175 protein-coding genes, 1 tRNA gene and 1 pseudogene (1 of these 177 cut by a window edge) are annotated in these 230686 nt (G+C 48.7%); 77 read left to right on the forward strand and 100 right to left on the reverse strand.

Annotated elements, in window-relative coordinates:
* From GK108_RS14905 to GK108_RS14920, 4 genes are all read left to right on the forward strand, one after another.
* Window positions 1-460 (forward strand): gliding motility-associated C-terminal domain-containing protein (locus GK108_RS14905; protein ID WP_163949724.1); only part of this gene is annotated, 460 nt, incomplete at its 5' end.
* Window positions 461-639: 179 nt separating this feature from the next.
* Window positions 640-1278, forward strand: coding sequence for a YciE/YciF ferroxidase family protein (locus GK108_RS14910; RefSeq protein ID WP_163949726.1), 639 nt, complete (start codon window positions 640-642; stop codon window positions 1276-1278).
* 255 nt (window positions 1279-1533) lie between these two features.
* Window positions 1534-2139 (forward strand): hypothetical protein, encoded by a 606-nt coding sequence (locus tag GK108_RS14915; RefSeq protein WP_163949728.1) that lies wholly within the window; start codon window positions 1534-1536, stop codon window positions 2137-2139.
* A gap of 308 nt (window positions 2140-2447) precedes the next feature.
* On the forward strand, window positions 2448-4322 hold the full coding sequence (locus GK108_RS14920) for a M1 family metallopeptidase (protein WP_163949730.1): 1875 nt from the start codon (window positions 2448-2450) through the stop codon (window positions 4320-4322).
* A 230-nt stretch (window positions 4323-4552) separates the two neighbouring features.
* Here the strand turns inward: GK108_RS14920 and GK108_RS14925 are convergent, their stop codons facing one another.
* Window positions 4553-4975 carry a hypothetical protein gene (locus GK108_RS14925; protein ID WP_163949733.1) on the reverse strand — a complete coding sequence of 141 codons (423 nt, stop codon included), beginning with the start codon at window positions 4973-4975 and terminating at the stop codon, window positions 4553-4555.
* Window positions 4976-5283: 308 nt separating this feature from the next.
* Between GK108_RS14925 and GK108_RS14930 the strand changes: the two genes are divergently transcribed.
* The 3 genes from GK108_RS14930 (at window position 5284) to GK108_RS14940 (ending at window position 10696) form a co-directional block, all read left to right on the forward strand.
* A complete protein-coding gene (locus tag GK108_RS14930; RefSeq protein ID WP_163949736.1) occupies window positions 5284-6516 on the forward strand; it encodes a Bcr/CflA family multidrug efflux MFS transporter in 1233 nt (410 codons plus the stop codon).
* A gap of 98 nt (window positions 6517-6614) precedes the next feature.
* Complete coding sequence (locus tag GK108_RS14935) at window positions 6615-10004, forward strand: DEAD/DEAH box helicase (protein WP_163949739.1); 3390 nt, start codon at window positions 6615-6617, stop codon at window positions 10002-10004.
* A 134-nt stretch (window positions 10005-10138) separates the two neighbouring features.
* Entirely contained in the window at window positions 10139-10696 is a 558-nt protein-coding gene (locus GK108_RS14940) for a PhnA domain-containing protein (protein WP_163949742.1), read from the forward strand.
* 52 nt (window positions 10697-10748) lie between these two features.
* Here the strand turns inward: GK108_RS14940 and GK108_RS14945 are convergent, their stop codons facing one another.
* The 4 genes from GK108_RS14945 to GK108_RS14960 all read right to left on the reverse strand — a co-directional run bounded on the left by GK108_RS14945 (window position 10749) and on the right by GK108_RS14960 (window position 14312).
* Complete coding sequence (locus GK108_RS14945; RefSeq protein WP_163949745.1) at window positions 10749-12065, reverse strand: MFS transporter; 1317 nt, start codon at window positions 12063-12065, stop codon at window positions 10749-10751.
* A gap of 164 nt (window positions 12066-12229) precedes the next feature.
* On the reverse strand, window positions 12230-12664 hold the full coding sequence (locus tag GK108_RS14950) for a VOC family protein (RefSeq protein ID WP_163949748.1): 435 nt from the start codon (window positions 12662-12664) through the stop codon (window positions 12230-12232).
* A 178-nt stretch (window positions 12665-12842) separates the two neighbouring features.
* Window positions 12843-13478, reverse strand: a complete 636-nt coding sequence (locus GK108_RS14955; protein WP_163949751.1) for an FISUMP domain-containing protein — start codon at window positions 13476-13478, stop codon at window positions 12843-12845.
* 450 nt (window positions 13479-13928) lie between these two features.
* A complete protein-coding gene (locus GK108_RS14960; protein WP_246224914.1) occupies window positions 13929-14312 on the reverse strand; it encodes a hypothetical protein in 384 nt (127 codons plus the stop codon).
* A gap of 296 nt (window positions 14313-14608) precedes the next feature.
* On the opposite strand from GK108_RS14960, the gene GK108_RS14965 reads away from it, so the two are divergent.
* Together GK108_RS14965 and GK108_RS14970 are read left to right on the forward strand one after the other, a co-directional pair.
* Window positions 14609-15391, forward strand: a complete 783-nt coding sequence (locus GK108_RS14965) for a S1C family serine protease (protein WP_163949755.1) — start codon at window positions 14609-14611, stop codon at window positions 15389-15391.
* Window positions 15354-15845 (forward strand): Hcp family type VI secretion system effector, encoded by a 492-nt coding sequence (locus tag GK108_RS14970; RefSeq protein ID WP_163949758.1) that lies wholly within the window; start codon window positions 15354-15356, stop codon window positions 15843-15845. The genes GK108_RS14965 and GK108_RS14970 overlap by 38 nt, the downstream gene beginning before the upstream one ends.
* Before the next feature lie 17 nt (window positions 15846-15862).
* Here the strand turns inward: GK108_RS14970 and GK108_RS14975 are convergent, their stop codons facing one another.
* From GK108_RS14975 to GK108_RS14985, 3 genes are all read right to left on the reverse strand, one after another.
* Window positions 15863-16774, reverse strand: coding sequence for a porin family protein (locus GK108_RS14975; RefSeq protein ID WP_163949761.1), 912 nt, complete (start codon window positions 16772-16774; stop codon window positions 15863-15865).
* A 154-nt stretch (window positions 16775-16928) separates the two neighbouring features.
* Window positions 16929-18608 (reverse strand): M14 family zinc carboxypeptidase, encoded by a 1680-nt coding sequence (locus GK108_RS14980; RefSeq protein WP_163950578.1) that lies wholly within the window; start codon window positions 18606-18608, stop codon window positions 16929-16931.
* Between the two features lie 98 nt (window positions 18609-18706).
* Entirely contained in the window at window positions 18707-20296 is a 1590-nt protein-coding gene (locus tag GK108_RS14985; protein ID WP_163949766.1) for an amidase family protein, read from the reverse strand.
* A 275-nt stretch (window positions 20297-20571) separates the two neighbouring features.
* Between GK108_RS14985 and GK108_RS14990 the strand changes: the two genes are divergently transcribed.
* Window positions 20572-21882: a M20/M25/M40 family metallo-hydrolase gene (locus GK108_RS14990; protein WP_163949769.1), complete on the forward strand. Its 1311-nt coding sequence runs from the start codon at window positions 20572-20574 to the stop codon at window positions 21880-21882.
* 175 nt (window positions 21883-22057) lie between these two features.
* Here the strand turns inward: GK108_RS14990 and GK108_RS14995 are convergent, their stop codons facing one another.
* Both GK108_RS14995 and GK108_RS15000 read right to left on the reverse strand, forming a co-directional pair.
* The gene (locus tag GK108_RS14995) at window positions 22058-23071 is read right to left on the reverse strand and encodes an SDR family NAD(P)-dependent oxidoreductase (RefSeq protein ID WP_163949773.1); all 1014 of its coding nucleotides are present in this window, start codon (window positions 23069-23071) and stop codon (window positions 22058-22060) included.
* Window positions 23072-23208: 137 nt separating this feature from the next.
* Complete coding sequence (locus GK108_RS15000; protein WP_163949777.1) at window positions 23209-23562, reverse strand: carboxymuconolactone decarboxylase family protein; 354 nt, start codon at window positions 23560-23562, stop codon at window positions 23209-23211.
* A gap of 266 nt (window positions 23563-23828) precedes the next feature.
* Between GK108_RS15000 and GK108_RS15005 the strand changes: the two genes are divergently transcribed.
* Window positions 23829-24398 carry a type 1 glutamine amidotransferase domain-containing protein gene (locus GK108_RS15005; protein WP_163949780.1) on the forward strand — a complete coding sequence of 190 codons (570 nt, stop codon included), beginning with the start codon at window positions 23829-23831 and terminating at the stop codon, window positions 24396-24398.
* Between the two features lie 73 nt (window positions 24399-24471).
* Here the strand turns inward: GK108_RS15005 and GK108_RS15010 are convergent, their stop codons facing one another.
* The gene (locus tag GK108_RS15010; protein ID WP_163949784.1) at window positions 24472-25191 is read right to left on the reverse strand and encodes a DUF4292 domain-containing protein; all 720 of its coding nucleotides are present in this window, start codon (window positions 25189-25191) and stop codon (window positions 24472-24474) included.
* Between the two features lie 190 nt (window positions 25192-25381).
* On the opposite strand from GK108_RS15010, the gene GK108_RS15015 reads away from it, so the two are divergent.
* From GK108_RS15015 to GK108_RS15050, 9 genes are all read left to right on the forward strand, one after another.
* A complete protein-coding gene (locus GK108_RS15015) occupies window positions 25382-26599 on the forward strand; it encodes an MFS transporter (RefSeq protein WP_163949786.1) in 1218 nt (405 codons plus the stop codon).
* A gap of 253 nt (window positions 26600-26852) precedes the next feature.
* The gene (locus tag GK108_RS31385; RefSeq protein ID WP_262887422.1) at window positions 26853-26975 is read left to right on the forward strand and encodes a hypothetical protein; all 123 of its coding nucleotides are present in this window, start codon (window positions 26853-26855) and stop codon (window positions 26973-26975) included.
* A gap of 29 nt (window positions 26976-27004) precedes the next feature.
* Window positions 27005-27781, forward strand: coding sequence for an exodeoxyribonuclease III (locus GK108_RS15020; RefSeq protein WP_163949789.1), 777 nt, complete (start codon window positions 27005-27007; stop codon window positions 27779-27781).
* A gap of 128 nt (window positions 27782-27909) precedes the next feature.
* The gene (locus tag GK108_RS15025; protein WP_163949792.1) at window positions 27910-28509 is read left to right on the forward strand and encodes a pseudouridine synthase; all 600 of its coding nucleotides are present in this window, start codon (window positions 27910-27912) and stop codon (window positions 28507-28509) included.
* Between the two features lie 176 nt (window positions 28510-28685).
* The gene (locus tag GK108_RS15030; protein ID WP_163949794.1) at window positions 28686-29726 is read left to right on the forward strand and encodes an NAD(P)-dependent alcohol dehydrogenase; all 1041 of its coding nucleotides are present in this window, start codon (window positions 28686-28688) and stop codon (window positions 29724-29726) included.
* Between the two features lie 158 nt (window positions 29727-29884).
* A complete protein-coding gene (locus GK108_RS15035; protein ID WP_163949796.1) occupies window positions 29885-30805 on the forward strand; it encodes a helix-turn-helix domain-containing protein in 921 nt (306 codons plus the stop codon).
* Window positions 30806-30861: 56 nt separating this feature from the next.
* Window positions 30862-31431, forward strand: coding sequence for a Crp/Fnr family transcriptional regulator (locus tag GK108_RS15040; RefSeq protein WP_163949800.1), 570 nt, complete (start codon window positions 30862-30864; stop codon window positions 31429-31431).
* A 76-nt stretch (window positions 31432-31507) separates the two neighbouring features.
* Window positions 31508-32245, forward strand: a complete 738-nt coding sequence (locus GK108_RS15045; RefSeq protein WP_163949803.1) for an SDR family oxidoreductase — start codon at window positions 31508-31510, stop codon at window positions 32243-32245.
* Between the two features lie 168 nt (window positions 32246-32413).
* Complete coding sequence (locus tag GK108_RS15050; protein WP_163949806.1) at window positions 32414-33211, forward strand: hypothetical protein; 798 nt, start codon at window positions 32414-32416, stop codon at window positions 33209-33211.
* 80 nt (window positions 33212-33291) lie between these two features.
* Here GK108_RS15050 and ppsA read toward each other — a convergent pair whose 3' ends face one another.
* Window positions 33292-35949: a phosphoenolpyruvate synthase gene (ppsA, locus tag GK108_RS15055; protein WP_163949808.1), complete on the reverse strand. Its 2658-nt coding sequence runs from the start codon at window positions 35947-35949 to the stop codon at window positions 33292-33294.
* Window positions 35950-35973: 24 nt separating this feature from the next.
* A complete protein-coding gene (locus GK108_RS15060; protein ID WP_163949812.1) occupies window positions 35974-36429 on the reverse strand; it encodes a MarR family winged helix-turn-helix transcriptional regulator in 456 nt (151 codons plus the stop codon).
* A 71-nt stretch (window positions 36430-36500) separates the two neighbouring features.
* Between GK108_RS15060 and GK108_RS31390 the strand changes: the two genes are divergently transcribed.
* The 6 genes from GK108_RS31390 (at window position 36501) to GK108_RS15085 (ending at window position 41402) form a co-directional block, all read left to right on the forward strand.
* Window positions 36501-36635, forward strand: a complete 135-nt coding sequence (locus GK108_RS31390) for a hypothetical protein (RefSeq protein ID WP_262887423.1) — start codon at window positions 36501-36503, stop codon at window positions 36633-36635.
* Window positions 36636-36692: 57 nt separating this feature from the next.
* Window positions 36693-38447: a CocE/NonD family hydrolase gene (locus GK108_RS15065; RefSeq protein WP_163949815.1), complete on the forward strand. Its 1755-nt coding sequence runs from the start codon at window positions 36693-36695 to the stop codon at window positions 38445-38447.
* A gap of 56 nt (window positions 38448-38503) precedes the next feature.
* Window positions 38504-39571 (forward strand): glycoside hydrolase family 43 protein, encoded by a 1068-nt coding sequence (locus tag GK108_RS15070; protein ID WP_163949818.1) that lies wholly within the window; start codon window positions 38504-38506, stop codon window positions 39569-39571.
* A 207-nt stretch (window positions 39572-39778) separates the two neighbouring features.
* Window positions 39779-40093 (forward strand): ArsR/SmtB family transcription factor, encoded by a 315-nt coding sequence (locus GK108_RS15075; protein WP_163949821.1) that lies wholly within the window; start codon window positions 39779-39781, stop codon window positions 40091-40093.
* Between the two features lie 3 nt (window positions 40094-40096).
* Window positions 40097-40603 carry an SRPBCC family protein gene (locus tag GK108_RS15080; protein WP_163949826.1) on the forward strand — a complete coding sequence of 169 codons (507 nt, stop codon included), beginning with the start codon at window positions 40097-40099 and terminating at the stop codon, window positions 40601-40603.
* Between the two features lie 382 nt (window positions 40604-40985).
* The gene (locus GK108_RS15085; protein WP_163949829.1) at window positions 40986-41402 is read left to right on the forward strand and encodes a hypothetical protein; all 417 of its coding nucleotides are present in this window, start codon (window positions 40986-40988) and stop codon (window positions 41400-41402) included.
* Between the two features lie 47 nt (window positions 41403-41449).
* On the opposite strand, the gene GK108_RS15090 is transcribed toward GK108_RS15085, so the two are convergent.
* Both GK108_RS15090 and GK108_RS15095 read right to left on the reverse strand, forming a co-directional pair.
* Complete coding sequence (locus tag GK108_RS15090) at window positions 41450-41656, reverse strand: hypothetical protein (protein ID WP_163949830.1); 207 nt, start codon at window positions 41654-41656, stop codon at window positions 41450-41452.
* Window positions 41657-41689: 33 nt separating this feature from the next.
* Window positions 41690-41980, reverse strand: coding sequence for a hypothetical protein (locus tag GK108_RS15095; RefSeq protein WP_163949833.1), 291 nt, complete (start codon window positions 41978-41980; stop codon window positions 41690-41692).
* A 306-nt stretch (window positions 41981-42286) separates the two neighbouring features.
* On the opposite strand from GK108_RS15095, the gene abc-f reads away from it, so the two are divergent.
* A complete protein-coding gene (gene abc-f / locus GK108_RS15100; RefSeq protein ID WP_317166531.1) occupies window positions 42287-43933 on the forward strand; it encodes a ribosomal protection-like ABC-F family protein in 1647 nt (548 codons plus the stop codon).
* A gap of 63 nt (window positions 43934-43996) precedes the next feature.
* Here the strand turns inward: abc-f and GK108_RS15105 are convergent, their stop codons facing one another.
* The 7 genes from GK108_RS15105 to GK108_RS15135 all read right to left on the reverse strand — a co-directional run bounded on the left by GK108_RS15105 (window position 43997) and on the right by GK108_RS15135 (window position 56824).
* The gene (locus GK108_RS15105) at window positions 43997-45067 is read right to left on the reverse strand and encodes an endonuclease/exonuclease/phosphatase family protein (protein WP_163949836.1); all 1071 of its coding nucleotides are present in this window, start codon (window positions 45065-45067) and stop codon (window positions 43997-43999) included.
* A 280-nt stretch (window positions 45068-45347) separates the two neighbouring features.
* Window positions 45348-52481 (reverse strand): SdrD B-like domain-containing protein, encoded by a 7134-nt coding sequence (locus GK108_RS15110; RefSeq protein WP_163949839.1) that lies wholly within the window; start codon window positions 52479-52481, stop codon window positions 45348-45350.
* Between the two features lie 629 nt (window positions 52482-53110).
* A complete protein-coding gene (locus GK108_RS15115; RefSeq protein ID WP_163949843.1) occupies window positions 53111-53269 on the reverse strand; it encodes a DUF2256 domain-containing protein in 159 nt (52 codons plus the stop codon).
* 13 nt (window positions 53270-53282) lie between these two features.
* A complete protein-coding gene (locus tag GK108_RS15120; RefSeq protein WP_163949845.1) occupies window positions 53283-54011 on the reverse strand; it encodes an SDR family NAD(P)-dependent oxidoreductase in 729 nt (242 codons plus the stop codon).
* A 149-nt stretch (window positions 54012-54160) separates the two neighbouring features.
* Window positions 54161-54964: an NIPSNAP family protein gene (locus tag GK108_RS15125; RefSeq protein WP_163949850.1), complete on the reverse strand. Its 804-nt coding sequence runs from the start codon at window positions 54962-54964 to the stop codon at window positions 54161-54163.
* 78 nt (window positions 54965-55042) lie between these two features.
* Complete coding sequence (locus tag GK108_RS15130) at window positions 55043-56083, reverse strand: sugar phosphate isomerase/epimerase family protein (protein WP_163949853.1); 1041 nt, start codon at window positions 56081-56083, stop codon at window positions 55043-55045.
* Between the two features lie 12 nt (window positions 56084-56095).
* Window positions 56096-56824, reverse strand: coding sequence for a 3-keto-disaccharide hydrolase (locus GK108_RS15135; protein ID WP_163949857.1), 729 nt, complete (start codon window positions 56822-56824; stop codon window positions 56096-56098).
* Window positions 56825-57214: 390 nt separating this feature from the next.
* Here GK108_RS15135 and GK108_RS15140 point away from each other — a divergent pair, with 390 nt between their 5' ends.
* Together GK108_RS15140 and GK108_RS15145 are read left to right on the forward strand one after the other, a co-directional pair.
* The gene (locus GK108_RS15140; protein WP_163949862.1) at window positions 57215-59743 is read left to right on the forward strand and encodes a PAS domain-containing protein; all 2529 of its coding nucleotides are present in this window, start codon (window positions 57215-57217) and stop codon (window positions 59741-59743) included.
* A 367-nt stretch (window positions 59744-60110) separates the two neighbouring features.
* The gene (locus tag GK108_RS15145) at window positions 60111-60512 is read left to right on the forward strand and encodes a DoxX family protein (RefSeq protein WP_163949866.1); all 402 of its coding nucleotides are present in this window, start codon (window positions 60111-60113) and stop codon (window positions 60510-60512) included.
* A gap of 143 nt (window positions 60513-60655) precedes the next feature.
* On the opposite strand, the gene GK108_RS15150 is transcribed toward GK108_RS15145, so the two are convergent.
* The 4 genes from GK108_RS15150 to GK108_RS15165 all read right to left on the reverse strand — a co-directional run bounded on the left by GK108_RS15150 (window position 60656) and on the right by GK108_RS15165 (window position 65214).
* Window positions 60656-61672 carry a zinc-binding alcohol dehydrogenase family protein gene (locus tag GK108_RS15150; RefSeq protein ID WP_163949871.1) on the reverse strand — a complete coding sequence of 339 codons (1017 nt, stop codon included), beginning with the start codon at window positions 61670-61672 and terminating at the stop codon, window positions 60656-60658.
* A 293-nt stretch (window positions 61673-61965) separates the two neighbouring features.
* Window positions 61966-62592 carry a carbonic anhydrase gene (locus GK108_RS15155; RefSeq protein ID WP_163949874.1) on the reverse strand — a complete coding sequence of 209 codons (627 nt, stop codon included), beginning with the start codon at window positions 62590-62592 and terminating at the stop codon, window positions 61966-61968.
* Window positions 62593-62690: 98 nt separating this feature from the next.
* Window positions 62691-63629 carry a dihydrodipicolinate synthase family protein gene (locus GK108_RS15160; protein ID WP_163949876.1) on the reverse strand — a complete coding sequence of 313 codons (939 nt, stop codon included), beginning with the start codon at window positions 63627-63629 and terminating at the stop codon, window positions 62691-62693.
* Window positions 63622-65214 (reverse strand): sodium:solute symporter, encoded by a 1593-nt coding sequence (locus GK108_RS15165; protein ID WP_163949877.1) that lies wholly within the window; start codon window positions 65212-65214, stop codon window positions 63622-63624. Before GK108_RS15165 ends, GK108_RS15160 begins: the two co-directional genes overlap by 8 nt.
* 324 nt (window positions 65215-65538) lie before the next feature.
* On the opposite strand from GK108_RS15165, the gene GK108_RS15170 reads away from it, so the two are divergent.
* Window positions 65539-67893, forward strand: coding sequence for a DUF5703 domain-containing protein (locus tag GK108_RS15170; RefSeq protein ID WP_212592808.1), 2355 nt, complete (start codon window positions 65539-65541; stop codon window positions 67891-67893).
* 515 nt (window positions 67894-68408) lie between these two features.
* Window positions 68409-78395 carry a beta strand repeat-containing protein gene (locus tag GK108_RS15175; protein WP_163949878.1) on the forward strand — a complete coding sequence of 3329 codons (9987 nt, stop codon included), beginning with the start codon at window positions 68409-68411 and terminating at the stop codon, window positions 78393-78395.
* Window positions 78396-78490: 95 nt separating this feature from the next.
* Here GK108_RS15175 and GK108_RS15180 read toward each other — a convergent pair whose 3' ends face one another.
* Window positions 78491-79870, reverse strand: coding sequence for a hypothetical protein (locus GK108_RS15180; protein WP_163949879.1), 1380 nt, complete (start codon window positions 79868-79870; stop codon window positions 78491-78493).
* Window positions 79871-80078: 208 nt separating this feature from the next.
* Between GK108_RS15180 and GK108_RS15185 the strand changes: the two genes are divergently transcribed.
* The 5 genes from GK108_RS15185 (at window position 80079) to GK108_RS15205 (ending at window position 88280) form a co-directional block, all read left to right on the forward strand.
* Window positions 80079-82313, forward strand: a complete 2235-nt coding sequence (locus GK108_RS15185) for an alpha-L-fucosidase (RefSeq protein ID WP_163949880.1) — start codon at window positions 80079-80081, stop codon at window positions 82311-82313.
* A 431-nt stretch (window positions 82314-82744) separates the two neighbouring features.
* On the forward strand, window positions 82745-83335 hold the full coding sequence (locus GK108_RS15190) for an RNA polymerase sigma factor (RefSeq protein ID WP_163949882.1): 591 nt from the start codon (window positions 82745-82747) through the stop codon (window positions 83333-83335).
* Window positions 83332-84069 (forward strand): tetratricopeptide repeat protein, encoded by a 738-nt coding sequence (locus tag GK108_RS15195; protein WP_163949885.1) that lies wholly within the window; start codon window positions 83332-83334, stop codon window positions 84067-84069. Before GK108_RS15190 ends, GK108_RS15195 begins: the two co-directional genes overlap by 4 nt.
* A 36-nt stretch (window positions 84070-84105) precedes the next feature.
* Window positions 84106-85503: a S8 family serine peptidase gene (locus GK108_RS15200; protein WP_163949889.1), complete on the forward strand. Its 1398-nt coding sequence runs from the start codon at window positions 84106-84108 to the stop codon at window positions 85501-85503.
* A 17-nt stretch (window positions 85504-85520) separates the two neighbouring features.
* Entirely contained in the window at window positions 85521-88280 is a 2760-nt protein-coding gene (locus GK108_RS15205) for a CHAT domain-containing protein (RefSeq protein WP_163949893.1), read from the forward strand.
* Here GK108_RS15205 and GK108_RS15210 read toward each other — a convergent pair.
* Window positions 88269-88886 carry a 3'-5' exonuclease gene (locus GK108_RS15210; protein ID WP_163949896.1) on the reverse strand — a complete coding sequence of 206 codons (618 nt, stop codon included), beginning with the start codon at window positions 88884-88886 and terminating at the stop codon, window positions 88269-88271. The two genes, GK108_RS15205 and GK108_RS15210, sit on opposite strands and share 12 nt — an antisense overlap.
* Before the next feature lie 213 nt (window positions 88887-89099).
* Between GK108_RS15210 and GK108_RS15215 the strand changes: the two genes are divergently transcribed.
* The 3 genes from GK108_RS15215 (at window position 89100) to GK108_RS15225 (ending at window position 91262) form a co-directional block, all read left to right on the forward strand.
* A complete protein-coding gene (locus tag GK108_RS15215; protein WP_163949901.1) occupies window positions 89100-89630 on the forward strand; it encodes an RNA methyltransferase in 531 nt (176 codons plus the stop codon).
* Window positions 89631-89703: 73 nt separating this feature from the next.
* Entirely contained in the window at window positions 89704-90165 is a 462-nt protein-coding gene (locus GK108_RS15220; protein ID WP_163949904.1) for a hypothetical protein, read from the forward strand.
* Between the two features lie 164 nt (window positions 90166-90329).
* A complete protein-coding gene (locus tag GK108_RS15225; RefSeq protein ID WP_163949907.1) occupies window positions 90330-91262 on the forward strand; it encodes a sensor histidine kinase in 933 nt (310 codons plus the stop codon).
* A 94-nt stretch (window positions 91263-91356) separates the two neighbouring features.
* Here GK108_RS15225 and GK108_RS15230 read toward each other — a convergent pair whose 3' ends face one another.
* From GK108_RS15230 to GK108_RS15240, 3 genes are read right to left on the reverse strand one after another with little or no spacing between them, the layout of a single operon-like run.
* On the reverse strand, window positions 91357-95130 hold the full coding sequence (locus tag GK108_RS15230; protein ID WP_163949910.1) for a PVC-type heme-binding CxxCH protein: 3774 nt from the start codon (window positions 95128-95130) through the stop codon (window positions 91357-91359).
* A 43-nt stretch (window positions 95131-95173) separates the two neighbouring features.
* Entirely contained in the window at window positions 95174-96292 is a 1119-nt protein-coding gene (locus GK108_RS15235) for a Gfo/Idh/MocA family protein (protein ID WP_163949913.1), read from the reverse strand.
* Between the two features lie 40 nt (window positions 96293-96332).
* The gene (locus tag GK108_RS15240; RefSeq protein WP_170305399.1) at window positions 96333-97202 is read right to left on the reverse strand and encodes a sugar phosphate isomerase/epimerase family protein; all 870 of its coding nucleotides are present in this window, start codon (window positions 97200-97202) and stop codon (window positions 96333-96335) included.
* 135 nt (window positions 97203-97337) lie between these two features.
* Here GK108_RS15240 and GK108_RS15245 point away from each other — a divergent pair, with 135 nt between their 5' ends.
* Window positions 97338-98210, forward strand: coding sequence for an AraC family transcriptional regulator (locus GK108_RS15245; protein ID WP_163949916.1), 873 nt, complete (start codon window positions 97338-97340; stop codon window positions 98208-98210).
* Window positions 98211-98275: 65 nt separating this feature from the next.
* Here the strand turns inward: GK108_RS15245 and GK108_RS15250 are convergent, their stop codons facing one another.
* Complete coding sequence (locus GK108_RS15250) at window positions 98276-99163, reverse strand: alpha/beta fold hydrolase (RefSeq protein ID WP_163949919.1); 888 nt, start codon at window positions 99161-99163, stop codon at window positions 98276-98278.
* Between the two features lie 122 nt (window positions 99164-99285).
* Between GK108_RS15250 and GK108_RS15255 the strand changes: the two genes are divergently transcribed.
* A complete protein-coding gene (locus GK108_RS15255; protein ID WP_163949923.1) occupies window positions 99286-99774 on the forward strand; it encodes a DinB family protein in 489 nt (162 codons plus the stop codon).
* Here the strand turns inward: GK108_RS15255 and GK108_RS15260 are convergent.
* Entirely contained in the window at window positions 99753-100295 is a 543-nt protein-coding gene (locus GK108_RS15260; RefSeq protein ID WP_163949926.1) for a GNAT family N-acetyltransferase, read from the reverse strand. The genes GK108_RS15255 and GK108_RS15260 overlap by 22 nt on opposite strands.
* A gap of 58 nt (window positions 100296-100353) precedes the next feature.
* Window positions 100354-101739 (reverse strand): DNA repair protein RadA, encoded by a 1386-nt coding sequence (gene radA / locus GK108_RS15265; RefSeq protein ID WP_163949928.1) that lies wholly within the window; start codon window positions 101737-101739, stop codon window positions 100354-100356.
* A gap of 228 nt (window positions 101740-101967) precedes the next feature.
* Between radA and GK108_RS15270 the strand changes: the two genes are divergently transcribed.
* The 3 genes from GK108_RS15270 to GK108_RS15280 all read left to right on the forward strand — a co-directional run bounded on the left by GK108_RS15270 (window position 101968) and on the right by GK108_RS15280 (window position 104766).
* On the forward strand, window positions 101968-102636 hold the full coding sequence (locus GK108_RS15270; RefSeq protein ID WP_163949931.1) for a porin family protein: 669 nt from the start codon (window positions 101968-101970) through the stop codon (window positions 102634-102636).
* A gap of 197 nt (window positions 102637-102833) precedes the next feature.
* Window positions 102834-103742, forward strand: coding sequence for a 3-keto-disaccharide hydrolase (locus GK108_RS15275; RefSeq protein WP_163949934.1), 909 nt, complete (start codon window positions 102834-102836; stop codon window positions 103740-103742).
* Window positions 103743-103794: 52 nt separating this feature from the next.
* Window positions 103795-104766, forward strand: a complete 972-nt coding sequence (locus GK108_RS15280) for a Kelch repeat-containing protein (RefSeq protein ID WP_163949938.1) — start codon at window positions 103795-103797, stop codon at window positions 104764-104766.
* Window positions 104767-104857: 91 nt separating this feature from the next.
* Here the strand turns inward: GK108_RS15280 and GK108_RS15285 are convergent, their stop codons facing one another.
* Complete coding sequence (locus tag GK108_RS15285; protein WP_163949941.1) at window positions 104858-105463, reverse strand: 2,3-bisphosphoglycerate-dependent phosphoglycerate mutase; 606 nt, start codon at window positions 105461-105463, stop codon at window positions 104858-104860.
* Between the two features lie 197 nt (window positions 105464-105660).
* On the opposite strand from GK108_RS15285, the gene GK108_RS15290 reads away from it, so the two are divergent.
* On the forward strand, window positions 105661-106659 hold the full coding sequence (locus GK108_RS15290; RefSeq protein ID WP_163949944.1) for a type I glyceraldehyde-3-phosphate dehydrogenase: 999 nt from the start codon (window positions 105661-105663) through the stop codon (window positions 106657-106659).
* Here the strand turns inward: GK108_RS15290 and GK108_RS31395 are convergent.
* From GK108_RS31395 to GK108_RS15345, 12 genes are all read right to left on the reverse strand, one after another.
* Window positions 106645-106773: a hypothetical protein gene (locus GK108_RS31395; protein WP_262887424.1), complete on the reverse strand. Its 129-nt coding sequence runs from the start codon at window positions 106771-106773 to the stop codon at window positions 106645-106647. The two genes, GK108_RS15290 and GK108_RS31395, sit on opposite strands and share 15 nt — an antisense overlap.
* A 101-nt stretch (window positions 106774-106874) precedes the next feature.
* Entirely contained in the window at window positions 106875-108113 is a 1239-nt protein-coding gene (locus tag GK108_RS15295; protein ID WP_163949948.1) for a hypothetical protein, read from the reverse strand.
* A gap of 395 nt (window positions 108114-108508) precedes the next feature.
* On the reverse strand, window positions 108509-110341 hold the full coding sequence (locus GK108_RS15300) for a cytochrome-c peroxidase (protein WP_163949951.1): 1833 nt from the start codon (window positions 110339-110341) through the stop codon (window positions 108509-108511).
* 119 nt (window positions 110342-110460) lie between these two features.
* Window positions 110461-111930 (reverse strand): hypothetical protein, encoded by a 1470-nt coding sequence (locus tag GK108_RS15305; protein ID WP_163949955.1) that lies wholly within the window; start codon window positions 111928-111930, stop codon window positions 110461-110463.
* Window positions 111931-112020: 90 nt separating this feature from the next.
* Window positions 112021-113046, reverse strand: coding sequence for an endonuclease/exonuclease/phosphatase family protein (locus GK108_RS31485; RefSeq protein WP_163949960.1), 1026 nt, complete (start codon window positions 113044-113046; stop codon window positions 112021-112023).
* A gap of 129 nt (window positions 113047-113175) precedes the next feature.
* Window positions 113176-113352, reverse strand: a complete 177-nt coding sequence (locus tag GK108_RS15315; protein ID WP_163949963.1) for a hypothetical protein — start codon at window positions 113350-113352, stop codon at window positions 113176-113178.
* Window positions 113349-113639 carry a hypothetical protein gene (locus GK108_RS15320; RefSeq protein ID WP_163949966.1) on the reverse strand — a complete coding sequence of 97 codons (291 nt, stop codon included), beginning with the start codon at window positions 113637-113639 and terminating at the stop codon, window positions 113349-113351. The genes GK108_RS15315 and GK108_RS15320 overlap by 4 nt, the downstream gene beginning before the upstream one ends.
* Before the next feature lie 62 nt (window positions 113640-113701).
* Entirely contained in the window at window positions 113702-115192 is a 1491-nt protein-coding gene (sufB, locus tag GK108_RS15325) for a Fe-S cluster assembly protein SufB (RefSeq protein WP_163949969.1), read from the reverse strand.
* A 253-nt stretch (window positions 115193-115445) separates the two neighbouring features.
* A complete protein-coding gene (locus GK108_RS15330; RefSeq protein WP_163949972.1) occupies window positions 115446-116153 on the reverse strand; it encodes a hypothetical protein in 708 nt (235 codons plus the stop codon).
* Between the two features lie 71 nt (window positions 116154-116224).
* The gene (locus GK108_RS15335) at window positions 116225-116614 is read right to left on the reverse strand and encodes a DoxX family protein (protein WP_163949975.1); all 390 of its coding nucleotides are present in this window, start codon (window positions 116612-116614) and stop codon (window positions 116225-116227) included.
* A gap of 66 nt (window positions 116615-116680) precedes the next feature.
* Window positions 116681-116932, reverse strand: coding sequence for a hypothetical protein (locus GK108_RS15340; protein ID WP_163949978.1), 252 nt, complete (start codon window positions 116930-116932; stop codon window positions 116681-116683).
* A 105-nt stretch (window positions 116933-117037) separates the two neighbouring features.
* Window positions 117038-117289 (reverse strand): hypothetical protein, encoded by a 252-nt coding sequence (locus tag GK108_RS15345; protein WP_163949981.1) that lies wholly within the window; start codon window positions 117287-117289, stop codon window positions 117038-117040.
* A 96-nt stretch (window positions 117290-117385) separates the two neighbouring features.
* Here GK108_RS15345 and GK108_RS15350 point away from each other — a divergent pair, with 96 nt between their 5' ends.
* Entirely contained in the window at window positions 117386-118186 is an 801-nt protein-coding gene (locus GK108_RS15350; protein ID WP_163949984.1) for an alpha/beta fold hydrolase, read from the forward strand.
* Between the two features lie 29 nt (window positions 118187-118215).
* On the opposite strand, the gene GK108_RS15355 is transcribed toward GK108_RS15350, so the two are convergent.
* The 12 genes from GK108_RS15355 to GK108_RS15410 form a co-directional block, all read right to left on the reverse strand.
* Window positions 118216-119928 carry a GMC oxidoreductase gene (locus GK108_RS15355; protein WP_163949987.1) on the reverse strand — a complete coding sequence of 571 codons (1713 nt, stop codon included), beginning with the start codon at window positions 119926-119928 and terminating at the stop codon, window positions 118216-118218.
* Between the two features lie 33 nt (window positions 119929-119961).
* Window positions 119962-121230, reverse strand: coding sequence for a hypothetical protein (locus GK108_RS15360; RefSeq protein WP_163949991.1), 1269 nt, complete (start codon window positions 121228-121230; stop codon window positions 119962-119964).
* A gap of 102 nt (window positions 121231-121332) precedes the next feature.
* Entirely contained in the window at window positions 121333-122844 is a 1512-nt protein-coding gene (locus GK108_RS15365; RefSeq protein ID WP_163949994.1) for a RagB/SusD family nutrient uptake outer membrane protein, read from the reverse strand.
* 21 nt (window positions 122845-122865) lie between these two features.
* The gene (locus tag GK108_RS15370) at window positions 122866-126288 is read right to left on the reverse strand and encodes a SusC/RagA family TonB-linked outer membrane protein (protein ID WP_246224915.1); all 3423 of its coding nucleotides are present in this window, start codon (window positions 126286-126288) and stop codon (window positions 122866-122868) included.
* 27 nt (window positions 126289-126315) lie between these two features.
* Window positions 126316-127338 (reverse strand): FecR family protein, encoded by a 1023-nt coding sequence (locus tag GK108_RS15375; RefSeq protein WP_163949998.1) that lies wholly within the window; start codon window positions 127336-127338, stop codon window positions 126316-126318.
* A gap of 40 nt (window positions 127339-127378) precedes the next feature.
* Window positions 127379-128029: an RNA polymerase sigma-70 factor gene (locus GK108_RS15380; RefSeq protein ID WP_163950001.1), complete on the reverse strand. Its 651-nt coding sequence runs from the start codon at window positions 128027-128029 to the stop codon at window positions 127379-127381.
* Window positions 128030-128413: 384 nt separating this feature from the next.
* Window positions 128414-129871, reverse strand: a complete 1458-nt coding sequence (locus GK108_RS15385; RefSeq protein WP_163950004.1) for a sulfatase family protein — start codon at window positions 129869-129871, stop codon at window positions 128414-128416.
* Window positions 129872-130095: 224 nt separating this feature from the next.
* A complete protein-coding gene (locus GK108_RS15390) occupies window positions 130096-131226 on the reverse strand; it encodes a hypothetical protein (protein WP_163950006.1) in 1131 nt (376 codons plus the stop codon).
* 160 nt (window positions 131227-131386) lie between these two features.
* On the reverse strand, window positions 131387-132757 hold the full coding sequence (locus GK108_RS15395; protein ID WP_163950011.1) for an FAD-dependent oxidoreductase: 1371 nt from the start codon (window positions 132755-132757) through the stop codon (window positions 131387-131389).
* A gap of 98 nt (window positions 132758-132855) precedes the next feature.
* The gene (locus tag GK108_RS15400; protein ID WP_163950014.1) at window positions 132856-134292 is read right to left on the reverse strand and encodes a RagB/SusD family nutrient uptake outer membrane protein; all 1437 of its coding nucleotides are present in this window, start codon (window positions 134290-134292) and stop codon (window positions 132856-132858) included.
* 105 nt (window positions 134293-134397) lie between these two features.
* A complete protein-coding gene (locus GK108_RS15405) occupies window positions 134398-137748 on the reverse strand; it encodes a TonB-dependent receptor (RefSeq protein ID WP_246224916.1) in 3351 nt (1116 codons plus the stop codon).
* A gap of 190 nt (window positions 137749-137938) precedes the next feature.
* The gene (locus tag GK108_RS15410) at window positions 137939-138997 is read right to left on the reverse strand and encodes a FecR family protein (protein WP_163950017.1); all 1059 of its coding nucleotides are present in this window, start codon (window positions 138995-138997) and stop codon (window positions 137939-137941) included.
* 301 nt (window positions 138998-139298) lie between these two features.
* On the opposite strand from GK108_RS15410, the gene GK108_RS15415 reads away from it, so the two are divergent.
* Window positions 139299-139886, forward strand: coding sequence for an RNA polymerase sigma-70 factor (locus tag GK108_RS15415; RefSeq protein WP_163950019.1), 588 nt, complete (start codon window positions 139299-139301; stop codon window positions 139884-139886).
* Between the two features lie 93 nt (window positions 139887-139979).
* Here the strand turns inward: GK108_RS15415 and GK108_RS15420 are convergent, their stop codons facing one another.
* The 4 genes from GK108_RS15420 to GK108_RS15435 form a co-directional block, all read right to left on the reverse strand.
* Window positions 139980-141620: an FAD-dependent oxidoreductase gene (locus GK108_RS15420; protein ID WP_163950022.1), complete on the reverse strand. Its 1641-nt coding sequence runs from the start codon at window positions 141618-141620 to the stop codon at window positions 139980-139982.
* A 151-nt stretch (window positions 141621-141771) separates the two neighbouring features.
* Complete coding sequence (locus GK108_RS15425) at window positions 141772-143241, reverse strand: RagB/SusD family nutrient uptake outer membrane protein (protein ID WP_163950025.1); 1470 nt, start codon at window positions 143239-143241, stop codon at window positions 141772-141774.
* A gap of 12 nt (window positions 143242-143253) precedes the next feature.
* Window positions 143254-146643, reverse strand: a complete 3390-nt coding sequence (locus tag GK108_RS15430) for a SusC/RagA family TonB-linked outer membrane protein (protein ID WP_246224917.1) — start codon at window positions 146641-146643, stop codon at window positions 143254-143256.
* 253 nt (window positions 146644-146896) lie between these two features.
* Window positions 146897-148024 (reverse strand): FecR family protein, encoded by a 1128-nt coding sequence (locus tag GK108_RS15435; protein ID WP_163950028.1) that lies wholly within the window; start codon window positions 148022-148024, stop codon window positions 146897-146899.
* Between the two features lie 826 nt (window positions 148025-148850).
* On the opposite strand from GK108_RS15435, the gene GK108_RS15440 reads away from it, so the two are divergent.
* Window positions 148851-149330, forward strand: a complete 480-nt coding sequence (locus tag GK108_RS15440) for a hypothetical protein (protein WP_163950033.1) — start codon at window positions 148851-148853, stop codon at window positions 149328-149330.
* A 462-nt stretch (window positions 149331-149792) separates the two neighbouring features.
* Here the strand turns inward: GK108_RS15440 and GK108_RS15445 are convergent, their stop codons facing one another.
* Window positions 149793-149930 carry a hypothetical protein gene (locus tag GK108_RS15445; protein ID WP_163950037.1) on the reverse strand — a complete coding sequence of 46 codons (138 nt, stop codon included), beginning with the start codon at window positions 149928-149930 and terminating at the stop codon, window positions 149793-149795.
* A gap of 236 nt (window positions 149931-150166) precedes the next feature.
* Between GK108_RS15445 and GK108_RS15450 the strand changes: the two genes are divergently transcribed.
* Both GK108_RS15450 and GK108_RS15455 read left to right on the forward strand, forming a co-directional pair.
* Complete coding sequence (locus tag GK108_RS15450; RefSeq protein WP_163950041.1) at window positions 150167-150709, forward strand: hypothetical protein; 543 nt, start codon at window positions 150167-150169, stop codon at window positions 150707-150709.
* 503 nt (window positions 150710-151212) lie between these two features.
* Window positions 151213-151878, forward strand: coding sequence for an ATP-binding cassette domain-containing protein (locus GK108_RS15455; protein WP_163950058.1), 666 nt, complete (start codon window positions 151213-151215; stop codon window positions 151876-151878).
* 368 nt (window positions 151879-152246) lie between these two features.
* Here GK108_RS15455 and GK108_RS15460 read toward each other — a convergent pair whose 3' ends face one another.
* From GK108_RS15460 to GK108_RS15515, 12 genes are all read right to left on the reverse strand, one after another.
* Window positions 152247-153425 carry a DEAD/DEAH box helicase gene (locus GK108_RS15460; RefSeq protein ID WP_163950063.1) on the reverse strand — a complete coding sequence of 393 codons (1179 nt, stop codon included), beginning with the start codon at window positions 153423-153425 and terminating at the stop codon, window positions 152247-152249.
* A 163-nt stretch (window positions 153426-153588) separates the two neighbouring features.
* On the reverse strand, window positions 153589-154182 hold the full coding sequence (locus GK108_RS15465; protein WP_212592809.1) for an RNA polymerase sigma factor: 594 nt from the start codon (window positions 154180-154182) through the stop codon (window positions 153589-153591).
* 206 nt (window positions 154183-154388) lie between these two features.
* Window positions 154389-155723 carry a hypothetical protein gene (locus tag GK108_RS15470; RefSeq protein ID WP_163950066.1) on the reverse strand — a complete coding sequence of 445 codons (1335 nt, stop codon included), beginning with the start codon at window positions 155721-155723 and terminating at the stop codon, window positions 154389-154391.
* Window positions 155720-157036 (reverse strand): hypothetical protein, encoded by a 1317-nt coding sequence (locus GK108_RS15475; RefSeq protein ID WP_212592810.1) that lies wholly within the window; start codon window positions 157034-157036, stop codon window positions 155720-155722. Before GK108_RS15475 ends, GK108_RS15470 begins: the two co-directional genes overlap by 4 nt.
* On the reverse strand, window positions 157033-158529 hold the full coding sequence (locus tag GK108_RS15480; protein ID WP_163950070.1) for a RagB/SusD family nutrient uptake outer membrane protein: 1497 nt from the start codon (window positions 158527-158529) through the stop codon (window positions 157033-157035). The genes GK108_RS15475 and GK108_RS15480 overlap by 4 nt, the downstream gene beginning before the upstream one ends.
* Window positions 158530-158546: 17 nt before the next feature.
* On the reverse strand, window positions 158547-161942 hold the full coding sequence (locus GK108_RS15485) for a TonB-dependent receptor (protein ID WP_163950074.1): 3396 nt from the start codon (window positions 161940-161942) through the stop codon (window positions 158547-158549).
* Window positions 161943-162074: 132 nt separating this feature from the next.
* Window positions 162075-163196 (reverse strand): FecR family protein, encoded by a 1122-nt coding sequence (locus tag GK108_RS15490; protein ID WP_163950077.1) that lies wholly within the window; start codon window positions 163194-163196, stop codon window positions 162075-162077.
* A gap of 72 nt (window positions 163197-163268) precedes the next feature.
* Window positions 163269-163907: an RNA polymerase sigma factor gene (locus tag GK108_RS15495; protein ID WP_163950080.1), complete on the reverse strand. Its 639-nt coding sequence runs from the start codon at window positions 163905-163907 to the stop codon at window positions 163269-163271.
* A gap of 150 nt (window positions 163908-164057) precedes the next feature.
* On the reverse strand, window positions 164058-164822 hold the full coding sequence (gene truA / locus GK108_RS15500) for a tRNA pseudouridine(38-40) synthase TruA (protein WP_163950083.1): 765 nt from the start codon (window positions 164820-164822) through the stop codon (window positions 164058-164060).
* 92 nt (window positions 164823-164914) lie between these two features.
* Window positions 164915-166324 carry a DUF6600 domain-containing protein gene (locus GK108_RS15505; protein ID WP_212592811.1) on the reverse strand — a complete coding sequence of 470 codons (1410 nt, stop codon included), beginning with the start codon at window positions 166322-166324 and terminating at the stop codon, window positions 164915-164917.
* A gap of 143 nt (window positions 166325-166467) precedes the next feature.
* A complete protein-coding gene (locus GK108_RS15510) occupies window positions 166468-166920 on the reverse strand; it encodes a hypothetical protein (RefSeq protein WP_163950087.1) in 453 nt (150 codons plus the stop codon).
* Window positions 166921-166998: 78 nt separating this feature from the next.
* Window positions 166999-167649, reverse strand: a complete 651-nt coding sequence (locus tag GK108_RS15515) for a 3-keto-disaccharide hydrolase (RefSeq protein WP_317166532.1) — start codon at window positions 167647-167649, stop codon at window positions 166999-167001.
* Between the two features lie 231 nt (window positions 167650-167880).
* On the opposite strand from GK108_RS15515, the gene GK108_RS15520 reads away from it, so the two are divergent.
* Window positions 167881-168813: a sugar phosphate isomerase/epimerase family protein gene (locus tag GK108_RS15520; RefSeq protein ID WP_163950091.1), complete on the forward strand. Its 933-nt coding sequence runs from the start codon at window positions 167881-167883 to the stop codon at window positions 168811-168813.
* A gap of 118 nt (window positions 168814-168931) precedes the next feature.
* Here the strand turns inward: GK108_RS15520 and GK108_RS15525 are convergent, their stop codons facing one another.
* The 4 genes from GK108_RS15525 to GK108_RS15540 form a co-directional block, all read right to left on the reverse strand.
* Window positions 168932-169756, reverse strand: coding sequence for a mechanosensitive ion channel family protein (locus tag GK108_RS15525; RefSeq protein ID WP_163950094.1), 825 nt, complete (start codon window positions 169754-169756; stop codon window positions 168932-168934).
* Between the two features lie 101 nt (window positions 169757-169857).
* Window positions 169858-170808, reverse strand: coding sequence for a magnesium/cobalt transporter CorA (gene corA, locus GK108_RS15530; RefSeq protein ID WP_163950097.1), 951 nt, complete (start codon window positions 170806-170808; stop codon window positions 169858-169860).
* Window positions 170809-170911: 103 nt separating this feature from the next.
* The gene (locus GK108_RS15535) at window positions 170912-172204 is read right to left on the reverse strand and encodes an amidohydrolase family protein (RefSeq protein ID WP_163950101.1); all 1293 of its coding nucleotides are present in this window, start codon (window positions 172202-172204) and stop codon (window positions 170912-170914) included.
* A 39-nt stretch (window positions 172205-172243) separates the two neighbouring features.
* Window positions 172244-175297: an amidohydrolase family protein gene (locus GK108_RS15540; RefSeq protein ID WP_163950104.1), complete on the reverse strand. Its 3054-nt coding sequence runs from the start codon at window positions 175295-175297 to the stop codon at window positions 172244-172246.
* A 374-nt stretch (window positions 175298-175671) separates the two neighbouring features.
* Between GK108_RS15540 and GK108_RS15545 the strand changes: the two genes are divergently transcribed.
* From GK108_RS15545 to GK108_RS15555, 3 genes are all read left to right on the forward strand, one after another.
* Window positions 175672-176907 (forward strand): BamA/TamA family outer membrane protein, encoded by a 1236-nt coding sequence (locus tag GK108_RS15545; RefSeq protein WP_163950108.1) that lies wholly within the window; start codon window positions 175672-175674, stop codon window positions 176905-176907.
* Between the two features lie 138 nt (window positions 176908-177045).
* Complete coding sequence (locus GK108_RS15550; protein ID WP_163950113.1) at window positions 177046-178884, forward strand: glycosyltransferase family 39 protein; 1839 nt, start codon at window positions 177046-177048, stop codon at window positions 178882-178884.
* Between the two features lie 11 nt (window positions 178885-178895).
* Window positions 178896-180659 (forward strand): hypothetical protein, encoded by a 1764-nt coding sequence (locus GK108_RS15555; RefSeq protein WP_317166533.1) that lies wholly within the window; start codon window positions 178896-178898, stop codon window positions 180657-180659.
* Between the two features lie 168 nt (window positions 180660-180827).
* On the opposite strand, the gene GK108_RS15560 is transcribed toward GK108_RS15555, so the two are convergent.
* The 3 genes from GK108_RS15560 to GK108_RS15570 form a co-directional block, all read right to left on the reverse strand.
* Window positions 180828-181742: a YihY/virulence factor BrkB family protein gene (locus tag GK108_RS15560; protein ID WP_317166534.1), complete on the reverse strand. Its 915-nt coding sequence runs from the start codon at window positions 181740-181742 to the stop codon at window positions 180828-180830.
* 402 nt (window positions 181743-182144) lie between these two features.
* Window positions 182145-182228, reverse strand: a tRNA-Thr gene (locus GK108_RS15565).
* 135 nt (window positions 182229-182363) lie between these two features.
* Window positions 182364-184625, reverse strand: a complete 2262-nt coding sequence (locus tag GK108_RS15570; protein ID WP_163950116.1) for a DUF349 domain-containing protein — start codon at window positions 184623-184625, stop codon at window positions 182364-182366.
* A 95-nt stretch (window positions 184626-184720) separates the two neighbouring features.
* Here GK108_RS15570 and pdxH point away from each other — a divergent pair, with 95 nt between their 5' ends.
* The 4 genes from pdxH (at window position 184721) to acs (ending at window position 189332) form a co-directional block, all read left to right on the forward strand.
* Entirely contained in the window at window positions 184721-185362 is a 642-nt protein-coding gene (gene pdxH / locus GK108_RS15575) for a pyridoxamine 5'-phosphate oxidase (RefSeq protein ID WP_163950120.1), read from the forward strand.
* Between the two features lie 142 nt (window positions 185363-185504).
* Entirely contained in the window at window positions 185505-187076 is a 1572-nt protein-coding gene (locus GK108_RS15580) for an MFS transporter (RefSeq protein ID WP_163950125.1), read from the forward strand.
* A gap of 49 nt (window positions 187077-187125) precedes the next feature.
* A complete protein-coding gene (locus tag GK108_RS15585) occupies window positions 187126-187347 on the forward strand; it encodes a DUF6814 family protein (RefSeq protein WP_163950128.1) in 222 nt (73 codons plus the stop codon).
* A gap of 89 nt (window positions 187348-187436) precedes the next feature.
* A complete protein-coding gene (acs, locus tag GK108_RS15590; RefSeq protein ID WP_163950132.1) occupies window positions 187437-189332 on the forward strand; it encodes an acetate--CoA ligase in 1896 nt (631 codons plus the stop codon).
* Window positions 189333-189394: 62 nt separating this feature from the next.
* Here acs and GK108_RS15595 read toward each other — a convergent pair whose 3' ends face one another.
* From GK108_RS15595 to GK108_RS15620, 6 genes are all read right to left on the reverse strand, one after another.
* Window positions 189395-191677 (reverse strand): DUF7133 domain-containing protein, encoded by a 2283-nt coding sequence (locus GK108_RS15595; protein ID WP_163950134.1) that lies wholly within the window; start codon window positions 191675-191677, stop codon window positions 189395-189397.
* Window positions 191678-191760: 83 nt separating this feature from the next.
* A complete protein-coding gene (locus GK108_RS15600; protein WP_163950137.1) occupies window positions 191761-192399 on the reverse strand; it encodes a 3-keto-disaccharide hydrolase in 639 nt (212 codons plus the stop codon).
* Window positions 192400-192404: 5 nt separating this feature from the next.
* Complete coding sequence (locus GK108_RS15605; protein WP_163950140.1) at window positions 192405-193910, reverse strand: RagB/SusD family nutrient uptake outer membrane protein; 1506 nt, start codon at window positions 193908-193910, stop codon at window positions 192405-192407.
* A gap of 12 nt (window positions 193911-193922) precedes the next feature.
* Window positions 193923-197342, reverse strand: coding sequence for a TonB-dependent receptor (locus GK108_RS15610; protein ID WP_163950143.1), 3420 nt, complete (start codon window positions 197340-197342; stop codon window positions 193923-193925).
* Between the two features lie 197 nt (window positions 197343-197539).
* Window positions 197540-198556: a FecR family protein gene (locus GK108_RS15615; RefSeq protein WP_163950145.1), complete on the reverse strand. Its 1017-nt coding sequence runs from the start codon at window positions 198554-198556 to the stop codon at window positions 197540-197542.
* Window positions 198557-198662: 106 nt separating this feature from the next.
* Window positions 198663-199238: an RNA polymerase sigma-70 factor gene (locus GK108_RS15620; RefSeq protein WP_163950147.1), complete on the reverse strand. Its 576-nt coding sequence runs from the start codon at window positions 199236-199238 to the stop codon at window positions 198663-198665.
* Window positions 199239-199471: 233 nt separating this feature from the next.
* Here GK108_RS15620 and GK108_RS15625 point away from each other — a divergent pair, with 233 nt between their 5' ends.
* On the forward strand, window positions 199472-200872 hold the full coding sequence (locus GK108_RS15625; RefSeq protein WP_163950149.1) for a PQQ-dependent sugar dehydrogenase: 1401 nt from the start codon (window positions 199472-199474) through the stop codon (window positions 200870-200872).
* Window positions 200873-200928: 56 nt separating this feature from the next.
* On the opposite strand, the gene GK108_RS15630 is transcribed toward GK108_RS15625, so the two are convergent.
* Complete coding sequence (locus GK108_RS15630; protein ID WP_163950152.1) at window positions 200929-201510, reverse strand: Uma2 family endonuclease; 582 nt, start codon at window positions 201508-201510, stop codon at window positions 200929-200931.
* A gap of 165 nt (window positions 201511-201675) precedes the next feature.
* On the reverse strand, window positions 201676-202464 hold the full coding sequence (locus GK108_RS15635; protein ID WP_163950155.1) for a ThuA domain-containing protein: 789 nt from the start codon (window positions 202462-202464) through the stop codon (window positions 201676-201678).
* Window positions 202465-202631: 167 nt separating this feature from the next.
* Here GK108_RS15635 and GK108_RS15640 point away from each other — a divergent pair, with 167 nt between their 5' ends.
* Window positions 202632-203825: a class I SAM-dependent rRNA methyltransferase gene (locus GK108_RS15640; RefSeq protein WP_163950602.1), complete on the forward strand. Its 1194-nt coding sequence runs from the start codon at window positions 202632-202634 to the stop codon at window positions 203823-203825.
* Between the two features lie 195 nt (window positions 203826-204020).
* On the forward strand, window positions 204021-205748 hold the full coding sequence (locus GK108_RS15645) for a pyruvate dehydrogenase complex dihydrolipoamide acetyltransferase (RefSeq protein WP_163950158.1): 1728 nt from the start codon (window positions 204021-204023) through the stop codon (window positions 205746-205748).
* Window positions 205749-205911: 163 nt separating this feature from the next.
* On the opposite strand, the gene GK108_RS15650 is transcribed toward GK108_RS15645, so the two are convergent.
* Both GK108_RS15650 and GK108_RS15655 read right to left on the reverse strand, forming a co-directional pair.
* Window positions 205912-206319 carry a LytR/AlgR family response regulator transcription factor gene (locus tag GK108_RS15650; protein ID WP_163950162.1) on the reverse strand — a complete coding sequence of 136 codons (408 nt, stop codon included), beginning with the start codon at window positions 206317-206319 and terminating at the stop codon, window positions 205912-205914.
* Between the two features lie 254 nt (window positions 206320-206573).
* A complete protein-coding gene (locus tag GK108_RS15655; protein ID WP_163950165.1) occupies window positions 206574-207005 on the reverse strand; it encodes a LytR/AlgR family response regulator transcription factor in 432 nt (143 codons plus the stop codon).
* A 363-nt stretch (window positions 207006-207368) separates the two neighbouring features.
* On the opposite strand from GK108_RS15655, the gene pheS reads away from it, so the two are divergent.
* The 5 genes from pheS to GK108_RS15680 all read left to right on the forward strand — a co-directional run bounded on the left by pheS (window position 207369) and on the right by GK108_RS15680 (window position 212645).
* A complete protein-coding gene (gene pheS / locus GK108_RS15660) occupies window positions 207369-208409 on the forward strand; it encodes a phenylalanine--tRNA ligase subunit alpha (protein WP_163950169.1) in 1041 nt (346 codons plus the stop codon).
* A 94-nt stretch (window positions 208410-208503) separates the two neighbouring features.
* Window positions 208504-209697 (forward strand): exodeoxyribonuclease VII large subunit, encoded by a 1194-nt coding sequence (locus tag GK108_RS15665; RefSeq protein WP_163950173.1) that lies wholly within the window; start codon window positions 208504-208506, stop codon window positions 209695-209697.
* Between the two features lie 56 nt (window positions 209698-209753).
* Window positions 209754-209942 (forward strand): exodeoxyribonuclease VII small subunit, encoded by a 189-nt coding sequence (xseB, locus tag GK108_RS15670; RefSeq protein WP_163950178.1) that lies wholly within the window; start codon window positions 209754-209756, stop codon window positions 209940-209942.
* A gap of 147 nt (window positions 209943-210089) precedes the next feature.
* Entirely contained in the window at window positions 210090-211442 is a 1353-nt protein-coding gene (locus GK108_RS15675; protein ID WP_163950181.1) for a DUF937 domain-containing protein, read from the forward strand.
* Between the two features lie 132 nt (window positions 211443-211574).
* The gene (locus tag GK108_RS15680; protein WP_163950184.1) at window positions 211575-212645 is read left to right on the forward strand and encodes an SDR family NAD(P)-dependent oxidoreductase; all 1071 of its coding nucleotides are present in this window, start codon (window positions 211575-211577) and stop codon (window positions 212643-212645) included.
* A 54-nt stretch (window positions 212646-212699) separates the two neighbouring features.
* On the opposite strand, the gene GK108_RS15685 is transcribed toward GK108_RS15680, so the two are convergent.
* Complete coding sequence (locus GK108_RS15685; protein WP_163950188.1) at window positions 212700-213242, reverse strand: DUF4136 domain-containing protein; 543 nt, start codon at window positions 213240-213242, stop codon at window positions 212700-212702.
* Window positions 213243-213383: 141 nt separating this feature from the next.
* On the opposite strand from GK108_RS15685, the gene GK108_RS15690 reads away from it, so the two are divergent.
* From GK108_RS15690 to GK108_RS31545, 5 genes and pseudogenes are all read left to right on the forward strand, one after another.
* On the forward strand, window positions 213384-214454 hold the full coding sequence (locus tag GK108_RS15690; RefSeq protein ID WP_163950191.1) for an SDR family NAD(P)-dependent oxidoreductase: 1071 nt from the start codon (window positions 213384-213386) through the stop codon (window positions 214452-214454).
* Between the two features lie 55 nt (window positions 214455-214509).
* Window positions 214510-215460 (forward strand): TspO/MBR family protein, encoded by a 951-nt coding sequence (locus GK108_RS15695; RefSeq protein ID WP_163950195.1) that lies wholly within the window; start codon window positions 214510-214512, stop codon window positions 215458-215460.
* A 281-nt stretch (window positions 215461-215741) separates the two neighbouring features.
* The gene (gene clpB, locus GK108_RS15700) at window positions 215742-218363 is read left to right on the forward strand and encodes an ATP-dependent chaperone ClpB (RefSeq protein ID WP_163950198.1); all 2622 of its coding nucleotides are present in this window, start codon (window positions 215742-215744) and stop codon (window positions 218361-218363) included.
* A gap of 119 nt (window positions 218364-218482) precedes the next feature.
* Window positions 218483-218713, forward strand: a complete 231-nt coding sequence (locus tag GK108_RS15705; RefSeq protein ID WP_163950201.1) for a hypothetical protein — start codon at window positions 218483-218485, stop codon at window positions 218711-218713.
* Window positions 218710-219122: pseudogene (locus tag GK108_RS31545) on the forward strand (putative toxin-antitoxin system toxin component, PIN family). The gene GK108_RS15705 and the pseudogene GK108_RS31545 overlap by 4 nt, the downstream one beginning before the upstream one ends.
* 82 nt (window positions 219123-219204) lie before the next feature.
* On the opposite strand, the gene trxA reads toward GK108_RS31545, so the two are convergent.
* Complete coding sequence (trxA, locus tag GK108_RS15715; RefSeq protein ID WP_163950204.1) at window positions 219205-219549, reverse strand: thioredoxin; 345 nt, start codon at window positions 219547-219549, stop codon at window positions 219205-219207.
* A 107-nt stretch (window positions 219550-219656) separates the two neighbouring features.
* On the reverse strand, window positions 219657-220511 hold the full coding sequence (locus GK108_RS15720) for a sterol desaturase family protein (RefSeq protein ID WP_163950208.1): 855 nt from the start codon (window positions 220509-220511) through the stop codon (window positions 219657-219659).
* Between the two features lie 159 nt (window positions 220512-220670).
* On the opposite strand from GK108_RS15720, the gene GK108_RS15725 reads away from it, so the two are divergent.
* Window positions 220671-221186, forward strand: coding sequence for an acyl-CoA thioesterase (locus GK108_RS15725; protein ID WP_163950211.1), 516 nt, complete (start codon window positions 220671-220673; stop codon window positions 221184-221186).
* Window positions 221187-221301: 115 nt separating this feature from the next.
* Here GK108_RS15725 and GK108_RS15730 read toward each other — a convergent pair whose 3' ends face one another.
* The 3 genes from GK108_RS15730 to GK108_RS15740 all read right to left on the reverse strand — a co-directional run bounded on the left by GK108_RS15730 (window position 221302) and on the right by GK108_RS15740 (window position 223410).
* Window positions 221302-221730 carry a nuclear transport factor 2 family protein gene (locus GK108_RS15730; protein WP_163950213.1) on the reverse strand — a complete coding sequence of 143 codons (429 nt, stop codon included), beginning with the start codon at window positions 221728-221730 and terminating at the stop codon, window positions 221302-221304.
* A gap of 63 nt (window positions 221731-221793) precedes the next feature.
* Complete coding sequence (locus GK108_RS15735; RefSeq protein ID WP_163950216.1) at window positions 221794-222288, reverse strand: hypothetical protein; 495 nt, start codon at window positions 222286-222288, stop codon at window positions 221794-221796.
* A gap of 282 nt (window positions 222289-222570) precedes the next feature.
* Window positions 222571-223410, reverse strand: coding sequence for an SGNH/GDSL hydrolase family protein (locus tag GK108_RS15740; RefSeq protein ID WP_246224919.1), 840 nt, complete (start codon window positions 223408-223410; stop codon window positions 222571-222573).
* A 324-nt stretch (window positions 223411-223734) separates the two neighbouring features.
* On the opposite strand from GK108_RS15740, the gene dnaE reads away from it, so the two are divergent.
* Genes dnaE through GK108_RS15755 form a run of 3 tightly spaced genes read left to right on the forward strand, consistent with a single transcriptional unit; the run spans window position 223735 to window position 227880 of the window.
* Window positions 223735-227370 (forward strand): DNA polymerase III subunit alpha, encoded by a 3636-nt coding sequence (dnaE, locus tag GK108_RS15745; protein WP_163950219.1) that lies wholly within the window; start codon window positions 223735-223737, stop codon window positions 227368-227370.
* 4 nt (window positions 227371-227374) lie between these two features.
* Complete coding sequence (locus GK108_RS31550; protein ID WP_163950223.1) at window positions 227375-227656, forward strand: DUF4258 domain-containing protein; 282 nt, start codon at window positions 227375-227377, stop codon at window positions 227654-227656.
* The gene (locus GK108_RS15755; RefSeq protein ID WP_163950226.1) at window positions 227653-227880 is read left to right on the forward strand and encodes a type II toxin-antitoxin system MqsA family antitoxin; all 228 of its coding nucleotides are present in this window, start codon (window positions 227653-227655) and stop codon (window positions 227878-227880) included. The genes GK108_RS31550 and GK108_RS15755 overlap by 4 nt, the downstream gene beginning before the upstream one ends.
* Before the next feature lie 43 nt (window positions 227881-227923).
* Here GK108_RS15755 and GK108_RS15760 read toward each other — a convergent pair whose 3' ends face one another.
* Window positions 227924-228382: a hypothetical protein gene (locus GK108_RS15760; RefSeq protein ID WP_212592812.1), complete on the reverse strand. Its 459-nt coding sequence runs from the start codon at window positions 228380-228382 to the stop codon at window positions 227924-227926.
* A 248-nt stretch (window positions 228383-228630) separates the two neighbouring features.
* On the opposite strand from GK108_RS15760, the gene GK108_RS15765 reads away from it, so the two are divergent.
* A complete protein-coding gene (locus GK108_RS15765) occupies window positions 228631-229653 on the forward strand; it encodes a fasciclin domain-containing protein (RefSeq protein WP_163950229.1) in 1023 nt (340 codons plus the stop codon).
* Window positions 229654-229878: 225 nt separating this feature from the next.
* Window positions 229879-230686: the beginning of a DNA polymerase I gene (gene polA, locus GK108_RS15770; RefSeq protein WP_163950232.1), read on the forward strand. Its footprint extends 2252 nt past the window's final position; 808 of the gene's 3060 nt are visible here — the first part of the coding sequence; its start codon is at window positions 229879-229881; its stop codon lies beyond the right edge, outside the window.

Here is a 230686-nt window from a genome sequence, read left to right on the forward strand (position 1 = left end):
GGCTGAACTGGTCAGCGTTCCGGCGCCGACCACGAGCTTCGATCATACGAATCTGACCACCGTAGCAGGCTGTTACTACGTCACGGCCGTGAGTCGGTCGGGTGTCGAAAGCTTACCCTCCAACCGGGTCTGTAATGATGCGTGTCCGTTGTTTGTGTTGCCTAATGTGTTCACTCCCAACGGCGATGGCAAGAATGATGTATTTGCGCCGTTACGTTGTCCTCGGTTTGTGGAGCAGGTAGATCTAATTGTCTACAATCGGTATGGCAGCAAGGTATATGAGGGAAGCAGCAGTGCTGGTTTAGCCTGGGATGGCAAGAGCAGTTCGGGCAGCGATCTACCGAGTGGGCTGTACTACTATCAGGTGACGGTACGGTACGCGGTGCTGGATCGGAATGCAGCCACACAGGTCCTGAAGGGCTGGGTGCAGATTCTGCGGGAAGGCGTCAGCATGCGCTAGTTAGGTTTATGGTTTGTTGTTTATGGTTTATAGTTCATGGCTTATGATTGGTTGGATAACCACCAAAAACTATAAACCATAAACAACAAACCATCCTCCCACACTGTAGTTTACCTTTTATAGAAATTGATCGATCAGACTCAATAGCTCAGAACACACACTAAAATCCGATAAACCGTATGGCATCTCTGGCAGATAGAATTTCAAGTTTTTTCAGCGGTAATGACTCCCACACCGATGAAGGGCTACGGGATTTATTTATAACCGAACTAAAAAGCGTGTATTACGCCGAAAAGCGTTCTGTTGATGCGCTGGACGACTTGATAGAAGCTAGTACGACAAACGAGGTAAAGAATGCATTTATTCACCATCAGGATGTCAGCCGAACGCAGATCGAACGCCTGGAAGAAATATTTCGCATCATAAGCATCGAAACTGAAGAGCGTTCATCAGACGCCATAGACGGTCTGATTAGCGATGCTAAACTATCAATAAACGACACCGAGCAAGGATCGCTGACCCGCGACGCAGCCCTGATTATTGCTGCCCAGAAAATCGAACATTACGAAATTGCGATCTATGGCTCGCTGTTGACGTTGGCCAACGTATTAAATTTCAGTCAGTCGGCGGAGCTGCTCGTTCAAACACTTGACGAAGAGAAAGCAACCGATCACGCCTTAACCATACTAGCCAAATCGTTTGTCAACAGCCAGTCTAAAGAAGAAGAAGATCACCATCCGGGTAGCCATCATGCTACTCGCCACCCGATTCATAGCTCCGACTCCGACGTAACACTAGGTGGCCCACTGGGCATCTAACGATTGGTCAGTCGTTACGCCAAACCCAGCGTCTTACTCAAGACGCTGGGTTTGGTATTTATGAAGCTTTCTAATCGTTGACAAAGTTCAAAACTTTGTCAAAGGTGGGTTCAAGGTGAGTCCGAGCCTAGGCCAAAACCTTACTTTGCAGTGATCAATACAAACGAGTCATGTTCATGTATTGGCGATGCCAGTCTGTTCATGAATTGACCATGCTACATTGTCAGTAGCTCTTATCGTTTTGTATTAATTACTATGAAGTCCAAAACACTTATTGACAAAATTCAGTACGAAGCTAAATTGGCTCAGGGCGACGAAACAAAAAACGTCAGTTACGCCAGCCAGAATACGTTGCCGAACGAATTGGCAGCCCGTGAAGCGTTTGATCAATCCGTAAAAAAGTTGCTGGACGTAAATGCGTGGTCGACCCTCTCCAGCCTGACCGCCGATTTCCAGGTCTACGATTCCGCCGGTCAGCCTAAAACGGGTTCACCACAACCCAACGATTACATAAACGTAGTTTTGCCCGGTCCCGTGCCCGAAAACTGGGTACGGGTAACGCACAGTAGCCTGGACGACAACAGAGCCGAATTTACCGTACAACCCAGCCAGAAACCGGGCGAAACCGAAACCGATGAAGTAGCCCATTTTTTCCGTTCGGAAGCACGTAGCACGTTCCGGGTCGAATTATCGGGAACAACCATTACCGCGTCTGAAATAGGACAGCAGGAAAGCGTTAACAACCAGCAACCCCAGGCCGGAGATCGGGCCATTATAAACACAGTTATTGCCGAAACAGGCTGGTTGTTTTATCAGCAATTTCAGTGGAAACGGCTGACTGACTATCTGGTTCATCTGTGACCCTTAAGCGGACAGCGTAATTTTTTACTTAGCTTATTTATGGCTGTCGACCCGAGGTATCAACAGGCCATCGACTAATTTCTCTCCATTAACTTAAATATTGTTGTCGTCACGAACAACAGTAGCTCATCATGATGTCAAAATAAAAAGTGTAGAATAGCCCAAATAGCTCAGAACGATCATCAGCCCCCGGATACTGTTGCTGAACTGTCCATCCGTTTACGAACAGATCAGCAACTTTTTGTTATTGCAACGATCCGACTCGTTACTTTGTCTCTTTATACATTCTGTGCACTTCTTATTACCACATGAAAACAGTCATTTGCCTTTTCGGGATGATTCTGAGTTTGAGTATGGTCCAGGCTCAGCAGTTATACATGCCCCGGAACATAAAGCAGGCTTATCAAAAAGGAACCCGTTCCATGGATGGAAAGCCCGGCCCAAAGTACTGGCAAAATTCGGCCCGCTACACCATCTCGATCACCGCCATGCCCCCCAACCGGGCCATTCGCGGTACGGAAGAAATTACCTACGTCAACAATAGCCCCGATACGCTACGTATCCTGCTCTTTAAACTGTTCCTGAACAGCCATAAGCCGGGCGCGATTCGTCAGTCGCCGGTGTCGGATGATTATTTAACGTCGGGGATGCATATCGATAAATACACTGAAAACAATCAGGAGAAAGAATGGCAGGACGCGGGTAACTCGACAACCAAACGGGTGGCCCTGACCAAACCGCTGATGCCCCGCGATTCGGTTAAACTAGCAATCGACTGGCACTTTGATTTATCCGCCGAAAGCAACCGGGAGGGTTCGCTCGATTCAACGACGTTTTTTCTGGCCTATTTCTACCCGCGCATAGCCGTTTATGATGACTATTACGGCTGGGATCGCACCGACTTTACGGAAGCACAGGAGTTTTACAACGACTTCAACGATTATACGCTAACGGTAAACGTACCCAAAAACTACATCGTCTGGTCGACGGGCGATCTGGTCAATCCAAACGATGTATTGCAACCGACTTACGCCAAACGCCTGGCCGAGTCGATGAAATCCGATTCGATCATTCACGTGGCTACGTTAGCGGAGGTCACATCGGGTGCTGTAACGCAGCAGCAAACCATGAATAAATGGCAATTTAAGGCCAATAACATTCCTGATATGGCGCTGTGCATTAGCAATCACTACGTCTGGGATGCTTCGAGTGTGGTGGTCGACAGGAAGACGAACCGCCGGGCGAGCGTCCAGGCTGCTTTCCTGGATACGGCCCAGGATTTTCACCAGATGGTTAAATTCGGTCGGCACGCGCTCGACTGGTTTTCTACTAACTGGCCGGGCGTTCCGTACCCTTACTCTAAAACCACGCTGATTCAGGGATTTGCCGATATGGAATATCCCATGATGGTGAATGATGCCACTACGTCTGATTTAAATTTCTCGCGTTTTGTGGCCGAGCACGAGCTGGCGCACACCTGGTTTCCGTTCTACATGGGTATCAACGAAACGCGCTACGGTTTCATGGATGAAGGCTGGGTAACGGCGCTGGAATATCTGATTAGTCAGGCTGATCTGGGCAACGAGACAGCGGCTCGAAACTTTCAGCAGTTTCGGGTTGCGTACTGGAGTAAAGACCCGTCGGCCGAGCAGGACTTACCCATCATCACCCCCGCTAACATATTGAGTGGAGCCGCTTTGGGGAATAACGAATACGGGAAGGCGGCTATTGGTTATCTGGCGCTGAAGGAATTACTCGGTGATGCGGCCTTTAAAAAAGCCTTACACGAATTCATGGACCGCTGGCATGGCAAGCATCCTACGCCCTGGGATATGTTCTATAGTTTCAACAGTGCGTCGGGACAAAACCTGAACTGGTTCTGGAACAACTGGTTTTTCAGCAACAACTACATCGATTTCGCCATCCGGCAGATGACAACCACCGGCACAAAAGCCACTATTACGCTGGACAACATCGGCGGCTACGTAGCACCGGTCGATCTAGTTGTTACGTATGCCGATGGCAGTAAGGAAACGTTTCATCAAACACCTAAACTCTGGCAGGCAAATCAGAAACAGGCCACGGTTACGATTAACGCGAAGAAAAAAATCCAGTCTATTACGTTAGAAGGAGGCATTTATATGGACGCCGACGATAGCAATGACACCTGGAAAGCAAAATAACGTTCGTTGCATGCGCTCATAATACCACAGAGGTACAGAGAATAATCTTTGTGTTCAAGTTATGTAAGTAGTTTTCCCCCCCCAACCCCCTCCTGTTTTAGGAGGGGGTTGGGGGGGGGAAGTTCAAAACCCCTACAAGCTTAGGTTTTAAGAGGGGCCGGGACGACGCTCGGTTGGGGGCAGCGTTTAAACGCTTTGTCCTCTCGACCCCTACGTATTAACCCCTTGACCTACTGCTTTTTAGCCACAAAACTGACAGTTATTCCAGTTACTGAATAATCTTTGACCGTAATCGTGTTGGCACTATACGTACCAAATTTGGTTGTTCCCTGGTACAGATCGACATCATTACCGGCGGCTTTCAGGTCAACAGTTTGATTCTGCGAAAAATTGCCGTTGTAACTAGGGCTGGTAACGGCATACGTCACCGCAAAATTTACCTGATCCAGGGCCGATCCATTCCGGGTGGCCACTGCCGTACCACTATTGACTCCTGTAATTGGAATAGGTGTGGTGCCCGTTACATTAATGGATGAGAGCGTGTAGGTTCCCAATAGGTTAGCCGCCAGATCGGGCTGGGTTTCAGTTTCCGATTTCTTACAGCTAGCCAGCGTGAATAGGAAACCAAACAGAAGCAATAAACGAATTTGCATATGGTTGTTAGAGGAATATTTATAACCTGCAATATACGTCAATTAGCATCATCATCGCTTGACTAGGCGCCGTTCCTAAACAACTAGCCCGTAGGTAACCAATAGACCTATATTGGAAAAATACTAAGATTAAACTAATTCATTGTTCAATTTCACTATTTCCTGATCTACGTAGCAAAAGCTATTTCCATACCTAATCAACCGCCACATCTTTTGACGTTGGCTAACTTTTGTCCAATAAATCGCACATTCCGGGAACAATACAATCCAATTCCATGTAGCTTAAGCAGTACCTTTCTATTGAGTTCATGACTCGCCGACAACATTTTTCTATTATTCTGATTCTTGGATTGTTAACAACAATCAGTCCATTTTCCATTGACATGTATCTGCCGGGTTTTCCGGCCATTGCCAACGATCTCAACACCTCTATTGACCAGGTTCAGCTTTCATTAACAGCGTACCTGATTGGTATTGCTATTGGTCAGTTACTCTATGGCCCACTGCTCGACCGTTTCGGCCGTAAACTGCCGCTCTACATCGGATTAACGATCTATCTGCTGGCGTCTGTTGGCTGTGCCTTTACGAGTTCCATTGAAACGCTCATTCTGATGCGGTTCATGCAGGCGCTGGGCGGTTGCGTTGGACTGGTGGCGGCTCAGGCGCTTGTCCGCGACCTGTTTCCCGTTGGCCAGATTGCCCAGGTTTTTTCGCTACTCACGCTTGTACTGGCAGTTTCGCCAATGATTGCGCCCACGGTTGGCGGCTATACGACCGTGGCGCTTGGCTGGCATTCGATATTCCTGATTCTGGCCGTTATTACGTTCCTTATCATGGCTGGCGTTTACTACGTACTACCAAACGGAAAAGCGCCCGACCCATCGATTTCTATGCGCCCGCAGGCGGTGCTGAGTAATTATTTTACCGTAATTAAGCAGCCGCAGTTCTTAACGTACTCGCTTGTGAGTGGCATTGCTACGTCAGGATCATTTGCTTATATCTCGGGCTCGCCGGACGTATTCATGAATCTATATCGGGTTAGCGAGCAGCAGTACGGCTGGATTTTCTCATTCCTGGCGGTTTCGCTTATTGCGCCAAGCCAGTTCAACCGGTTTTTCCTGAAGCGATTTACCAGCGAACAAATTATCTATACAACGCTGATCTACCAGTCGGTGGTTGGCTTATTGATGGTTATCGGTACGTGGGCCGGGTGGTTTGGTTTATACGGTCTCATCGGTATGCTCTTCCTGTTCATGGCTGGCCAGGGGATTACAGGCCCTAACTCTACGGCGCTATCGTTATCGCCCTTTAGCCGCCATGCCGGTAGTGCTGCCGCGTTGATGGGGAGCTTCCGAATGGGTTTTGGCGCACTCGTTTCCGCTACGGTTAGTATTCTGCACAATCACACGGCAATGCCAATGGTTAGCGTCATGGCCCTGTGCTCGATTGTGGGTTTATTGGTTCTACTGGTAGGACAACGTCTTATTCACTATAAAAACCAGCATACCGATCTGGAATCAACCTCCAAAGTAGCGTTATAATTCATAAAAAGAGAACGCTGGATTCCGGGATAGTGGTGATTTCAACAGATCTTTGTTGATCATACCAATCCCGGAATCCAGCGTTTTTCTTGTGTACAATGTCTACCGCTAATCCAGACTCCGCTGACTCACCATTCGATTTTCGGCTGGAAGCTACCATTCCAACACTGACGGATACGGTACTAGCCCGGCATAGTCGCGACTTTGGTCCGTCGGTCGGCGGTTACAACGACATCCAGCCCAAAGCCATTGAGTTGAATCAAGGGTCGTTTACCAGTCTGTCCCGCAGTACGTATTTCCCGACCGTTGTTGTTAAACAAACCGACGAAAACCTGCTGGTTTCCTGTAGCTGTGAGGCTCCCAAGCAGACCCTTTGCTCCCACCAGGTCGACGTTTTGACGAGTATTATGCGCCGACGGGAACTACGTCTTTTTTTCGACCCGGCCCAACGTCAGGAAGCCATTAAACACGTAGCAAAAGAGTATGGTCTGGAAAACGAGCCTCAGCTCGATGATTTCTTTCAGCTGGTTTACGACAATAAAACGGTTTCGATTCAACCCCGGCAGAAACAGCTCATTCCTGTTACCAAGGCAGCCAATGAATTACTGGAAGCGCAGTTAGTACCCCAACCTTCAAAGCCCTTTGCGGCTATTAGCGAACCAGCCCAACACCTGAAAAAGCTGCTGGTTTTCACGAAACACCGCCACCACGATCATTTCTGCCTGGAGCTGTTTGACGCCGACAGCACCCGAAACGGCAAGCCTAAAAATCCGCTCAAGACCATTTCTCCGCTGGACATAATGGCCGGTATCGACAACCCGAACGAACTAAAATTCTACTCGGCAGTGGCCCGCTTCCAGAACCCCCACCGGCAGGCCAACGAAAAGACAGATATAGATTCGCTACGTCTGGTTGTCGCTAATCCGCTCCGTATGGCGGTTTTTTATCACAGCAATAGCGTATCGGAAAACGTTACGTCTCATTCGCTGGTGCCGATAAACGTAGCACTCCTGAAAGCCAGTCTCCGTTTAACCGTCCGTCAAAACGGCCAATTTTATGAAGTCAGCGGTCTGCTAGCCATGGATGGTGCTACGTATGAACTACACACACTAACAATCCGGTACGATTATTTTCTGCTCATTAACGATACGTTCTATCTAACCGAGAATACGGATCATCTGCGTATTATTCGTTTTTTAGGAAGTCGCGACAACACAATTATCATTCATCAATCGAAGTACGACGAGTTTCGGGAAACGATTCTGGCTAAACTGGAAGATCAGATTCCGATTCAATACGCCTATCTGAAACCGGCAACTGCTAAACAGTTGGCCGAAACGGGCTTCGATCAGGAGCGGGAACGTATCATCTACCTGGCCGATGGCGACAATTACGTCATCCTGACACCTGCCATGCGCTACGGGCCACTTGAAGTACCGGTACTGTCCAAACGCCAGATTTATTCGGTTGATCGAAAAGGGCGACCGTTCACGGTGCATCGGGATGAAGACGCCGAAGTTCGGTTTACGATGATGATACTCAGCCAGCATCCCGACTTTCATGACCAACTCGATCTCAACCATTTTTATCTACATAAAAAGCACTTTCTGGACGAAACCTGGTTGCTGGATGCGGTGGAATACTGGCATAGCCAGGGCATTCAGGTTCTTGGCTTTAACACCCTGAAGAACAATAAACTGAATCCACACAAAGCAAAGGTTTCAGTAGTAGTCAATAGTGGCCTCGACTGGTTCGAAACGGCTTTGGGTGTGTCTTACGGTAAACAGCAGGCCACGCTTAATCAACTCCGTAAGGCCGTAAAAAACCGGAGCCGATACGTAATGCTCGACGATGGTAGTCAGGGTTTATTGCCCACGGAATGGCTCGACCGATTCGCGGCATATTTTCAGCAGGGCGACGTCGTGGATGAGCAGATTCGAACACCGAAAATACGGTTCGACAGTATCCGGGACTTGTATGATGAAAACCAGCTCTCTCCCAGCGTTAGCGAAGAGCTGACCTTCCTGACCGAAAAATTCGCTGATTTTACCACCATTCGATCCGTTGCCGTACCCAGCGATTTGCACGCTACGTTACGTGATTATCAGCGGGAAGGACTCAACTGGCTCAACTTCCTGGACGATCTCGGTTTTGGCGGTTGTCTGGCCGACGATATGGGCCTGGGAAAAACGCTTCAGATCATTGCCTTTCTGCTTCTGCAACGTAGTAAACGGGGCTCAATACCCAGCTTAATCGTTGTACCAACCTCGTTGCTGTTTAACTGGCAGGCCGAACTAACAAAGTTTGCGCCATCGCTTTCGGTCTACACCTTTTATGGTGGTAATCGAACGCAGAAGAAATCACTCTTCGATCAGTTCGATGTTGTGCTGACCAGCTACGGTACGTTGCTATCCGATGTTCGTTTCCTGAAAGATTATCCGTTCAACTATATCGTGCTGGACGAATCGCAGGCTATCAAAAATCCCGATTCGCAGCGCTATCAGGCCGTCAGGCGTTTACAATCACGGAACAAACTGGTACTGACCGGCACCCCCATCGAAAACAATACGTTCGACCTGTATGGCCAGCTTTCGTTTGCCTGTCCGGGGCTGCTCGGCAGTTACACCCACTTCAAGGCCCATTACTCGACCCCTATCGACAAGTTCGATGATCGGCAACGGGCCAAACAATTGCAGCGACGTATCAGTCCGTTTATTCTTCGTCGAACAAAAGCGCAGGTAGCGCCTGAACTCCCCGAAAAAACGGAGATGATTCTCTACTGCGATATGGGCCCCGACCAGCGTAAAGTCTACGACGCCTATGAACGGGAGTTCCGCCATTTTCTCTTGACCACTCAGGAAGGCGACATTCCACGCGTTCGATTGCACGTATTACAGGGACTTACGAAACTCCGCCAGATCTGCAACTCCCCCGCCCTGCTGAACGACGACGACTATTACGGCAGCTCGTCGGCAAAGGTCGATATGCTGATAGAGCAGATCAGCACGAAATCACCGGAGCATAAAATTCTGATTTTCTCGCAATTCGTAGCCATGTTGGATTTGATACGTACTGAATTAGCCACCCGTCAAATCAGCTTCGAATACCTCACCGGCCAAACCCGCGACCGCGAAGCCAGCGTTAGCCGGTTTCAGACCGACAATAACGTCCGCGTGTTTCTGATCAGTCTGAAAGCCGGTGGAACGGGCCTCAATCTGACCGAAGCCGACTACGTGTACCTCATCGATCCCTGGTGGAATCCGGCCGTCGAAAATCAGGCTATCGACCGCAGCCATCGCATTGGGCAAAGTAAACATGTCATTGCGGTTCGACTGATTTGCCCCAACACAATCGAAGAAAAAATCCAGGAACTTCAACAATCGAAACAGGAACGTAGCGACACGATTATCAAAACCGACGACGCTATGCTGAAATCGCTGAGCCGCACCGATCTTCTCAATCTACTGGGCCCTGCTAGTGACTCCTGAGAGCCAACAACCCAAAGACAACCTTGTACTTTAGTGATGTTGCCAGCACAGCATTCTCCACCGACGGGCCAACATAATCTGGCCAGCCTTACGCTATTTCTCTACCTTTATGCTCGATTAACCTAATTAAACACATGTCAATAAGTCCAAAATTACAGGAACGTAGCGTGGGCATATGCGAACTATGCAATACGTTACCGGCTCAACATGAATACACCATAAGCCCTAAGGAAAGCAACTCTATTAACAACCAGGTGGCTCTGTGTGATACCTGCCTGCAATCGCTGGGCGCGACCAATAAAGCGGCTTACTGGCGATTTCTGGAAGGCACGATCTGGAACCCTGAACCCAGCATTCAGGCATTGAGCTACCGGATTTTGTATACGTACAAGGGCGAGGACTGGGCCAGCGATGTGCTCTCATCCGTCGATCTGGACGAAGATACCGTGCAGTGGGCGATGAGCGCTTTTGAGGAGGAAGAAGTGCACAAAGACGCTTTCGGCAATACACTCGAAAATGGAGACAATATTGTGCTGACCCAGGCGCTGGACGTTAAAGGCACTAATTTCACAGCCTCAAAGGGTACCGTAGTCAAACGTATCCGACTAGTCAGTGGCAACCCCGAGCAAATAGAAGGCAAGATCAATGACCAAACCATTGTGATTCTAACCAAATACGTCAAGAAGGGCTAACCCTGGCGAATTCAATCACACGCCATAGGTTGAGAATATGGCGTGTGACAACCTACTCACGAACCGTTTCTTCGGCCATTTTCTGCTCATAATTCGTAGCCAGCAGATGATACGAGCGGCTTTGCATGGCCAGCACCGTAACAATCAAACCGATTAGGCCCGTTACGGTAAACACCAGTGCCAGTCCACGATCGCTGCCTGTACCAAACCACCCGCCAATAAGTTGCACTCCCGCGCCGGTAGTCATGAACGGGATAAAAACCAGTTCAGCAATAGGACCGATCATAAAGGCTGTCAGCGGAGAAGCGGCCTGTTCAATACTTTGCGCAAAGCCAAACACCCGTCCCTGCCGTTCGGGCGGCACCAGCTTTTGCATAATGGTTTGTTCGGCGGCTTCTACTACCGGCACCAAACACATATAAATAAACATACCCACCGCCAGCAGTACAATCGATGCCTGAATGGTAAAGAACACACAGACCGTCCACAGCACGACATTAGTTATGAATAAGGTTCGTAGAGGTCGTTTGCCCAATCCTTTTTTCGCAACAACGAGCCCTCCGATAATAAAACCACCACTTAGGACACCCCACAGAATACCCCACGTCTGGACAGATACCAGCGCCAATCCGTAGGCATCCATCAGCGACATAAATACACCCCCTAAAAAGTTGTTGAACGTATTGAAAAAAATGAGCGCAAACAGACCAGGCATTCGGTTCAGGACGCGTATGGTTCCCCGAATATCGATTCGCCTGGTATCCTCCTCCGTATGCACAATGCCCTTTTCAGGAATCGGCACAAACGTTATGTGCAGTAAAGCCAGAACGGTTAATCCAATGGCCAAAACCAGCGTCCAGAACATGCCCAGATACCCAATCAGCAGACCACTAAAAACCGACGCAACCAAAAACGATACGCCATTGATCGTACCCACCATGCCGTTGGCTTTATCGCGTTCGCCTTCCGGAATCAGAAACGTTACCAGCGTCGACAAGGCAATGGACCGAATATTTCCGGCGATGGCTCCCAAAAGACCCAGCACCACAAACGCCCACAGAACGGGGCTCGACGGATTTTTGAAGACAGACTCCGGTGTGCTGGTAAAAATAAGAAAGGCCACTACGTACAGAAACAGCGACACTACGCTCGACAGGATCATCGCTGTTTTCTTCTTGTACCGATCGACCAGCGACCCCTGAAAGAAACCGGTTATAGCCACCGTTCCCGTATAAACGCCCGCCATAATCGACGTAGCAACAACCGATTTCGTTTCCAGATAAACCCAGAACGTAATGGCAAACCAAACAAAGTTATTAGTCAAAAATGCCGTCAGCGAATTGGCCAAGATGGCGTAAAAAGTTTTCATTCTTTCGGAGAATAGCGGCTCGTTTTCCCAATCAGTTGTCGGAAAAACTACTGTAAAGTACGTTCAGAATTTTTATAAAGTAGGGATAAAAAACGATAAGACAACCCTGGCGAGCAATAGATCACCAGGGTTGTCCTGTCAAAATTGGGCACGATACGTAGTGTTTAGACTGCAGCGTTCTCGGTAGCTGGCTGTTCCTGAGTCAAAGCGGCTGGGTCCATATACATAACCTCCCAATGATGTCCATCCAGATCGCTGTAACTACGGCTATACATAAAGCCCTGGTCTATGGCATCGCCCGGCAACGTAGCACCAGCGGCAATGGCTTTGTCGACAAGGTCATCTACCGCTTCCCGGCTATCGGCAGACAGGCAAATAAGGGCTTCAGAAACCTGCGTAGCATCGGCAACGTCTTTTTTGATAAACGACTTAAAGAATGGCTCTACCAGCAACATAACATAAATCGTATCGCTGATAATCATGCAGGTAGCTTTCTCGTCCGTGAATTGCGGATTGAAGCTATAGCCTAACTTGGTGAAGAAATCGACGGATTTGTTCAGGTCTTTAACGGGCAGGTTTACAAAGATTTGGGTTGCCATACGTAGTTGTTGTTTGATGTTTACGTAGCAAAAGTATAGCCGATTTAGGAAAGTAAACGTGTGTATGTACGGCAATATAGGGGGGTAATTGCGGCTACGTTTATCTCCTTCTGCAACGTCTTTTCCGGCCCATACATTCCGCGGCTCAATGCGTTGCTACGCTTGTCAATCTCCTTCTTTACTTGTCTTTGACAAACCGAAGGTTAAAGCGATAACCCGTACCGGTTGTACTATAAAACAGAATCGTGTGGGTTTTGCCGGAGCCACTTTCCTGCAGGCTGAAGGTGTTGCCATCGGCCATCCAGAATTCACAAATATCACCGTCTATTGGTACACTGTCCTGAAAACTATAGCCCGCCGGATGTGCATTAAAACCCGACGAATTGGTCCCCCGAATAGTTATCCAGTTTGTTATTGAAGCCAGCTTTTTGGTACTTTCCTGACCTGTTGCCCGCTGGTTTGTGAATACGACGCCCTGGCTTTCAGCGAGTTTTATATAATCCTGTTTGGTTGGTAATCGCCAGCCTTCGGGAAGTGCAATGGCTTTGGCCTCCTCAAATGTATAATATCGGCCATACTCGGGTTTTTCGCTGCCATTTTTATAGGCGATACCACCAGCTCCATCATAGTTCACAACTGTCCAGATCTGATTAGCGATGGTAACCGTAGGGTATTCCTTCCCACCGATCCTGACCGACGATGTAGAAGGCGCAGGATCATTGACAGGCTTTTTATCGCAGGAAATCAACGTAGCGATTACGAAAGCGGTCACTAAAACAAGAAACTCCGGTCGGTTTATTTTACTACGTAGCATAGTTCGTCTCGTGAATAGGTGGTTCAACTGCCCATGCTTCTAACCTTATCGGTAAACATGATGGCAACCACAAAGCAACTTCGCCGGAAACTGTGAAAAAAAAGCAAAGCGTCTGCCTGTAAAAAAGGCTGGTTGAATTGGCGAAAATGGCTCCTCAACAGAAATTGTTTCCGGCCTGGTCGGGAAGTCAAAATGAAGCAATAACGGAACAAAAAACAACCGGACCCAGCTGAGTCCGGTGTTTGAGCAGTATGAACTTTAAAATACCAGGATAAACCTATCGACAAAGATAAAAGCCTGGCCCTGTGCTTTGATTAGAGCAAGATTAGAAGAAGCTTAGCTAACGATTAGAAATGCCGGATGAACAGGGTATTTTCAGTAGCCATATTTACAAACGAGAGGTGGCCGGGAACATTCCCGGCCACCTCTCGCTCTACAAGGTCGTTTCTGCTATTGCATAGCCACAACCCGACTCGTCGCCTGACTTGTTTGCGTCGATAGGTTCAATTCTTTCTTTATGCTACCTTCTTCCGATTTTATTTCCAGCTCATACTTACCGTCAGTCAGTTCATCGACATTCATTTTGAGCGCGTATTTCAGATCTTTCTTGCTGATCGTCTGACGAAATACGATTAGATCATTGGCATTCCGCAGCAGGATTTCCACCGGAACTTCTTCGTTTTTGTTAACGGCCACACGTATCTGATTATCGATGGTTACGTAAGCACTGGCACCAAACGACAGGGCTTTGGGTGATGTTGGGTTGCCTGGATTCGCGAAGGTGGCGGCACTCATCAAAATCGAAACAGCTAGTTTACTCATTAATGTTAACATGGTAGTATTTGTGTTTAGTGTTTATAAATCTATGTTGATTGTGTTGTTCACTTGTTCGCTATAGATAAGCCAAAGTCCGTGCCAACAAAAACAAACCACTAACTATCAGATACTTAACACCAATAGCAGTTAGTAACTCTGTCCAGATGCGGACAATTCCTGTTCACTTGCGGACAAAAAACGGACCGTACAGTTCCTGCTGAAAATAGTTAGAAGTAGGTATTGCCACGCAGCTGAGCATGGTGGATGTTTGTGTATAAAAATTGGTCTATACAAACAGCCATAAATTCCTCTATATGAAACTTCTGGTTGTTCTGCTAAGCGCGGCTAGCCTATTGGTGATCCAGTCTTGTGGTACCCAAAAAATGGAAGTGGAAGACGTAGTAGCTCTGACTGACACCTCCGTCGTTGTCATCCACAGATACGGCACCAACAACCAATCGATGCTGGGGGCAGGCTTCATTATTGAGTCCAGCGGATTGATTGCAACAAACTACCACGTCATTAAAGATGCCGAACGAATCGACGTAACGTTGTCTAACGGCCAGACGTATCCCGTAATTGGCATCGTCGATTTTAATTACAGCGACCCAGGGTATCCCGATTTTGCGATTCTCAAAATCGACGCCCCTACCGACCTGCCCGCACTACCTTTAGGCGATGATAAGAAACTCAGGCCGGGCGAAAGCGTCGTAACGATCGGGAATCCAATTGCGTACACGCATACTCCGTCAGATGGTATTTTCGCGCAGCTTCATCGTATGGATAGCATCAATTACGTCCAAATCACCGCGCCCATTTCGCCGGGAAACAGTGGTGGCCCCTTGCTGAATCGGTACGGCGAAGTCGTTGGTATCAATATGTTTCATGATCGACGAGGCCAGAATCTCAACTTTGCGATGTCGGTTCAATATTTAAAGGATGCCCTGACTAACCACGGCCATACGGTTCGCTTTACGGTCAATGACGTATTGGCCATGCAGAAAAAACGTGATAATGAGCTGTTTACTGCACTTTTTACACCCGCAGAAACTGTTCTCCATGCTCTACCCGCGCGACTGGAAAACGTATCAGCATAATCGATGGGAATACAACAACGACCCCGATAGTACTTACATACAGACTAGCATCTTTGCTCCGCCCGGGGCTTTCAATCCCGAAACCGGCTATCTGGCGAGTGGTATCCGGGTCATGTTCTTCCGACCACGTAACGGCTATGTCTGGAACGGCATTATTGACCGCTGGCCAGCCGCCTTCAAGCAACGTATGCTACGTATGAATCATGGTTTTACCTTCACCGATTCGTTATCTATTGCGCTTGACCAGATTCCATCTCGTCTTTATACAGCTATCGGCCGGAACGAAAACGTCAGCGAAGTTGAGTTGGACCGGTTTATTATCTCAGCGCAGCCCAATTACCTGCTCTCGATCGAATTTGCATGCCCAAACAGCCAGGCGAACACCTATGACCAATACTACGAGGTTATTCAGAAATCGTTTCGGTTTGGGCTGGAAGGCGGCACACGGAATTAGTTCGCTTCCCGTCCACACTACCTGCTTTTCTTCATTTCATACCGTTTTTCATACAGATAACGTAGCGCAATGCCGAAACCCCAGCCCGAGCCATTAGCTACCATAGCGGCACGCTGGTTCTCAACCCGATTAATCACGTACGCCAGATCAGACCGATAAACGTCACTTAACCCCCAGTATTTACGGACGTAGAAACCTAGTTCCAACGTCGAGGATAAGCGCGTAGCATAATCGACGCCCAGCTCGGCCAGGCCCGATACGCGATTGATACTGGCCGAATTAACCAGCAATTGCAACGTATCGACCCGACGGCCACGATTCGACGTACTGTAGCCACTAAATTTCAATTCGTCAGTCTGGTTACCACTAGCCGGAATCAGCCAGGCACCAGCCGACACCCAGAACCCGGTTCCATTTTTCGCCTGCCTTCCCGAGCCAATACGTCGCTTTACTCGGAGCGGAATGGCATGCCCCGCCGTTTGGTACGTAAATTCGAAATCGCTGGAACCGTTTTCAATGGTAATGTTCAGATGCGTAGGGGCATAGGCATAACCCACTTCAACTGCCCAGGCATTTCGATACGTGTAGCCCGCCAGCACACTCCAGGCGGCTTTTGTTGACGCAGGATTACGGATTAGTCCGTCGAATGAGTTGCTCAACGTACTAACATCACTCCGGAAACCGCCCTCCGCGCTGATATACAGCGTCTGCGTTTCTTTAAATTGTTCCAGTTGCCAGTGAGCCGCTTCTTTCCGCACCAATCGGTACCGGCCCGTTCCTGCTTCATCGAGTCGTTTATCGGGGTCTTCCGTCAGTACATGCCGACGTATGGGCGGAGGAGCGTAATAGTTCGTATCGATGACAACCTCCTGCCCCCAGACCGATACCGATAACCCTAACAAGGTGCAAAGTAGTGAGATGTGTTTCACCAGACAGAGTTTTTATACGTAACGAGGACCCGATTATAGCCGAAACCGTTTATATCAGCGATCACTATATAGCTGAGCCTCTTAGCACGAATTACGCAGAACATTCCGGTTACGTTGCGGAGACAGCGGAGTTTGTGACGTAGTCGTATGCCGTCTATTTTAACCGATACACGGGGTAGCGATTATGCGTCTTTTCGTAGTACGGAGTCTGGCGATAAATGAAATCCAGTTGCGCATCAGCGTTGTCGGCAAAGGCTTTGTCGGCAGCCCGTTTTTCGTTCAGTCGTTTACGTAGTGCCGGATCGTTTCGGACCAGTTCAGCCGCTGTATCTTCAAAAATATAGTCAGCGAAGTATTCTTTCTGATCAAGGATGCTATCGAAAAAATTCCAGGCAAAAAATGAATCGACACCCTGCGGCTCCAGCGTTTCAACGATGTATCGGTTCGTTGCCTGATTGGTCCATACCAGATAATCGCCTTTGTAGAACTGGATCGTCTGTGGCTGAGTCGTTACGTTCACGCCCGTATGAATATAATGTCCCTCGTAGGGTCGTTGCGGACTTTTGTAATCCGCAATGTAATAGGCCGATACGTTGATGACGGTGTCTTTAGGCAGAATTTGCACCGCTACACTATTTCGCTTTAACTGGTTAATAACCTCAGCCCAGGCCTGCGGTATCACATAAGCCCGTGGCTTGTCTATCTGCATCTCCGGCACAAACGTATTGCGATATGGAATCCGCTTCGTAAACGGCTTGGTTCGGTCATAATAGAGTCGTTTCAGACCCGACACCTCGCTGGGTTTATACGTAGCAGCATACCCCAGGAACGTAACGGTATCGACCTGATTGCGATCGAGTTTGTAGTTCATCGGAAACGTTGTCTGCTGACGCACCACGGTATTCGCCTTCTGCTGATTAGCCAGAATTATTTGCGCATCGCGTTCGCATAGCCGCATCACCGATTCATTAAACACATACGTCGCCTTCACCCTGGCCGGATAGGGTTTCCACATGTGCGTTTCGAGCGTAAACCCGAAGCAATTAAACAAAGCCGCGTAGCCCGTCGAGTACCGGGGCGAATCATTATAGCCAATTAATCCGCTTTCTGGCGTATCGCCGACGTGGTTTACGTACGGAGCCGACGGAAAGCCTGTCGCCATCAGCAGCTTATCCAGATCCGTCTGGAACGTCTGGGTCATGTAGCCCGAGAGCGTAGGATGCAGCTTATCTTTCTGCGTTGAAAAATACGTCAGTACGTGCTGATAGTCAGCGCCATCGCTGGTATGATTATCGATCAACACCTGAGGTTTCAACGACTGATACATGGTTTGAAACGCCCGCGTATTTTCGGCTTCTGCCTTGATAAAATCGCGATTTAAATTCAGGTTACGGGCATTTCCCCGAAACCCGTACGATTCCGGCCCATTCTGATTTACCCGCGATACGCCCCGGTTCAGACACCCACCAACATTATAAACCGGCACAATAGCCAGCAATACGTTCCTGGGTAGTTTATTGGCTTTCAGCAGGTCGCGGGCCAGCATCATACAGGCGTCGATTCCTTCCGGCTCGCCGGGATGAATGCCGTTATTGATCAGCAACGTAACGCGATCCGGTCGGGCCGCAAACTGTTTGTCGGCGGCCATCAGAAACAAATGCAATGGCTTCCCGATGTCGGTTTTGCCGACTTCGATCAGCTTCGCCTGGTCATATTGCTGATCCAATTGCTGATACCAGCTGATAATTTGCGGATACGTAGCAGTCTGGTTCGTATCGCGCTCGTAGGGCGTCAGTTCCGAAGGTTTCCGCTGCGACAGCCCTGGCAGTGCCATACACCAGCCAAGAACAATGATCCAGAAATAACGAGTTTGTCGTGAAGTAATGCTTACTATCATAAATACGTAGCGAGCAGGATTTTAGATGGTACCCGCTATCGACTGGCAATTTCGCGCTTATTTTTCTTTTTCCTGGGCAGTGGCGGTGTGCTTTCGGGCGGGCGACGATGATGGGTTGCCTGTTCGTAAGCGTAGCAAAGCTTTATCAACGTCGGTTCACTGAAAGGTCTTCCAAAAAACTGAAGCCCCGCAGGTAGATTATCATACGTAAAGCCCATCGGAACCGAAAAAGCAGGGAAACCAGTTGGTGGCGACAAGGCATTATTATTGGTTCCCGACGGTGTATTCAGATCGCCAATGAGACGGGGCGGGTAGCTAAACGACGGGTACACCAGCACGTCGACCCCGGTTGAGTCCATCGCCCGAAGCAGGAGCTGACGAAGTCGCTCGCGCAAAGCCATGTTCTTACCCCATCCTTTGTGAGCTTCGGGCGCCAGCGTATCAGCATCCGAATCCAGCAGCGTTTTCTCGATGCTCGGATGAAACTGTCTCGATTTGATAATGGAAGTCAGCGATTTATGCGGTGCTTTGGGCCCCAGGTTTGCCAGATATAAATTAAAATCACGGCGCAGCTGCGGGATCGTATCAAACGATTTGTTGATGGTATCCAGCTCTGGCACCCGTACCGAATCGATCACTATTGCGCCAGCCGCCCGAAGTTCGTCGAGCGCTTTGTTGAACAAGGCATAAACCTGCGGATCGGAATTTTTGGGCGTACAAAGCTGGCGGAACACGCCAATACGGGCTCCTTTCAACCCATTTTTATCCAGAAAGGCCAGATAGCTCGCCGGAATCTTCCCGGCATTACGTCGGGTTACGGTATCGGCTTTGTCGTACCCGGCAATCACATCCAGCACCCGCGCGGCATCTTCGACGGTCCGGCAAATTGGGCCGCCGGTATCGTTGGTCAATGCGAGTGGTGCAATGCCATCCCGACTAACCAGCCCCAGGGTTGGCCGAAAACCCACCAGACTCTGATGCGACGATGGGCCACGAATTGAACTACCGGTATCAGTACCCAGACCAATGGTTCCAAAATCAGCCGCTACGGCAGCCGCCGTTCCTCCACTCGACCCGGCCGTTGTTCGTTTCGTATCGTAGGGATTTCGCGAGTATCCCGGCAATATCGAACTAACCGAGACCTGCCCCGACGTAGCAAACTCCGCCAGATTCGATTTAGCAATGATAATTGCGCCCGCTTCCCGAATCTTGCGTACCACGTAGGCATCGTCTGGCGGAATCGAGTTTTTCATGGCCAACGTACCGTTCGTGGTTGGCATATCGTAGGTATCGTAGTTATCCTTCACAATAACCGGAATACCGTGCAACGGCCCGACAAATTTCCCCGTTGCTTTGTAGATCGAATCGAGACGGGCCGCTTCGGTCAATGCTTTCGGATTAACCAGTATGATCGCATTCAGGTAAGGCCCCTGCTTATCATAAGCCTCAATCCGATCCAGATAGAGATGAACGAGTTGAACCGCGGTCAGCTTGCCTGACCGCATTGCATCGTGTAGACTACTGACCGTTGTTTCCCGCAGATGGGTCGGCTTAAACGGCTGGCTGTTGGCCACCAACCCGGCAAAAACGAATAGACAGAAGAGAGAAAGGAGTCGTTTTATCATAGACAAATGCTGGTTTTAGACTATTGGTTGGACCGGCTAAACCCCGGAACACCAGTTCGTTTCGACAGTTTTTCTGACAAGTTATTCTCATGAATTACGCCAGAAAATGACATATCTCGTTGGCGCAACACTACCTTCAACAGAATAAGCTATAACTTTACAACCGTTTCAACGAATTTTCACTATAAATCTAAGTCTGCAAACAGAATAATAAGCGGGTCGCACTAAAAGTACAACTACGTATTTGTTTCAGCACGTTTATCATCAACTCATTTATGCATCGACTACTAGCTCCGGCTGCTCTCTCGTTTTTACTCCTCAGTTCGACAACAACGTTCGTCCGGGCGCAGGACGCTCCGGCTCCCCCCATCGACAAACGCTATACGGATGAAATCAAAAAACTAACCGATCTCCCCGCCGTCAAAAAAGCGTTTCAAACCTTCATTGATCTGGAGCCACAAACAAAACAGGATTTAATTACGCTGACAGAAACACCCTCTCCGCCGTTTAAGGAGCAGGTACGGGCGAAAAAATTTGCGGCTATGATAAAAGAAGCCGGGGCTGATTCTGTATGGATCGATGAGGTCAACAACGTACTGGCCAAACGCAAAGGACGCTCCGGCAAGAAAACGGTGGTCGTGGAAGCCCACCTCGATACGGTTTTCCCTGAAGGCACCGATGTTAAAATCAAACCGAAAGGTGATACACTCTACGCACCAGGTGTGGGTGACGATACACGGGGACTGACTGCCATTCTGGCGGTGCTGAAAGGCATGGGAAAGGTGGGTATTGAGACCGATGCCGACGTTCTGTTTGTGGGAGCCGTTGGCGAAGAAGGATTAGGCGATTTACGCGGTGTAAAACATTTGCTACGTAAAGATGGCGGCATTAAACCCGACTCCTATATTGCTGTTGATGGCGATGGTATCAGCACCATTACGCATCGCGGATTAGGGTCGCATCGCTACCGCGTTACGTTCAAAGGCCCCGGCGGCCATTCGTATGGTTCTTTTGGTATCGTCAATCCGCACAGCGCACTCGGAAAAGCGATTTATCACTTTACCACCGAAGCCGACAAAGTGACCCGGCAGGGCATCAAAACGACTTATAGCGTGAGTGTTATTGGTGGCGGTACCTCCGTAAACGCCATCCCCTACGAATCGTGGGCCGAAATCGATATGCGATCCGAAAGTCCGGAGAAGCTGAATCAGGTCGATCAGTTATTACAGACAGCTGTCCAGCGCGCCCTAAAAGAAGAAAACAGCATCAAACGCCAGGGGCCGGACCTCACCGTCGACGTAAAGAAAATCGGCGACCGTCCGTCGGGCCGAATCGAAGCAACGACTCCTATTGTCCAGCGGGCTATGGCCGTATCTAAATTTCTGAATGCCGAGCCTCATCTGGAAGTTGCTTCTACCAATGCGAATACCCCTATTGCACTGGGCATTCCGGCCGTAACAATCGGTAGCGGTGGCATCGGCGGTGGCGAACACGCGCTCAACGAGTGGTGGCTGAACGACAAAGGGTATCTGGGTATTCAACGCATTCTTCTGTTACTGCTGGCCGAAGCTGGCGTGGGGAAATAGTTTATAGTTTATAGTTTATAGTGGCTGACGCGTCAGCAAGTATATTGCGTCAGCTACTATAAACCAAAAACTATAAACCATAAACTATAAACCGAAAACTATAAACCATAAACTATAAACCATAAACCAAAAACTATAAACCGAAAACTATAAACCGAAAACTATAAACCATAAACTACATCTCATTATTCTCAACGGCGGCTTCGTCGGTTAGGCGGGTCAGGATCGATTCGGACAGCCATGTTTCGCTGGCTTTGCCAACGGTACGTTGCTCGCCAATGCCTCCCGGAGCGGGTAGTAAGGTATTGAATAGAGCCAGCATATCGGTCACTAAACCCGGTGCAAGACCGTGTAGAGCGGTGGCAATTTTGGCCGGTAACGTAATAACGCGATCGGCTTCTCCCAGTCGGCAGGATTCAATGATCTGACGGGCACAGTCGTCGGCGGCAATGGTAAAAAACGGTATGGAATCGCTGATTTTAAAAACCGTGTACTCTTTCTCATTCTGCCCTTTAAAGATAGCATTCCGTGCACTGCCCGTACGGATTAGTCCAGGACAGATGGTTGTTACGTAAATCCCTTCTTTCAATAGTTCGGAACGTAACGCTTCCGAATAGCCAACAAACGCAAACTTACTGACCGAATAAGGTGCCAGATGCGGAATGGCAACCTTACCACCGAAGGACGTAACATTAACGATACGTCCGGCCCGCGCTTTTTTCATTTGGGGCAACACGGCATTTATCATATTGAAAGCTGACCATAAATTGCTTTCCATTGCTTCCCGAAAATCGCTTTCGGTCATGTGCTCAAGTGGTCCTACCACGATTGTACCGGCATTATTGACCAGTACGTCGATAGACCCGAGCACCTGCCCTACTGCCCGTACAAACTGCTCAGCCTCTTCTTTAACGGTGATATCGCAGGCATAGGTAAACACATCGGCACCCCGATATCGCAAATCGGTTTGGGCCCGACTCAGCTCGTCCTGATCCCGTGCGCAAATCGCTACGTTCGCTCCTTGCTCTACAAATTGTCGAGCCAGCACCAGCCCCAATCCACGCGATCCGCCGGTAATGACGACCGTTTTATCGTGAAAATCGATACGTCTTTTTTTGTCGAGAAAAGCTTTTGCGGCAAAGGCAGCCCCTATCCCAGCCACTGTCCACCAAAGTCCTGTGTTGCTCATCGTTATTTGTTGTTAGGAACTCATATACGCTTTAACCCGTACACGAATCCGATTGTTGAGACTTGTGTACTTCATGAGCGTTACGTCTGTTCAAAGGCGGACTTCGATGATCAGTCGGGAGCCTGTCAGTGGCAGCACTACTTCTGTTCAGGAATTTTCACACTGGCTTCTTCAAACATCCGCATAGCCATCAGCCCGGTGCCTACGGCCCCGCCAGCCCGAAGTGCAGCGGCAATGAAAAGCGTTTCGGCAATTTCTTCGCGAGTAGCTCCCGCTTCAACGGCATTATTGATATGCGATTCAATACAGTAAGCGCATTGCGTAGTCAGCGCAACCGCTATCGACATCAGTTCCCGGTACTTGACGGGGATCACTCCGTCTTTTCGCTCGGCCGTATATTTAAGATTCAGAAACGCATTGGCTTCCTTTTTTGCCGAATTAATCAGAGTTTCTGTGTAGGCCCGGTCTTTGGGCGTTTGGTATTCAGTCATACGATTGATAAAAAAGGATTAGGATAAATGAGGTATCAACGGTTTGTGGACACCCGAGCAACAACGCATCAAAAAGCTTCACGCTCACGCACATACCTCTTTATCAAGAGTGTAGAGCTCCCGGAATTTACCTATTCCTATTGATAAATGCTTTCACTGAAAATAGAACCAGGCTAAAGCACTCAGTATCTATTTTTCATAACCTTCTGGTTAATCGACCAGTTATCCTACTAATACTACAGACATTTATCATTAACTCAACGATCATGGAAAATCAGCAAAAACTGCACGGTAAGAAAATAGCAGCCTTGATGACGGAAGGCTTTGAACAGGTGGAATTGACGGAGCCACGGCAGGCTTTAGAAGAGGCTGGCGCTACGGTCCATATCGTTGCTCCCAAGGGCGGAAGCATAAAAGCCTGGGACGAAACGGAGTGGGGCGAATCGTTTGACGTTGACCTTCCGCTGGCGGGAGCCGACCCATCGCAGTACGATGCGCTGTTGCTGCCCGGTGGCGTTATGAATCCCGACAAACTCCGTATGGAATCTAAGGCGGTTCAGTTTATCAAACATTTTTTCGACCAACAGAAACCCGTAGCCGCCATCTGCCATGCCCCTACGTTACTGGTTGAAGCGGACGTAGTCGATGGACGCAAACTGACCTCCTACCCTTCGATTCAGACAGATCTCAAAAACGCGGGTGCAAACTGGGTAGACCAGGAGGTCGTTGTGGATGGGAACCTCATCACTAGCCGCAACCCCGACGATATTCCGGCATTCAACCGGGAAACAATCAACGTAATCAGCGAAGGAGTTAACGCAAAACTGACCGCATAAGCGACCTGTTTTAAACAAAAAGCGGGGCTGAAAATATCAGCCCCGCTTTTTGTTTCGAGTACGAGAACATGGCTCATTTCGGCATGGCGAAAATCGCCGAATCGACTGTGGGATTGAAAACCATATTCGATAAGGTCATGGTTAGGGCCCCCGGCATTCCTGGGCTATTTAATTCCAGCGTAGACGGAACCGTCAGATCATCTACCTTCTTAAAATCAGCATACTGTATCTTCACTTCTCCCGCCTGTCCCTGAACAGAAACCGTTGCCTTCATACCCAGTAACTGATACGTACTGGCATCTACGTAGTAGTTCGCTACGCCTTCAGGCCGGGTCACTTTCAGATTGAATACATCTTTATCGTTGAATTTTTCCTTACCAACCAGTTCAACCGGAAACTTGAGTTCTTTTGCCGTTGCCAGATCGGCTCCCACTACGTAGGTAGTCCCTTTCTGCATCTTCACCTGCTCGTCGGGCAATGCCTGAGGAGTTGCGGCCCCCTGCATTGGATTCACGGTCCATCCTTTATCACCATCGACCACCGTAGTGATTTGCTGACCCATTACCGAAATATCATTCCGCGACGATTTGCCGACCACAACCGTCACTTTTCCGGTCATGTCCATGCCCATCAGGTTTATACCCTGGTCGTACTGAAGCGTTTTGACAGCCGCTATTTTATCGGCACCGCCCACAGCAGCAATATTTTTATCAATGATTTCGCTGGCTGTCTGCGCTAAGGTTAAAGCCGGAATAGCCAGAAAGGCAACCAGCGCTGTTAGTTCTTTTTTCATGAATTTGTTTAGTAAGCGTTGTTCAAAGATACAGGAACCCAGTTTGAAAGACGAGCATACTTTTCGCTAAACTCTCCGCAAAAACGCCCCATTCGCGCCTAAACGGAAACTTTCAGGTCGGCTCGGCTTGCAGGCCTGACGAGTGTTTTCTACCTTCATCAATTCAAAAATTAACTGTCAATTCGTTCCAATGTTACTAACGACCCGCGTCAAGCTTTCGGCTATGATGTTCCTCCAGTTTTTTGTCTGGGGAGCCTGGTACGGCCAGATGAGTAAATATTTATTAACCGAACTTCATGCCACCGGCGATCAGGTCGGGAATGCATATGCGGCTTTTTCACTGGCGATGATTATTGCTCCTTTTTTCGTTGGGATGATTGCCGACCGCTATTTTGCTGCCCAGAAAGTGCTCGGCGTACTTAATCTGCTTGGCGCTGCCGTGTTGTACTTTATCACCCAAAATACGGAAGCAGACAATTTCTTCTATCTGATTCTTGCCTACTGTATCACCTTTGCGCCAACACTCGCTCTGACAACGTCCATTGCGATGCAACAGATGAGTACCCCTGAAAAAGAATTCCCCGGCATTCGGGTGCTGGGTACCGTTGCCTGGATCATCGTCACCAATATTGTTGGCTATTATGGTTTCGGCGATAAAGTGACCATCTTCCAGTTATCCATGTATTCGGCGGCCGCACTGGGTATTTTTTCCTTTTTCTTACCCGATACTCCTCCAAAAGCCACTACGTCGACATCATTTTCCCAGATTCTGGGCCTGGACGCCTTCAAGCTCTTTAAAGACCGTTCGTTCGCTATTTTCTTCCTGTCGTCGGTGCTGATCTGTATTCCGCTTTCGTTTTATTACGCAATGGCCAACCCATCGCTGACTGATGGGGGTATGCAGAATGTGGAGAATAAAATGTCACTGGGCCAGGCATCGGAAGTTATTTTCATGCTCCTGATTCCGCTCGCCTACACGCGTCTGGGTGTCAAAAAAATGCTGATCGTTGGTCTGATCGCCTGGATAATCCGGTTTATCGGCTTCGGTTACGGCGACGGTGGCTCGGGCGAATGGCTGCTCTATATTGCTATCGTCCTGCACGGCGTATGCTACGATTTCTTCTTTGTAACGGGTCAAATCTATACCGACAACAAAGCGGGCGAAAAAATCAAATCGTCGGCGCAAGGGCTGATTTCGCTGGCTACCTACGGGATCGGTATGGGGATTGGCTCCAAGATTTCGGGGATCGTACTCGATATGTATACCCGTCCGGATGGCAGTAAAGACTGGCTGGCCGTCTGGATGGTTCCAGCAGGTATTGCCGCCGTTGTCCTGCTGCTGTTCGTGCTGTTATTTAACGACAACACCCGGTCGAAAGCTCCGAAAGACGAGCTTGTAGCGGGTTAATTTTATTGCCATCAGGAGGATACTGGTTTCCTACCGTCGAGTATTCTCCTGAACTACCAATGCTTATGACACAGAAACGACGAATCACGTTTTATTCCCATATGAACGACCCCCACCAGGATCAGATCCGAGATCAAGCAGCCATGACTCCAGAAGAACGGTGGGAGGTTTTTATTAAGCTTCGTAGACTGTATTATGGTTTAATTGGAAGTCCACCAAAGCTCCCAAGAGCCATAACTATTTCCCGACCCTCATGGATGTAGAAAGTTCAGAGTTTTTGGATTTTGTAGCTATCGCTAACCGAAACAGGGTAAACTACATACTGATTGAAATCATTGATGAAGTAAAAAAACGTAATGAAGCAAGAGATAACTAGCTCTCTTGCCTAACTCTATAATTAGTTGAATGCAACTTATCTCCTATAATATCAACGGCATCCGGGCAGCCATCCGTAATGGACTGATCGACTGGTTGGCACAACACAATTTCGACATTCTGTGCTTTCAGGAGGTTAAAGCAACTGCCGATGTGGTTGATTTAGCCGCTTTTGAAGAACTTGGCTATCAGTATCATTGGCATGCAGCGGAAAAGAAAGGCTATTCGGGAGTTGCTACGTTCTCCAAAATTGCCCCAACTAACGTAGTGATGGGCTGCGGCCTGGCGGTTTATGATTGCGAAGGCCGGATTCTCCGCACCGATTTTGACGACCTCACGTTGCTCAATTGCTATTTCCCATCAGGTACGTCAGGTGAGCTACGCCAGGGTGTCAAAATGGAATTTCTGCGGGATTTCTACGACTACGTGCAGGAACTGCGAAAAACCCGACCGAAGCTGATTGTTGTTGGTGATTACAATATCGCCCATACCGCCATCGACATTCACGACCCCGTCCGCAATAAAAACACAACTGGTTTTCTTCCCGAAGAACGCGCCTGGATGGATCAGTGGTTTGGTGCTGGTATAACGGATTCCTTTCGCTACAAACATCCGGAAGACGTAGCGTACAGTTGGTGGAGCTATCGGGCTGGGGCGCGGAGCAATAATAAAGGCTGGCGAATCGATTATGCGTCGATCACCGATAACCTGCGCGATCAGCTCGTCGATTGCCGGATGCTTCCCGATGCCGTTCATGCCGATCACTGCCCAGTCTGGTTATCTCTTTCTGAACCGCCCCAGGATTGAAATAACTTCAAAGCTTTGCGCAGAGATTAAAAAATTGGAATCAGCATATCTCTTTCCCGCCATCCCTACTCTCGTTAATCGTCAACTAGACTTGTCCAAAGCAAAATCCTGAAAATCATTTCAATCCTGTGAATCCCGGTTCAGACTATTTTCTCATTTATAAACCCTACCTAATGCTGTCGCAGTTTTCGCGGGAAGGCGATAAACCGACGCTGGCCGACCTGGACTATGATTTCGCCAAAGACGTTTATCCAGTTGGCCGACTGGATTCGGATAGTGAAGGGTTACTGCTTCTGACAAGCGATAAACAACTAAACCATCGCTTACTCAACCCGAAATTCCGGCATAACAGGACGTATTACGTACAGGTCGACGGTACGTTGACGACGGAAGCCTGTCAACAACTCTCAGCGGGCGTCACCATTTCGGTCGATGGGAAAGCGTATCATACGTTGCCCGCCGACGCCCGCCCATTAGTCGATCCTAATCTTCCTGAGCGAACTCCACCGATCCGTTATCGGGCCAATATTCCAACCTCGTGGCTTTCTATTTCGCTCCATGAAGGCAAAAACCGGCAGGTACGCCGAATGACGGCCGCTGTCGGCTTTCCTACGCTACGTCTGGTCCGTTGGGCCATTGAAGATTTAACCGCCGACAATATGGTACCGGGACAGGTTCTACAACTAAGTCGCAGCGACATCATGCAGGGGTTACGATTAAGAACGTAGTCAAGGGCAAAGCCCATAATGTATGAGCATGCTCATCTTACTACGTATCATAGACGCGTTTCGAGCATCCACGTAGAAACGGCAATGGGTTCTTTTCTGGATACAACTTGTGGGGATTTGGATACGGTAACCGCTACGTCTTCAGGCGACATTTGTGCTGTAAACCAACTGAAGTTATGATACAAGCAAAAGCATATGCAGCCTTTACGCAAGATGCCCAATTAGAGCCCTGGAACTTTGACCGGCGAGATGTAGGCCCACATGATGTGCAAGTCCAGATTTTGTACTGTGGCGTTTGTCATACCGATATTCACAACGTTCACAACGATTGGGGTATCAGCATTTTCCCACTGGTTCCTGGCCACGAAATTGTGGGTAAAATCATCGCTGTAGGCGAACACGTAACGAAATTCAAGGTTGGTGATACGGCGGGTGTTGGCACCATTGTCGATTCGTGCCGGCACTGCGAAGATTGTAAAAGTGGGCATGAACAGTTTTGCTCGGTCAGCCCGGTGCAGACCTACAACAACCTGGACGCAGAAGGCAAGCCAACCTATGGCGGCTATTCAAACACAATTGTAGTCAAGGAAGATTTCACCCACCACATTTCTGATAAACTAGACCTTGCGGCCGTTGCGCCGTTGCTGTGCGCAGGCATCACTACGTGGTCGCCACTACGTAAATGGAACGTGGGGAAAGGGCATAAACTGGCGGTTGTCGGATTGGGCGGGCTGGGGCATATGGGAGTGAAATTTGGCGTAGCCCTGGGCGCCGACGTAACGGTGATCAGTACGTCGCCGAACAAAGAAGAAGCGGCCAAAGAACTGCGAGCCCATCATTTTGTGGTGTCAAAAGATGAACAGCAGATGAAATCCATTTTCCATTCGTTCGATTTTGTGCTGGACACCGTATCAGCTGATCACGACATCAACCCGTATCTGGCCATCCTGAAAACAAACGGTACGTATATCAACCTGGGCCTGCCACCTAAACCGTGGGAAGTTTCGTCGTTTTCAGTTATTGCTGGTAATAAAGCCATTACGGGCTCGGGTGTGGGCGGCTTGCAGGAAACGCAGGACATGCTGGATTTCTGCGCCGAACACAACATTGTTTCGGATATTGAACTGATCGATATGAAAGACATCAACACCGCTTTCGACCGGTTAAAAAAAGGCGATGTACGGTATCGGTTTGTTATTGATATGGCAACGTTGTAGGTTTTTTACCACCCCCTGCCCCCTCCTAAAACAGGAGGGGGTTTGTGCAACGGCTCGCTTCTGTACGTTCCCCTCCTGTTTTAGGAGGGGGCAGGGGGTGGTAAACAGTACAAACCCATTCTTCAAGTTTACGGTTATTCCAGAAACTACTTTATCCAATGAAAAACAACGTAGCATCTCCCCATATCATCCAATCTATTTCTGAATGGCATCAATTATTCAGGCTGCCTAAACCCATGCATCCGCTGGTAAGCGTACTGGACGTTAGCCTGCTGGACTACAGTCATTCTGACGTTTGGAAGCACTTTTCACATGATTTTTATTGCGTTGCGCTGAAACAGTCGCATACCTGCAAAATGATTTACGGACAGCGTGATTATGATTTCGATGAAGGCGTCATGACGTTTACCAAACCGGGGCAGGTTTTCAAAATGCAGCCAATTCCCAATGCAACCACTACGGGCTATTTACTCTTGTTCAAACCCGACCTGATCCGGAATTTTACGCTGGGCAAAACGATTAGCAGTTACGGTTATTTTTCCTACAACCTTGCCGAATCGCTGCATCTGTCCGATAGTGAGCAAAGCACAATCATTTCGTTATTCCAACAGATCGATCAGGAACTGAAGGTAAACATCGACCATTTCAGCCAGGATATTATCGTATCGCACATCGAGTTGCTGCTCAATTACGCCAACCGATTTTATAGCCGACAATTCATCACCCGAAAGGCGCATAACCACGATCTGTTATCGAACGTTGATGAGTTACTTTCCGATTATTTCAACGATGAAAAGGTCCAGTTTTCAGGGCTACCAACGGTGCAATACGTAGCGCAGCAACTGAATGTTACGCCTGATTATCTGAGCGATATGCTACGTTCGCTAACCGGCCAAACTACCCAGCAACATATTCACAATAAGCTAATCGATAAGGCGAAGGAACTACTTACCACTACCCCATTAACCGTTAGCGAAATCGCCTATCAGCTAGGTTTTGAATATCCACAGTCGTTCAATAAACTGTTTAAAAACAAAACCAACGTATCACCGCTCGAATTCCGACAGTCGTTTAACTGATAGTTTTTTTGCCATTTGGCAAATTCAACAAGTAGCACTATCGTTACCTTGCAGCCATGAACGACTTCATCGATTTCATTCTGCAGTTTGGCAGTTTAACCCAGCAGCAAATCGACTTAGTTTCCAGAAAAGCAACCGAACTCACCCTTCGCAAAGACGAGTATTTTTCCGAAGCCGGAGAAGTGCCACGTCGGGTTGGTTTTATTCTGGAGGGCGTTATGCGCGTCTGCTATTACAACAACAAGGGTGAGGAAATTACCCGGTACTTCTTCGACGAGCATCATCTGGTGGTTGAGATGAGGAGCTTTGAAAACAACATAGAAGCGTCTGAATATGTGCAGGCCGTTACGGATTGTAAGCTCCTTATCTTTTCGAAACAGGCCTGGGACGAAATTTCGCGCACCATTATTGGCTGGGATGTGATTGTGCAGAAAATTTTCTCCAAAGCGCTGATCGAAAAACTGGAACGGCGGAGTCCGCTGGTAGAACAGGATGCAACAACGCGTTATCTGACGTTTATGGAGAAATTTCCGCATCTCGCCAATCGAATTCCTCTCTCCTATCTGGCTTCTTACCTGGGCATTACGCAATCGTCGTTGAGCCGAATCCGCAAAAACATACGCTAAAACGCTTTTTGCCATATGGCAAATGATCCCATTTTCAGACCGGCAACCTTTGTACTGTTCATCAAAATGGGAGACAATGAAAACAGTATTAATCACCGGCGCCAATAAAAGTATTGGTTTCGAAACCGCTCGTCAGTTACTCCAAAAAGGCTATTACGTGTATGTAGGAAGCCGCACGTTAACCAATGGCCTGCAAGCTGTTGAGAAACTTAAAGCGGACGGGTTAACCAACGTAGCAGCCATCCAGTTGGATGTTAGCGATCAGGCATCCGTAGAAGCCGCCCGTGCTGAAATAGGCGCGAAAACCAACGTACTGGATGTACTCATCAACAATGCGGGTATTAGCGGAGGTTTACCGCAAACAGCCACTACGGCCAGTATAGATACCTTTAAACTCGTGTTTGAGACCAATCTATTCGGCGTTGTGCGCGTTACGCAGGCCTTTATCGACTTGCTGAAAAATTCAACTGAGCCACGTATCGTCAATGTCAGTTCAAGCATGGCTTCGCTCACGCTCAACAGCGATCCGACCTGGCCGTATTATAATCACAAAGGAGCCGTTTATTTACCGTCGAAAACGGCGCTGAATATGTATACGCTCAACCTTGCCTACGAACTGCGTAATACGTCTTTTAAAGTGAACGCGGTTGATCCGGGTTTTATCGCCACCGATTTCAATAATCATCGCGGCACCGGTACCGTAGAGGAAGCCGGGCAACGTATCGTAAAATATGCTGTCGTTGGCGCGGATGGTCCAACCGGGCGTTATTTCAGTGAAGAATATAATCCTGAAACGGGCGAAATTCCCTGGTAGATAACAAGCTAAGTATTTCTGTATAGTTTTAGTTTTGTAGTGCAGTCTGCTTATCAAACCACTACAAAAACCTGACTAAAGAAAGTGATAAGGTTGTTCCAGCCATCGGATCGCCGAAGCGGCACCCTGCTGTCTGGGACAACCTTATCAATACAGCTAACTTCTAAAATGCTTAAAAACCTCTTTGTCCGCTATTTCTTTCTACTAACTGTATTGCTTTCCGGTAAAGTCGCTGCACAAAGTGCAACCCTGGCGACGAAAGAAAATGAACTCATATCACTATATGCTAAATTACTGGCACACAGCGACTATGATAAAACCGAACAGAACGCTGCCAAATTTGCGAAAGAGCTATCGAACTATTTAAAAGCAAATCCCTCAACGCTGACCTATCCCTTTAAAAAACTAACCGCTAAAGGCTACTGCTTTATCAATACGTCTGCTGATGGAAAATTCCGAATATACAGTTGGGATACGTGGACGGGTGGAACCATGCATTTTTTCAACGAAATTTATCAATGGAGCGACAACGGGAAGGTATTTACGAAAGTCCTGAAATACGTAGCAGAAGAAGGTGACGCCGGAAGTTACTGCTCAAAAATGTATACCGTCAGCATCAACCAGAAAAACTACTATTTAGCGATCTCCAACGGTATCTACTCCAACCGCGACGTAGCACAATCCATTTCCGCGTTCACAATCGAAAACGGGAAACTGAATGACTCTGTTGAGCTATTTAAAACCCGAACGGAGAAGCTAAACTCCATTCGGGTCGAGTACAATTTTTTCAGCGTTGTCGACCGCCCCGAACGACCAGTAGAGTTGATTAGCTACGACGAAAAACGTAAACTTGTCTACGTTGCGGTCGTCGATGATCAGGGAACTGTATCAAAACGCAATCTTTTGTATCAGTTGAAAGGAAATTATTTTGAATACATCGGTATTGAAACAGGGAAACGAAAATAGAAATACCCTGACTGATACGTATTTCTTAAAGCGACCGAAACGTAACAAGAATTCTGAACCTTAGGCTGAATCAGGACATGTCAGCTCAGAATTTCTACATACCCTTCCGTTCCATTCAGCCGAATCCGTTGTCCATCTTTAATAAGTTTGGTCGCATTATCCACGCCCACGATTGCCGGTAAGCCATATTCGCGGGCGATCACGGCTCCGTGAGTCATCAAACCACCAACCTCGGTCACCAGACCTTTAATAGACACAAACAAAGGCGTCCAACTCGGGTCAGTAAAGGACGTAATCAATATATCGCCGGGCTCCAGATCGGCATTTTCCAGGTCCAGAATGACACGCGCCCGCCCTTCTACCGTTCCCGACGAAACAGCCAGGCCAGCAATAGCATCTGCCGACATATTTTCTCGGTTATGCTGACCCGTAATAACCTCACCGTCAGACGTCATAATAAGCGGGGGTGTTAGCTTTTCGAACCGTTTATACTCGTCTTTCCGCTCACGAATAATGCTGTAATCCAGCTTATGAGTACGCACTACGTCCCGAAGCTCCTCAAAACGGAGGTAATAGATATCCTCTTTGTCGTGAATAACACCGGCCTTTACGAGTTGTTCTGCTTCGTTGAGGAGTGCCTGTTTATAGATAGCGTAACGACTTACGATGTCGTATTTAGGGTATTCCCGATAACCGGCAAAGTTTCGAACCAGGTCAATCATTCGTTTTGTTTCGCTGGCTTTTTGCTCCCCATCGGGCAATTGCCGTAAACGTTCCATCAGTTCCTGTTCTTTACGTAGCGCTTCCTGCCGCCCCTGCTCAAATTTCTGCTTACCCGCACCGGGTCCAAAATTTTTAATATTACCCAGCAACAAGGGAATGAGAATCGCTGGTTTTTCGCTCCACCGGGTTTTTGTGATATCAATCTCCCCCACACAGCGCATCCCGTATTTGGTCAGGAAAGCCTCAATAGCCTTCCTGACTTCTTGCCCGCCGTCAAATTGCACCAGTCCATCTAAAAAACCAGGCTGTTTTTCCGGAGAAAGACTAACCTGCTGCAAATAGGCTATAATGACGGGGTAAGGACGTATTACGTCGGCAACATCCAAGAGCGCCAACCCCATTTCCGACGTAACATTGTGGGGCACCGATTGCGTCAGCGTATCGGCTACGTTCTTGTCGCCCAGCCAGTTCTGAATATGCTCATTAATCCAGGTCGACGCATTCATTCCGGTCATAATTACGCCAAAACTCTGCGGATTAGCCATCGACCTTCTTGGCTGCTGAATATCATTCTCAATAAATTCAACTACATCCGTTCCCGATAAACCCTGAATAGTCTGCTGTAGGGCCGCTATCTGGGTTTGACTATGGTCAATCAACTCCGAAACAATAGCGGGATCGAACTCTTTCAGGGTCTGATAATCGGCATACGACGGTCCCTGATTGCCCTGATCAGAAACTACCTGCTGACTGTCGGGCGGCAAATGGATCAGATCTCCCCGTTCCAGAATGGTGGTTAACGCATCTTTGATGAGCGGATTGAATTTTCCCAGCACATTGATAATAACGTCTCGTCTGGTTGGTGAAGCCAGGTCGTCCGCTACGTCGACAAACAATCGGCCACCAGCCTGCGGCATGGGTCGGCCAGAACTTAACTGCCAGACCGATAACCCTAGCGGTTTCATGGCATCGGTCATCATTTGCTGATGCCCAACCGATACATAGATGCGCGGACCTTGCTCGGTATTAGCGCCATTATTGGCTTCCGGAATTGGGTATAACGTCGTAATTGGCCGACTCTGAACAACATAGAACTGATCCTCAACCAGACACCACTCGATGTCCTGTGGGCGGCCAAAATGAGCTTCAATGGTTCTGCCGATACATTCCAGCTGTACAATATGCTCATCCGACAAGGCCTGACTACGCTGCTTCTCGGGCGCAATTCTCTCTTCTTTCGTTCCGCCCTCTTTGAGCGCTGCAATAGCCAGCTTCTTGATCGATAGTTTCTTCCCGATAATCTGTCCGCTACGTACTTTATAGTTATCCGCATTCACCAGGCCCGAGACCAAAGCCTCGCCTAAGCCAAAGCTGGCATCAATTGACAAGACTTTTCTATTGGCCGTGACCGGATCGGCCGTAAACATAATACCGGATACCGCCGGGAAAATCATTTTCTGGACAATCACGGCCAGCTGAACTTGCTGCTGATCAACTTGTAGCGCCGATGCGTTCGTTTGAAGGCGATACATTACGGCTCGTTCCGTAAAAAGCGACGCCCAGCACTTGACAATATGCTGTAGAATGGCCTCTTTACCGATACAATTCAGATACGTATCCTGCTGCCCTGCAAACGAGGCCGTCGGCAAATCTTCGGCCGTGGCGCTGGACCGGACGGCATAGGCATCCTGTTCACCAAGTCTGACGAGGGATTTGACAATTTCGTCGCGAAGGTCCTGAGGGATTTGTATCGATTCGATAGCGCTACGTAGCTCAGCACTACGTTCTGCAATTTTTCCCCGGTCTTCGATTGTCAGCAGCGACAACTGGCTCAGCAACGCCTGTACTGACGGATTTCCGTACACAACTTGATTAAACGCTTCGGTAGAAACGCAAAAGCCATCGGGCACCTGAACGCCATTGATTCGGGTTAACTCGCCCAGATTTGCCCCTTTACCACCAAATTCTGCCAGCCTGGTCTGATCGATTTCATGAAGCCCAAGTACATAGCTCATCTTGTTGTTCATTCGATTTTTTCTTTACAGTTGTTTATCGTTGAGCGTATTGATTGTTTCATTCATGACGTCAATCGCCTTTATAAAATAGGCCTCTATGACGTTCAGCTCTTCGTCTGAAAATGAGGCAATAAGCTGTTCTGACTGGCTTCTAAACGTTCGGTAGAGCGGTTCCAGCAAAGTCATGATGGCTGAGTTGTCGGGCACAATAATCACCTTTCGCCGGTCGTCCTGAGCAAACTGCCTCTTCACCAGACCTTTCTTTTCGAATCGGTCAATAAGACCTGTCACCGCGCCCGTTGTCAAGCCCGTCAGGATCGACAGTTCACCGGCTGTCATTGACCCTTTTTGCATCAAAAAACCCAGGTATTTATGATCCGTCCCCGATAGCCCAGCTTTTCGGGCAACGGCTTCGTGCATCTGAATGGATGTGTATGCATACGATTGGCTTAGTTTTCTTACTACATCTTTATTTGACATATCTTACCAACTAAATATCTTAGTAACAAAGATAAATAAAAGAACTGATTCCAGACAAAAAATCTAAAAATGTGCAGGAAACCGTCCGTCTTTTGCAGCTTATTGACCAGGAAGTACGTCTTTCTACTACGGTTGCTAACCAGCAGCACCAACATGCCTTTTATAATGGGCGTCGATACGTAGTAAAACAATCCGTTGCTACGTAACTCATGCCCGTTTTAGTGCACCAGCAAACAGTAATCACAATTGCTCTACCAGTACGCATGCCGAAAACAAATCAATGCATTCTAGTTGCCTGTCTCCTGCTTCTATCCGCTTATCTGGGATACGCCCAACAAACGGCCAGCACAAAGGCCGAAGCATTTTCCAGTCCATACGACATTCAGGATAGCGTACTGATTAAAACCCGCGATGGGGCTACGCTATCGGCTATTGTTGTCCGAAAGAAAGACGTAACGCAACCGTTGCCCGCTGTGCTTCAGTTTACCATTTATGTGCGCGACAAAGGGCGGGATATGAAGTCGTTGAAAGAATCGGCCGACAACGGCTACGTAGGTGTGATTGCTTATACGCGCGGAAAGCGGTTCAGTCCGAACGAAATTTATCCCTACGAACACGAGGCCAACGATACGTATGATGTGATCGACTGGATCAGCAAACAGCCGTGGTGCAATGGCAGCGTTGGTATGTTTGGGGGCAGCTACAACGGTTTTTCGCAATGGGCGGCCTGTAAAAAGTTGCATCCGGCGCTCAAAACCATTGTCCCCTACGTAGCAAACCGGCCGGGCATGGGTTTACCGATGGAAAACAATGTGTTTGTGAACCCTAATTACGAATGGTCGTTCTACGTCGGTAATAACAAATACCTCGACACGCTGGCGGGAAATGACCGGAAACGATTCCGGACAATGATGTTCGACTGGTGGCGAAGTGGAGCGGCTTATAACAAGATGGACAGCATCGATGGCACACCCAACAAATGGTTTCAGCGCTGGATCAGCCACCCTGATTTTGATCGTTACTGGCAGAACATGGCACCGTATGAGCGCGATTTCGCCCAGATCAACATTCCCGTTCTGGCTTTCGATGGCTATTATAACGATTCGCAGAACTCAAGTTTGTATTACCTGCGCGAACTCCAAAAATATAACCCTAAAAACCCGGCCTATCTCGTTATTGGCCCTTACGGACATTTCGGCACCCAGATTGGCGGAGAACGAACGGTAAACGGCTACAAAGTCGATTCCGTTGCCTTGTTCGATATCAGGAAAATAACGTATCAATGGTTTGATTACATCCTGAAAAACGGTAAAAAGCCCGAAATGCTGAAGGACAAAATCAACTATGAAGTGATGGGAGCCAATACATGGCGTAGTGCGCCATCGCTCGATAAAATGCACAATGACTTTTTAACGTTTTATCTGACCGATACTAAACAGAATGCTTTCTATTCGCTCTCGTCAAAGAAACCAGCTAAAACAGCGTATCTGGCCCAGCAGGTCGATTTTGCGGATCGCGAAACCAGCAACAATAATTACTACCCCGACCCTATTTCGCGCCCGGAAATAGACACCAGCAATGGTTTTATTTATGTCAGTGAAGCCTTGACAGAACCAATGGTTGTGAACGGCTCATTTCTTGGGCAACTGAAAATCAGTATCAATAAAAAAGACGTTGACCTTGGCGTTACGTTGTATGAACTGACACCCTCCGGCGAGTATTTTCACTTGTCGTACTACATCGGCCGGGCGAGTTATGCCAAAGACATGACCAAACGAAACCTCCTCAAACCCGGCGAGTTAACGACTATCGACTTTTCAAACACGCATCTGATTAGCAAGCAATTAAGCAAAGGAAGCCGTTTGGTAGTAGCGGTTAACGTCAATAAAAATCCGTTCTCGCAGCTCAACTACGGAACGGGCAAAGACGCGAGTACCGAAACCATACAGGATGCTAAAGAACCACTACGTATCCGGTGGTATACAGATAGCTCTATTCGCATTCCCGTTTGGCGTTAAAGCAGTAGAATTGGTGAAAAAATGGTCTTCACCTCTCGTATTACTCATGATGCGGAATGAAATTGACCACCCTATCGCTCCTATTGCTTTTCTCGCTGACCGGGGCGTTGGCTCAATCGAATAACGAGCCAGCTTCTCAGCCATCGCTAAAAATCGACAACAACAAAAACGTGTGGATGCTGACCTATTTCCGGCAACGCTACCCGACACGTATCGAGATTGACGCCAAGGGAAACACCGTAGAGGTTCCTCTGCCCGATCCCATGCTGATCAACAAGTTACACATTGCCTTATCGACCGATGGACGCCATTGGACACCCTTGAATGACAACAAACCCGTTTGGGATCACCACGTTCGCGACCCGTACGTTCGGCGCGGCCCCGATGGTGTCTGGCGGATTTTGTCGACGGGTGGGGGTAATCGCACGGATCGAGCGAAAGTTGGGCCAAGCTGCCTGTATATTACGTCGAAGGATCTGATTCATTGGCAGGTTGAAGGCACGTTGCCACTCATGAAAGATGCCAAAGACGAGTCGGGCGCCTTCGCCGGAAATATCTGGGCACCCGAATGGTTTTACGACGCCAAAACCGGCGATTACGTAGTATTCTGGTCATCGTCATTTAAAGATGCAGGCTGGAAAGAAAGCCGGCTCTGGTACAGCCGCACCCGCGACTGGAAAACGTTTACGCCCGCCAAGGTCTTCTTTGCGCCTGCTTATTCCGTGATCGACGGAACCTTGCTGGAGCATCAGGGAACGTATTACCTTTTCCATAAAGAAGAAGAATTTGGCGCTAAAACCGGCGAACGACGCGCCATTCGAGTGGCTACGTCAAAAAATCTGGAAGGGCCTTACACGGTGATTGACGGCCATCTGAATCAGGGGCAAATTGTTCCGGTCATTACCGAAGGCCCAACCGTCATCAAAGATCCGGTCAAACCCGGCTGGTTGTTGCTCTATGATTATTGCATGACCAATCGATTTGGTGCCTCCTACTCGCCCGACCTGCTCCACTGGACGGTTGAAGAAAACGTCGATTTTCCGTCAGAAGCCCGGCATGGCTGTATTTCGCAGATAAGCCCGCAGGAAGCCCAATCGTTGCTTACAGCCTATCCTGATAAATAAGCATCCTCTATTCCCCCCTTCCTATAATAGAGGGAGTACGTAAAAAAGTCGCTTTTGGGTATCCCCTCCTGTTTTAGGAGGAGTTAGTGGTGGTAAATGATGATAAACAACCAACGTTAAGCGACTAAAAATTTCAAAATCAACTTGCGAAACCGATTAGTTGCACGTACACTTGCAACCATATAGTTGCACAATAAACCCAAGGCTATGAGAAGAGACATTTTTCAGGCAATTGCCGATCCAACCCGACGGGCTATTATGGTGCTGATTGCCTTGCAACCGATGACGCCTAACGCCCTTGCCGAACATTTCGACACGACCCGGCAAGCGGTATCCAAACATTTGCGGATACTGACCGAATGTGAACTCGTAAAACCTGACCATCAGGGACGGGAGATTTACTATAAGCTCGAAATCGACAAGATGAAAGAAATAGATAAATGGCTGGAGCAATTCCGGAAAATATGGGAAGATCGGTTTAGCCAGCTCGACGACCTTTTAAATACCCTTAAAAACAAATAACTCATGAACAACGTACAGTTTGATTTCCTGGTAAACAAGGAAAACAACACCATGACCATCCGGCGCGAATTCCGGGCCAACCGCCAACTGGTTTGGGACGCCTACACCAAAAGCGAACTACTCAACCAGTGGTTTGCCCCAAAGCCACTGACGACTAAAACCAAATCGATGGATTTTAGGGAAGGCGGCCATTGGCTATACGCTATGGTAGAACCCGACGGAACCGAATACTGGGGCCGTACGGATTACTTAAAAATTCAGCCTATCGACGCCTATACGGCGCTGGACGGTTTTTGCGACGAAGACGGTAATCTGAATACCGAACTGCCACGGGCAACCTGGGATGTTACGTTCACCGATCTGGGCGAGAACGCACTGGTTCAAACGGTTGTTACGTTTAACTCGCTGGCGGACTTAGAAACCGTTGTTCAGATGGGTATGCAGGAAGGGCTGACCTCAACGCTCGAATCGCTGGATGAATTATTGGCTACGTTAACTGTAGCGAAATAATCATTTAACCGTAGTGTTTGCTCATTTAACCGGCTAATAGAAAAGTGCTACGTCTACAGCAAGGGGGGACGTAGCACTTTTCTATTTCTACAAGCTCAAACTATGGCGAAAGCTGTCAATCATTGACCTGCGCACTGCGTGTTTCCAGTTGAAGCAGTTGACGAATGCAGCCACTACGCGCAATTATTGATAAGGGCGTTTCTGACGTAGCTGTTATCAGCGATCAAATCCCTGGCTTTACCTGGAGATTGCTACGTTGTTTTTCAAACGCATAGTTCAATGTCAACCCCGTTCAACCAGCCATTTCTGGCATCCATCAAAATTGCGAAGTAGCTACGTAGCGATTCCATAAATTGAGGCATATCACCACTGAAGCAAGGCAATGGCCCGTAACGTTTTGGCACAAATCGATTCGTTTTTGGCAGAACCAAAACGAATCTTCCTGATAGATGGGTTAGGTGCTTTTTTAACAGCTTTCTTTTTAGTCGCCATTCTAACACCGTTTTCTGCCAGTTTTGGAATGCCGGTGAACGTACTTTACATTCTTTCAGCGATAGCTGGCCTACTCATGCTTTATTCGCTGGGCTGTTACTTTCTGCCCATCAGAAACTGGCGTTCCAACGTAGCGGCTATCAGCCTAGCCAATCTGCTTTACTGCTTACTGACAGCAAGCCTGATCGTATATTATTATAGCAGTCTAACAATCTTGGGTGCGCTTTATTTCACGCTCGAAATCAGCACAATAATGATTCTGGTCTATTACGAACGGCAACTCCTTTCTCAGCGTACTGGCCAATAAGCCACCGCACGTCTGCGGGTTAAGCGCAGACGTGCGGCTATGTCTAGCTAAAGACGTTTCGATTTCCAATAATTCTGTAGCGTATAACCTACAAAAGCGAAGCCTAAGCCGGTAAACATCGCAGTAAGCACCACTACGCCGGGAGCTAATTCATCGGAAGGCGCAGTATGATCGAGAATGAGTAGTTTGAACAGAAACAGAAAGCTGACAAATCCGACAGCAAAGCCCGTAAACGTTCCCAGTATATTGTCCATAGCGAATCTGTTTGTGCTTTCCAGCTCCGACCATTAATTACCGGCAAACGGGGTTCCGAAGATACCAACGGCAAGTTCTGCCCAAATCAGAAATAGCGCTATCAGCAGCGTAACACAAATAGCAATTCGATATTCGGATTTAGCTACTTTCCTCATAACCAACTCAATCGACAGTCCCGTACTGAGCAGTAGTATGCCCGCTATGATGAAATCGAACAGTGACCAGTTCACTTCCTGAGTAAACTGCATCGCTACAAAAGGTATAGCGAGAATAAAGGTAACGGTCAGTAAAATGCCTGTGAGTCTTTGATTGCTGGTGATCATATACGTATCGTTTTTTTATGATTGCAAATATTATAAAAGTACTTTGTATTTCAAAGTTAACAAAAAGACTTTTTAACCTCAATCGTACACCAACCAGGTCACAATTTACCAACCGATCAGAGATGGCAGTTTGTATTTCGTTTATTCGACAAAGTTTTTGACAGGATTAACAAGATGAACAGGGTTTGGGCGAGTACTTATTTATCCTGTCCATCTTGTTAATCCTGTCAAAGACATTCCCTACCTTTGTAATTCTAAGTCAATACGTCCCCTCTCCATGTAAGATCAAATTTCTTTCCGGGAAAAATGCAGTGCAACCGCAAAGCGGTTCGCTATAGCTATTCATCGAAACCGAAAGAAATTATGATCAATCTACAACATATAACCTACTTCCATCCCAACAAAGATTTACTAGTCAACGATGTAAATCTTAGCATTAACCGGCACGATAAAGTTGCCCTCATTGGCAATAATGGCACCGGCAAATCGACCTTACTGAAAATCATGGCTGGCCTACTGCTTCCAGCCCAAGGCTCCGTGAAAGTCGACTCAACACCATACTACGTTCCGCAAGTGTTTGGGCAATTCAACGAGCTAACTGTAGCCCAGGCGCTACAGATTGCGGATAAACTTCGTGCTTTGAGAGCCATTCTGGACGGGAACGTAACTGAAAGTAATCTAACACTGCTTGACGATGACTGGACCATTGAAGAACGTTGCCAGGAAGCTCTCTCCCATTGGCAACTGGAAAATCTGGAGTTGACTCAGCCCCTGAAAACCCTAAGCGGTGGACAGAAAACCAAAGTGCTCCTGGCAGGAATAGCCATCCACAATCCCGACGTAGTGTTGCTGGATGAGCCAAGTAATCATCTCGACACGGCTGGTCGGCAGTTATTATACGATTTTATTACGTCGACATCAGCTACGTTGGTGGTGGTAAGCCACGATCGGAAATTACTGAATCGGCTCGATGTGGTTTTTGAGCTGACCAGGCGCGGCATTACGGTCTATGGGGGGAATTATGACTTTTATTTGGAGCAGAAAGCCCTTGACAATAACGCGTTGAATCAGGATGTCAAAAGTAAAGAAAAGGCCTTACGTAAAGCCAGAGAAGTAGAGCGCGAAACCGCCGAACGCAAGCAGAAGCTCGACGCCCGAGGCAAAAAGAAACAGGAAAACGCCGGTGTTGCCCGAATCATGATGAACACGCTCCGAAACAACGCCGAACGCAGTACGGCCAGGCTAAAAGGCATTCATACCGAAAAAATCGGAGCTATTTCGGAAGAACTCAGCGAACTACGTAGAGAATTGCCCGACACCGACAAGATGCGGTTCGGTTTTGATAATTCTTCATTACACAAAGGCAAGATTTTGTTTTCGGCTACCGACATCAACTTCGGCTACCATGATCAGTTGCTTTGGCACGAACCGCTACGTTTCCAGATCACCAGTGGCGAACGTATTACGTTAAAAGGCCTGAATGGTTCGGGTAAAACGACGCTTATCAAAATCATTCTGGGCGAGTTGGTTCCTGGTCAGGGCAGCATTTACCGGGCCGACAACCAATCGGTTTATATCGATCAGGATTATTCACTCATCGACAATACGTTAACCGTTTACCAGCAAGCCCAGCGCTTCAACAGTGCATCGTTGCAGGAGCACGAAGTCAAGATCAGACTCAACCGTTTTTTATTTGGCAAAGATGATTGGGATAAATCGTGTACTGTCCTGAGTGGTGGCGAAAAAATGCGTCTGATGCTCTGTTGCCTTACTATAGGCCATCGGGCTCCTGATATCATTATTCTCGACGAACCAACCAACAATCTGGATATTCAGAGTATTGGGATTTTAACAGCGGCTATCAACGAATATGAAGGCACACTCATCGTGGTTTCCCATGACGAATCGTTTCTGGATGAAGTTAATGCTGAGCGCGTAATTGAACTGGCCTGAGACAATCAGCTATTGATCGTTCGTAAAGTGCGACATTTGCTGAACGATCAATAGCGATAGCCATTAGCTAGCCTCTTCTATTTTTTCGTTGGCTTCCTCCCGATCATCACCTTCTGGCTTAGGCACTTCGGCTTCGGTCTGCTCACCAACATACGTCAGTTCAATCAGAATCGGGAAGTGATCAGACCCGCAATTGGGCAACCGATGGATCGATTGCACCTGAAAATGGGGCGACACAAAAATATGGTCGAGGGGCCAGCGTAAAAAGAAATAGTGCGCATGAAACGTATTGTATAAACCACGACCGATACGTGGGTCAAGCAAGCCGCTGATGCGTTGAAACAAGCGCGTTGTATGCGACCAGGCTACGTCATTCAAATCGCCCGCAACAATGACCGGACCGGACCTAGTACGTGCTTCTTTTCCGACCAGTAATAACTCAGCATCTCGTTCAGTGGATCGATAATGCTCTGTTGGACTTGGCGGCATTGGGTGAACGCCGTAAAAATGAACCAGTTGGCCCGATGGTAGCTCAAGCTGCGCGTAAATGGAGGGTATATCGTCCTGTATCAGAAAACGTAACTCATGATGCCGTATTGGGTAGCGTGAGTAAAAGAGCATGCCATAGGTGTTCTCCAGCGGGTGCAAAATGGTAAATGGGTAGGTTTCTTCCAGTTCAGCCAATTCGTTTTTCCATTGCTGGTTCGCTTCCAGCACCATCAACACATCGGGTTTATGCTTTGCCGCCAATGCTCTTACCTCCGGCATATGCGTATTCTCCATATACACATTGGCCGTCAGGATACGAATCGTGTTATCCTTGGTTTGACCATTCCCTTTTGCCGAAGCAAACGATGGAACCTGTTTTCGATGAAGTGGCGTAAAGGGATAAATTAACCAGCTCTGATAGAGCATTGTAATCAGCAAGCCGATGGGCGCAATTAACAGAACGCCATCCATCTGTTGTCCGGCCCAAAACCAGCCCAAAAGCCCTAATAAAGCCAATACGGTCAATTGCAGATGAGGAAAATCCCATATCCGAATCCACCAGTAATCCAGCTTGATAAAATTTATAAACGAAGCACTGGTAATAACAACCGAATAGATCAGTAGGGCTAAATCAAAGGTAGACATGAGGCAGGAGAACGGTATTTTCAAAACTAACCCTAAAGTTTATGGAGTGTTTTACAGATAATCTGCAAAGCCTGAAATATTACTCAATTCTTATTCAGCAGCACACCCCTCCCGACCTAGTTTCTATTCGGATTTTATAGGAAGAACAGGTAGTGTCGCTCATCAACAATAAACTGCTTTACGGGTAACAAATAAACAACGCCCTGATACGTCACTCTTTTGAGTCAACGTACCAGGGCGTTATACTAGTCAATCTGTATCGGGTACTACCCGACCTCTATCACTTCTGGACAGGGTCACCGATCCGCTTGCCACGCTTGGTCTGCTGCAACACAAACGGCACACAGATTTCAGCAGGACAGCCACACACCGTTGGTAGCAACAATACCGTCACATCCCGATAACAGCCTGCCGCATTGTACACCCGAATCGTGTAGGCCTGCGCCACCACCGGATTCGCTAACGTATTGGCGATTACACCATTCGCTGGGATTGACCGAGGTGCTCCCGATGCCGACGTAGTAAAGCTTGAGCCCAACGAGTACTGATAAGTATAGCCTGTCTGGAAGCCACTCAGCACCAACTGTCCGTTCGACTGAGCCGCGTTGCCAATACAACTAGCCGCTAACGTGGCCGCCTGATACACCGGTAGCGAATCCGCTTCGATGATGAACGGACAACAACTGAAGTCAGGACACTGACCACTCTGGTTATCCACTCGCAAACTGTATTCACCCACCGCCGTCACACTTAGACTGTTGCTGGTGGCACCCACAATCGGCTGGCCATTTTTGTACCACTGGTAACTACTTTGACCTGCCGGGGCCGTCAGTAAATATTCAAACTCATCATCCACGCACACCCGGACCGGGATCGAGGTACACACCGTAGCGGTGTCGCCACCTATCATGGCCGTGTTGTGCAGGATGCCTGTGCTGTCAGCGATGCCTTGCAGAATCAGCGACAGACTTTGACCTGCTCCGATCGAAGCGATGCTCCAGGTACTCACCGGGCTACCAGCGGTAAAGGTCGTACCGGCAGGAGCCGTGGCCGAGTTGGCCACATAAGTCAGTCCCAGGCTCATCGAATCGCGAACCACCACATTAGTTGCGGCCGCATTGCCCGTATTGGTCAGCACCACTGTGTAAGAGATCACCTCACCCAGCTGTGCTTTGGACTTATCGACTAGTTTGACCAGCTCTAGCGCCGTAGCCGTGCAGCTGCCCGGAGCTGAGTATTGAGCAGTCGTGGTGCTGCAACCCGGCAGACTCGCTACTACCGTATGACTCGCTCCATCCGAGGTCAACCCATTGAAGACCGCAGTGTAGGTCGCCGAACTAACCGCCGTCGTCGCAAACGTCAAGCTCTGAGCACCGTTGGTCACCGTCAACACACCCGCTGTCGGGTTAGTCAACTGGACCACTGCCGTGGCTGAATAGGTGTTGGTCGCACTCGCACAAAGACCCGCCGTCACGGCCGCTGTCAGGCTACAGACCGGGGCTACCGTGCAGCTCGCTGGGGCCGTATACGTAGTGGTCGTGGTGCTGCAACCCGGCAGACTCGCTACCACCGTGTGGCTCACTCCATCCGAGGTCAACCCATTGAAGACCGCAGTGTAGGTCGCCGAACTAACGGCCGTCGTCGCAAACGTCAAGCTCTGAGCACCGTTGGTCACCGTCAACACACCCGCTGTCGGGTTAGTCAACTGGACTACTGCCGTCGCTGAATACGTGTTGGTCGCACTCGCACAAATGCCCGCTGTCACGGCCGCTGTCAGGCTACAGACCGGGGCTACCGTGCAGCTCGCTGGGGCCGTATACGTAGTGGTCGTGGTGCTGCAACCCGGCAGACTCGCTACCACCGTGTGGCTCACTCCATCCGAGGTCAACCCATTGAAGACCGCAGTGTAGGTCGCCGAACTAACCGCCGTCGTCGCAAACGTCAAGCTCTGAGCACCGTTGGTCACCGTCAACACACCCGCTGTCGGGTTAGTCAACTGGACTACTGCCGTCGCTGAATACGTGTTGGTCGCACTCGCACAAATGCCCGCTGTCACGGCCGCTGTCAGGCTACAGACCGGGGCTACCGTGCAGCTCGCTGGGGCCGTATACGTAGTGGTCGTGGTGCTGCAACCCGGCAGACTCGCTACCACCGTGTGGCTCACTCCATCCGAGGTCAACCCATTGAAGACCGCAGTGTAGGTCGCCGAACTAACCGCCGTCGTCGCAAACGTCAAGCTCTGAGCACCGTTGGTCACCGTCAACACACCCGCTGTCGGGTTAGTCAACTGGACTACTGCCGTCGCTGAATACGTGTTGGTCGCACTCGCACAAATGCCCGCTGTCACGGCCGCTGTCAGGCTACAGACCGGAGCTACCGTGCAGCTCGCTGGGGCTGTATACGTAGTGGTCGTGGTGCTGCAACCCGGCAGACTCGCTACCACCGTGTGGCTCGCGCCATCCGAGGTCAACCCGTTGAAGACCGCAGTGTAGGTCGCCGAACTAACCGCCGTTGTCGCAAACGTCAAGCTCTGAGCACCGTTGGTTACCGTCAACACACCCGCTGTCGGGTTAGTCAACTGGACCACTGCCGTGGCTGAATACGTGTTGGTCGCACTCGCACAAAGACCCGCCGTCACGGCCGCTGTCAGACTACAGACCGGAGCTACCGTGCAGCTCGCTGGGGCTGTATACGTAGTGGTCGTGGTGCTGCAACCCGGCAGACTCGCTACCACCGTATGACTCGCGCCATCCGAAGTCAATCCGTTGAAGACCGCAGTGTAGGTCGCCGAACTAACGGCCGTCGTCGCAAAAGTCAAACTCTGAGCACCGTTGGTCACCGTCAACACACCCGCTGTCGAGTTAGTCAACTGGACTACCGCCGTGGCTGAATAGGTGTTGGTCGCACTCGCACAAAGACCCGCCGTCACGGCCGCTGTCAGGCTACAGACCGGGGCTACCGTGCAGCTCGCTGGGGCTGTATACGTAGTGGTCGTGGTGCTGCAACCCGGCAGACTCGCTACCACCGTGTGGCTCACTCCATCCGAGGTCAACCCATTGAAGATAGCCGGGAAGACAACCTGACCACTACCGGCCGGAATCGAGGCCGTTATACTAGCCGGACCATTACTCACCGTCAGCACGCCCCCTACCGGATTCTGGATCGTTACCAAAGCCGTCGCCGAATAGGTATTGGTTGCCGAGGCACAAACACCCGCCGTCACCGTAGCGGACAAACTACACACCGGTGCTACTGAACAACTAGCCGGTGCCGTGTACGTAGCGATCGTGGTACTACAGCCGGGCAGACTCGCCGTCACCGTGTGGCTAGCTCCATCCGAAATCAACCCATTGAAGACGGCTGTATACGTAGCTGAACTCGTCGCCGTCGTAGCAAAAGTCAAGCTCTGGGCACCATTGATTACGGTCAGCACACCCGCAGTCGGGTTAGTTAACCGGACCACCGCCGTCGCTGAATACGTGTTGGTTGCACTCGCACAAACGCCTGCCGTCACGGCCGCTGTCAGACTACATACTAGTGCTACCGAACAGGAGGCCGGGGCCGTATAGGTAGCCGTCGTGGTACCACAACCCGGCAGACTCGCCGTCACGGTATGACTCACCCCATCCGAAACCAGACCCGGAAACTCAACCGTATAAACCGCACTCGGTGCAGCCGTGGTGGCAAAGGTCAGGCTCTGAGCACCGTTGGTTACCGTCAGTACACCCGCTACCGGATTAGTCAATTGTACTACTGCCGTGGCTGAATAGGTATTGGTCGCACTCGCACATAAGCCCGCCGTCACCGCTGCTGTCAGGCTACAGACCGGGGCCACCGAACAACTCGCAGGTGCGGTATACGTAGTGGTCGTGGTGCTGCAACCCGGCAGACTCGCTACTACCGTATGACTCGCTCCATCCGAAACCAGACCTGTAAAGGTGGCCGTATACGTAGCTGAACTAACGGCCGTCGTCGCAAAAGTCAGACTCTGAGCACCGTTGGTCACCGTTAGGACTCCCGCCGTCGGATTGGTCAACCGGACCACCGCCGTAGCTGAATAAGTATTAGTTGCCGAGGCACAAACACCCGCCGTCACCGTCGCCGTCAGGCTACAAACCGGGGCCACCGAACAACTCGCAGGTGCCGTGTAGGTCGTGGTCGCCGTGCTACAACCCGGCAAACTCGCCGTTACCGTACGGCTCGCTCCGTCCGAAACCAACCCAGCGAACACCGCCGTGTAAGACACTGAGCCCGTTGCATTGCTCGTCGTCAGCGTAGCACTCTGCGCCCCATTGATTACGGTCAGCACACCCGCCACCGGGTTCTGAACCGTCACCACCGCCGTGGCTGAATAGGTATTGGTCGCACTGGCGCACAAGCCAGCTGTTACCACTGCACTCAGGCTACAGACCGGGGCCACCGAACAACTCACTGGGGCCGTATAAGTCTGACTTACGGGGGCACAGGCCGAATTAGAATAACTGGCTGTAACGGTATAGGTCTGCCCATTGCTCACTAGGCCGCTGTAGCTAAACGTACCCGTCGAGTTGCCCGCTGGAAGAGTCAGGCTGCGGGGCGTAAAAGCGGCCGAGGTGATGGTCAATGTCCCCGAAACCGGTACGTTGGTAGTGGTGATGGTGCCTGACAGCACGTAACTGTTGGTAGCCGACAGACATAAGCCAGGCGTAACGGCTAGATTAACGCCACAGGGGGCAACCGAACAACTCGTAGGTGCCGTATAGGTAGCCGTGGTGGTGCTACAGCCCGGCAGACTCGCCGTCACGGTTTGGCTGGCCCCATTGGATACCAAGCCAGTGAAGACCGCTGTGAAAGTCGCCGAGGTGGCCGCTGTCGTGGTAAAGGTCTGACTTTGAGAACCCGTACTCACCGTCAACACGCCAGCCGTTGAATTGGTCAACTGGACCACTGCTGTGGCCGAATATGTATTGGTCGCACTGGCACACAAGCCTGCCGTCACCGTCGCAACCATGCTGCAACTGCCGGGAAAACCAATATCATACGTGTGATTATTCTCACCCGAACTACCTGTCACCAGACGAATTGTGGGCTGACCACTTTCCAGAAAAGCATCATTGTTGGCAACCGTTGTACTCGAATTAGGACTACCCGACACTTCGCCAGGGGCCGGTGAGAGGCTGGTTAAGCTCAAACCCGATACTGAAGTGTCTGACCCCAGAGACGTCACCCGAACACAGTAACTGGCTCCATATGACAGGTTGAGCCCGTATCGATTGCTGGCAGTAGACGTACCAGCCGCTGACGAGAAATAATAATTTCCGTTGGCATCGGTCACGGCCGTAGCAATAGCCGTACCGGTGCAACTGGCAAACAGCGAGAGGGTCACACCAGCCAGTGGGGGTTCCCCCGCATCCTGAATACCATCATTATCGATATCTTTCCAGACCCGGTTACCGATTTCGATCGGTGCCGGATCACAGGTCACCTCCATGTCTCCAACACCGCCCGCTTTACCAAAATCATTTCCAGCCAGCGTTAACGCTTGCGTACTCGCGCCAGTCGCATTGTTGAAAACGGTAAGTCCTGTGGTATAGGTTACCGTACCAGGGTCCATCATACCCGTTACCGTGTAGTTCTCCTGAGGCAACAGTACCAGACCACCCTGAGCACCTTCCCGGTGAGAGGGTGTTGCGTCATTAAAATACTCTCGTCCTCCCGGCCCATGAAAATTCGGGTTAGTTGCTGGAGCCGGGCATTGGGGATGCCCCTCCAGATAATAGATCGGATTACCGGTAGTCCCTTTATTACAGACATACAGAATATCGCCGTATGCAAAGTCACTGTACAGCGCATTACTGGTACCCGAGATATCATAATTATTATAGCCCGCCATATGACCCATCCGGTCCATAATACCTAACACTAAGTCTCCATTTCGATTGATTTCGATATCACTCAACAGGGGCTGGGGAGCAGAGAATACAGACTGTGTAGTGGGCCAGGCGGTTTTCCAGGGCTCATATATATAGTTCTGAGACTCAAAAGCATTTCCATACTCACTAGGCCAGACCTTATTGTAATACAGGGGTATGGCATTCGTTGGCGGAACGGGGGGAATAAAACCACTAGCACTGAAAGTAGCATTGGACGGAGGCTGAATCGCGGTAACTGGTACAATAGCCGAGGTAGCCGAAAAGCCTGCAGAAGGCACAATCCGGCAAATATACGCCATCAGATCAGCCCGATTTTGAGATGTCTCACCACTACAGGTAACCCCCACATAAATCAGATCCTTACTAACAACCTTGATCCCAAACGGCCGAAACTGTCCCCCACTACAGCCTGGATCAGTGATCGCATAACTACCCAGATACGTCGGGTTACCACCACTGGCAACAGCCGATACGTCAAAGGCCGCCAGACGGCGCTGGGTCAGGTTCATTACGTATAACGTTTTCCCATCCGGCGACAGATCAATATCGCCAATCCCCAACTTAGCTACATTCTGGTAGACATCCCGGTCGTAGGAAGGTTGATTATAGGAAACCCCCGTTAAATTATCGTCCGGTGCCACCCCGTCGCTACGTGGATTAGTCCCGAAGATATTACCTGAAATTGTGTTCAGGGCAATACTCCCCTGGCTCGATAAGGCAGATCCAGTATAGCGTCCCCAATACAATCCACTGATCCCTTGTGGACCGAAATCAGAGTGTCGTTTGAGAAAAGCCGAGGTATAAACTATTTTATTGACCCTGTCATAGGCAACCCCCCATACACTACCCATATTGGGAGCCGTGGCCAGGTGCTGGACGGTGCCGCTCAGGGCGGCCCCATTGGGAATAGCCACCAGCACATCGTTTTCACTAGGATTGGATAACGAACGCGACCCATTGGTAAAGCAGGTGGTAAATAAGGTAGGGGCAGCCTGGCAGTAGTCCGAGGGATTATTAACGCCAAAATTGGCCGTTGTGGTGGCCGCCGAATAAAACTGCACACTACTTTGGGAATCACTACCCGATGGCCCTGTAAAATCAGCGCCACCCAGATTGCCGAACTGGATACGTACCGGAAAGGTCAAACCAGTCAGTGAGTAGGCCCCCGCCGTGGTCGAGGTAGTGGTTGCTACCTGCACCCCTGCCGTATTAAACGCGGTGACACTGACGCCCCCCACGCCTACTTCGCTGGCCCCATCCCGAACACCATTCGCATTAAAATCGCGAAAGACGGTGCCCGACACCTGGGCTTGAGCGGCCAGACTCACGCCTAGCAGCATGAAAAGCAGAATCCCCCAATTCAGGCGCCTGAATTGACGGAGCGGAATAGATGGAGCAAAGCGGTGCCGTGCTGGTGAAGGCGTACCGGTTTCTACCAGGCTGATTCCAGAATTGCTCGCGCGTCGACCAGCCATTAGACATACTTCGGTAGAGGTGGGCATACAGCAAATAAAGTTAGCTTGACAAATAGCGGTCTTGATGACCTATCTTCAGCATTTCAAATAATATGCCGAATGGAATCGGGCCCTCATCTTTGTAGCTGAACCTATTTTATTGTTTACTTTTTTGTCGATTTACAAACTTTAAAATGCAAAATTCAGCTATTACTCACCTTAACACTAGTAACGGCGCCCCTAACAAAGTTCATGCCATTGGCAAACCAACTCTTACATATTTATCAGTACGCTGTAAGTAGTCGATTCAGGCTCACCTAAAAACATCCAATTGAAGACTAGCTTATACAAGCCGACAGGTTTTTAGCCCACCACATATTGGGTCATTGACTACCTACTATACTACTCTCCCATCTGTCCAACAGCGTACCAGTTGAGCTACGCATCGGCAGAAGCTGGGGCCGCCTTCAGACGCTACGTATAGTAAGCAAAAAGGTTGTCAAAGACAGCAGGATGCTACCTATGACAACCTTGTTAAACGGTCCGGCTACGTTATAGTAATAAGCCGATTATTGAGCGCAAAAAGAACGGATTGATCGGTGGAAATCGGATACCTGTAAGTACCGTAGTCAGTTTCCATAACGACTTACCGAAATCAATCAGCTATGGCCGGTATTTCAGCTCTGTTTGGTATGTTTCTCTCTACGACAACGTTCGGAACAGTAGATTACCTCATCCCATACTTTTTCCCATTTTTTCCGCCACGAAAACGGACGTTGACAAACAGGGCACATTTTTTCGGGTAGAGTCGACTTTTTATATGATTTCTTTTCCATACATATCACCCTTCTACCCTTTTACCCGCAAGGTACTTCGCCCACCATCGACGGGAAAAATTTGTCCGGTGATCCATGATGCATCTGGCGACAAAAGAAATTCGGCTACGGCTGCCGAATCGCTGGCCGAACCTAGCCTGGCAATCGGGTGCATTTTTTCGATAGCCTCCCGCATGGTCGGTGATGAAGTCAGGGGTTTAGCAATTGCCGTATCGGTCAGACTGGGGGCAATAACGTTAACCCGAACATAGCTCGACCATTCGGCGGCCAGCGACTTAGCCAGTCCTTCCACAGCGGCCTTGGCGGTACTGATCACCGTATGATTGGCGAATCCGCTTTGCGCGGCAATGGACGAGAACAGCACAACACTCCCCTGCCCTGCCTTGAGCGATTTTTCCAGCACTTGCAGCATACGAACAGCCCCCAGCACATTCAGCTCATAGGCTCTAAGAAAGTTTTCTGTTCTGGCCGATTTAAGCGGCATCAGATCGATAGAACCAATGCAATACGCGAAACCATGCAACGGACTATCTGCCGAAAAGTCAGCAAGCCCCTTCGCTACGCTGTTCTGATCGGTAACATCCAGCTGCCGTATTTCCTTAACCAGCGATCGACAATCATCCGACGCCTGATCGGGATGACGCATGGTTGCGATAACCTCGTTCCCGGCTTTAGCGAGCCGTATGGCTAAATCCTCACCAATGCCGCCATGCGCACCAGCAATAAGAAAGCGTTTTTTCATAGTAGTACCCAGATAAAATTTACTCAGAGCCGACTGCGGCCAGCAACCCATTGGCAACGGCTTGTGTATTGGGTTTGTTCGGGAAAAAGTAGAGCCTGTTATCCGTTAATTTAACGGGTAACAGGCTCTTTTCTAGTACGCACTACATGCTAAATCTGCGAAAAGGCTGCGGGGACCAAAAACAGCCGATTGATGTTCGATATAATACGGGCGTCTGTAAACTCCGGCACGGAGCTGATCTTTTTCCACGCTGGATCGCTGCCAAAGGTCTTCCAGTTCTGATCATGCTCTTCCATGTTGTCGAATGTCAGCATATAGGTCAGATTGGGGCGAAACGGGCCAATGAGCGTTTCGCCAAAGAATACGGGAGTTAGTCCTACTCGTTTGAAAATCGCGATTTCACCACCCTCGTTAAACATCTCTATTTTTTTCTTGCCAGCCGTTTCGCTATGGCTCTCATAGCGACGCAGTTCGAAAATACGAGCCTTTTTCTCGGGCACGTCCAGCTTAGGCATGAGTTTGAACGCCTTCAGCAACGAGCTTTCGATACGTTCATAAACAGGTGCGGTAGCTTCCGCCTGTAAGTATTCCGCACCAGCCTGCGTATACGTAGCATCATTGGCGAGCTTATCAGCGACAGAAAAGTAATCGTCGAGCGAATTAAACGGAATCAAAACAACCAGCTTCGTGAATCCCTGTGGCAGGTATTCGGTAAACACACCAATCGTTTTGCTTCCCAGCCGATTAAGCGCCGGAATGGCTGCCTGCTGAAAATAGGTTTCGACCGCTTTCCGTTGCCGATTGTTTTTCAGGGTGTAAATCCGTAGTTCATAAAATTCGGGATTTACGTTTTGTTGAGACTCGGCAGCCGCCGAGGTTTGACTAATCGGAGCCATAAGCCCCGCGAAGGCACTGGTTACAAAAGAGGATTTTACGAACGTACGTCTTTTCATCAGAGGATTTATTGACAGAGGGCCAGAATAAGGCCGGGTTCTGTAAGCATCCCAGCCATTCCCGGCCCTCGTTTTAGGTTAGCTCAGAATAGTCCGGCAGTAGTTTACGCATTTTTTCACCTCAGCCACCGAGGTTGAGCCTTCCGGCACTTTGTATTCCAGTTCGACAGTGGCCGGGAAGGTGTATTTCTGATCGCTCATCAGCTTCAGCACTTCCGTTAATGGCGTATCGCCCTGGCCCCAGGGCAGATTTCCTTTGCCATGCGCGGGGGTCTGACGGTCTTTGATGTGCATGCTGGCAATACGGGTGTGCTTTTGTTTGATCAGTCCAATTGGGTCAGGCTGTCCAGCCGCTATATAATGGCCCAAATCGAAATTCATCGCATTGCCGGGCGATTGCGCTAGGGCCGTATCCCAGAACGTCGGGGTTTGCTGCTCATGGCCATGGTAGCCAACCCGGATGCCGTGTTTCTCAGCCATTTTACCCAGTTTCAGGGTATGCGCATCGTTGGCCGGATGTTCGAGCGTAACCTGGTTAGCGCCCAGCACTTTGGCCGCCTGCATGCCGTAGTTGATTTCGGCATCGGAGTTCTGCATACCAAAGGCGTCGGGCTTAAAGCCATAAATCTGAATACCCGCCTGGTTATACATCTTTTTCAGTTGCTCGAACTTACTCATCGACGCCGATTGCCGCCACTTGGCTACCTCCTGCCGATAGGCTTTCTGCTGGGTTTCCAGCTCCGTCAGGGTTTTCTGTTCGTCTTCGGTTAAGGGCTGGTTGTCGCGTTTTTTGCGCATCAGCGGAAACATCACCTTCATATCGACCGAATTCTTCGGAGCCCCCGCAAACGATTCGGCAGGTCCGCCCATAAGCTCAATGGCGTTGATACCGCTATCGAGAATATATTGCAGTGTTGCCTCGGCACTCTGGTCGGGCATATCCCGGTACGAATACGTAATAACCCCAATCTGTACGCCTTTCAGCAATGAATTGGGTTTATCGCCCAGACTACGGATGAGCGCGGGCGCACCAAAAAGCTTGCTATTGTTGAGTACTACGCCCGACAGAAGCGCAGCCGTAGCGCCCAGAAACTGACGACGTGTTGGTTGATTGTCCATGAATCTATATGGTTAAAGGGTCTTCAATTTGATATTGCGGAACCAGACACTGGTATTCCAGTCCTGTAAGCCAATCCGGCCAACAAACTTGCCGTTAGCAAACGGTACACCTTTTTGGGCTTTGGCCGCCACACGCTTTTTCCAGTCGGCACTCGTTACGTCGTGTTCCTGCACAACGTAGCCATTTATGGAAACGGTTAGCTTATTTTTCTTCAACGAAACATCAACTTTATTCCAGCTTCCGAGTGGTTGCGGCTCCTGAATACGCACGTCGGCAATGCCGAATAAATCACCGGAACTGTGTGGGTGCTCCACGGCTTTCTGGTATAATTTGTCGTCGCCAACCTGAACCTCAAGGGCCGTTGTATAAATCTTCTCATTTTTAGGAGCCTCCTCTACAAAGAAAAAGAAACCACTGTTGGTGTATTTCTCGATTTTGAATTCCGCTTTAAACTCAAAATCGCCCGAAATAACCGCATCGGTTGCCAGATCGCCCGAATCGCGCGGTTTGTCGGTAGCCGTTTTAGGTACGTCCAGATGCAGTACCCCTTGCTCTACTTTCCAGGAAGCAGGGGTTCCTTTACCATTATAGCGATGCCAGCCGGCCAGATCACGGCCATTAAAGAGTAGTTTCCAGCCCTCCTTCTTTTCCTGAGCCGATAACGTATTGATGGCTTGCGCCTGAGCGAATAAGCAGGACAGACACATCAAAAAACTAAATGCAGAGCGTTTAAAAAACATAATTACAGGTGATTGAATAGCTATAAGACAACCGTTGCTATAAACTAACTCCTAGGGCTGAAAATACGCGACAAAATAACCAAAATGCCCATAGCGGGCAGGCTTCTACCTCCGTCAGTCAGAAAATCAATTTCGTTCTAACTTTAGCCCCCCAATAACGATTTATAGAAAAAATAGCCAATATTTAGCCATCTTAATGCGAAGTGGCGCATCTTATCCAGACTCCTTGTCCCACTCAATCAATGTTTATGAATACGAGTTTACCTTTTTTTTCGCCGGTCCCGCCATCTATTCCTCTACTACATACAGAAGGCGCTCTCCCGCCATCAGGTTACCCGATTAGCCAAGTAGATTTACACCATCCATCCGCCTTGAAGCCAATTATTTGTTATGCCAGCTAGTCATCTAGGGCCGTATTCTTTTTTGCAGGGCGGTGGGGAAATGGGCGAACTCACCCGGCTGTATGACTGGTCGAAAACAGCAGTAGGATCGCCCGCGTATTGGTCACAAAGTTTACGAACGCTGATCAATATGATGCTGACTTCGCGCTTTCCCATGCTTATTTTCTGGGGCCCCGAACTCATTACGTTCTATAATGATGCGTTCCGCCCTAGCCTGGGTAACAATGGTAAGCATCCATCGTCGCTGGGTCAGCGCGGAGAAGAAAGCTGGGCCGAATCCTGGCCGGTTATTGGCCCTATGATCCATACCATTATGGCGGGTGGCGAAGCCGTATGGTTTGAAGATCAGAAGCTGCCTATTTACCGCGATGGCGAAATGAGCTTTGCCTACTGGACCTACAGCTTCAGCCCGCTTACAGACGATACGGGTTCAGTCAATGGCATACTGGTTACCTGCACCGAAACGACGCAGTCGGTTCTGAGTCGGGAAAAAGCGGAAGAAGCCCAGCAGCAGGTACTGGCATTCTTTGAGCAGTCGCCCGTAGCGGTGGCCATTATTGACAGAGACGATCTAGTCTTCCGTATGGCCAATCCCTTCTATGGATTCCTGGTTGGCCGCAAACCGGACGATCTTGTTGGCAAATCATTACTAGACGCACTTCCTGAGCTAGCCGGGCAAGGGTTCGATCAATTACTGAATCAGGTTGTCAACACCGGAACAGCCTATATTGCCAACGAGGTTGCTGTGGACTTGGTCCGGAATAACAAGTTAGAAACCATCTACGTCGATCTCACCTACCAGCCCCGGCGCGATACCAACAATCACATTGTGGGCATTCTGGTGGTTGCTACCGATGTTACGCAACAGGTACTGGCTCGTAAAAAGATAGAGGAAAGTGAAGCCCGTTTCCGGTCACTTATTACGCAGGCTCCCGTGGCTACGGGCTTATTTATCGGTCGGGAACATATCATTGCAGAAGCGAACGAGCCCATGATCAACTTCTGGGGCAAAGGAGCTAATGTTGTCGGTAAAACAGTAGCCGAATTACTACCAGAACTACAGACTCAACCCTTCTTACAGATTCTGGATGAGGTATACACCTCGGGCGTTGCCTACCATGCTACGTCAGACCGCTGCGACTTAGTAATCGATGGTCAACTCCAGACATTCTATTTCAATTTCACGTATCAGCCTGTTTTTAATGAGCAAGGTGAGGTGTATGGGATACTGAACATGGCAATCGACGTAACGTCCGAGATGGTGATTCAGCAGCAACTGCGCGAAAGTGAAGAATCGCTTCGGGGGGCCATTGAGTTAGCCGCACTAGGCACCTGGAGCGTTGACCTGGCAACCCGAATGGTCCAACTCTCTGATCGTCATCTCGACCTATTGGGGCTCGATGAACCCGAAATCAGTTTGCAGAATTTATCGCGACTTGTCGCGAATCAAGACCATGAACGGCTCAAGAAAGCCTTCCTGGATGCTCAACTGCTTGGTTCTGCCGGAAAATTCGATGCTGAGTATTCCATTATCAACGCTAAAACCGGAAAACGCAAAATTGTCCACGCCCTTGGGAAAGTTCACTTTAATCACGATGGTAACCCAGTTCGGATAGCCGGTACGGTGCAGGACGTTACCATGCAGCGTGAATTACAACTGGAACTGGAAAGCCAGGTCCAGTTCCGTACGGAAGAACTGGCTGCCACCAACGAAGAGCTGGCTGCTACCAATGAAGAATTAGCCGCCACGAATGAAGAACTGACCGAATCGACCAGCTTGCTCATACGCTCCAACGAAAACCTGCAAACGTTTGCCTATATCGCCAGCCACGACCTTCAGGAGCCATTACGTAAAATCCAGCAATTCGGTGATTTGCTCAAAACGCAACTTGCCGATGCAAATGCCGAACAGTTGAATTACCTGGATCGGATGCAGTCGGCCGCTAGCCGAATGTCGATGCTGATTAGAGACTTGCTTAATTTCTCCCGCATTTCTACCCGTCGTGAACCAAACCGGCGGCTATCGCTTGACGATGTCATGGATAGTGTACTGACTGATCTGGAACTCGTCATTACCGAAACCGGTGCTCAGATTGACATCGACAAACTCCCCATCGTATCGGGCGATCCATCGCAGTTAGGGCAGCTTTTCCAGAATCTGCTGAGCAATGCACTGAAATTTAGCCGGGTCGATTCGGTTGGTAATCCAACTGCTCCTCGGGTTGAGATTCGTTGTCAGCTTACCAAAGCAGACTTTTTGCCATTATCGGTACGGCCAGGACGATTATCAGCTCACTATTATCGGATCGATATGACGGATAATGGTATCGGCTTCGACGAAAAATATGTAGACCGAATTTTTCAGGTATTTCAGCGTCTGCACGGACGTAACGAGTTTGCCGGAACGGGCATTGGGCTGGCCATCTGCGAAAAAGTTGTGGCCAATCATGGCGGGGCTATTACGGCTACCAGCCAACCAGGAAAAGGCGCTACGTTCACGGTGTATTTACCAGCCTGAACGCCAACTCCCCATCAAGGTCAGTTGTCTCTACCAACGTAGCAAATCGACATTTCACGCTCGGTTTGCTACGTTGGTAAATCTGCGTAACGACCGTCAAACAAATCCATTCGTACGGACTACTTTTCTTCGAATCAGTCTATTTGTCGCTACGTTGCCAGCCGCACACACAGTCGGTTTAGTCTGGTTACTTTACGGATCGTATTACGTCCGATAACGAACAGCGAAAAATGTCGTAAATACCCCCACGATTGCCGGTTTTACCCCCTATTCATGCGGGTCAAAAGCGTTACTTTTGATAGGTAATCAAGTAGACAACAACCGCTAAATGACACGCATTCGTTCGCTAAACGCAACTTCCAAAACCATGAAAAAGACAACAATCACGTATTGGATTCTGACCGGTTTATTTGCTTTCGTTATGATTGGCTCGGCCATTCCGAACATCATGGTCAATCCGATGTCGGTGCAGGGCTTTAAAGAGATGGGCTACCCAACCTACATCATTCCGTTTCTGGGGTGGGCTAAGTTGCTGGGCAGCATTACCATTCTGGTTCCGGGCTTTCCGCGCCTTAAAGAATGGGCCTATGCCGGGCTTCTATTTGATTTACTGGGTGCTACGTATTCCGTCGCAAACAGCGGTAAACCTATCGACCAGTGGGCGCCTATTTTTATCTTTGTGGCGTTGGGTTTTGCATCGTATTATTTCTATCACAAACGGTTAACTGCAACAGCCGAAGCCGGGCAGAACCTCGGCATGGCGGTCTGAATCGATTGAACACATCAACAAAGTTATTACCCACAGAGGCACAAAGATCCCTACGTTTTTCGCTTCTATAAAGAAGCGGGTTCTCAGTGATCTTTGTGCCTCTGTGGGTAATAACTTTGTCTTACTACGTATCAGTCCAGTGTTTATACTAGCTCGACCATGGCTTTAATAACGCCATTGGATGGGTCAAGCCAGCTTTCAAACGTATCGCGAACCTCGTCGAAACCAACCCGGTGCGTAATATAGGTTGTTGGCTTCACTAGTCCTTGTTTCATACAGGCAATTACGTGTTCGAAGTCCTGCCGGGTTGCGTTTCGGCTACTCATCAGCGTTCCTTCTCGCTTATGAAACTCGGGGTGACTCACGCAGATTTCACCTTTCTGCAACCCCACCAATACGTAGCGGGCACCGTGTGCCATATACTGAAAAGAACCATTAATCGCCTTCTGGCTTCCCGTTGCATCGATCACCACAGTCGGCATATCGCCATTGGTAATGCTACGTAGCTGGTCAACGACATCAGCCGACCGGGCATTCACGGTATGCGCAACGGTAAGCTTTTCCCGGCAGAAGGCAAGGCGTGATTCGTTGATATCCAAGGCAATAACTCGTCCACCCGCAATGCGGGCAAACTCCATAATGCCCAGACCGATAGGGCCAGCACCAACAACCAGGACAAACTCGCCGGGTTCAACACCCGCCCGACGAACCCCGTGCGCGCCAATAGCCAATGGTTCTACCAACGCCAGTTCATCGAAACTAAGTCCATCGCCATGTACCAGCGAATAGGACGGTACTGACAAATATTCGACCATTCCGCCGTCGATATGCACACCACTTACCTGTAAATTCAGACAACAGTTTGGCTTACCTGATCGGCAGGCAATGCACGTACCACAATTGAAATACGGGATAAACGTAACGCGCTCGCCCGGCGTGAAATCAGGAGCGCCATCGGCTTCAATCAATTCACCCGCCAGTTCGTGACCAAGAATTCGGGGGTACGCAAAAAAGGGCTGGGTTCCTTCGTAGGCATGCAGATCGGTACCGCAAATACCAATCCGTCGGATCTGAATAATGGCTCTGCCTGGAGCGGGAGCTGGCTTCTCCCCTGGCTGATAATCAAACTGCCCAGGAGTTGTGCATACTAATGTTTTCATGTAACGTAACTAGTCGAAAAACTGCCCGAAATGTACACGTTTGATGGGTAATCTGACCTATATCGCTTCCAGGTCGTCCACCCAAATCGATCTGTTCACCACGCGCTGATCCTATCTTTCAATACGTGGCAGTGACCTCAAACGGGCTATTTTAATGAATAAACTGTTCTATGCCAGTGTACTGTCTATAAACAAAAAGGCCGCACGATGGCAGCCTATTTCGTTCTCGGCAGGATTGACAGGACGCTATAACTACTTGGTAACCATCCAGTCAATCCTACCGAAAAAACTCCCTATTTCAGATCGTATATTTTCTGAATATTTTTCATAACCGTGGTCGAATCGATATTCAGATCGACCAGTTTACCACTGCGAATATCGAACACCCATCCGCTTACGGTTAGCCCTCTTTCTTTGAATGCCTCCTGTACTTCGGCGGTTTTCAAGACATTGATACACTGCTCCTGTACGTTCAGCTCAACCAGGCGGTCGAACCGTTTTTGCGTGTCTTCGATAGCATCCAGCTCATCCATATGAATCCGGTATACATCCCGAATATTACGTAACCAGGGGTTCAGAATCCCCAAATCGGCCGACTCCAGCGATGCTCTCACCCCTCCGCACTCATAGTGTCCGCAAACAACAACGTGGTTTACCTTCAGGTGCCGAACGGCATAGTTGATGACCGACATCGCGCTCAAATCAATAGAAATTACCATGTTGGCTATATTTCTATGAACGAACACTTCGCCCGGATGCGCACCCATCAGTTCTTCGGCCGTAACCCGGCTATCGGAACAACCGATGTATAGAATTTCGGGCTTCTGTCCTTTCGAAAGATTTGAGAAATAATCCGCATCAAGCGACAGTCGCTCTTTAATCCAGTTTTCGTTACTATGGAAGATTGATTCAAATTTCATATAAAGGCCTTTTTAAAAAGAGTTGGCGACCAAATTACGGGGAATATCCAGAAATCCCAGTTTACTCTTTTCAAAATCTACTTACCGTAACTAATGCTTTACACCTTTTCCAGCGCCAGTTCTTCCTGCAAGCGGCTATACGTAGCAATCAACTCCGCTACCTGTTTAGCAATGGCAGGCGTAAACGTACCAACATCCCGTCGGGTAAATGTCGACATTTCGAAGCCGCGCAATTGCAGAAAATATTTCGACACGGTCGGATACACGTTGTGCATGACGTCCATGCTGTCGATCAGGAATTGCTGCACGGTTGCTACGTCGGCCTGTAGATCGGCGTCGTTGTAATGCTGACAAAGCCAGACAATCAGTTCCGGAAAGAAATTGCCCTGAATACACGAAAGCCCCGCCGAACCCGCTTTCAACGACTCAACGGCATGCACCATGTAGGCATCATACAGACCAAAACCGGGCCGACTCGCGAGCCGTAGCTTTTCTTTAATCTGCTCAATATCGAGGCTGGTATCTTTGTGATAAATCACGCGTCCGGTATCGACAAAAAGTTGGAGCTGCTCCGGCGAAATCAGCCGTTTATAGGGAACCGGACATTCGTAAAAGCCAACTGGAACGTTTTCTGTCTGGTCCAGCAACTGAAATACACGCTCATTGAACACAGCATCCGTTTCGGCTTCGTCGGCCAGCAATCCCGTAATCAGGATCACCGCATCGGTGCCCGTTGCGTGTACGCGTTTCACAAAATCAGCCTGCGTTGCAATAGGGCCACCGAACGTTCCGGTAGCGACTACCGGCACCGCTCCGTTTGTCACCTTAATCACATGCTCGATAATCTGAATTCGCTCGGATTCGCTTAATTCAAACATTTCGCTCGACAAACAATTGGCAAACAAACCAGCGGCTCCGGCCTGCAAATACAGTTCGGTGAGTCGGGTGAGTGCATCGAAATCAATAGCGCCAGTATCGGTAAATGGCGTAAGCATCACAGGAATAAATCCTTTTGGGGCAGGTGGTTGATTATTCATTGGAAAGTAGTGTAGCTTCCTTGGTTTGTTCTAAAGAATGACCATTTAGCTTTGTTAGCAATACGCCAACCAGAAAGATAGTCAGCGTACCGATAACGATAATCATATTGCTGTGTAGTGGGTTTCGCAGGTAAGCGTACTCATCCGGCAACTTGCTGGAGAACGTCATCCAGATAATGACAAGTACTCCGATCATTGTGGCCAGCATGGCTTCGCGGTTTCTGGTTTGCCGACTGATGAGACCGAGTAAAAACAGACCGAGCATACCAGCCGCAAATATACCCGACAGCGTCCACCAGGCATCCAGAATACTTTTTACCCCGATCATGGCGAGCCCCGCTCCCAGCCCCATCAAGCCAACTATTATGGTGGCAATGTGCAGGAGACGCAGTTGTTTCTTAGCCGACGGATTGGGGTTGATGTAGCGTTTGTAAATATCTTCCGTAAACACTGTTGCCGACGCGTTCATACCTGAACTGATCGTACTCATGGCCGCCGACAGAATCGCTGAAATAATCAACCCCATCAATCCCGCCGGTACGTTCGTCACCATGAAATTCGGCATTACTTTGTCGCCATAATCGGCCGGTTGCAACGTAGCCGCCATGCGCGACACCTCGGCTGCCGATGCCGAAGCGGGCAGTCGTTCGAGTGCTACGTTACGCCGGATGGTTTCAAGCAGTTCGGGGTGTTGCTGGTAATAGCCAAACAGGCAGGAGCCAATGACAAAAAACAGCAGCGATGCGGGTACGTAGAGCCAGACGCACAGCCACAACGAACTCCGCGCTTCTTTTTCCGAAGACGTCGTATGGTAGCGTTGAATGTAATTCTGGTCCATCCCGAAATTATTCAGGTTGATAAAGAAACCATACAGCAGCACCACCCAGAATGTCGACTGTGTAAAATCGGGCGATAAACTGCCCAGACTAAACTTATCGTTCGCGTTACCAATATCGACAATGGTCGATACGCCACCGGGCATGGCCATCACAATCAGATATAGAATCAGCAACGCCCCGAACGTTTTGATAACGCCCTGCACTACCTCCGTCCAAATCACGGCTTCGATGCCGCCCATGACGGTATAAATAATAATACAGACACCCATCACCAGCATAATCGTCTGCATCGAATAGCCGGTAAGCGCCTGTAAGCTCAGGGCAATGCCCAGAAAAATCGATCCCATGCGCGCCAGTTGTGTCAACAGAAAACAGACCACCGCGTAGGTTCTGGCCCACGGCCCAAACCGATGTTCGAAGTGCGTGTAGGCCGACACTTCGCCGGTTTTCCGGTAAAACGGAATGAAAAACCGCGACGCTACGTAAGCCGCAATCGGCATCGACAGACTAAACACGAACGAATTCCAGTTTCCGCCAAATGCTTTACCCGGTACGCCCAGAAACGTATTACTACTCAGGAACGTAGCGTAAATCGACAGGCCCGTTGCCCAGCCCGGAATCAGACCAGAAGCGGTCGTAAACTGATCGGCATTTTTGTTTTTCCGGGAGAAATAGACGCCCACCAGCACCATGGCCACCAGATAGGCAGCAATAACACCGAGGTCGAATAAGGGGAGATTTTTCATGGAAGGTTACAGCGTTCGACTCGTTACGTACTAATACGTATTTCCTATAAATACGTACTTTTCGTTCGAAAAGACTATCAACCCTTTTCCCTTACCGTACTGTTCCCCGGTTTTGCCGTACAGGATGGTCAGTGTTTTCTGTGATACAGTTCGTTGAATCAATCAACCGGTTCCACTACGAATCATATTCTGGCATATGTGTGAATCAGATGAATCATAAAAATCTGCGTTCTATTTTTATGACAAAAAAATCATCAAATACGTATACCATCTGGCTCCACAAAGCTACTTTCTACATTTGCTTTTAATTATACGCTATTCGTCTTGACACGCCTTCGCTTCTTCTACACAACGTATCGAAAAATGGCGACAGCCCTATTATCGATATCGTTACTTATAAACACATTAACACTTAGTCTTGGTCAAAAATCGCCGATTGATCAACACAATGTAGTATGGACGAGCCAAAGCAAAAATTCGTCCGAATCAATGTCTTGTGGCGGTGGCGATATTGGCCTAAATGTCTGGGTTGAAAACGGTGATTTGCTATTCTACGTAGCAAAAAGTGGTACGTTCGACCATAACAACACAGTGCTGAAACTGGGGCGCGTTCGGCTAAAACTCTCGCCCAACCCGTTTGCTGACGGCGCTACGTTCCGGCAGGAATTGGTGCTGAACAAAGGGCATATCGAAATCAGTGGTGCTACGTCGGGGCTTTCGGCCAACGTAACGGTTTGGGTCGATGTATTTCGGCCGGTTGTACACGTCGACGTATCGAGTAATAAAGCGATAAAAGCCGAAGCTGCTTTTGAAAGCTGGCGCTACGTCGATCACGTTAACAAAGGCAAAGAAAACAACGCCAACTCCTACAAATTTGCCCCACCCGGCGAGGTTACAACGCTGAAAGATTCGATCCGATTTATCGACAATTCCATTGTTTTTCATCACAGAAACGGAGTGGAATGGTCAGCTTTCGACGCCACCGTTCAGCAGCAGGGTCTCGACAGCATTAAACAGCAGCTTTTTAACCCCATCAAAAACTTAACTTTTGGCGGTCGGTTATTGGGCAAAAACATGAAGCCTGCCGGCACGTATCGGGGCCGATATATGGACACCGATTTTCAGGGCTGGAAACTCGTCAGTACGTCAGCCTCCCGAACCCATGAAATAACTGTTACGTTGCATTCGGCCCAATCCGACAACGTAACCGACTGGATGCAGGGGCTTGATAGACGCCAGCAAGACGCCGTTACGTCGGCTAAAACGGCACAGGCCAAAACGCAGAACTGGTGGCAGACTTTCTGGTCGAACAGTTTCATCTACATCAATACTCCGCCCAATTCACCCGAATGGCAGGTAGCCCGAAATTATCAGTTGTTTCGGTACATGCTCGGGTGCAATGCGTTTGGCCAATACCCAACCAAATTCAACGGCGGTCTGTTTACGTATGATCCGTCGACAATTGATTCGACGATGCGCTTTACGCCCGATTTCCGAAACTGGGGTGGTGGCATTCATACCGCTCAGAACCAGCGACTTGTTTACTGGCCGATGCTGAAAAGTGGCGACTGGCAACTGATGAAACCGCAGTTCGATTTTTATCAAAACAGCCTCAAAAACGCGGAGTTGCGAACTGAGTTTTATTGGCAACACAAGGGAGCCAGCTTTACCGAACAGATCGAGAATTTCGGGCTTCCCAACTTTGCCGAATACGGCATAAACCGCCCGGCCGGTTACGACAAAGGTATGGAATACAACCCCTGGCTCGAATACGAATGGGACACCGTACTGGAATTTTGCCTGATGATGCTCGACACCGAACGCTACGCGGGCCAGGACGTATCACAGTACGTTCCGTTCATAGAAAGTTGCCTGACGTTCTTCGATGAGCATTATCAGTATCTGGCGAAAAAACGCGGCAGTAAAGCATTGGACGGCGATAAAAAGCTGATTCTGTATCCCGGTTCGGGGGCCGAAACGTACAAGATGGCCTATAATTCGACCTCAACCATTTCGGCGCTACGTACTGTTCTGACCCGACTATTAGAACTACCCGATACGTATCTGACTACTGAAAAAAGAGCGAATTGGAAAGCGATGCTCGATCGGATTCCGGCCATTACGTTCCGGTCGTTCGATGGGCACCCGACCATTGCTCCCGCCAAACTTTGGGAACGTATCAACAACGTGGAGTCGCCCCAGCTGTATCCGGTTTTTCCGTGGGGCATTTACGGCATCCGCAAACCGGGTCTGGATACAGCGATCAATACGTATCGGTACGACACGGATGCACTAAAATTCAGAAGCCATGTGGGCTGGAAACAGGACAACATTTTTGCGGCCCGGCTCGGCCTGACCGACGAAGCCGCCCGGCTTACGCTTCTCAAACTTGGTAATGCGCCACGCCGTTTTCCGACATTCTGGGGGCCGGGTTTTGACTGGACACCCGACCACAATTGGGGCGGTTCGGGCATGATTGGCTTGCAGGAAATGCTGTTGCAGGCCGATGGTAAAACAATCTATCTGTTTCCGGCCTGGCCCAAAACCTGGGATGTTCACGTCAAACTCCACGCCCCTTACACCACCACGGTTGAAGCCGTCCTGAAAAATGGCAAACTTGAATCGCTAATCGTTACGCCTGAATCCCGACGTGGAGACGTGGTGAATTTGCTGAAGTAGCTCCTTTTTCGGTGATTAGGTCGATGATCGATTGAGTGTAAATCATCCTATTACGAACTAAAATCTGGCGGATCTAACTCGACAAATCCACTTGGTAAACTCGCCGTTAATTGAGTTTATCTACGACCAACAAGTGTGGCACCTTACCGTTATATTTTCATCATAAAAAGCCACAGAATTGCCCTAAAAAAAGCATTTCTTACTTTTTAAAAAGTACAAACCTAAACGTTGGCACAACTTTTGACAACTATTTTCTTTTGTAACTAAATGCTCAACTAAGCAACCGATTAGTTTTAAGCCATACAACGCTAGATAGATCCAGATACAAAAATCAACTATCTAATAATCAGAATATTAATAAAAAAACTAACCGCTCAACCTCCATCATAATGAGTTTAATACAGACAGATAGCAAAAACACCTATTTATAAACACAAATCCCAACTAGGTTCACTACATTTACCGCTGGCATAGGGTTTGCCATTTGGACGTCCAAAGTTGTATCAGTGGCGCCTATGCGAATCTCTACGTTTTTTTCCTGCACTTTTCCTATTACGTGTCTACGTAGCCTATGGCTGCGTATCTCAGCGAATAAGGACTCTATAATTCCCGATCCAAAGCAACTGGAGAACGACGGGCAATCTCTCGTTACCCGGTCCATACAGGCGCAGAAAAGCAGGTGGCCGATATCCTTACCGGCTCTGGTTATACTGCTGACTTTGTTAGCTAGAGTGAGCCAGGCGCAGTACATCCAGAACTCAACCCTTTTAGGCACTTCTGCCAATGATTATACAAACCGGATGCAGGTTGTCAATGGAGAAACCTATATCCTTGGGGTAGCCAACTCGACCAACTACCCGGTTACGAATGGCAGTACCTACCGAGGAGGTCAGGACCTTGTCATCACCAAACTCAATGCGGCAGGCAATATCGTCTATTCGACCTACCTTGGTGGAAGCTCTTTCGAAGCTGACGGCTATTTCAAGGTGGTCAACGGTGAAGTGTATATTTTTGGCAACACTGGATCTAACGATTTCCCCGTTACCAATGGGAGCACTTTTGGCGGAACGACGGATGCTCAGCTGACTAAACTCAACGCATCCGGGAATATCGTTTTCTCAACTTATCTCGGGGGAAACGGCCAAGACTCACCAAGTGGAATTGAGGTCGTCAATGGTGAAATCCATCTCCTTTTCAATACCCTATCTACCAACTTCCCCGTCACCAACGGGAGTACCTTTGGGGGAGGTTCAGATATAGCCTATATGAAGCTCTCTGCTTCGGGAAACATTCTGTTCTCGACGTATCTGGGTGGTAGTGAAAATGATACTAGTTCGCCGAATATTAAGGTCTCCGGTGGAAAAGTCTACATTGTGGGCTATACGGAGTCCCCCAATTTCCCTGTTACCAACGGCAGCACCTACAACGGAGGGACTGATGTCTTTTACACCAGACTGAGCGCATCGGGCACTATTGAGTTTTCCAGTTACTATGGCGGTACAGCTTATGATGAAGCTATAAATTTTGATTTCGAGAATGGTGAGGCCTATCTGATTGTAACAACTTACTCTTCCGATTTTCCGGTCACCAACGGCAGCAGCATTAACAACAATGAGCTGGATATGGTCTATATGAAAATAAATTCATCGGATGCTGTGGCCTTTGCGTCCTACGTAGGCGGGAGCGGTGTTGAGGTCACCACCGATCTAAAAGTTATCAATGGCGAAGGGTATTTTGTTGGCTACACCGACTCGCCCGACTATCCGGTTACGAATGGCAGTGTATTTGGTGGAATAACGGATATTGTCTACACAAAATTTGCTGCGAATGGCACCATAGCTGTTTCTACGTACATCGCGGCTAACAGACTGGAGAGAGCCTACGGGTTTGACGTTGTAGACGGTGAAATACATATAGTGGGCACAACCGAATCGACGGTTTCTAATTACCCTGTGACAAATGGAACCAGACCTCGGACATTGACTGACAATGGTGTTTACACCAAACTGGATGCATCGACGGGTCAGATTCTGTACTCAACTATTTATGCCGGAACAAACGCTACAACTCCACGAATCATTCAGGTAGAGAATGGGGTGGCCTATATTACAGGAAGCGCAGGTTCAGGTTACCCAACCACCGATGGCTCGATTGCTAAGAACACCACTGACATCTTCTTTGCTACCTTCAAATTGTGTGGTACGTTTCCATCCACCCCGGCGACGATAACACCCGCCAGCCAAACCGTTTGTCAGAACGGGTTTACACAACTTCTTACCGGAACTACAGTCGCCATCCCCAGCAGCGATGTACCCACGCTGTACCGGAATGGAATCCCTGAACAGCAACCACAGATCCAGGCATTCTACCAGTGGCAGCAAGCCACATCGCCCGGTGGTCCCTGGACCGATATTGCCGGAGCTACTCAGAAAGACTATAACCCTGGCCCCAGTCCAGTAACGCGCTATTTCCGTCGAATCAGTACATCGGGGCCCTGCTGCGGGAATGCCGTCGTGAACACCAGTGCAGTAGCCAGTATTATTATCAGTGCCAGTGCTGCACCTACGCTTGCGGTTACTGATGTATTCAATACATGCGTCGGTTCACCCGTGGTCATTGGCGGAAGCCCCACGGCATCAGGCGGAACAACGCCCTATACCTACGCCTGGGATAATGGAGCGGCAGCCGTAGCCAACCCTACTGTTAACCCATCCATTACCACGATTTACACCCTCACCGTTACCGATGCCAACGGCTGTCGGCAAATCGACCAGACGCTGGTCAATGTCTATGCCGCCTATGCTGGTGCCGATGTGGGTTCCTGCGCCGGTACACCCGTCCAGATTGGCGGTGCCCCCATACCGGGCGTACCGGGCGTTACGTATAGCTGGGCACCGGCCACGGGCTTAAGTTGTACGACCTGTGCCCAACCCTTTGCGAACCCATCTACGCCAACCACGTACACCCTCACGCTCACCGTACCCATAACGGGCGGGGGTACCTGCCAGAGCACCGATGCAGTCGTGGTAACGCCCGTAGCGGCTCCTCTAACGCCCAATTTCGCCGGACCCGACGTAACGATCTGTATTGGCAACACGGCCACCATCGGTACAACCGCCGAATCAGGCTTTACCTATACCTGGGCGCCGGGCAATTACCTCACGGCCAACAATACGGCCCGAACAACGTTCCAGCCCGGTAGCCTGGCCATGCCAACGCCCAATCCCATCACCTACTACGTAACGGCTCTCAAAAATGGCTGTACGTTTGTCGATCAGATGCAGGCATCCGTCATCGAAGCCCGGGCCGGGGTGGATGGTTGTGGACCACGTAACGTGGGCGAACCCGACCGGACGCCCAATATTGGCGAAACCTACACTTGGACAAAATTATCGGGTCCCGGCAATTTTGTGGGCCCAACAAACCTGCCCCAAGTCCCGGTAACAGCTTCGGTGGGTGGCGCTACAACGTATCGGCTTACGGTCAGCTATAATGGCACGACCTGTACTGATGATGTGGTGGTACCGGATTGCGGATGCGTCGTGGATATTAAAGTGGATGCTCCGTTTGCCTGCCCCAGCTTTGGTCTTAATGGTGGCAACGTAAAACTCATCGCGACAGCGGCTGATATTTATTCAACCGATCCTAACGTATTTACCTATACCTGGAGCCCAGCCGCCGGTTTATCATCCACTACAGGACGGGAAGTTACGCTAACCGACAATGTGCAGCGGACCTACACGGTAACCATGAGCAGCCCATTTGATCCTTCGTTTGCCTGTACGCGCACCATTACGGTCAACAATCCCGCCTGGTCACTACCTGTTTTCACGGCACAGGACGTATCAACCTGTCCAGCAGTACCGGTTCAGATTGGGGCTCCACCCGTAGCAGGCTACGCCTATGCATGGACTGGCTCGGTTTTATCATCAACAGCCGTTTCCAACCCAACCGCAACGGTTACCAATACAACCCTTTTCGCGGTAAGAGTAACCGATGTTGGCTCGGGCTGTATTACCCGCGATACGGTTCAGGTGTCATTGGCGGCTGCAGCGGCTGACGCCGGCCCCAATAAATCGGTTTGCCCGAGCGGCATTGTGACTATTGGCACCCCAGCCCAGCCCAACACCACCTATTCCTGGTCACCGGCGGGCGCTAACTGGCAGAACGGCACGAACCAGAACTCTGCCCAACCACAGGTGCTGGTGGCTGTCACAACCGTCTTTTCGGTAACCGCTACCAATACTCAGAGTAACTGTACATCGGTGGATCAGGTCACGGTAACGGCAGGCTCGGCTATTCCCTCTTTCACCCTGCCAAACATAACGTACTGTCCCGGCAATGGCCCGGTTAGCTTAGGTGGTACTGCCCCGACCGGTACGGGTTATACCTATAGCTGGGCCCCGGCTGGACTGGTTACCATCGCAACAACCAATGCAACAACAACACGTACGCCCCCACCGAGTACGCCAACAACCTTTACGCTAACGGTTCGTAATGCAGCAGGCTGTGAACAGGTTGCCACCCAGACCATCACGCCCACGAATACTGCACCTAATCCTGGCAGTAACCAGGTCATGTGTCTGGGAAACTCTGTCAGTCTGGGTAGCGCCAGCAACCCAACCGGGGGAGGCATTACGTATAACTGGACACCCGCTACCGGACTCAGCAGTGCCAGCTCACCCAACCCAACCTTTACCCCCACTGCAGCGGGCGTGTTTAGTTTCACGTTGACCAAAACGGAAGGCGCCTGTAGCAGCCCGGCAACCGTAACGGTAACCGTCAACAGTTTTACGCTGGCCGCTATTCCATCGGTCGCCGTTTGTCAGGGAGCCTGCACCACCATCGGCACCACGCCAATAGCGAATGTGCAATATAGCTGGAGTCCAACAACAGGTCTATCGGACCCCAACAGCGCCACCACCATTGCCTGCGTTAATTCCAGCACAACTTACACTTTAACGGCCATCAATCTGAGCGGATGCGTAGCCACTCGTCAGGTGCTGGTTGGGGTGAACAATAGCCCGGCCCCCAGCATCAACATCCCTTCGGTTACAGCGTGTTTGGGTAGTCCAAGCACTACGTTCAATCCCGTGGTGAGTCCATCGGGCAGCTACAATTATGTATGGAGTCCAAACGATGGTACGCTCAACAATATCTACGCGTCGAACCCCACGGTAAATGTGACGAATGTCGGCACCAAAACCTATAGCCTCACGGTCACCAATACCGCTACGGGTTGTTCTTCAAGCCAACTCGCCCAACTCGACGTGGAGATCTGTTGTGTTAAACCCGATGCGGGTCAGGACATCAGCATCTGCCCACCCGCTACCACGGCCCAGTTAAACCCAGGCACCTCGGGTGGCACCTGGACGGCACAAGCGGGCAATCCAGCGGCAGCCACCGTGAGTGCATCAGGTGCAGTGAGCGGCATGACAGCCAATGGTATTTACCGATTCATCTATTCGGTGTCGACCAACGGCACCACCTGTACGGATACCGTAGCGGTAAGCAGACTGCAGCCGCTGAGTATGGTTGTTACGCCGGGGGTGTGTCAGAGTGCCACCAATCAATACACCATTAGCGGCACGGTGAGCCTAACCAATGCAATAGCTGGAACCTTAACGATCACTGACGGTACCCAAAGTACTACGGTGGCAGTGAGTAGCGGTAGCAGTAGTGTACCTTTCTCATTCACGGGACTGACCAGTGGCAGCGGTTCGCATACGGTCACAGCAAGCTTAAGCAGTTGTGGTAGCACTTCCGCTACGTATACAGCTCCCGCGTCCTGCACGGGCAACGTCGCCATCTCGGTTACGCCCGGAACCTGCGTACCGGCCACCAACCAGTACAGCATCAGTGGTACGTTGTCATTTACCAACGCCACCGCCGGTACGGCCACCATCACCGATGGTATCAATTCTACCACCGTAGCAGTCAGTGCCGGAGCAACATCAGTCCCCTACTCACTGACGGGCCTCACCAGTGGAACCGGCTCCCACACCGTCACCGTCACTTATGCGGGGAAAACGGCCAGTACCACCTACACCGCTCCAGCTTCCTGTTTGGTAGGCGTGGCCATCTCGGTTACCCCCGGTGCCTGCGTACCGGCCACTAACCAGTACAGCATCAGTGGCATACTCTCGCTGACCAATGCCGTAGCCGGCACGGCAATCATCACTGATGGCATCAACTCTACGACGGTCACCATTAGCGCAGGCGCTACGTCCGTACCGTACTCATTGGCTGGCTTGTCTTCAGGTACGGGTTCACACACCGTAACTGTTAGTTATGCAGGTAATACAGCTAGTGCGACCTATACGGCCCCAGTCTCCTGTTTAGTAGGAGTAGCCATCTCTGCCACGCCAGGTGCCTGTGTACCGGCTACCAACCAGTACAGCGTCAGCGGTACCTTGTCGTTAACCAATGCCGTGGCCGGAACCGCTACCATCACCGATGGCGCTACGTCAACTACCGTCGCCGTCAGTGCCGGCGCTACCTCGGTACCGTATTCGTTGACCGGATTCACCAGTGGTACGGGTTCCCACACGGTAACGGTTAGCTACGCAGCGCAAACCGCCAGTGCTACGTACGCTGCGCCGGTGTCCTGCTCGGTCAATGTTGCTATATCAGTCACGCCCGGTGTTTGTGTGCCAGCGACGAATCAATACTCCGTAAGCGGAACACTCTCGCTGACCAACGCTGTGGCTGGAACGGCCACCATTACAGATGGAATCAATTCCACCACAGTAGCCGTCAGTGCGGGTACTACCTCAGTACCGTATTCGTTGACCGGATTGACCAGTGGAACCGGATCGCATACGGTAACGGTCAGCTATGCCAGTAAAACGGCTAGTGCTACGTATACCGCTCCAGCTTCCTGTACCGTGGGTGTGGCGATCACCGCTACGCCGAGCGTCTGTGATCCGCTCACCAACCAGTATAGTGTGAGCGGTACGCTGTCGTTAACCAATGCCGTGGCCGGAACCGCTACCATCACCGATGGGGCTACGTCGACTACGGTGGCCGTCAGCGCCGGCGCTACGTCAGTACCGTATTCGCTGACGGGATTCACCAGTGGTACGGGTTCACACACGGTAACGGTTAGCTACGCAGCGCAAACCGCTAGTGCTACGTACGCTGCGCCGGTGTCCTGCTCGGTCAATGTTGCTATATCAGTCACGCCCGGTGCCTGTGTACCGGCCACCAACCAGTACAGCATCAGTGGTACACTCTCGCTGACCAACGCCATTGCCGGTACGGCTACCATCACCGATGGTACCTCGACCACCACGGTTTCGGTGAGTGCGGGGCAAACCTCGGTGGCCTACTCCCTGGCGGGACTCAACTCGGGTACCGGTTCACATACTGTTACGGTAAGTTATGCGAGTCAAACCGCTAGCATTACCTACACCGCACCGGCATCCTGTACGCTGGGGGTGGCCCTGGTTATCACACCAGGTGTTTGCCAGTCAGCCACCAACAGCTATACCCTCACCGGCACGCTTTCGCTCACCAATGCGCAGGCGGGTAATGCCACCTTCACTGATGGCACCACCACCCAAACGGTCGCCGTTACCGCTGGACAAACATCGGTAAGCTTCTCGCTCACTGGACTCAGCTCGGGAACCGGCTCCCACACGCTGGTGGCCAGCTTCAACGGCAACACCCAGAGTCAGACTTACACCGCGCCAGCTTCCTGTACCATCGGTGTGGCGATCACCGCTACGCCGAGCGTCTGTGATCCGCTCACCAACCAGTATAGTGTGAGCGGTACGCTGTCGTTAACCAATGCCGTGGCCGGAACCGCTACCATCACCGATGGAGCGACCTCCACTACGGTGGCGGTGAGTGCCGGCGCTACCTCAGTACCGTATTCGCTGACGGGATTCACCAGTGGTACGGGTTCACACACGGTAACCGTCAGCTACGCATCGAAAACCGCTAGTGCTACGTACGCTGCCCCGGTATCGTGCTCGGTCAATGTTGCTATATCAGTCACGCCCGGTGCCTGTGTACCGGCCACCAACCAGTACAGCATCAGTGGCACACTCTCGCTGACCAACGCCATTGCCGGAACCGCTACCATCACCGATGGTACCTCGACCACCACGGTTTCGGTGAGTGCGGGGCAAACCTCGGTGGCCTACTCCCTGGCGGGACTCAACTCAGGTACCGGTTCACATACTGTTACGGTAAGTTATGCGAGTCAAACCGCTAGCATTACCTACACCGCGCCAACCTCCTGTACGCTGGGGGTGGCCCTGGTCATCACGCCGGGAGTGTGTCAATCAGCTACTAACAGCTATACACTAACCGGCACGCTTTCGCTCACCAATGCGCAGGCGGGTAATGCCACCTTCACTGATGGCACCACCACCCAAACGGTCGCCGTTACCGCTGGACAAACATCGGTAAGCTTCTCGCTCACTGGACTCAGCTCGGGAACCGGCTCCCACACGCTGGTGGCCAGCTTCAACGGCAACACCCAGAGTCAGACTTACACCGCGCCAGCTTCCTGTACCATCGGTGTGGCGATCACCGCTACGCCGAGCGTCTGTGATCCGCTGACCAACCAGTATAGTGTGAGCGGTACGTTGAGCCTGACCAATGCCGTGGCTGGAACCGCTACCATCACCGATGGCGCTACGTCGACTACGGTGGCCGTCAGCGCCGGCGCTACGTCAGTACCGTATTCGCTGACGGGATTCACCAGTGGTACGGGTTCACACACGGTAACCGTCAGCTACGCATCGAAAACCGCTAGTGCTACATACGCTGCCCCGGTATCGTGCTCGGTCAATGTTGCTATATCAGTCACGCCCGGTGCCTGTGTACCGGCCACCAACCAGTACAGCATCAGTGGCACACTCTCGCTGACCAACGCCATTGCCGGAACCGCTACCATCACCGATGGTACCTCGACCACCACGGTTTCGGTGAGTGCGGGGCAAACCTCGGTGGCCTACTCCCTGGCGGGGCTCAACTCAGGCACCGGTTCACATACTGTTACGGTAAGTTATGCGAGTCAAACCGCTAGCACTACCTACACCGCACCGGTATCCTGTACGCTGGGCGTGGCCCTGGTCATCACACCAGGAGTTTGCCAGTCAGCCACCAATAGCTATACACTGACGGGTACGCTTTCACTCACCAATGCGCAGGCGGGTAATGCCACCTTCACTGATGGCACCACCACCCAAACGGTCGCCGTTACCGCTGGACAAACATCGGTTAGCTTCTCGCTCACTGGACTCAGCTCGGGAACCGGCTCCCACACGCTGGTGGCCAGCTTCAACGGTAACACCCAGAGTCAGACTTACACCGCGCCAGCATCCTGTACCGTGGGTGTGGCGATCACTGCTACGCCGAGCGTCTGTGATCCGTTGACCAACCAATACTCCGTTAGTGGTACCTTGTCGTTAACCAATGCCGTGGCCGGAACCGCTACCATCACCGATGGGGCTACGTCGACTACGGTGGCGGTGAGTGATGGTGCTACGTCAGTACCGTATTCGCTGACCGGATTCACCAGTGGTACGGGTTCACACACGGTAACCGTCAGCTACGCATCGCAAAGAGCCAGTGTTACCTATGCTGCCCCGGTGTCCTGCTCGGTCAATGTGGCGATCTCGGTCACACCGGGTGCCTGTGTACCAGCGACGAATCAATACTCTGTAAGCGGAACACTCTCGCTGACCAATGCCATTGCCGGTACGGCTACCATCACCGATGGTAGCTCGACCACTACCGTATCAGTGAGTGCGGGGCAAACCTCGGTGGCCTACTCTCTGGCAGGACTCAACTCGGGTACCGGTTCACATACTGTTACGGTAAGTTATGCGAGTCAAACCGCTAGCGCTACCTACACCGCGCCAGCCTCCTGTACGGTAGCCCCACCTTGCTTGCTGCAAGTTGTGGTTACGCCGGGCCTTTGCCAGTCGGCTACCAACCAGTACTCCATTACCGGTTCGGTGTCGGCAACCAATGCGTCGGGTAGTCAGCAGGTCACCATTACCGATGGTGTGGCCAGTACGACGGTAACCCTGACAGGCAATGGCCCTGCCAGCTTCACCCTGACCGGATTAGCCAGCGATGGAGCCTTGCATACGGTATCGGTTTCAGCCGCTAGCTGTGGCGTTGGCTCGATGACCTACACGGCTCCGGCTTCCTGTACCGTCGATGTAGCAATTTCAGTAACTCCGGGCGTTTGTCAGAGTGCTACCAATCAGTACACCATCACGGGTACGTTGAGTCTGACCAATGCACCAGCCGGAACCGCTACCATCACCGATGGCACTACGTCTACGACAGTGGCGGTAAGCGCCGGTGCTACGTCAGTACCGTATTCGCTGACCGGATTCACCAGTGGAACCGGGTCGCATACGGTAACGGTCAATTTTGCTGGTAAAACGGCTACGGTTACCTACACCGCGCCTGTTTCCTGCGAAGGCTGTCCACCGGCCAAGTGTGTGCCAATCGTAATTAGACGAACGCGCTAACCCGGCAAGACAATACGTAGTAAAAAGCCCTGAATCAGAGTGATTTGATTCAGGGCTTTTTCGATTTGTAATCCTAACCTTATTTGTTGACCGGCTCAGTTTTCGGGAATATACCAGAATGGAATCTGGTAATACGTCTGGGGTTTATTGACTGAATCAGGAACCATTACGTTCAGCATGTTACGTCCTTCTTTTAGGTTTTTTGTTAGTAAAACCGTCGTAAGACCAAGCTGGCCGTTATCAGCCCGTTTTGTAAATAAAAGGCCCGGCGAGTTATAGAGTGAATCATTCAGATAAACACTAAAATACGATTCCATCGACTTTAAATACCAGGCGGCTTTTTTTTCGCGACGTACTTTGCGGGGAAGATTATCGGGCCAGCCTGGTTCTTTAAATCGTTTAGCCAGCTCTTTGTCCAATGATTTTGGGTAGCTGATAAACAAGCGCACATATGGTTCCCGAATCACATCTGACTGAATGCTGGCTTTGTCAATAAACTGATCGGGTGCGCGCAGATTATCAAATGAATTTGCATTTGTCGTTCGGGTAGGATCACGCATGGTCATATACGAGCGGGCGTCGAGCAAATCGGTAGTATTCTGCGTATACAACACCTGATAAATCATAAACACCATTTCGGCTGCGAATAAAACGCCCAGTATGGAGACCAGCCTTTTTTTGAGCGTTTGTTCAGGAATCTGACTATAAAATGTATAAACGATATACAGCAACGGTCGATACATCCCCAAAAACAAAATGGAGAAGCCCTCGGTGAGTCGAAAGACCAATGGCGCATACCGTTCGTTATCGCGGAATCGGCCCGTATTCAGAATAGTAACGACAACAGCGAATCCAATGACAATCAGGCCTAATATCCATCCAACAACCGTACGAACAGTTTCGTAGAGCGAGTCGGGCACCAAAAGCTGCAACCCCGTTTCGATCAATATGAATAAGATATAAGCCGCAGCAACGCTAAGAAATAACAATACTAAACTGAACGCCAACGCGAAAACGACATTACACCGCCGATCCAGAAGAATAATATAATCAGGCAACGATCCCATTTCTGTGGACAATCGTTTCTGGGAATACTTGCTTAGCCTATAAATCTGATCGTACTGAATACCCTTCGGATAGGCAGCCAATAAACCGACCAGCCCAATCCAGAAAGCGCGCATCACAAAATTGGCCAGAAAAGCCCCAAACAATATATAACAGACGCCTTTGATAAGACCCAGTGATTGTGCGGGTAACGCTTCATGGATATAGTCATTATCAGTCATTAAATTATACCGATAATACGTAAATAGATTATCCATTAGATCGGGCAGGCTGAGCGTAGCAAACAGGGCTGCACCAGAAATAATCAATTCCAGATTCCAGCTTTGAGCAGTTAACTCACGAAGTTTTTCCAGAAATTCAGGTTCGGAAGGAGTGGTCGATTCTGACGGCGTAGTGTCGGGGGTTGTCATGCGATAAGCAACGAGATTTGCCTCGCAAAATAGCGGATTTGACTAGTTTTCCCATATGACCGATCGTGAATAGGAATACCGGCTAATTCGGTGTCTGGTTGTCGACGAGTAACGTACCGGCTTACTGATACTACTGAAGTTAATTGAACCTGCTTGCCCAAATGCCACCATTTTGTTAGCATTGTAGCTTGTTTTCTACTCAAGCTTCATGATAAAGCCCATACTCATTGCCGTTGTATGCCTGGGTTTCAGCATACAGACTCAGGCGCAAACCAAAGCCATAAAACCCGCCAGTACTATTGCCATTAATGAAGGCGACAGTAAGGAATTGATCATTGAAAAAGCTGCCCATGTGGTGCCAACACCGAACCAGCTGGCAGCCCTGAAAAACGAGTTTATTGCTTTCATCCACTTCGGCCCGAACACATTTACCCGTATGGAGTGGGGCAATGGCATGGAAGACCCGAAAGTCTTCGATCTGAACGAGTTACACACCGACCAATGGTGCGAAGCCATGAAGGCTGCTGGCATGAAAATGGTTATCATTACGGCCAAACACCACGATGGCTTTGTACTCTGGCAAAGCCGCTACACCAGCCACGGCATTATGTCTTCTGGCTTCCTGCAAGGCAAAGGCGACATTCTGAAAAACCTGTCGGCTTCCTGCAAAAAATATGGTTTAAAGTTAGGAGTGTACCTCTCACCGGCCGACCTGTTTCAGATTGAAAGCCCAACGGGCCTGTATGGCAACCTGAGTAAAACCACCAAGCGAAGCATCCCCCGCGACGTTCCCGGCCGACCATTTCAGAACAAAACCAAATTCGAGTTTGAGGTCGACGATTACAACGAATATTTTCTGAACCAGTTATTCGAACTCCTGACCGAATATGGCCCTATTCATGAAGTCTGGTTTGATGGAGCACACCCCAAGCGCAAAGGCAATCAGCAATACAATTACCTGGCCTGGAAAAAACTTATCCATACGCTGGCCCCCCAGGCCGTTGTTTTTGGCAAAGAGGATGTTCGCTGGTGCGGTAACGAAGCCGGTGGTACGCGCGACACGGAATGGAATATTATCCCGTATAAAGAGAATCCGAACCAGATGAATAGCTTCGACGACTTAACCGCTAAATCGCTGGGTAGTCGTGACGATCTGTACAAAGGAAAATTCCTGCACTATCAGGAGGCAGAAACGAATACGTCGATCCGGGAAGGCTGGTTTTATCGCGACGATACGCATCAGAAAGTACGTAGTGTCGATGATGTATTCGACATTTACGAGCGCTCCGTAGGCGGCAACTCTACCTTTTTACTCAACATCCCCCCTAACCGCGACGGTAAATTTTCGCCCGAAGACGTGGGTGTTCTGACCGAAGCCGGAAAACGGATTACCGAAACCTATGGTAAAAATCTGTTCGACAAAGCCACCGGTCCCAAAGAAGTATTAGATGGCAATAACGCGACTTATCGGCTACTGAATCCGACCCAAGGCGAAATCATCCTATCCACTCCTACCCCCGTTACCATCAATCGTTTTCTGTTGCAGGAAGCCATTGCTACCCACAGCGAGCGCGTAGAGAAACATGCCGTTGATGCCTGGATCGATAACAACTGGAAAGAAATAGCCGCTGCTACCAACATCGGCTACAAACGGATTCTGCGATTCCCCGACGTAACGGCGTCGAAATTCAGGGTTCGTATCCTGGCCAGCCGACTTAGTCCGGCCATTGCCACCATCAAAGCCCATTACTACCGCACCCGACCACCACAACTTCAGCTGGTGCGCGATGTGGCGGGCCGAGTGAGCATTGAGCCGCTACAAACCGATTTCGGCTGGAACCCGAATGGCGAAAATGCGTCGAAGAACCTCAATCAGGGCATCGCTATCGTCTATACAACGGATGGCAGCACCCCCACGGCCTCATCGCCCGCCTATACCGGACCGTTCGATATGGGGAAAGGCGAAGTAAAGGCAATGGCGCTACTTAACCAGGAAAAAGGGCCCGTAGCCAGTGCTACGTTCGGTATTGTGAAGAAGAACTGGAAACTGCTCAATGTTGATGGCGAAGCCAATAAACACCAGGGAACACTCGCTTTTGACAGCAACACTCGAACCTACTGGCAATCGACCGAAACACAGGCAGAACACTTCATTGCCATCGATCTGGGGCAGGAACACACGTTGAAAGCGTTTACGTACACTCCCCAAAAACAAAAGCCGGAAGGTATGATGGCGAAAGGAAAAATTCAGAGTAGCCAGGACGGTAAAAACTGGCAGGATGTCGACTCGTTTACCTTTGGCAATCTTGTGAACGACCCCACCCCCCGAAGCCATTCGTTTAAATCGCCGGTCAAAGCCCGCTACGTACGTATTGTGGCGACCAGCCTGGAAGCCAATAGTAAAACACTGGCCATTGCCGAACTTGATTTCTTCGAACCGTAAACCCTGGGTATCCGAAGAGCAAACGTGGGCGTCACTGAGTTCATTGCTCAATGCCAACCGCTACTGGCTCTTCGGGTCCTGCACTCAGCCGTTTTGGTCGACAACGTAATACCCCTTCAGAGCTTATCTGGTATAGCCCTGAAGGGGTATTGTTCTTACCATTGAACGTAACGCGATAACTGGCATCAGAAACAAGCTTCGCCGGTAGTTTGACTACGCACCTCCCCCTCCTTGCCAAATTACAGTCAACATAACGACTCATACGTAACACGCCCTATACCATGCAGGCAGTCGTTGTGTTGAGTGCTTCTATTGCCTTCTTTCCAGAAGTACTTGGTACCTAGAGTATTTATACTAACCCGATTGCATGAGCAGACCATAACTTATTCTCAATTTTTATTACCTTACCGGCAGGTTCGATTCCTCACTCTATGTCTCTTTTTTCCCGACAACCCTCTGATGCTGATTTGATGGCCGGTATTCGTGCGGGCGGAACCCAGCGACGACTCTACGAAAACAAATTGTATGAGAAATACGCGTATTTGATTGACGTTGGCTCCCGCAAACACCGACTCAGTGAGGATGAGTGCGCCAGTGCCTACTCCGACGCCGTCCTTACGGTTATCGAACATATACTCACAGACCGTTTTGAGGGCCGTTCCGAATTAAAAACGTATCTATATCAAATATTTACGAACAAATGTGTTGACGCTATTCGAAAAAAGACGACTAATCGAAGTAGCGTTCATGATACCTTCTCTCTCGACGACTCCTTGCTGCAACTACCCGATGGCACACGCCCGGTAATTCAGCAACTGGTTATGCAAAGCGATATTGACCAGCTCCACCGTCACCTGCGCGAACTGGGCGAGAAATGCAGAAGCATGATATTATCGTGGGGAGAAGGGTACTCTGACGAAGAAATAGCACAAACATTAGGCTACAACTCAGCGGCTGTGGCTAAAACCAGTCGCCTGCGTTGCCTGGAAAAACTGCGCGATCGTTTTCGCGACATTTTATGAACATCAATCTGGAAACCATTGAAAATTACGTAAATGGTCAGCTTTCGGAACAGGAACGAACGCAATTCGATGAGCGTCTACGTACCGACCCGGTGGTTGCGAACGAACTCGCCTTTTACGTACTGTCGAAGCAAGTAGCTCATCAACAGGCACGCGAACAGCGTATGGCCGAATTGAACGCTCTACGCCAGCAAAATCCACGTATTGGCCAACGCTCTATAGGCTGGACGGTTTACGTTGCCGCTGCCAGCCTGATTCTTCTTTTGGGTCTTGGCTGGTACTTCTTCCGCCCCACAACCGAACCGTCCCTGGCTACCAACCAGTTGGTAGACGACTACGTAACGGCTCATTTTATGGAGCTGCCAACCACTATGGGCTCCGAAACAGATAGCCTGAAACTAGGGATCGATTTGTTCAACAAAGGAAAGCTTGACCAGGCTACCGTCGTGTTTCAGGACGTACTGGCCCGCAAACCAGACACAGACAGCGCGTTAAAATACGGCGGCATTGCTTCCCTGCGGCAAGGTAATTACGACAAAGCCATCAAACAGTTTCAGGCTTTGAGCCAACGTACTGATTTAATCGCCAATCCTGGCGCCTTTTATGAAAGTCTGGCCCTGCTCAAACGCGGACGACCGATAGATAAAAGCAGAGCAAAAAAATTGCTTGAGGACGTGATTAACAAGAACTTGGAAGGCAAAGCCGACGCTGAAAAGCTCATTTTGCTTCTGTAACTATTGACTCCTATACCTTAAACCCACTCCGTAATTATGTCTGACGCTAATACCAAACCAGTACAGCCGCAAAAGTCCGTTCGTTTTCATCAGCTGGTACGTGCACTCGCTAAACGAGATGGTGGCATACCGACCCCGGAACGGCATCCAACCGACCGATTACGGCTAGTCGCTAAAAATCAGCTTGTTATTCAGCTTGATCAGACATTACCCAAACTTCAACGAGGTTCCAAGTTATTACTTTCTGGTATCGATGTGCGATACGCGAAGCGAAAGATAAAAAGATCAGACGTTCGTGTCAGCGTTCGACGTGTTTCGCACTGCAATCCCCGCCTGGTATTACTTGAAGGCGATGAAATTCATCTATTGACAGATGCCGAGCTAACCTATAGCCCCGGTACAGACACTCCTCCACCCACGGTTGTTAGCAGCAGTGCGAATGATATAGGTTACAGCCCTGGTACTGATACGCCCCCACCCACAGTTGTCAGTAGTTCCGGGAGTGGAACAGGATCGACCGTTCCGATTGTACCAGCATCATTCGATGCACAGCTCCGGCGAATTCTGGCCGGGTCGGCAGGCTGGCGCGATTATCCGATCGTGGCTGTAATGGATACAGGAATTGACTTTGCCTATCCAGGCACGGCTACTTTACCAATTCAACACAATGGCGGCCACCCAATGTGTGATACGGTGGAAGCCGACTATATCGGTTGGGATTTTGTTCATGACCAGAACAATCCCTACGACGACAATCATAATAAGCACGGTAGCCGTATTGCCGCGATTATCAGTCAGACAATGAATCACAAAGTTCGTATTCTACCCCTAAAGGTGATTAACAGCCAGGGAGTCGGTACATTGTTCGATATCTTTTGTGGCTTTGAGTATCTTTTATCCAATCGCCTACCTGAAAAGCCACGTGTTATTAATGCCAGTTGGGGGTTTTACAGTACAGAAGTGAACTCGCTTTTGACCGATTATGTCAATCGACTGAACGACAAAGGAATGTGGCTGATCAATGCAGCCGGTAACCGGGGCGACCTTAGCGGTAATGCCCCCGTTGATCTCAACAGTGACAATCGCTATCCAGCCTGCTACAGTAGCACCCTGTTTAATGTACTGACCGTTACAACCGTTCGCGGGCATGCATCCACGGGCTATACTGTTGTCGAAAACTTTTCCTCTGCTTATGTAAACACCGGAGTTGGCAGTGGGTTGGATGACGGATTTAACGAACCACTGGCGACCGGCAATTTGCCATCGATAATTGGCTCGTCCTATGCAACACCGTTTGCTAGTGCACACGCGGCCAGTCATTATCAGCCCCCTGCCGACGTAACAACACGCGACAATCTGTTAAGCTCGGTTCAACAGCACATTGTTCAACTCGAACCCAAAATTGATCATGGTTCTCTTGTTCCTGTTGAATAAATCTCTCTGAAAAACATATGCGAGCTAAGAGTTGGTTATGGGTCTTAATCGTTAGCCATGCGTTGGTTTCGGTAAAAGCACATGCCCAATGCTCATCGGTACGGGACGACTTTCTGCGATTTCGATCAAATACAGCCCTGACTCCTCTTCAGGGCAGTCAGTATGCACTAGCGCTGCGAAAACGTTGGCAGGACTGTCGGCTCCCTACCGACTCGTCTCTGGTACGTCTGACGATCTTAACCGGCGATTATTTACGGAAGCAAGCCAATTACAAGGTTGCTAATCAGTATTATCAACAGGCTATTCAGCTAGCCAATCTCAATGCTACGTCTCAAAAACTAATCCCTCAGGCCAATTATCTACTGGGTACAACCTACTTATTTGATAATAACCCAGCTCAAGCCAAAGCAGCCTTCCTGAAAGCCTTAGAGTATTCGGTACGTCATACAGACACTCGTAAATGGGGAGTGCTATCCTATATTAATCTGGCTTATCTAAGTTACTCGCAAGGCGATTATCAGCAGGCTCTGGCCTACGTAGAAACAGGCATAGACATAACCCGTAAACAACCAGACGAAGCCTTACTGGCTCCCCTTTTACGGGAAAAAACAAATGCTTTATATGCTTTGGGCCGCTACACGGAGGGAGCAGCCACTGCACTTGAAATGATTCGAGTGGCTCAACAGGCACATATTACCAATTTGGGCCAGTATTATCTGATACTGGCAGATATTCAGAGCCGTCTGAATCAACCTGCTGCTGCAATTCGTGCTTATCAGATGGCGGCCTCGCATTACCGGTCAGCAAACGATTCGTCACAGGAAGCTTTTGTTCTCACAAATCTAGGTTTTCTCTTCTATATGCAGAAAGCCTATCAACAGGCCATAAAACAGTACCAGCAGGCATTAGCCATACAAAAAAACCGCTATAGCCGAGCCAGGCTCTTCGATAATTTGGCCGCTTGCTGGTGGCAGACAGGAGAGTTTGATAAGGCTTTGCAAACGTACCAACAGGGGCTGCTAGCCATACCGATCGGCTTTAATAAAAGAGAAATCAACCAAAATCCGGCTCCGCAAAGTATTAGAAACGCATTACGTAAAGAATTTCTCCTTACCCTCATTCAGGACAAAGCCGATACGTGGCTCGATTATGCCAAAGCCACCAATAACCAAAATCGACTGCAACAGGCGCTCTCTACGTATGAGGTTGCCGATCAGATGATCGATTTCATGCGCTGGGATCATACGGGTCAGCAATCGAAACTCTATTGGCGACAGAAAACCCGATCGATGTACGAGCGGGCCATTGAAACCTGTTACCTCCTCAATGATGCCAAACAGGCTTTTCACTTCCTCGAAAAAAGTCGGGCGGTTCTGTTGGCCGATAAGCTCAACGAATTAGGTGCCCGTCAGCAACTGTCACCACAGCTCGCTGCCCAGGAACAGCGTTTACGGGAAGCCGTTACCAATCATCAGAATAAATTAGCTGACCTATCGCCCGATAGCAGCCAATACGCGCAGGTTCAGGCCGAATTTCTCGCCAGACAGGATAGTCTGGATACATTTTTAAAAGAACTTGAATCCTCGAATCCTACGTATTACCGGTATAAATACGACAACCAGACCGTTTCCTTTACGGATTTACAACAGTCGTTAAAAAAGCAGGAAAGCTCGTTTGTTACGTACTTTGTTGGCGATAGTTCGCTCTACGTCATGGGCATTACAGCCGACAAAGCCATGCTTCGAAAGTACGCTGTCGGAGACTACAAACAGGCACTACGTCCGTTTGCCCAACTCCTTGGCAACCCAGATCAACTGAGCAAACGAACTAAATTCAACACGTTTTTATCCGTTAGCAATCAGCTTTACCGGCTGTTACTGGCTCCCCTGGCTTTACCCCAAGGACGTATCGCTGTTGCTCCCGACGGCTTTTTCATACCATTCGATGCCCTGAGCCGATCGGCAAACCAGCCCGACTACGCCCTGAACGACTATGCGTTTAGCTATGCCTACTCGGCCACACTGCTCCTTAAAAATAAGCCTAAAGGAAATCGACTGCCTAGCTTCCGCCCTATCGATTTTATGGGCGTAGCACCAGTCGAATTCGCACCGGCTTCCGGTCAGGTTATGCTATCCGGTTCCGACGTAGCGCTACGGTCTATTGCGAATCGGTTTACGTCGCCAACCGTACTGACTCATACAGCAGCCACCCGACAGGCCTTTCAGCGAGACGTCGCCAATCATTCCATTATTCTGCTTTTCACCCACGCCAATGCCGACAGTACCGATCAGGAACCCGTACTGTATTTTGCAGATTCAACGCTTCAACTGTCTGAGCTTGGCGACGGCGCCCTGCCCAATGCCCAACTGGTAGCACTGGCAGCCTGTAAAACAGGAATTGGTACGTATCAGATTGGCGAAGGAGTTTTTAGCCTGGCCAGAGGGTTTTCGGCACTGGGTGTTCCCAGTATCCTCACTACGCTCTGGAACGTACAGAATCAGGCTACGTATCAACTCACCGATTTTTTCTACCAATATCTCGATCAAGGTTTACCCAAAGATTTAGCCTTGCAACGCGCCAAACAGGACTGGCTCAAAAAAGCTGATGGTGCCAATCAATTACCGAATTACTGGGCGGGTCTGATCATCGTTGGCAGTACCGAGCCGCTGGCACGCACTACCCCTACGGTCTGGGGTCTAATCTTGATGCTTGTGATCATAACCGGCACTGGTGGCTGGTGGCTCCTAAACCGGCAGCGATCCAGATTAAAGAGCTAGTTTCATCTGATCGGCTAGTTTAAACACTTCAGCCAGGCATTTTGCGGTCAGAATAGAATCTTCCAGCGCATTATGAAACCCATCTTCGCGGGCAAATCCAAAATAACTGGCAATGGCGGTTAGGCTTAACCGATCGGGAGCTTTTTTACCATTTGCTTTTAGAACCCGGAATGTAAAATAAGCTAGTGTGTGCAAATCAAGCAGCACGCGCGAATAAGGCCATTTCTGTTTTTCGTATCGATAGGCTTCTTTCAGAAAGTTAATATCATTAATCACACTCTGCCCACAGATAATCACATCCCGCAGATAGGGCGTCCGATCCAGTTGACCTTTGGGGACACGAATGCCAAGCTGCTGGCAAACCCACTCCTCCATTTCGGGCAACACATCGTAAATCATGGGCGCATCTTCCAGATCGGCAAGCGACAGATTATGAATTTTTTCGGAATGAGACGAAAACGCATCTTCATTTTCCGGATATACATTGGTCAGATACTGTCCTTTCTCTACCCAGTTATCATCAAACAAAACCGCCCCAATCTGAATAATTTCATTATAATCTGGTTCAGGGCCAGTCATTTCAAGGTCAAGTACTAAAAAAGGCATATGTAATTCGTTAACGATTTTGGCGAAAAGTTAACGGATTTATTTTTTAAAAATATACTGAAAAATTATTCCTCAATGTTGCTCTTCTTGATTGTACGGTACTATCTCAAACCGCTCGAAGCGCAATGGCTTGACGGTCTAACGCTACGTAGTGCAGCCAACTATTCGTAGCTTCTTCCGTATTTTGCAAACCTGTTCCAGTAACGCTTATTTATGCAACCTCGCAAACTATCACTAGACGAACTAAATCGTCTTTCCGTCGACGCTTTTAAAGAATCCGAAAAATTTCCTTATTGCTTAATTCTGGACGATATACGTAGCCTGAATAACGTGGGGTCAGTTTTCCGCACAGCCGATGCCTTCAGAGCGTCTAAATTATTTCTCTGCGGTATTACGGGCCAGCCTCCTCACCGCGACATTACTAAAACGGCTTTGGGAGCCACTGAATCAGTCGACTGGGAGTACGTAAGCGACGTAACTTCGCTGGTTAATCAATTGCAATCGGAAGGCTGGATAGTAGCAGCCATTGAACAGGCTGAAGGCAGTACGTCCTTATCAGATTTTAAACCAGAGCCAAACAAATCATACGCTTTTGTGTTGGGTAACGAGGTGACAGGCGTTTGCGATGCCGTTATTCAGCAAGCAGATTTAGTCGTAGAAATCCCTCAGTTTGGCACGAAGCACTCTCTTAATATTTCTGTTACAGCGGGAATTGTATGCTGGGATTTTCTACAAAAAAGATAACAAAAACTTAACATTCGACTTTTGATTCTCCCGTTTTATTCGTATTTATTTGTAAATTTTTTCCTACCAAACAATGGCAAACAAAACCGCAAAATCCAAGCATAAGTCACTGGCCGCTGATATTGTCAGTTCAATTGAAGCGAAGCTTAGCGAAGCTGGCGAGGCAACAAAAAAAATGAAAAAGTCGATTGAAAAATCGGCCGACAAGTTAGCTAAGAAACTCGCTAAACTCATCGATAAGACCGAGAAAAAGAAAGAGAAACCAGCGAAAAAAGTCGAGAAAAAAGCCAAGAAAGATTTAGCGAAAGCCAAGAAGAACGCCGAAAAAGCAGAGAAGAACGCTAAACGCGCAGCTAATAAAATTGCAGATACAGTTAGTGATCCGGTGGTGGCTACGTCTGCTCCAAAACCTGCCCCCCGCCCTGCGGCAAAAAAAGCAACGACTCCTAAACCAGCAACTCCCGCCCGCAAAACTACGCCGAAGCCATCACCGGCTCCAGCAACACCGGCTGAGAGTACAGATACCAACGCGTAATAAGACGAATTGTACACTATTTTTTGTTAGAGCCCGCTTTATGCGGGCTTTTTTACTATCAACTATTGTTTTTATACTTATTTTTTTGTGACATTTACATAAGAGCCGCGTCCATTAGCACTTATTAGATCGAGTTTCTTTGCTAACTTTTACCAGACGGTGTTATGCTACCCCGTTCTAGAGTTTCTCCTCTTTTTATTGGTGCCCTACTACTGTCAATCATTACAGCAGGCTTGATTTATAGTAACTGGTCATCCGTTTCGAACGCTACGAATTCACCCTCTTCGTTGCGTTGGCTAGCTCTGTTTGTTCTAGCCTGTGGCTCGCAGGTCCTCTTAGGCTTTTCACTCTGGTGGATGCTACGTCGACGCCAGCATTCTGTTGTGCAAACCGACGTACTACACTCCATTGTCCACGAATTTCAGACGCCCATATCCGCTATTCGAATGGCGGCCGACATTCTGGACTCACCCATTGCCCGTAATCAACCCGAACGTACGGATAAATACGTTCGGATTATCCGGGAAGAAACGGAACGTCTTCAGCATCAGGTCGAAACCATGCTAACCCTGGCCCGTGCTGATCGAAATACGCTTATTCTCAATCCAGAGCCCGTCTTCATTCACCAGCTTCTCCATTCCGTTGCCGAACGACATGGCGACTATCTGGGCCTGAGCCTGGTGGGTAATGATCCCCATATTCTGGCCGACCGGCTGCATTTGACCAACGTATTACATAATCTGCTGGACAACGCAATAAAATATAGTACAGAAAAACCCGAGATAACCGTACTTACCAAAACCAACGCTGATGGCCTGACCATTACCGTACGAGACCGGGGAGTCGGAATCGCTCCGAAACTTTTACCGCATATTTTTCAGCCATTTTTTCGGGTCCATGCCCGCAACCAACCCAGTGTTAAAGGATTTGGTTTGGGCTTAAGTTATGTACAACGTATTATTCAGGCCCACAAATGGACTATATGGGTTAAAAGCGAATTAGGGAAAGGCAGTGAGTTCATTATTCATGTTCCGCCAACCTCGCTTCTAACAACCTCCGCGGCATCGCTGCATACCAGGAAAACAACGTCCAATTAGTAAACTATTCTCAACGAAAAAGCCGCTTGCCATACTGGCAAGCGGCTTTTTCGTTGACTATTTGCTGCGTTAAAGCTCAGCTAGTTCTGCCCGGTTATTTAGCGCTAACGGAGACTCCGGCTTTCGTTACTTTCATAACGCCATTCATAATCCGCCAGTGGCCAGGGAACGTACACACAAACGGATAATCGCCGGGCGTAGCGGGAGCTGTAAACTTCAGCCGGTAGGTTTGGTCGGGGTTAACCAGCGGAGTGGCTACAATAACCTGCGAAATGCTCGGTACGTAGTTTTTCTCAGCGCCATCTTTAGCCGTAATCATCTTATCAGCAGCCGCTCCGATTATGTCCATGCTTTTAGGCTTGCCAATTACCAGGTTATGCTGCATGGCGTCGGGATTCTCCAGAACCAGTTCGACCTGTTTGCCAGCCGTTACGGTAAATTCTTTCTTATCGTAACGCATTTCTTCCCGAACCGTTTTTAACCGTACTACTTCTACATTCGGATCCACCGGCTCGCTTTTCGCGATGCCCCAGGCTTCGTATAAACGTCCTAAACGTTCACGATTGTCGGACGTAACAGACGAAGAAAGACTAGCCAGGAAGTTCTTATCGGCCTCATTGACATTGGCTTTTGATTTGAGGTTCCAGCCCTCCGACACCCCTTTAACAATAGCTTCGCCCTCAGGAGCATTCAGCTTCTGGGTTTGCCGTAACAACGCAACCACAGAATCGACCGGTGCCACAGACGCATAACTACGGGCCGCCCGCTCCAGCACGTAAGCACTCATACTCTGAGGAGCCCGATAGGTGAAGGTATGCGTCGCATTGTTGTTCTGCTCGTTACCTTCCGCGATTTTATTCTCCCGATCCAGCATAACCGCAATCGTATACTGACCGGCCCGATCGAACGTAACGTTCATATCGCCCACCCAGGGACCATTATTTGCCTTCGTAATTGTTACCGTCTCACCAGGTTTTATTCCCGTTTCATGCGTAACACTGACAAAATCGATTTTTGCCGGATCGGCCGACCCTTTTGGACCTTCGATACGTAACGATACCGGGATCGGTGTTCCTTCAGGAATAGCCACCCCTCCGGCATTGGTTACGTCGATGGCGATTTTAGCCCCTTCCCGTACCGCTGGCGATTCGGGGGTAGTACGGATAGCCGCAATGACCAGATCGGGTTTATCGCCGGTAGTTGCCGTTGCTTTCGGCATTGGTGCATTCGGGCCGTGTCCTCGGTCGGCATGCGTGCTCATATCATGGGCAGGAGCCGCTTTGGGCTGAGCCGACGAATTTTGGGCAACCTGCTTGAGATACGTTTTCAGCAACTGTCCATTCTGTCCGGTCAGGGCACACGCAAACGCGTCTGGCAACCAGCGGTCATTCACTTCAGTTGCTTTGTCAAGTCGGGTCAGAATGGCCTGTTGAACAGCATTGCTCTGAGGCACTTCCGATAAAGCCAGTAAGGTATTCAACGCCACGACTGGTTCTCTATCGTTCAACAAACCACTTTGCAGCAAAACGGTAGCCGTTTCCTGCGTTTTAGGCAGAACCTGAGTAGCCGCTTTACGAACGGCTGCGCTTGGGTGTTTCAACGCCGTTGTTGCTGCCTGTAATGCTTCCCCATCCATCGCACCTAAACCTTCCAGGGTCCAGAGTGCATGGAGAGCCGCCGGATTATTGCCGATCTGGTCCAACGACTGATCATTAACCAACGCAATCAGTTGCGGTACTACGTCTTTTTTATTCCGTTCGATGAGGATACGCTGAGCCGTCATCCGCCAGAACATATTGGTGTTTTTCAGCGCAGCCACCAGTTCGTCGGGGCGGTCTTTACTCAATGCCATTTGCGCATAAGCCGGTGCATTTTTGTAGCCTACCCGATAAATACGACCATGCGTAAAATCACGTAACGGGGTTTCGTACGCGTTGCCAGAGCCGTTCGTAGCGCCTTTCGGAGTTGGATTGTGCTGAATGATAAAGCTATACCAGTCGGCCACCCAGACAGCTCCATCCGGGCCAACTTCGGCAAATACCGGCGAAAACCATTCGTCGGCTCCTGCCATCAGGTTAAAGCCTTCGGAGTCTTCATAATCCGTACCTTTTTTCTGCATGACGTTCTGGTGCAGAATGTGCCCGGTTGGCTCGGCCACGAACGCAATTTTATTCCAGTACTTCTCGGGGAAAGCCCGCGCCGTGTAAAAATTATGGCCCGCAGCCGCCGTAAATCCACCAAAAACGTCAACCTGCCGTACTTTCTCCGTAATCGGCTTCATGTCTTTGTGCGTATCGGTGCTACGGCTTCCATTCTCGCGAATATGCGGAGCGCCGTTAAAATACCGGTTCGGAATAGCCATGTACCAACCATGCGAATTGTTGGCCGTTGAGCCGAAAATATCGCCGGTTTCGGTAAGGCCCAGCCCCCACGTATTGTTCGAGGTCGAGGTTACGTATTCGAGCCTGGAACCATCCGGTTTAAACCGAAAAAAGCCCTGACCAAACTTCACACTATCGGCCCCAACTTTCCCTTTGAACCCTGAATACCCTACGCTACCCCAGATCCAGTTGTCGAATCCGTAGTGCAGGTTGCTCGGCCCGGCATGGGTATCGAACGTACCGAATCCGGTAAACACGATTTTCTTGACGTCGGCTTTATCATCGCCGTTGGTATCCTGCAAAAAGAGCATGTGTGGTGCCTGCGACACGTACAGACCACCGTTTGCAAAGGCCATCCCCGTTGGAATACTCAGCCCTTCGGCAAAATTGGTGAATTTGTCGGCCTTGCCGTCTTTGTCGGTATCCTCGCAGATCACGATGTAGTCAGAACCACCACTCTCTTTACGTTCGTTTGGATAGTCTTTGGTTATGAGCACATATAACCGACCGCGTTCGTCCCACGACATGGCTATGGGGTGCATGACGTTAGGCTCATGCGCAAACAAATCGAGCGTAAAATCAACGGGCACCTGAATGTGCTTCATCGACTCTTCCGGCGACAGTGGTTCCTGCTGAAGCTGCGCGCCCGGACGTTTTTCGTAGTTCGGGAGTTTTGCTTCGTGATACGCAAACGGCTGCGGATTAAGCGCGTCGTGCAGCTTTTTCACGTCATCGCCTACGGCCCACAAAATACCCCGTTCCAGCAGTTGCTGAAAACCAGGCTGACTCCAGGTACGTTCGTCGTGGCCGTAAGCCGTATAGAACACCCGGCCTTTCCCGTACTGACGCGTCCAGGTATAGGGTTCCTCTTTTTGATCCGGCTTGTCTTTTGCCTGATCGGCTTTGATATCCCGAACGGCCAATACGTTGTTGTCGGCCTGAAGATGCGAATGCAGGTAGGTTTCGTCGTAGGCTTTAAACGACTGTAAACCCATCATGATTGGGTTGTTAGGCTGGACAGTACGAGTCTGGATCGTGTCCATCCGATGCCGCCAGAACTGCCCGCCCACCACTTTATCGACATACTCTGCCGAGTTGCGGAAACAGTACGACGCACAATGCACCGGAATAAGTCCTTTGCCCGACGCTACGTAGTCGAGCAAGGCTTTTTCCTGCGGTTTAGGAATACTGTCCCAGTTCGCAAAAATCAGCAGCCCATCGTATTTGTTCAGATTATCGGGGTTCAAATCCTCCAGCTTATCGGTATAGGTGATATTGATCCCTTTATTCCCTAACGCAGCCATGAGTTGCGGCACACGTTCAATGGGCTTATGGTGGCCATTATCGCCCAGAAACAGAATTTCGGTTCGACGCGGTTTGCTAACCGATTCGCGAACGGATGTTTGCGGAGCCGACTGACGCGCACACTGAGTGAGTATGCCTAATACCGCTGCTGCCAGCAAAAGTTTCGAGTGCCTGATTAACATAGGCTAGTTTTTTTAAAGATCATTCTTCTCTATTCGCTATCGATTATACGTTCGTAAAATCCGGCAACTTAATCAGTTGTCCACCCTGAAGGGCCGATTCGTGCGCCAGAATACCTACACTAGTCCAGTTTGCCGACTGAGCTGCATTCGGGAAAGGGTCCCGATCTTCGATAATGGCCGATACGAATTCGTGGACCATGTGCGGGTGTGATCCACCGTGTCCGCCACCTTGTGTAAACGACAAGTGTTGCGTTTCATCCGCATCGTACACGCCTTTGGTCGTAAATCGCTGAATCGGCTCTGGCAGCAGATGGGCAAAGTCAGGAACCGTCACTTTTTCAGGAATCTCCGGCTCGGGCTTTTTGGCGGTATGAATAACGGGCTGCTCCTCTTCGATCAACTGCCATTCGAACGATTTTTTGTCGCCGTATACTTCAAAACTTTCACGGTATTGCCGTGCTACGTCGAACAGTGACCGATATACGTAGGCCGACAGATCGCTGTTCTTAAACTTAATGTGCGCTGACTCAACTGCAAACGGTGAGTTATGAATCTTGGCCAACTCTTCCCGGATTGTCCCGGAACCGAAGCAGGATACATAATCAGCTTCCAGTTTCAGCAAACCGGCCACCGGGCCAACGCAGTGCGTCGCGTAGTGCATCGGCGGCAAACCCGGCCAATAGTCAGGCCAGCCGTCCATGTCCTGCTGATGGCTGGCTTTCAGAAACTGCACTTTTCCTAATTCACCTTTTTCATATAACTCCTTCACAAACAGAAACTCGCGGCTGTATACCACCGTTTCCATCATCATGTATTTCTTACCACTCTCTTTGGTGGCCTGCACGATCGCCATGCAATCCTCTACACTGGTTGCCATCGGCACCGTACAGGCTACGTGTTTACCGGCACGTAATGCTTTGATACTCTGCTCGGCATGATTTGGAATTGGGGAGTTAATGTGTACCGCGTCGATGTCCGGATCGGCTAACAACTCATCGTAGTTACTATACCGTTTTTCGATCCCATAAGCATCGCCGATTTCATTCAGTTTTTCGACGTTACGCTGGCAAATGGCATACATGTTTGCATGAGGATGCCGCTGATAGATCGGAATAAATTCGGCCCCAAAGCCAAGGCCAACAATGGCAATATTAAGTTTCATAAAATAAAAGGAATAAGAGCAATTGAATTCGTAAAACAACTTAAGCCAGAACGCTCGTTGGCGTTGGCGCAGTCAGTTTACTTTGTATGTATGCTAAACCATCAACCGCCAGTTGTTCAGGCGATTCGAACATAGGCCGGAAGATATGCGTTGCCGCAGCCAGTTCAGGCGGGTTAGGCCCGAACGCTTCGATGGCAATGGGGCCTTCATAGTTTACCTCCTGCAATACGCTGAACACTTCGCCCAGATTGATATGGCCCTTGCCGGGAGTCGATCGGTCATTTTCCGAAATCTGTACATGAACCAAATAGGGAGCGACCTTACGAATGGCGTCACCAATATTCTTCTCTTCCATATTGGCATGGAACGTATCGAACGCGGCCCGACAATTGGGGTGATCGACGGCTTCAACGTAACGGACCAGTTCATCGGCACAGGTCAACAGATACGTTTCAAACCGGTTCAGGTATTCGATAGCCAGTACAATATCTTTCGTCTGAGCGTACTCGGCTACTTCACGCATGCCCTCCACCGACCACGCCCACTCCTGAGCCGTAGCTGGTCGGCCGGTGAACACTTTAAAACCGGCGTAAAATGGCCCCATCAGAATAGTAGCCCCAGCCAGAGCCGCGCAATCGAGGATTTTTTTCAGGTTGTCGATGCCAGCCCGACGAACGGCTGGATCAGTACTGATCAGGCTGTGTTCCGGGCCGCAAAGCGTACAGGCCTGTACCTCCAGACCGATTTCTGCCAATTGCTGACCAATCCGCTCCCACTTTGGAAGATTGGTGTCGCTAATGGGTATTTCAACAAAAGTAAAGCCGCTCGTTTTTAGGAACGCTAACGTATTCGATAGCTCTTCGTCCATCGACATCGTCCAAACGAACATATTCATTCCTAGCTTATTCATATTAGCTCTCTAAAAAATTAAACAAATGTAAAGAGTAGCGAATAGATAATCCCGGCTTTTATTAGCGAATACTGACTTTATTTTCACCCAAAACCACAAAAACAACCGATATTCGCGTTAAAAAAGAGAAACTAGATGAAACAGCCCCTCCGAAAAGATCTGGAACCGGTGTCGACCTCCTTTATCGTGAAGGAATTAGTCGAATCTCACTTTGACCCTAACTGGCATTTCCACCCCCATTACCAGTTATTTCTTGTGGAAGAAGGAACAGGAACCCGCTTTATTGGTGATTCAATCAAGCCATTTCGCCCCGGCGACCTTGTTTTTCTGGGTCCCAATCTCCCTCACTTATGGCGGAGCGATCAGGCTTATTTTAATAAACAACTAGGCTTAACTACGCGGGGTATTGTGATCTATTTTGCGGAAGATTTCCTAGGTAGCGAATTCTTTGCGAAACAGGAAATGAACTCGCTACGTCTGCTGCTCAATCATGCCCGTCAGGGTTTGGAATGGACCGGTAAAACACGAGCACTGGCTGAAGCCGCCCTGAAAAATATGACTCGCCAACCCGATTCGTTTGATCGGGTAATCAGTCTGTTAACTTTATTGAAAGAGTTGTCGCGGGCAACCGATTATAGTTATCTAACTAGTCCTGGCTATACCAATACAGTCAAGCCAACCGAAACCGACCGGATGCAACTGGTACATAACTACGTACTGGGGCATTTTCCCGATAATTTGAGTCTGGAAACCATTGCCGATCTGGCCGGCATGACACCACCAGCCTTCTGCCGCTATTTTAAAGCCCGAGCCAATAAAACATTTTCCGAATTTGTTTCGGAAGTGCGTATCGGTCATGCCTGTAAATTGCTATTAGGAGGCAAACTGAGCGTTACCCAGATCAGCTTTGAGAGTGGTTTTAAAACCCTGTCGAACTTCAATCGCCAGTTCAAAGAAATAACCGGCCAAACGCCATCCAGTTATGTAAAAACGTATCGGCGTATATGAAAAACGGTCCCTTCCCATGCAGGAAAAGACCGCTTCCAGTTTATTGTTTATTCTACGACAATAGCCTAGTAAAACGTTGTTGTAGTAACAGGCTCATTCACCGTAACACCTTCTTTAACAAAGGCAATCAGATCGTCGTTCAGGCGGTCTTTCTGGGTGAAGAACAGCCCATGCGGCTCACCTTCATAGACGATGTACTGAGCGCTCGGCAACGCGTTTGCCGTTAGTTCGCCCGACGATTCGATGGGTACTGTTTTATCTGAATCGCCGTGAATAATTAACGCTGGTACGTGAATTTGTGTCAGATCCTGGCGAAAATCTGTCGTTGCAAACGCATTAGCGCAATCCAGCGTAGCCTTATACGAAGCCGCGTAGGCACGAGCGAAATCGCCGTCGAGATGAGCCTGGCTTACGGGTTTGCTAATCAGACTTACGCCGTAAAACTGCTTGCCAAACGTTTGTAGAAAATCGGCCCGATCTTTTAACAGATTTTCGGTGATTTCATCAAAGACGCTCTGATCGACGCCATCCGGATTGTCTTCTGTTTTGAGCATATACGGAGTAACCGCGCTGATAAATGCTACTTTCGACACACGCGCCCCACCGTACAGACTCATGTAACGGGCCACTTCGCCCCCACCCATCGAGAAACCGACCAGCGTTACGTTCTGCAGATCGAGGGTATCAAGCACTGCTTTTAAATCGGCAGCCAGTGTATCGTAATCGTAGCCATCCCAGGGCTGCGACGACTTACCGAACCCACGGCGGTCATACGCAACGACCCGTAATCCGTGAGCAGGCAGCTCGGCTAACTGGTAATCCCACATAGCACTGCTCAGTGGCCAGCCGTGAATTAAAACAACGGTTTGTTGGGCACTGCTGCTGCCCAGATCCTGATAGAAAAGTTTGATGTCATTGCCGTACGCATCCGTACCTGCTTTGATATAGTTCATAACGTGCCGGGTAAGTTGTTGAGTTTGTTTAGTCTACCCGTTTAATCAACTAACGTTTTACAAAATAGTTTTGCCCCCTTCCCGATGTTGGATGTTTTGCCCGATTGCCCTATCATTAAGCCATGAAACAATCGCTTCTCGCCCGACTGGCTAATCAACTCGACGCTTTTGACCCTTTACTATCTGGTTTAACAGCCGACCAGATTCAGCAACGCCCACAACCCGACAAATGGTCGATCCACGAAAATCTGGCTCATTTAGGCCGTTATCAGGAAGTTTTTACGGATCGTATCCAGCAAATCATTACAGAAGAAAATCCTCAATTTGGTCGTTACGTAGCCGATAACGATCCTGGTTTTGCCGGCTGGACTGCCCTTTCGTTTACAGACCTATTGGAACGGCTGGGCGGAGAACGCGCTACGTTGAACGCCTTCCTGAGTATTTTGCGGGAAGAACAACTAACCCGAATAGGCCTACACCCGGTCTACGGCCCGATGACAGTGGAGGGATGGACAGAATTTTTTCTGCTCCACGAAGCGCACCATTTTTTCACGATCCTGAAACTAGGCGGTGTGCTACGTTCGGCTGATCAGCCGATGGGTTTATCGTAGAAACGTCGATATACGTTTTCGTTGATTTGATCGCTGATTTGCTGAAACGTAGCGGAATCGGGAATAGCCGGAATGGACAGCAGTTTCATGGGAATTCCTGTTTCATTCAGGCGATACGGCGGCTGTACATACGGAAACTCGTTTACGTAAAAGCCTTGTCGCTCGTAGAACTGAACCCGACGGACGCTCAGACTATCTTCCGGCAATTCGACCTCCAGAACGACGCAGGTTGCCTGTAACGCAACTACTTGCTGCAATGCCTGCTCACCGAATTTCTGTCCGCGTTTTTCCGGGTCGATAGCAACGTGTTCTACGTAGAGCAGGTCGCCCCATTGCCAGTAACTAATAAATCCGACGGGAGTGCTTTGGTCGACCAATACGCAGAAATGCATATCGGGCAGGTCGAGTAACTGAACCAGCTGGTCGAAATTCCGGCGCTCTTCGGGCGGAAATGATCCCTCGTACCAGGGGCGAACGGTGGCTAAATACGGAGATTCCGGTGCGATACGTAACAACTGCATTGCTTCTTAACGAACAGACGTAGCAGATGGGGCTAGTAGCCCATCTGCTACGTATCATTTACATCAATACGCCCTGAAAAACTTCATCCAATCGCGATACGGGCTTGATACTAATTTTAAATCCTCTCGTATCCAGCCCTTTCATGTTGAACTTGGAAATAAAAATTTGCTTGAAGCCTAACTTTTCGGCTTCGGCAATGCGCGATTCGATACGGCTCACCGCCCGCACTTCGCCCCCCAAACCGACCTCAGCCGCAAACGCCACTGACGGCGGTATGGCAATATCTTCGTAACTCGACACAACGGCAGCACATACGGCCAGATCGATAGCTGGATCTTCTACCCGCAAGCCACCCGCAATATTCAGAAATACGTCCTGCTGGCCTAATCGGAAACCACCCCGTTTTTCTAAAACAGCCAACAGCATATTCAGTCGTTTAGCGTCGAATCCGGTGCTGCTACGTTGTGGCGTTCCATAGGTAGCCACGCTCACCAACGCCTGTATTTCGATCATCAGCGGTCGGTTTCCTTCGAGCATGGACCCGATCGTCACTCCGCTCAGGGCTTCGTCGCGCTGTGAAATCAGAATTTCCGATGGATTCGTTACCTGACGTAGCCCCGAACCAAGCATTTCGTAGATACCCAGTTCGTCGGTACTGCCGAATCGATTTTTGGTGGTTCTGAGGATTCGATACGTGGTGTGCCGATCACCTTCGAACGTCAGCACGGTATCGACCATGTGTTCCAGCACTTTAGGCCCTGCCAGCGACCCTTCTTTGGTAATATGGCCAATCATGAATACCGGTACTCCGCTCTCCTTGGCATATTTCATAAACTCGGCCGTACACTCACGCACCTGCGATACGCTCCCCGCCCCCGACTCGACCAGCGATGACTGCATCGTCTGAATGGAGTCGATGATCAGCACTTCGGGTTCAAAATGCTCAACTACTCTGAAAATGTTCTGCGTAGAGGTTTCGGTCATGACGTGGCAATCGCTCTGGGGAATTTCCAGGCGTTCGGCCCGCATTTTTATTTGCTGTTCACTTTCTTCGCCCGATACATAGAGCACGCGCATTCCGGCGAGACTCAGCGAAATCTGCAACAACAGCGTAGACTTACCAATGCCTGGCTCTCCGCCTATCAACACCAGCGATCCGGGAACAATCCCACCGCCCAGCACCCGGTTTAGTTCGGCATCGGTGGTGGTGATACGGGGTTGCTCTTCGTAATTGATGGCATGCAAAGCCTTGGGTTTGGCGGCCACTTTGACGCCACCCGGCCCCGACGATGGATTACGCCATCCGCCACGTTCCGGTTCGTCTTTCTGAACAACCTCTTCAACAAACGTATTCCACTCGCCACACGACGGGCAACGACCCAGCCATTTCGCCGACTGGTGTCCACAATTCTGACAAAAATAAGTGGTTTTTAACTTAGCCATCGTTTCGATTAGCAGTGAGCAGGAACGGAAATAAAGTAAAAAAACGCAGGGTCTGTTAAACGTTGACGCTGTCTATATATCCAAGGGACATTGTTGCCAAAACGGCATCGTTATTGTCGGACAATTGCCCCTATACGTAACGCCGTTTACTCGAAATAAGTTGGCAATTCATACCCTCCTTATCGAATTCTCGTTTAACCCAATGGTTCATCTATTTTACAACCAACTATGAAAAAGAGCCTCATTATTGCTGCATTTACGTTACTTCCGGCCCTGACATTTGCTCAGTTCCAGATTGGAATCAAGGGAGGAGTCAACCTATCGAAGTTAAGCTTTGGGGATTTTGTTAAGACAGGAACAAACCCAAATGGTTCTCCATCGGTAGGTGTCGACGGGCAAACTCTCCGCGATAATTTTAGTTCCAGTCTGGATACTAAAACCGGCACCTCGTTCGGGCTTTATACTCGTTTTGGGAAAAACTTATTCATTCAACCCGAATTACTGTATTCAACCAAAGCGGGTTCATTCAATATTATTCGTAATGGTGCTACGGAAAATGTTACGGTGAAAGTAACGAGTTTTGATGTTCCCCTTTTGCTGGGTGTGAAAGGTGGACCAATCCGGGTTATGGCCGGTCCCATTGTTTCGTTCCGGATTAACGACAACCAAAGTTTAGGGCAAGCAGTACGTCAATACACGAATGGTACGCTGAGTGATGCCTGGTCGCAGGCCTATTATGGTTATCAGGTAGGTGGCGGCCTCGATATTGGTGCTTTTGGGCTGGACGTGCGCTACGAAGGTAACCTAACCGACATTGCCCAAATCCAGAACGATTACGGACGATTCAGCCAGCGACTAAACTCCTGGCAGGTTACACTGGCGCTTAAGTTATTCTAGTCAATTGTCTAGTCAAGGCTGTTGGTCAAGAATCTCAAACTAATTTCTAAAGAAAACACCGTGAGCACCTACTTACGGTGTTTTCTTTTTTGACTCCATTCCATCATTTAGCTTAACGTCAGCAATTTCTTCAGGCTAACACAGTAGCAATTACGCTTTAGCCGTCTTTTTGTATAGTTTCCGACCAAACTTCTCCCATGACTTTAGTACTACGTTCGTTTGTCTTTTTATTGCTGTTAGCCAGCGCTACGTCTGCTATCGCCCAATCGAAACCTGATAAACAGGAGTGGATTCAACTATTCAATGGAAAGGACCTGCGCGACTGGGACATCAAAATTGCCGGTTTACCGCTCAACGACAACTATAAAAATACCTTTCGGGTCGAGAATGGCCTACTACGTATCGCCTACGATCAGTATAAAACGTTTGATGGCAAATACGGCCACATGTATTACAAAACCCCTTTCTCATACTACGTAGTCCGGTTTACGTACCGATTTGTGGGAAACCAAATACCGGGGGGCGACTCCTGGAATGTCCGTAACAGTGGCGTTATGGTTCATTCACAATCGGCCGCCAGTTTATCGCTCGACCAGACGTTTCCTGTCTCCCTGGAGTTACAAATGCTGGGTGGATTAGGGAAAGGCGAGCGCCACACGGCTAACCTCTGCTCGCCCGGCACACAGGTGTATATGAACGGTAAACTTCGGGCCGAACACTGTATCGATTCTGATTCGAAAACGTATGACGGCGATCAGTGGGTAACCGCATCGGCGATTGTACTGGGCGATTCTATCATTCATCATCTGGTTGGGAAAGACACGGTACTGACCTACGAAAAACCAGAGGTTGGCGGTGGCTTTGTCAGTCAGGATCACGACTGGAATGCCGGGCATTTTAGTAAAGAAGCGGCCGAATACTGGATCAAACGAGCCAATACACCCTTGGGCGAAGGCTACATTGCGCTTCAGGCCGAAAGCCATCCTATTGATTTTAAAAGTGTTGAAGTGCTGAATCTCAAAGGCTGTACCGATCCAAAGGCACTGAACTACAAATCATACTACGTTAAATCCGATAATACGCAGTGTCGATATAAAGCGAAGTAATCACTAATAAGCCTCTTTTTTGTCTAAACCCTTAGCTCCTCTAACTAATAGTATGAACTCCCGTCTACTTTATTGCTTTGGCCTGCTGATGAGCGGCCTGAACACGTACGCTCAGGAATGGCAACCCGTTACGCCCCAGAATACCTGCGAAAAACGGCATGAAAATGCGGCTGCACTGGTTGGCGACAGCCTGTATGCCATTGGTGGTCGGGGTATGAAACCGCTGGAAGCACTCAACTTAAAGACGTTGATGTGGAAGCGGCTGCCAACTCCCCCCGTGGAAATGAATCACTTTCAGGCCATTAACTACAACGGCGAGATCTACGTTATGGGTGCTTTTGAAGGAAAATACCCCCACGAAACACCTATTCCCAACATATACATCTACAATCCCAAAAAAGGCGAATGGCGTAAAGGCCCCGAAATTCCGAAAGATCGGCTGCGCGGCTCGGCGGGGGTTGTCGTTTACAAGAATAAAATCTATCTGGCTTGTGGTATCATAGACGGACATTGGGATGGACACGTAGCATGGCTCGATGAATACGATCCCAAAACCAATACCTGGAAGAAACTCGCTGATGCGCCACGCACCCGTGATCACATTACAGCGGCTGTTGTTGATGATAAGCTTTATCTGGCCGGTGGACGCAATTCAACGGCACGTATTAATAAAGTCCTGGAAACAACCATTGCCGAGGTCGATGTCTATGATTTCAAAACAGGAAAATGGACAACCCTACCCGCCAGTTCAAATATTCCAACGCAACGGGCCGGTGGAACAGCCGTTACGCAGGGCGGAAAAGTCTGGATTATTGGTGGCGAAAGTCCGCAACTGCTCGCTCATAACGAAGCCGAAGCACTCGACCCGAAAACCAACCAATGGACATCGGGCCCGAAACTCAAAGAAGGCCGTCACGGCACGCAGGCAGTCGTCTACAACGGAAAAATCTATATCGTTGCCGGGTCAGCCAATCACGGCGGGGGGCCGGAGTTGAATACGGTTGAGGTTATGAGTAAGCCGTAGCCTGGACGTCCACGGCCAGGTGTAATTGTATCGGCTTGAATTAATCCGAATGGTACACCCGGACGTCCACGTCCGGGCTACAGGTCAGTTTCTATTTTGGTAATAAGTCAAAACGACCTGTTGCTGGATCAAAATTGTATTGCCGGGGGATACCGGTAGCCAGTTCAACCTTTTCTATATCTTCCGGACTGATTCCTTCCAGTCGCATCAGCATAGCTCTCAGGCTATTGCCATGAGCCGCCACCAGCACATTTTTTCCGGCTTGCAGACAAGGTAAAATAGCCGATTCGAAATAAGGTACTACCCGATTATACGTATCGGCCAGGCTTTCGCCATTCGGCGGCTGATCAGCATACCCACGTCGCCATCGAAATACCTGCTCAGCGCCAAATCGCGCTTCGGCTTCGTGTTTGTTCATCCCCTGCAGATCGCCATACATCCGTTCATTCAGGGCCGCGCTACGTTCAATCGGCAGATCGACCTGACCGGTTTCCTGCAGTATAATATCCATTGTTTCGATAGCACGCTGCAGCATGGATGTAAATCCTATTCCAAAGCGATCCTGTTTCAACAACACACCGGCCTCCCGTGCTTCGTGCCGACCCAGATCGGTCAGTGGCGTATCGACATTGCCCGTGAACCGATTTTCCAGGTTCCATTGGGATTGTCCGTGACGAACGATAACAAATAATGGCATAAAGTGGTAGCAATGGGGTCTGTATAAAGATAGACTGCTGAAACCTAAAAAGTGTTCCCTAGAACCGGCTTCACCGAATGATTATTATACTATTTTTTTGAAACTGGTATTCTGTTTAGTGTGTTGTCCAATTGAGCTAGTCTCAATGCCAGGATCATTTCCCTGGTATTTTACTCCTCACTTACCAATCAGTTACTATGAGCAAAATTGCTTTGTTTGGTTTCGGTCGGATTGGTCGTACGGCCCTCCGCATCGCGTTACGCGACAATCTCTTCACTCCTGTCGCTATTGCAGACATTAAAGACGAATCGACGTTGGCCGCTCTTTTTGAGGTCGACACCAACTACGGTCGGTGGCATGAGCCGGTTAGCGGAACCGAAGGTCATCTGAAAATTGGTGACCGCGACATTCCGTATTTTAACTCGGCCAAAGAGATTCCAGATTGGGGCGCTTTAGGCGTTGACCTTGTGCTTGACTGTACGGGGCGTGCCACAGTACGTTCGGTGGCTCAGGCACATATTGACCGGGGTGCTAAACGCGTACTGATCAGTGCTGCCAGCAAAACGCTGGACGACTGCGATGCGGTTCTGCTGAAAGGTATCAACCTGGAAACATTTGACCCAGAAAAACATAAGATTATCAGCATGGCCAGCTGTACAACCAATGCACTGGCTCCTGTAGTGAAAATCATTAAGGATAATTTCGGGCTTAAAGCAGGACTGTTCTCAACGGTTCACGCCTATACCAATACCCAATCGCTGACCGACCAGCCGATGAAGGATCGTCGCGATTCGTGGGCCGCTGCCGAGAACGTCATTCCATCGTCGTCTGGTGCTGCCAAAGCGCTGAAATTCATCTGGCCTGATTTGCAGATCACGGGTAAAGCCTATCGCGTACCGGTACGTACCGGCAGTATTGCCGAACTGAATTTGCTGACCGAAAAGAATCCGTCTGTTGACGAAGTCAACGAGGCTTTCCGGAAAGCAGCTGCTGAAGGCCCACTGAAGGATGTAATGGACGTACTGGAAGGCGAATGGGCATCGAACCGGATCGTAGCTGATTCGCACTCATCGATCATTGACCTGCCGCTGACGGCTAAACAAGGCGATCTGCTATCGGTAGCAGCCTGGTACGATAATGAATGGGGCTATGCTACGCGTTTAGCCGAAGTTGCCGCGCATTTAGCGTCGAAATAATTCCTTTGATTCCGAAACGGGGTCAGTTTTACTACGTAGTATGTTGATGCGATACGTAGTGAAACTGACCCCGTTTTTGTGGGCAAACGTAGCCTGGCTTGTCGTCGTCAGCATCCTACTGGCGGAGTCGCGTTAGCGGACAATTAGGCAACTGCACTTAGCCGTCGGCTCCGTCAGCAGGATGCTGACGATGACAAAATCAACCTACTTACTCATTACCGAAAGCCAAACAGGACTGGGAATAAAAAGGTAACGATTGCACACCAGACACTATAGATCGGCAGGAAAATAGCCACCGATTTACCCACCAGCGCCAGATCGGATTTTCGCGTCAGCGCTCCCATGAGCTTCAGGCAGATATACAATAAGTGAGCGAGCATCAGCCCATTGGCGCCCAGAACAGCTGCCCGATTGGGTGTAATTCCCCATTCTGAAATTCGGAATACGACGGCCGACAACGCAACGCCGTTCACCAGAATTGTCACCACAGACAATAGAAACAGTACAGCAACCTGCGCCAAATTTTTGCGGGTCGTTTCCGCTACTGAGAAGAAAATAAGCGACATCACCCCAACTAATAGTCCATTAAACAGGAGCAGAAACTCCCGGTCATGGTAAGGATCTTTCCCCGAAAAAATCATAACTCCCAGGTAAATCAGTAACATAACCAGCGCCACCGGACTAAACAAGTTAGCAATAACCGGCGCCACTTTACTGACCAGCGTTGGCTGCACCTGGGTCAGAAAGGTTCCTACAATAGGAACGGCTGCCAGCCCACAAATCACGACGTAGTTGAAATAGACTTTTTGAATATGATAGCCAATCAGCTCGAACAAGCCTATAGTGATGGCCGTAGTAATCCCTGCTGCTATCAGCAACAAAACCATCATTACGAGCAAATCGCCGTTATACCGTAGAAAACCCAGCCATTTTTCGCCAGCCCGCACCTTGCCACCTCCGAACGTAAAGCCTACCATTGACCACAAGCACAGGGGCAAATGGATACAGGCTAAATTCAACGTATCGTCGGGTTTGCTCTGGGGTAGCCAGTTGATATATCCAATCGCGAGCAGCATCAGTCCGCCCAGCCAGGCAGCTGTTTTCCAGGAGATCGTATTTTTCTGGCCGAAATAGGCAATCAGAATCGGAAAAACGATGAAGCCAATATTACGTGTGTAATAGAATTCATTGTTTAGTGAAAGCATTGCAGGGAGTTTAGCCAGAAAGGCGGCCAGCAACGAGCCCCCTACCATAAAAATTCGCTCTTCAGGCGTTCCCCAACTCAGGTCGTCAGAGCCGTAGTTAAGCCGCTGATACCACCCTTCGGCCAGCAGATTGTCCCGCAATTGTGGATACAGAGCGTTAAAAGCCGTTTTAAAGCCGGGCTTATCGTTCCGGTACAATTGTTCCAGCCGTCTGGGCTTGTCGATGTTTAACAGGATTTCTTCGTTCATACAAGAAAAATCATAAATCACGCTGCTCTACAGGGTTTTTAAGCAAACTGGTACACTTTTTAGCTGTCATAACCATAGGGTTCACGGCATCAAAATGATTCCTGAATACTGGCACTCCTGGCTGGCTTATCTGATACTGTGTGTTGGGTTTACGGCCAATAAATGGACTTCTTTCGCTGTTGTGAGTTGCCAATTATACACATGCCCAAACAGCAGGATGCTGTCTGAGACAAGCTAATCACTCAGTGCATACATACAGTTATCAATTCAAGAAAACCTATTTAGCGATAGCAAATAAAAGTACTTTGCATCACAAAGTCAATACATGTAAGCGCTAAAGGTGAAAATTTTATCTCTCCCCACAGCGTATAAATAACCCTTTACCCCAACCAATTTTAAAGTGCCTTCATGAACGTAACAAGGGCTTGCTGCTCAGCTTTCGTCAGGTTTAGTTTCGTATCAGGCAAGGTTTGATTGGGCACCGAAAAACCCAAGCCGATACCCCCTCCCCGATCATAAAAGTCAATAACCTGGTCGAGTGTTTTATAGATGCCATTGTGCATGTAGGGTGCGGTTAACGCTACGTTACGTATCGATGGTGTTTTGAACGCATGCCGGTGGAGCTCCATACCAGTCGTCTTAAACTTTCCGGAATCGGTGTCGAGTCGTTGGCTATTAAGTGCCGATGGCGTTCCCAGTATTTCGCTTTCTGACTTGGCGAATGCCGGTGGCACGGTTCCATTGAAAAGCGGGAAAAAGTGACACGTAGCACATTGTCCTTTACCCATGAACAGGTTAAAGCCTAGCTTTTCCTCATCGGACAGCAGGACTGATTTTCCCCGTAAGTATTGATCAAAGCGCGAGTCCAGGCTCGTGAGGGAACGAACGTAGCTGGCCAACGCATTTTTGATGGAATGCTCGCTTACACCCCCAGGGTACGCTTCATCAAATAGCTTTCGATACGTTGTTTGTTGCTGTAAAGCCTTGACGGCCTTCGGTAATGAACCATGCATTTCTACCTCATTCGAGATAACGTCATTTGCCTGATCTTCCAGATAAGCCACCCGAGAATCCATAAACTGAGCGGCCTGCAAGGAGGCATTTAGAAGCGTAGGCGCATTCCGACTAACGCGCTGACCGTTCACCCCAACTGCCAGACTAGTAGTTTCTCCATCCGTAAAAGCACGATCTGGCTGATGACACGTAGCGCAGGTTCGTTTAGCATCACCCGACAGGATTGGATCGTAGAACAGCAGCTTCCCCAGCGCTACCCGGCCCGATGTTGGCCGATCGTCGGTGTTCTTCGTGTAAAAACTGGCATCGAATGCATCTACATCGTTGAGCGTCCTGGCCGACGGTGACAAAAAGCGGCTTTCGTTGAAAACAGGAACTCCTAATGCGTTTTGCGAAGCCAGCAACAGGCTACTCAATACGTTGGCCTGCTGGGCTATAAACGTTAATCGATCAAATCGATTAAAATCAGGAGCTTGGGTCAACCTTTGAACGGAACGAACAAACGTTTCGTCCAGCTTTTGGGCAAGATCAGGCGACGTACTGCCTAACTGATAAAAAGCTACATGCCGCTGAAGACTACGTAGCACTTCGGCGGATTCAGGTAACGAATGATGAATGATCGGCGAATCGAAGCCGGTAATACCCAACGACATGACCCGAAACACCTCCAGACGGATTGCATCAAATACGTGGCTATCAGTCATTTCATTGCTGGCTGCCACCTTCGCTAACCGTCCTACGTTCGAAACCAGTATAGCCACCTGCTTAACGGTCTCGTCGTGTTGCGCCGGATCGTAGGGAAACAACAACTCCTCAAGTACTTGTAAGCCCTCTGGCTGATCGATACGCTTATCGGTTTCGTCGGCTTCAGGAATGTTGGGTCCGTTGATACTTTTAGCGGTCTCAGGGTTATACAGCTCAGCCAGAAACTCGACTCGTTTGTAAGCAAGTCGCGTTTGGCGAAACGTAGATTGAATGTCCGGTACCGATTTTTTACTGGCAATGGAACGCTGAAGTTGGCGAGCAGATGAGTCAAGGCGGCTAATATCACTCAGATATTGGGCCTGAACGAGCTGTAGTGGCGTTGGATTCTGACGAAATAATCCATAAATACCAATCCCCAAAAAGATAGCCGCCACACCGAACACGATCCACCAGGCATTCGGGGGGGTCGGCTTTGTGGTTGATTCTGAACGTACTGGTTCCGAAATCATAAACCTATTGTTTCCGCTACGTATCCGGTTCGTTCATCGAAAAACCAGCTACGTAAGCCAATAATTAAAATGCCTGACTGGCAATTACCAGTCAGGCTATGAAATACTGAAACTGATGATTAACGGGGTAGTCCTTTTATGATCAACAACTGGCTTCCCTGACTTTCGTCGGGGCGCTTCGAACCACCATCGGCCTTTTTATACCTGGCATCGGTCCAGGTATGCGCCTGCATACCCACCGAGAATGTATTAGGAATGCCAATCGCATCAGAAATATCGATCAAACCACTGATTTCCCAAGACCCTACTTTTGACGTACCACCAACGTTGTATTTCGCCGCATCGGCTTCGTTACGACGATGATCGATCATCAGCACCGGTTTCAGCTCACCCGTTTTCAGATTATACTGGTAGATATAAGCATCGTGTGTTTCATCGCCATAACCGTTTGGATCTTCCTGAATATAGGCATAGTTCTCCGTAACGGTAATATTGTCCGGATCTTCAAACGTTTTAGCCACACCATTGCGGTCGTCGCCATCCAGCAGGACTTCCAGTGAACCTTTGGCTGGATCGGTTGCGTCTAAAGTAAGCTTGTAGACACGGCCGTATTTCGAACGCGAATAATCCGCATTGACGCCCGTATTGTTCTGACCCGTCACCGTAAAATAAACCTCACGCGCTTTAGCCGCATCACTCCCTTTGCCATAGTCGACATCTTCAACACGCCCAAACTTAAGGGCTTTCAGATCGTTTACTTTACCATTGATTTGCGCACCGGTCAATGTTTTGTGATTATCGATCCTGGTAAACTCAACGGGATATTTCGTACCGACTTTCATATCCATTTCTCGCTGGTTGCCGTCAGTACGTTTTAACATCGACAACGTACCATTTTCCAGATCGCCCACCGTATTCGATACGTACATGGCAACCTGTCCACCGTACGTATCCGAATCGTCGTCACCAATCACAATAACTGTTTTACCGGCATACGCTTTCGATGGCAGTGGAACGGCGTTTTCAGCACTCCAGCGACCGAGTCCGGCTACCTCTTTAGAAATACTGGCCGAACCAGCATCCGCTCGTGGATTAACTGCATGCGTTCTTGACTCCTGACCACTTTCACCACATGTCAGGAAGGTAGGGCCAAATCCGTGTTCTTCTGGTGTTGCCATCGTAGCCGAACACAACCGCCACTGTGCCCCATCCGAATTGAGGATATACTCGCCTTTAACGGGTTTAAACGTTTTGTCGAACGTCAGACGCGACACGGCAAAGTTATCTTCGTTGTTCACCAGCATGGTATACGTACCATCGGTATTTTTGAGGATACCCGCTCCATCCGCCGATCCACCAAATATGTAGTTCGGCGATTGATCCAGCTTATCGTCGCTACCAATGAGTGAATATAGCTCCAGGCTTTCAAAGCCTGTCATCTTTTTAGCGAGAATCGGCGTTACGGATTGGTTTTTCAGCACTACCTCACTGGTAGGCTGGGTGTTGGGATTATCTTCGTTTTTGCAGCCAGATACTACAAAAAGAGCCAGCAATGCTGCTGCCGACAGGTAATGTTTTTGAATAAGCATGAACAGACCGTTAATTGCGCACTTTCGTTCCCCAAAGGAAGGGCCTGTTCTTTACCTGAGTGTGACGTAATTATTATGCTTTTACTATCATTAACGACGTAGCAGATCCAGGTCTACTACAACGGCCCGATGATCGGAACCCGTTTGATCCATCGTCTGAAACGACAATACGTTAAACCCATCATTAACGAATGCGTGATCGATCGGAATCATCATGGGCGGCAGGAAACGTGGCCAGGTCGGTTGCGTCTTGTCGCGTCGTGCTCTGATAAGTGGTCTTGGCGCATTAACTGGTTCAAAAATTGATGCATAAATGGGCGAAAACATACTGATATTGAAATCTCCGATCAATAGCGTAGGCAACGTATTCGTTCTCGTTTTATCTGCCGAATACGCTAATTGCTCATTCCGCTCGCGGAACCAGCTTGGATAAACCGGCGTATGCGGATGCACGGTCAGCAACGCAACCGGCTTTCCGTTAATCGTTGTTTCTAAGGAGATAATGTGAAGCCGTCGGGCGAGCGCTTCGTCGACCTTGAACCTGGTCCGACTGCCAACCAGCGTCCAGACCTGCTGTTTCGACCGACAGGCAAACCAATACGGATACTCGCTACGTAGCTGGCTGGTTACCCATCGAATCGGATCGGGCGTCATTTCCTGCAGTACGTAGAGATCGGGCTGCTGTTTTTTCACCATCGCCACCGTCGTTACGTATTCCTCCCGCGAGTAAAGCACATTGGCGTGAAGAACGCGTACTTCACCTCGTTTTATCGGTCGGTCGGGAGCATAATCGCCCGGCATCCAGGCGGTGTGATTGCCATAAGCCGTAATTCCTACCAGCAAAGCGGCACCAACAGACCACGCTGTCAGATAGCGAAAAATAACCCAATAGAGCGCCCAAAGTCCCAGCAAGCCGTATGCCACCCACTCATACTGGATCACAAAATGGCTAAACAGTTCAAAGAAGTAGAATTTCCCCAATAGCTGTCCAGTCAGTGAGCAGGAAAACAACCCAAGTGAAAGAATGATCAGGAACTTGTTCAGCCATTGTGGACTGACAAAAGGACTACGAGAGCGAAAGCGATTTCTGGTTTTGCGAGGAGCTGATACTGTCACGGTTTACTATCGTTTACATGAATCAAGGACCTGGTCATTTCAGCAAACATTTGATTCATTGAGACACGAAATTAAATGTAACAAAAAAGCCCCTACGTTTCCGCAGAGGCTTTATAAAAGGATTACTTCTTAGTTCGTTTTCGATATTAATTTCTCCTCTAGTTCTATGCGTATTTGCTTCATTTCTTGGCTCATACGGGCATTACGGATCACTAGTTTTTGCAGGAGGATTTCCGCCTGGTTAACTAAAAGCTCCCCTTCATTGACCAACGCCTTTGCTTTCTGCTTTTTATCCGATGATATCATGGCTTTTGGTTGAATAAATCTATCATAAATTTAGCATGAGCAATATCTAATTCCAAATCGGCCAAACGATCTTTCTCCACAGACAACAGCTGACGTAGCCGCTTTTCCTGATCGCGTAGTTGCTGAGCTACTTTTTCGCCTTCTTCCTCTAAATCCAATGCTTTCAAATAAAGTTTTCTAAGATCGAATAAGACCATCTCAATTTGTAATAAGTCGCCTACAGAATCCAGCAATTCTTTTTCTTTGTCGCGAAGAAATTGCTCATAATACCCCTTGTCCTTTTCCAATCGAAGTCACTAAAAAAGCCCCTACAAATTTGTAGGGGCTTCAATTTATAAACTATTGTGATTTAACCAACGCTACCTTCCAAACTAATGGCCAACAGTTTCTGTGCTTCCACAGCAAACTCCATCGGCAGTTGGTTTAATACTTCTTTAGCGTATCCATTAATGATCAGCGCCACAGCCTGCTCGGTTGGAATACCGCGCTGGTTGCAATAGAACAGCTGGTCTTCGCCAATTTTAGACGTAGTAGCTTCGTGCTCAACCGTAGCCGATGGATTGCTTACTTCCAGATACGGGAACGTATGCGCACCACACTTATCGCCCAGCAACAGTGAATCACATTGCGAGTAGTTTCGTGCATTTTCAGCCCGTTTCATCACCTGCACCAGGCCACGATACGAGTTCTGACTCTTACCCGCCGAAATACCTTTCGATACGATCCGGCTCTTGGTGTTTTTGCCAATATGGACCATTTTCGTTCCTGTATCAGCCTGCTGCATGTTGTTCGTAACGGCTACTGAATAGAACTCGCCAATCGAATTATCGCCTTTCAGGATAACCGATGGATATTTCCAGGTGATCGCCGAACCCGTTTCAACCTGCGTCCAGGAGATTTTCGAGTTTGGGCCGTCGCAGATACCCCGTTTGGTAACGAAGTTGTAAATACCGCCCTTTCCTTCTTTATCGCCGGGATACCAGTTCTGAACAGTCGAGTATTTGATCTCCGCATCGGCATGGGCAACCAGCTCGACAACAGCCGCATGAAGCTGATTTTCGTCGCGCATGGGCGCGGTGCAGCCTTCGAGGTAACTGACGTATGAACCTTCGTCGGCAATGATCAGTGTCCGCTCAAACTGGCCCGTTCCGGCCGCATTGATCCGGAAATAAGTCGACAATTCCATTGGGCAACGAACGCCTTTCGGAATGTAGCAGAACGATCCGTCGGTAAACACGGCAGCGTTCAGGGCAGCGTAATAATTATCTTTAGCAGGAACTACCGAACCGAGGTATTTTTTCACCAGTTCGGGATGTTCATGCACGGCTTCCGTCATCGAGCAGAAAATAATACCGCGCTCGGCCAGATCCTTCTTAAACGTAGTAGCTACCGAAACGGAATCCATAACGGCGTCGACCGCTACGCGTGGCAATTCACCCTGACCACCATCGGCCGAGCCATCGACAACGCCAGCCAGACGTTTTTGCTCACTCAACGAAATGCCTAACCGCTTGAACGTATCCAGCAGTTCAGGATCAATTTCGTCCAGCGAGTTCACCGTTTTTTTCTGCTTGGGCGCAGAATAATACTTGATAGCCTGATAGTCAATTTTAGGAAAACTAACATTTGCCCAGTGAGGCTCAGTCATTTCCTGCCACAGACGAAAGGCTTTCAGGCGACTTTCCAATAACCACTCAGGTTCGTTTTTCTTGGCGGAGATAAAACGAATAATGTCTTCATCAAGACCAGGAGGGGCCTCATCGGCCTCGATCAGTGTCTCAAATCCGTATTTATACTCAGCGTTGGTTATGCTCTCTAGTATGTCAGCGTCCTTGCTCATAGTTTCGGTTATTCGCATGATTTTACATCAATACGACATTTTTTCAACAAAAGGCCGGGCGGGTATGTTCCTGGCAGGTTGGACAAATATCGGAAACTTTCCGTTATTTTCGGTCATCTAGCCGCTTCCTCTGATTCGTACCGTTGGGCGCAATAGCAATAATACACGTACCAAGATCCAAACCCGAAGCTATAAAAAAATGCCACTACTAGCAGTAATGGCATTTTGCACGTATTGATTGAGTAAATCAGAATTATCTTACAGTCACCTTAATCTGACTGTAATAGAGAGTCGTTAATCCTTCAAAGCCGGAATCGGTACCAACGATTAGCCAAAGTTCGCCGTTTGCGTTGCTGCGGGCCGTAAATGGCTTATCGGCGTTTGAACGCGTAATGAGTTGATACGTCTCATCTTCATCGTCGCCAACACCGACATTACCCAGGATGATGGCGTCTTTTCCGCCCTCACTCTGAGCACCTTTGTCTATATTTAACGAATAAAAATTATCTTTCTTTTCTTTAACTGGCTCTACAGACGTAGCGCCGGCTTTTACCCAGACGCTGCTGCCTGGCGATCCACCAATACCCATCGAATTAGTCGGATACTTCGATGCCAGTTGTATATCAAATACCAGCGAGTAGTCTTTGTTTGGCTGCAGACCCGTTACTTTCTTTTTGAGGAACATGAATGCATCATCGCTGCGATTCATACTTTCCAGCATCACCGACTTTTTGGTGGTATCCAGTGGCGCTGGCAAGGCTGTCCAGGCCGATTTAAACTCCATAATCGAATCCTGCTCTACACCATAGTCAACAATCTCGGCAGTCCAGCCATCTTTGTCGTTTTGAAAATTTGATTGATAAGGAAGTCCTGGTTCTGATGAAATGTCTTCTGTGTTACAAGAGGATAAAGCAAAAATACTGCCTGCTAACAGGGCACTTAACAACAACGTTGATTTCATTATTAACTCGATTTGTTTCCTATACTGACTCACCCCGAAACGGAAACGTTGGAAACTTGTCGAAAAAAAAATCAGCGATAACGGTTTCGGCTACTGTCGTTCAGCGAACGTAGCGCCAGATAAAATGCTATAACATAGATCATTTGGTTACCTGCACCAGCCCAGTCTTCTTTCAGCGTTGTTCCAAATAATAGCATAGCAATGATGGCCCCACCCAGTACATAGCCCCACCGGCTAAATTGACCACCCAGCAAAATCAGAACGCCTGATGCAAACTCTAAAAAAGGCAGTGTATAAAGAAAGCCATTGGTCAGGATGGGAGGCAAAATAGTCTGCGAAAAGCCCGCTGCCGTCTTCGAGACAAAAGCGCCCAGCTTCGGAATACGTACCAACCCGTGCATGAGCATATTAATACCAAGCCCAATACGTATTACCAGTTGGGCCAACTGATTGTTATTCATAGTGCCGATGATGAATGGTCAATGAGAAATAAATGCTAAATCACTACGATAGAAAGCCGCCTTAAATTACTCTTCTTCGTCAATCTCACCCTGTTCAACTGCTTCTTCCTCCAGCAAATCGTCGTTAACACCACTGGCGTCAACATCTGACAGATTCACTTCCTCTTTTTCCGGCTCTGGTCCAGAGGCCGTCACGGGATTCATGTAGTCGGCCTGGGCTACTCCCGCAGTTGACTCTTCGCTCTGCGCCAGAAGCTGAACAACGCCCTGGTTATCGTCCTCAGCGGGATCGTAATTTTCTGTTTGATCAGGTTTCATCGCTGTAGTTTTATGGTTTTTGGTTTATGGCCTGTCGTTTCTGGCTTATAGTTTCTGGTTCACCGGTTTCAAACTATGAACCAAAAACTATAAACCACAGACGCCCTAGGCCCCGCTACGTGTTACGTGCCCGCCTAACGCGTAATTATCGTCCTGATGATGGTCGTGTTCGCCCGTAGGATCACCATCTTCATCGACGGGTTCATCGTACAATTCCTCTTCGCGTACCTCTTCGTCCTCATCACCATCGTCAATGGCGGCTCCGCTCTGGTTACGAAAATTGTCAGGATCGATGCGACCAATTCGTGAACCGATCAGTTCTACATCACCGTCGGCTGGAGTTGCTAACATGTTCATGATCGTTGAGTGTTTGTTCTATACTAGTAAACCGGTAGAATACAGAAAGGTTAAACTTATTGCGTTGCTTAGCCATACAGTCTATTGATCAATCCCATGAAATTGTCTTTACTGCTAACCTGCCTGCTAATTTCATCGCTTGCCACAGGGCAGTCCAACCGCGAACCCCTGTTCAGTTCGTTCGATGGCACCAACATCCACTACGATATCATTGGGTCGGGCAAACCCGTCGTCTTGCTACACGGCTTCATCAGTAACAGCGAAAGCTGGAAACGCGCTTCCGTCCGACAGGACCTGGCCGATGCTGGGTTCAAAGTCGTTACGCTCGATCTGCGCGGTAATGGTTTATCCGACAAACCCCATTCAGCTGAAGCCTATCGTGACAATGCCGAATTGAAAGACGTAATGGCGTTAATGAAGCACCTGGGCTTATCCAGTTACGACGTAGTAGGCTATTCTCGTGGAGCAATTCTGACAGCCAAGCTACTGACAATGGACAAGCAGGTACGTCGCGCGGTGATGGGCGGCATCAGTGTCGACTTTTCCGATCCGAACTGGATCCGCCGAAAGAACTTTCACGAAGCCTTAACCAAACCCGGCAGTCATCCCGAACTGCAAAGTGCCATCGATTACGCAAAACGCTCCGGCGCCGATACGGTCGTTTTAGCACGATTACAGGAATTTCAGCCAGTTACCACCAAGACTGAACTGGCAAGAATTAACGTACCGGTTCTGGTGGTGAATGGCGATCAGGACAAAGACAACGGCGACCCTCAAACGCTGGTCGATGCCGTACCCGGCTCCAGACTGATTATTGTTCCCGGCGACCACGGTGGCGCTATGCGTACGCCTGAGTTTGCCAAAGCCGTAGTCGATTTCCTGAAAGCCGGAAAATAGTAACAGAACGCTACGTATCGATCCGACGCCTACAGTCTCTGCGCTTTCAGTTGTTTCACGGCGTAGTCGACAGCTCTGGCTGTCAGCGCCATGTAGGTCAGGGATGGATTTTGTGTGGATGTTGACGTCATACAGGCGCCATCGGTTACGAAAACATTGGAGCAACTATGCAGTTGATTCCAGCGGTTCAGCATCGACGTTTTAGAATCTTTACCCATTCGGACACCGCCCATCTCGTGGTTTTCATTACCCGGTGTTCGTTTCGTATCAATCCGGCGGATGTTGGTAAAACCGGCTGCGGTGTACATTTTCGATAACTGCTCGAAGAAATCATTCAGCATTTTCGTATCGTTATCATCGTAAGCTAACGAAATACGTAGCTGCGGAATGCTGTATGGATCTTTCAGGGCCGGATCTAGCTGAACCCGACTAATTTCTTTTGGAATGGTTTCGCCCATCATACTGGCACCAACAGTCCAGTTACCGTAGTTGGTGGCCAGAAGCTGCTCTTTCAACCCTGCGCCCAGTTCATCCGTAGGCTGAATAACGCTACGTCCGGCCGAAAAGGCTACGGCATAGCCCCGTAGAAAATCAGTTTCCTGCTTGTGCAAATTCCTAAAACGGGGCATATAGCACGCATTGGGGCGTAGGCCATCAGTTTTAAATCCCTGGAAGCCATCGAATTCGGCATTAATGCGGCCTCGATAACTATGAAACGCTACGTATCGGCCCAATACATCATGATCATTACCTAATCCCTTCGGGAACCGATTCGATATAGAGTTGAGCAGAATCAAATTCGTATTCATCGTCGACGCATTCAGGAAGATGATCCGGGCGTAGTACTCCGTCATTTCATGCGTCTGCGTATCAACAACCCGAACGCCCACGGCTCGTTTCCGCTGCTCGTCGTAAATAACCGAATGGACAACCGAATGCGGACGTAACGTCATTTTACCAGTACGTTCTGCCCACGGAATCGTTGACGAATTGCTACTGTAATAGCCACCGTATGGGCAGCCCCGATCACACAAATTTCGATGCTGGCACTGAGCCCTGCCCTGCTGTAAATGAATCGGTTTAGGCTGAGTCAGATGCGCAACTCGCCCAATAATCATCGGGCGGTCTGGGTATTTTTCACCGATCTTCTGCCGGAAATGTTTTTCGACACAACTCATTTCATGCGGGGGCAGAAACTCACCATCTGGCAGTTGAGCCAACCCATCCCGATTCCCGGAGACACCGATAAATTTTTCAACGTAGCTGTACCAGGGGGCAATGTCGGCGTACCGAATGGGCCAGTCTACGGCATACCCATCCCGAGCCGGGCCGCCAAAATCGAAATCGCTCCACCGCTGCGTCATACGTCCCCATAGCAGCGAACGTCCACCCACCTGGTAGGCTTTGATCCAGTCATAGGGCTGTTCCTGAACGTACGGCTGTTCAGCATCTTTGGTAAAAAAATGGACCGTATCTTCCCGAAACGCGTAATTCTTGCTGGCTATGGTATACTCGTTCCGTACTGCCAAAGGAACCTGCCCACGATGTTCAAGCTCCCAGGGCTGCATCATCGTGGTTGGATAATCGGTGATGTGTTTTACATCGCGGCCGCGCTCCAGCACCAGCGTCCTCAGACCTTTGCCAGTCAGTTCTTTAGCAGCCCAACCGCCACTAATTCCCGTTCCGACAACGATGGCGTCGAACGTCCGATTTTTTATGCTATCAATGGCTAGGTAGGTCATTTAATTGAAACGTAGTACGATACTAGAACGTATTTACCCGACTAATTTACTGATATCGATCAGATAGAGTTGACGGCCTAACCCTTCGTGCGTTGAATCAATGATGACCATCTTGCCGTCAGGACTGGAACGGGGGTGCAAATCGCAACGCCATTCGCCTTTGTAAGCGTTGGGCGAGTGAAAACGGCCAATATCGATCCGTTGGTTCGACGCTACGTTGTACAGATACGGAACCTGAAAACGGTCGGCTCCCTGCGGATAACAATCGTTCAGAATCCAGGCATTATGTTGCTTCGGCAGATACGTATTATGTCCGTTTAAGACCATAACGCCTTTTCCTACGGGTGTTACGTCCTGCGTCAGGTCTTTCAACAGGTAAAAACCATCGGGTTGGTTAGCCGGACGAGTCCAGGCGCAAACGTGCTGATGATCGCGCCAGACAAAATGCGATGTATAGCCCGACGGATCAAGAACGTACTGGTTTTTACCATTTTTATCGGCCGTGAACATACGGGTTATAAAGCCTTTACCAGGATCGATGATACGTTCCTTCCGCCAGCGATTCAGGAAAATAAATCGTTTACTGTCGGGACTGATCAGCAGATGATTATACCAGTGCCAATACGTGCTGACATCTTCGCCCTGATGCGGCAACGCGGCACAGGCTGCATACGGAATAATCAGTTCGTCCTTCCCGGTTTTCAGATCAATCCGGTAAATACCCGTTTTTTCGGGCGCTTTCATAGACTGATAGGGGTCGGGAACACCCTTGTAGCCATACCCAGGTCGTAAATCCTGCAAACGACCGAAATCCAGGCCAACAGCCCACGTAGCGTCGGGACTGATGGTATAGATGGGCTTAGGAAGGATACGTTTTTTCCGGGTATGCACATTCATGATAATCGACACGAACTGGCCGTCCTGCCGATCATTCCAGATTACCTCGTCTGCTGATCCGGGAATCCATTGTAACATGCATCCCTGCTGCCACCCCCACGAACGACTCTCGCCCAGTTCGATCCAGCGATCCTTATCGTGCAGATCGATCATGCCCACTTTTAGTACGTCGTCGGGATTTGGCGAGCGACCTTCAAAATCGACTTCCATTCCCAGTACGTACCGATTGGCTGGATCAACCTGCCACTTATCGTAATACCCGAACCAGTGGTGTTTTGGTCCATTCGTAAGTCGCCGAACGGGTGGAAATCCGCCCTGCTGTCTGAGTAGTTCAATCCAGCCAGAAGGCAAACCGGCACCTATACCAAAGGCAGCGTTGTTACGTATAAATTCCCGGCGGTTCATGGTTCAGGAAAATAAATTTCGACAGGATTGACAGGATTAACAAGATTGACAGGTTCTCTACTTAAAATCCTGTCAATCTTGTAAATCCTGTCGAAAAATAAATCAATAGCCCGGATTTTGGGTCAGGTTCGGATTGATGGCCATTTCGGTGCTGAGGTGCGGCATCAGGTAATCACGGCTGGCGTCGAAGTTGGTATGTGGCTCCAGCGAATTAGCACCTTTAAACACTACGTCGCCCAGCTTCCGGCGTTTAATATCGTACCACCGTTTGAATTCAAACGCCAGTTCGAGTCGGCGTTCTTCAAGCACCAGATTGATAAACGCATCTTTGGTCATGCCTAACGCTACGTCGGCGGGGAACGTCGTTTGCCGACCAGCCCAGTTACGCGCCCGTGCCCGAACCTGATTGATGTAGCCAATGGCTTCGGCGTTGGGCGCGCCGTTCACTTCGGCCAAAGCTTCGGCAGCGGTGAGTAATACTTCTGCGTAGCGGAAACAGAAGTAGTTATGATCGGAGTAACGGCCTTCCGAGTTGGCATTGCCCGGATAGCGGGCAAACTTCGCAATATGTGGCCGGGCAGCCGTTGGGAAAGCGGTATACGGCCTTAGAACGCCCCCGATCCGCATGGAGTCCTCAAAGCTCACCCGTTTCCGATAGTCGCGGGCATCCCAGGTCTGGTATACTTTGAGCGTCGGCACCGCCACACTCCAGCCATTCTGATCGGTTCCCCGAATACCCGTCATGGCGCCCATCAGATCGTCGTTAGTGCTTTCAGGACCAACCTTTTGACCAATAAAGTCGACAGCAAAAATGGTTTCTTTGATCTGGTCGGCTTTTGTCGCAATAAACAAATCCTGAAAATCGCTTTCGAGCCGATACGCAAACTTGTCTTTATTATCGATCACCCATTTGGATTCGGTATACGCTTTCTGGTAATCGCCACGGGTCAGATAAACCGACGCCAGACACGTAGCAGCCGAACCTTTGGTGGGTCGGGTACGTACATCGGCCGGTTGCTGATCGGGCAGCCATTGTTTAGCAAATTCCAGGTCGGCAATTAGTTTCGCATATACCTCCTCTTCTGAGCTTTTTCCGATGGTTTTTACCGATTCAGGGTCCGACACAAACGTCTCGATGTACGGAATAGCTCCGAATGACTGAACCAGATGAAAGTACGAAAACGCCCGTACAAACCGGGCTTCGGCTATGGTTGGATTGGCCTGTTCGGGTGCCAGCTTCAGATCTTCGGCTCCTTTGATGGCCGAATTTACCGTACTGATTACTTTGTACCAGCGTGGCCAGAACGAAGCCACCAGTCCATTGCTGGCATCCATATTAAAGTCGTTCGTTTGCTGACGAGCAGCCGCGGTGGTACGGTCGCCGATGTCGGCCATATCGTCGCGAAGCATCAATGCTGTCACGAAATTTCGACCATACAACGGCTCGGAAGCAATGAGTCCATAGGCGCCATTGATGGCTGTTTGCACATCTTTTGTGCTTTTAAACAAACCTTCAGGGGCTAACACGCCCTGCGGTTTTTCTTCCAGATCAATACACGACGCCAGCGAGCCAACCAGGGCAGCCAGCAGGAATTTATTTCTGATAGTTTTCATGATCAAGGTGTTAGGAGCTAATTAGAATCCAATGTTTAGGCCAATGGTATATGATTTGGCATTCGGATAGCTGCCGTAGTCGAGGCCCAGATTTCGGTTGCCATTCACCGAACCCGACGTATTGTAGTTCACTTCAGGATCATAGCCCGGATAGTCTGTAAAGGTCAGGATATTCTGAGCACTGGCGTAAATCCGTAAGCGATTTAGCTTGATCTTATTGGTCAACACCTGCGGAAAGGTGTAGCCAATGGCCAGGTTTTTCAGCCGGACGTAACTACCGTCGTAAATCCAGCGAGTCGATACCCGACGCGTACGGGCCGACGATGCTTTCGGTACGCTGGTATTCGTATTCTGGGGTGTCCAGCGGTTTAGCGCGTTGGTCGTTGCGTTGTTAATCCCCGACAGTAAATCCAGCTCCATGAGCGTGTAGCTTAGCATGTCGTTCCCCTGCGACCCCTGAAAAAACACGTTTAAATCCAGATTCTTCCATTTGAATTCGTTCGTCCAGCCCCAGATAAATTTCGGATTTGGATTACCAATAATGGTTCGGTCGTTACTGTTAATGGCTCCGTTTCCATCCAGATCGCGGAATTTTTCACCGCCAACCACCTGCTCAAACCCAGAACCAGTCAGAAATTTGTCGCCTTCCTGATAAACGCCATCATAAATCCAGCCATACATACTGCCCACTGGCGACCCTTCACGCAGGATCTGCGTCTGATCCAGTCCAACCAGATGCCCCGGAGCCGACGAGTAGAAGATATCTTTCCCATCGGGCAGGCTTAGCACTTTATTTCGGTTCAACGATAGGTTTACGTCCATGTCCCAACGCAGCGCTCCCGTCAGATTCCGGGTGCCAACGGTAACCTCAAAACCCTGATTCTGCACCTTTCCGATATTTTTCAATTGCGATGAATAGCCCGAATACTGCGGTAGAGGCACGCTAAAAAGTAGGTTCGACGTAATGGTTTTATAATAGTCCATTGTCAGATTAAGCCGGTTATTAAACAGACTGATATCGGTCCCTACATCGAACTGGGCCGTTGTTTCCCAGGTCAGATCGTCGTTCGCAATGGACGATGGCGAGATTGCATTCACGGCTACGCCATTGATGGCCGCAAAAACGGTCGAAAAACGAGCGAGTGTCTGGTAAGGCGAAATAGCCTGATTTCCCGTAAGCCCATAACTTACCCGCCACTTCCATTGGCTTAACCAGTTTAAGCCCGACATAAAGGATTCGTTACCCATGTTCCAGGCAAAAGCGCCTGATGGAAAAAACGCCCATTTGTGATTCCGGCTGAACGTAGAGGAACCATCGTACCGGGCATTAACCGTGAACAGATAGCGGTCTTTAAGAGCGTAGTTTATCCGACCATACCAAGAAGCCAGCTTCCAGTCTGTCAGCGACGATGACGGCGCCTGCCAGACCGATGAACTGCCCAGGTTCCAGTACGAAAGCGCATCGCTGATAAACGATTGCCCGCTCCCACCCCAGGATTCGTTCTGTGAGCTTTGGTACGAAAATCCAGCCATCGCCCCGAACCGGTGAGCTTCTCCGAAGGTTCTGTCGTAAGAGAAATAGTTTTCGTTCTGGAACAACGTGTTTCGGTTGCCACTCATCGAGCCCGATCCACCCACCGATGCACCTGCATTCAGCGTGGTTGGCGTATATGTACCGGTACGTCCACTGTTGGTCGTTGCTCCTAACGTAGCGCGGAACTTCAGATCTTTCAGAATCTGATATTCGGCAAACAAATTCCCCTGGGTCTGATCGTTTACGTTGTTGTTCTGATACTGCGTAGCAATGGCATACGGGTTGTTGATCGGATCACTTAGGACGGCAATGGTAAAGCCCCCATTCTGATCGTACACCCCTAAATCAGGCCCAAATTTGAAAGCCGACGAAACAACACCTGAGCTGTTCGTTCCGCCCGTGCTCTCCTGACTCAGCACCCCGTTTTTGGTGTTTCGCTGCCCGAATACATTCAGACCAACCCGGAGTTTATCGCTGGCTTTTATATCAATGTTGCTGGTGATCGAAAACCGGCTAAAATCAGAGTTGATAATAACGCCTTTTTGCCCAAAATAAGCCCCTGATACGTAGTACTTGATATTGTCAGTACCGCCAGACAGCGAAAGCTGATAATTCTGAATCGATCCAGGCTGGAAAATCTGATTCTGCCAGTCGGTATTTTGGCCTCGCGATACGTAGTTCGGATTCACCGATTGAACGTAGCTGACAAACTGTTCAGCATTGAGCAGCTTGAGCCGATTAATTTCCTGTTGCGCCGAAAAAGAGGAGTTGAATTCAATACGTGCCTTGCCGCTTTTACCCCGTTTGGTCGTTACCATCACCACCCCGTTAGCTCCCCGCGACCCGTAAATGGCCGTTGCACTGGCATCTTTCAGCACTTCAACCGACTCAATATCTTCGGGCGGAGGCATGGTTCCACCCACAAAACCATCGACCACAAAAATGGGATCGCTACTGGCGTTAATCGAATTGCCCCCCCGAATCCGAACTTTAAAACTGGCCCCCGGCTCGCCATTGTTTGCCTGAATCTGCACACCAGCCGCCCGGCCCTGTAAGGCCTGCACAGCGCCGATAGACGGATAAGCCGTTAATTGTTCGGCTTTTACGGTAGAAACCGAGCCCGTCAGGTCGCTTTTCCGGACGGTACCATACCCAACGACCACCACTTCGTCCAGCGCTTTCTGATCGGGTGCTAACGTAACATCAACGGTTGTGCGATTCCCGATAGCAACTTCCTGATTCAGATACCCTACAAAGGAGAAAACCAACGTAACGGCCTGTGCATTATCCGGCACGCTCATTCGGTATTTGCCCTCAGCATCGGTAGACGTACCGCGCGTGGATCCTTTCACCACAACGCTCACTCCCGGCAACCCTTCGCCCGTTTCGCTCTTGACCGTTCCGGTTATGGTTCTGTCGGCCACTACGTTCATTACGGTTTTTTCGGCGACCGATTCCGGTTGGCTGGCCGATCTGCCCATGATTTGAGCCGCCAGCAATTCCTGATTAGTGGGTATATCGTCGAGCAGGCGAGCATCGGTCGACGAGCGTTCCGACGGCTTCTTCTGCGCCAATACGACATAAACACCCTGTTTCACTTTCTTGAACCGAAGTCCCTGAGGGCGCAGTATACTTTCCAGATTTTTTTCCAGGGTAGCCTCAGGATCAACGATCGATGACGAAATTGTCTGGTTATTGATGACCCGATCTTCGAACAGAATATCGACCCGATAACGCACTTTAAACTGATTCAGCACATCGCGAAGTTGAAGATTCTGTGCCGCCATAGACGAAGGTCGAGCCTGGCGCTGGGTTAACCAGTTAGCCGCCATCACCTGCGCTACGCCCGAATGACTAGTCAGTATAAATCCAAAGGTTATACTAACAAGGAAACGTAGTGAGTAATTCATAGTATTAGGGTATAGGAAAGTAGTTTACTAATTGGTGAACGTAACGTTGTTGTTATCTCGGAAGTAGTTGATTTGCAGGAGTTCTGCCACTAGCTGAATAAGCTCATTCGCATTTTGCGCCGGAAATGACCCTGAAATGGTTCGATTGGCAAGCTCATCGCCATCAATTCTGACTGTTAATCCGTAATTCTCCTGAAGTATCTGCGAAATTTCCCGTAGCGATGTTTGCTCGAACGTAAACCGATGTTGTTTCCAGGCCGATAATTCTTCCGGGTGAGCTGTCTGACGAACCGCCAGCTTTCCTTCGGCATCAAGAACCACTAAATCGCCGGGTTTCATGGTAAGCGGCCGGTTATTGCTCTGCTTGGGCATTGTGAGCTCTACCTTACCCGAACGTAGTACCACCTGAGTACGCCGGGCCCGGCTAAACACGGTAAATTGAGTCCCCAATACGTTAACGGCCAGCCCTTTACTGGTTGTTACGACAAAGGGCTGATGATTGGGCAAATGACGAACCGAGAAATCAGCCTCTCCCGTCAGTTCTACCCGTCGCCCAGTCGACGTACCAACTAAGGATGCCAGTAGCCCTTTTTCCGTAAAACCAAATCGAGGAAAACGAATGCTGGAATTTGCGTTCAGTTCCACAACCGAACCATCAGGCAACACGTAACGTCGGGTTTCGCCGTAGCTGGTTTCTATAGTCTGGTAGCGAATCAGATCGACACTCAGCCACCCACTCAACCCAATCAAAAACACGATTGAAGCAGCTGCCATCCAAAACCCAGGTCGCTGCCACCAACGTATTGACGCTTTACCAGCAGGGTCAGATTCCTGAACGCTATACTGTATACGCCGACTGGCTGTTTCAAAGGCAATCTCCCAATTTGTGGCTAGTTGCAGATTATTGGTTTCCCACTCGTGTAGCCACTGGTAATAGATGTCTCGATTTCCAGGAATGGCTAACCACGCTTCAATCGACTTTTTTTGAAACGGGCTTACCTTTCCGGCGAAGTAATCGAAGACGAGTGTCTTATTGACAAGTTCTTCCATAAAAACATAGGTTCGGATACTACATAGAGCACGTAGTGCCTTAGTGTAACCCTATAAAAATCAGACTGATACTACTGAGAAGAAGTTGACGCATCTGACGAAGCGCGCGCGACAGATGAGATTCTACCGTTTTCAGGGCTATGCCTAACTCGCTGGCGATTTCCTGATTTTTACGGTTCTCAAACCGGCTCATCAAAAAAACCCGCTGACATTGGGAAGGCAACTCATTGATCACTTTTTCGAGCCGCTGAAACGTTTCGTCGTATTCAATGAGCGTGAGGGGCGACTCCTCCCCTATGGCTACGTCCAGCTCATCGAGTGACGAAGGGGTACGACTTCCCGTGAGTTCGTCGCGCAGATAATTATAGGCCCGATGACGAACAGCCGCATATAGGTAGGTACGATACGTAAATTGAACAACCGTAAACGCCTTATTTTTCCAAAACTGATAAAACACCTCTCCTACAATATCTTCGGCCACTTCACGGGTGTAGACAAACCGAAGTGCATGACTGCATAGCGGGTTATAATAGATCCGAAATAAAGCTTCAAAACCTTTCTGGGGCGACTCGGCAAAAGCGGCCCTAATAAAAAACTCATTATCGACTAATGTAGTCGTCTGATCAATACCATGCAGAGGTCGAGCGATGCTCTCCTTATCTGGTCGATGATATCCTTCTGCTTCGGTCATAATTTAGCCGGTCAAGTACGCGAATGACACGGGTTTTAGGTTTTACCCTTAGTCATAAAGCGACTTTTGTGAAAATTTTTCTCAGTTTTTTCACAAAACCGCGTAAATGGATTTGAAACCGGATATAGATAGAGACCGAAAAGCAAATATGTTTAAACCAGGCGTTGGAGCTGCAAAGGATATAAGCCACAGTTCACGTACTGACTATCAACCTATTTTTATGTTCAAGACGATGAGTGGAGCCATAAAAACAACCTGTTAGCCCTTAACTGAATTGAGCGCTAAATTATCCCAGACATCATCTTGCTAGCTGGGATAATTTAGCGCTCAATTCAGTTACCATCTAGTGGACAACTGACCAATTACCGACAAGTCATTTCACGATCAATTGCTACTCTGGCCTGCCTGACGAACGTTGGCACCGGTTCGTTTTTGCAACTCGTCGCCCAGATCAGCACGGGCTTCTTCTGCTAATTTTTCCAGACGGCTTACTACGTCCGGCTGCTGCTCAATGACGTTATATCGTTCGCCCGGATCACGTCGAAGATCATACAGCGCTTTCGGAAAATCATGGTCTTCGGGGCTAGGACCTGGTTTGCCATCCTGGCCTGGTAAAGAGCCTTCATACGTCCGGCCCGGATGAGCAAAAACCAGTTTCCAATCGCCTTGCCGAACAGCTTCCAGGTTATTTTTACGATAGTAGTAGTAGAAATTCTGGCGGGGCGTTACGTTGTTATCGCCTTTAAGCAACGTAATCCAGTCGACTCCATCGATCCGATTTTTAGGCAGGCGCGCGCCACAAACCTTGGCAACGGTGGGCAGAATATCCATCGTGGTCAATAATTTGTTGCTAACCCGCCCAGCCGGAACAACGCCCGGCCAACGAACCAGACACGGTACGCGGTGACCACCTTCGAACGACGTACCTTTCCCTTCCCGAAAACCACCCGACGAACCCGCATGATCACCGTAGTTAAGCCACGGCCCATTGTCGCTGATGAAAATTACCAGCGTATTTTTATCCAGATTTTGCTTTTTCAACTCGCCCAGAATCTGGCCCACCGACCAGTCGAGTTCGCTCATTACGTCACCAAAAAGACCCCGCGCGCTTTTGCCCTTAAATTTGTCGGAAGCGGCCAGTGGCACGTGGGGCAATGGATGCGGTACGTACAGGAAAAAAGGCTTGTTTTTATTACGTCGGATGAACGACAGCGCTTTCTCCGTCACCGTCGACGTAATACGCCCGGCATCGTTCAGATCCTTGATTTCTTCTTTAGGTTCGTTGCCATCGATCCAGCGAAGGGGTGGGTATTTAGCTCGTTCCTGAAATGGATGCAATGGCCACATATCATGGGAATACGGTACACCGTAATACTCATCAAAGCCCTGCTGAAGCGGAAGAAATTCTTTCTTGTCGCCCAGATGCCATTTCCCAAAAATCCCGGTTGCGTACCCCTTTTCTTTTAGTAGCTCGGCCAGCGTTTCTTCGTTAGGATTCAAACCAATAGGCGAATTAGGCCCTAAAGCACCCGATATACCTAACCGGTTTGGGTAACAGCCGGTCATCAGAGCCGCCCGCGACGCACTACATACGGCCTGCGCTACCAGAAAGTTAGAGAATCGCGACCCTTCGGCCGCCATCCGGTCGAGGTTGGGGGTAGTGTAGTCGAGGGCACCCGTTACCGACAAATCACCGTAACCCATATCGTCCATAAAAAAGAGCACTACGTTCGGGGTGGCGGCCGTCGGTTTCTTGACCCAGGCACTCGCTATCAGGCCCAGACCGGACAACGTAACAACAGCTACCAGCAAGCGAACTATCTGTTGTGACTGACGTATCATAAAGAAAAAAAATAAGTGGTAGAAAAGCTCCGGACGGGTCGGACCGGTGATGGGTTTTCCAATCGTAATTTAACAGGTCATTAGGGGGCGAATTTAACAGCAAAGCGTAAGAGTTTAGTATCGTTTACAACAACGCTTCTTCCCGGAAATGAAAGGGAGTTTACATACTAATACCGGGGTCGTGGGACTTTAATCCTATTTTTTAGAAAAATATTTTTAGGCACTTACTTTCGCTGTGCGTACTGCGCCAGTTTTGCCTTGATGTCAGCGTCCGAAAGGTCCAGCTTTTCCAGATAGGCGAATGCTTTTTGCGCAATGAATTGATTCTGGCTAATCAATAAATCGGCAATCGGACGGCAGGTTTCTGTATCGGCTACGTTATGCTGTCGAAATACATCCAGAATGGTACTCACCAGCTCGCTATTCGGCGATTTTAACCCCTCGGCCAGCGACTTTTTCGCCTGCGCATCGAGCGACGTAACACGCTTCAATTTATTGACAATCAGCTTCTGCAAGGCATAACTTTTTGTGGTCAGATTGTCGGCCAGCATAGCCTGCCATGTAGCAGAATTCGGACCAGTATCCAGCGCATTGATGGCCCGTTCGGTGAGGTTGTAATTAGTGCCGTTAATAAACGTAACGAGTTTCTGTTGCAATGCTGGCGTAGACGTAACAAAACCCTGACTGTGATTTAAGGCCCAGATTTTATCCGAACCATCCGGGCTTTCCAGTAAAGCCAGTACGTACTCGGGCGACAAACTTTTTTCGGTCAATGCCACTACGCTTGCCTGCGTTGGGCCATACACGACGTGCCACATTTTATAGGTCGTGTAGGCCGCTCCTTCCACTACGTAGTCCAGCACATTCTTCGCCGTTGCCGACGATACGCCGTCGACTTCCTCTTCTTTGCTGATGGGTTTCTTTGGCGGGGCAATTTCGGCATAGGCCAACGTTGCGAGTGGCGAAAATTGATCGGCCAATACGTCACTCATGCGCTCATATTCAGCGAGCGTAAACGGTTTGTGTTCGGCTTTGCTAAGAAATTCACCTTTCACTAAATCGTAGCCCAGATAGCGGCCCGTCGGGTTCCAGAATAGCGTTACCTTCAGCAATCGGCATTTATTATCGAAGCAAACGCTGGTTCTGATTTTCCGGAAATACGCCACTGGAAACCCTTCTTTCGAGCGCATCTGAAACAACGTATCGTTGGCAATCGAATCTTCAGCAACCGCCAGAAACGCCAACGTAGTATCGGTTTTTAGCGGAAGCGTTGGCGTACGAAAATACCGAATCTGCCCGGCACTATCGTAGGCCGATGCGAGAATAAAAAGTATGCCGATTAGAAGCCGTATCAAATCTGTTTGAATTAGTGAATTAGTAATTTACCGCCCCCAACCAGAACGCTGGCCCGGCCCCTCCTAAAACAAGAGGGGGTTAGGGGTGGTAATTTTTAAAAAATCAAGCTCGTCCGCAATACAATCGCGAACGAGCATTCTATTAATCCTATCTAAAAACTTACCCTTTCTGACTGCCGGGCACGATGGCACCGTGCTCTTCCAGCAGTTTCCGCAAATCCGTCATCGATACGTCGAGCGGGGTTTTGTTCTGCATATTGGCCAGCACCGCAGCCGCGCCAGCCGCCTGCCCCATGCCCATGCTTGATGCCTGCACACGTAGCGCCGAATTAGCCAGCCGGTCGCTGCTTACACAACGCCCTGCCACCAGAAAATTTTTGCTGTTTTTCGGCACCAGCGCCCGCAGTGGAACGGTCGGCACAACACCTTCTTTAAGGTGATCGGGAACGACACCGTTTTCGTCGTGCACATCAATCGGATAGTACGAATACGACACCGAATCGTCGAACAGTTTGCCCGTTACGTAGTCGGCATGGGTTACTTTATAATGACCGTCAATGCGGTACGTTTCCCGAACCGCCGTTTCGTTCTGCACGTCGATAATCTTCGTTTTTTCGCAGCCGGGCAGCGTCCGCAGGAAACGTAACGTTTTCAGCAAGGCCATACGCCCCTTGATATTGGCAACCGTATGCGTCTCCGACGTAGTGGAATCGGCTCCCAACACGTGGGAGATATTATCGCCTTTGGAACGTAGCAGCCCGACGATGTTATTCCGAAAATCGGGTTTGTCTAGTTCGCCTTTTTTGATGGCTTCCTGATACCGCGCCTGAATCAATTTCAAATCCAGCGATTGAAAATCATAGCCGCCAATCTCAAACATCAACGAACCCGGTTGCGTAGTCGCTTCCCGAAGCACATCGTAGCCCGCCATCGACGTAACAAACGCGTTACCCGTACAGTCGATCAGCTGATTGCAGGTGATCTGGGTCATAATCCCTTTTCCAACCGTTTCGACAAGCCAGCCGTTTTTCTGCGGAGTAACCTGCGTGGGTGTTTCATAAAACCGGATCTGAACGCCCGCTTCTACGCATTTTTCCTCCAGCAACAACGCATACAACTGGCCGTTCAACCGCACCTGATGGCGTGGATGATGTTTGCCGTGGGGAATCGAAAAATCGGGCAACGTATCGTCGTTGAGCGCCACAGCCTCCTGCACCATTTCCCAGCCGATACCACTGATTACCTGCTTGCCCCAGGCAAAAAAGATTCCCGGATAAGCCACACCGCCCGTAGTGGTGGTGCCGCCGAGCTGACTGCCATTTTCGACCAGAATCGTTTGCCGACCCGCGCGAGCCGCCTGAAGCGCAGCAACAACGCCCGCCGTTCCGCCCCCTACCACCACAATATCGGCTTTGATCGCTTTTTTCGCGACTTTGTATGGCTCTTTCAACACCTCGCCCGGTTCCAGCGCCGAAGCCTTCGCTCCTATAGACAGAGCGCCTAACGTAGCAATAACCGATCTTCTTTTCATAGTCTTTTAATTTTGAATGAGTGAATGATAGAATGATTGAATAGGTCGAATCGTCAAAAAATTCAATCATTCTATCATTCACTCATTCAACATTCTATTTAGTACCCCGGATTTTGTTCTTTGGCCGCGTCGATTGCCAGGTTATAGTTTAATTCTGATACCGGAATCGGCCACAGTAGATGTTTGTCCTGCACGGTTTTTCCTTTCATGGCCTGAATCACCGCTTTGGCCGTTCCGGTACGTTTCAGCTCCAGCCAGCGTTTGCCACCGTACTGAAATTCATAGGCTTTTTCCATCAACACGGCGTTCACAAACGTAGCAGACGTATAATCCGCCAGATTAAAATCGACGGTCGACGTAGCGGTTGGCGTTTTCCCGTAGGCCCGGCGATGCACCTGATTCAATGATTCCAGCGCATCGGCAGTTACGGCATTTCCGGCCCGAGCGGCTGCTTCGGCATAGATCAGTAAGACGTCGGAGTAACCATAAACCGGATCATCGTTACCTGCACCGTTCTGACCCACAGCGAGTTGATCGATAAACTTCGAGCTAACGAGCGTAGTAGCTCCCAATCCGAAATTCACTACGTCCCACAAGCTTTTGCGCAAGTCGCCGTTGTCCCAAGCTTTGTAAAACGCGCTGTTTGCATCGCCGTAGACGGCATAGGCACCACCAAAGTTGAACAGCTTGGTGTTGGGGTGGTTGGTAATCCAGAGCATGTAATTCCCCTGCCCCACCTGCCGGGCATATTTCAGATAGAAAATCTCCTCCGATGTCGACACCAGTTCCGGGCCCCAGACTTTCGTTTGAAAATCGGCTTTGGTTGCTACCGGAACCAGCGAAAACTTTTTAGAATCTATTACCTCCTTCGCTTTGTCGCGGGCTTCGGCGTATTTCCCCTGTTGCAGATACACATCGGCCAGCAACGTTTTGGCGGCCCATTTGGTAGGCCGACCAGCCACCGCCGGATTGTCGGGCAGGTTGGCTTCGGCTTCCATCAGATCAGCCAGAATCAGCGTATACACCTCATCAACACTGCTCCGTTTCAGGTTGATTTCGGTCATGTTCGCTTCGGTACGTAGCGGCACACCGGCCCAGTTACGTACCAGTTGAAAATAGTTGTAGGCCCGCAGGAATTTGGCTTCACCCACAAATTTCTTCACATCGGCCTGACTGATCGATTTGCCATTTGGCGCATTCTTAATCACCAGATTAGCATTGCGGATGCTCAGGTAAAAGATGTTCCACAAGCCCGACACACGGGTAATGTTTGCTCCATCAAGCCCCTGAAAATCAGATAAGGGTGCCCAGCTCCCCCGGCCGTAGGCGTAATCGGTCTGGCTTTCCAGCGTGGCTTCGTACACGCTCAAACCACTGCTGCTACGGAGCGGTACCGAAATCAGGTTCGCGGCCGCTTCCACTTCGGCAGCCGTATTGTAAAATGCTTCCACAACCAGCGATTTCGGCTCTTCGATAAGCTCACTTTCACAGGCCGTCAGGCAAAGTATCGGAAGTAGGAATAATAGCTTTTTCATGTGTTCAATGTTGACCGGGTCGCCGGTGCGATGAGTGAATGATAGAATGGTAGAATGATTTTTCGCGGCAGCTATTCAATCATTCTACCATTCTATCATTCACAATTAAAATCCCGCCCGCAGGCCAAACGTGACTGATTTAGCGACAGGATAACTGTAAAAATCAATCCCCTGCGATGTGGCCTTAGCCCCGCCGTTTGAGTTCACTTCGGGGTCCCACCACGAGTAGTTCGTGAGCGTGAGCAAATTCTGACCACTGGCGTAGAGCTGCACATTTTTCACCCAGTTTACGCCCCATTTCGCCAGCGGAAAATTGTAGGCCAGCTGGATATTTTTCAGGCGGACATACGACCCATCTTCTACGTAACGATTCGACAGACGAGCGTTTACGCTGTTGCTGATAATGGGATATTTCGCGTTCGGATTCGACGGCGACCAGTGATTCAGAAACACTTCGCGCGGCATATTCAGCCCGAAACCGTAATCGATGGTGCTTCCAATGGCGCTGGCATTAAACAAGTCGTTGCCCTGCACGCCCTGCACAAATAGCGTCAGCTCAAAATTTCTGTACGACATCGCTGAGTTGATGCCAAAAATGAAATTCGGGTTTGGATTACCGATATAGGCTTTGTCGGCGGTCGAAATCGTACCGTCGCCGTTTATGTCTTTGTATCTGATCTTGCCTTTGTCGTCGTAGCCGTCTTCTACGTAGCCCCAGAACTGACCAATAGGCCGTCCTTCACGCAGGATGTTCGATACGTCGTTGACAACCACTACGCCAATACTGCCCCCCAATACATCCTGCCCGCCGTAGAGTTTCACTACTTTATTCCGGTTGAACGATATATTGGCGTTCACATCCCACTTGAAATCGCCCGTCAGAACGCGACTATCGATGCCAAGTTCCAGCCCTTTGTTCTGCACTTCGCCTACATTCTGAATCGTTGTCAGGTAACCGAGCGATGAGGGCAGCGCCACCGTCGTCAGCAAATCGCGGGTGTTTTTAACGTAGTAATCAGCGGTCAGGATGATCCGGTTTTTGAAAATCCCAAAGTCGACGCCAATATCTTTCTGTTCGGTCGTTTCCCACTTCAGTTTGCCGGGCAGGGTTGTTTCAGGACCATAGGTTGTATACAGCGCGTCGCCCAACACCGTTTTACCCGAACTTAACTGGCTCAACGTAGCATAAGGGTCAATCGCCTGGCTGCCCGTTAACCCCCAGCTTGCCCGAAGTTTCAGGTCAGAGACAAACGTATTGTTCTTCATAAAACCCTCGTTGGAGATGCGCCAGGCCAGCGCTGCCGACGGGAAATACCCCCATTTGTCGCCTTCGCTGTATCTCGACGATCCATCCCGACGAATACTGGCCGTTGCCAGGTATTTGCTGTCGTATGAATAATTGATACGTCCGAGATACGACAACAGCACCGACTTTGCGTAACCCGACCCCGGAATGCCCGGCGTTGTGGCTGACCCCAAATCGTATGTACCCGGCGTATCGCTCAGAAAACCTACGCCACTGGCACCCAGCGACGTAGTAAGAAAATTCTGGTACGTAAACCCCGCGACGGCCGCAATACTGTGTTTTTGCGCGATGGTTTTGTCATAGCTAATCGTATTCTCGCTCAACAGGCTGGTAAACTGACTCGTACTGACGAAGGCCGAACCAGTCGAGTTTACAAAATTCCGGGTGGTATACTGATCGCGTCGGTCGTCGCGGTTTTCGATGCCGCCCGCTATTTTAATCGTTATCGACTCGACGGGCTTAAAAATCAAGGCCGTATTCAGCAACGCTACGTTTGCTTTGGTGTCATCGCTACGTTCATTGATAAAGTTGAGCGGGTTAATCAGGTCGGTTGCCACAAACGGGTAGGCAATGGCCAGCGTCCGATACGTACCATCGTCGTTGTAGGGCGTCAGTGTGGGCGGAGCGGCAATGGCTCCGGCAATCATCGAATTACCCCGGCTACCTCCACTAACGGTTTTCTGCCCGGTTTGCAAGCGCGACAGGGTACCCGAAAAATTGATGCTGAACTTGTCGCTGATGGTATGGCTGATGTTGGTACGTAGCGAATACCGATTGTAGTTGCTCCCCTGAATAATTCCTTCCTGATTGAATGTACTACCCGATAAGGAGAACTGCGTTTTTTCGTTGCCGCCACTCACGTTCAGCGACAGGGTTTTGATGGGAGCTTTCCGAAAAACAAGGTCCTGCCAGTCGAAACCCTGCCCAAACGCATCGATCTGCGCCTGCGTAAAATACGGATTCTGTTTGTCGTTTACGGCCTGTTCGTTGTAGAACTGCGCATATTCTTTGGCATTCATCAGGTCCAGTTTTTTCCGCAGACTTTGCGTACTGTAACTGGTTTCCAGATCGACCCGCGTTTTTCCGGCTTTCCCGCGTTTGGTCGTAATCAGCACCACGCCATTGGCTCCCCGCGACCCATAAATGGCCGTGGCCGACGCATCTTTCAGAATTTCGATGGTTTCAATATCGGCGTTGTTGAGCTGGGTTGGGTTGCTTCCATTGATCGGAAAACCATCCACTACGTAGAGCGGCTCGTTGCTCCCCTGCAATGAGTTCGTTCCGCGAATACGGACGCTCACGCTGCCGCCCGGTGCACCCGTATTTTGCAACACCTGCACACCAGCCGCCCGGCCCTGCATGGCCTGTAGTACGTTCGTAGCCGGATAGGCATTCAGCTCTTTCGCTTTTACCTGCGCCAGCGAACCCGTCAGATCGCTTTTTTTAACGGTTCCGTATCCCACAACCACCACTTCAGACAGTGATTTATCGTCGGGTACGAGCTGCACATCAATCGAACTTCGGCTCCCAATGACCACTTCCTGATTCTGATACCCCACGAACGAAAACACCAACGTAGTGGCATTGTCGGGCGCGTTCAGCCGGTATTTTCCGTCGGCGTCGGTAGTGGTGCCACGCGTCGTGTTCTTGACGACAACGCTCACCCCCGGCAAGCCTTCGCCGGTTTCGCTTTTGACGGTACCCGAAATGGTTTTATCGGCCGCTTCGGGCATTTTCAGGGCAATATTCTGTAGTTCAGCAATACTCGACGTAGCAGATTGCTGCTTCGGTATTGCCTGAATAACAATTTGTCCGCTAATTACCTGATACGTCAGGCCGATTGGTTTCAGTAGACGTTCCAACACGGCGGATAATTCCTGATTCTGAGCGTGTAACGACACTTTTTTCGCTACAGGAACCGTACTCGGGCTATAAACGAAATCAACCTCGGCGATACGTTCCAGCCGGGTAAGCATTGTTTTCAACGCCACTTCGTCGGCTTTGATGGTAACGGGTCGGCGGAGGAAATCCTGCGCTTTGCCATCGTACGCCAGTGACGCACTGGCCAGCAGAAGACTCAGAAAAACAGGCAGAAACGAGATTTTCATGACGGTCAGACAGTACAAACCGAACATTCGATAAAACTTCATACTTTTGGTATGTTTTGTTGGGTGATAGGAATAATTCGACAAAACAATCCCCGGCTCATCCTGGCAGATGAGTACTGACGCGAATCAATGGGGACGTATCAGGCCGATGGTGTAGCCGCACTATCGGCCTTTTTTTAGTTGGTAAGGTTAGTTCATAAGCATAGCGTTACGTAGTGAGAAAAGGTAAGGGTTAAGGTGTACAGCCTGCGCCGTTGATGATGATTCGTGGGCCCTGGATTTCGTAATGAGCACCAATGGCCTGACAGAGCAATTCAAGCTTGCTGTACAGCGGTTGTTGGGAAATATTACCCGTAAATCGGCAGTTGGTCAGGTCTTTATTACCAACGACCATCTCAATGCCGTAGAGTTGCTCAAGCTGACGCAGTACTTCTGGCAAAGGACTGGCATCGAACGTAAAGCTGGACGGTTTGGCCCGCACGGGCAGCGTGAGGGGTTTCGGTTCATCGACCAACCCTCTGGCCAGCCGGTTCTGTTCTACGAAAATGGTGACTTTCTGATTGGGCGTGATAACGGCGTCGGCCTCATCATTCGTCTTCTTATCGACATTGTTGGATTGGCTTGCATTCTTAAAAACAGCCACTTTTCCGGTTTGCACGGCCACTTCCACTGTTTGCGCATTGGTTGGCGCCGTTACCCAGAAGCTCGTCCCCAGAACGCGCGTTGCTACCTTGCCGCTATAGACCAGAAATGGCCGGTTAGGATTGCGCTGAACCTCAAAAAACGCTTTACCAGTAAGCCACGTTTCGCGTTTGGGGCTGTTCAAACTCCTCGAATAACGTATTGAACTCTGTGGTTGGAGATGTACTATACTCCCATCGCTAAGCGCGATCGACTCCGCTTTGTCGGTTTTGTTGGTATGCTCGGCAATCTCTGTATTCGCTACGTTGGCGTTTTTGCTCGTAGCCAACGTAGCAGACTGGTATCGATACGTAATGAACGTACCAAGACCTACAATAATCGCAATGGCCGCAGCGGCAACCCAACGTTTGAATAAGGGTAGCTGAATCAGTTTGCCTTTTGGGGAATTTTCTTCGTCGGAATCGACCTCGTCATTGATTTGATGCCAGAGTTTTTTCTTCAAATCGAGCCGCTCGGTTTCCGTCATCGACAGGCGCGTGTTGCCATCCAACTGATCGTACCATTGATCAATTAGTTTGATTTCTTCGTCGGTACATTGCCCGGCCCGGTAGCGTTCAATCAGGCGAATAAAGTCTTTTTCCGGCATCATCGGCGGTTCAGTCGATTCTCACTGTGGAAGTCGACAAAGCCGGGCAATTACCCTAAACGCTTCCCAGAAATAGTAGATTATTTATATAAAATAAGGCTTAACCAGTAAAAAATATTATCATTATCCAATCCGATTGTTTTTTCTTCTGACAGGATTCACATGATTTACAGGATAACAAATGGCGAAATAATCTTGTAAATCCTGTTAATCCTGTCGAAATGGCCACGACCTACGATAGAATTATTCTTCAGAAAACTATAATTTAGTTCATACTTTTGATGGAAATCGTTGTTGACTAGCAATGAGCGGGCAAGCCTCTTTTTTCAAAGACTGGGATGATGGACAGCTATTGCAGGCCTTATCGGGTGGCAATCGGCTGGCGCTTGCTGAACTCTACGAACGCTACTGGTACGATCTGTATCGGGTTGCTTTCCAGAAGACTAAATCACGGGAAATAGCCGAAGAATTAGTGCAGGATTTATTCGTCCAGCTCTGGCAACGACGCGAATCGCTGGATGTTCGGCAAGTGGATGCGTATTTATTCCGGGCGCTGAAATATTCGGTCATAGACCATATCAAAAGTCAGGTAGTCGAGCAGAAATACCAGGCCTATCAGCAGTTTTTTGCACCACAGGTCACTACGTCCACCGAAGAGCAGGTTTCGTACAATAACCTGATCGAAACCATTGAATCGGAACTCGTTAAACTTCCAACAAAGACACAGGAAGTCTTTCGACTAAGCCGCTTCGAGGGCCAATCCATTCCCGAAATCTCCGAACGTTTGTCGTTAACGGATAAGGCCGTCGAGTACCATCTGTCCAAAGCGCTCAAGTTGCTACGTCTCCAACTGCGCGATTATATGGTTATTGTGTTGCTGTTTTTCTGGTAGTACAACAAAATTCCCCGGCAGAAACCACCGGGGAAAAGTACACTACCAACCTATTATAAAACTTATTTTTCAGATCTGCTACGTAGCAAAAGCCTACGGAATTGTTATTACCTGCTGCTGGCGAACTAACAGCGGTTTCAAATCCGTATACTTCACTTCCTGAACCGTAGTCCGTTTCTGATTCGCCAGCACAGCCGCCGTGCCACACGCCTGCCCCATAGCCATAAAGGTAAATTCGATACGTATCGCCCCGTAAGCAATATGGCTTGACGATGGGCAGGACGCCGACAACAGATTCGTACATTGTGATGCTTTCGGCACCAGCGCCCGGTACGAAATAGGTAACGGTTGCCATTCCTTTCCGCCAAAAACAAAGCCTTCGTTATAGGCGTACCCGTCGCGTACTATCGTGCGAACATTATGCACATCGGGGGGCCAATACGCCATTGCTACAGGATCTTCAACGGGCGTAGGCTTGTCTTTTTTGACGTGATGCTCGGTAATGACGTAGTCCGATACCATCCGTCGCGCATCGCGAACGTAGAAAATCCGGGGCCAACCGCCGTTGTCGGTAAATTCGTCCTTCGGTAATCCCCACTCCGACCAGTTTTTTTGCAACTCAGGATCGAGCCGACCGATTTCGGGATCGTTTGCCAGAAAATAGAAAAGCCCCTGCGTGAAACTCCGATGATAATCAACTACTTCCTGACGCTTTTGATACGTTCCGGCCGGATATGCGTAATTCATGCCATTAAGATTGTGCGATACGTCGCGGCCACCGTTAAAATCCGTTTTCTGGTTGGGCAGATTGGCACCGGGTTTGTATAGTTTTCCGCCCGCCTTCAGGTAGCGTTCAAACAGTTCATAGTTTTTGCGGTCGTAGTTGGCGGGCTTAGGCAACGGAATCCGGTTCTCCGGCTTGTTGGTCATACACACCCGAAAACAATACGCCTGCAAACGATGATCGCCCGAACCCGGTTCACCTAACGGTTCGGCAGAGACGCCATAAATCAGCCCGCTTTTCGGATCGCCCGGCGTTTTGTACGGGTCTACGTTCACCGCAAACTGATTGTGATCCGTTACGTTCCGAATCCCATTTTTGGTTTCGTTATACACGCTGTTCGCTTCCCGTCCGATGGCTGTACTGACTCCGGCTCTATACAGCAAATCGCCCTCCAACGTAGCATCGATAAATATTTTGCCCCGATATGTTTTGCCGTTGGTCAGTTTGATTTGTTGAATGGCCGTTCCTTTTTTCGAAACGGCTTCCGGCGATTCCAGCAAAAGGCTTTCGTAGGCTACTGAAATCTTATGCTCGGCAACCCAATCGGTAATCACCCGTTCGGCTACACTGGATTCGAAACGCCAGATATCGGGTTTCTTGATTTTGGTACGTAGTACTTCCTCAAACTCATCGGCACGTCCATACGCTTTGGCGATACGTCGGTAAAATTCCAGAGCCAGTCCACCCACAGCCGAACTGTTCTGAAACTCCCGATGATTGTCGATATCCGTGCCTCCCAGCCCTTCAACCATGATACCGCCCAGATGCTTCCCCGGCTCCAGCAACACCACCGACTGCCCCACGCGCGCGACCTGAATAGCCGCAGCGACACCGGCTGGCGTACCGCCATAAATCACGACGTCGTATGTCTGCTGAGCCAGCGTCTTCCACGATAGAAGAAAAAACAAGAGTATAATCGGGCCGCCGAGCGGTTGTTTTCGAAAAATCATTACGTAAATACGATTTAGGATGTTTGATTTTACCACCCCTACCCCCTCCTAAAACAGGAGGGGAATGCGCAGAAGTGACCTTTTTCACGAACCCCCTCCTGTTTTAGGAGGGGGCAGGGGGTGGTAATAGTTAGCAGCTTTACCAGCCTCCTTAATAACCATCATTTTGTTTCAAAGCCGAATTCGCATCCATTTCACGCTGGGGAATTGGAAATGCTACGTTAGTTGCTTTGATGGCCGGGCTACGGCCATAGCTGGTCTCAGCCGCAACAGCCGTCAGCAAACGGCCTGTTCGGGTCAGGTCGAACCAGCGATTGGCTTCGAAGGCAAATTCCAGTCGGCGTTCCTGCAAAATAGCGTCTTTAAACTGCTGGCGATTTAATCCGCTGAGCGGTTCAAGTCCAGCTCTCGCCCGAACCCGGTTTATGGCTGTATATGCATCGGCAGTTGGGCCGTTATTCGCTTCGCTAAGGGCTTCAGCATAAATGAGCAGAATATCCGAAAAGCGCTGAACAACAAAACTTTTACCACCTCCACCACCAACGGTAGAGGTAAGATCAGCCAGTTTCCAGAACGATACCGCTCTGGCCGGGTCAGCGTCGTCGGTCGATAACGTAACGGTTGCTTTAGTCGTTGGATGAACATACGAGGTCAGGAACGTAGCGGCTTTCCGTTTGTCGGCGGCTGTATAACTATCGAACAGGCTTTTGCTAACCCGGAAAATGCCGCTGCCTGTACTCGGAACAATCGGCGCACCGCGTGGCGCATAACCCGTTGTGAAATTATTCCCGGCCAGATCGGTAATGTACATGACCTCGAAAAGCGACTCTTTGCCTCCCCTATTTTTCAGATCAAAGGCGTCGGCATAATTTGCCCATAGGTCATAATTGCCCATATCCATCACTTCTTTGGCTTTGGCGGCAGCCTGCGCCCAATAGGGTGAACTCGCATTAGCACCGGCCCAGGTCAGGTACACTTTGGCCAGCAACCCTTTGGCTGCTCCCGACGTAGCACGACCAATGTTGTTGCCCGAATAGCTTTTGGGCAGAACGGTTTCGGCTTCCTTTAGGTCGCTTTCGATCAGCTTATACACGTCATCGACCGAAGCGCGTGCTACGTTCACATTGTCCAGCGATGTGGTTTCGTTTGTCACTAACGGCACACCACCAAAAAACCGAACCAGCGTGAAATAGTGCATGGCCCGCAGGAACTTCGCTTCACCGACGTAACTTTTCTTCGTCGTTTCATCCATCGGAATAGCCGGAACCCGACTGATCACTACGTTGGAACGCTGAATTCCCGTATAGGCATTGCTCCAGATATTGCCGACAAACGTATTGGTCGAAATGATACCGTAGCGCCACATAGCCACCCGGTCGGCGTTGCCCGTCAGAAACGGAATACCATCGTCGGCAGCAATCACATTGGGCGTAACCACTATTTCGTCGCGGTACATGGCCCGCAATTGGCCGTACATACTCAACGTAGCGGCATCGGCATCGGAAGCCGTTTTGTAATACGTACCAACCGATTGAGAACCGGGTGGGTTTAAGTCCAGATCAGGGACACAGGCAGTTAACAAACCCGCAAGCGCGATGGAAAAACCATAGATTAATTTCATAGAATAAGGCGTTTAGAGGGTCAGATTTAAACCAAAAAGGAGCGTTTTGGCCGCCGGATAGCCGCCGTAATCCATACCCTGACTGATCGACGTAGTGCCAAATCGGCTCACTTCCGGGTCATAGCCTTTGTAGGCCGTAAACGTGAGGTAGTTCTGGGCTGCTACGTATACTTTCGCATTCCGAATCGAGATTTTGTTCAGCAACGTAGCAGGTAGATTATAGCCCAGCGACAGGTTTTTAAGCCGCAGATAAGCACCATCTTCAATTTGGAATGAAGACAGAATCCGCTGCCCGCCGGTGAGCGTTGCGCGTGGAATTTCGTTGCTCGGATTGGTTGGTGTCCATCGGTTCACGACTTCCTGCGCCTGATTGTTGTTGCCGTTGAGATTATAGAGATCAAAGCGCAGATAGTTCAAGATTTGATTCCCGGTTATTCCCTGAAAAAACACATTCAACTCAATCCCTTTGTAGGTTACGGTATTGTTTAGGCCACCAAAAAGTTTGGGGTATCCATTGCCAATAATGGTTCGGTCGTTGTCATTGATTACTCCATCGCCGTTGAGATCACGGTATTTGAAATCGCCCGGTTTAGCCGTTTTCTGCGCCGAGTTATTTATTTCTTCCTGATTCTGGAAAATCCCTTCCGTGATACGTCCGTAGAAATTGCCCAACGCTTCGCCCACTCTCAGGAGAACAGGATTTGTTACCTGAAGATGGCCAACACCATTCCCTGTCACAAATTCAGGACGACCGTCAAGGGTCAGGATTTTATTTTTATTGACTGCTACACTGAATTCGGTATTCCAGCGAAAATCTTTTTTATCAACGTTTACCGTCGAAATTGACAGCTCAAATCCCCGGTTTTCGACCTTACCAATATTTCGCAGCGCAGAGCTGTAGCCCGTTGTCTGTGGAATATTAACCTGAAAGAGCAGATCAGACGTGGTTTTGACGTAATAGTCGGCGGCTACCTGAATCCGGTTGTTCAACAAGCCAACGTCGACTCCGATATCAAACTGGGCACTTTTCTCCCAGCGTAAATCGAGGTTACTGATCGCGCTGGGTGTCCAGCCGGTACGTAGCACAGGGGAGCCTCCGCCCAAAACAGACGTGCTAACAACCAGCCCCGACAGATACTGATAATCGCCAATGGCCTGATTACCGCCCAACCCATAACTCGTCCGAAATTTCAGATCAGTGATGAGCTTCTGGTTCTGCATGAATTTTTCGTTGATAATACGCCAGGCCAACGCTCCCGACGGAAAAAACCCATATTTATTGTTCGTACCAAAGCGCGACGATCCATCACGTCGGGCGGTTAGCGTCAGCAGAAAACGACTGTCGTAATTGTAGTTCAGGCGGGCCAGATACGAAACCAGTGCCCAATCGCTGGCCGACGAGCTAGGCGTTTGCAACGTAGCACCCGCCCCCAGGTTATTGAACTGGGCATAATCGTCGGTAAAGTTGATGGCGTTGGCCGTAAGTCCTTCATTATGATAGCCCTGCGTTGTGTAGCCAATGAGTGCATTCAGACTATGTCTTGGGCTGATGGTTCGGGCATAGGTCAGCGTATTTTCGTTGAGCCAGTTCAGGCTGAAGCCCGACCCAACCGATGCATTACCGTTCGACGTAGCGCCCAGACGCACCAACCGCGTAGCGTAGTAGTTCGATTTTGTGTTTACAATATCGCTTCCCCAGCTCGTGCGAAACGTTAGCCCTTCGGCTAGTTTTATGTCGGCAAATACGTTGCCCAGAATTCGAGCCGTCAGATTCTGGTCGGTGATTTCATTGACTAGCCCCACCGGATTATCGACCAGATTACCGTTCAGCGAACCCTGATCCAGATAGTAGCCACCCGCGCTGTTGTAAATCGGGAAAACGGGCGCATAGTTAATTGCCGACGTAGTAACGCCACTGGCAATTCCGCCCTCGGTTTCGGTACGTGCCGCGTTTGCTTTGGTGTAAGCGCCCTGCATGGAGAGGCCCACTTTCAGCCACGATTTCACCTCCCGATCCAGATTGGCACGTAGCGTAAATCGTTTGAAATACGAGTTTTTGATGATTCCCTGCTGGTCGTAATAACTGCCCGAAATAGCGTATTTCGTTTTGGATTCGCCACCCGTAAAACTCAGTTGATAATTCTGAATAGGCGCTTCGCGAAATACTTCGTTTTGCCAGTCGGTGCCTACTCCGAGCGATGATGGCAACGGGCGATCAGGGGCTGAGCCATCGAAATAAGGTGTACTTCCGCCATTAATACGGGCGTCGTTGATGAATTCGGCATATTCGCGGGCATTCATCAAGGGAATTTTCCGACGTACCGACTGAACCCCGTAATACGTCTCAAAATTAACGCTCGACTGTCCATCTTTACCACGCTTCGTAGTCACAATTACAACGCCGTTCGAACCCCGCGATCCGTAAATGGCCGTTGCCGACGCATCTTTCAGAATTTCAATTGATTCTATATCATTCGGATTTATCGAATTCAGGTTTCCCGTCGGATAGCCGTCAATGACGTATAACGGCTCATTTCCGGCATTGACCGAGCCAGTTCCCCGAATCCGAACGGTGGTAGTACCGCCCGGCTGTGCCGAATTGGTTGTTACGTGTACACCCGCCACGCGCCCCTGCATGGCCCGGTCCAGCGCCACAATGGGCGTGGCTTTGATGTCGGTCTCCCCTACTTTCGACACCGAACCTGTCAGGTCGCTTTTCTTAACCGTACCATATCCCACTACTACCACTTCTTCCAGCGATTTATTGTCAGGAGCCAGTTGCACATCAACGCTCGTCCGGTTGCCCACCGACAATTCCTGACTCAGATAACCTACAAAACTGAATACGAGCACCGCCGACTGGTCGGGAACGGCCAACCGATACGTACCATTTCCGTCGGAAACCGTTCCGCGCTGCGTACCTTTCAACAATACGCTGACACCGGGCAATACGCCCCCTTTTTCGTCGGTGATACGTCCCGTAATGGTGATGTCGTCGGTACGTATCGGTTCAAAAACAGCCGATGTTTTGTTATCGCGAACGATTTCTTTACGTAGCACAATGTAGTTGCCCGAAATCTGGTAACTGATATGCAGAGGTTTCAGCAATTGATCCAGAACCACTTCCAGCCGGTCGTTATTGGCCCGAAGCGACACCTTGCTTTCGGCTTCAATAACCTGCGGTACGTAGGTAAACTTCACATTAGCGGCTTTTTCCAGTCGACGTAGCACCACTTTTAAGTCCTGCCGGTCGAACTGAACGGAAACCGGACGATTCAGCAAATCCTGCGACAAGCCATCGTAGGCGAGCGTCAGACTGGCCGAAAAAACAGCCAATACCAACTGTAGACCGGTGATTTTCATGAGTGTTAACAGGGAAAAGGAATCCCACTTTTTTTTCATACTTTTAAGCTGTTTTTTGTTCGTAAGCGCTGAAAACTTTGGGCAAAAACAATCCCGTCCCCCGCTTTTCAGGGTTGTTGCAAGGCCAGAAAATGAAGGAGACGTTACGTAAGGCCGGACATCGGACTAGCAGTGGTTGCAACACGGCTACATCGGTGCTCCGGTTCTTTTTTGACTAATTCAGTCAAGGTCATTTACATAGGCAGTTGGGTTAAAGAGGTTCGATAGGGTTTACACGATGTATTGACTAGCTCTATTTATTCTGACAACCCGGTCCGCTGATAACAACTCGGGTTCCCCACACTTCATATGTAGCGCCGATGGTCTGGCAAACAATATCCAGTTTTCGGAACAGCGGTTCGTTGCCCAGCGGAGCCGTTAAGCTACAGCCCGAAAAAGTCGTAGAGTCGTACTGAATCGTTACGCCATACGCCTGTTCCAGCTTCTGAAACACCTCACTTACCGGCGCTTCATCGAACACAAAATACTGGTTATTAGCTGGCTTATTCAGAAGCGCGGGTTCATCGACCAGACGCTTCGTCAACTGCTCGTTAGTCGTATTAAAAATGGCTTGTTCATTAGGTGTCAGCAGTAACCTATTCGCAATATTGCCGCTACGTTGCTGCGATTGCCGGAGTGCTTTCAGCGTGTACACCGCCACTTTCCCCGTCCGGACGGCTACCGAAACCTGCGCTACGTTAGGCACGGCTTTGATCGTAAAACTCGTTCCTACTACCTGCGTTACCAATCCATTTGCATAGACGATAAACGGCTGTTCTGGATTTTTGGTCACCTCAAAAAAGCCCTCTCCTTCCAGATACACCTCCCGCTTGATCGAACTAAATTTTTCCGGATACTGAACCCGGCTACGCGGTTGTAACACAACGGTGCTTCCATCGCTAAGTTGTACGGTCAGCGGCTGCTGGGTTTCATTCCGCTTCTCCGCCAACGTAGCATTATCTGTCGAATGCCAGCCTGCCGACGTGGCAAGCTGATCTGCCGAATCCGGCTGCCGAACAAACCACCATCCAAAGCCAAGCAATAGCAACACAGCGGCTGCCGCTACCCACGATTGCCAGAACCCAATACGTCGGATACGAACCGGCGTTACTACGTTGGTTTCGTCGCCTTCCCGAATCTGCTGCTGAATGCCCGCCCACATCTGATCACGTTGGGAGGTAGTTGGCAGTGTCTGCGTTTGCTCAACCGCTTTCAGAAAAGCCCTTGCCTGAATAATAGCCGATTGACGTTCGGGATATTGTCGCCGAAACTCATTCCAGAACGTATCGGTTTCGGCAGACGGCTGTTGAATCCATTGTCGAAAAAAGTCGTCCTGGGCCAGTTCTTCAGGCGTATAAGTCCGGTAATGTGCTACGTTCATCAGGCAAGAAAATGCTGGAATAATCCTCTTTATAGAACAAGAGAGAAGAACCTTGAAAATGTCCCCTCGCTTTGAGATTTTTTTTGACAGGATTAACAACATCGACGGTCGTATCAGCCTTTGGCGATAGAGTGCTATCTATAGCGTCCCACAAAAGCAGGTATTAATGAGATTTGTCTGTCTACGTTTTAGTCTGTCAATAAAGTTGCATCTAACCATTGTTATCTACCAGTAAAAGCAGTTAGTTTACGTAATGGCACTTATACACCAGAAATATTATGAAAGCTCTAATTGGAATAATGACTCTCATTTGCTTTCTAAGTTTGGAAAGTAAGGCTCAATCATTGCACCCTGCTAAAGTTCATTTCTTAAATTTAATGGTAGGGTTAAACGCTTAGGTGAAGACAACTTTTACGAGAAGAAACCTATATTACTTAAGGCGCGTACTTGGGTTGTTGTGCAAGCGATGGGTGATAGCTTAGGGTTGGCTGTTGATGGTAAATATCATTCTATTCATTTTGAGCCCAACAAACAGTATTATTTTATGATTGAGACAAGCTATGGTTCTCGACCGATGGTCACTGAAAAATCAGAACGAGAATTTATTCTGACAGCTACTATTAACTCAGTAAAAGGGCCGGAAAATTACACTCTAACTAAGGTTGTTAATTGACTTATTCCTTGAACAGATCCTTGGTGTAGTAAGCGAGAAACTTTCTTTATTTCCATAACATACTATACTCCACATACTACTTGTATTTTTCCTAGCTAACTGGATGACCGGTACTGGACCCTGTATAGCTTAATTTGATGCATAGAGACTTATATGCAAAACAACCGTTTAGTAGGTCATGATCGGTTAACTACTCTTTTGATTGTGGCATCGCTCTTAGCCTTTTTATTAATCCACGATTATGATGGTAAAGGGCCGATGCCTTTACTGATGTGGTCTGTCATTTTTGTTGTAGCCGCTCCTTTCTCCGATAAGATCCCCTTCTTTTTATTGTTGATTAGCTGGTTCAGTTTATGGTGGGTAGTTTTCAAGCCAAGCCTACAAAAGAACTGGTTACTAGTCCTAGCTTGTCTTATCCCTCAGTGGGCTGGTCTTTTATGGACCTATAACAGATATGAGAAATTTGGAAATATATGGCCAATTACTTCAGTAAACTCTCAGTTCTGGATACCAGCTTCGTTTTTCACAGCGTGTTCATTGTTAACTATCTACAAGATTTTCGACAATAACATAATTAGAAATGAAGCTAGCAATTCTAAAAAAAGTGCAAAGGCTAACCATATCAATAATTGATTAGTATTTGTAACATTTTAAGATCTATTTTATGACTAACGTAGCTGTTGCAAACGTCGAAACAGTCGCAAGCTTGCTAATAAAATGGCCAAAATTTGAACCTAGATTTGCCCCTAATTGGCTTACAATTCTTGAGTAAGTAATCCAATTCAGACTTTTGCAACAGCCATTAACGTTATGCAAGGGGAAGATTAAAGATTAGCTACTATGGTAAAAGATATTTCTTTCTACTATTTATTCCGAAGAATGATGCGAGTCCATTAGAAGTGTGCCGGTTTTATGTCTCTTTCCATTTTCTAAATCGCTTACTTATAGTCAGTAACACAACATTATCAGAATTACTCTAATACTCAACTTTCACAAAAAGAGGAAAGTTTTTTCTAAAATTACCAACAAATCCAATACATCATCCCGAGTCAAACCCTCCCTCGAAAATCAGGTACAAACCAACGATTGATGATCTCATCCCTGGTTGTTTTCCTCTTCGTCAAACTGAATTTTGCAGTTTACATCCTGTTCAACTAAATCAGTTTTACTCACCTGATATAATTCCTGAACTGCTCTTATCAACTTTGGCTTCCAGAAATCTACATTCTTCATAAAAGAGGCTTTTTTTGAAACCCTTGTACAGGTAATATATTCAATCTGCCCACCTGCTTGGAGGTAAAAATCCACAGTGATCTGTAAAACCAACATTTACAATTCGTTAACCTTCTTTTACAGCGTATTGACAGACGACAGGATCGAACTGTTTAGGTTTGTAATCTCCTGCAGTGATCAAAATCCTTGAAAACAAAAAGAACGCCTTAAACGAATTAATTAAACCTACAAAAGATATGAAAACAATCATTTATGCGCTGATCGCAACGCTGGTTGTAGTAAGCGGACTCGTATTTGCTAATCGTGAAATTAACAATGAAGCTTCTAAAAAGTCAGCCTCAAAGCCACTCTCGGCTGCTGAAAAGAAAGCTGCATTGAGAAAATGGGAGGCTACCCCAGATGGTATAAAGTACAAAAAATGGGAAGCATCTCCCGAAGGTAAAAAAGTGTATGCCAGTGAAGCTAAAATAAGGAAGCATATACGTGCTATTACCGATATGGAGGCTGTAGTCACCTCTCTTTCTCTCCCGCCAGGCTCACGACTAGGTTTCGGAATGATGGTCAGGATTAACGGCGACGATTATATTCTTAGTTTCGGGCCGGAAAAGTCGAATGAATTCCAGCAATTGCATCGCCTGGACGTAAACGACAAAATACGGATAAGAAGTCATACTGTATCGCACGCACCCAAGTATTCATATCCAATCATATCGGGCGACTACGTAGAACGAGATAGTAAACTACTTTATAAACGTGCCCCTCGCAAAGGTGGTTGCTAGGTAAATTATAAACTACATAAGAAATAGTGGGGCTATCGGGGAAGTAAAACCAGTTCAATGAACATAACTTCTCACTATAAGGCATTCCAGCAATCATGGCGTGGGCGGACGGCAGCAATCTCTCGGCTAAAATCACAAATTATCTTAAATAGCTTGTAATCAAAACAGTACCAATAAGATTGATTGTAGATTGCCATGCGAAACAAAGCACGAGCAATCGACCATGACCAGAGCGTTTTGGAAATATTACCTTGACCTTACCAAGTTTAATCTGGGGCTGTCATTGCTAGTCACTTTCGCCAAAAGTCCGGCAGAGGGTATTTTACTTTTTTTAACGGGGGGAATGATTCTAAGTCTGCTTGCCTATGAATATTTCCACAGGAATGAGTACTATCTCTATCACAATTTGGGATTTACCAGAATACGACTCGTACTAACAGCCTGGCTCTTTAATCTGGGCATTTCGTCACTATTAGGTGCCTTTTTCATGCTACTTGGTTGATATGCACTTATCCATACAGAAGATCGATAAAAATTTTGGCAAGCGTGCTATTCTCAACGGAGGACATTTCGAACTAAGTACAGGAGAAATAGTGGGCCTATTTGGCCGAAATGGTTCCGGAAAATCCACCTTAATGAAGATCCTGTTTGGAACGATGCGAGCAACTACCAGCTCAGTCTATCTGGATACGGTTCCCTTCGACCCTGCCACCAGTATTACCAGGAAGCTGATTGCTTATCTTCCCCAACACAGCATGTTGCCTAGTGACCTCAAAGTCCGGGATCTTATTCCGCTAGTCATTGCTAATGGAGAAGCCCAAAATCGGGTATTTTATTCACCAGGTGTAGCCTCCTTTGACAATCAGCGGGTTGGAGCCCTATCCATTGGCCAACTAAAATACCTGGAGTTTCTGTTAGTAGCATACCTAGACCACCCCTTTCTGATGTTGGATGAACCATTTTCAATGATTGATCCACTTTATCACCAGATTATAAAAGAGGTTATTCGTTCTCTACGAGAAAGCAAAGGAATCCTTGTGACCGATCATTATTACGAAAATGTCTGGCAGGTAACGAATCGGAATTATATGTTGGTTGATGGATCAGTAGTCACCATTGAGTCAAAAGAGGAATTAATAAAACATGGTTATTTACCAAGTCGAGCATGATGCAACGATTCTTTAGCCAAGTGCCGCTACACAACAGGGAATAACTGGGTAGTTGTTTACTAATTCTGCTCCTTGAAAGCTTTAACATGACTTCCCCAGACCTATTCTAGCTCGCCATCTCTTTAATCTCCCCGTTCTCCCAGAAAACACCTATCGGAAATTAGTTGCGCTGGTCAGCCGGACACGAAGTTAAAAAGTGTCCTGCCCGACTGACCAGCGCAACTTGAAACTCGCCTTCCAAGGCCAGCGACTTTCCTGCAAGAGAACGTAAGCAAATTGCCATTACGTAAGCATTATCATTTGGGGCAAGGGTTGCGTTTTCTCTCTTTCAGCCAGCATAAACACGAGTAGATTTAGCCGTAAAGCGATTAGTATCCCTGCAAATCCAGGGCGGTGGACTCTAGTTGCTCCACGCGCTTACCCATCTTTTTCTGAATAATTCTAAAATGATGTTCATCCTCGGGTGTGATTAGGGAAATAGCCTTCCCGGTTGCCTCTGCCCGGCCCGTTCGGCCAATCCGATGAACATAATCTTTGGGTGAACGCGGCAAATCGAAATTGATCACATAGGGAAGCAATTGAATGTCGATACCACGCGCTAACAAATCAGTCGTCACCATAACCTGCAACTTGCCGGCCTTAAATTTATGGAGCACTTCGGTTCGAATTTGCTGGCCTTTCTGGCCATGGATGGCAGCTGCCTGAATTCCGTTTTTAAGCAACTTAACAACCAGATTATCTGCCGTTCGGGTAGACGACGTAAACACCAATACCTGTTGCATTTTTTCGGTTTTAATCAAATACCGTAGCAACGGGCCTTTCCGGGCTGGATCAACTTTATAGGCTATCTGCTCAATCAGTTCGAGGTTGGCAGCTTCTTCAACCACTTCAATTTTGACGGGCTTGTGCAGTTGTGTTTGATTGATATCCTGAATAGAATCCCCCAACGTAGCAGAGAACAAGATGGTCTGCCGTTTTTTGGGAAGTTGATCAAACAGTTGGTTCATTTCGTCGGCAAAGCCAAGTTCAAGCATTTTATCGGCCTCATCGAGAACCAGAATCTCAATGTCAGATAGTTGTAATGCATTCTGTCCCAGCAAATCCAATAATCGGCCGGGCGTAGCAACAATAATATCGGCCCCATACACCGCCTTCATCTGTGGGTTGATGGATACGCCACCATATACCGCCACCGTTTTTACTTTGGGAAACAGGTGAACACCCAAATTCTGAAACACATCGGCCACCTGACTGGCTAATTCACGCGTTGGTACTAATACCAGTACACTGGCATAGCGACTAGTAACGGTTTTGGTTCTGTGGAACAACTCCAGAATCGGCAGAACAAAACTGGCAGTTTTACCGGAGCCCGTTTTTGCAATGCCCAGCACATCCTTTCCCTGCAGAATTGACGGAATAGCGTCACGCTGAATGGGGTAAGGGCGTGTATAGTGTTGCTCCTGCACTACTTTCACCAGGGGTTCCGATAAACCAAGTGAGGCAAAGGTGACGTTATTTTTTTCCGCTTCGCTTGAGGGGTCGACCATATAGTTCTCTTTTTACGGCTGTGTAATTATGCCAGAAATTTACGTCTTATTCCTGGCTAGTGCATGATTACAGTCAATGTCCAAACTCATTTATCGAATGGCTCCGTGGCGTATCAACAGAATTACGCAATACAATCGCGACGGAGTAAGCCAACAAGTACGATCAGGCTAACAGCCAAAACAGAAGAAGACCGATAAACGGAGCCAGATAGGATGCCTGATCGCGCAGGTGGGTCAGGGCTTTGTGCAGAGTGTTCCGAACCGACTTTTCCGTAATGCCCATGATCTGGGCAATTTCTTCGGTTTTAAAGTTCTGGTAGAAACGTAGCGTTACCACTTCCTGCTGACGTAGTGGCAGTTGCGCAATGGCTTGTGTCAATCGTTGGGTGAGTTGGGATTCCTGCTCCTGGCCGATCAACAACTGCTCAATGGAGGAATCAGCGGTGTGATTGCTGGCGTCAACGTCTGCCGTTTCGAAGCGGTGTTCCTGCTCGCTCAGCAGATGAATCTTACGACGTAGCGAACGAAAGAGGTAAAACTTAACCGAATCAGCCGACGAAATTGACCGGCGCATCCGCCAGATATCGACAAACAAGTCCTGAATGGCGTCTTCTACCAGGCTGGCGTTATTGGCCAGTTTATGCCCATAACTATACAACGTAGCGTGGAATCGCTGGTACAATTCGGCAAAGGCGTCCTGATCGTCCTGTTTCAGGGCGTTCCAAAGCTGCTCGTCCGATTGCGGTTCGTGAATCAAGGCGTTACGTATCGTTAGGACTACGTGTTAAAACCTTACAATGTTCATAAAATTAGCAATAATAATTATATCTAAACATCAGCAGCTATGCCTATGCCCTGTTTTACTGGCTGTTAAGGCCAAATAAAAAATCCCCGGCAGTTTCTACCGGGGATTTACTTTCGTATTCTGTTCGTCTGACGCAGGCAGTTCCTGTTTAGAAGCGGCTAAAATAAACGATTCAATTTTGCTTCGTAATAGGCCGGAACGACCACAAAAAAACGCGAGGTATATAATTTTGTCCAATCGTAATGCATGAGCGTGTTTTTCAGGATTACTTCATACTCCCGGATGAGTTTCTGATTGCCCGATAACAACACAATCCAGGCAGCAAACAGCGGTTCACGCATATGCTTGTCCTCATACACGCGAGCGGGGGAAATTTTCGACCACTCACGACCCTGCTGGAACGCCAACGCCAACGTAGTGGCAATAGCTGGCTGGGGCTTCCAGAGCGCATTTAGGGAACGCCAATCTTCGTTAAAAGCAATGGTATGCTTGTTATCGAAATTCTTATAGCGATTTAAATGTAGAGCAGCCCTTTCGGCGGTACGATTTAATCCTTTCCGAAATTTTTCACGGATGTCGGTCTCCTGCTCCAGTTCAACCAATGCCTTAAGATTCGCCTGCGAAATGCCCGTGATCCAGAATTCATTCTCGGTTATATTCCCTTTTTCAGGATTGTCGATCTCATACGGAATACCCTGTTCGCATAAGGCCAGCCGGTTTACCGAATCCCCTTCGGGTATATCAAGTAATCGTCGGTGATACCCGTCCAGCCATTTTTTATCCTTCGTTACGTCATACAAAGCTCGGTATATAAACACCAGCCGCGCCGAAATCCGACATCCTTTATCAGTCAGATTTCCCCGGAACCCGTATCCATTCCGATCGCAGGGTAACTGCCAGTCGGTCTTTTCCAGCGCATTGCCAACCGTTTCCATCAGGCGAACCAGCTTCTTCTGTTCGGCCTTCTCAGGAATACCGCTTTTCACGTATCGCCAGATCCCGTAAAACCAGGGGCCTGTCTGATCGTCGGAGCCTGCTACGTGGTGGCTTTCTCCATCTTCCGAAACACCGCGTGCAATAAATCCCGGAATACGGCCAATCGATGCCAGCCTCACCAGACCGTTTGCTACCCTGCGGGCTTCCTGCGCATCCGCTGGTTTGCGGCTCACTTTCCAGCGATTGCACAACCCGTCGAGATAAATGCCGTTGAAAAAAGCGCCGTTTTCTATGGGTGAAAACCACGACAAACCATTGGGTTTATCCGTTTTGCACTCTTCCGACGTAGGAATCGAAACGGCACCGTCTCTGCCAGCATAATCATACAGAATGCCGTACTGCGGACTCATAAATCGTCGGTTAATCTCCCGACGTGCCTGATCAATTTGTTGCTCAAGCGCCTGATTTGCTGCACTTTCCGCTTTTGACTGTGCCCCTGCCGGAGTCTGTTTCAATAAACAAACTCCGGCAATCAGGCAATAGATAACTACTCTCATCGTAGAACGGGGCTGGTTTTTTGAAGGCGAAACCAGACAGTTTCGACCGGAAAAAATTGGGAGTAATACAATGTATCGTACTGAAAATGGCTAATAGCGCCCAGCATTTCATCGCGGTATTGCTTCATCAGTTTTGCATCGGGGGCCAACGTAACAATCCACGCCATCCAGAGTGGCTCACGGACAAAACCAAGTTCCTGATTACGGCGGGGCGACAGGTTGACCAGCTCCGTAAGTTGCTTAGCCGATACGTCCAGCGCATCCTGCTCGCTACGTTGAGGAACCCACCATTGATTCAGCCGTCGCCAATCGTGCAGAAACGTTTTAGTATCCTGATTATCGAACTGATGCCACCGCAAAATATCTTTGGCAGCACTACGGGCACTGGCGTTCAGCCCTTGTTCGTAGGCTTTCCGCATGGCCGGATCACTTTCCATTTCCCACAATGCCCGCACATCGACCGTACTGGATATACCCGTCCAGCGAAACTGCTTCGGCACATCGAACATCATACCTTCTGCGCAAATCTGCAATCGGCTCCGACGCGGCTCTCCACCGGTTTCGTAAGCAGCCGCCCGATACAAGGTATCCCACTTTACATCACCCGTTAGCTGATGCATCGCTTTCAGGATAAAAAGCATGCGTGGGGCACCTTCCCAATTGAACGTAGCAAAACTGTTTCGATAACGAGCCGGAGCATACGTCGTAGTCGGTATTTTCCAATCGGCCGCCAGTAATACGTTGGCTACCTCTTCCATTTTCGCAATAATTTGCCGACGTTCCGCCGGTTCAGCTAATCCAGTATGCACGTATCGCCAGAGGCCATAAAACCAGGGCGAAGTCTGATCATTTGACCCCATCGATGGCGGAGTTTTTCCATCCGTGGCCACCCCACGCCCAATAAATCCGGGCGTATCGCCAACTGATGCCAGTAATAACAAACCCTCCACTAATTTTTTGGCTTTATTACGGTCGGCTTGCTGATTTCGATGTATCCAACGCTGACAAATGCCGTCGAGATACAACCCGTTAAACATCGAACCATTTTCGGTTGGTGTCCACCAGCCTAACGCATTTGGTTTATTCTGGCGAAATTCATCAGCTGTGGGCCGGTCAAAGTGCCCATTTGTATCGGCAAAATCGATCACTACGTTATGTTTATCCACAAATCGACGCCAGATTTCGTCATGCGCCTTTTCCATGATCAGGCTGTCGTTACCAACCGGCAGCGAAGAGCGCTCGACGGGTAAATGCGTTACGTTCGTGAACGAGCTTACTCCCAGGAGAGCAAGAAAAACGATTAGTCTGCTCATTGCCAATCGGGGTTCTGTTCGAGTTTGGGGTTCGCCCGAATCTCATCCAGCGGAATCGGATAGTAGCGATGTCTGGGCTGTGGTGTCCGTACGGGGAAAACTTCATTAACTGCCTTCGGAATCACCGTCATAAACGTATTGGTACGTGTCAGATCGAACCACCGGTCACCTTCCGCAAAAAACTCCCAGCTTCGCTCCTGCAATACAGCGTTGATAAAGACGTCTTTGCTTAGACCGGTTTGCAGATCAGCAAGCCCGGCCCGCTTCCGAATCACATTTATATATTGATACGCCAGAGCCGTTGGGCCATTTAACCGGGCTTCAGCTTCGGCCGCAATCAGGTATAGATCGGCCAGACGTAGTATAGGCACATTATTCCGACCTTTACTCCCCACCGAATTTCGGTCCATATACTTCTTAATCAGAACCCCTTTTACCGTGTAAGGCGTAATATCTTTCTGAGGAACAACCTTACCCGCCACATTGACGAAAGTTGTATCCAGCAACTGTCGCCGTTTATCGGCGGGGTTAAACGAGTCGAAAAAAGCCTGAAAAGCGAAGATTGACCCAAAAGTTGAGTTGCCATAATCCCGGCTGGCGCTGTTGGCTGGTCCGCAAAAACCCATCAGCGTGGTGCCACGGGCTCGGGTACTGTTGTCTCCTTCGAAGGCAAACATATTTTCCTGCCGCGCCAGATCTTCCTTGTCCACGTTGAACACATCAAGTACATCGGCCATCAGGCTATATTTCCCCGAGTTTATGACCTCCACGGCTTTCGTTTTCGCCGTTGTCCAGTCTTCGGCGTATAAAGCCGCTTTGGCATACAGGCCCATGGCGACTTCTTTGGACGATCGACCTTTTACGGTTGATACCGAATAGGAAGGCAGCTTCGGAATAGCCTCGTCCAGATCCTTAAAAATCTGCTTATAAACGTCAGCTTTCGGACTTTTTGGCACAATAGCATCGCTTTCGCTTTTACTCGGTGTAGTGCGTATCACCACATCCCCAAAGCTTTTTGCCAACATAAAATGATAATAGGCCCGTAAAAACAGTGCTTCGGCCACAATGGCGTCCCGACGACTGGCAGGCATGTTAATGGACGGTACACGCTCAATAACCCAGTTTGCATTTTCGATGCCTTTGTAACAGAACTGCCACAGGCCATAGGGACTCTCGGCCGTTCGGCCAAAACTTTTGGGACCCGAATAATCGGTATCGTAGCTGTAAACGGCGAATACGTTACGGCCAACAACCGGTTTTACCCATAGTTGATCCCCGGCAAAATCGGAAGCAAACACGACTGATGCCTGATCGAACAGATCGTTGATCGATCCATAGGCCGCCGTCAGTGCCGCTTCAGCATCCTGGGCACTCCGGTAAAAATCATTCGTTATAACCGACGAATATACAGTTTCGTCTAAATCCTGACAACCACTCAGACAAAGCAGTAACGTACCAATAGCCAGGGCTGGTTTTGAAAAATATCGCTTCATAGGATCAAAGAGTTTTATCAGAAAGTAAGCTGAAGGCCAACAACATACGATTTAGCCGCCGGATAGGTACCATTGTCATAGAACAGCGCATTGGCACTGCCATAGTTGTTCGATTCGGGGTCCCACCCCTGGTAGTTGGTGATGGTAAAGAGATTATTTCCGCTGATGTAGGCACGGGCATTTTTAGCCAGTTTCCCAGTCGGAATGTTGTATGCTAGTGTCAGGTTTCGGACGCGGACGTAGGAATTATCCTCCACCCACCGATCGCCAACGGGCAGGTTAGTCCCCTGGGCCGGTTTGACGTATTCATTGCTGGGATTCGTTGACGACCAACGATTGGCCATGCCTTCTAACAGATTGACCTGACCGGATGGAGTCTCGAACGTAAAACGAAAGCCATTGAACAGACGGCTTCCCTGAACGCCTTGCAGGAAGCCGCTGAACTCGAAATTTTTGTATTTAACCGAACTCGCAAAGCCGAAAAAGTACTTAGGCTGTGCATTGCCCACAATCACCTGATCATCAGTACTGATTTTGCCATCACCGTTCATGTCCTTGATTTTAAAGCCACCCGTCCGGGCATCGTACCCCGGCAGAAACGACTCGCCCGTCTGGTTAATACCATCCAGAATATACGTCCGGTAAACACCGAGCGGATAGCCAACTTTCAGAATCGAATAGCTCGACAAGGTCAACTCCTGCTGAATGCCATCCAAGGCCAGCACCTTGTTCTGGTTGAACGTAATATTACCCGACGCTTCCCACTTAACGGCTCCGGTCAGGATGCGGCCGCTTACGCCTAATTCAAGCCCTTTATTCTCAATCGATCCGTAATTACCCGTAATGGTCGAATAGCCGGAAGACATCGGCACCGCTTTTGTAAATAACAGATTATCAGTACGCTTATGGTAGTAGTCAGCCACTACATTCAGTCGGTTATTGAAAAACGCTACGTCTACCCCAATGTCAAGCTGGGTGGCCTGTTCCCACTTCAGATCGGGGTTAGCAATGCCGCTTGGATTAATGCCCGTCAGTACGTTATTATTGAAATTGTAGTTATAGCCCTGCCCGCTTACGGTTGCCAGCGACTGGTATGGCCCAATTGCGCCAGCATTCCCGGTAATTCCATAACTGGCTCTCAGCTTCAGATCACTCATGAACGTCAGGGGTTTCATAAAGTCTTCTTCGATGATTCGCCAGGCACCCGACACCGCCGGAAAGAAGCCGTATTTGTTGTTGGCGCCAAACTTGCTCGATCCATCGACACGAGCGGTCAGATCAAGAAAATAGCGGTCTTTGTAGCCATACCCCACCCGCCCCAGATACGACCCCAAGCTGCTTTTGCTCCGTGAACTGGAAAGGGCATACACGGTCGCATTGGCCGTCAACCAGTTTTCGGTAAAGTCGTTCCCGAAACCCGAAGCAGTCTGGCTATTGGCCTGAATAATCTCCGACTGCGTAGCATAAACAGCCGTAGCATTAATAGCATGGTGCTGCCCGAACTGCGTTTTATAGGTCAGGATACTTTCGTGCAGCAACGTTTGGGCATATACGCTATTATTTCCCGCAACGCCATTCACACCATTCGGATTGTTGAGCGAAATAGAATCGACAATGGAACGGGGTGAATAAAGCTCCTGCAGGCTGGATGTCAGATCGACGTTAAAGCTGGCCCGATACGTTAACCCTTTTACTAGGTTTATGTCGAGGTAGAGATTCCCTAATAGTCGACTGGTATTGGTGTAATTTTTCTTGGCCAGCTCGCCCATTGGGTTGACAGTTTCGCGATACCGCCCGTTAAACTGATCGGCAAAGGAATACACCGTACCATCGGGCCGAAAGGGCAGCAGTGTTGGCGGAGCGGCCACGGCCCGGCCCAGAATACCTTCGCGGGCGCTGGTTACGTTTACTCCCGTTCCACCCGCATTGACTCGATTTTCGCCCGTAACGGTATAATACAAACTCGTGCCAACTTTGAATCGGTCGTTAATCTTATGGTCAATATTGGCCCGAAACGCGTATCGGTTGTAATCGGTATTTTTAATGATACCGGCCTGACTGAAATAATTGGCTCCCAGCGCAACCTGCGTTTTATTGTTGCCGGTTGTGACCGATATCTGGTGGTTTTGAATCAGCGCTTTTCGAAAAATCAAATCCAGATAGTTCGTTCCTTGTCCAACCGAAGCCGGATTGGGGTAAACTACCGTTGGCGCATACGTATCATTTTCCAGTTGGGCAAACTGAGCGGCATTCAGAATACCAAGTTTTCGCGTAGTTTCCTGCTGCCCAACGTAGCCATCATACGATACGTTCGTGACGCCATCCTTGCCACGTTTCGTCGTAATCAGCACTACACCATTGGCTGCTCTGGCGCCATAAATAGCCGTTGCTGCCGCGTCTTTCAGCACTTCTACCGATTCGATGTCCGACGGGTTAATCTGGGAAAGCGGATTGGCTGCGTTTATGGCCGACGTAGCAGAAATCTGAATTCCATCAATCACATAGAGCGGCTCAGACGTACCGTTTATTGAGTTAGTACCCCGAATTCGTACGCTTATATTGCCGCCGGGCGTTCCTGAATTTTGCCGCATATCCAATCCCGGTACGCGGCCCTGAATGCCCTGAGCCAGGTTGGCCACCGGGGTTACCTTGAGCTCTTCAGCCTTAACAGAAGCAATTGATCCTGTTATCGAGCTTTTTGTCCGGGTTCCATACCCCACAACCACTACTTCGCCCAATGATTTTGTATCAGGCGCCAATTGCACATCAATCGCAGTCCGATTTCCAATTGATACGTCCTGATTCAAGTAACCCACAAAGGAAAATACCAACGTAGTGTTTGGCCCGTCGCTGTCCAGTAGGGTCAATCGAAACTTCCCCCCGGCGTCGGTGGTGGTTCCGCGTGACCGGTCCGCTGGTGCGGTTCCGGTGTTTTTGATAAGGACGCTCACCCCCGGTAGCCCTTCGCCCGTTTCGCTGGTTACGGTACCCGTAATAACCCGGTCGCTGGTTTCCCGATATGTGCTTGCAGAACCCTTATTGTTGTCGTTGTCCGAACCCATGCCCGGCACAATAGCAATCTGGCTACCGGTTGCTACGTAACGTAGCTGCAACGGATTTAATAAGCGCTCAAGCACCGTCGCCAGTTTTTCGTCGGTTGCCGACAGTGAGATTTTTTTCTCAATCTGGACCACTTGGCGGCTATAAACAAACTTGACATGTGCGGTTTTTTCCAGCGCCAGCAGTGCCTGTTTGATCGTATGATTGTCCAGCCGCAAACTGACTCGCTGATCCAGAAGCTCCTGCCCATTGGCAGCCAAAGCTCCATTTATCAACGCCACCGTAAGCAACAAGTGAAGTAGCGAAAGTCGCATAAGCACCCGAATCGTTTCGTGGTTTGTAAACTTGTACATAACTTGGGGGTAGGTTTAGTTATTCCGGGCAAAGGAGTAGCTAGGCCGGTCGGCGGTGGCCCGAAATTGCCGCCCGATCGGTCAAATACGCTCGCTATGTTCGCACCATAGCGGGCTTTTTTTATTGGTTAATTAGGAACAGCCTTTGCTGGTAATAATAATCCGTGTGTCGATCACTTCATAGGTCGCTCCAATTGACGCACACAGCAATTGAAGCTGATCGTACAGAGAGACCCCCGCCAACGATGCGGTCAGTGTACAGTGCTGAATAGTAGTCGCATCATATATAATTTCTACGCCATACGCTTTTTTCAATCGTTCGAACACAGTGGCAGCAGGTGTATCGTCGAACGTAAACGTTTCTGCCCGTTCAAATTGAGCGTCAACAACGGCCGGTTTAGCCACTAGCTCTTTCTGATAGCTTCGTAGACTGGCATCGTAGGTCACTTGCTGATTCGCCGTTAGCACCACTCCCGACTGACTCGTACCCGATGCCTGTTGAGCAGCGGTCCAGTCTTTCTGATCCATGACGGACACTTTTCCCGAAATAACCGACACCTTCATCTGCTTCGCTCCCGAACGCGCCTGAACCCGAAAACGGGTGCCCAATACACGCGTCACCAACGTACCGCTATAGACCAGAAATGGCCGTTTGCCTTCATGAACAACCGAAAACAGCGCATCGCCTTTCAGATGAACTTCGCGCTTATCCGTATCAAATGAATGTGGATACGATGCCTCACTATTAGCCATGAGTGTCATCTGGCTTCCATCAGGCAACGTTATACGTATTGGCTGCGACGTACCATTCACCTGATTTGCCCAATCGTTAGGTAAGGCGTCATCCATCGTTGTTATGTCCGAACGATTCGCAAGCTCGGCTGGCGACACTCCTTTTTGCATAGTCCACCAACCCATGCCTAACGCAAGCACAACCACAGCGGCAGCCGCCCAGCTAAAAGGCCGCCACGCTTGCCATGCCGTTGCCCATCGGGACTGGTTTGGTACGTAGCGCGTTAGTTTGATAATCTGCTCAATTTCTACCTGCTCCTGATCGGCCGACAGAGCTTGGGGTCTATTTTTCAGCGCTTCAGCCATGTCTTTGGCCATCAGCAACGTATCGCGCTGGCCGGGATTTTGCCGTTGCCATTCCTCCCAGAATTGCCGGGCTTCGGGCTGGTTGTGTTTCACCCACGCCAGAAACCAGCTATCGGTCAGAAAATCCTCAACGCTATAATGTTGGTATGTTTTCATATCGCAGATGAGCCATATCCGTTCGGATGTTAATAGGAACGTAGTGAGGCTCTGATACTCAGTGTAGATCAATTAGTTCGAAAACAACTCGCCCAGCAGCCAACCAGCTACCATCGACAGCAACGACGGCCAGCTTTCCCGCAATCGGCTAAGTCCCCGATGCAACAGATTAGCCACCGACTGTTTATTGACCGACAGAATCTCCGCGATCTCATCGTTCGAGAGTTCTGCATAAAATTTCAGGTGGATGGCTTCGCGCTGCCGATCAGACAATTGGGCCAGCAACGCATTGAGCCGGGCGGTCTGATAATCCGACAGTTCGGTACGTATCAGTGCCTGCTCTGCCGTAATTTCCTCCGAACTAACATCATCGAACGTAACATCTTCATTGCTGATCTCGGCCGAATGGCGCATCAATTCCCGATAGATTTTCCGACGTAGGGACTTGTAGAGGTAGGGACGAATGTAGTTTGTCTGGATTATTTTACTTCGATACGTCCACAGATCCAGAAATAAATCCTGCAGACAATCTTTTAGCAAATCGGAATCGCGGGTAAAACGACTGCCATAAAAATGAAGCTCGCGGTAGAAGTGCTGAACCAGCGCCTGAAAAGCGTCAGTCTGTCCTTCCCTGAACTGCTGCCAGAGTAAGGTTTCGTCCGTTTTTTCCCAGGCGCTTGGCGAGGGCTGGCTTAGGGTAGGTTTCAGCATAATCTCATCCTGATTACCAGTCTCCAGTAGCCATGTATCAACTTGCTACTGGATAAGGTTCACTGGTTAATAGGAGAGATAATTCAAATAATACTCAGTATTATACAAATCTTTTTCGTTTCTTTTTCAGCCCGCTACTCCTCTCGTTAATCAATATTCAGGCCAGTGGGCGGTTACGTTTGGTGGGTAAGCAACTTCAACCAAATACAAGCCATTGGCCGGGGCAGCCCTTCCGGCAACCGTGCGATCCCGGGCCAGAATGATCTGCTCAAATTGCGCCAAAGACATTCGCTCCTGCCCTATTTCCAGCATGGTGCCAACAATCGTTCGGACCATACCCCACAGAAACCGGTTGGCTTTGATATGAAAGGTCAGACGGTCGGGCTCGCTACGTACCCAGTAAGCAAATTCCAGTCTGCAATGAAAATGCGTTACATCAGCTTTTGCTTTGCTGAAACTCTTAAAATCGGTGTATTTCAGAAGAATTCGACAGGCTTCATTCATACGCTCCATATCCAGTTCGGGTCGAAAATGGTACGTTAATCCATTGCAAAACGCATTCTTCTGCCGGGAGATATGATATTGATAGTAGCGGGAAATGGCCGAAAACCGAACGTGGTCGTTAGCTCTGACGGGAAAGATGCCATGAATGGCAATGTCTTCCGGCAGTATGCAGTTGATGGAATAAATCAGCGATTCTGAAAAATCAATCGGAATGTCCAGATTGAAATGAGCGTATTGCTGCTGCGCATGAACACCGGCATCCGTTCGGCCGCTCCCAACTACGAAAACCGGCTGCTGAAGCCGCTGAGTCAGGACTGCCTCCAGCGTGCTCTGTACACTCGCTCCAACCGCCTGTGTCTGCCATCCCCGATAGGCCGTTCCCCGGTACGATAAGTGAATAAAATAGCGCATATCTGGCAAAAGTACAGCCAAACCCCTGAAAGCAAAGAAGCCGCTCATCCAGTAGACGAGCGACTTCTGATTATAAACTACCCCTATACTAGTTAGCGTGGTCCGCGACCTCCGCCCTGAATACCTCCTTCGCGGCCAAAGCGGCCACCTTGTCCTTGTCCAGCTCCCCCTTCCGGCGCTCGCTGAATCTGAGTTCCCCGGTTTTCCTGCATCCGCTGGAATCCGCCCGATCCTCGCGCATCCGGGAATGCCTGGCTATTGCTTCCTGCCGGAGCTGGACGTCCAAATCGTTCCACCGAACGGTCGGGTTGCTGCTGAAAACCTCCTCCCTGCGGAAGGCTGTTAACTCGTTCGGGCATCTGATACGAACCCCGACCTGATCCAATCCGATCGGGTTGGCCTGGGAACGTATTATCTGTATTATTCATCGGGTTAGGGTTTGATGGCGTACCAATCGACCCTCTGCGGTCAGAAGGGGAACGTCCATCAAACGTACCACGATCCGACATGTTATTGCGATTATTATTCCAGCCGGGATTAGGATTGCCACTGTTGAAATCACCCCGACCAGAGCTATTCGTTACCTCTCCACGACCCATGCCGTTGTTGAAATCACCCCGGCCAGCATTATTCGTTACGTCTCCACGGCCTGTACCGCTATTATAACCTCGGCCGGGTGTATTCTCCCCATAGTAAGTACCACGGGAATTGCTTCCTCTGTAGTATGGGCTATTATATCGATCATTGCGGCTGTATTCCTGCCGAGCCGGACCATTGCCAGGACGATAAAAACCAACCGACCCGTTACCAACAACTGAACGACCTGGACGATCCATGTGATCGATCCGATACACAGGAACGCTCTGGCGAGTGATCCGTTCAATATCGCCACGCGGTGGTCCGTAAGCATACGCCCGGTTATTGGACCGGTAATAGTTGTTAATGATCGTCGTATTATGATAAATATTGACGACGTTTGGACGAGGTACACAATAGCTATACACACGAGGACTCGTAATATACATCTGCGGTACGAATGTCCAGTAAGGAGCTGGTATATTGATGTTTATGCTCACATTCATCCCAGGTCCCAGTGGAGCCCAGCCGTAATAGCCTCCTCCCGAACGCCAGGCGACCCAGGCAGGTCCCCAATCGGTTCCCGGAATCCAGAGCCAGCCACCATAGGCGTTGTCATAAATCCAGCGACCATAGTGGAAAGGTGCCCATCCCCAGTTATAGTCAGATACCCAGGTATTACCATATTCTGTAACAACCCAATGCCCTCCCGTGGCATACGGTTGAAAGTCAGGCCCTACGTTCGGGGCCCACACATTCCCGTAACCGGGATACTGCATCCAGTTTCCGTACGGAGTCAATTCATCATAGAACGACTCAACCGGAACCGTAACACCTGGCTGAGCCAGTGTTTTCGCAACGAAAACAGGGCTGAATGCCAGTACAGCCACCAGGCCAAGCATCTTTATTGTTTTCAGGATAGTCATGTTTTCAACGGTTTGCACGATACGTGTCGACACGTATCGTGGATTAGACTCGCCAGACTCTCAAACGTTTAATCCATCAACAAAAAGATTTTGTTACCTTGATATAGTAGCGTCAGCTTTTAACTGAGCGTGGCATAATTTATTCAGAGACGCAAACGCTTGAATATTGCCCCAGCCACCAGACCGCCAACTACATACCACCCGACTGTCATGGCAGCCGTGGCTGTTGTGCGTTTAGTTGGCTTTTCTCCTAACCCCAATGGTCCGGGCAACGTAACGGCACCTATACCAGCCAGAGCTCCTAGCGCCAGGCCGGTCAGCAAAGGCTGTTTGGGATTTAAACCAACCAGTCCATAATACAACCCGTTCGAGATCAGATCGCCTGCCAGCGCCATACCATAGAGCTTCTCGTTGCGCGGAGGCTTTGCGCCGACTGCCTCATAGCCTTTAACAATACCACGTTTGCCCAGCAGGTCGACACGGGGCGCGTCAGGAACAAGCTGCCGCACGGTCTCGTGCAACACATTCAGCGCAACAGCGCCAGCCAGGCCACTACCCAGCGACTGCGAAATCAGAGGATGAACAGAAACAGACATATACGTTGAGAATTAACCAATCACCTGACCACATGAACCCATTCTCCGGGAAGTTGTTCGCTATGACCTCCTGATCGCCTATCGAAGCGATTTTACGGAGACTTCCCTGAAAAACACCACATCATGTTCGCCGTGATTTTGCAGACCAATATAGCCTACATTCGGACGGAGGCCACGGTATGGCTCAAAATCAAATTTACGATCTGGAACAGGGTCGCCCTCTTTATAGTCGGTCACTTTTACACCGTTGACGTAAACGATGGTTCGGGGGCCATCCAGCGTAATATCCATCGTATTCCATTCGGGGCCGGGCTTACCGGGTTTGGCCAATGGTTTCGAGATGGAATACAGTGTTCCTGTTACGTGGTATTCGTCTTCGTCGGATGTTTCGGGATGATTATCGATCTGAACTTCATAGCCGTAATGCACAGGCATCCAAGCTTCGCGCGGCTCGACTGGAATCCGAATATAAACCCCCGAATTGCTATTTTCCTTTTCCATCCGATACACAACCCGAATGGTACAGTTTCCAAATTTCTCTTTGGTATAATATAGCAGGCCCATTCCACCATGCCCGCGAATCATTCCATTCTCGACCGACATGCTCCCCTCCCCGACGTGTTTCCAGCCAGTCAGGTCAACTCCATTAAACAGTTTCCGCCACGTAGCACCCGGCGGACGTTTTGATGGTGCTACGTTCCCGAAGGTTGAGACAGAGACTAGTATCACGAGAACGAAAAGTACGGTGAATCGGTGACTGGTTAACATCATTTTCATTGGTATCGAATTAGTGGCTCTGAAACGACCGAACCAAATGGTAGTCAATAGGATGCCAAGATAAGCGATCCTACATCATGATTTTACTGGTCATATCACTACGTCTACCAAGTAGTATTTTCACGGCAAGACCGACTTTTCACGAAAAAATCAGACAAACAGTCCGTTACGTCTCTATCAGGCATGAACATCTTTCGCCCAGACCGCCGATTTTTCCTAAAATCGTCACTTGCCAGTTTGCCGTTACTCGCTACGTCGGCAGCCGATTCCCAAAGTTGGGCCTTCGGTGAACCGACGCCCCCGACAACGAGCCACGTTCGACTGAGTTGTAATCTTTACTCATTCAACGAACCGCTTATGAAGGGGCAGATGACACTCGAACAAGTGATTCAGTTCTGCGCTGAACTGGGTTTCGATGCGGTTGATCCGACGGGCTATTATTTCCTGAACTATCCTGTTCCTCCTAATAACGCTTTTCTTTATCAGATCAAACGAAACGCATTTCGGCTGGGACTCGATATTAGCGGTACGGGCGTACGAAATGACTTTACACTTCCTGATAGTGTGCGTCGAAAAGCAGAGATCAACCTGGTTAAACAATGGACCGATGTAGCCGCTCGTTTAGGCGCTCCCGTTATTCGGGTTTTTGCCGGGCTGGGCAAGGAGTTACCGATCAACTATAAACGCGACGAAGTTACTACGTGGATTGTCGATGCGTTAAGCGAATGCGCTGCCTATTCGGCCCAGCAGGGCGTACTGATTGTCCTTCAAAACCACGCCGATTTTGTCCAGACCGCCGATCAGGTACTGGATATTCTGCATCGAGTCAATTCGGAATGGCTGGCGGCAAACCTGGATATTGGCAGTTTTAAAATCGGTGATCCGTACCAACAGATTGCCAGCGTGGCCCCGTATGCCGCTACCTGGCAGATCAAAGAAAATATGTTTGTGAATGGCGAAGAAGTAGCGACCGATTTATCTAAAATTATACGTATCGTCCGCGAATCGGGCTACAGAGGCTATTTACCGATAGAAACATTGGGCAAAGGCGATCCCAAACAAAAAGTAGCGGCATTCTACGAAAAGGTAAAAAAGGCGTTGGCAGCTGCAGGTTAACCTCCCCGAACGTAGTGAGCTCAGGTGGATATCATATGCCACTAATGCTCCTTTCCAACATGGAAATGGCTCCGGACGTATCGATCCGGAGCCATTTCCATGTTGTTTTACGACGAATTTACTCTTCGTTGGTAATAAACATTTTTGGCTTGGGCGCTTCAATACCGTCTCTCCCGAATTGCCGGGCTATATTTTCGAGCATGTAATAATACGTATCCCAGTACGTATCGCTTTTTGTCCAGACACGAACGTCATACTCCCGTGAGTTGGCATTTAGCTTCGCAATCAGGACATCGTGCTGGCGGTCTTTCAACGCATATGGGCAGGCATCAACAACCCGTTGGATCGACGCTTTTGTTGCGTCCAGATCATTCTGGCTACCAACCGTATAGACTTGATCGACCCGAATAATGCCTTTTGTACTGATGTTCGTAATTGAACTGGTTGATAAAGGACCATTGGGTAGAATGATAGTTTTGTTATCCAGCGTCAGCAGGATGGTATCGAAAATTCGAATGGCTTCAACATTTCCTGTAAAACCCTGCGCCGAAATCAAATCGCCAACCCGGAATGGTTTGAACGTCAGAATTAAGACTCCACCCGCAAAATTGGCTAGACTTCCCTGCAAGGCTAAACCAACGGCCAATCCTGCGGCACCAATTATGGCAACAAACGACGTAGTTTGCACCCCTAACGTACTGGCTATACTCAGCAGCAATAAAATTCGCAGCACAGCATTGAGTAATGACAGCAAAAATGGCTGAACATCGCGATCGACGTGCCGTTTGGTCATAACAGCAGCTAGCCCACGCATTGCCCAACCTATGAGCCAAAGACCAATGATGAGCGTTATAATAGCCAGCACAATGCGGCCACCGTAGATAGTAGCAAAAGTGAGCACCTGATCGTAGATGCGTTGGGCGTTAGTCTGCGCCTGTTCCATGAGTCACAATGGGAATTGGTTTGACTCTCAGACGAGAAGAAACAGAAAGGTAACTTATGGGTTAGCAATCTTTTCGATAAAAAATACCCAATTATAATCTGTCAGAGCCAGTTTTTGCGTTTGAATATCCAGAGTGTAAGGGCCGAGGCAAAAACCATCATCGCTATGGCAAATACATAGCCATACTTCCAGTGAATCTCCGGCATCTCATCGAAATTCATCCCCCAGATACTCGCCAGCAAGGTCGGAGGCATAAAGACCAGCGACACAACGGTAAAAATCTTCACCACCCGGTTTTGCTCCAGATCAATTAAACCGAGGTAGGTATTTTGCAGAAACTCCAACCGTTCGAATATAAAATTAGTGTGATCGATCAGCGAGTTGATGTCTTTAATCAGCGTTCGAAGCCGTTGTTGCTCACCTTCATTAAACCAGCCGTCCGAACGGATCATTGCCGAAATCACGCGCTGTTTATCCACTACGTTCTCCCGAATCGACATGGTCAGTTCCTGATAATCGTTGATATTCAGCAGCATTTCCCGATCGAGCGTTGCATCCAGATCAAGCATCCGGTTAATGGCCTTAATTTCACTCGATACCATTTCAATCAAATCGGCATCGTAATCGATGCGCGACTCGAAAATCGAGATCAGAATCTGCGCGCCATCGCTGAATACCGCCCGTCTTGATTTAATCCGTTTAACGGTATCGGCAAACGATTTTAAATCGGCATTCCGGTACGTAAACAACGTATCGTCTTTCAGGATAAAGCTCACCGGCACCGTTACGTATCGTTGTTCGGCATCCGGAATTAAGAAGTTGGAGTTAGCGATCAGAAAATCATCTTCCTCAATATAACGCGAACTACTTTCAATTTCCAGCTGCTCCTGCTGGCTCAAAAAATCCACGTCGAATTTCTCTTCGATCCGCTTGATTTCAGACGGTGAAGGATTTTGCAAATCCACCCAAAGTGTCCGTTCGGTATTGGAAAAAGACTCTATATCGCGGACTTTGCGAACAGATGTCTCGTCTAGCTGAAAAATACGAATCATGGAACGGAGTAAAACGTTGGTTGCTTTTATCGGGCGCAAAGTTCATAAAAAAACGGGGCGCTCAAAAGCAACCCCGTTGTTGTTACGCTAAGTAATTGTTAAACTACTTCTGCTCGTATTTGTCTTTATAGGTTTTATATAAACGCTTATGACGGTCGTCCAGATTAACTTTCCGGCCCTGAATGAATACCTGCTCGACTACGTTGGTGCGCATATCAAGGGCATCGCCCGCCGACACGAACAACGTAGCCTGCTTGCCTTTTTCGAGCGTACCGACCAGATTATCGATGCCCAAAATCTTGGCATTGTTTGAGGTAACCATTTTCAAGGCTTCTTCTTTATCCGTTACACCAAAACCAGCTGCTGTCCCAGCCTGAAACGCCAGGTTCCGCGTCCGCCACCAGCCATCGGCATAGCTCAATCCTACCAGAACACCTGCTTTCTGAAGAATACCGGGTTGACGATAGGGCATATCAACATCTTCGTCTTCCCGATTTGGTAACCGGTGCAGCTCGCCCAGAATAACCGGTACGTTGTTTTCTTTCAGGAACGTAGCGACTTTATGCGATTCTTCGCCACCAACAATAACGATCTTGGGAATCGCCAGCGACTTGGCAAACTTAACGGCTTCGATGATGTCTTTGCTGTAATCGGCCCGAACGTACAGGTTCTGTTTGCCCGAAAACACGCCCCGCATCGACTCAAACTTCAGGTTTGTTGGCGTCGGATTCTGCATAGCCAGATACCCCTTAGCTTCCGCGAACGTAGCGAGCAAGGCACTCATCGCTTCAGTACGTTTCTCATTTTTCTGAATCGTCAATGAGAAATCTTCGAAGTTGAAGTTACGGGCAAAATAGCTCGGCCAGTTTACCCAGATGCCGTCGTCTTTTTTCAGAACCGCATCTTCCCAGTTCCAGCCGTCGGTCATCATCACGCTTGAGCTTCCCGACACGGTTCCGCCCTGGGGCATGGCCTGAGTCAGTAAAACGCCGTTATTACGAATGGTTGGAATAATTTCAGAATCCGTATTATAGGCAATCAGAGCCCGAATGTTCGGATTTAATTCGCCGATTTCCTGCTTATCGACGGTTGCTTTTACGGCACCAATCTCCTGCAAGCCAACAGTCGAAGCCGGAGAAATAATACCCGGATACACGTGTTTGCCCGACACGCTGATTACTTCAGAACCGGCAGTTGGCGTACTACCGTCGCCGATAGCTGTGATGACGCCTTTATCGAAAACGACAACGCCGTTCTGGATCACCTGACCATTGCCCACGTGAATGGTGGCTCCGGTCAGCGCGATTGCCCGCTCCTGCGGTCTTGCCGGAGCAGGATTCTGGGCGTAGCTCGTAAGAACGCCCAGTGCTAATATTGATGTTAGTATGTGTTTCATTGTGATTACGTTTTCGGCTTATGCTGACAACCATAAACCTTATTTACCTTCCTCCTCACCTTCAGCCATGACACCCTCGATATCTTCGCAGTGCCACATGCGCGACCGTCTGAACGTTGGGCGCTGCGTTGGCGAGCCGCTGGCTTTAGCCGACAGTGTTTTCTGGATCAATCGAGCCCGTTCAGCCTGCATGGCTTCGCGTTTTGCTTCTTCGTCTTTCAGGCTGAAATACGTAGCGCCTTCGATCATGGTAATTTCAGGGCGGGCATAGATAGACAATGGGTGCGCATTCCAGAGAACCAGATCGGCATCTTTACCCACTTTCATGCTACCCAGCCGATTGTCGAGGTGCAGCAATTTGGCCGGATTCAACGTAACCATTTTCCAGGCGTCTTCTTCTGGTATACCACCGTATTCGACCGTTTTTGCGGCTTCCTGATTCAAACGACGGGCCATTTCAGCATCGTCAGAGTTGATGGAAACCGTTACGCCCATACGGTGCATCAGCGCAGCGTTGTACGGAATAGCATCATGCACCTCCATTTTGTAAGCCCACCAGTCGGCAAACGACGAACCACCAACACCGTGTTTCGCCATCTTGTCGGCCAGTTTATAGCCTTCCAGAATGTGCGTAAACGTATTCACTTTAAAGCCCAGCGAATCGGCCACTTTCATCAGCATGTTAATTTCTGACTGCACATAGGAGTGACACGTAATGAACCGTTTTGCCGATAAAATTTCAGCCAGCGCGTCCAGTTCAATATCCCGGCGGGGTGGAATAGCGGTTGTTTTTTCCTTCGCACCAAGTTTGTTATAAGTCGTCCAGCCTTTTGCATATTCTTTCGCCCGCGTAAAGTGGTCCATATACACCTGCTCGACACCCATCCGGCTTTGCGGGAAACGCACACCGGCACTTGGGTTATTCGACTGTTTTACGTTCTCACCAAGCGCAAACTTGATAAAACCATCGGCTCCTTTGAGCAACAACCCTTCCGGTGACTCACCCCATTTCAGTTTCACAATGGCCGATTGACCACCAATGGAGTTAGCCGACCCGTGAAGCAATTGCGACGTAGTGACACCACCCGCTAACTGGCGATAGATATTGATATCTTCCGAATTGATTACATCCGACATCCGAACTTCGGCCGAACTCGTCTGACCGCCTTCATTGATTGTCAGCAAGGCAATGTGCGAGTGTTCATCAATAATCCCCGTTGTCAGGTGTTTGCCCGTACCGTCGATCACTTTTACGCCAGCCGGAGCCGACAAGCCTTTACCTACTTTGGCAATTTTACCATCCTGAACCAGTACGTCGGTTTCGGTCAGAACACCTTCTTTCTCGTTCGTCCAGACGGTAGCATTCCTGATCAGCACATTTTCTGACTTTGGCTTCTGCGCATTGCCCATCCCAACAAACGGATAGACAACCGCCGTTGACGACGTAGCCGACGTAGAGCGGGCAGCTGTAACAGCGGTGGTCGATAATGGCGCATCGCCTGATTTGGTGGCCGACCACGTTATTTGTTTTCCATCGGGAGTTTCGCCTTCACCTTTCACGCTGGTTGGCGAAGTAAAGTAACCCGTCAGACGAGTCGTTCCCGAGCCAGGACGGCGGCTAAGCTGCGTCTGAATGGAGATAATTTCTCCGCTAACGGCAACTTTAGGAGTGATTTTCGTGGTATCGATAACAATCTGATATTCTGGCTTATCGGCGCTTTTACCGGTAACATTCAGCTTTACGTTGCTTTGATTGCCAATCGTTAACTGCCAGCTTCCGCGCAAATCAACCACATCTTTCTGATTCACGATGTACTGCTTGCCCCGAATCCAGTTTTCATAGATCACATTATCGGCACCGAACAAATTGCCTGACGTAATAATGAAGCTGGCCACACGGCCTTTCTGCAGAGAACCAACCATATCCTCAGCCTTCATCAATTTGGCAGGTGTTGTGGTTAATGCCTCCAGTGCTTTTTGTTCCGACAAACCGTTTTCAATGGCTTTACGCAGGTTTGCCCAAAAATCGGCTTTGTTTTTCAGCCCGGCGGTTGTCAGCGCAAACGGAATATTAGCACTGGCTAACCGACTGGCATTCAAGGGAGCCATTTCCCAGTGTTTTAGCTCCGATAACGCTACGTTGTCAGCGTCCCAGGCATCTTCAACATCGTAAGGCTGCGGAAAATTAATGGGGATAATTAACGAAGCACCCGTTGCTTTGATTTCGTCAAGGCGCTGGTATTCGTCGCCCCCTCCTTTGATAATGTACTGCACTCCGAACTCGTCACCGACTTTATCGGCCCGTAATACACCCAGTTTATCGTTTCCTTCAAAGATGGCAGGCAGCGATTGGTTTCGGTTTAAAGCCTCCAGGGATAAGTTCGACTGTTCTTTGTTGCCACCCCGCTTGTACCAGTCAGCATCGTATAACGCCTGACGTAGCAAAGCAACCGAACCCATCATTGAATTCGGATAGCTCTGCCGCGACGTACCCTTACTGAACGAGTAGTGCGCAGCTGCATCCGATTTCAATACAAGTGTATTTTCACGGTCATCGGCCAACGTAACCAGCGCTCCTGTTCCCCGAACGATGCCATCGTGTGGGTGGGTGAGTACCGTGCCAAAACCTAACTTACGAAGCTCGTCCGCTTTGGCAGGTGTTGCTTTAAAGAGCTGACTAGCACTGTTTTCGGGCTGAACGGCCTGATTCCAGTAATAAGCTCCTTTTTTGTTCGACTCGATTTGTGGTACGCCACCTCGTCCTCCGCCGGGAGCCGCTCGGGGAATTTCGGGCATGCCGTAATCGGAGTAGATGTCGATCAAGGCTGGGTAGATACGTTTCCCTTTCAAATCGGCAATAACCGTTCCGGCGGGTACACTGACATTGGTACCTACCGCTTCAACACGGCCATCGCGAATTAAAAGGGTAGCATTCTGCAGTGTCGTTTGTGGGTCAACGACAATTGTTGCGTTGGTAAAAGCATACAATCCTGGCCGTTCGTCATAGACACCATTACGCGGAAAGGTTGTCTGAGCCACAGCAGAATAGGCCAATCCAGCCGCCAGTAGTGCCGTCAGGAAATGTCTTCTCATTGAGACTGATTGATTAGTTGATGATTGGGGTTAACTGCCAAAATTACGGAATCTATCGTCTCTATTTTTCTTTTTCAAAAGAATATATTGCCCTGGGTCGCTTTTACCAATAAAATACTGTTTCATAAACAATAGTTATTATCCAGCAGCTACTCAATCGAGCCCATAAGGTTTATCAAACACCTTACAGTACGTCTGATTGCCAATGGCGCTCACAAGAATTCTCAACATACAGTAAGCCGATTCGCACTTTAACTATTTTTTAACGGCTGATTATCAATCAAAAAGCATAAAATTGGTTTTTATTTTTGGTGCAGTCCTGTACGCTGGCAGCTATTTCAAGCTATTACTTTAGTCTATCCATTTTCCACCTTATGAGAGCACTCGCAATCTTTATTACGGGCTCGTTATTTATACACTTATTCTCCCACACTAATCTGGCTTACTGTCAGTCTATCACCGATACTACCAGTACGTCCTTCGATCCGCGAAAACCCAGACCGGAAAAAGATGTGGCTGACGTTGTCAGAAAGTGGTTTCCTGGTCTACCAATTTCTCCGCATGACTCAACTTCGTTTCTGGACGGAAAACGTTTTGTTCTCGTTCTGCCTCAAGTCGGCTATACGCTTCAAACACGCGGATTAATTGCACTTGTGATCAACACCGCATTCAGGCAACCGCGTGCCAATCTATCATCGATCACGGGCAACATTCAGTACACGCAGAATAAACAGGTTATTTTTACGACTAATTCGTCTGTATGGAGTTCAGACAACCGAATTGTCTGGAATAACGACTGGCGATTGATGCATTACCCACAAGCTACGTATGGGTTGGGAATGTATACCTCCACCGACCGGGTAATCAATATGGACTATGCTTACTTACGGCTCTACCAAAGCATACTAAGACGTTTATCAAGAAACTTGTATGGTGGTTTCGGCTACGGACTCGACCTTCACTGGAATATCGATAGCTATAACAGCCATCGGGAAATCACCCGAATCTCACGTTACGCTGCTGGTGTTCAGGGACGCTCCATATCGTCGGGTCCAACGATTAACCTTCTCTACGATAACCGCCAGAACGCACTAAATCCAAACGGAGGTCTTTACATCAACGCTGTCTTTCGGGCCAATACTCGCTTGTTGGGTAGTGACGAAACGTACCAATCGATGCTTCTCGAAGCCAGAAAATATATACGTTTTCCTGCCCAGTCAGAGAATATTCTGGCTATATGGTCATACAATGCATTCACAGTCAGTGGCACTCCTCCCTTTTTAGATTTGCCAAGCACGGGATGGGATAGCAATGGTAATGTTGGCAGAGGCTTCATACAGGGACGTTTTAGAGGAAAAAACCTGTTGTACGCCGAAACTGAATATCGTTTTCGTATTTCCAGCAATCGGCTATTGGGGGGCGTCGTGTTTGCCAATGCACAAACGGTGACCGAGTTAACCAGTAAGCAATTTGAAAAAATTGCTCCGGCGGTTGGAGCTGGTTTACGGTTTAAGATGAATAAAATTTCACGTACGAACCTATCCGTTGATTACGGCTTTGGTCTGGATGGGTCTCACGGCTTATTTTTCAATTTGGGCGAGGTTTTTTAAGACACCTCTGCATAGTTTTTCACGTCTAGCAGGCTCATGTTTGCCCAAACCCATCTTAGCAATTCTCACAAAAAATCCAAACCAAATAATTAACTTAATACAGACAAGTGACGACAAAAAAGATTATTTTTGTCGATTATGACCCACACTTCAATTGCTGCCCACCAAACGATAAGCGCCCGCCGTTCCAGTCCAGTTATCACACCTTTCCCGTACACTCGCCTGCTACTGATTGGTATCCTGCTCATGGCGCTGTTTCTACGTCTACACAAAGCTAGTGTACACGGCTTATACCTCGATGAGAAGTTTACCCTTGTAAATACCCAAGGGATATCTCTGGAAGGATATAACCAGCACGATGTATTTTTCACACCAGGCAAGACCTATTTCACCCCGAAAGAGTTCTGGAAAGAAAAACCGCTGAAAGATTATATCCGGGCCATTATCCAAACGGATATTGGTAATAGCCCTAGCCATTATGCATTACTTTGGGCCTGGATTAAGGTTTTCGGCTTAAGTGATCTTTCGATCCGAATGCCCTCCATTCTGTTTAGTACGCTCATAGTCGGCCTAATTTTCGGGATGGTCCGTCGGTATTTTCGTTCCGAGCCCTTAGCCCTGATCTGTGCCGCACTGGCGGCTGTAGAGCCCTTTTTTATTGCCTACAGCCATATGGCCCGCAACTACTGCATGACTATTTTTTTGACCCTGCTGGGCACTTATCTTTTCCTTCGCATACTGGACCGACGCGCCGAGGGCAAACAACCGATTGGGCTTTACATTGCTTACGGGCTCTCCTTTGCACTAGCTACACTGGGACATTACCTGGCCATTACTATTTTCTTTTGCCATGGTATTTATCTCCTACTGTTCAACCGCGACCTCAAAACGTATATAGGTATGGGTATGAGCTACTTAGGAGGGGTAGTAAGCTTAGTTTTACCCTGGTTTGTATTCGGCGGAGGTAAATATACGTTTCAAACACTGGCCTATCAGGCCAAATTGTATGGAGGTCTGGCACATACGAATCCGTACAACAACGGTTTTGGCATTATTCTGCCCGCTACTGTAGGGAACATCGTCAAGAAATCCATTCCCATCTGGTCCGACTTGTTCTTATTTTCAAATGGTTTTTCGACCGAAACACTGGCCTTCCGAAATTTGATCATTGCTTTTGCGTTAGGCACAGCAGCTGTGGTGATCATTCATCGCTTCGGTTCCCGTGCTCACGATCAGAATACGCCTGGCTGGGTTAAATTAGCCGTACCTACATTATTGGTCGTTGGTTTTGCCCTCTACACTGTACAGTCAGCTCGTTTGCTGGTGGCCGCTGCCGTACCTATCTTTTTGTATATGCTTTATCTGGCCTCTATCCGCTATAGAGCTCAGTCTAAACGCCAGTTTTTAGTTTTGCTGGTTCTGCTAACCATCGTACCAACTCTATTTCTGATCCTAATGGCTGTCCGAAATGGTCATACCTATGGCATTACTCAGCGGTATTCGGGTTTTTCCTTCCCTTATGCTATTATTTTGGGAGGTCTGATTCTCCAGCGCATCTTTCATCAGCCTTTATATCTAAAGGTGATTTTAGCAGCTGTTTTGTTAGTTCAGAGCTATTTTATTGGTGAGCTTCTGTACCGAATCTATGAGGATCAGGCTCCCAAATACACCTACTATGGGCGTTATCGGATAAAAAACCCCTACAATACGGCGGCCGAACGTATTAAGGCACAGTATGCTCCTGGCGACACGGTGCTTTACCCATCCCCTCGAACGGCACCACGGGACGAAGTAGAAAACACCTACACACGGCATTCGATTATTGACGCTCAGTACACTAATTTATATCTTCCCAAAGACGCGACTTATTACCAGCGGTTGGATACTACACAGACCGATCGTATCATTTTGGTTAAAGGACAGTCAGGTAAGAGAGTCGTCATTTTCGATTTCGAGGGTACCAAATATCGTTATTAATCAGCTCTTTCGTGTTTCGTTCGCAGTCAGCACCATCTTCCAGCCCAACGCCCCGCCAACGGTCTTTGGGCTGGTTCCCGTTGATAGGTTGGCTATGTCTACTCCTGCCAATCCTCTTTTTCGGGATTTCCTGGTATAGCTACGCCATCAGTATTCCCAAGTGGGATGATCACGCGCTACGTGCCTTTTTGTTTTATTCTGACCAGGAAGCGTCACTAACCGGAAAAATTTATCAACTCTTCCGACAGCACAATGAACATCGAATTGTTTACGACCGACTGATTACAAAGCTCGACTACTGGTTATTTAACCAGCTTAGTTACACTCATCTAATGGTTGTGGGCAATCTGAGCCTGGTAGGATTGCTACTTTTATTCATAGCCATAGTACACAGAGCAGGTCGTCCAATCCTATACGCTGCGCCAGTTTCATTGTTACTCTTTAATTTGTCACAATGGGAAAACATGTTTTGGGGCATGGCCGCTTTACAAAACTTTTCCATTGTATTATGGGTATTGGCAACGTTCTACTTTTTAAGTTATACGCGTCAATTGGGTCTGGCTTTTATGCTGGCTGTGCTGGCAACGATCACCAGTGGCAATGGACTACTTGTTTGGCCTTTAAGTATCTTTATTCTTGCCTTACGTCTGGGTGACTATCCGGATAGAAAACGTGGAATTCGGCAATTAATAGCCTGGATAGCAGGCTCCGTTTTTGTTCTTGCGCTTTATTTTACTGGTTTCGAAAAGCCTGTTAACATTGCTTATGTCCAACCTGGCGCTATTGATCTACTAAAAGGATGGTTTGCCGTGATGGGGGCATCTGCAGAAGCCATCCCTGTTAGTCCTTCCCTAAAAGTATGCGTGCTTATTGGTGGGCTGCTAGCTCTGACAACATTTGTTATAACGCTTGGCACCATTGTGCGATATTGGCGGTCTATTAAGGATAGCAGTTCTTACGTCTTCTCTTCCGCGCACCGACCCACGCATTCCTGGCCACCCATTCTACTCTTCTTCTGGAGTTGTATCGCTTTTTTAGTAGGAACAACGCTCATAGTAGCCTGGGCACGTACTGGTTTTGGAGCGGACTTACTAATTACCAGCCGTTATAAAATGTACTCGCTAACGATGCTGGCAGTATTGTATGTGTATCTGGTCGTAATTCTTAACAATCGTTTAGCTATCTGGACGTTGGTCAGTGGCTTTATCGGGAGTTTAGGATTCGTCGTTATTTCATACTTAACGTTTCTCAATGAAACTATATGGTGGCGGCACTGGCTTACGACCAACCAGTTTAACTGGACATATCTTACGAATAAGGCAGACGTGACTTTTGATCCTATTACCCAGCAATACACACCCGCTGTAACCGCTTTTTATGAGTCGGCACTGCCGGTTATTTTCGGTACAACTCAGCAATCACCCATTCGCTTGAGTGTTAACAAGACAGCAGAGGGATTTTCTGTCTACAATACAACAATGGCTTCTGAGGGATTAAAAGATGAAGGAAACTATTTGGTAGCACGTTCCTCCAAGCGTACATATTTATTTCCAGTGTGGCAGAATCAACAATCAATTTTTAGGGCAGCTTTTCTACCTTCCAGGTTATTTGTCAAGGGTTTTAAAGCCGACATCACAGCCAGTGAGATGCAACCTGATACCTACCAACTATTCGTTCTGTCGGTTGAGCCTGACAACAGGTATACACTTTATCCAACAAGCCAAACCATTGTGTCAGCAGGGGCACCTGTTGTAACAGACACTAAGAACTGGTAATTTGTGTCAACTTAAACAATGCGAACATACTATTATTGACGCACAGTAGTCAGGAGCACTCTGCTCCTAGAAATCTTAGCTTGTCCTTTTATTTTATCCTTTATACGAACCGCAACTATCGCGCAATGAGTTGGCTGCGTGTATAAATCACTTATAATGTCACTGAGTTTACGACACTGAATTATTATCAACTTCGGTGATTTCATACGCTACGGCATGAGCGCCTGGTTTGGCTTCCTGGTGAATCCACTCCGCATAGTAGCGGGTAAAACTGGCCCCATAATAGAAAATTAAGGAGGCATAAAAAACAAATAGTAGAACCAGAATGATACCCCCAGAAGTGCCATAGAGGGTGCGAACCGGACTTTGAATCAAGAGTTGATCCAGCACCTGTTCGCCAAGCTCAATGAGTATACTCGTTACTAGTCCACCCATCCAAACAGCCGACCAGTGAATCCGAATATCGGGTAGATACTTAAACACAATAGCCATCCATACCGTCAGTGTACCGATTGAGATTAAATGATTACCCATAGCCTTCATCCAGCCGTACGTCAGAGAGTCAAACAGTATCTGTTCATGGATATGGACTAATGCTTGATGAATAGCCAGTGATGCAGAAATTAATATCCCCGAAAAAAGAATAATGCTAATAGCAATAAGCCGATCAAGTAAACTATACCACGTGTTTCTAGTAGCAGCCTGTTTTACGCTCCAAAGCTGATTAAGCGAATTTTTTATAACGGCAAACAAGGTAGTTGAGGCTAGTAACAAAACAAATAGGCTCAATACCATCGATAAAGTAGTATCAGGCGCATGCTGAAGATTTTGCGAAATAATCCGTAGTTCACGAGCGCTCTGGTCACCAAACAAATCGGCTAGTTTACGAACGAGTTGCCAACGTACTCGCCGATCATTGCCTTGCAGTAGCCTGCCAAATAGTTGACTCAGAATAATTAGTATGGGAGGTAGGGCAAAAAAAGAAAAGAATGCCGTTGCCGCAGCCATCCGGATTGGATCGTTTGCTTTCAGGTTATTAAAAGCCTGAACCGTTATTCGCAAAATGGGCGTAGCTTTTCTCACAATGTATAGGGCATAAACTATATCAGGCTAACGGTCTGTCGAACGACATAGTTTAATCAGCCGGATGCATGTACAGACAACGCACATCACCTAGTATCCGATCTACGACCGGTATAGCACAATCAGCATCACCTAAGTTATTGATACGTCGGTAGGCTAATCAGTAATTGCTGGAATTAAACGGCGGGGATTGGCTCCAATAGGGTTACCGAGTGCCAGATTACTATCGCAAGTTGGTATTCTGTTTTAGGAAGCAGCAGAATCAAGCTATTTACACTACCCTAAAACAGTAGCCCACAAAACTGCTTGAATAGCAGTATGGATTTGGTAGTTATGAGGGATAAACCAATTTCCATGCAAACAAAAAGCCGCCAACATTACTGAAGGCGGCTTGTGTTACTGAGCCAGTGGAGGGATTCGAACCCCCGACGCGCTTGCGCATCCTGATTACAAATCAGGCGGAATCGACCGCTATCCGACACTGGCGATCCCTTTAACTCGGCGATCAAATAACCTATCCCCGAATTGTGATGCAAAAGTAGGGTTTTACATTTAAAAACGCAATACCTTACTAAAGTTTCTGCTTCAAATTTTCGAAAAATTTAAAGCAGAAACTCCTTCCTAAGCCTGAACAACCTTCAATTGATGGCGTAATTCGTCCAGTTGTTTCTCAGCATCAGCGATTTTCTTATCAATATCAGCTCGCAGCTTATCGGCATTTTTCGACCGGGCAAAGAATTCAATATTGTTACGATATGTAGCAATATCATTCTCGATTGCCGTAATACGCCGACGAATATCGTTTTCACGCTTGTTTAACGTATTATCACCCCGATCGCGGCCACCCGAACGAATCACTTCAGCTTCATTCTGAAGCATGACGCGCTCTTTATCTTTAGCCGGAATCTTACCCGTTGCACCAACCAACGCATTAACAGCATTGATATAGCGCTTTTGGGTCGACTGCATGTCTTTCTTAGGTACAAACCCAATGGCATTCCATTCTTTCTTGAACTCGTTCAGTTCTGAAAGATCGGCGTTTTCATTGGCTGCGGCTTCAATCCGCTCAATAAGGGCAACTTTCTTGGCCAGATTGGCTTCAAACTCTCGCTCCGTTTCCTGATTTTTCGAGCGCTTTTTGTTGAAGAATGCATCACAGGCCGCTTTAAAGCGATCGAAGATAGTATTCTTCTGCTTCTCTGGAACCTGACCAATATTCTTCCACTGGCGCTGCAGTTCAATCACAGTCTGCGTAGCTTCCGGCGATTCTTCACCCGATGCAAGAATGGCCTCAACCTGCTCGCAGAGTTCCGTTTTAGCCCGCAGATTTTCTTCGCGCTTGCTCTCCAGCTGCTTAAAGAACTCGCCTTTATTATGGAAGAACGTTTTCAGCGAAGCCCAGAATTTCTTGCTCAACTCCTTACCTTCTTCGCGAGGCATCGGCCCTTTGATAGCATTCCAGCGATCCTGAAGCGCCATCACAACCTTTGTTTTATCGTTCCAGTCGTTAATGCTGTTCGATGCAAAGGAAGTCAACGGAATCAGTTCTTCGTAGATAGCAGATTTCTCTTCGTAGAGCTGCGCCGATTCTTTCCGTTGTTCGTTGGTCTGATCGCGACGTTTATCGTACAGTACGTCCAAAGCCGCTTTCATACGTCCCCAAAGAACTTCCTGTTCAGCCTTCGGAGCCGGACCAATATGCTTGTACTCTTCAAACAGAGCATTCGCTTCGTCGATAAGCTGGCGAGTTACGGGATTCTCTTCAGCCGCTTTGGCCATTGCCTCCACTTTCTCGATCACTTCCGTTTTTAACGTAGCATTACGTTTCCGATCCAGTTCTTTCAGCTCAAAATAGATATTTCGATTGCTGTAGTACCTGTCAACAAGCGCGTGATACGTTGCCCACAACGTAGCGTTATGCGGTGAATTTATATTGCCGGCCGCTTTCCACTCGTCCTGAATTTTCTTGAACTCGTTCCAGCTTGTTTTTGGATCACCAGCGTTGCTTTCATCCGTTTCCACTAACTCGCGCAGGCGGGTCAGTAGTTCTGTTTTAGCCGCAAAATTGTTGTCCTTTGCTTTATCAAGATTCTGGAAGAACGTATTCTTCTGGCTCTTGATCTGCTTATACAAATCATCGAAACGCAGGATCGACTCATCGTATTTATACTCGAAACCTTCTTCAGATCCGGTGTCGGCCATGTAGGCCTGTAGCGCTGTTTCACGTTCGCTCCGTTTTACCTGATCGAACAACGGCTTCACTTCCTTCAGCACCTGATCAGCCTTCTTAAAGTCGCCGGGTGTTACGGCTGCTACACTAACGGCCGCCAGCTGTTCTTCGAGTAAATGAACGAAATCAGCTTTTGAAAACTGACTATAGTCGACCGTAGACTCTGCCGCATTTTCTTCTTCCGTGTCAGGAATATCAGCGTATTCGACCGAAATTTCACCACCGCTCGTTGTTTCGGTAGCTGACTCTTCAGCCGGAGCCGCTGTTGCAGCAGGTTCCTCGACGCTATTAGCTGGCGCGGCCTCTGGAGCCTCCTGCACAGCTGCAGTTAGTTCGTCAGACGTAGTACCTGGTTCAGCTGGTGTAGCTTCCGTCGATGCGTCCTCTGTCTCAGCCGATGTATCGTCCGAGATCGTAGTAGCGGTTGGGGTGTCGTTAGGTGTATTTGTTGTTTCCTCAGTACCAGCGGATTCTGGTTCTGTTTGGGCAGATGGAGCTGGCGAAACATCGACCGATTCGGACGTAGTTTCAGTGCCCTCGACTACCTGTTCAGATGTCGTCGTGGTATCTTCGGGGGTATTAACTGCCAGCGTTTCAGAGGCCTTATTGGCTGCCTCTGGCTGCTGGTTAATTTCCTGTTCTTGGTTTGCCATGTTGGGAACGTACCGATTACTTTTGCAAAACTACGACAATATGCGGATTTTCCTGTACTCCAGCCGTTGAAAAGCCGTTAAACAAACCACATAGTATGCCGTCGACAATCAGTGATTTACGGAAAGAATATACGCTAAACGGTTTAGACAAGGCCGATGTTTTAGCCGACCCGATAGCTCAGTTTCGTATTTGGTTTAATGCAGCCTTACAAGCTAATGTTCCAGAACCAAATGCCATGTACATTAGCACTGTTACGGAAGATGGACGCCCCGACGGACGTATCGTTTTGTTGAAAGATATTCTGGACACGGGTTTTGTTTTTTACACAAACTATGAAAGCCGTAAAGGAAAAGAACTGACAAGCCATCCCTTCGCGGCTATTACGTTTTTTTATCAGGAACTAGAACGTCAGGTCCGTATCGAAGGCCGGGTCGAAAAAGTCAGCCCAGAACAATCAGACGATTATTTCAACAGTCGTCCACGCGGTAGTCAACTCGGAGCCTGGGTATCGAATCAAAGTTCTGTTATCGAAAACCGTGACGTTCTGGAAACCCGTCAACACGAACTGGAATTCCGGTTTGCCGATCAGCCCATACCCCGTCCTCCTCACTGGGGAGGCTATCAGGTTATTCCCGATGCTATTGAATTCTGGCAGGGTCGTCCAAGCCGACTCCATGATCGAATTCGCTACCGAAAAGAGAACGATAACTGGATTATTGAGCGGCTGGCTCCCTAATCTGTTTCCCGTCGATATTGGATGTTAGACAGTAAGCTTTTTCCAGCACGAATCTACTCACTAACATCCAATATCCATTGATACGGTAAAATTGCCCTCCTGGTTGCTTTCATGGACAAGAATCTTCTTTCGTCCCCGTCTCATGGTCGGCAAAAAAGCCAAAACCCAGCAACCTGTCTCCAACAGAGCCCTATTCAGTGTTATTTCGGCGTCATCTGTAGGCACACTTATTGAATGGTACGACTTCTATATTTTCGGTAGTCTGGCCGCCATCCTTTCATCCCAATTTTTCCCAAAAGATAACCCAACGGCTTCACTGCTCTCTACCCTCGCTACGTTTGCTGCGGGGTTCGTCGTCCGTCCGTTTGGCGCGCTGGTTTTTGGGCGGCTTGGCGACCTGGTTGGTCGAAAATATACCTTCCTCGTTACGTTGATCCTGATGGGTGGGTCTACGTTCGCCATTGGTCTTATTCCAGGCTACGCTACGATTGGTTTCTGGGCTCCCCTGCTCGTGCTGTTGCTACGTCTGATTCAGGGGCTTGCGCTGGGTGGCGAGTATGGTGGAGCCGCCACCTACGTAGCCGAATACGCCCCCGAAGGCCGACGCGGTTTCTACACGAGTTTTATCCAGACAACCGCTACGTTAGGGTTGTTTGTATCGCTTGGCGTCATTCTGATTACCAGGGAAACACTGGGTGTTGACGTATTTTCGGATTGGGGCTGGCGCGTACCCTTTATCCTGTCGATTTTGCTGGTAGCTGTATCTATCGTTATTCGGATGAAAATGGCCGAATCGCCTTTGTTTTCAAAACTGAAAAGTGAGGGAAAGATCTCGAAAAATCCGCTCGCAGAAAGCTTCGGCAAAAAGCAGAATCTGAAAATGGTGCTGCTTGCTTTATTTGGCGCTACGGCCGGTCAGGGTGTTATCTGGTATACAGGGCAGTTTTATGCGTTGTCGTTTATTCAAAAAGCCTGTAACATTGAGTTTGTTCAATCCAACGAGATTGTCGCGATTGCGCTACTGGCTGCTACGCCGTTCTTCGTCATTTTCGGTGGCCTTTCTGATCGGATTGGTCGTAAGAGTATTATGCTGGCGGGTATGTTGCTCGGCGTGCTAACGTATCGGCCGATCTACGATAAAATGTATAGTCTCTCCGATTTAAGCATCCGCGACGAATTGACGGACGCCAAAACCATCAGCCGTAAATTGACCAAACAGGCCAATGGCGATTTACTCACAACTGCTACAACCACTCATTTTTATACGGACGGATTAGTAGCCAAAGACATTGAAAAAACTGTTACATCGGCCAATAAGTCAGCACAAGTTTCTCCGCCCGAACTGACCAAAGCGGTGACCCTGCCCGACAGAAGTCTGTGGCTGATGATATTTCTGGTATTTGTACAGGTGCTCTACGTAACTATGGTTTATGGCCCAATTGCAGCGTTTCTTGTCGAATTGTTTCCAACGAGAATCCGCTACACCTCCATGTCCTTACCGTATCATGTCGGAAACGGAATTTTTGGAGGGCTAACTCCTTTTATTGCTACAGCGCTGGTGGCTACTGCCACCAAAGCCAACGAAACGGCACCCGGTTCGGTAGCCAAACCCTATCTCGAAGGTTTATGGTATCCCATTCTGGTGGCCACCGTTTGTTTTGTTATTGGGGTGTTATACCTGAACAACAAGACATATACAACAGCCGACGATTAAACCAGCCATTCCTTACGTAGACGTTCCATCTTTCATTCGTCTTTTATACATGAACATTCTAAAAAAATACCTCGGCCTTATCTGGATACTGCTTGGTCTTTACGTTGGCTACGACCGGATTGTTGATAGCCTCGAAAAAATTGGTAGCAATAAGCTTGAAGATCAGGTATTCGGCTGGGTTATTCTCTGCATACTAGTCCCTATTGTTGTTGGCGGGCTGATTCTATTCGGAAAATATGCGCTCGATGGAGAATATAATTCTAACGAGTGAATTAGTGATTAATTGAAGGAGTCAATAGTTTTGCCATTGGTTATCCGTTCTTTTATACAATCACTAACTCGTTCAATCGCTAATTAATTATGCGTATCCGAACCTTTGACGAGTACCAGACAGCTTATCAGAAAAGTGTTGACGACCCAGAAGAGTTCTGGGCCGAAATCGCGCAGAATTTTCAGTGGCGTAAACCCTGGACTAAAACCCTACAGTGGAATTTCACCGAACCAAGCGTAAAGTGGTTCATCGGTGGCAAACTCAACATTACCGAAAACTGCCTCGACCGACATCTGGCCGAGCGCGGTGACCAGCCTGCCATTATTTGGGAACCCAATGATCCAAATGAAGCAGGCGTAACCCTCACCTATCGGATGCTCTTCGATCAGGTTTGTCGGTTTGCCAACGTACTGAAACGTAACGGCGTGGTTAAGGGCGACCGCGTTTGTATTTACCTACCGATGGTCCCTGAGCTGGCCATTGCGGTTCTGGCCTGTGCCCGAATTGGCGCCGTTCACTCCGTGGTTTTTGGCGGTTTTTCAGCGCAAAGCATTGCGGATCGTATCAATGATGCACAGTGTAAAGTGGTTGTTACAGCCGATGGCGCGTATCGGGGGAATAAAGAAATTCCGTTAAAAAGTACGGTCGATGACGCGCTGATCGGGTGCCCAAGCGTGCAGAAAGTTATTGTGATGACCCGGACCCGCACACCAGTATCGATGCTGAAAGGCCGCGACGTGTGGTGGGAACAGGAAGTTAAACAGGTTACGGCCGATTGCCCTGCCGAAGAAATGGATGCTGAAGACATGCTCTTCATCCTCTATACCTCCGGTTCAACGGGCAAGCCCAAAGGGGTGGTTCATACGTGTGGCGGCTACATGGTGTATGCAGCCTATACCTTCCAGAATGTCTTTCAATATGAGCCAGGGCAAATTCATTTCTGCACGGCCGATATTGGCTGGATTACGGGCCATAGCTATATCGTTTACGGACCGCTGGCCTGTGGCGCTACGTCGATTATTTTTGAAGGCGTCCCTACCTACCCCGACTACGGTCGTTTCTGGGATATTGTTGACAAATACAAGGTCAATATTTTGTATACAGCCCCAACCGCAATCCGTTCGCTGATGGGTTTTGGTCTGGAGAAAGTTGACAACCATGACCTGAGTAGCTTAGACGTATTAGGTTCTGTGGGTGAACCAATTAACGAAGAAGCCTGGCATTGGTACGACGACCATATCGGCAAAAACCGCTGTCCCATTGTCGATACGTGGTGGCAAACCGAAACGGGTGGCATCCTGATTTCGCCCATAGCTGGCATCACCAAAACCAAACCTACCTACGCTACGTTGCCACTACCCGGTGTTCAGCCTATTCTGGTCGATGAAAACGGGAAGGAAATTGAAGGAAACGGCGTAAGCGGGAACCTCTGCATGAAATTTCCGTGGCCAGGCATACTACGTACCACCTACGGAGACCATGAGCGCTGTCGGCAAACGTACTTCGCTACGTATCCAGGTCTTTATTTTACGGGCGATGGCTGTCTGCGCGACGAAGATGGCTATTATCGCATTACGGGCCGGGTCGATGACGTTCTGAACGTATCAGGCCACCGCATTGGTACAGCCGAGGTTGAAAACGCCATCAACATGCACACGGGTGTCGTTGAAAGTGCGGTCGTCGGTTATCCGCACGACATTAAAGGACAAGGCATCTATGCGTATGTTATTACCGAAGGGGATGCCGGTGGTCACGATGCCGAATTAACCAAGCGCGACATTCTGGCAACGGTGAGCCGGGTGATTGGCCCCATTGCCAAGCCCGACAAAATTCAGTTTGTATCTGGTTTACCCAAGACTCGTTCGGGCAAGATCATGCGTCGGATTCTCCGCAAAATTGCCGAAGGGGACACCAGTAACCTTGGCGATACAACAACCCTACTCGATCCGGCTGTGGTTGACGAGATCAAAGCCGGAGCTTTGTAGCTCAACAAGGCTTCCCGAAAGACCCGGTAGAGATGCCTGGAACTTTCGGGAAGTTTTTTATTCTACTTCTTCGCTTTTCGTAATTCGTCCCGCTCTCTAAATAATTCCTCCCAGGTCCAGGGTTTCGTCCGGCTGGCCGTTTGTTCGCGTATTTTTTTCACCTGCTCCGGTTTAACAATTACGAAGTTGTTCATGTAACCCGACGACATTTCGGGGAAGCTCTGCATCCCTAATTCCAGCCGAACATAGGTCAGTACCGACGCGATCCATTCGTCGCTGTTGGTTCCCATTGGTGGCATCATTTCGTGATACGTAACGCCGTCGACAGGGCCGGTCAGGCCATGAAGCATAATTTTGACCACTTCGTCCCGATTCTCAAGTAGCTTGAATTTACCAGCCAGATGCGGAGCAATTTTCGTAGGTGTCCCCTGTCCCTGCGAGCCGTGACACGTAGCGCAGAGTGATGTGAAAATCTGAGCACCTTCCCCAACCAGTTTCCGATCGGCAGGATTCAGTGCCTGCAACCGACTGCTCCCTAATTGCTTGGCTTCTTTTGCTTTTGTCAGTGTTTGCTCGATACTCGTCAATACTACGTTTTGGTTATGTTTTTCCAGGATTGCCTTTACAATGTCTTTTGCTTTTTCAGATTGGCTATAACTCAATGACAGCACCAGTTGAGAAAGCACATCGTTGCTAGTGTCATTTTTCAGCTCATCCAGTTTAGCCAGAACCTGACTATCATTGTTGCGAATCGACGGCTCACTGATCCAGATGGCAGCTTTTCGTAGTTCGGGTTCTTTGTCGGCCAAACACGTCAAAAGCAATGGTTTATCAATAGCCTCCAATCCTTCCAGCGTCCACAAAGCATGGAGCCGAGCCACTTCAGAAGGAGTTTCAGGCAACGGTCCTTTTTGCCCCAATGCGACTTGTTTTAGCGACTTGACTACCGATTTATCGTTCCGGACAATGATTTCTTTCTGTGCATTATCGCGCCACCAGCCGTTCGGATGCGCCATATACGTAACGAGTTTAGCGGTTGGTTCCCGGAGCATAGTCGGAGCGGAACCGGGCTTGATGCCGTCGTACACGACTCGGTAGATACGTCCCCGCTTTGTATTCTTATCCAGCCCTTTCGTCATGATCTGATTGTAGAGATAACTACCCGGCTGCGCCCATGTCGACTCCTGAATGATGCCCCTATACATATCCAGAATATACAGGCAACCATCGGGTCCCGTATACGTATTGATCGGGCGGAAATTCATGTCCGTCGAAGAAATAAATTCGTCCTGGTGGTAGACATTCGAAAGCAGAATTTTACCATCCTTGTTCTCAATGTTTGCCCGACGGATAATACGCGCCACGGGTTCCGTAACGATATAGTCGCCAAACATAGATTTAGGTAACCGATCTCCCCGAAAAACAGACTGCCCACAGATCGACGTAAAGCCAAACATGGTGCTGTCGGAACGTAGCGTTTTAGGCCCTCCGTTCACATCCGGCGTTTTTATGGCCGACCAGACCTGACCAAAATCCTTATCGAATGCGTCGGTGAAATCGAGTTGGCCATAAGCCGGATTGATCTGAAAGCCGGACGCTGCAATTCCCGATGCCGCCCGACTAAAAAATAAACGCCCATAATCATCGTGTGTCAGCCCCCATTGCCCGGATGCTACAGGTAACGTATCGGCTTTAAGCACACCGTTTTTGTACCGAAAGCGAATAGGATCGATGGTTTCATAAATCCAGTTATCGAGGTTCCAGTCGAGGCCGCTACGTTGATGTTCTACGTTGCCAAAAGCCTTGCGCGTACTCTTGAAAACGGGTCTTTTTTTATCCGCTTTCCCATCGCCGTTCGTATCCTGATACGCATAAATGTCGTATGAATTCGTTTCGTTGACCAACAACTCTTTCCCAACAGTCAGAATGGCGCGCGGCATCAGCAGCTTGTCGATAAAAACGGAGCTTTTATCCATCTTACCGTCACCATTGGTATCTTCCAGCAGCATAATCCGGCTTCGGGGTTCATCCTGACCCGTTGCCAGCACCGTTTGCATGTAGGTTTCCATCTGCGCTACGTATAAGCGGCCATTACCGTCCCACGCTAATGCCACGGGTTCCGAAATCATGGGTTCGCTGGCTACCAGTTCGAGGTGATAGCCTTTAGGCAAACGAAATGTTTTCAGACTCGCTTCGGGCGACAACGGGACAGTCGATGGGTTTTGACTAACCGTTCGGGGCGTATCAAACGGATCTTCCTGATCATCAGAAATCGATTGATAGGCTGTCAGGAAAAGCATCGTCGATAGAACGGAAACCGTGATAATCCAGTAAGTACGTTTCATATAAATGGTTTTTCTGTTGACAGGATTGACAGGATTGTTCCGAGCTTAAAACCCTCTTAATCCTGTTAATCCTGTCGAAAAAATTAAGGCAGTTCTTCGATGTCAATATCCTTGTAGGTCACCTGCGTTACGCCATTTCCGTGAATCTGAAGCCCAATCAGCCCCGACTGCGGAATCGTTACGTCCGGCTCCGTATAATCGACCGTCTGATTACCATTGACATACAAGCGAATTCGCCGATTTTCAGCCCGTATTTCATACGTATTCCAGTCGTTCAGCTTTACCCATTTGGCCATTTTTACCGAATCTAGTTGCGCTAGCGTTTTATTACGACGCGACTCGTCGTACAAACTCCCCCAGTATTTGGCCCCCCAGTCGGCCTGGTAGCCCATCATTTCGTAAGCGGGTTTGGTCAATCGCTTACTTCGGAATTGAACACCTGCATTCACGAACCCTTTCGTACCCGTCAGGCGGACCTTCAGACGTAGTATGAAATTGGCATATGAGCGGGTAGTACACAGGAAATCGTTGTGAGGCACCATAGCTCCTGTTCGCCCGGCCGCAATGGTCCCATTTTCGATCCGCCAGGTAGTCAGCGTATCGCCCTCCCAGCCCCGAAACGTTCTCCCATCAAAGAGTACCCGCTTTTTCGGCAGATGAACAACCTTAAACCCTGTCAGCGCAATTGCCACAATCACGGCTATACATACGAATTGCTTCATCAGTTTTAGTAGCCCGGATTTTGTTTAAGATCAGAGTTGATGACGATTTCACCAACTGGAATTGGGTACAGCAGATCCCGCTCCGTTACGTTAAAGGCATTCGCCACCGGCGCGCTACCTGCCGGGTAATAATACGCCTGCGGATTTGCCTTCACTCGCGCACCAAATGCCGACATCACCTGAACGGCCAGACCGCTACGTACCAAATCGCGCCAGCGTTTGTTCTCGAACGCCAGCTCGACCCGGCGTTCGTTCAAAATAGCGGTTCGCATGTCGGTTTGGCTGTTTGCTTTTGTAGCTCCCAATCCGGCCCGAGTTCTCACCTGGTTTAGAAAGCCAGCCGCATCACTTGTTTTTCCCTGTTCATTAGCTACTTCAGCAAGCATCAGCAACACCTCGGCGTACCGATAAATTGGGCCGTTATCGGCAGTTTGATTATAGACCGAATGCGGGTGAATGTACTTTTTGATGTATGGTATGCGATTATACGTTACACCAATAAGTGGGGATGTACCCGTATAAAAACCAATAGAAGCCGAAAATCGCTGGTCTTTCAAAGTATCTTCGTAAGCACGCAGCATCTCAGGCGTTGGTATGTTAAAACCGCCGTTTGTTTGCTGGGTAGCCGGTTTTACGCCCGTAATAACCGATGGGTCAGGCAATACAGGGATAAATAAATACGGCAGACTATTGAAAATGGCCTGAGAGGTTCCTTCAGCATATTGCACATCGAAAATAATCTCGCTGTTAGCCTTATTGGTCGGCTTATAAATGTCCGCGTAGTTCGGCAAAAGACTATAACCCAACGTCGTTACGGTTTTCAGTGCGGCTTCGGCTTCTGGCCACGATTTCTGATTGATATACGCGTCGGCCAACAGCGTTAAGGCCACTCCTGACGTAGCACGGCCGGGCGCTGATGCTTTAGTGGGTAACAGTTTTGACGCAGCATCGGCATCAGCAATGATCTGCTTATAGATGTCCGAAGCCTCCGAGCGTCCCTTAAACGTAGTCTGGTACGACGTAGCGGGGTCTAAAAACAAGGGCACTCCACCAAAGTTTTTTACCAGATCGAAATAAGCAAATGCACGCAGAAACAGAGCCTGACCTTTCAAATTGTTTTTAGCGGTTGCATCGAACGTAGCCGCATCGATGGTTTTCAACATCAGATTCGCGCGGGCAATAATCAGGTAATCATTCGTCCATTTTCCCGACGTATTACCATTGTTCGTTTCCAGCGTAAACGTAGCGGCATCTTCCTGCTGTTTGTAGCCCCGTTGCGCGATGTTATAGATGAAATACGTATTATCGGAACGCATTTCGTTCAGAACCCAGTCCTGATTATAAAGCCCTTGTAAGGGTGCATACACCCCACCAACAGCCTGTTCAAAATCTTGCTGCGACTGGTAAAAGTTATCCGCTGTTAATGAGGTTTCGGGAACAACATCCAGAAAATCACTACAGGAGCTAAGTACAATGGAAAGGAAAGCTATGGCGATGAGTTTGATTTTCATGACAGATCGTTTTTAGAAACCAAGATTTACTCCGAAGCTGATGGTACGGGGAACGGGATAAGACCCCTCATCGACGCCCGGTGAACTCCCGCTACTTACATTCCGGGTATTTACCTCCGGATTGCCGGGGTATTTGGTAATGACCCAGGCATTCTGAATACTGCTATATACCCGTAAACTTCGGATGGTTTTTACTTTTAGTGGGACGGTATAGCCCAGCGTTATATTCTTGAAGGACAGAAAGCTACCATCTTTTATGTAGCGCGTACTCCAGCGGTCGCGTTCCAGATACGTAGTGCCCTGCAAAACACTACCGTATTTTCCATCACCGGGGTCGGTAGGCGATTTCCAGCGATTTTTCACTTCCTGGAGTACATTGAAAGGGCCATCGAGATTCGTCAGCCAGTTTTCGTAATGGGCCAGAATCTGATTGCCGTAGCTTCCGGTTATGGTTAGGCCGAGATCAAAACCCCGGTAGTTCAACTGATTCGTCAGGCCAAAAATAAACTTGGGCCAGGGCGTTCCAATAGTCGTGTAATCTTCGGGGAACGTAACTTTCCCATCGCCGTTCAGATCCCTGAATTTAATGGTTCCCACCTGTGAGTCTGTGTATTTTGGCGAGTTATCAAAATCCTGCTGATTCCGGTAAACGCCGTCCCAAACGGCTCCATAAAACAACCCAACGGGCGACCCAACCTGCGATACATGACTATAGAATCCATAGTTAACCATACCCTGATAAATGGCATTGGTGGTTGCCGTTGATAGCTTATCGACCCGATTCCGATCGAAGGAAAGGTTCAACGTACTATTCCAGGTTAAACGGCTGTTGCGAATATTGACTGTATTCAGTCCGATTTCGTGCCCCCAGAAAGTCAGTTCGCCAATGTTGGTCTGAATACTGCTGAAGCCCGACGACTGCGGAACGGATACGTTATAGAGCAGATCGCTGGATTGTGTACGGTAATAGTTATACGTCAACTGAATTCGGTCGTTCAGGAAATACAGGTCAGTCCCCAGATTAAACTGTTTTTTACGTTCCCAACCCAGCGCATCATCGCCGAGATTGTTGGCTGCTCTTCCCTGAAAAAGTGAATTACCAAAGGCGTAATAGACTGGCCCAACAGTTGACCGAAACGTATAGTTACCAATCTCGAAGTTACCTGTAATTCCGTAGCTGGCTCGAACTTTGAAAAATGAAACAGGCGCGATCTGCCAGAATCGTTCCTTGGAAATAATCCAGCCGACCGAGGCCGACGGAAAGTTTCCCCAGCGATTATTCGGCCCAAACCGCGATGAGCCATCGCGCCGAACGGAGGCCGTAAAGAGGTACTTATCCTTGTAGTTATAGTTAAGACGAGCGAGATACGACAACAGCGCCCATTCCTGCACGTTGTTGGTAACAACGGTCCGGCCAGCCGCGCTCACGGCCTGAATTTTATCGTCGGGATAATTACTGGCTGTTACCAACGTATTATCGCTTCGAAAGCGCTGGGCGGTAAAATCAACCAAGGCATCAAGGTTATGTCCGTTAAACTCTTTCTGGTAGCTCAGCGAATTCTCATTGACCCAGTTGTACATCCGGGTTGCATTGTCCGAACCACTCGGAATCCGGGGTGGTGGCGTAAACAACACACCAATTGTTGAGGGGTTGAACTGGAAAATCGTGTTGTTACTCAGCTGAATATTAGCCGTTGTTTTTGCCTTGAGCCCTTTTATAAGTTCGTATTCAACAAACGCATTAGACAAAAGCGCCTGCGTTCTGTTTCTGTAAACCTTATCCTGGGCTACCCGCAACCAGTTCGGGTTACCGAACGTAGCGGGGTCGGAGGCCGTCAGGGTCAGACTACCATCGGCATTGTAAGGACTGGCAAGCGGTGTGGTAGCCAGCGCTCCAGAGATAATATTTTCGGAACCATAAGGCCCCCCATCCGTAGCAAAGTTGGTATTCGACGAATAGTTAGGAGCCAGATTAAAGCCGATTTTGACCTTATCGCTGGGCGTGAATAACGTATTGACCCGTAGCGAAAGTCGTTGAAATCCAGTTCCCACCACAACACCATCTTCTTTGAAATAACCGCCCGTAACCGACGTAAGAACGTTTTTCGAACCAGAACTCAGACTAAGATTATAGCTTTGAACCGCTCCCGTCCGGGTCACTACGTCGTACCAATTGGTACCTTTTCCGGCATATTGCGCAGGGTTCTGAAAGGCTGGATTGACCGCCCGGCCATTCAGTTCAGCAATTTCTTTCTGAAACTGAGCATATTCCTCAGCATTCATCATTTTCAGCTTTCTGGATTCGGGAATCTGTTCAAAACCGTAGTACGCATTAAAATCGATCTGCGTTTTTCCGGCTTTGGCGGCTTTCGTCTGAATTAATACGACGCCGTTTCCCGCTCGTGATCCGTAAAGCGAGGCCGATGCTGCGTCTTTTAAGACACTAATGCTCTCAATTTCTGCCGGGTTAATCGTATTAATGTCTCCGGTAATTGGCATACCATCCACTACGTATAAGGGATTTGCTCCTGCCGTAATGGAAACCGAACCGCGTACTTTGATATTCATTCCTTCACCGGGTCGCCCACTAACCTGGTCGATCCGAACACCCACCAGTTTCCCCTGTAGCATCTGGGCAACCTGAGCAACCGGCGGATCTTTCAGTTCTTTGGCCGATACCATGGCAATGGCACCAGTTATATCCTCTTTTTGTTGGGTGCCATAACCCACAACGATTACTTCGCTAAGTGACTTATCGTCGGGGACCATCTGCACATCGATCGTTGTGCGATTCCCAACTGCAATTTCCTGATTCCGATAACCAACAAAGGAAAAAATTAACGTAGTACCCGACCCGGCGTTCCGTTCATCGGGAATACTAAGCCTGAAATTCCCTTCCGAATCGGTACTTGTGCCTCGTGTTGTATTTTTAACGACCACACTTACGCCCGGCAGCCCTTCTCCCGTTTCGCTTTTCACGGTACCCGTTATAGAACGATCCGTAAACTGCTGGAAATCGGTTTGAGTCTGTTGCGGCAATTCGTCCGGGAAACTGGTTGGTGTGTTCGGGCGAGTACTGAGCAGAATCTGCTTTTTCCCAACCACTTCATACGAAACGGTGGTATTCTTGAACAACTGATCAAGTACGGTGGCCAGCCGCTGGTTCGTTACGTTGATCGTTACGCGCCGATCGGCCTGAATCTGCTGAGGGCGGTAGGAAAACGTAACGTTAGCCAACTTTTCGAGCTTCGATAAAACCACTCGAATTTCCTTACTGTCAACGGATAAACTAATAGACTGTTCCAGCAATGCCTGCCCACTCGCCGTTCGGGCGTTGGCTACGTTCAGGAACAGGAACATCCATACGAGCTGTGTCAGGGTAATACGCATAATGATAGCGACGTATGCGTGACTGAGTCGAGGTAATTTCATACCTTTGATTGTTTTTGTTAGGGTTTAGACAAAGACAAACAAGCCCCTGTACATCTGACGAGGATGCAACGGAATACGAACCAAACGGGGCTTTATCGGATCGGTAGTGCTTGGACCCACTACCGATCTTCTTTTACTACTGAGTTAGTTTTGCGTCATGCGCTTCGGATTAAAGGTGATAAGAATACGTTTTATAATTAACAACCAGGCCCACTGATAACCACCTGTGCATCAATCACTTTATAGGTAGCTCCCAATAGCTTACAGACAATAGTCAGTTTATCGTACATAGTTTCCTGATCCAGTGACGTCGTGATGAAGCAATTCGCCATCACCTCCTCATCGTACACCACATCGATGCCATAAGCCTGTTCAATTGCCGACATGATCTGAGAAACCGGCGCATTTTGAAAGGTAAACGACATTCTATCCGGCTCTGGCGTCAGAATCACGGGCTTATCCACCAGGCTTTTGACCAACCGCTGTTCCTGATCCAGATATGTCACCTGCTGGTTCGGCGTTAGAACAACCCCGATAGTTTCAGGATCTGATTTTGATTTAGAGACTAACTTGGGCGAATAAACCGACACGCGTCCGGTACGTACAGCAACGGTAACATTACGATCGGTCGGATAGGCTTTGATCCGAAAACTGGTTCCGAGAACCTTCGTGATCAGGTCATGTGAATACACAAAAAAAGGCTTGTTCGGGTTTTTTCGTATATCAAAAAAAGCCTCGCCAATGAGCCTCACCTCACGCTTTCTTGCGGCAAATACAGCCGGATGTTGAATCGTACTTCCAGGCTGCAACGTAACAACACTTTGATCGCTGAGCACATATCGTTCGGGCACTGTCGATGTGTTGGTGTGTTCAATGGAACTCGCTTTTGCTTCAACAAACTGGTCATGCTGAGCAGGCCCTATCATATTGAGGTTCACGAAGTACCAACCAACGCCCAGTAATACGACAACAGCTGCGGCAGCTGCCCAGTATGTTCTCAACCAATGTTGTCTGACCGGCGTATGTTGGGTAGTTCGGGCAGATAACTTCTGCCAGTTTTGAGCAAGCAATCTTTTTTGTTCTTCCTCATTGGCGGGTAGTTTGACCTCAGAATCTAACGACAGATACCATTGATCGAGCAATGCCCGTTCTTCCTCCGTACAATCTCCTTTGAGGTATTTGTCCAGTAATTCCTGATACCTAGCGTCATCCATCCGGTTGAGTCGTTCGTTCAAAAAGCATAGACGAACGTAGTACCGAAATTCCCTAATACTATTTAGAGAATTTTTACGATTTTTTTAATCAGCTTGAATTAACGTATCAGGATAGGTAATAAAGTAGCCATACTGTAGCAAAATCCCGTAGATTCTTCCGAAGGAACGTAGTGGAACGAGACAGATGGTATTCAATCGTTTTTTCGGACAGATTCAGCCGCTGAGCGATCTCACGAATTGTGAGGTGTTCAAACCGATTGAGGATAAATATTTCGCGGGTTTTTTCCGGCAGTTGCGCTAACGTAGCCTGGATCGCTTCGGTCAGTTCATTAAATTGTACCGCTTCGGAGGTAGCCAATGTTTCGGCCGGAAAGAATAGACGTAGCTGATCGAGGTAATGTTCTTCTTTAATGTTCCGGCGGATGTAATCGATCATCAGGTTTTTGAGCGATACGCCCAGAAACGCCTGCAAATTAATTACTCGTAACGACTCCCGCTTTTGCCAGATCATGACGAACAGTTCCTGCGCAATTTCTTCCGCCACTTCCTTACGACGGAGTTTACGATGAGCTATTACGTACATTTTATACCAATACCGATCATACAGCTCCCGGAACGCCTGCTCATCGTCATCGCGGAGCAGCGCCAACAAATCATTGTCGGTCAGTTGGTTCAGGGCCATTATTCAGCTATTTATCAGCAAAGTTGTAATAAACCCCGAAATACTTCAAAAATTTTCTTTTTTATTCATTCGTATGTACATGAATATATCCCGAAACTATCAACGCCACATTGACAAACGTCCTTACCGGTTCACCTCAACCATTTTAAATAATGATCAGTAAGTTAACCTTGCTCCATACTCTTATTGATGGTCACAACCTGTATTTGTAGCTTTACTCCAAAACCAACACTATGATCAAGTTTACTATTAGTGCGGCTTTTATAACGGTGTTTATCCTGAGCAGTTTCCTGATCGAGAAAAATCCGGCCATAAAAACCGCCCGCGAAAACTACCAGACGTATTGTTCATCCTGCCACGGCGAAAAAGTAGAAGCGTTTGTCGACCGCAAATGGAAACACGGAACGGCCAAAACTGACCTGGTCAAGAGTATTTCCGAAGGCTATCCTGATCTGGGTATGCCTACCTGGAAAGCCTCACTAAACGCTACGGAAATCGATGAGCTGGCGGATCTTATCCTGGAGAGTCTGAAAAATGTTGATCAATACAAATTTGCCAATAAACCAACCTCGAACGTATTTACATCCGAAGCCCAAACCGTCAAACTTGATACCGTGGCAGCAGGCTTAGGCTCGCCCTGGGGGTTGGCTTTTCTGCCCAATGGCGATATGCTTGTCAGTACCCGTTCTGGCGATATTTATCGGATTGGCAAAAACCAGCAAAAGACCAAACTTTCGGGTGGTCCTACTGCTCTGGCAGAAGGTCAGGGCGGATTGCTGGACGTAGCACTTCACCCCAACTTCGCCAAAAACCAGCTTGTTTACTTCTCCTACTCGGCCGTTAAGACCGAAGGCGATCAAAAACTATCGACGACGGCCGTTATGCGTGCTAAGCTAACAGGCAACACGTTAACTGATCAGAAGGTCATTTTTGAAGCGTTACCTTACTCAAAAACCAAGCATCATTACGGTTCCAGAATGGTGTTTGACAACAAAGGCTATTTATTTGTCTCGGTGGGCGAACGGGGTAATGAAAAGGAAAATCCGCAGACAATAACCAACGATCTGGGGAAAGTGCATCGTATCTATGACGACGGCCGAATCCCCGAGGACAATCCATTCATCAAGGATAAAACGGCTCGTGGTACGATATACTCTTACGGACATCGGAATCCGCAGGGTATGATCAAGCATCCGACAACTGGCGAAATCTGGACCCATGAGCATGGACCACGCGGGGGCGACGAACTAAACATCATCAAAAAAGGCGCTAACTATGGCTGGCCAGTTATTTCGTATGGTATCAATTACGACGGTAAACCAATCACAAACCTGACGGCTAAAGAAGGCATGGAACAGCCGCTAAACTACTGGCTTCCTTCGATTGCGCCATCGGGCATTGCGTTTGTTGAAGGCACAAAATACCCTGGCTGGAAAGGCAACCTCATGATCGGTTCGCTACGTTTCCAATACTTAAATCGCTGTGTTATGAATGGCAATAAAGTTGTCAAACAGGAGAACTTGCTAAAGAATATTGGCCGCGTTCGGAACATCAAACAAGGTCCGGATGGCTATCTCTACGTATCAGTTGAAGAACCAGGATACATTTTCCGATTACAGCCAGTGACTATGTAGCCAACAAGGCCGCTAAACGGGATTGTTTAGCGGCCTTCAATATAGAATAGAGTAGACTAATCCTCCAAAACCTCCGACAAAACGGTTTCAAACCCCACCAGAACATCTTCACCCGATAGCGTCTCCGAAAACCCTTTACGAACAACAGATTGCTCTGGTTGATAGATATAAGTACATTTTTCTTCGGGTGACACTAACCAGGCCAGACGCACACCATTGCTGATCCACTTGTCCATTTTTTCTTTTACCACCTCAAGATTATCAGAATCACTCGCCAATTCAAGAACAAAATCCGGAGCCATGTGAGGAAAAGAATGCTTTTCTGCCTTACTCAGTGCGTCCCACCGATCACGACGAATCCAGGCTACATCTGGGGCTCTCATGGATTTGTCATTGAGGAAGAAGCCACCACTGGAATCGATCACTTTTCCTGCCTTTGTTTTTCGGTTCCACAGCCCGATTTCTGTATTTAGCTCACTATTGTTTATACTCGTTAAGAGATGGGTGGGAGACATATCAATATATAAAATTCCATTCTCGTCGCGTTCAATACGTAAATCAGGATTGGCCAGGCAAAATCGGACTAACTCCTCATCAGTAAAATAGTCAATCTGTGGGATATTCAAAGGCAATTGCATAACGAAGCACGTTTTCAGCTACTAACAAATCTACCGAATGATTGCCTACAAACAAAGCGCGAGCATACACTAATAGCTACAAAGAAAACCATGATACTAGGGTGTAGAAAAGAAGATCCAGTTAGCTAATCACCCCTTCCTATGTTGTGTATTAACCAACCTTCATTATTTCCCCGCTCCCCAGAAGATGGCGTTCCGAAAAATAGTGACGAACGCTTCGTTTTTGAACAGGTCGGGATGATGACCCATAAACACATAAACGTTACGTGCTTTGACGTGTGGATTTGACCAGACAACCGGGTGATCTCCTCCCATTTTTATCTCAGAATCGGGTGAGTAGGTCGATTCATCTACCGTGGCCAGCACATCGACATTTGGCCGAGGGCTTTTGTTATACGTATACCATTCTTCCTTCTGCACTTCAAACGTAACAGGCACACCATTCATACAGGGATGGCTCCTGGCTTCAACATGAACCGTTGCTTTAGCAAAGCTGGCAATGTAATTTTTGTATCGGATACCGCCCATAAATTCAGAAAACCAGGGCCACATGGCATAGCCATCAAACTCACCCAGCAACGTAGCGTGGTGAAAACCCACCCATCCTCCCCTTCCTTCTGTAATGTATTTCCGAAATGCAGCTTTGGCTGAATCACTCCACATGTAGGGAGGATAATTCAGTTGAATAAACAGTTGATAATTAGTCAGAAAAGCCTCCGTTATTGATTCCGCATTATCAATATAATCAACGGTAAAATTCTGTTCGTTAGCCAGCTGCTTTAACCAGCTCTTAGCCGCTTCCACAAAAGGTGCATGCACGCCACCCACTTCGGTCATGGCCACGACTTTGAAGCGGGGTTTTCTGGCTTGCGCAATCGCGCTCAGGCCAATAGGAACAAACAGCAACACGAATAGACAGCGAATCAGTATATGATACGTAGTGCGCTTTTTCATGGGAAAGAAAGCTATGATCCGGCCTGCAAAAAGCAACAAATTAGCCAGATTTTCAGGAAATCTTACCGGCTCGCCCTATCAGCCAAAAGACTCATGTCAAAGAAGTAAGCATGAACACGACCAATGACACAGAACACTGTCGTATCTTTGCGCACTTTATTACCGGAATGTCATTCACAAAAATATATCTGCAAGCCGGACGCGATGAAGCGGTCCGGCGTTTTCACCCCTGGGTATTTTCGCGGGCCATCAGTCGCTATGAAGGACATCCCGCTGATGGTGATGTGGTTGAACTATTTGATCGCAAAGGAAACTATCTGGCCAGTGGGCATTATCACGACGGGAGTATTGCCGTTCGTATCTTTTCATTCGGGGCAACGGCTGGCGGTCCCGTTACGCCCGACGTAACGTACTGGACGCAAAAACTGACGCACATACGTAGCATTCGACAAGCTATCGTAACCGGAGAAACCAATTGCTACCGGCTCATTCATGGCGAGGGCGATGGCTGTACGGGCCTGATTATCGATATTTATAATGGCGTAGCGATTCTGCAAGCCCACTCGATTGGGATGCATCGGGAACGGCATCTGATTACCGAAGCCCTGAAAAACGTCTACGGCGATGAATTGCAGGCCGTTTATGATAAAAGTGCCGAAACCCTGCCCGACGACTATGGAGCGACAGTCACCAATGGTTATCTCTACGGTCAAACCCCTGTTCCTCACCCCGTCCTGGAAAATGGCAATACGTTCCTGATCGACTGGATAACTGGTCAGAAAACTGGCTTCTTTCTGGATCAGCGCGACAATCGCCAACTGCTGGCCCAGTATTCAAAAGGGAAAAAGGTGCTTAATGCCTTTTGTTATTCGGGCGGATTCTCGGTTTATGCCCTCAAAGCAGGAGCCAGTCTGGTTCATTCGGTAGACGTATCGCAGAAGGCGATTGCCCTGACCGACCGGAACATTGCCACCAATTTTGGCGAGACAGACAAACACGAATCGTTTGCCAGCGACGTAATGCACTACCTCAAAGCCCACGACCATCAGTATGATGTGGTTGTGCTCGACCCGCCCGCCTACGCTAAAAGTCTGTCGGCGCGCCACCGGGCCGTTCAGGGATACAAGCGCTTAAATGCGGAAGGATTACGCCGGGTGGCTAAAGGTGGCATTTTGTTTACGTTTTCCTGCTCGCAAGTTGTTGACCGGGAATTGTTTTACAATACCATTGTGGCTGCTGCTATTGAAGCCGGACGGCAAGTTCGTGTGCTCCATCACCTGAGTCAGCCAGCCGATCACCCGGTTAGTTTGTTCCACCCGGAAGGCAGCTATCTGAAGGGATTGGTTCTCTGGGTTGAATAAACGAATCAACATCCAACGCTACGTTAGTAACAATCCAACGAAATGCGCTTATTCATTGTTAATGGAGAAGGCCGATTGATTATCTGACGTAGAAAACACAAATCAGCGATACAACATAGGGTGCTTTCCCTTAATTTTGGCCCGCAACGGCAGACCAGCCAGTCTTTTTACAACTCGATATATACCTAGCTACATATGGCTGAATTAATCCGAATGCCCAAGATGAGCGACACAATGACCGAAGGCGTCATTGCAGAGTGGCATAAGAAAGTGGGCGATAAAGTAAAATCCGGCGACGTGCTGGCTGAAGTCGAAACCGACAAAGCTACGATGGACCTCGAATCGTACGAAGAGGGCACGTTGCTATACATCGGTGTTGAGAAAGGTGCTTCGGTACCGGTAGATGGCGTTCTGGCTATTATTGGCGCAGAAGGCGAAGATTACAAAGCCTTGCTCAATGGATCGAGCGGAGGCAGTCAGGAAGCGGCTGCTCCTAAAGCAGAACCAGCTCCAGCTCCATCTGGTGCTCCAGCCGCTGAAAGCACGTCTACCCTGCCCGATCAGAAAGCTGTTTCGGCGGCTCCAGCAGAGAGCGTAAATGCATCGGTTATTCGTATGCCTAAAATGAGCGATACGATGACTGAAGGAACGATCGTTGCCTGGCATAAAAAAGAAGGAGATACGGTTAAATCCGGCGATATTCTGGCTGAAGTCGAAACCGACAAAGCCACGATGGACCTTGAAGCCTACGAAGAAGGTACCTTGTTATACATCGGGGTAAAAGAAGGCGCTTCAGTGGCCGTAGATGACATTATTGCTGTTGTTGGCGAAAAAGGAGCCAACTTCAAAGTATTACTCGAAGGCGGTGCTGCCCCGGCCGGTCCGGCGGCTACGGGCGAAGGTGGTTCGCAAACTGCTCAGCAAAATCCGCAGGCTAACGTACCCGCCAATGCCGATACCGATTTATCGTATGCCGGTGGTGCTGGCGACGAAACCGAATCGAACGGCCGCCTGAAAGCATCACCATTAGCCAAACGTATTGCCGAAGAAAAAGGGATCAATCTGGCCCAGGTTCGTGGTACAGGCCCCGAGGGACGTATCGTTAAGAGCGATGTAGAATCGTTTGTTCCTGGGAGCGCTCCGGCTGCAAAACCAGCTCCGGCCGCCCCAGCAGCAACTCCGGCCCCTGCTCCGGCAGCTTCTCAGCCAGCGGCATCTCAGCCACAGGCAGCACCCGCTAGTGGCGAATACGAAGACGTACCGGTTTCGCAGATGCGTAAAACCATTGCTCGTCGTTTAAGTGAAAGCCTGTTTACAGCTCCGCATTTCTACCTGACCATGGAAATTAACATGGACAAAGCAATGGAGCTACGTGGCACCGTAAATGGCGTTAGTTCGGTGAAGGTATCGTTCAACGATTTCGTTATCAAAGCAGCCGCTCTGGCCCTGAAACAACATCCGAACGTTAACTCTTCCTGGCTGGGCGATAAGATCAGGAAATATAAATACGTCAATATTGGTGTAGCCGTAGCTGTTGATGAAGGTCTGCTGGTACCTGTTGTACGTAACGCCGATCAGAAAACGCTTTCCACCATTTCGGGCGAAGTGAAAGAAATGGCGGGTAAAGCGAAAGATAAAAAACTCCAGCCGAAGGATTGGGAAGGCAGTACGTTCTCCATTTCGAACCTGGGTATGTTCGGTATCGACGAATTTACCGCGATCATCAACCCACCCGATTCATGCATTCTGGCCGTTGGTGCTATCAAGCCAACCGTTAAAGTGGAAAATGGCGAAGTTAAGCCAACGAACGTCATGAAAGTAACGCTGTCCTGCGATCACCGCGTTGTTGATGGCGCAACAGGCGCAGCCTTCCTGCAAACCGTTAAGCAATTGCTGGAAGACCCAATGCGCATGCTGGTTTAATAGACCACTTCATTACGAATATTAAAAAAGGGTGCGAGCGTGGCTCGTACCCTTTTTTAATAAAAAAACAGAACCGTTGCTGTCTACCAAAGGATTTGCGGCAACGGTTGTTCTTTCAATTAACCCACTAAATATATGCTTGATTATAGGCTGTTAGCCAGTACTAGTTCAGCAGTTTTTGCCAAAACAGCGTCAGCTGCTGAGAAATTTCTTTCATCCGACGGCGCGAAATAGCGACTTCACGACCATCAGCCAATTGTACCTGACGATCTTTGTTAAATACACTACGTTGAACGTAGGCCAGATTAACAATATATGATTTATGAATACGCAGAAACATCGAACCATCCAGAGTCTTTTCAAACTCTTTCAGCGTTTTCGATACTAAATAACGCTTCCGATCCCGTGTGTACAGGAACGTGTAGTTACCTTCTCCCTGTAGGCACAAAACATCATCTACAGAGATAAAAATAGTACGGTTTAGATAAGGTAGCGCAATACGCTGTGTTCCACGCTGATAAGAGGCTGGAAACTGAGGTAATATGGCAGAAGCGAAAAGTGGAGATTCCATATCGAAAAACGTTTTTGGTCTAGTGTTTTGATTCCTGATTGATGAAGCAAAACTACCGTCTTCGTATGGGTTCAAAAATTAATGGCTTGGTTCGCAGCACTCACAAAAAGGAGTTAACTAACTGCAAATCAAGCCACTAAACTGTAATACTATAAAATCTTCAGGTGAATTTACTCAAGCTATTACGTAAAACTACGTACTTGAGCAAATGAGAGGTTTACGGGCTACCTTAGCGGAAATAACCCGTAATCTATTTAGTTCAATGCCATTGGTTGGAACTCGCGAATACGATCCATGAACATTTGTGCCCGACGGCGTGAGATTTTCACTTGTTGGCCATCCATCAACTCCAGCTCGCCCTCTTTCTTGACAAAAAATTTCCGAACAAACCCAAGATTAACAATGCACGATTTGTGTACACGCACAAATGACTGCCCATCCAGCAAGGTTTCGTATTCTTTTAACGTACGAGACACCAGCATTTTAGTACCGTCTTTCAGGAAAAAGTTGGTATAGTTTCCGCAGCCTTCCAAACGAACGATTTCATCTACAGAAACTGTGCGTTTACGATCATAAAAAGGGATGAGTAATTTCTGAAGACACGCAGGATCGGCAACTTTTTCCACACTTTTGTGGAACGGCATAGACATTGGGTCGAAAATAGAGTCATTGGCGAATGTTTTCATAGCCGCTGTGAGTGAGGTTTGATGAATACTTTTGGAGTTGATATTCAGGAATTTACTATGTTAACCTTCAAGACTTAACCTTTTGGTTAACGTATATACTACTATTGTTGGGTCACAACAATCAGACCTACCTACTATATATGATGACATTTTAATGATATTATTTCTTAACGACCACATTATAAATAAATTAGACCGGTAAATCAATAAATAGAACTTACACAGCCTTCCACACAAATAGGGGCATAAATTCCACACTATGGGAAGTAAAAGCCCCAAAGTGTAGATAACGCACATCATATCTTAATGCTTCGTATGGTTTTGCGTACCTTTGTTGTTAAAAGCCAGATCAACGTGTAGCTTATGCTAGAGAACGTCAAAGCCATATACGAAGAAATTAATCAATATAATGTCGCATCGAAAGAAGAGTTAGAGCAGTTTCGGATGCGATTCATCAGTCGAAAAGGAGTTATTACGGAGCTATTTGACGGTTTAAAAACTGTACCCGCCGATGATCGGCGTGCGTTAGGTCAGGAACTGAATGGCCTGAAGAACTTTGCCCAGGAACGCTTCGATCTGTTCAGCCAGCAAGTTGAGGAACAGCAGACTTCAGCCAATAGCGCCCCTCCTGTTGATTTAACATTACCCACAATACCCAATCTAACAGGTACTCAGCATCCATTGAGCCTTGTTCGGCAACGTATCATTCAAATTTTTGAGCGGATCGGTTTCAACGTAGCAGATGGTCCCGAAATAGAATCAGACTGGTATAATTTCGGTGCATTAAACTTCCCCGATAATCATCCTGCCCGCGATATGCAGGACACCTTTTTCGTAGCCAAGGATAGTAGTAATCCGTCCAATGATATGCTACTACGAACGCATACGTCTAACGTGCAGATTCGCCTGATGGAACGCCAGAAGCCACCCATACGGTCAATTATGCCGGGTCGGGTCTATCGGAACGAAACTATTTCGGCGCGTGCTCACTGCATGTTTCACCAGGTAGAAGGCATCTATATTGACCGTAATGTTGGCTTCAAGGATCTAAAAGACACGCTCTATCATTTCGTCAAAGAAATGTTTGAACCTGGTACCCAGATCCGCTTCCGTCCCTCTTATTTTCCCTTCACAGAACCAAGTGCCGAAATTGATATTTCGTGCCAGATTTGTGGTGGCAAAGGTTGCAATATCTGCAAACACTCGGGCTGGGTTGAAATTGCCGGATCCGGCATGGTTGATCCGCAGGTAATCGCCAATTGTGGCATTGATCCAGAAGAATTCACCGGGTTTGCGTTTGGAATGGGGATTGAACGGATCACCCAGTTAAAATACGTAGTGAACGACCTCCGTCTGTATACCGAGAACGACGTTCGGTTCCTGCGCCAGTTTGAAGGACTTTAATCAATTTTTAAATGAGTGAATGATAGAATGAGTAAATAGCTGACGCGCCCCTGTATTCACTCACTCTGTCGTTCACTCATTCTATTATTACAATATGTCTCCTATTCGTCTATCCGATTTAGCCTTTACCCTCGAAGCCGTATTAGACGATGCTTTCGGGCAAAAAGCGGTATGGGTTATCGCCGAGACGAGTGATATCAAAAACTATCCCGACAGAGGGTATTGCTTTCTAACGTTGGTTGAACGCGAGGCTGGTCGGGAAACAGTAGCCAAACTGGAAGCCTGTATCTGGCGTCGGAATTACCACATCATTAAGAGTTTCGAAAAAGCTACCGGTGTTGCTTTCGCACGTAACATCCAGTTGCTTCTGCAGGTAGCGGTGAGCTTTAGCCCGGTTTATGGTCTTCGTCTGGAAATTCTTCAGATCGATTCGTCCTACACGCTTGGCAACATCGAGCGCGAAAGGCAGGCCGTTCTGGATGCTCTGCTGCTCGATCATCCGGAATTGGTCTGGCTCGAAGCGGGGCAATATATTACGGCAAACCAGTTACTACCACGTCCGGCCGTAATGCAGCGAATTGCCCTGATCACCGCCCCAGGTTCGGATGGCTGGCGTGATTTCCGGCATGAACTGGCCCAAAATCCGTACGGCTACGATTTTGTTGTTGATGAATATCTTACGCAAATCCAGGGCAAGGGGGCCGAGAAAGCAATTGCTGGTCAACTCGATCGAATCCTTAACAGCGGCCGTGCGTATGAAGCGGTGGTGATTGTACGGGGTGGCGGCTCTCAATTGGATTTTGGTTCGTTTGATACGTATCAGATGGGTCATGCAGTGGCCGGTTTCCCGATTCCGATTCTGGCCGGAATTGGCCACGAACGTAATGTCAGCATCACGGATTTGCTTTGCCACGAAAGTGTAAAGACACCAACCAAGGCCGCTGCTTTCCTGATCGATCATAACCGATCGTTTGAGGAAAGCTGTCTGTTGCTGCGGGATCGGTTAAGTCTTATTACGCGCGATGCTTTGCTGATGGCCAGAGAACAACTCGATAGCGAAACAGAACGACTTCGGTTTGTTCTTCACAACTATTTTCGCGATCGTCATACTGAACTTGCAGAAAAAGCAGTTACCATTCGCCACCTCGACCCGTCCAATATCCTTCGGCGTGGTTATGCACTGCTACTACGTAATAATCATATCATTACGCATCGGTCAGCCGTAGAAGCGGGCGATGAACTGCAGGTTCAGTTACACGACGGTACTATTACTGTAATTAGTCAATAGATTCAGGAAGACGCCACTCTGTGGCCATAGAAACCTCCCATTTATTCCTCTAACCTATGACATATCAGGAAGCTTATGATCAGCTCACAACGTTAGTCGATCAAATTGAAAATGAACAGGTTCCGCTGGATGAGCTACCCGGCAAAATTCGCCTGGCCAGTGAGCTGATTACCTTTTGCCAAAACCGGCTTCGCCAGGTAGAAACGGAGTACCAGGAAATCATTGAACGATTGCCAAAACGATAGAAAACTGGAATTTATCACTTTTCTTTATGAAACCTTTGCCAATCCTTCCCTAATTTTATCGCCGGGCTTAGTTCCCAGGGGTATATGTGCTATTTTCGGAAGTGATGAGAATGAAACCCCACTTACTGCCTGATTGAGACTTTCTTTATGAATTTGTTTGCCACTCTACATGAAGTACTAAATTCGGACGTCATCACGCGCATTGCCGCATACATTGACGAGCCTGCGGATAAGACCAATAAAGCAGTTAAAGGTCTTGTCTATACAATTATTGGTGGTCTGATGAAACGGACTACAACCGAAATCGGTGTTAATCAACTTTTTAATCATATACAAAAGGGTCGTTTCGATGGTGCGTTAACGGATAATCTGCTGACTACACTACGTGACGCTAGCCAAACCAATGCTTTAATTACCCAGGGTGACGAAGTAATCAGTCATCTGCTACCTGCCATGAAAAGTTCGATTGGCAGCATGATTTCGGGTTATGCGGGCATTCGTAACTCATCCGCAATTTCGCTGTTGGGCCTTACCAGCACCATCGTTCTGCACGTATTGGGCCGACAAGTCAAAGACCGAAAGCTGGACGCCGACGGTCTGGCGGCATCACTGTTTTCAGAACGGGAATCTCTGGTTAATGAAGTTCCGGAAGAGCTGATGCCCCGACTCATTGAAAAACTTGGACTTCAACAGGTAGTCAGTGGCGTGGCCGCTCCCGCCCGACGTAATGTAACCGAAACATCGTCGGGGCGATACGCTGCTAACGCTTCAGGGACCACAACCATCAATCGGCCGCCTGTCAGCTACGATCTGGCCGATGATTCAGACACCGATAATGGCGCCCTAACTAAATGGGGAATCGGTATTTTGTTCGCTATTGCTCTGGCCGCTGGTGGTTACTACGTCTATCAAAATACAAAAAATCATTCGGCCGATTCGGGTGATGCCAGTGACGTTACTACCGTTACCAGCGATACAATCACCGCCGACACCGTAACCCGCTCACTGGCGGTGCCGATCGATACAACAGCGAAGCCCAAACCAACAACGCCCGTCGCCAGCAGTACGCCCCCGGCCAGCGTATCAACAGCCGCTACTGGTGGCCTCACCCAGTTGATGTCTCCCTATCTGGGCAATCCAACGCTCCCCAAAGGTCGCGTATTCCCCTTGACGGGTATCGCTTTCACTCCGGGTTCATTGTCGATGACATCGGGGTCTATTGCCACCGTTGGCGAATTAGCTACGTTACTAAAAACGTATCCCAATCTTCAAATTCAGCTGATTGGCTACGCAAACGACGCCCAGGTTGGTACGGGATTTACCAATAAAAGCCTGTCCTTCAAGCGTGTCAATCAGATCAAGCAACAGCTTATGTCGTCTGGAATCAATTTTGTTCGGATCGACGCTATCGGACGCGGTACTGGCGTACTACGAAATGATACGTCCGGTGTAGTGAAGCCGACACTCCGAAAAATCGACGTTAAAGTGGTCGTTAAATAAGGAGCTGATAAGAGCACCGAATGGTCAATTTACGCCGTCACAAATCACTGTAAAACGGCGTAAATTGACCGTTTACGAAACAACTTATCCTGTCGTAAAGTTGAGTTATTGAATCAATCGACTCAATACATTATGACAACTGAAGTTGGGAAAACAGCCCTGATTACGGGCGCTTCAAGTGGAATTGGCAAAGAGTTAGCGACGCTGTTCGCTAAAGATGGTTATAATCTGGTATTAGTCGCTCGTAGTGAAGACAAGCTACAAGAGCTGGCCGATCAGTTTAAACAGCAATTCGGTACGTCGACAATCACCGTCATCGAGAAAGATTTATCCAGCCCTGAAGCTCCCCAGGAAATATACGACGAAGTCATTCAGAAAAATATCACCGTCAATGCATTGGTCAACAATGCTGGCTTCGGCGAATACGGCAAATTTGCGACCGAAACCGATCTTCAAAAAGAACTGAGCATTATTCAGGTCAACCTCACGGCGCTGGTTCATCTAACCAAGTTATTCCTGAAAGACATGGTAGAACGTAATGAAGGGAAGGTCCTGATGCTCGGTTCCATTGCTTCGATCATGCCTAATCCGTTGATGGCGGTCTATGGCGCTACCAAATCGTTTATCTATTCGTTTTCGGAAGCGCTACGTAATGAAGTAAAAGACACGGATATCAATATTACGGTCTTGATGCCCCCTGCCACAGACACTGACTTTTTTAACAAGGCTGGTGCAACAAATACCGTAGCGCAGGAAATAGCGCGTTCGAACAACCCCGCCGACGTAGCGAAAGAGGGCTATGTAGCTTTGATGAAAGGCAAGGACAAGGCGATTGCTGGCTTTTCGACCAAGGTTCAGGCTGCGGCTTTTCGCGTATTACCCGATTCAGTAGTTAGTCAGGCAGCCAGATCGCAAATGAAAGACAAAAACGAGACAGAACCAGAAAAACAGATCTCTAATCTGGCAATTGGCATTGGCATAGCCGCTGTGGCATTGGCTGGCGTGGCCATTGCACTCACCTATAAAAATCGCAACGGCTGGGCAGAAGGAGTACAATTAGGTAATGCGATTGATCGAGCCCGATTGCGCTTTAAAACCGGCCAGGCTATCGATTCTATTAAAGACACGATCGGCTCCGTGGCCGACTCCGTTAATGGCACGGTTGCCAACGCTAAATCAAAAGTAGAAGAGCTAGTAGCGTAGGCTGCTTATACGTAACAAAACCGGTCAGCTACGTAGTTGACCGGTTTTGTGCGTTTATCGACGACCAGGAAACCGGGCAAACACCTTGTGCACGGCATCATCGATCTGAGCAGAGGTAACACCTTTCTTCGCCAGAACGCTGGAAACTGCTACGTCCCAAATCAAGGCGTTGCGTTGCGCATCCACAATATGGAGGTTAACGGTTCCCTCCTGATACGTTCCAACCGGCACCTCCTGACTCTGCCACCGATACCGCCGTTGCCCGGTATAAATTGGCGCTTCGTAAATTGTGGTTTGCCGAGTCTGTGTTTTTTCGTTAACCACCGCCCCGATATTCACCAGCAGATCAGGATTATCGCTCGTTTGCTGATAACCGCGATTCGTTAACTCGGTCGCAACAGCCTTCTTTATTTGTTCAACTGTTGCCTGATAGGAAGCTCCAGGCGAGGGCTCGATCCGATTTGTATCAACAAAAGCAAATGTTTGATACGCTGACCAGGTCGCGGCTTTGTCGGCCTGATTTCTGGTAATCCGGTAGGGCGAACAGCTCCCTAAAAAACCGATAACTACCAATGATACTCCTACTAATTCTTTCATAGTTTACTGTATCCAATAAGCCTGTAGATCGCGTAATTTCCGGCATAAACCTGTCGGTTAAAAACAAGTTAAACGCCAAATAATCAAAACAACTTTCAGTCGTCGTAGTTCAATAGTTTACTCACTAAGCATTTGAGCGTTATGAATTCAGGAACAGGGAAAACCGCACTCATTACTGGTGCATCTAGTGGTATTGGTCAGGAACTTGCCAAGCTTTTTGCGCAAGACGGTTATAATTTGGTTTTGGTCGCCCGTAGCGACGATACGTTAGACCGACTGTCCGACGTATTTAAAAGCAATTACGGCACTCAGAACGTAACGATTATTAAAAAAGATTTATCTGAAGAGGATGCCGCTCAGGACGTTTATGATCAGGTAAAAGCAAAAAATATAACGGTCGATGTACTGGTCAATGATGCTGGCGTTGGTCTCTATGGCCTGTTCGCTACCGATACAGATTGGGAACGGGAAAAAGCCATGATTCACCTTAACGTATTGGCTCTCACGCAGATGACCAAGCTTTTCCTGTATGATATGCTGGCACGTAATGAAGGTAAAATCTTAAACCTGGCGTCGCTGCTATCCATTGCGCCTTCGCCTTTGATGGCTGTCTATGCAGGTACGAAAGCCTACGTTTACAATTTTACGCAGTCGCTCGTTAACGAACTGAAAGACACGAACGTAACGGTTACCGCTCTTTTACCCAACGCAACAGACACCGATTTCTTCAATAAAGCGGGCGCCGAAAACACTAAAGTTACCGATGAGGTGCAGGACCCCGTTATGGTTGCCAAGGATGGGTACGATGCTTTGATGGCTGGTAAACCCAAAGTGGTTCCAGGCGGACTGAAAAATAAATCATACGAAGTTATTTCTTACGTAGCACCGCAGGAAGCCATGGCGGCTGTGATGCGCGATAAGATGTCGCAGAAGCCTGAACCCGATCAGAAGTCATCCAACGTAGCGTGGGGTATTGGCTTTGGCGTGGCTGTACTGGCTGGTTTTGCGCTGGTAGTTGCCTACAACAACACGAGTGAATACGACCGGGCCCGTTATCGCTATAAACTGAAAGGACTGGGCGATAATCTGTCCGATTTAATCTCCTCGGCTATCGATACGGTAATTGATACCTATCAGAATGCAAAAACGAAAGTCGAGCACGTAGCCGCAAAAGAGACTCCGGAAGAGGTCCTTGAAGAGATTGAGGCTTAACTCCCAAAAGCAAATCAGCATTTGATACGTATAGTGAATCCGCTGTCATTTTGCCATGAAAAAAACATCATTCTTACGAATTGCTACGGCTGTTTTTGCAGCCGGTAGCATTCTTTATACTACACTTTCCAGCAGTCGGTCGAGACAGGCCAGTCGGAACAGGCAGGAAAATGATCCTGGTGCGCCAGAACGAGAATATGACGTACCGGTAGAATACCAGAATGTTTTCGAGAAAAACATGATCGTTCCCGCTGGTTGGGCGTTTGGCGTAGTTTGGTCCACAATCTACTCAGGACTGGGCGCTTTGCTAATCCATCAGGCGTTACCCGCCCAGGAACATAATCCCCGGTATCAGAAGGCCCTGCCCTGGTGGGGCGCGAGCTGGGTTTTGAATGCTGTTTTCGGTCATTTCTTTTCCAAAAATGATCCGAAAAGCATCGTTATTTCTGACTTGACGACCAAGTTTAATTTACCGGCGGCCCTGGCGTTACACCAGAGTCTCGAAATCGGTAAAACCGACGTACCGTCTCCCGAGAAGTACCTTCGTATTCCGGTCAGTCTGTACGCTGGTTGGCTGACAGCCGCTACAGTTGTTGGCACTCCGAATACATTGTTGACGCTGGATGTCTGGCCAGAAGATCAGGAGCGCGACGAACCCGTGGCCGCCGGTATTCTAGCCGCTACAGCCGGAGCAGGCTATCTTATCGCCAACAAACTCAACGATCCCTGGTACATGGTACCTTTTGTGGCTGGTTTTGGCGGTATTGCCACCCGACAGTGGAACAAGCATCCGGTTGTTGGCTGGACAGCCGCCAGTTTAGCAGCTGCCTACGTTGGCCTACTCGCCTATTGGCTCCCGAAAGGCAATTTCCGTAAAGCCGACCGGATTGTTGTACACGATGCGGAAGCGGAAATCATTACTGATCAAGTTGAAACTTCCGAGCCACATCAGGCCGAAATTGTTCGGGAACGAATGAAGCCTATAGATGCCGAAAGTCTGGATTAATTGTGTATGCGCTTTATCCCAAAGCCGCCCTGTTTTCGCAGGGCGGCTTCTTTGTATACAGTATTTACAATCCAAATTTTTCATAACAAATCGTAAGCCGACAGTGCGTCTGGAATAACCGAAGTCTCCTTGACATTTTGGCTTATTTTTTATCCAAAACGGCTTAAAACGAGCCAAAATGTCCGAAAAACCACCTCGGCCCGCGATTTGTTTATAGATAGTCATACGTTAATAACCTACTCGTAACCGGCTCGCCGGAATGAGAAAACTGCTTAACTGCCATGGACTTTAAAAATTACACCGTAAAAGCACAGGAGGTCGTACAGAAGGCATCAGAGATTGCCCTTGGTAATGGCCAGCAAGCTATTGAAACGGGTCACCTCTTGCAGGCGATCTTATCGGAGGATGAAAATGTAATTGCCTTCATTGCCAAAAAGCTTGGAGTCAATTTAAAAAATATGAGCGGTGCTCTGGATGCTATCGTCAGTACGTATCCGAAAGTTTCGGGAGGTAACGGAAGTGTTTACCTGAGTAACGATACGGCTGCAGCATTCGCGAAAGCCAGTAACTACACGAAAGAATTTGGCGACGAATTTGTAAGCGTCGAGCTGATGTTACTTGGCCTTATGGCCGGTAAAGAGCAAATTGCAACCCTATTAAAAGACGCCGGTTTCAACGAAAAACAGACGAAAGCGGCCATAAACGAACTTAGAAAAGGAAACTCTGTGAAAGACCAAAACGCAGAAGCTAAATATCAATCGCTGGAACGGTATAGCATAAACCTGAACGAACGCGCCCGAACGGGTAAGATCGACCCGGTTATTGGCCGTGATGAAGAAATCAGGCGGGTACTGCAGATTCTGAGCCGCCGGACTAAAAATAATCCGATCTTACTGGGTGAACCAGGGGTTGGTAAAACAGCTATCGTAGAAGGACTTGCTCAACGGATTGTGTCGGGCGACGTACCGGAAAACCTGAAAACCAAAACCCTCGTTTCGCTCGACATGGGTCTGCTGATTGCGGGTGCCAAGTACAAAGGCGAATTTGAGGAACGACTGAAATCGGTCATCAAAGAAGTGACCGACTCGGATGGTGAAATCATTCTGTTCATTGACGAAATCCATACGCTGATTGGAGCGGGAGCTGGCGGTGAGGGCGCTATGGACGCAGCCAACCTGCTGAAACCAGCCCTGTCGCGTGGTGAACTGCATACGATTGGCGCTACTACGCTCAAAGAGTATCAAAAATACATCGAGAAAGACAAAGCGCTGGAACGCCGGTTCCAGGCCGTCATGGTCGACGAGCCAGACATGGCCGATGCTATTTCGATTCTGCGCGGTATCAAGGAAAAATATGAACTCCACCACGGCGTTCGGATTAAGGACGATGCCGTAATTGCCGCCGTTGAGTTATCGACACGGTACATTACTGACCGCTTTCTTCCCGATAAAGCCATTGACTTAATGGACGAAGCAGCCGCTAAGCTGCGGCTGGAGATGGATTCGGTCCCTGAAGAACTGGACGAACTGAACCGACGTATCATGCAGCTCGAAATTGAACGAGAAGCTATCCGCCGGGAAAACGATAAAGAGAAAGAAACGGTGCTTAACAAACAGATCGAAGATCTTAGTGAGCAACGTAACAGCCTGAAAGCGAAGTGGGAAACCGAAAAAGCATCGGTTAACGAAGGCCGTATGCTGAAAGAGCAACTCGATCAGCTACGTTTTGAAGCCGAACAAGCCGAACGCTCTGGTGACTATGGTAAGGTAGCCGAAATACGCTACGGGCGTATTCCGGAACTCGAAACCAAACTGAACTCACTGGCGCAGGAAGGTAGTTCTCAGGGTTCGTCAGACCGGATGATGCAGGAAGAAGTAACCGCTGAAGATATTGCTGAAGTGGTTGCTAAATGGACCGGCATTCCTGTCTCGAAAATGCTGCAAAGCGATCGGGAGAAACTGTTGAATCTGGAAAAAGAACTCGGCAAACGCGTAGCGGGTCAGAAGGAAGCGATCGAAGTTGTTTCCGACGCCGTACGTCGGAGTCGGGCCGGTATGCAGGACCCAAAACGCCCAATCGGTTCGTTTATCTTCCTCGGTACTACGGGGGTTGGTAAGACTGAAGTAGCCCGGACGTTGGCCGAATACCTTTTCAATGATGAGAACGCCATGGTACGTATCGATATGTCGGAGTATCAGGAACGCCACGCCGTCAGCCGGTTGATTGGTGCCCCTCCGGGATACGTTGGTTATGACGAAGGTGGTCAATTGACCGAAGCCGTTCGCCGGAAACCCTATTCCGTAGTGCTCCTTGACGAGATCGAAAAAGCGCATCCCGACGTCTGGAACATTCTGTTACAGGTTCTCGATGAAGGTCGTCTGACGGATAATAAAGGCCGTGTGGCGAACTTCAAGAACACGATCATTATCATGACCTCGAACATCGGCAGCCACCTGATTCAGGAGAAATTTGCCGAAGACGAAGGCTGGAACCACACGCTGATTATCGACGAAGCGAAGTCGGCAGTCATGGAATTGCTCAAGCAAACCATTCGGCCTGAGTTCCTGAACCGAATCGACGAAATTGTGATGTTCGAACCGCTGACGAAAGAAAATATTCGCAAGATTGTAGACATTCAGTTCAACGAGATCAAGAAGCGGCTGGCCGAAAATGGCATTCAGCTGGATGCCACCGACGAAGCGCTCAACAAACTGGGCGAAGAAGGGTTTGATCCTCAATTTGGTGCTCGTCCGCTGAAACGCGTATTGCAACGCCGGGTATTGAACGAATTATCGAAATCGATCCTGTCGGGCGAAGTCAAAAAGGACTCTGTCGTGCTGATGGAGCTGAACAACGACGGAGAAATTGCGTTCACCAATTTGGATGCAGAAATAGAATTATAATTGAGTTGTAAGTACTGATAGACCAAGTCAGAAAGCTCGGTTGCTACGTAGCGACCGGGCTTTTTTGTGTATAATTTTTGTCAAAAAATAGTATATTCACATGCTAACCGACCTGCAAAATGTCTACAACTGCCAAGCTCACAAACCTACAGTTAGAATTGCTACAGACCTTCTCTTACTCTCTGCCCGACGAGCAACTCATTGAGATTCGTCAACTACTAGCGCAGTATTTCTTAGATAAAGCAGATGCTGAAATGGATAGGCTCTGGCATAAAAACGGATGGAATGAAAACACGATTGACGATTGGGCCAAAGGGCACGAACGAACTCCCTATCAGCCTAAACAATGAGAGTTGTTATTGATACAAATGTCCTGTTAGCAGCCCTACCTAAATCATCGCGCTTTAGACCCATTGTTTCAGCTCTATCTGAAGGGACGATTGAGCTTGTGGTGAGCACTCCTATTTTATTGGAATATCAGGAAATACTAACCCGAAAAACAAATACATTGTTGCCAATAATTTCCTGGAATTCCTCACGAAACTCTCTACTATTATTAGAGTAGACCCTTCTTTTACGTGGGGTATTATAGAAGCAGATCCCGACGATAACAAATTTGTCGATGCAGGTCTCGTGGCAGGAGCAGATTACATTGTAACGAATGACTTACACTTCAATATTGTTAAGTCTCATCCGTTTCCAACTATTGCAATCGTTAATCCCGACGAATTTTTAGATATGCTTACCTTAGCGCAATAAACCTATCTGAGTACTATACTCTCAAAAAATAAGCCCGGCCACTACGTAGTGGCCGGGCTTATTTTATATATCGAAGAATGACTTACACCGTCGTTGTTTCCAGAGCAGCCTGTAGTTTTTGCTCCAGTACGTTGCGGGGAACGGCACCGATCACTTTATCGACCAGTTGACCATTTTTAAATACCATCAACGTTGGAATGCTACGGATACCGAACTTGGCGGGAATCTGGGCGTTCTGATCAACGTCCATTTTAGCCACAATGGCTTTGCCTTCGTAGTCGCCAGCGAGTTGCTCCACAACTGGTCCGATCATTTTACAGGGTCCGCACCACTCGGCCCAAAAATCTACTAAAACCGGCTTATCGGAATTAATCAGTTCGTTGAAGTTCGCATCGGTCGCTTCGACGGCATGTGATCCTGCTGCCATGATTGAAATCTGTTTATTTAGTTTAACTTAGTTCTCCCTCATAAACCCTTTTCAGACCGATTAGTTCCTGATTTATTATCAATCGACTTCCACGCTATTCACCTTACTTACGAGGGCATTGTCTGCTTCTGCTTTGTTGCCTCCCCTACTGGCGGACGGTATTTCTGAAACGGTATTTTCAGCAAACTACCAATATCAGAATGCTCATGTGGCTCCGGATGCGTATCAATACCGTAGTGAATAGCGTTGCTATCCATTTCGTGATACGTACCAAACAATCGATCCCAGTAAGGAAAAATATTGCCGTAGTTCGTATTCGTAACGGGTAATACGTAATGGTGATGAACATGGTGCATCGTGGGCGTCACGATAAAAAAACCAAGCAATCGATCAGCCCAGCGAGGCAGCTCAATATTGGCATGGTTAAACTGCGACAGAAGCACCGATAAAGCCTGATACATAAAAACCAACCACATAGGTGCGCCGGTGATTAGCACGGCTAAGGTTGTAAAAAAAAATCGAACCAAGCTCTCGCCCGGATGGTGCCGATTGGCCGTGGTGGTATCGACATACACGTCGGTATGATGAATCAAATGGAATCGCCACAAAAATATAACCTGATGCTGAACCCAGTGCGGTAGCCAGGCTCCCACCAAATCCATTACCAACACACCAATCAGCATTTCAGCCCAAAGCGGCAACGTTATCCAGTGGAGCAAACCAACTTGATGCTGAACGGTCCAGTCGCTTGTCCGCAACAGAATAAAAGCCAGCAAAAAATTAACGACTACAGTAGTCAGGGTAAAAAAAATATTAATTCCGGCGTGTCTGAACTTTCGATAACGGAACTGGAAAAGCGGTGCTGCACTTTCAATCAACCAGAAAAAAGCGATTCCTCCTACCAGAATCAGACTCCGGTGCGCAGACGGTATATGTTGAAAATAATCGACTAAACGCCCCATAAGTTTTATCGTATTATTTAGCGATATTATTCAAATATAAGATTTTTTACTAGACATCAGAGTACAACAGCTACGCGCTTTTTGAGCCCTCACCCTATCGTTATTTGCCCGTTTCGGTTTTCGGTAGTTGGTTTGTAAAACAGATATTAATCATTAACAATGCCTCAGCCAAAATTTGCCCGCGAATCCATGACGGTTATGACCGAAATGGTTCTTCCGAACGATACCAATACGCTCAATAATCTGATGGGCGGGCGCCTATTACACTTCATGGACATTGCGGCTGCCATTGCCGCCCAAAAACATTCAAACCGCGTAGTCGTTACGGCCTCGGTCGACAACGTATCATTCTCGGAGCCAATCCGTTTAGGCAATATTGTTACGATGAAAGCGCAGGTAACCCGGGCGTTCAGCTCATCGATGGAAGTATTTATTGAGGTCTGGGCGGAAGATATTCCGGCCGGGATTCGGGTCAGCACGAACAGTGCCTATTATACATTCGTAGCGGTCGATCAGAGCGGCCGCCCTATTGAAGTACCCCCTGTTGTTCCAGAAACTGACCAGGAAAAGGATCGGTATGACAGCGCGCTACGTCGTCGTCAATTGCGGCTGGTGCTGGCGGGACGTATGAACGCCCAGGATGCTACGGAGCTAAGAGAGTTTTTGAAAGTATGATAATCGCTGAACCGGGATTTTAACAGGATTAGAAAGATTGTTAAGATTTTGATTTATAGAGTAATCATCTTGATAATCTTTCTAATCCTGTTAAAATCCCGGTTCAGACTCACTTCTAGTTCGCCAGCCTGATCGACTGCCAGGCAACCATTTGCCACTGTTTGCCCTTACGGACATATACGTCGGTGTATTTCAGGTGGGTATTAATGGTTTCTCCATTGCTCATGGCTTTGATCATACAAATGCCATTAATGATGGCTGTATTGCCGTATACGCGAACTTTCTGTTCTTCCACATTGATGGCATCGTATTTCGATTTTCCGTCGCGTATGGATTGGATATAGGATTCTTTGGAATCGGTATTTCCATTTGAATGCGTATAAACCAGATCATTCCCCAAAACCTGATCGAGAACGGCATAGTTTTTACTAATCTGTGCCTCAAAGCGGTTCTTTTCAGCGGCAATAACCGCTTTTTCTTCCGCCGACTGAGCCCGAACCAGTTGCACGAGCAGTATAAAAGAGAGTGTCAATAAGCTTTTCATGGTCAGAAAAGTAGGTTGTAATTAATTCCTACCGTAAAAGCGTACTCGGCTAGCTTAATAGACTTATCGCTTGGTTCCGGTGATCGACTCAAATCGGCTAATACGCCCACCCTGCACAGTCTCCGTAGTAGCCGTAATCACGACTTGATTTTGTTCAAAAACGCCATTCGCATTAAAATCACCAGTAAAGGTTTTGTTCAAAACGGCCATTTGGTCCTGCGACCGATCAATGACAGTAAATTTATTCCCCGTATCATCTAATTGAGCTGTCACTTTTAAAGGCTGTGGCCGGGGAATAGATACATCTATATAGATCTCTCTAGGACTAGATCCTTTAGTGATGCTAATAGTTGCGGTTCCTGATTCGGGTGCACTTTCAACGCCACCAACAGTAAAAGAGGTCTGATAACCGCCAACATACGTACCAACATACTGATCGCGTGGATCAACATCAGAGCCGCCGGAACCTGACTTTTTGCAGGCAGTTGTCAGCAAGCCAAGAACAGTGAAAGCAACTAGCAAATTACGGAAAGAGCGAAAGGCATTTCGAGTAGCCATGATTTTATTTTTGTATGGGTTATATCAACAAGCTGTCTATCAAACGCCGTGCCGGGTTTATCAAGTATAGATTGTGTAAAAAAGATCAAAATTATGAAGTTTAGTTCATCTAAAAATAATACAGCATCATACGTTCTAGCAGTAAGGCAAAAGTAGTAATCAACCTCCCTAAGAACGAAAAGCTTATCCCTCCAAAAGAAACAATACAATTTCGATCGCAAAATCCAACTCCATAATTCCTGTATCAATCAGCAAAACCCCAGAAGGCTTATCAGACAGTATTCAGTACGTCTTCATAATCTTCACCAGCTTCTGGGTAATCAACTCATAGCCTTTGTCAGACGGATGCAATCCGTCGTATGTACGGTCAATGGCCTCCAGCGGATACGGGTATTCGTCCGTTTCCGGATTAAATGGAATATCAACGAATTTCGGATAGCGATAATTCGTGTATACACCCGTTTGCGGATCTTTCAGTCGTTTGAACTTCACAAGTTTTTTATGATCGAGGCTTTTCAGATGATATAAGTCCACCACCGGAAACGTTTCGTAACGTCCAATCGAATCAATCGCCTTCGCGAACGCTTCCAGATACTGTCCGTTCTTCGCCTTGTATGACCCAAAGGCATTATTCTTATAATTACCCAAATACACAAAATCAACCCGTTGCATTGGCGTAATGAACAGGATTTTTGCGTCTGGATTCAGACTACGCATTTTATCAACGATCACCCGAAACGCTCCATAGACCGTACCCGGACCTGTCTTTTGCTCATAATCAGCAAAGTGTCCCAGCGGCTTTCCACCCCACCAATCATTCGTTCCCAGGAAAACAGAGTATACATCGGCTTTGATTAGCCCCAGTTTATCAATCTGCTCGGCAATACGTACCGCTGTCCAGCCATTATGGCCCTGATTAACGTAATGGATATACGGCAGTTTTTCTGTAACACGGGTCATATATCCTTTCGTTATCCGGTTACCAGTTTCGTTCTGATGGTCATTCAAATAGGTAATGGAATCACCAAGAGCCACCCAGGTCAGTTCCTTGTGAGTGAAGGAGGCAAAAAGCAGAAGTACAGTCAGGAAGGCGATTAACTTTTTCAGGTAACTCTCTTTCATATGCAAACCGATAAAACTACATCCATAATTATTTCTACAGAAAGAGAGCCTAAAGCCTGGCTTACTGTAGAAAAATCGCGGTTTTAACTTCTCAAATAGACTTAGCCTAGTCTTTTGAGCCTACTTTGGCTGATCTAATGAAACGATTCGGCTAATTGTCGATAAAATAAGAATGGTCTGGGAATGATTTCACCCTCAGCCCCTTACCCAAAGCCTACTAAAATTCTCCTGCTCACATCGCGGCTGAACCCCGCAGATTGCCTATTTTTACCATAGGAACGAAATCAGTTTTGATCTATAAATCTGATAAATCCCGGTTCAGATATGCAATTCTCCCATCTCCACTGCCATACCCAATACTCACTGCTCGACGGTCAGGCCGATATTAAGAAGCTGATTAAGAAGGCAAAAGCTGACAACATGCCTGCCGTCGCCATCACGGATCACGGCAATATGTTCGGTGTATTTGAGTTTGTGGCCGAAGCTAGCAAGCAGGGTATCAAACCAATTGTTGGCTGCGAATTCTACGTAGTGGAAGACCATACCCGCAAACAGTTCACTAAAGAGCAGAAAGACATTCGGTATCACCAGCTGCTGCTGGCTAAAAACCCACAGGGCTATAAAAATCTGGCGAAACTCTGTTCGCTCGGTTATATGGAAGGGCTGTATGGTAAATATCCGCGCGTCACTAAAGAACTGATCGACAAGTATAAAGAGGGACTTATTGCGACAACCTGCTGCATTGGGGCGATTGTACCCAAAACCATCCTGAAAAAAGGCGAAGAAGCAGGCGAAGCGGAGTTCAAATGGTGGCTCGACCGCTTTGGCGACGATTACTACGTTGAGTTACAACGCCATGAAATCCCTGACCAGATCAAAGCCAACGAGGTATTGGTGAAGTTGGCCCGGAAATACAACGTCAAAATCATTGCCTCAAACGATTCACACTACGTAGACCGCGATGACTGGGTTGCTCACGACATTCTGCTTTGTGTAAATACGGGTGAAAAACAAAGTACGCCGTCGATGAAGGAATTCAACGATGACGAAGCAATGCCCAAAAACACACGCTTTGCGTTCTTCTCCGACCAGTTCTACTTCAAGAACACCCAGGAGATGAGCACGTTGTTTCATGACCTGCCCGAAGCCATCGACAATACCAACGAGATTGTCGATAAAGTGGAAGTGCTGAAGCTCAAACGCGACATTCTGCTGCCTAACTTCCCGATTCCAAAGGAGTTTCAGATTCATACCGACGACGTAGCAAACCAGTGGGAATATCTGAAACACCTGACCTACGAAGGAGCGAAAAAACGGTGGACGGACATCGATCAGAAAGCACAGGAACGTCTTGATTTTGAATTGTTCACAATCAAAACAATGGGTTTTGCCGGTTACTTTCTCATTGTAGCCGACTTTATCAAAGCCGGTCGCGATCTGGGCGTAATGGTGGGCCCTGGCCGGGGAAGTGCCGCCGGAAGTGCGGTAGCCTATTGCATTGGCATCACCAACATCGACCCCATCAAGTACGATCTGCTGTTCGAGCGTTTCCTGAATCCCGACCGGAAATCAATGCCTGATATCGATACCGATTTTGACGATGAAGGTCGTCAGCGGGTTATTGACTACGTAGTAGACAAATACGGCAAGCAACAGGTGGCAGCGATTGTTACGTACGGTACGATGGCGGCAAAATCGTCGATCAAAGACGTAAGCCGGGTCATGGATTTACCGCTGTCGGATGCAAATGCGCTGGCCAAGCTCGTGCCCGACAAGCCCACGTACAACATGACGCTGAAACGCATTTTCGAAGACCCGATTGAGGGGCCGGGCGGTTTGGCAAACATGATTCAACCGGAAGAAGTTGAGAATGTAAAGCGGATGCGGGCGCTCGAAGCGGGCGATCAGTCGGTGGGGCGAACCATGAAGCTGATCGATACCGAAAAAGTCCAGAACGTACTGCAACAGGCGCGTCGGCTCGAAGGCACGGTACGTAACACGGGTGTTCACGCAGCCGGTATCATCATTGCACCCGATGATCTGTCGAATATCGTCCCTGTCTCTACGTCGAAAGATACGAACCTGATTATCACGCAATACGAAGGAAAGGTAATTGAGGATGCAGGCGTTATCAAGATGGACTTTCTGGGGTTACGTAACCTCACGATCATCAAAGAATGCCTACGGCTCATTAGACAAAACTACGGAGGCTTTTTTATAAATGGCGTTGAAACCGACATCGACGATATTCCGTTAGACGATCCCAAAGCATACGAACTGTTCCAGCGGGGCGAAACTAACGCCATTTTTCAGTTCGAATCCGATGGGATGAAAAAGCACATGAAAGACCTCAAGCCCGACCGCTTTGAGGACCTCATTGCCATGAATGCCCTTTATCGGCCGGGACCGATTCAGTACATTCCGAACTACATCAACCGGAAGCATGGCCGCGAAGAAGTCAAATACGACCTGCCCGAAATGGAAGAGTTTCTGGCCGATACGTATGGCATTACGGTCTATCAGGAGCAGTTGATGCTACTTTCCCAAAAGCTTGGCAATTTCACCAAGGGCGATGCCGACGTACTGCGAAAGGCGATGGGGAAAAAGCAGAAAGACGTACTGGACAAGATGAAGGGCAAGTTCATGGATGGCTGTGCCGCCAATGGCCTGAACCTGAAAACCTGCGAAAAAGTCTGGACCGATTGGGAAGCCTTTGCGTCGTATGCCTTCAACAAATCGCACTCGACCTGTTATGCGTTCGTTGCGTACCAGACGGCTTATCTGAAGACGTATTACCCATCGGAATACATGGCTGCCGTATTAACCAGCAGCTTAGGTAACATCGAAAAAATTACGTTCTTCCTGGAAGAGTGTAAAAACCTCGGCATTCCCGTACTTGGCCCCGACGTGAACGAATCGGAACGCGTATTTGGTGTTAACCAGAAAGGCGAAATTCGCTTCGGTTTGGGCGGAATTAAAGGTGCGGGTGATGCGGCTGTGGAAGCCATTATTGAAGAGCGCAAAGCCGGTGGTCCCTTCAAAGATATTTTCGATTTTGCGATTCGGGTTAACCTACGTACTGTCAACAAAAAAACCCTCGAATCGTTGGCTTATGCCGGTGCATTCGACGCCCTGGACGAATACCATCGGGCACAGTATTTCGATGTGCCTGTTACGGAGACAAGCCCCTTTCTGGAGAAAATTATCCGCTACGCCAACAACTACCACACCGAAAAAGCAGCGGCACAACAGTCTCTCTTTGGGTCATTGACCGGCGGAGAACCGATGTTGCCACGCCCAAAACCACCTACCGTCCCGGAATGGAATCAGATCGAAAAGCTGAAGTTCGAAAAAGACGTAGTCGGTTTCTACATCACAGGCCACCCGCTCGACGAATTCAAGCTCGAACTGGAAGGCTTCTGCAATTGTACATTAGACAAGATTTACGAGATCAAATCGCCGGAGATTAAAGTGGCAGGTATCGTATCGGCTATGCAGACCAAAATCGCCAAAAACGGCAATCCGTTCTGCATTTTTAAGATCGAGGATTACAGTACGTCTATTGAAATGGCTCTTTTTGGGGACGACTACGTTCGACTCGGCCAATACATTGAAGTGGGTCGCTTCCTGCACATTACGGGTAAAACACAGAACCGCTGGAACTCCGACAATCTGGAATTTAAACCGACAACCATTCGGCTGCTGAGTGAGATGCGGGAGAAATTCTGTAAGGAAGTGCGCGTATCACTGACACTGGACGCCGTGAATGCACAATTGATCAGCCAGATTAACGAACTGATTAATGCCCATCCCGGAACCTGCTCTTTATCATTGAATGTAGTGGACCCCATTGAGCGCATTGAAGTAAGTCTACAGGCTCGTACCGTTAAGGTCTTCCCGGCCAATACGTTCCTGCGCGCCCTGGAAGCGATGGATGGCGTTACGTGTAAGGTGGCGTAGGATTATGAATTGTAAGCAGGTAGTTTATAAGCTTCATGCCGTTGAGCAGATGTTTAAACGAAACATAACTCAGGCAGAAGTTGAACAAGTAATCAACCTCGGCGAAACTATAGCAGCCTATCCCGACGACAAACCATATCCCAGTCTTCTGCGTTTAGCATTCGTTAATAAGCGACCAATTCATATTGTTGTTGCTCAAAGCGAGTTAGGAGAATGCTTTATTATAACAGCCTACGAGCCAAGTGTTTTTCTCTGGGACGCTGATTTTAAAACAAAAAAACGATGATCTGTGTAACCTGTAAAATTAGCGAGCCCGAGCCAGGTCTCACCACCGTCACTTTAGAGCGTAATGGAGCTATCATTGTTTTTAAAGACGTACCGGCCCGTATATGCCCAAACTGTGGAGAAAAATATTTTGACACAGATATTACAAACCGATTACTCGCTCAAGCACAGGATGCAATTGCGAAAGGGACAGAATTTGAAGTCGTTCGATTACAAGCAGCATAATGTTAGAAGCGATGGATGGCGTTACGTGTAAGGTGGCGTAGGTTTATCTACAATTCTTCCTGTTCAACACGTACTCGTAGCCGCTACGGGGTTGTTTCAACACCCATACACCTTGTTTTTTGGTTCGCTCACCTTCGTGCCAGGTAATGGCATTACCTTTCAACGTAAAGTTGATGGCGTATCGCTGGATAACACCTTCACCAGCGCGATCCCAGTCGGCCTGAATCTGATTATCAGTAAGCCTTCCTTCTACCGGTCCCCTGGCCCGGTCTTTCTCGTATGGATTAATGTCGAGATACCCTTTTACGGCGGTTCCATTCACTACGAGTCGAAGCGTTGTTGTATCCCGCTGCAGAATTTGCTGAAAACACATGGTGTCAGCTTGTACAGCGATATCAGAAGTGGAGGAAATCGGTTTTGTTGTTTCAGATGTTTCATTAGCCGTACGGCTCTGGCAACTTCCTGTAAAAAGTATGGTGTAGACAATGAATAAAAAGCGCATAGGATCGACAAGAGGCTCAAATCACCAGAATAACGTTCCAGCAGGATTATAGTTATATGGTTCCGTATTTTTTCATCCTTACTGGCAAGATTCTAATACCAACGATGTCGTACCGATCGGCTACTTTCGCCCAAGCCTGATAAATTTTCGAGATCTATACACAAACAAAACAGTGAAACAGTCGTTCATTTGCAGTAATGAAACGTAGCATATTGTTTTGTTACGTTTTCGGACCAACTCCAATAACCATGACTCTCTCTAAACACCCCGCTTCAGGGCGCCAATGGGGCCTGTTATCCGTTCTACTTATCGCCGTAGTCGTTTCGTTCTCGGCTTGCAAAAGCAATGACGACAATACCCCTGCGCCAAAAACCATTAATGATTTGATCAGTGCTGGTAATGGTACAACCAACCAGTTCACTATCTTCAAAAAGGCGCTGCAGCTAGCCAATTTAAGTGGCCCGTTGAGCCAGGCAGGTACCTATACCGTATTTGCGCCAACGGATGCGGCCTTTAGGTTATTTGGCTATGCGGATACGAATGCAATCAAAGCCCCATCAGCTGCTCCCTTACTAGCGGCCGTCGTCCAGTATCACATACTGAGCACCAGACTGGAAGCCTCGGCTATTCCAACCGCCATCAATACGGCTCAACAAACGCTATCGGGTGGTACGCTCTACACGTCTAAAGTGGCGTCTGCTACCGGCACATCTACGTCTGTATCTGTCAATGGAGCTCATGTTTTATCGAGCAATTCAGATGCCAGCAACGGTGTCATTCACGTTATTGACCGTGTTCTCCTACCTCCTGCCTTTGGCAACGTAGTAGCCACTATCCAAGGTATTCCGTCAATTCTACCAACAGCTTCGTTTACATTCCTTCAGGCGGCTATTGCCAAAATCGGAACAACAGCGGTGAGCTCACTCACATCCACTGGACCAATTACCGTTTTCGCACCAACCGATGCCGCTTTTACGGCGGCCGTACCAACCATTAAAACAGCAGCGGACGTAAGCGCCATGACCGCTCAGCAACTAACGGCTATTCTCTCCTATCATATCGTTCCCGGCCGGATTTACACGCCGACCGTAACAAATGGAACCAGCCTGACAACCGCTCAGACCGGCACCGTTACGTTAGGAACCAGCACAACCAGCGTAACCGTTACCGGGAAAGGGAATGGCTCAACAGCATCCAACATTACTGGCCCCGATATTACCGCAACCAATGGTGTCGTGCATATTATTGACCGATTGTTATTGCCTCAATAGTTCATTTTTCGATAGAAAAACAACATTCTGCAAACCGCTTCCGCACAGAAGCGGTTTGTTTATTTTGAGGGTTTCCGAAGCAACAATAGCGGAATCAAAACCCAGCTCAAACTGTTACGTTTATACGAGAAACTCCTTTCTTCATCCGCAATTTGTCGGGTCGAAACTGCGGTATTGTCCGTAAGACTTTCGACCTTTGGCGCATTGACTTGTGACCCGTATCGAATGGCCCAACCACAAAAAAAGCTCTTTCTTCTGGACGCGCTGGCTCTGATTTACCGCGCTCATTTTGCCTTTAACAAAACGCCCCGTATTTCGTCGAGAGGGGTTAATACGTCCGCTATTTTTGGCTTCATGAACTCCATGATGGAGGTATTGACAAAAGAAAAACCTACGCATATCGGCGTAGCGTTCGACTCGGCCAAGAAAACATTCCGGCACGAACAGTTTCCGATGTACAAAGCGACTCGTCAGTCGCAACCCGAAGATATCAGTGTGGCGACTCCATACATTAAGCAGATTGTGGAAGCCATGCATATTCCAATTCTGATTCTGGAAGGATATGAGGCCGATGACATTATCGGTACAATTGCCAAAAAAGCCGCTCTTGCCGATTTTGAGGTGTACATGATGACGCCCGATAAAGATTACGGCCAGTTGGTTGAAGAGCATATTCATATCTACAAACCTGCTTTTATGGGTAAGCCCGCTGAAAAGCAGGGAGTGAAGGAAGTGCTGGAACGCTGGCAGATTGAACGGATCGACCAGGTGACGGATATGCTTGGTCTGATGGGCGATTCGGTCGATAATATTCCGGGGATTCCGGGCGTGGGCGAAAAAACAGCGCAGAAGCTTATTGCTGATTTTGGCTCAGTCGAAAATCTGATTGCCAATGCCGATCAGTTGAAAGGCAAGCTCAAGGAGAATGTCGTTAATTTTGCTCAGCAAGGTCTGTTGTCGAAGCAACTAGCCACCATTCATCTGGACGTACCAGTTGCTTTCGATGAAGAAAAACTGCTGCATACCGAATACG

Source organism: Spirosoma terrae, from assembly GCF_010435915.1.
GTDB lineage: Bacteria > Bacteroidota > Bacteroidia > Cytophagales > Spirosomataceae > Spirosoma > Spirosoma terrae.

Coding starts and splice junctions, on each gene's coding strand:
- GK108_RS14910 (WP_163949726.1), top strand. CDS start 640: ATGGCATCTCTGGCAGATAGAATTTCAAGTTTTTTCAGCGGTAATGAC.
- GK108_RS14915 (WP_163949728.1), top strand. CDS start 1,534: ATGAAGTCCAAAACACTTATTGACAAAATTCAGTACGAAGCTAAATTG.
- GK108_RS14920 (WP_163949730.1), top strand. CDS start 2,448: ATGAAAACAGTCATTTGCCTTTTCGGGATGATTCTGAGTTTGAGTATG.
- GK108_RS14925 (WP_163949733.1), bottom strand. CDS start 4,975: ATGCAAATTCGTTTATTGCTTCTGTTTGGTTTCCTATTCACGCTGGCT.
- GK108_RS14930 (WP_163949736.1), top strand. CDS start 5,284: ATGACTCGCCGACAACATTTTTCTATTATTCTGATTCTTGGATTGTTA.
- GK108_RS14935 (WP_163949739.1), top strand. CDS start 6,615: ATGTCTACCGCTAATCCAGACTCCGCTGACTCACCATTCGATTTTCGG.
- GK108_RS14940 (WP_163949742.1), top strand. CDS start 10,139: ATGTCAATAAGTCCAAAATTACAGGAACGTAGCGTGGGCATATGCGAA.
- GK108_RS14945 (WP_163949745.1), bottom strand. CDS start 12,065: ATGAAAACTTTTTACGCCATCTTGGCCAATTCGCTGACGGCATTTTTG.
- GK108_RS14950 (WP_163949748.1), bottom strand. CDS start 12,664: ATGGCAACCCAAATCTTTGTAAACCTGCCCGTTAAAGACCTGAACAAA.
- GK108_RS14955 (WP_163949751.1), bottom strand. CDS start 13,478: ATGCTACGTAGTAAAATAAACCGACCGGAGTTTCTTGTTTTAGTGACC.
- GK108_RS14960 (WP_246224914.1), bottom strand. CDS start 14,312: ATGTTAACATTAATGAGTAAACTAGCTGTTTCGATTTTGATGAGTGCC.
- GK108_RS14965 (WP_163949755.1), top strand. CDS start 14,609: ATGAAACTTCTGGTTGTTCTGCTAAGCGCGGCTAGCCTATTGGTGATC.
- GK108_RS14970 (WP_163949758.1), top strand. CDS start 15,354: ATGCTCTACCCGCGCGACTGGAAAACGTATCAGCATAATCGATGGGAA.
- GK108_RS14980 (WP_163950578.1), bottom strand. CDS start 18,608: ATGGCACTGCCAGGGCTGTCGCAGCGGAAACCTTCGGAACTGACGCCC.
- GK108_RS14985 (WP_163949766.1), bottom strand. CDS start 20,296: ATGATAAAACGACTCCTTTCTCTCTTCTGTCTATTCGTTTTTGCCGGG.
- GK108_RS14990 (WP_163949769.1), top strand. CDS start 20,572: ATGCATCGACTACTAGCTCCGGCTGCTCTCTCGTTTTTACTCCTCAGT.
- GK108_RS14995 (WP_163949773.1), bottom strand. CDS start 23,071: ATGAGCAACACAGGACTTTGGTGGACAGTGGCTGGGATAGGGGCTGCC.
- GK108_RS15000 (WP_163949777.1), bottom strand. CDS start 23,562: ATGACTGAATACCAAACGCCCAAAGACCGGGCCTACACAGAAACTCTG.
- GK108_RS15005 (WP_163949780.1), top strand. CDS start 23,829: ATGGAAAATCAGCAAAAACTGCACGGTAAGAAAATAGCAGCCTTGATG.
- GK108_RS15010 (WP_163949784.1), bottom strand. CDS start 25,191: ATGAAAAAAGAACTAACAGCGCTGGTTGCCTTTCTGGCTATTCCGGCT.
- GK108_RS15015 (WP_163949786.1), top strand. CDS start 25,382: ATGTTACTAACGACCCGCGTCAAGCTTTCGGCTATGATGTTCCTCCAG.
- GK108_RS31385 (WP_262887422.1), top strand. CDS start 26,853: ATGGATGTAGAAAGTTCAGAGTTTTTGGATTTTGTAGCTATCGCTAAC.
- GK108_RS15020 (WP_163949789.1), top strand. CDS start 27,005: ATGCAACTTATCTCCTATAATATCAACGGCATCCGGGCAGCCATCCGT.
- GK108_RS15030 (WP_163949794.1), top strand. CDS start 28,686: ATGATACAAGCAAAAGCATATGCAGCCTTTACGCAAGATGCCCAATTA.
- GK108_RS15035 (WP_163949796.1), top strand. CDS start 29,885: ATGAAAAACAACGTAGCATCTCCCCATATCATCCAATCTATTTCTGAA.
- GK108_RS15040 (WP_163949800.1), top strand. CDS start 30,862: ATGAACGACTTCATCGATTTCATTCTGCAGTTTGGCAGTTTAACCCAG.
- GK108_RS15045 (WP_163949803.1), top strand. CDS start 31,508: ATGAAAACAGTATTAATCACCGGCGCCAATAAAAGTATTGGTTTCGAA.
- GK108_RS15050 (WP_163949806.1), top strand. CDS start 32,414: ATGCTTAAAAACCTCTTTGTCCGCTATTTCTTTCTACTAACTGTATTG.
- ppsA (WP_163949808.1), bottom strand. CDS start 35,949: ATGAGCTATGTACTTGGGCTTCATGAAATCGATCAGACCAGGCTGGCA.
- GK108_RS15060 (WP_163949812.1), bottom strand. CDS start 36,429: ATGTCAAATAAAGATGTAGTAAGAAAACTAAGCCAATCGTATGCATAC.
- GK108_RS15065 (WP_163949815.1), top strand. CDS start 36,693: ATGCCGAAAACAAATCAATGCATTCTAGTTGCCTGTCTCCTGCTTCTA.
- GK108_RS15070 (WP_163949818.1), top strand. CDS start 38,504: ATGAAATTGACCACCCTATCGCTCCTATTGCTTTTCTCGCTGACCGGG.
- GK108_RS15075 (WP_163949821.1), top strand. CDS start 39,779: ATGAGAAGAGACATTTTTCAGGCAATTGCCGATCCAACCCGACGGGCT.
- GK108_RS15080 (WP_163949826.1), top strand. CDS start 40,097: ATGAACAACGTACAGTTTGATTTCCTGGTAAACAAGGAAAACAACACC.
- GK108_RS15085 (WP_163949829.1), top strand. CDS start 40,986: ATGGCCCGTAACGTTTTGGCACAAATCGATTCGTTTTTGGCAGAACCA.
- GK108_RS15090 (WP_163949830.1), bottom strand. CDS start 41,656: ATGGACAATATACTGGGAACGTTTACGGGCTTTGCTGTCGGATTTGTC.
- GK108_RS15095 (WP_163949833.1), bottom strand. CDS start 41,980: ATGATCACCAGCAATCAAAGACTCACAGGCATTTTACTGACCGTTACC.
- abc-f (WP_317166531.1), top strand. CDS start 42,287: ATGCAGTGCAACCGCAAAGCGGTTCGCTATAGCTATTCATCGAAACCG.
- GK108_RS15105 (WP_163949836.1), bottom strand. CDS start 45,067: ATGTCTACCTTTGATTTAGCCCTACTGATCTATTCGGTTGTTATTACC.
- GK108_RS15110 (WP_163949839.1), bottom strand. CDS start 52,481: ATGCCCACCTCTACCGAAGTATGTCTAATGGCTGGTCGACGCGCGAGC.
- GK108_RS15115 (WP_163949843.1), bottom strand. CDS start 53,269: ATGGAAAAGAAATCATATAAAAAGTCGACTCTACCCGAAAAAATGTGC.
- GK108_RS15120 (WP_163949845.1), bottom strand. CDS start 54,011: ATGAAAAAACGCTTTCTTATTGCTGGTGCGCATGGCGGCATTGGTGAG.
- GK108_RS15125 (WP_163949850.1), bottom strand. CDS start 54,964: ATGAAAAGACGTACGTTCGTAAAATCCTCTTTTGTAACCAGTGCCTTC.
- GK108_RS15130 (WP_163949853.1), bottom strand. CDS start 56,083: ATGGACAATCAACCAACACGTCGTCAGTTTCTGGGCGCTACGGCTGCG.
- GK108_RS15135 (WP_163949857.1), bottom strand. CDS start 56,824: ATGTTTTTTAAACGCTCTGCATTTAGTTTTTTGATGTGTCTGTCCTGC.
- GK108_RS15140 (WP_163949862.1), top strand. CDS start 57,215: ATGCCAGCTAGTCATCTAGGGCCGTATTCTTTTTTGCAGGGCGGTGGG.
- GK108_RS15145 (WP_163949866.1), top strand. CDS start 60,111: ATGAAAAAGACAACAATCACGTATTGGATTCTGACCGGTTTATTTGCT.
- GK108_RS15150 (WP_163949871.1), bottom strand. CDS start 61,672: ATGAAAACATTAGTATGCACAACTCCTGGGCAGTTTGATTATCAGCCA.
- GK108_RS15155 (WP_163949874.1), bottom strand. CDS start 62,592: ATGAAATTTGAATCAATCTTCCATAGTAACGAAAACTGGATTAAAGAG.
- GK108_RS15160 (WP_163949876.1), bottom strand. CDS start 63,629: ATGAATAATCAACCACCTGCCCCAAAAGGATTTATTCCTGTGATGCTT.
- GK108_RS15165 (WP_163949877.1), bottom strand. CDS start 65,214: ATGAAAAATCTCCCCTTATTCGACCTCGGTGTTATTGCTGCCTATCTG.
- GK108_RS15175 (WP_163949878.1), top strand. CDS start 68,409: ATGCGAATCTCTACGTTTTTTTCCTGCACTTTTCCTATTACGTGTCTA.
- GK108_RS15180 (WP_163949879.1), bottom strand. CDS start 79,870: ATGACAACCCCCGACACTACGCCGTCAGAATCGACCACTCCTTCCGAA.
- GK108_RS15185 (WP_163949880.1), top strand. CDS start 80,079: ATGATAAAGCCCATACTCATTGCCGTTGTATGCCTGGGTTTCAGCATA.
- GK108_RS15190 (WP_163949882.1), top strand. CDS start 82,745: ATGTCTCTTTTTTCCCGACAACCCTCTGATGCTGATTTGATGGCCGGT.
- GK108_RS15195 (WP_163949885.1), top strand. CDS start 83,332: ATGAACATCAATCTGGAAACCATTGAAAATTACGTAAATGGTCAGCTT.
- GK108_RS15200 (WP_163949889.1), top strand. CDS start 84,106: ATGTCTGACGCTAATACCAAACCAGTACAGCCGCAAAAGTCCGTTCGT.
- GK108_RS15205 (WP_163949893.1), top strand. CDS start 85,521: ATGCGAGCTAAGAGTTGGTTATGGGTCTTAATCGTTAGCCATGCGTTG.
- GK108_RS15210 (WP_163949896.1), bottom strand. CDS start 88,886: ATGCCTTTTTTAGTACTTGACCTTGAAATGACTGGCCCTGAACCAGAT.
- GK108_RS15215 (WP_163949901.1), top strand. CDS start 89,100: ATGCAACCTCGCAAACTATCACTAGACGAACTAAATCGTCTTTCCGTC.
- GK108_RS15220 (WP_163949904.1), top strand. CDS start 89,704: ATGGCAAACAAAACCGCAAAATCCAAGCATAAGTCACTGGCCGCTGAT.
- GK108_RS15225 (WP_163949907.1), top strand. CDS start 90,330: ATGCTACCCCGTTCTAGAGTTTCTCCTCTTTTTATTGGTGCCCTACTA.
- GK108_RS15230 (WP_163949910.1), bottom strand. CDS start 95,130: ATGTTAATCAGGCACTCGAAACTTTTGCTGGCAGCAGCGGTATTAGGC.
- GK108_RS15235 (WP_163949913.1), bottom strand. CDS start 96,292: ATGAAACTTAATATTGCCATTGTTGGCCTTGGCTTTGGGGCCGAATTT.
- GK108_RS15240 (WP_170305399.1), bottom strand. CDS start 97,202: ATGAATAAGCTAGGAATGAATATGTTCGTTTGGACGATGTCGATGGAC.
- GK108_RS15245 (WP_163949916.1), top strand. CDS start 97,338: ATGAAACAGCCCCTCCGAAAAGATCTGGAACCGGTGTCGACCTCCTTT.
- GK108_RS15250 (WP_163949919.1), bottom strand. CDS start 99,163: ATGAACTATATCAAAGCAGGTACGGATGCGTACGGCAATGACATCAAA.
- GK108_RS15255 (WP_163949923.1), top strand. CDS start 99,286: ATGAAACAATCGCTTCTCGCCCGACTGGCTAATCAACTCGACGCTTTT.
- GK108_RS15260 (WP_163949926.1), bottom strand. CDS start 100,295: ATGCAGTTGTTACGTATCGCACCGGAATCTCCGTATTTAGCCACCGTT.
- radA (WP_163949928.1), bottom strand. CDS start 101,739: ATGGCTAAGTTAAAAACCACTTATTTTTGTCAGAATTGTGGACACCAG.
- GK108_RS15270 (WP_163949931.1), top strand. CDS start 101,968: ATGAAAAAGAGCCTCATTATTGCTGCATTTACGTTACTTCCGGCCCTG.
- GK108_RS15275 (WP_163949934.1), top strand. CDS start 102,834: ATGACTTTAGTACTACGTTCGTTTGTCTTTTTATTGCTGTTAGCCAGC.
- GK108_RS15280 (WP_163949938.1), top strand. CDS start 103,795: ATGAACTCCCGTCTACTTTATTGCTTTGGCCTGCTGATGAGCGGCCTG.
- GK108_RS15285 (WP_163949941.1), bottom strand. CDS start 105,463: ATGCCATTATTTGTTATCGTTCGTCACGGACAATCCCAATGGAACCTG.
- GK108_RS15290 (WP_163949944.1), top strand. CDS start 105,661: ATGAGCAAAATTGCTTTGTTTGGTTTCGGTCGGATTGGTCGTACGGCC.
- GK108_RS31395 (WP_262887424.1), bottom strand. CDS start 106,773: ATGCTGACGACGACAAGCCAGGCTACGTTTGCCCACAAAAACGGGGTC.
- GK108_RS15295 (WP_163949948.1), bottom strand. CDS start 108,113: ATGAACGAAGAAATCCTGTTAAACATCGACAAGCCCAGACGGCTGGAA.
- GK108_RS15300 (WP_163949951.1), bottom strand. CDS start 110,341: ATGATTTCGGAACCAGTACGTTCAGAATCAACCACAAAGCCGACCCCC.
- GK108_RS15305 (WP_163949955.1), bottom strand. CDS start 111,930: ATGCTTATTCAAAAACATTACCTGTCGGCAGCAGCATTGCTGGCTCTT.
- GK108_RS15315 (WP_163949963.1), bottom strand. CDS start 113,352: ATGATATCATCGGATAAAAAGCAGAAAGCAAAGGCGTTGGTCAATGAA.
- sufB (WP_163949969.1), bottom strand. CDS start 115,192: ATGAGCAAGGACGCTGACATACTAGAGAGCATAACCAACGCTGAGTAT.
- GK108_RS15330 (WP_163949972.1), bottom strand. CDS start 116,153: ATGAAATCAACGTTGTTGTTAAGTGCCCTGTTAGCAGGCAGTATTTTT.
- GK108_RS15335 (WP_163949975.1), bottom strand. CDS start 116,614: ATGAATAACAATCAGTTGGCCCAACTGGTAATACGTATTGGGCTTGGT.
- GK108_RS15340 (WP_163949978.1), bottom strand. CDS start 116,932: ATGAAACCTGATCAAACAGAAAATTACGATCCCGCTGAGGACGATAAC.
- GK108_RS15345 (WP_163949981.1), bottom strand. CDS start 117,289: ATGAACATGTTAGCAACTCCAGCCGACGGTGATGTAGAACTGATCGGT.
- GK108_RS15350 (WP_163949984.1), top strand. CDS start 117,386: ATGAAATTGTCTTTACTGCTAACCTGCCTGCTAATTTCATCGCTTGCC.
- GK108_RS15355 (WP_163949987.1), bottom strand. CDS start 119,928: ATGACCTACCTAGCCATTGATAGCATAAAAAATCGGACGTTCGACGCC.
- GK108_RS15360 (WP_163949991.1), bottom strand. CDS start 121,230: ATGAACCGCCGGGAATTTATACGTAACAACGCTGCCTTTGGTATAGGT.
- GK108_RS15365 (WP_163949994.1), bottom strand. CDS start 122,844: ATGAAAACTATCAGAAATAAATTCCTGCTGGCTGCCCTGGTTGGCTCG.
- GK108_RS15370 (WP_246224915.1), bottom strand. CDS start 126,288: ATGAATTACTCACTACGTTTCCTTGTTAGTATAACCTTTGGATTTATA.
- GK108_RS15375 (WP_163949998.1), bottom strand. CDS start 127,338: ATGGAAGAACTTGTCAATAAGACACTCGTCTTCGATTACTTCGCCGGA.
- GK108_RS15380 (WP_163950001.1), bottom strand. CDS start 128,029: ATGACCGAAGCAGAAGGATATCATCGACCAGATAAGGAGAGCATCGCT.
- GK108_RS15385 (WP_163950004.1), bottom strand. CDS start 129,871: ATGATACGTCAGTCACAACAGATAGTTCGCTTGCTGGTAGCTGTTGTT.
- GK108_RS15395 (WP_163950011.1), bottom strand. CDS start 132,757: ATGAAAAGAAGATCGGTTATTGCTACGTTAGGCGCTCTGTCTATAGGA.
- GK108_RS15400 (WP_163950014.1), bottom strand. CDS start 134,292: ATGAAAAAGCTATTATTCCTACTTCCGATACTTTGCCTGACGGCCTGT.
- GK108_RS15405 (WP_246224916.1), bottom strand. CDS start 137,748: ATGAAGTTTTATCGAATGTTCGGTTTGTACTGTCTGACCGTCATGAAA.
- GK108_RS15410 (WP_163950017.1), bottom strand. CDS start 138,997: ATGATGCCGGAAAAAGACTTTATTCGCCTGATTGAACGCTACCGGGCC.
- GK108_RS15415 (WP_163950019.1), top strand. CDS start 139,299: ATGAGCGGGCAAGCCTCTTTTTTCAAAGACTGGGATGATGGACAGCTA.
- GK108_RS15420 (WP_163950022.1), bottom strand. CDS start 141,620: ATGATTTTTCGAAAACAACCGCTCGGCGGCCCGATTATACTCTTGTTT.
- GK108_RS15425 (WP_163950025.1), bottom strand. CDS start 143,241: ATGAAATTAATCTATGGTTTTTCCATCGCGCTTGCGGGTTTGTTAACT.
- GK108_RS15430 (WP_246224917.1), bottom strand. CDS start 146,643: ATGAAAAAAAAGTGGGATTCCTTTTCCCTGTTAACACTCATGAAAATC.
- GK108_RS15435 (WP_163950028.1), bottom strand. CDS start 148,024: ATGAACGTAGCACATTACCGGACTTATACGCCTGAAGAACTGGCCCAG.
- GK108_RS15440 (WP_163950033.1), top strand. CDS start 148,851: ATGCAAAACAACCGTTTAGTAGGTCATGATCGGTTAACTACTCTTTTG.
- GK108_RS15445 (WP_163950037.1), bottom strand. CDS start 149,930: ATGAAGAATGTAGATTTCTGGAAGCCAAAGTTGATAAGAGCAGTTCAG.
- GK108_RS15450 (WP_163950041.1), top strand. CDS start 150,167: ATGAAAACAATCATTTATGCGCTGATCGCAACGCTGGTTGTAGTAAGC.
- GK108_RS15455 (WP_163950058.1), top strand. CDS start 151,213: ATGCACTTATCCATACAGAAGATCGATAAAAATTTTGGCAAGCGTGCT.
- GK108_RS15460 (WP_163950063.1), bottom strand. CDS start 153,425: ATGGTCGACCCCTCAAGCGAAGCGGAAAAAAATAACGTCACCTTTGCC.
- GK108_RS15470 (WP_163950066.1), bottom strand. CDS start 155,723: ATGAGAGTAGTTATCTATTGCCTGATTGCCGGAGTTTGTTTATTGAAA.
- GK108_RS15475 (WP_212592810.1), bottom strand. CDS start 157,036: ATGAGCAGACTAATCGTTTTTCTTGCTCTCCTGGGAGTAAGCTCGTTC.
- GK108_RS15480 (WP_163950070.1), bottom strand. CDS start 158,529: ATGAAGCGATATTTTTCAAAACCAGCCCTGGCTATTGGTACGTTACTG.
- GK108_RS15485 (WP_163950074.1), bottom strand. CDS start 161,942: ATGTACAAGTTTACAAACCACGAAACGATTCGGGTGCTTATGCGACTT.
- GK108_RS15490 (WP_163950077.1), bottom strand. CDS start 163,196: ATGAAAACATACCAACATTATAGCGTTGAGGATTTTCTGACCGATAGC.
- GK108_RS15495 (WP_163950080.1), bottom strand. CDS start 163,907: ATGCTGAAACCTACCCTAAGCCAGCCCTCGCCAAGCGCCTGGGAAAAA.
- truA (WP_163950083.1), bottom strand. CDS start 164,822: ATGCGCTATTTTATTCACTTATCGTACCGGGGAACGGCCTATCGGGGA.
- GK108_RS15505 (WP_212592811.1), bottom strand. CDS start 166,324: ATGACTATCCTGAAAACAATAAAGATGCTTGGCCTGGTGGCTGTACTG.
- GK108_RS15510 (WP_163950087.1), bottom strand. CDS start 166,920: ATGTCTGTTTCTGTTCATCCTCTGATTTCGCAGTCGCTGGGTAGTGGC.
- GK108_RS15520 (WP_163950091.1), top strand. CDS start 167,881: ATGAACATCTTTCGCCCAGACCGCCGATTTTTCCTAAAATCGTCACTT.
- GK108_RS15525 (WP_163950094.1), bottom strand. CDS start 169,756: ATGGAACAGGCGCAGACTAACGCCCAACGCATCTACGATCAGGTGCTC.
- corA (WP_163950097.1), bottom strand. CDS start 170,808: ATGATTCGTATTTTTCAGCTAGACGAGACATCTGTTCGCAAAGTCCGC.
- GK108_RS15535 (WP_163950101.1), bottom strand. CDS start 172,204: ATGAAACACATACTAACATCAATATTAGCACTGGGCGTTCTTACGAGC.
- GK108_RS15540 (WP_163950104.1), bottom strand. CDS start 175,297: ATGAGAAGACATTTCCTGACGGCACTACTGGCGGCTGGATTGGCCTAT.
- GK108_RS15545 (WP_163950108.1), top strand. CDS start 175,672: ATGAGAGCACTCGCAATCTTTATTACGGGCTCGTTATTTATACACTTA.
- GK108_RS15550 (WP_163950113.1), top strand. CDS start 177,046: ATGACCCACACTTCAATTGCTGCCCACCAAACGATAAGCGCCCGCCGT.
- GK108_RS15570 (WP_163950116.1), bottom strand. CDS start 184,625: ATGGCAAACCAAGAACAGGAAATTAACCAGCAGCCAGAGGCAGCCAAT.
- pdxH (WP_163950120.1), top strand. CDS start 184,721: ATGCCGTCGACAATCAGTGATTTACGGAAAGAATATACGCTAAACGGT.
- GK108_RS15580 (WP_163950125.1), top strand. CDS start 185,505: ATGGTCGGCAAAAAAGCCAAAACCCAGCAACCTGTCTCCAACAGAGCC.
- GK108_RS15585 (WP_163950128.1), top strand. CDS start 187,126: ATGAACATTCTAAAAAAATACCTCGGCCTTATCTGGATACTGCTTGGT.
- acs (WP_163950132.1), top strand. CDS start 187,437: ATGCGTATCCGAACCTTTGACGAGTACCAGACAGCTTATCAGAAAAGT.
- GK108_RS15595 (WP_163950134.1), bottom strand. CDS start 191,677: ATGAAACGTACTTACTGGATTATCACGGTTTCCGTTCTATCGACGATG.
- GK108_RS15600 (WP_163950137.1), bottom strand. CDS start 192,399: ATGAAGCAATTCGTATGTATAGCCGTGATTGTGGCAATTGCGCTGACA.
- GK108_RS15605 (WP_163950140.1), bottom strand. CDS start 193,910: ATGAAAATCAAACTCATCGCCATAGCTTTCCTTTCCATTGTACTTAGC.
- GK108_RS15610 (WP_163950143.1), bottom strand. CDS start 197,342: ATGAAATTACCTCGACTCAGTCACGCATACGTCGCTATCATTATGCGT.
- GK108_RS15615 (WP_163950145.1), bottom strand. CDS start 198,556: ATGGATGACGCTAGGTATCAGGAATTACTGGACAAATACCTCAAAGGA.
- GK108_RS15620 (WP_163950147.1), bottom strand. CDS start 199,238: ATGGCCCTGAACCAACTGACCGACAATGATTTGTTGGCGCTGCTCCGC.
- GK108_RS15625 (WP_163950149.1), top strand. CDS start 199,472: ATGATCAAGTTTACTATTAGTGCGGCTTTTATAACGGTGTTTATCCTG.
- GK108_RS15630 (WP_163950152.1), bottom strand. CDS start 201,510: ATGCAATTGCCTTTGAATATCCCACAGATTGACTATTTTACTGATGAG.
- GK108_RS15635 (WP_163950155.1), bottom strand. CDS start 202,464: ATGAAAAAGCGCACTACGTATCATATACTGATTCGCTGTCTATTCGTG.
- GK108_RS15640 (WP_163950602.1), top strand. CDS start 202,632: ATGTCATTCACAAAAATATATCTGCAAGCCGGACGCGATGAAGCGGTC.
- GK108_RS15645 (WP_163950158.1), top strand. CDS start 204,021: ATGGCTGAATTAATCCGAATGCCCAAGATGAGCGACACAATGACCGAA.
- GK108_RS15650 (WP_163950162.1), bottom strand. CDS start 206,319: ATGGAATCTCCACTTTTCGCTTCTGCCATATTACCTCAGTTTCCAGCC.
- GK108_RS15655 (WP_163950165.1), bottom strand. CDS start 207,005: ATGAAAACATTCGCCAATGACTCTATTTTCGACCCAATGTCTATGCCG.
- pheS (WP_163950169.1), top strand. CDS start 207,369: ATGCTAGAGAACGTCAAAGCCATATACGAAGAAATTAATCAATATAAT.
- GK108_RS15665 (WP_163950173.1), top strand. CDS start 208,504: ATGTCTCCTATTCGTCTATCCGATTTAGCCTTTACCCTCGAAGCCGTA.
- xseB (WP_163950178.1), top strand. CDS start 209,754: ATGACATATCAGGAAGCTTATGATCAGCTCACAACGTTAGTCGATCAA.
- GK108_RS15675 (WP_163950181.1), top strand. CDS start 210,090: ATGAATTTGTTTGCCACTCTACATGAAGTACTAAATTCGGACGTCATC.
- GK108_RS15680 (WP_163950184.1), top strand. CDS start 211,575: ATGACAACTGAAGTTGGGAAAACAGCCCTGATTACGGGCGCTTCAAGT.
- GK108_RS15685 (WP_163950188.1), bottom strand. CDS start 213,242: ATGAAAGAATTAGTAGGAGTATCATTGGTAGTTATCGGTTTTTTAGGG.
- GK108_RS15690 (WP_163950191.1), top strand. CDS start 213,384: ATGAATTCAGGAACAGGGAAAACCGCACTCATTACTGGTGCATCTAGT.
- GK108_RS15695 (WP_163950195.1), top strand. CDS start 214,510: ATGAAAAAAACATCATTCTTACGAATTGCTACGGCTGTTTTTGCAGCC.
- clpB (WP_163950198.1), top strand. CDS start 215,742: ATGGACTTTAAAAATTACACCGTAAAAGCACAGGAGGTCGTACAGAAG.
- GK108_RS15705 (WP_163950201.1), top strand. CDS start 218,483: ATGTCTACAACTGCCAAGCTCACAAACCTACAGTTAGAATTGCTACAG.
- trxA (WP_163950204.1), bottom strand. CDS start 219,549: ATGGCAGCAGGATCACATGCCGTCGAAGCGACCGATGCGAACTTCAAC.
- GK108_RS15720 (WP_163950208.1), bottom strand. CDS start 220,511: ATGGGGCGTTTAGTCGATTATTTTCAACATATACCGTCTGCGCACCGG.
- GK108_RS15725 (WP_163950211.1), top strand. CDS start 220,671: ATGCCTCAGCCAAAATTTGCCCGCGAATCCATGACGGTTATGACCGAA.
- GK108_RS15730 (WP_163950213.1), bottom strand. CDS start 221,730: ATGAAAAGCTTATTGACACTCTCTTTTATACTGCTCGTGCAACTGGTT.
- GK108_RS15735 (WP_163950216.1), bottom strand. CDS start 222,288: ATGGCTACTCGAAATGCCTTTCGCTCTTTCCGTAATTTGCTAGTTGCT.
- GK108_RS15740 (WP_246224919.1), bottom strand. CDS start 223,410: ATGAAAGAGAGTTACCTGAAAAAGTTAATCGCCTTCCTGACTGTACTT.
- dnaE (WP_163950219.1), top strand. CDS start 223,735: ATGCAATTCTCCCATCTCCACTGCCATACCCAATACTCACTGCTCGAC.
- GK108_RS31550 (WP_163950223.1), top strand. CDS start 227,375: ATGAATTGTAAGCAGGTAGTTTATAAGCTTCATGCCGTTGAGCAGATG.
- GK108_RS15755 (WP_163950226.1), top strand. CDS start 227,653: ATGATCTGTGTAACCTGTAAAATTAGCGAGCCCGAGCCAGGTCTCACC.
- GK108_RS15760 (WP_212592812.1), bottom strand. CDS start 228,382: ATGCGCTTTTTATTCATTGTCTACACCATACTTTTTACAGGAAGTTGC.
- GK108_RS15765 (WP_163950229.1), top strand. CDS start 228,631: ATGACTCTCTCTAAACACCCCGCTTCAGGGCGCCAATGGGGCCTGTTA.